This window comes from Anaerococcus degeneri, from assembly GCF_017874475.1.
Lineage (GTDB): Bacteria > Bacillota > Clostridia > Tissierellales > Peptoniphilaceae > Anaerococcus > Anaerococcus degeneri.
Window position 1 is genome coordinate 1 of the sequence record NZ_JAGGLO010000004.1, and the last position, 167,177, is coordinate 167,177.

Here is a 167,177-nt window from a genome sequence, read left to right on the forward strand (position 1 = left end):
GGGTAAATGATTAAATATGTCTTCTTTTTTTACTAAAAAATCGTGCTGACAGAAGTTTCATTTACTTCTACCAACACGATTTATTATAGAACCTTTTTTCAGGATTAAGGTTGATACACAAAATTGTTTACAGATCCGGGTCACCTTATTTAATTTGGTAGCTCTTTTTAATTGTATCATATTATAATTCTTTTATATTTGTACAAAGTATAAAACATAGTTTATCGTTTATTGGCTAGCTTTCAAATCCATAGTAAATACAGATCCACTTGGTATATTATCCGTTACACTTATTTCGCCACCATGGGCCTTAACTATAATCCTACAAAGATATAAGCCTAGACCTATACTCCTCTTGCTATCGATGATTTTGTTATTAGCCGAATAGAATTTTTGGAATATTCTTTTCTTATCGGTATCTTCAATTCCTTTTCCATTATCTGCCACTTGGATTATGACTTTGTTTGCATCTTGGTAGGCTCTTATATTGATACTTGACCCTTCAAAAGTATATTTTATAGCATTATCTACAAGGTTTATGATGACTTGTATTATTAACCTCACATCCATATCAGCCATTAGGTAGTCATCATCTATATCAACAGTTATATTGTGATTTTTTTTATCTCTGCTTACATGCTTTAGGGCCTCTTCTATGACTTCTTCAACCATTTGTGGCTCTATTTTTAGTTTGCTTTTACCTTCTTCAACTCTAGTTACTGAAAGTAAATTTTCTATAAGATTCAGTAGCCACTGTGAATCATCATAAATATCTCTATATAGCCCTAATTTCATTGTTTCTGTTAAGTTTTCCGAATTATTAAGTAGTATATGAGAATTTCCATAAATAGTTGTTAGGGGCGTTCTTAAGTCATGGGAGATTGATCTTAAAAGATTTGTTTTCAATTGCTCATCTTTTATTCTCAAATTAGCTTCGTTTTTATCTTTTAAAATTTTTTCTTTCTCTAAAGCCAAAGACATATCTCCAAGGATTGCTAGTAAAATTTTATTTTCTACGGAATCTAGCCTATCTTTACCCAAATGTATACCTATAACCCCATACACACTTGTATTAAATCTGATTGCATAATATAAGTACTTGGCATCTGGCAAATATTCTGTGCCAGCACCTGCACTTTTGTTTTTGGCAAATACCCACTTTACTATTTCTAATTCTTTGAGAAATTCTTTATCAGCATCCCTAAAATCATCCTTGAAAATTAGTGGATCCTGAATTTCCCCATCTACTATATCGTAATAAACTATATTTCTATTTAGTAGGTTTGATAATTGATTACAGCCTGTTTCTATGATTTCGTGTTTGGATATTTTAGTCTGTAAAAGTTGATTTGTTTCTAACAAAAGCTTTGTTATATATGTCATATTTGATGAGTTCTTTGCATTTTTTCTTATCTGGCTTGCTAGCTTACTTGTCAAAAATGATACTATTAATAAGACTAAAAAAGTAATAATATATTCAGGATTAGATACTGATAAACTTAAAGTTGGCTTAGTAAAACAATAATTAAAGGCTAATACGCATATTACAGATGAAATAAAACTCACTAATTCATCATAAGTTACAAGGGCAATAAAAAATACACCTAGTATATAGATCATTATTATATTTGCATCACTGTAGCCAAAATCATAAAATATATAACCTATTAGAGTGCTGATTGCTAGTATTATAAAAGCAATTAACAAATCTTTTGATATATTTTTGTTTTCTTTAAATCCATAAGTTTTGACCTTATCATTTATTGGAACAGCGTAAATATCTATTCTGTCAGATTTTTTTACCACTTGATCATATATGCTGGTATTTAAAGATAATAGCTTAAAATCATTTCGTTTTTTTCCTATTACAATTTTTTTTACTTTATATAGTTTTGCAAAGTTTACTATTTGGCTTGCTATATCGTCATCATATATAATCTCAACCATGGCCCCCATGTTTTCCGCTAGACTTAAATTGTCTTGTAGGTAGTCATTGTCCTTTTTTTCCTGAAACTTATCTCTATCAGATACATATAGAGCAATTAGTTTAGCTTTTTCATTTTGAGCTATCTCATTGGCTTCTTTTATTACCTGACTATTAGATTGGGATTCAGATATACATACTAATATCAAATCTCTATCAACTAAATCCATTTATTTCATCTTCCCCTGATTTATTGATTCTAATCATCTTGTAGCCAACTCCAACATGAGTTTGGATATACTTATCGTCAGTTAATTTTTCTATCTTTTTTCTAAGAGAGGTCATATACACTCTCAAAGAAGAGAGATCAGATGCTAGGTAATTGACCCAAATGTTTTTTAGGATGTACTGATGTGTGAGAACCTTGCCAACATTTTCTGCTAATAAACATAATAAACTATATTCTATTGGCATTAAATGTATTTCTTCACCTTTAATAAATACGCTTCTCGAAGGATAATCTATTCTTATATCTCCATTTTCAAATGAAATTTTGTCTTCAACACTATTATTTTCAACATAGTTTATTCTTCTTAAGGTTGACCTAACTCTTGCAAGAAGTTCATCAACATTAAATGGCTTGGTCAAAAAATCATCTGCCCCTGCGTCCAAGGCTTCTATTTTATCTTCATCATTGGTCCTAGCGCTAATTACTATAACTGGAGTAGTCGAAAAATCTCTGAATTTTTTTATTATTTCTATTCCATCAATGTCAGGCAATCCCAAGTCAATAAAAACTATGTCATATTTATTTGAAGTCATTAGCTGTAGAGCATTTTTACCATCAATCGCTAGGTCATATTCATAATCATTTATCTGCAATGTTGTTGATATCAAGTTTCTCACAGCTCTGTCATCTTCTACAATTAATATTTTTATATTTTCATTCATATATACTTACCTTCTTTATAGCAAAATATTGGTCAAATCATTCTAAGCCTCAAGTTATGATTACCTGAGGCCTTATATTACAATATTATTTTTTCATTTCACTTACTAAGTCTATGTTTAGTTTCAATACATTTACAGTTTGTTCACCAAAGATTCCCAAAGCTTTTTCACTAGTATTTTGTTTTATCAGTTGTTCTAAGTTTTCTTTGGAGAGATTTGTATTTTTTGCTACTCTATCAACTTGTAATTGAGCTGCTTTGACAGAAATGTGTGGATCAAGACCTGAGCCTGATTGGCTTATGATGTCTTCAGGGATATCTTCTTTTGATACCGCAGGATTTTCTTTAATAAACTTATCTATATCTTCGTTAATTCTTTTCTTTAAGTTAGGGTTACTTACTGCTAAGTTTTTACTACCAGAAGCTAATCCATCATACTTGTCTCCATCTTCATAGACATTGTAGTTAACAGCTGATGGTCTCGAATGAAATAATTTTGGATCAGTAAAATCTTGACCTATTAATTCTGAGCCAACTACTTCATCTCCCATCTTTATTAAACTTCCATTAGCTTGTTTTGGAAAGATAATTTGTGCAAGTACCGTCATTAAAAGTGGATATATAATACCACAGACTATAAATGCAAATATTGTAACAAAAAAAACTTGTTTATATTTTTTAATAGTTCTCATTATAACTCCTTAAATTCCTAACATTCCAAGTAAAGGAAATACTAATATATCTATTAGTTTTATACCAATAAAAGGACAAATTACACCACCAAGTCCGTAAATCAACATATTCTTTCCTAACATTTTTGAAGCTGACATCGGTTCATATTTAACACCTTTCATTGCCAAAGGAATTAGACAAGGAATAATAATTGCATTAAATATTAGTGCTGAAATAATAGCACTTGATGGACTATTCAATCCCATAATGTTCAATACTTTCATTTGAGGTATAGCAAGAGTAAATATAGCTGGTATTATAGCAAAATATTTGGCAATATCATTAGCAATAGAAAATGTTGTCAAAGAACCTCTTGTTATAAGTAGCTGTTTACCAATCTCTATAACTTCCAATATTTTGGTTGGATCTGAATCCAAATCAACCATGTTTGCTGCTTCTTTTGCTGAACTTGTACCACTGTTCATAGCAATACCAACATCAGCTTGAGCCAAGGCTGGAGCATCGTTGGTTCCATCTCCTGTCATGGCTACAATTTTACCTAGGGTTTGTTCTTTCTTTATGGCTTCTATCTTATCCTCAGGTTTACATTCTGCTATATAGCCGTCAACACCAGCTTCTGCTGCAATTGTAGCTGCAGTAAGAGGGTTATCTCCAGTACACATTATGGTCTTTATCCCTATTTTTCTAAGTCTTTCAAACCTTTGTCTAAGTCCTGGCTTAACCGTATCTTTCAAATAGATAATTCCATAAATTACATTATCTACACAAACGACTAGTGGAGTACCCCCTAATTTTGAAATACTTTCTACTTTTGCTTGTAGGTCGCTTGGTACATCTCCACCTCTTTCAGTAATAAACTTTATTATCGCTTCCCCAGATCCCTTGCGTATCATGACACCGTTTTTTAAATCAATCCCACTCATCTTGTTTGCTGCAGTAAATTCTACAAAAGACGCATCTTCGTAATCTGCTGGATTAACTTTAGAACCCAATTTTTTTGCAAGTTCAACTGTAGATTTACCTTCAGGGGTGTCATCTTTTAGTGATGATATCATGGCATATTCTATTAAATCTGATTTGTCGATTCCATCGACATTTATAAAATCACTAGCTAACCTATTTCCAAAGGTTATTGTTCCCGTTTTGTCTAGAATCATTGTATCAACATCACCACAAGCTTCTACGGCCTTGCCTGACATTGCTATGACATTGAATCTAGTAACCCTATCCATACCAGCTATACCGATTGCGCTAAGTAATGCACCAATTGTAGTAGGGATTAGGCAAACCATTAAAGCTATCAATGTAGAAACTGAAATTTTTACATTAGAATAGTTAGCTATTGGATATAGGGTTATGATAACTATCAAAAATATAATAGTTAAGGAAACCAACAAGGTATTTAGAGCAATCTCATTTGGTGTTTTTTGTCTAGAGGCTCCTTCTACAAGAGATATCATCTTATCCAAAAATGATTCACCAGGATCTGAGCTTATACGAACTTTAATCCAGTCTGATACAACAAGTGTACCTCCCGTCACTGAAGAAAAATCTCCTCCACTTTCTTTAGTTACTGGTGCGGATTCACCAGTGATTGCAGATTCATCAATACTTGCTATACCTTCAATTATTTCACCGTCATTAGGGATTATTTCGCCTACTTTTACTAAAACTACGTCTCCTTTTTTTAGGTCATTACTAGAGATTTCAATTTCTTTTCCAGCATCTAAAATTTTTCTAGCCTTAGTATCCTTTTTTGTTTTTTTCAATGTCTCTGCTTGTGCCTTTCCCCTACCTTCAGCTACGGATTCGGCGAAATTTGCAAATAGTAAAGTTATAAACAAAATAATGGAAACAAGCATACTGTATTTACTTGCATTGTCGCTTCCATCATTTATCAAATTTGGTAAAAAAGCAAGTAATAGACAAATTATAAATCCAATTTCTACTACAAACATTACAGGGTTTTTTATCATATACTTAGGATTTAATTTTAAGAATGCCCCTCTAATAGAAGTCTTCATTATATCTTTACTTACAAATTTTGTTTTCTTATTAACCATATTTCCTCCTATAGTACCAACCATTCTGCTATTGGTCCTAAAGCTAGTACTGGCAAAAATGTTAGTGCTGCAAATATATAAACAATTATTACTAAAATAATTGAAAAAGTTAAGTTATTAGTTTTTAATGTTCCAGCAGTTTCATTGATATCTATTTTTTTAGAAAGATTTCCTGCTATTGCTAGCTGGATAATAATAGCTAAATATCTTCCAAAAAACATTACTAATCCACAAGTTATATTCCAAAAGATTGTATTGTCAGCCAAACCTTCAAAACCAGAGCCATTATTCGCTGCTGATGAAGAATATTCGTATAGTATTTGACTTAGTCCGTGGAATCCTGGATTAGTAATACCCTCAAGTCCAGGATTTATACTAACTGCTAGTGCAGAAAAACCTAGAATCAAAAGTGGGTGAATGATAATTGATAAAGCTGCAAGTTTCATCTCATTACCTTCAATTTTTTTACCTAGATATTCCGGTGTCTTACCAATCATAAGACCGCATATAAATACTGCTAAGATAGCATAGATTAACATATTCATAAGTCCTACACCTGCTCCACCAAATACAACATTTAACATCATGTGAAGCAAAGGAACTAGGCCACCCAAAGGTGTAAGTGTATCATGCATATTGTTAACAGTTCCAGTAGTAAATGACGTTGTAACTGTTGTAAATAATGAAGATTGGGCAATGCCAAAACGCATCTCTTTTCCTTCCATATTTCCCATATTGTGAGATATTCCAGAAAGACTTGCCCCGTTTACACCATTAAGCTCATTATGATAGCAAATACCCAAGCCTATTACAAATAATATGGACATGGCAATAAATATTGACTGGCCTTCTTTGCCCAGCCAAACTTTCTTAGCCATAGCTTTATCTGTGTGCTCTGGTATTTGTTTATTTTCACTTGCTGATTTTTTAATAAACTTATCATGTGCCATCTTTCCAAAAATGAAAACACATGATCCTGGCAATAACATCATAGAAATTAATTCTATAATATTTGAAATAATATTAGGGTTTTCAAAAGGAGTTGATGAGTTGGCTCCAAAAAATCCTCCACCATTAGTACCCAAATGTTTAATTGCTTCCAATGCTGCGACTGGACCAGCACCAAGTTCTTGGTTTTTGCCCTCAATAGTTTTAATTAAGATATTAGAATTAAAGTTTTGGATAACTCCTTGAGACACCAATAATAATCCAACAATAATAGATGCTGGTAATAAAAATCTTGTTATGATTTTTATAAAATCTACAAAGAAGTTTCCCATCTTCTCTCCAAGTATTCCTCTTATCATTGCTACGCAAGCTGCATATCCACTAGCTGCTGAAGTGAACATCATCATAATAATCACAAACATTTGAGAAAAATATGACAAGCCTGATTCACCAGCATAGTGTTGCAAGTTAGTATTAGTCATAAAAGAAATAATTGTATTAAAAGCTAAAGTTTCCTCCATAGAGCCTATTTTATTTGGATTAAATATCCCTATAGATTGAATTCTAAGAACTAGATATGAAAGTAGAACCAAACACGCATTTAAAAGAATCAATGACAATGCATATTCTTTCCAGTCCATATCACTTTTTTCAATCTTTAAAATTTTAAAAATTCCTGAATCCACTTTATCAAATAAAGGATCAGCAAATGTTTTTTTATTGTTAGTCATTTTATATAAGTAATTTCCACATGGAAATATAATGACTAAGAATATTAGTAATGTTAATAATATTTGTAACATAATCTCTCCTACTTACACAATTTTCTTACGAAAATATATATTTTTTATTTGTGCCATATATTGCTAAATTTCCCAAATTTTTACTAGCAGGTTCATAGCAAGGGTCTAATGCCCAAGCAGCCCTGAAGTGTTTCATAGCCAATTCATGGTTTCCTCTTATTTCCATCAAAATACCTAACAAATTGTGAGGGACTGGACTATGTGGATATTCTTTCATTTTATCTTTTACCAATTCTAAACATTCGTTAAGATTTCCCAAATCAATTTTTAATTTTATTAAGGAACAAAAATCATTCAAACAATTATTAAAATCACATTTAGTTAAATTCATAATTTCCTTCATACTTATCTCCCAAAACTATATTTAAAATTTCTCAGGGTTAATCAGTGCATAAAACAAATAGCATAAAACCCCTAAAATAACAATTAATAATAGTAACATATAAACCTCCACAATAATTAATTACTTGTAATTTTTTTATCTATCCAATTGACAAATAATTTTAATATTAAAAATGAAATGATAATTATAGCTATCATAATAAGGTCTAACATTAATCACTCCTCCTATTCTCTAACTATATGTGTAATATACCAACTTTTACCTTAAAATAGTTTTAAAATATACACCATAGACATTAAAATTGTATTAAAATTCACTGATTTTGCCTTTTTTTTAATATATATAGTAAAATAAAATCAGAAATAAATAAAGAAGGATAATTTTATGGAAAAAAAAGGTGAATTGACAATCTTCTTCGGATACTGTGCAGGTGTCGGCAAGACATACAATATGCTAGAAGTTGCCCACGAAAAGTACCTAGAAGGCATAGATGTGGTTGTTGGTTATGTAGAACTTCATGATAGAAAAGATACTCTAGCATTAATGAATGGTCTAGATATAATAGACTATAAAAAAATAAACTATAAAGATCATATTTTTAATGAACTGGATATAGATAAGGCCCTAGATAGAAAACCTGACATCATATTAGTAGATGAGCTTGCCCATACCAATGCACCAGGCAGTAGACATAAAAAAAGATACCAAGATGTAGAGGAATTACTTAGAGCAGGCATTGATGTATACACAACATTAAATGTCCAACACCTAGAGAGCCTTCATGATATAGTAGAATCAATTACTAATATAAAAGTCAATGAACGTATACCTGATTATGTTTTTGATAATGCTGACCATATAAAAATAATAGATATTGAAGTAGAACAATTAATTGAAAGATTAAAGGAAGGAAAAATATATAATTATTCCCAGTCTAAAAAAGCCCTAGATAATTTTTTTACTATAGATAATCTTATCTCGCTTAGGGAAATAGCTTTAAGAAGATATGCTGATAAAATAAATTTATATACTGACGAAAAAAATAAACCATTTTTAAAAGAACATATACTAGTGTGTCTTGGCCCATCACCTACTAACCAAAAAGTAATCAGAACTGCTTATAGGATGGCTAACTCTTTCCATGCAGAGTTTAGTGCCCTATATGTAGAAACATCTGAAAGCAAAAATTTTTCTAATACAGAAAAAAATAACTTACAAAAAAATATAGACTTGGCTAAACATCTAAAAGCTAATATCGTTTCTTCTTATGGTGATGATATATCATTTCAAATTAGCCAATATGCAAAACTTAGTGGAGTATCAAAGCTTGTCTTGGGAAGATCCTCACAGAAAATATCATTTTTTAATAAAACAACTATAATTGATGAGATTACTAAGGATGCTCCAAATCTTGATATATTCATAATCCCTGATGCTAACAGTGAGTATAAGAAAAAAAATATAAGGCTAGATGAATTTGTGCATTTTGATAGAGAAGATCTGATAGTAACTTTGCTCATACTGTTAGCTACAACTGTACTATCTTATGCCTTATTTATTTTTGATTTTAATACAACTAACATAGTTTTGCTTTATACTCTATCATCCTGCATAGTTGGATACACAACAAAACACCCTATATACAATATGCTTGCTCTCTTGCTAAATATACTTATTATAGATTTTATATTTATACCACCCTATTATTCTTTGAAGATTTACTCAAAAGAGTATCTGATGATATTTATAATAATGATCATAGTTTCTTTTTTCATTAGCCTAATGCAAAATAGACTAAAAAAGGAAAATATACTAACAACTCAGCAGTCACACAGCTTAGAGGTTCTGCTTAAAACAAGCCAGAGATTGCAGCTAAGCAAAAACTATGATGAAGTAATGTATGAAACCTGCTATCAACTACATAAGCTCCTAAACAAGGTAATAATATTTTATCCTGTTTTCAAAAGCTCGCTTTTGTCGCCAATAATTTATAACCCAAAAAACGTCGCAAATATGAAAGAAATATATTTGCAAGACTCCGAGAAAACTGTAGCAAAATGGGTATTTTTAAATAATGATAGTGCTGGTGCAGGCACAAATACTCTAACTAATGCTAATGGCTTATATTTTGCCATTAGAAAAAATAGTGCAGTCTATGGCGTTGTCGGCATAGATATGTCAGATAAAAGTATCGGTAGTCAATTGTCAGTAAATGATAAATCTCTGCTTATAGCCATGCTAAACGAGATCGCTCTGGCAATTGATTCATTGGAAAATAATTCTTGCTATATAAACCTTAATAAAATTTAATATTATAACTTCATAATTTTTCTATTGAATACTTTGCTATATTATGGGTGTATTTTTATGTCCGAACTAATGAACAAATAATAAAGTATTAAGATCATTTCATAATCAATATATAAATGGGCAAATCAAAACTACCGGCTCAGCTGGTAGTTTTGATTATAATATAAAAAGGGGTATGCAATGGTTATTTTAAAGAAGATTTCATTTTCAAATGAGGAAGTTGTTTATGAGTATTACCCGGAAGGGAAAACTGAATTTCTGGGTGTAATCGTCGCAGATTTAAAAGAAAGAAAAGTTTTCCTTAAAGAAAGCTCGAAAAAGGATTTCTATAGAGAAATAATTGGATCAGAACTTAATGATACGAGGTATAGTATTAATAAGATGCGAGTTGAAAATGGCGAAGAGCCGTATACTGAAGAATTGTACATTTGTAATCCTGATAAAGATTATGGTGGTTATGTATATGCAGAAAAAGCTCTATCTAAACTTGAAGAATTTCTTGAAACTAATAATTACAAAGATTAATGTATAGTTGCTTAGTATTAGCAAAAATTATGTTACTAAATTTTTATAGATTTTTAAAATTTTAATTCAAAAGAATGTAAAGAAAAATCTATAGATATGAGTGGAGATTCAGCCATTCAAATATTTTATCACAAGTATATTTGTGATAAAATACTAGACAAGAATACTTTATCTTAATATAGAGAAAGCAATGGAGGAAATTATGATTGAAAAAATTATTGACGACAATGAAAATATATTGTGGCGAGGAAAGCCCAATGCTTTTCTTTATATTGTAGGCAAGCCAAGCATTTATTTAATTGCATTAATTTGGGGGATTTTTGACTTCTTTTTTATATCTATTTTTTTTAGAGAATTTAGCTTTATGAATGGATTTTTTATAATTTTCTTTATAATTCATCTTTTTCCTGTTTGGTTTGCAATTTTAATGCCCATCTATAGGGTTTTAAATTATGGAACAATTGAATATGCAATTACAGATAAGAGAGTTTACATCAGCCAAGGCATTTTTGGAAGAGATGTAAATAATTATGAGCACAGAGAGCTTACAAATTTGAAAGTAGATGTAAATTTTATGGAAAACATCAAGGGACTTGGCACAATTATCCTAGTTTATAATGGCGAAGGTGGTAATTCATCTTACAGCTTTAAGACTGACGCAGATAAATTTATTTCCATAAAAGATCCCTACGATGTCTACAAACTTCTTAAAAAAGTATCTCTCGATGTTGCAACAGATCAAGCCTATCCAAACGCCTATAGACCAAAAGAGAATGAAGGCTACAACACAAAATATAAAAGATAAATAAAAGGCAACAAAATGGTCACTGAGAAAATTTTCATGTCAGAATTTTTATCGGTGACTTCTGATTAATGAGGGAAATTTCTGTAATATTTTATTTTAATAGAGCCTTCTTTGCCTTATTTTTTAATAAATAAGAATAAATAATAAGTTATAAGAAAGAGTTGACAGGTGATGCATATCCTATGTTACCTTCTAAATATTCTTTTACTATTTTTAGTTTGAATTCTAAATTGTATTTTGACATTAAAAGACCGCAGCTTTTAACTACGGTCTAATTTTTTGTCCAAATGTAAACCACTTGGAACTATTATTCAATTTATTCTTTTTTACAAATGTTCCCATTTTAATCCCAGTTACAGTTTTTCATCTTCTGTAACCGTTGATTTTACAAAGTTTTTAATTTTTTTGCGATCATTCCCATTCTTCTTTTCCAAACGTCCGATATATACCAAACAATTCAAAATACTATATTCTATTTTTTAGAGTACCACTAAATTCACCTAATTATAAGACGTTTTCAAATTTTTAGTCCCGTCCCAGTCCCAGTACCAGAGGAAAAACCTTAAAATAAAACTTCTTTATTCAAACCTGTATCACTCCAAGAAAGTTTATATGCATTTTTATTAGGGTTAGATTTAATAACGTACATCTTATAATTATCCCAAACAACTGCCACTTGATTTTCTATTGCAATCGCATTTGTTAGCTGTCCAGAATAGAAATCATCAAAACCTACTCTTTCAGGCTCATCATAATGAGGACAATGTAAATAAGGTATGATTCCTAGGCCTTTAACCCATATAGGTTTTGGCTTTTCAATACCTTCTATAAACTCACTATCACTATGGCCTGCAATAAACCAGCATATAGAGCCCGCACTTAAGCCGGAGAGCACTTTGCCGCTTTTATAAGCCTTAATTAGTGCCTTATCTAAACCGTATTCTTCCCAAACTTTCATCATGTACTGGGTATTGCCACCACCAACATAGATTATATCTGCATTTTCTATCTTTTGATTGACCTCATCCTTGTCTACTTCTACATTAGATAAATACAAGGTGTCAGTTTTGCATCCTAGCCCAGCATATAATTTATCAATAATTTTTACATATGCTGGGGCATCTTTACTTGCTGTCGGAATGAATAGAAAATTTGGATTTTCTTTTTTTGATGACTCTACAATAAATTTATCTATCTCGTAAGTTTCATTTAAGGCTACTTCCCCGCCTCCAATAGCTATAATCATAAATTTCCTCCTGTGTTTAAAATCTGTTTCTTTAGTAAAAGTCTTGAACTCCCTATATTTTACATAAATATTTGAAACTATTACTATTAGATACACGAAACCTTATTCATGTATTAACTATAATCCATTTCTTTTTCGTTGTAGAAGAACAATATATTGTAATATGCTTCTTATCCTGCTGTCATTGGAATTCTTTTCATAAAATCCATACATATTCATAAGCAAAAAATCTAATCTTCTAATTTCTTCACTTAATTTAAGTTTATTATAAAAACTGCAAATCACGCTGTCCGTTATGTATTCTTTTTCTATTCTAATATAATAATCCTCATCTCTGTAAAATAATTTTGTTATACTTCCATCGTCAACATTAAACATAGAAGAATATTCTTCACTCCATTTAAAATCCCTTTTTGCCAGATTGCATTTTCTACACGATAAAACCAAATTATTTATCTCACCAGCTTTTATAGAATCACCATTAAATGATGCCTCGCAAATAAAGTGATCTATTTCGAATAGTTCAGAACTTATTACATCTGTTGTGATACCGCAATAAGCACATTTATTACTATATATTAACCTAAATTTTTTATTATATTCACTACCTTTTTTATTTATTTGATTATATATAATTTTAACTCTAGGATGTTCCTTTTGTATTCTCTTCCCTAAAGAATTTTTTTCAGACACAATATCATTTTTTAAATTATAATATTTTGTATTTCTATAATCATTGTTCATATAGTTTTCTCATTTCTTCAAAAGCATTAATCAGATTATCTATATCAACCTTTGTTAAATTATCATAATCTAACACCCCATTTATTGAATTCTCCATTTTCTCAAATAAAAATTTTTCAACATATTTTTTAGATGAAATATTTTTCAGAATATTTCTATTTAAAATAATGTTTTCTGTGGCCTTCTCTATTACCCTGTCCCAATTCTCATTGAAAAATAAGTTTGGATCACAATGATAGGTACTAGAGTTGTATTTTTTTAATGTACTATACTCCATTTTTTCTTGATACTGCGTGATAACTATTATTTCTTTAAAAGGAAATATCTTTTTTATTATCAAGCCAAGCTCTTCTCCTGAAATTTTATTATCTAGTACAGTACCATTTTCAAAAAGCATTGAATCCAAAAATAATATATCAGATTTTTGAATTTCTTCACTGTTAAGTAAATTCTCATATGAATAATTGCTTTCAAATTTCAATTCCAAATATTCATAACGAGCCTTATCATTTGAGTATCCTTTTAAATATTTTGAAACAAACAAATCTATTTTATCATCTACATAAAGCATAGTTATCAGTTGCATGTTATAAAGTCTCCTCCATCTCAAAAATAAATTCAAATCCTTTTTCACCTGAAATATTAATAATCTCTCCATTTTGAAAATTAATTGTATTATTAATTATCCACATCCCAAGCCCATGACCATTGGCTCTGCTTGTTTCATGTGGTTCTAAAATAATTCTTGGATTATTTAAATATTTTTCTGGCAATCCTTTTCCATTATCATAATAAGAAATTTTCAACTTATTGCAGTCTTTACTGATCATAATTTTTATTTTTAATTCATTTGATTGACTGTTTTGTTGAACGCTATTTAATATTAAATTATCAAATATTGTATAGAATGTGTCTTTTGATATGTTAAATTCTAAAAAGTCATCCACGCATATTTCTACATTTAACCAAGCATAGTCTCTTTCCCATTTTTTTATTATTTGACTCACAATTTCTTTGACATTCAATTTCATAGCAAAAAATTGTCCCTTTTCTACTTTTTCTAAAATCGCATCAATGAACCTAAGTATCTTTTTTACTGCAGCATGATTATTTTCCAATAAACCTGGTATGTCTTCAAATGCAAATTTTCTATTTTCCGGATCATTAACTATGTCCCAAACTTTATATTTTTTTAAAGAATTTATTATGAAGTCATAAGAAGGTTCGATTTGATTTCTATCATTGTTTATCTCATGTGCTATTGATGTTGCTTTCATACCCGATGTTGCTAAAGCATTCAAAATTCTTACATCATATCTATACCTATTTTCAACATCCGCTTTTTCTTGTTTAAGTTTTTTACTATCCTGATTAAACAACTTAAGTTCTTTAATAAGTTTCACCTTATCGTTTTTATTTAAATTATTTATCATTTTAGGATTTCTTACGATTTCATCTGATATTCTCTCAGTAAAGTTTTCTTCAACAATATTTTTTTTATTAATATTTCGTATTATTTTTTGTCTATAACGTTCAAATTCTTTGATACCAATTAATATTATTTGAATGAATAATTGATAATATATATTTTCATCTAATCCTTGTCTATTCATAAGGTCTTGTAGTACTTTATTTTCTTCTTTATCTATTAATACGAACCCAGATATTTGATTTTCTCTTACTCGCCAAGCACCTGTTGGATGTGATGCAGCTGCTGGTGACTTCCTTGATCTTTTTCCTAATCCTAGCCAATCTTTCTCGCCTTCAAACGAAGATATGCTAAAAGCATTTCTATAAAGAACAACACCACTATCTAAAATTTCATCAGTTCTTAGGTATTTATATAGAAACTTTTCTTTATCATAATTTGTAGCATTTAAATTGAAAAATAAATTTGCCGAAAATCTTCCAAGTTTCTCTAGAACTGTAATTAATCCTTCTCCATAAACATCAAAAATTTCATTACCTTCCAATTCATCTATAATATTTATTTTTCTATTGTGTTGATTCAAATCCATTCCTTCACAATACTTTTTCGCATCAATAGAAAACTCGTCTGAAAATACTGATACCAATAACTCGCCTTTTATATACTCTAAATTAATAAACGACCTACAATTTTTTCCTGGCTCAGGATCTGGAAAATGTAAATTCACAAATTCATTATAATCATTGGCTATAATTTGTATTCTCATAGCCGTATCATTATATGTTTTTTCAAGATATTTGTTTAATTTCTTAATCCTATTCAGAGTCCACTTTTCCCTAAGATTATTTATTATAATACAGGTACCTTTATTCTCTATACTTGAATTTATCTCTAATGTAGATGTATTCCAATCCGTTGCCCAAATAACGCCGTCTTTATGTTCCTTTTTACTATATAACTGAATATTTTTACCTAATCTTGATAAAGCAAATCTACCTACACCTTTTGCTCCGGCTTGAACCCTAACTTTATTGTTTGAATCTATTAGGTCATATCCTTTATTGCTTTTTCCAATATGCATCCAGTGCTTTTTTATATCCTCTGAATCCATACCAACTCCATCATCAGTTATTTTTAACGTATTTTTATCTATGAATTCAAGTTTAACAAGCAACGCTTTTGCATCATATGAGTTCTTAATCAATTCTAAAATTGCAGCCTCGTCTTTGGAAAAATTTTGTACTCCTAATAACTCCGCAATTGTACTATCTTCAATACTATACTTGAGATATTCCATGATCCCTCCTATTTAAAAATAAAAATCTTCGATATCTTTAGATGTAATTCTCAATGAACTTCCGCTTATATTTATTCCAATATTTTTAACATATTCAAAAAAATTTTCACTCTTTAAAATTTTTTTTGCAAAATCTAAGTCATATTTTTGATTTTGATTTCTTAGAGAAATATACATACCAGCATACGGAATGCAATCTTCACCTAATTTATAAATACAAACTTTGTCTGTTATAATAGTTGATATAAGCAATTTTTCACATTTAATCCCTGAAAGTGCTTGGGATCTCCCATACTCAAACCACTTTGCTTTTTTATCAGATTTTCTTTCCATTAATTCTTCTTTGAATTGATTTAAATATGCAAAAGCGCATGGATATGATTCTTCAAATTCTTTTTCTTCATATCTCTCTATCTGATTATTAACATATTTATATGGAAAAATAATTTTTTCAACCTTTCCATACCTCATAGTTCTCGGCGTTGCTGTTGGCATAATTATATCTTTTTCAATCAATAAATTCCCAACCCTATAAAATTTTTCAACTTCTTCGTACATATTTTCATTAATTACATATGCTTTATTTAACAAAGTAGCTACCACATGAGAAACTTTAAAAAAATCACCAAAACGTTTCTCCCCAACATTAAATTTATGAGAAAAAATCCATTTGTTATTAATTTCTTTTTTACAGATACATAACCTACGATTACTACTCATATCTACATATTCAATTTTTTTGCTAATATGTCCTCTATCAACTATCAATATCGCCGATTTTACTAGTGCATTATCAAATATTTTTTCTTTTGTGTAATCTTTTATTCTAATAGTATTATCTATCATAAATTCTCTGAGGTTTTCACCAAAAACTGTTTTAAAAATGCTGCTAGGTATCAAATAGGACATTTTTCCTTTATTTGATAAGGAGTTAATACTGTGCTCTATAAAAGCATAACAATAGTCAAACTTTCCTTGTCTGCAAGTACTATATTTTTCCTTAATAAACTCCCTTTCTTCCTTAGATAAATCACTATAAGTTATATATGGTGGATTACCTACAATAAAATCAAATTTTTTATTAACCTCACTTTTTAAATAATCTTTATTATAAATATTCCATTGCACATCATGTATATCATTTTCTTTCGCAACTAAATTCAAATTATAAATACACTTTTCAAATTGAACCTTATCAATCTCAAATCCAAAAACATTATCTTGTAAACCTTCTTTTATTCTTTCTTTAGAATATTTTTGTTTTATTGCTTGTTCAATATATCTTTTAACTATTTCAACAAGTATATTACCATCGCCACAAGAGTTTTCTAATATAGTTTTATCTAATATATCCTCACAATATCCAACTGAGTCCAGTAACTCCTTAACATAATTTTCTGGGGTGAATATTTGACATTTATCAGCTATATTTTTTATGTTTGTTTTTTTTTTCATCAAATCACTCCAGTTTATTAATTGATTCGCTATCTAGTCTCATTAAAGCAAAAATTTGTTTTCTAGCAAATTCTCTAAGCTCTATCATTCTTTCTTTTTGTTCTATTCCTTTGCTAATAAGAACGGCATTGTAGCTTTCCATATTTGCAAGCACCAATAACTCATTTAAACTTGCATAGTCTCTCATATTTCCTTTTAAATTAGGATTTTCTTTTCTCCACTCTTTTGCTGTTTTATTAAACAGTGCTACATTCAGCATATCCGCCTCGCTTGCATATTTAAAAGATAATTGGTCATTAGTTAAATCTTTAAGCAAGTATTCTTTAATTGCATCTGTATGAATTTTATAATTAATCTTTGATATTTCTCTATGCAGATTCCAAGTTAATGATAATTTTGAGTTTTCATCTTCTTTTAGTCTTTTATAATCCTGAATAATATATAGCTTAAATTCTGGAGAAAGCCAAGACGCAAATTCCATCGCTATATCATAATGAGCATAAGTTCCACCATATCTACCAGATTTTGAGACTATTCCAATAGCTCCAGTAGATTCTATCCATTTACTTGGTGTCATTGTAAATCTATTTAAACCTGCTTCATTTCTAAACGTGTCGAATTGCACACGGTTAAAATTTGGATTATTAAGTGCTTCCCATAAGCCTATAAATTCAAGCGTATTTCTATTTCTCATCCAGTTTTGGATTACAAATCTTGGATCATCTGTGTTTTTATACTTTGCTATATCCGTTAAGCTTATATAATCATTTTTAAAATCTTCAGTATAAACTTGAATTGAAAATCCCTTAGCAGAAATTTGCTCTTTATTTATTTTTGACAATTTACTCCCTCCTTACACTAGTGTACTCCTTACAATAGTCATTATATAATCATTACTCTAAGCAGCACACCAACTATTAATTTTTCGAGTTTTAAACTTTAGTAAAAATCTTGAACTACTTATATTTATATAACTATATATCTCTATCGCTACTATGACACGAAACCCACAATGAAATCTTATAGTATTATTAATGCTTTCAGACACTATCTTTTCGATCTATTCAGACTAATTGTTTATCACATTAACCGAAAAATTTATACTTTGGAAATTTATTTAGATACTTTTTACCATTGTTATATTATTGTATCGTGTTCCATCCTTTAAAATAAATGCATCCGGTATTTCTCCCACTTTGACGAATCCTAGTTTCTCATAAAGAATCTGACCTCTTTTATTACCTGAAAAATAGTCCAGTTCAATTTGGGTAAGCCCCCATTCATTAGCATAGTCTTCAAGACAAAGGAGCATCTTCTTTCCTATTCCTAAGTTCCAAAATTCTTTCAGAACTGTAACAGCGACATTTCCTCGGTGACGCATTTTCATTTTTTTTGATCTTGAAATCTGAGCACTTGCAATCAATCTTCCATCAATCTCTGCTATAATCATAAGAATATCTTCAGATTCATTAAAACCTTTTATCATCTTCTCTTCCTGTTCAACAGTCAGAGTTATTTCTTCTGGATAAGAGTATAAAAAGTTAGATTCTCCCATAACGGTTTTCAAATATTCAACAGTTTCTGCAGCGTCTTTTACTTGAATTTCTCTAATTTGGCAAATCCTACCATCTTTTATTTCAAAACTTACTGGTGTGTATTTCATATTTATCCCTCACTTAATTTTTATTGTAATATTTTCCTCTTTCTAAATTGTTTTACAAATTTACTGTAAAAATCATTCAATCCTTATTTTTGTTTTTTGTTTCTACTAATATAACTAATCTATCATTTTCAAATCTTATATCTAAGTATTGATGGTTTGTATCTGTGTCTCCTTTTTCTAATCTTTAATTTTTTTGCAACTGTTTTAAGTGTTTGAACATAACTAAACTCTCCTGATTCAGAGTTACCAATCTGATACATGTTACCTATTTTTTATTATTTCGTATCTATTCATTTTACTTACCTCACATACTCCATAATATCTTCAACTCCACATTCAAGCACACAACATATCTTTGCAATAGTTTCTAAGTCAATTCTTTTAACTTTGTTATTACAATAAGAATTAAGTTGCGTTCTTTGAAGATTTGCTTCTTTTTCCAATTTGTTTTTGCTTATATTTTTTTCTTCTAAAACCTGGTCTATTTTAAAAATAATTTTCCCAAAGTTTTGCATAAATTTCTCTCCCTTGTAATTTTAAAAATCGGCATTTCAATTAATTATATTATATCATATTTTTAAAACTTCTTACAGGTCTAAGATGTTTAAAGGAAGTTATTCTATTTATTTCTGTTTAATAATAGGAATGTATATCCCAAATTTCTTTTGATAATTTTTCTATTTTTTCTCTCATATAGTCAATATCTTTCTTATAAATAACACCAGTTGTATTAGTAGCTTTTGCAATCTGGTTTATGTTATTTGTTGCATTTGAAAGCAGCCATTGGAGATCTCTAAATGGTTCTAAGTCTACAATATAAATTTCTTTTTCCAACACACATTTCCTAAGAAAGTGGGACATAGTTTTGCAATTAGCAAGTTTCATTTTCTTTTCAAAAATTTCTTTTTCTTCATCTGTTAAATATATTTTTAGTTGATTTTTTCTTGTTCTATTATCCATATATTTCTCCTTTGCATTTATCTTTTGGAGTCTTAGGGTTCTCCCTAACAAGGTAAAAATCATAAAATTAGATAGCCTTATAAGCTATTGATTTTTTGATTTTTTCGTAAGTGGGTACTCACTTACTGTGCTTGCTACTAGTAACAAGTCTTTAATCTAATTCCCCGTAATTTTTCAAATAGGAATTAATAAGTGTAACTGTAACTTACAAAATAAAAACTTCCAAAATTAGGCGAGCTTGTTTCAAGAGTCTGTGACAACCCCTTATTATCAAGCCATTAATTTATGTAATCCTAATTTAAGAAGATTTATAACGATGGGTTACAGGTTACAAAGTTACATTTGTATCTTTACTTGATTTGCAGTATCTATTTCTAATTAATTTTCTTTTTTCCATTCTTCTGGCAATAAATTCTTGTCAACTTCTATAAAGTCAGTTTCATTTTCTTCTTTCTTTTCATAATATAGTTTTACTGGAATTGAGACTCCACTTGGTGATATTCTCTTGGTCTTTGATGACCTAACTGGAATCCACTCTTGAAAATAATTATCCATAATCTCTGAAAAAGATTTTGACTTTATTTGGTAGCCTTGCATGGTTAGTTCTTTGAAACAAGTTATATTTGGATCTGCACTTTTTGGCTTATATTCTTCTAAGAAATACCTAATGTCTTCCACATCTGGGTTTAGATATTTGAACTTTTCTTGTTCCTTATACAAGTCTTTTAAGAGATTTTTTGGTATAGTCCATACGTGTGTTTTGTTTTTAAAGATTTCATATCCCAATGCTAAAGCCTGATTAAAATCTTCTCTTATGCATGACATATATTCTTTATCCGAAAATTTTTCCTTGTTACTTTTATCTGGATATATAGTCCATTCTCTTTGATTCGGGTTACATTCAACAGGTAAATATCTTCTTTCTCCAGTATGGTCATTAAGAAAAGTTCTTTCGTTTAATGTCCCTATAAAGATACAAGTTCTAGGCACATCTGTTGCATATTTCTCGTAGGGTATTCTTATCCTATCGCTTAATTTTGATAAAAAAGATTTAGCTTCATTAGCCGATTTTGCATTTCTTAAAGCAACGAATTCTTCGATTTCAACGACAGTTTTACCCATAAGGTTCATGACGGCATCCTTGCCTTGAATGTTTTCAATTGTGCAAAACCAATCATCTGTTATGGACAAGTATCTTGCAAAAGTCGATTTGCCTATACCTTGTCCACCAACTAAAACAATCATCTCATCAAACTTAGAACCTGGATTAAAAATTCTTTTTATCATACCCAATATCATATGTTCCATTATCCAATTGTTAAGCTCTGTATCATCCGCTCCCAAATACCTTGGTAAAAGTTTTCTAATGGCATTTTTATCTCCATTCCATTTTAAATTTTGAAGGTATTGCTTTGGCGGACTCACTTCATATTGATGAGCTACAAAACGAATAGCTTCCCACATTTTGTTGGCGTTATAATTAATTCCAAAATGTTTTTCTATCTCTAAGCCTAGTCTATTATTTAAAGAGTCATCCCAAAGTCGTATTTGATTATCCTTTATATTTCTTTCTCCAATAATTTTCCCTTGGAATTTTATTTCATTAGTAAATTTATCAAAGAATATTTGTCCTTCAATGATTTTTTGGTTTTGGCAATATTTGGGGTTTAAAATAGCAGTTACAATATTACCAGTAATTTGTCTAACTGTCCCCTTATCCGTGGTTTGTAAGTCTAAAAAGGCGTAAGTCTGATCTATTTCTGGGAATTTTAATTTAATATCTGTCATAAGCCTTACTCCTCTTCTTTTTACAACCATCTAATCTCTTTATTGTTTTATATTTATTCTCCATTTTATCCTCCTGTCTGGTATAAATAAGACTCCTGTGGTAAAATGAACTTGTCTAGAGAACACTTCTCACAGGAGTGTATGCCTTTACTCTTTGTAGTAGGGGCTTTTTTCTTTTTTGATTTCTTCATATATTTCTAAAATATAGATTAAAATATCAGCTTCATCGTCATTGAGTTTGCCGAACTTCTTAATAACTTTTGCTAATTGAAATATTTCCTTGGCTATATTATCAGAAAGTCTGTAATCACTTACTATCTTAACTTCGTGATTTAATAGCATTTGTAGAAAATAATCTTGCTTTTTAAGTCCACTTATTTCAATCTTTTTATTTATTAGATCATATTCTTCTTCAGATACTCTAAAGTTTAAAATGCGATTTCTTTTTCTATTTTTCTCTTTATTTCTCGTTTTTTTAGAAATTTCATCTAATGAATGTCTTCTAAACATCTTTATCATCCTCTTCTAATAAATCTTTCCAGTCATTTGCCTTATTACTTCTTACTTGAGTTAAAAACAGAGCCATTTCTTTTTGCTTGCTAGGGAAGAGATGAGCATACCTATAGGTGATGTCAATCGATTCATGTCCAACCCTATCAGCTATTGCAGTTGCAGAAAATCCAAGTTCAATCAAGAGAGAAACGTGAGAATGCCTTAAATCATGTATTCTAATTCTTTTTACTTGAGATTTCTTAGATCCCCTATCCATTTCATGGTGGAGGTAGCTCTTAGAGAAATTAAATATTAAGTCTTTTGGTTTTAACTTATAAAAACTATCTATATATTCTTTGATCTCATCAGTTAAAAATTCAGGCATAACTATTGTCCTGATACTTTTTTTAGTCTTAGGAGCAGTTATTACATTTTTCCCATCAATCCTTTACAAAGATTCATCAATTTTTAATGTATGCCTTTCAAAATCAAATTTCTCTTTTGTTAAGGCTAATAATTCTCCCATCCTAAGACCACACCAGTATAAAAGTTCAAAGGCATAGAATGATTCAGGTTTATCTTTAATGGCTTCTATAAATCTTTCATATTCATCTTGAGTCCAAAATAGCATTTCATCAGCTTCTTTTTCTCCCATAAATCCAACATCACGAGCAACATTAGTTTTTAAATTGTAGTACCTACAGGCATGATTTAAGATGCTAGATAACTGAGAATGAATAGTTCTCAAATAAGTAGGAGAATATTTTTTTCCATTATTATCCTTAATCTTCATAAGCTCATTTTGCCATTGAATGATGGTTACATTATTAATCTCATTAAGCATTAAATCACCAATATAGGGAAGTATTTTTTGATTTACAATTGCTTCTTTTGTCCTCCAAGTATTTTCTCTTATTCTTGGTTTTCTATCCCTCTTGTAAAGTTCAAAAAAATCCCTAAAGCTCATCTCAATTGATTCAGAATGTTGATTTAAAAATTCTTTTTCCCATTTTAATGCTTCTTTTTTTGTTAAAAATCCACGTTTTTTCTTAGTTAATTTTTCTCCTCTCCAGTTGGTGTAATTAAATTTACAAAACCAAGTCTTGTTCCCGCTTTCATCTCTAAATGCTGGCAATTTAAACCTCCTTTGCATTTGTTGGTTTATAGCAATACTTTTCCATAAAGTATTCTCTATTTACCTTTCCTCTTTGCACACGATAACCTAATTTAAGTAGATCTTGATTCATATCGTTTATTATCTGATATGCTGTTGTCCTACTTACATCAAGAAATTCTTGTACATCTTTTGCATTCATAAAAATACCTTTCATAATGTCCTCCTTTTATAGTTTGTAAGGTTCTACATCCACAAAAGGGCGAGCATTAATTTTTATATCTTACATTATCCGTTCATTATTGAACGGTATGTATATATAATAACAGTTCATATTTGTTCTGCCAAGTTTTTTCTATTTATTTTTTTCTAAAATATTCAGTTCTTTGCTGATATTTGTAACAGAACAGTTTTGTTGAGCTTTTGTTCGTTTTGTGATAAAATATTTATAGTTATTGTGAAATATGGAGGAGTAAGTTTGATTTCTGGAGAAAAATTAAAAAAGTTAAGACTTATGCGAAACTTAACTCAAAAAGAACTCGCTATTAAGTCTGGTTTGACAGATGCTGCCGTAAGAAATTATGAACTTGGAAATAGATCTCCAAGTAAAGAACAATTACAAAAAATATCTGAAGCACTTGATTGTGATATATCAGCATTAATTAATCATGAACCTAATTCTATTTTTGAAATAATGCATATAATTTTTGATTATGAAAAAGACATGAAGTTTAGACCTTCAGCAGAAGATGGAGAGATCACTGGACTTTTATCAAATGATGTAGATTTCAATAATTTTCTTATAGAATGGAATGAGATGAGAAAAAAGCGTTACAACGATGAAATAACAGACGAAGAATTTGAAGATTGGAAGCTATCTTACCCTAAAAAATCAAGATTTTTAAAATAAAATATGTACGCAAAAAGACCGCAGCTTGAAACTACGGTCTAATTTTTGTCCAAATGTAAACCTCTTGGAACTATTATTCAATTTATTCTTTTTAACAAATGTTCCCATTTTAATCCCAGTTACAGTTTTTAATCTTCTGTAACCATTGATTTTACAAGTTTTTTTAGTTTTTTTGCTACTTCTTTTAAAATGTACTATACAACTAAAACCGTTCAAAATACAAGGTTCTTTTTTATAATTTCGTTAATCCGTATAAATATAATACGTTTTAAAATTTTTAGTCCTGTCCTTGTCCCAAAGCCTTAATCTCAATCTATTTTCTAACCGTATTTGATACAATTAAACAATTTATCTTGACCCTGAAACTCTTTACATTTGGGCATAAAAAAAGCACCTACTAAAGATAAGTAGATGCTTAGCTATGATTATTGATATTTATTATTTAGATACTTTTCATTTGCCTTTAACAACTTTTTATAGTAATTATCATAGCTTTTGCTAAATTTTCTAATAAGTGGAATTGCTATTTCATAATATTGATTTTCCTTCATAAAGTTTTTAAGCTTATCCTGGATCTGTTTCATCATGCTATTTTGATACTCTTCACTATTTTTATAGGTTTCATATTGAGAAATTACATCCTCATTATCTTTCATCCACTTTTCAAAACTCTCTATAGCGTCGAGTTTAGCCTGATTCACATCTCTTAAGGTTTTCATATCAAAGGATGAGCTAATATTCTCAATATATTTTTTCTCTTCTTCAGTTAATTCAAAAGTAGGAAGCCTATCAAGATAAGCTATATATTTGTAAAAGGAATCCTTACCATCATCTTCTAATGGTTCATTCAAAAATGGTTGATAGGCAGCAAATAACATTTGTCCAAAATATCCCGGAAAAGCAATTTCTAGTTTTTCATAGATATTTTCTTCCACCTCAAGTAGCGAAACTTTCTCATTGATTAGTCCATTACTTTCACCTTTAACAATCATTTCTAGTATTTTTTTTCTTTTTTCATCAAGGTCCAATTGATGTTGTTTTTCCCTTAAAACAGAAGACAGACTATCTCCACCTGACGATATACACTGATAAATATCTGAGATACTCATTCCCAATTTTCTAAATATAGATACCTTTTTTAGAATCTCTAAATCCTTTATACTATAGTCTCTATAACCATTCTCAGATTTCTGAGGATTGATAAGTCCTTTATCCTCATAATACTCTATTGCCTTCCTAGTTAGACCCGTTTCTTTTTGAATTTCACTTCTTAACATGGTTATATACCTCCTTTGATTAAAGGATAACACGGTCCCCAACGGACAGGTCAAGCCCTATACACTATATAAAATTCCACTTATCTATAAACCAAAACATTTCCTCAATATTTTTGAGAAGTGCTTACTTTCTATTCGTTAAGCCTTATTCAAATCGCCACTCAAACCGACATTTTATTGTCGCATTATTTATTTGTTTGCTAAGTTATATAAAATATGTATACAAAAAGACCGCAGCTTAAAACTACGGTCTTATTTTTTGTCCAAATGTAAACCACTTGGAACTATTATTTAGTTTATTCTTTTTAGCTTCCAGTACCATTTGAGTACCAGTAACCATTTTTCATTCTCTTTATAGCTTGTAATTAAGCCATTTTAGAAAATTTTGCGACTATTCCCATTCAATTGTCCCTGGTGGTTTGCTGGTTATGTCGTAGACTATCCTGCCTACTCCTGCTACTTCGTTTATCATTCTGTTTGATAGTTTTTGTAGTAGGTCGTATGGGAGGTTGGCGGCTTCTACTGTCATGGCGTCGGTGGATGTGACGGCTCTGATGGCTACTACGTTGTCGTAGCTTCTGGCGTCGCCTTTTACTCCTACAGTTTTAATTGGGGTCCAGACTGTGAAGTATTGCCAAATGTCTTCATTTAGGCCAAAGTTTTTGACTTCTTCTCTTAGGATGGCGTCAGTTTCTCTGACTATTCTTAGTTTGTCTTCGGTGATGTCGCCCATGACTCTGATGCCGAGGCCTGGTCCTGGGAATGGTTGGCGCCATACCATGTCGTGTGGGATGCCTATTGCTTCGCCAACTTTTCTTACTTCATCTTTAAAGAGCATTCTTAATGGTTCTACAAGGCCTTTGAAGTCCATGTCTTCTGGTAGGCCGCCTACGTTGTGGTGGCTTTTGATGACACTTGCCTTGTCTTTGCCAGATTCTATTACGTCTGGGTAGATGGTGCCTTGGACTAGGTATGAAGCTCCGCCGATTTTGTGGGCTTCTTCTTCGAAGACTTCGACAAAGTGATTGCCGATGATTTTTCTCTTTGTTTCTGGATCTGATACGCCTTTTAGGAGATCTAGGAATTCTTTTGATTTGTCTACCATTTTGACGTTAAGGCCAAGATTTTTGTAGGTTTCCATTACAGATTTGGCTTCGTCTTTTCTAAGTAGACCATGGTCTACAAAGATACATTGGAGATTATCTCCTATGGCCTTTGAGACGATTGTTGCTGCAACTGAGCTATCTACACCGCCTGATAGGCCGCAAATCATTTTTTCGCCAGCGTATTTTTCTTTGATTTCTGCTATGATTTCTGTAGCAAAATCTGCCATTTTCCAAGTTTTTTCTGCCTGGCAAATGTTTAGGACAAAGTTTTCTAGAATTTCCCTGCCGTATTCAGAGTGGACTACTTCTGGGTGGAATTGAACTGAGTAAATATTTTTGTCAGTATTTTCCATGGCTGCCACTTCTGTGTTGGCTGTTTTTGCAATTGGCTTAAAGCCGTCTGCAATATTTTTAACCCTGTCTTTGTGGTTCATCCAGATTATTGATTTTTCTGGTAGGTTTTTAAATAGGTCTGACTTATTATCTACGATTAATTCTGTCTTACCATATTCTGCAAGCTTTGGAGTTTCAACACTTCCACCATATAATTGGTTTATAAATTGATGTCCGTAGCAGATGCCTAAAACTGGTACGCCTAGGTCAAAGATTTTCTCATCTGTCCTTAGGCTGTCGTCGTTATTTACAGATTGAGGACCGCCTGTTAGGATGATGCCTGCAAGATTATTTAGGTCAAGGTCATTTAGGTCGGTGTCACAGTCATGGATTTCCGCAAATACACCCATTTCCCTGACACGTCTTACGATTAATTGGTCGGTTTGACCGCCAAAATTTAATACTAGGATTTTTTCTTTTGCCATATTTTCCTTTCCTTGTCTTAGCTCTTTTCTTCCCTTTCTTCTGGGAATTTTTCGAAGTAATATTCGACAATTTCTGTCGCTGTCTGCTCGATTGTATTTTCTGTTACATCAATTACCTTGCAGTCAAGGTCTTTGAAGACTTCCTTGGCATAGGCGAGTTCTTCCCTGATTCTCTCCTTGTCAAAATACTTGCTTTCTCCAACAATGCCCATGGTTTTGGTCCTCTCAGCCCTGATGTTGGATAGTTTATCAGGGTCAATTACAAGGCCAATTACCCTGTCGGGATCAACCTCAAAGAGTTCTTGAGGTAGCTTGGATTCTGGAACTAGGGGTAGGTTTGCTACCTTGAAATTTTTGGTGGCAAGTATCATGGTTGTAGGTGTCTTTGATGTTCTAGATACGCCTACAAGGACAATATCCGATTCCAAAAATCCCCTCGGATCCTTGCCGTCATCGTATTTGATGGCAAATTCAATGGCATCAATCATCTTGAAATATCCACTAGAAAGGGTCCTTGTAAGGCCAGCTTCTCTAATGGCTTTTTTGCCAGTTAATTTTTCGAACTTGTTGATTCCATAGGAAAGAATATCGAGCACAGTTAGGTCTTTTTCTTTGGCCTTCTCTCTGACATGGAGGGCTAGGTCCTTATTAGCGACTGTTATTACAATCACAGAATCCTTATCTAGTTCGTCCATAATTTGGTCGATTTCAGCTTTGGTTTTTATATCTGGTTTTCTTATTATCTTTGTTTCTAGGTCTGGAAATTGGCTAGTAACAGATTTCATATAATTGATTGCAGTTTCTCCTGTCGAATCACTTATAATTACAACCGTCAAACAATCGTCCATCAATTTCTCCTATCTTACTATTTCAGAAATATCAAATACTAAATCCATTCTCCTTTTTAGGGAATTTAGCATGGCTAGTCTGTTGTTTTTAACTTCCTCATTGTCTACGTTAATCATTGTATTGTCTAGGTAGTCATTGCCTACAAGGTTAGTTTTTTGGATACTTTCTAGCTCTTTTTTGTAGTCAAGGCTGCTAGCAAGTCCTAGGTCTTTAAGACTTGAAATTTCCTCAAAGAACTTTCTTTCAAGGTCTGTTTCAAGAAGGTCTTGTCTTATTTCTGTCACTTCGCTATCTTTTGCGAGATTATTTATCCTAATTAGGTAAGAAAGTGAATCGTCATTTTCTCCTATAAATTCACTTACAGCCTTAACTTTTTCGTTCATTTTTAAAATATTTGTAAAATCTGTGTTTATTACTGAGTTTACTATATCATACCTATATCCATCATCTAGAAGCTTGTTTTTGAGCCTATCTTTGATGAAGGTTAGGGTTTCGTCCATTGTTTTGTCATAGTCAAAGGCTAGGGCGTTGGTTTCTGTGTAAACTAAGAGGGCCTCTGCTATTAGTTTTTTGATGTCTACATCAATGCCATTTTCTAGGATAATGTTGATTATACCTAGGGCTGCCCTTCTTAGACCGAATGGGTCACGGCTTCCTGTGACGTAATTTTCTATGGCGTAAAGACCAACTATGGAGTCCATCTTATCTGCTATGGCAAGGAGGATTCCTGCTATAGATTTTGGAATCTCTGAGTTTTGGTTCTTTGGTAGGTATTGTTCCTTGATGGCTGTGGCAACTCTTTGGTTTTCACCAGATTTTAGGGCATAGATTGCACCCATAGTTCCCTGAAGTTCAGTAAACTCTACTACCATCCTTGTAACAAGGTCTGCCTTTGAAAGGTAGGCTGCTCTTTTTGCATCTTCTGCTATATCGTCACCTAGGTTTAATTCTTTTTGGTAGCGGCCTACAAGGTCTACAAGCCTCTTAGTTTTTTGGCCCATATTGCCAAGTCCTTCGAAAAATACAAGACTATCAAGATCTTTTACATAGGATTCAATCTTATTTTCAATATCTAGGTTATAGAAGAATTTCGCATCTTCTAGCCTTGCAACTAAAACTTTCTTGTTGCCTTCAATTACATTTTGACTTTCATAATCATCCCCATTTCTAACTATGCAGAAATATGGGAGGAGCTTTTTCTTATCGTCAAGGATAGGAAAATACCTTTGGTGGTCCTTCATTGGAGTTGTGATTACTTCCCTAGGAAGTTCTAGGTAGGAGTGATCAATTTCGCCAACTAGGACTGTTGGATATTCAACTATATTTACTACCTCATCTAGGAGGTCTTCATCTTTCATATATTCTCCGCCAACCTGACTTGATAGGGAATTTAGGCCCTTAAGGATTATATCTCTCCTATCTTTGCCCCTTAGGATGACGTAGTTTTCCTTTAATTTTCCTTCGTAATCTGAGATTTTTTCTATAAGAATCTTATCAGAACCTAGGGTCCTGTGGCCTTTTGTGATATTGCCGACTTCAATGCCTTCTGCATCAAAAGATAAGATTTTATCATCAAGTAAGGAAACAAACCACCTAATTGGTCTGGCCCATCTGATTGATTTTCCGCCCCATCTCATTGACCTTGGGAAGGAAATTGACTTTACTAGTTCATAGACATTTTCTTTTAGGAGGTCTTCTAGGGATTTAGATTCTTCCTTTTTTTCTACAAAGATATAGTCTTCGCCTTTTTGTTCTTTGATAATCACATCTTCAAGACCCGCCTTTTGGCCTTTTAAAAATCCTAATAAAGCTTTAGATGGGTTACCGTCTACATCATAGGCGATTTTTACACTTGGTCCTCTCACAGAAACGACTTCTGCTTGGGCTTTTTCTGCTACATTTTTTAGAAGAACCATAAATCTTCTTGGTGTAGATTCGATTTCGATTTCTTCATAGGATAATTTATTTTCAGATAAAAGTTTTTCAAACTTTTCCCTTAGTTGGGCCTTGGTGGATTTGACATAGTCTGAAGGTATTTCTTCCACACCAATTTCTAATAGATAATTATGCATGCTTTTCCTTTCTTAAGAGAGGGAAGCCAAGTTCTTCTCTTTTTTCGATGTATTTTTGGGCAACAAGACTTGATATATCTCTAACTCTCTTGATATAGTGGTTTCTTTCTGAAACAGAAATCGCACCTTTGGCATCGAGGGTGTTAAAGGTATGGCTGGTTTTTAAAACATTATCGTAGGCTGGATAAATTAAGCCTAGTTCGATTAGCCTTGTCGCTTCTTTTTCGTAAATATTAAATAGGGTTTCTAGGGTTTCGTTGTCTGCGTCCTCGAAAGAATATTTTGAATTTTCATATTCTGGAAGTTTGAAAACATCACCGTAAGTTAGGTTTTCTGACCATTTGATGTCATAGACATTGTCCACATCTTGGAGGTACATACAAATTCTTTCAAGACCGATGGTTATCTCTCCACTTTCCAAAGCGCAGTTTATACCGCCTACTTGTTGGAAATATGTAAATTGGGTGATTTCCATCCCGTCAAGCCATACTTCCCAACCAAGTCCCCAAGCGCCTAGGGTAGGGCTTTCCCAGTTGTCTTCAACAAACCTAATATCGTGTTTTTTTGAATCTATGCCGATAGCTTCAAGGCATTTTAAATATAAGTCTTGGATATTAGATGGGGTTGGTTTTAATAAAATTTGCATCTGGTGGTGTTGGTAAAGCCTGTTTGGGTTTTCTCCATATCTGCCATCTGCAGGTCTTCTGGATGGCTCAACATAGCAAACCTTCCATGGTTCAGGACCTAGGGCCCTTAAAAATGTGTGAGGGTTCATTGTTCCTGCACCCTTTTCGATGTCGTATGGAATCATGACTGAACATCCCTGTTCTTTCCAATACTCCTCTAGTTTTAGTATTAAATCTTCAAAGTACATTTACATTCCTTTCGAGTGCCTTTTTGACCCATTCCAAGGACGGATAGGTCCCTAAATCTAGGTTCTCTAGGCAATAGTCTATTATTATTTTGCCGATTTTCGGATAAGATTCTACCAAATTTATATCTTCAAGGTCTTCTGATCTGGTATATAAAAGTTTGTTAAAATATACAAATTCTTCATAGGTCATAAAGACCTTGTCAAAGACTTGGTCTTTACACTCATCACAAATAACTGATGATTCTGATGGGGAAAAATACAAATATTTGCCCCTTATATTTTTACCGCAAATCCCACAAGTTTTAAAGTTTGGTTTAAAACCTGAAAAGGAAATATATTTGAGAAAAAATCCCAAAAATATATTTACATAGTTTTTACGGGCCTTCTCAAAGGCATCAAAACTATTTGTAAGGAGGGTAAAAACTGTGTCTACTTGGATATGGTCGATAGTCCTTAATAAAAGGTCGCAAATCGCTGACTTATATAGTATTATATCAAAGTTTTTGTTTGATTTGTAGTAGGGATTTAAAACAAGACCCTCCCTCAAACCATAAAAATCCTTGCCGGACCTATATAGGTCAAAGGATGCTAGGATAAACCTGTTTGTAAGAGCGAGGTTTTTAGAATTTTTCTTTAAAACCCCCTGGCAATTTATGGAAATTTTTCCCATGTCTTTTGTGAAAACTTCGATAATTTTGGAAGATTCTTTGTATTTAAATTCCCTGAGGACTATACCCCTTATGTCCTTAAGGTCTGCCGTAGCCAAACCTATCCACCAACTTTTCCTTCTTGCGCCAATCTTTTTCGACCTTGACCCATAGCTGAAGATTGACCCTAGAAGCTAGGAAATCTTCTATCTCACGTCTAGCGTCGATGCCGATTTGTTTTATCATTTGGCCATTTTTACCAATTACAATTTGCTTGTGGGAATTTTTCTCAACAATGATTGTCGCCCTGATGTCGATTAAATCCTTATCTTCTCTTTCTTTGAAATCGTCAATTCTCACTGCAAGGCCATGGGGAACTTCTTCTGACAAGAGTCTTAGAGCCTTTTCCCTGATTATTTCTGAGACTACAAACCTCTCGGTCTTGTCTGTAATCATATCCCTGTCATAGTAGGCTGGTCCCTCTTCTAGGTAGGATTTTACCCCTTCTATGTAGGCATTGACATTGGTATCATCAAGAGCAGAAATAGGGATAATTTTATCAAAAAGTCCGACTTGATCGTAGAGTTCTTCGATTTCTTCGATTTCCTCTTCATTTAGAAGATCAATCTTATTTATAAGTAAGATTATCGGAACTCTAACATTTCTTAGTTCGTCAATTATCATCTGGTCAAGTTTGCCAATTTCCTTAGACTCGTCAACCACGTAGGTTACTAGGTCTGACTCGTTTAGGGAATCCTTAGAAAAGCTTAAGAGCCTTTCTTGGAGGACATTTCTTGGCTTTTGGATGCCAGGCGTATCTATAAAAATAAGCTGGCTGTCCTCGTCGTTGTATATTATATTTATCTTATCTCTGGTGGTTTGGGGCTTGTTTGAAATGATGGAAATTTTCTCTTTTAAAATCTTTTCCATAAGAGTTGATTTTCCAACATTAGCCCTGCCAACTACCGATATAAATCCTGATTTCATTCTAAATCCTTTTTGCTAAAACTTTCTGGCAAGAGTTCGTCAATCCTATAAGTTTTGTAATTTTCAGGGTCCCTGGCTACAATTATCTTTGTGTCGCAATCCGCAAACTCTCTTATAAATTGCCTGCAAACTCCACAAGGATAGGTATAGTCGGAATCGCCTGTTATTACTATGTAGTCAAAATCTCTTTCCCCCTCTGTAATGGCTGTAGAAAGAGCATTTCTTTCAGCACAAAGACTTGGAGAATAGGCCGCATTTTCTATATTTACACCCTCAAAGACCCTTCCAGATTTTGTCATTACGACACAAGCAACGTGGAAGTTCGAATAAGGGGCATAGGCCCTTTTTTTAATCTCTATGGCTTTTTTTATCAAACCTTTTATCTCTGTCATGAAAATATCCCAAATATAGCCATGGCCATGGAGGTCCCAAGGATGGCTCCTCTAATAATTTCTCTGGCCGAATGGATGTCGGCTTCGTACCTGGATTCTGCAACTATGATGGCAAGGGCTACTAATAATAGTCTCACCAAGGGTTCATTTACTAGCAAAATGCCTATGGTCGATAGGCAAAAGGCAACTGAAGTGTGGCCTGAAACAAAACCGCCCTTAAAGGCTGTGCCACGGCCTTCATAGAAAACTCCCTTAAGAAAAATTGTTAAGATTATTACCAAGGAAATGGTAATTAAGGCTAAGTGTGAAGGTCGTCTGGCAATTTTTAGGATAACTGAATCGTAAAAATTTAAAAATTTGTCAAAAAATATCAAATAGCCAACAAAAACTGCATTTAGGGCTGCAATAAAGGTTGCAGCTGCAGATACGTCCTTGCCAGCCTTGGCGAGTTTTGAGAACTTACCCCCACTTGCCAAGTCTACAATCTCTTCTATGGCTGTGTTTAAAAGCTCGAGAGCCACTACAAAGGCAATTGAAAATACCAAAAACATCATTTCAACCCTGGAAAGGTTGAAAAACAAAGATGCAATTAGGACTAGGATTGATGCCAAAATATGAAATTTCATATTTTTTTCGTGGTTTATGGCATAAACCAAACCCTCATAGGCATAGTCAAAGCCCTTGAGGAATTTTTGGCCGTGGGTTAATTTTAAGGGCTCAAAGTCCTCTCCATCTTTCTTTTGGAGTTCCTCGAGGATTTCCTTTTTTAAATTTTCTTTAAGGTCGTCATAGTTTTTATCCATTGATTATTTAAAAACTCCTAGGTTTTTCATAACCTCTTTTTCTTTTGATCTCATGACCTTTTTGTCGTCTTCTTCTATGTGGTCATAGCCAAGTAGGTGGAGGGTTGAATGACAAATGAGATACATGATTTCCCTTTCTAGAGAATGGCCAAAATCTGCCGCTTGACCCTCCGCCACATCTAGGCAAATGACTATATCTCCAAGAAGGATTAGAGGATTTCCCTCCATATCAAAACCTTCTTCATCCAAGGGGAAAGATAAAACGTCTGTTTCCCTGTCCACATTTCTGTAGTCCTTGTTGAGCTTATGAATTGTTTGCCTATCAACAATAGAAAGGGAAACTTCAGCATTTTCGCTTATATTTTCCACCCTAAGGACTTCAGTTATGGTTTTTTCTGCCTTTTTCCTTATAAGGTCAAGGTCCAAATCTTCATTTGTGTCATTGGCTATCAGAAGATTCATTTTCTTTCCTCTTTTTTTCTTCTTCTAATCTCAAATCGTTCTTTTCGTAAGCATCGATTATCCTTTGGACAAGTGGATGACGAACAACGTCAATTGAGCTAAAGTTTATAAATTCAATGCCTGGGACATTTTTTAAAATCTGAGCAGCCGAAACAAGGCCCGATTTTCTGCCGCGTGGCAAGTCGACCTGGGTCTTATCTCCTGTAATTATAGCCTTTGAGCCATAGCCCAAACGGGTTAAGAACATCTTCATCTGTTCATAAGTTGTGTTTTGGGCCTCATCAAGAATTACAAAGGAATTATCAAGAGTCCTACCCCTCATATAGGCAAGGGGAGCAACTTCTATAATGCCCTTTTCAACTAGGGCCTGGTAGGTTTCAAAACCTAAAATTTCAAAAAGCCCATCGTAAAGAGGTCTTAAGTATGGGTCTACCTTATCTTGCAAATCTCCCGGCAAAAATCCTAGGCTCTCGCCTGCTTCTACAGCCGGACGGGTGAGGATAATCCTGTTTACTTCGTTGTTTTTGAAGGCACGGACAGCCATGGCTACAGCAAGATAGGTCTTACCAGTACCTGCAGGTCCAATTCCAAAAACCACATCATTTGCCAAAATCTTTTCTATATAGGTTTTTTGTCCCAAGGTCTTTGGCTTGATTGGCTTGCCTGCGGCTGTTGTGACGATTACTTGGTCAAGGATGGCTTTTATTACATCCTTGTTTTCCCTTTCTAGCATATCTGCATCGTATTTTAGTCTTTGAAAATCAAGTTTGTCATCTCTCTTAAGCTCGGATAACAGCTGGATAATTAGCTTTTTAGCAAGGTCAACATGGCCCTCATCGCCATTTATCTCTAGCCTATTGTCCTTAAGCTTGAGTTTGACATCAAACCTGTCTTCGATATATTTTCTATTTGAATCAAAATTGCCAAAGAGAGAAATAATTCTCTCTGGCGCTTCTATTTCTAAAAATTCTTTAATATTTAACTCCTAGCGTCTTTTGGAAACTGGCGGACCAAGGATTTCTGCCATGATAATGGCATCCTTAAGCCTTTTTCTATTTTTATCTTTCGCCATTTTTTCCCTAATTTTGTCTGTTTTTTCTTTTTGCTCAGCGTCTCTTAGCCTCATTAAGGCCTGATTGTCCCCTTCCTCAGTCTTAGCCTTGATAGAGCCGTTCTTTCCATCATTAGATCGGATTGCTTCCAGGCTTTCTTTGGCTAAGATGTCAATCTCATTTCCTAGGGAAGTGGACTTTTTGAATTTATCTGCATGTTTTGTTCTTAAATCCGCCTTGAGCCTTCTTTGGGCTTCAAGGTCTGGCTTTTGTGGTTCAGAAATTTCGCCGAAGTTCCTGTCCATATTTTCTACCAGATCATTTAGGTAGCCTATTATGGATGGGTTCTTTCTTGCAGATTTTTTTGCCTTAAGAGGACTGGTGTCAATTTTTTTGTAAAAATCTCCCATTTCACTTTCCGTCTTGATTTCTTCAACCAAGTCGTCTAGAAATGATAAAAAAGATTTATTCTTATTTGACATCTAAGTCAGCCTCATCGTTTGAGATTGACTGGCGCATTTTTGTGTCGGCTTTTATGTTTTGTAGGTTGTAATAATCCATAACTCCAAGATTTCCTTCTTTGAAGGCTTGGGCAATGGCAAGTGGAATCTCACTTTCTGCTTCCACAACCTTGGCCCTGTTTTCTTGTTCAAGGGCGATCGCTTGGGCACGTCTTTCTTCGGCCTTGGCTTGGGCTATATTCTTATCAGCCTCTGCCTGGTCTCTTTGAAGCTCAGCTCCTACGTTTCTTCCAACGTCCACATCTGCTATATCGATTGATAAAATCTCAAAGGCTGTACCTGAGTCAAGTCCCTTGTTTAATACAGTTTGAGAAATATTATCTGGATTTTCTAGTACTTCTGCGTGGGTTTCTGAAGAACCAACTGTAGTTACAATACCCTCGCCAACTCTGGCTATGATTGTCTCTTCGCCTGCACCACCGACAAGTCTTTCGATATTGGCCCTAACAGTGACTTTGGCAATTACCTTTACTTCTATACCATTTTTGGCAACTGCAGCTATGACTGGGGTGTTAATCACCTTTGGTGTTACAGAAACTTGGACAGCCTCAAATACATTACGACCAGCAAGGTCAATGGCTGCGGCTTCTTCAAAAGAAAGGTCAATTTTTGCCCTTTCTGCTGCTATAAGTGCGTCAACTACTTGGTTGATATTACCACCTGCAAGGTAGTGGCTTTCAAGGTCATTTGTTTCTATGTGGATACCTGCTTGGTGGGATTTGATCATGGCGTTTACAATTTTTGATGGAGATAATCTCCTAAATCTCATTGCCACAAGGCTTGCCATGGAGATTTTAACTCCTGAAAATCTCGCTGTAATCCAAAGTCCAACTGGTACCATTGTAAAAAATACTATGACTAATACAAAAATTAGTCCCATAATTATAAATTCCATTACATCTCCTTTACTATAATGTGGCCATCTTTAACATCTATAACAGAAATTACCCTAGATTTTTCGATAAATTCTGCTCTGGCCATAGCGTCATAAATTTCTCCGTCAATTTCAATCCTGCCCGAAGGCCTAAGGATTGTCTTGCTAATTCCAACACTGCCTATAAGCTTACTCAAATCCTTAGTCTTATAGGTTTTAATTTTGTTTTTCTCCTTCACATTTAGGACATAGGAATCAAACAAATTTGCCCTAAAGCCAAGCTTTACAAAAACTGTCATAGTTATGACAACAGCAAGGCCTGTGGCGATAATTACAAAAAATCCAGTTTGGGGATCTGTGAATGAATCCATTACCGAATAAGTCGTAAGGGCAAGACCCGCCACACCGATTATTCCAAAGCTAGGAATAAAAAGCTCAAGGCTAAGAAGGGATATACCCACAATGAAGGTGATGACTGTGACATTGTCAGCTATATTATACTTGGCGTTGGCCAGGTAAAAATAGGCAAATAAAATCACAGAAAGTCCCGCAAAAATTAGCTTTTTTTGGGTAAATAAGAGACATATCAAAGATATGACTGCGAGAATAAAACTTGTCGCAATAAGTAGGTCATTTCCTAGCATATTTTTCTCCATTTCTTAAAAGCAAATCCTTATTTTTTGAAAATATTTATAAAAAATATTTACTAAATTTAAGGATTATAATATTAACTTCCTTAATAATTATTATCTAGTAAATGAGGTTAAAAATCAACATAAAGAGCCTAGTTCTTATTTATTAAAACACTAAAATAATCGCAAGGCTCAGAAAAATATTTTTACAAAAAAGGAGCCTAGGCTCCTTTGATTTTTATTTTGTTTTCTTTTTCCTAGCGAAAAATGAAGATGCTTGATAATTTAAGATGTGTTTTTTATAAACCTTAGATGCGAGAATGTATGAAATATAAAGACTTCCTATTAAAATCATAATAGAAATCCCTCCGTCCATTATTCCTGCATTTCCCTTTATCAACCTCAAAGGCATAAAAAATACGGAAATATATGGAAGATAGGATGCAATTTTCACAAATAGATTTACAGGACGGTTCATAAAAATCATTGCTACCATAAAGGCTCCTACGATTGTAATCATCAAAGGACTGGCGACTTTTGACGCATCTTCTTGTTTGCTGGCAAGAGAGCCTAGCATAGCTGCTATTATCATATAGGCCAAAAGGGAAAGAATTATAAATACAAATATCTCTCCAATTACTATAAGACTTCTTTGGTCAAGGCTAATGTTTATATTTATCATGTCCAAAAGGCCCTTGGATTTTGCCACGAAATAGGAAATTATTCCCAAAATTATATAGATTATCGAATGGACTATGATGGCTAATAAATTGCCCAAAATCTTCCCTGCAAAGTAATCCTTAGCAGATACTGACGAAAAGATAAATTCAATCATCTTTGAGCCTTTTTCTGTGGCTATGTCAACAACCAAGACATTTGAGTACATGATTAGCATAAAGTACATGAACATCAAAAGGATGAAATAGGAAGCGTAGACCATAAGGCTCTTGCCCTTATCAATTTGGTTGATTTTTATATCTGCCTTAGTCGCAAAAATCCCAACTTGCTTTTCATTTAAGTCTGCATTTTTGATATTAAGAGCATTTTGAATCTCATTTGCGACTAGGGGCAATTTTGAAATTGCCTTAGCGTCCATGGTTTTAGTCTTAATCACTAGGACAACTTGGCCATTTTCTTCAGAAATTTCTCCATAAGACTCGATTTTTTCTGCTTTTAAGGACTTCTCCGCCGTATCTTTTGAAACTAGTTTATATTCACTTTCCATCCCCTTAAAGAAAGGACTAATATTTTCATCTGCTACTATTTGGTATTTATTGCCGTCACTACCAAGTTTGGCCTGATCTGACTTTGCAAGGAAATAATTAATTCCTACAGGCACTAGCATGACAAGGATAGGGATAAATACCATGGCCCAAAAGGCAACAGATTTCATTTGTTTTTTGAAGGAGTCTAGAGCGACTATTAATTTTCTATTCATCTTCTTCCACCTTTCTTGCAAAGATTTCATTTAGGCTTGGTGGCTCCTGGCTAAACATTTCAAGGTAGCCGAGTTTTTCTGACAATCTAGCAAAAATTTCCCTGCCGTCTGCTTCATTTTCTAATCTGATAGTCCAAAGACTCCCCTCTCTTTTTAGGTCATACTCTCGGAAAATCTCTGATAAATTCGCTTCTGTCCTGACTTTTACAAGGTCTTTTTCATAAGAATTCCTAATCTCGTCTGGAGAACCCTTTAAGACAATTTTTCCGTTTTTTAACATGATGAGCCTATCGCAAAGATATTCGACATTTTCCATGTTGTGGGAAGAGAAAATTATAGTTGTGCCTTCTTCATTAATTTCCTTAATTATTCCCATCAATAAATTAGCATTATAAGGGTCAAGACCCGAAAAAGGTTCGTCTAATATTAGAAATTCCGGCTTATAGATTAGGCTTGCTAAAAGCTGGACCTTCTGTTGATTGCCCTTAGAAAGGGATTTTATTTTATCATCTAAAGTCCCCTTGATTTCAAAACGGTCAAAGTAGGCTTGTAAGGTCTTTTCATCTAGATTTGACATTTGGTTGAGCCTAGCGAAGAATTTCACCTCTTCTCTAATGGTTTTCTTTGGTGAAAGCGAGCGTTCTTCAGGGAGAAAGCCAATTTTTTCTAGAGGAATATTTGCCATTGGCTTTCCTTCGTAAAGAATTTCTCCATCAAAGTGATCGTAGAAATTCATCATGGAACGAAAAAGGGTAGATTTGCCCGCTCCGTTTTGACCGATGACTCCGAAAAGTTCACCTTTTTCAACCTCAAAGCTCACATTATCAAGAGCCCTTAGGTCAGCAAAATTTTTAGATAAGTTTTTTATTTCAATCATTTTTCTCTCCTGCAAATCCGTTTGTTAAAACCCCTACCAAACAAGGTACGAGGACAATTAGAGCTATCACTGGGCTTATGTTTTCGTAGAGGGCTGAGCAAAATAGAATTATTATTATCACAAATTGGCAAATAAGCATTCTTTTAAAGGCCAAGTAGCCTTTTTTGTAGTATTTGACCTTATCTCTCTCGTCAGATTCGGCCATAAACTTGCTTTCAAAAAAGAAGTCAAAGACATCTGTCTTTCTTTCTGGTTCGATTTTTCTGACAAGTTTATAAGTTAGATAAGTTAAAATTAAATTTATAGTTGTAAATACAAATATAATTACAAGTATAATTAAAGTGTTTTTTAAGGGATCAGAACTTTTTTTCATCTCATTATAAATAATTATAATAAGAGACAAAAGAGTAAATAAACCCGCATCTCTCATTGCATTTGCATAATCTATATACTTTGTTTCAATAAAACCATCTTCCCTAAGACCTTTTTCAACTTCTTTTTTGGCTTTTATATAAAAATATAGGCCAAAAAGGGCGAATATACTACAAAGTCCTATAGTCAAAAATAAGATATTTTGGCTTAAAAATCTATTAAGACCTTCTACAAGTCCACCTACATTTAGTTTATTAAAAATAAAACTAGATCCAAAACCAACTAGCAATCCAAATCCAGCCATATAAAGTACATTAGTTAGGAATGTTTTCTTATTATTTTTCATCACTATCCTCCAAGCTAAAAATCTCATTAATATCCACACCTAGAACTTTGGATATTGTTAGGGCCACGGTCACAGATGGGTTATAATCTCCTCTTTCTATTAGGCTTATGGTTTGACGGCTGACTCCGACGAGTTTTCCAAGGTCTGCTTGATTTAAGCCACTCTTTTTTCTAAAGTCCGCCAAATTATTTCTTAGTTCCATCCGCCCTCCTTTCTCAAATAATTGACAACTATTCTTGTCATCATTATATAATTGACAACTTTATTTGTCAATTATTCTTTCAAAAAAATTTTTTCATAAGTTTTTAGAAATTTTTATGAAAATTCATTAGATAAGGAGATAAGAGCTTGATTTTAATATTCAATTAGAATTTATTAGGAGATATTTTGAATAAAATATGAATAAATAGAAAAAATTACATTATCTATGCATTTTTGGGATTTTCCTATATAATGTATGTAAGAATATATTTTAGGAGATGCTTATGCTAGGTGTTGGCGTGAATGCTCTTGCGGTTTTTATCACGGGTATAATCGGACTTAAACTTGCAAACTACATAGAACCTTGTTATAAGGATGCAATTATGAAATTTTTGCCCCTTACCATTATGGTTTTGGGCATAGAATCTGCCCTCAAAGGCGATGTGATAATTGTTCTTATTTCAATAATTTTGGGGGTTATTATTGGAGAGTATTTTGATCTGGAAGGAAAACTCAATAATTTTGCCAATACCCTCAAGGATAAATTTATAAAAAACGAAGATAATGATTTTGCGACAGGTTTTGTTTCAGGCACCCTTATTTTCTGCGTGGGATCTTTGGGAATCCTAGGCGCTATCGAAGCTGGTGTCAAGGGAGACAATTCAATTTTATACACAAAGGCCATAATCGACAGCCTTTCATCAATCTTTTTATCAACCACACTTGGAATCGGTGTTGCCTGCTCGGCTGGGGTAATCTTCCTCTACGAAGGCCTCATCGTTCTTCTTTCAAGCTTCCTAGCGCCAATCCTCACCCCAGAAATTTTGGCAAATATTTCTGGAGTTGGCGGAATTACAATTATAGCTGTGGGCCTTTCCATGCTAGATCTTGTAAAATTCAAGCTAGTAAATTCCCTACCTGCCATTGTAATTCCTGTTATAATTGGTCTAATAATGAATTTGTTATAAAAAAATCCTCCGACTTGGAGGATTTTTTATTTATAATTTATAATATAGATAGGTGTCAAGTTTTTCAAAACCATTGGCAAGAGCTCTTTCCAGCTCTATTTTTTTATCAACTTCTACAAAGTATTTTATGGTAGAAATTTTTCCAAATTCATCAATAAGCGAATTTACCATGGCATTTAAAAGTTCATTGCAAATCACAAATTTCTCTTCATTTTCATCTATAAAAAGTCCGAAGATTTCTCCCTTACAAGGATTTTCTCCGTAGACTTTTACAAGGAGACTTGCCACAATCTCTCCTTGATTTTCTTTTACAAAAACCCTAAACCTATCAAAGTCTCTCAAAAGATTTTTGCTGTTATAATACATATTTCCAGAAAATTTGTCGTGGAAAGCCTCATATTGTAGGAAATCTTCTTTGCTTAAGATTCTTATGCCTGCTGTATCCCCTAGCCTTTCTCTTAAGTTTTTTGCTTCTAAAACGTGTGAATGCTCGATAAGTTGGGCCTTATCTTTGAAATCTTCTTCTTCATTTAGCCAGCAAGTGTGGGATAGGCCGACATTTAGGCTGTAATCCTTAAAGTCTTTTTTTATTTGAGAAATAAGATCTTCAAATACTTTTATATCCTTATTTTTAATAACAATAAGGGTTGTTTGAATATATTTTTCATCTTCATCCCAAAAATAAGTTGCAAGGCCTTCTAGATTGCCATTTTCCTCAATAACTAGACTTTCTGTCGCCATAAATTCTATTGAATATTCTAGCTCCCTAAAAATGTCATTTATTTTGTAAAAACGAGGATAGGAAAAATGAGTCTTATCACTTATAGCCAGGTCTAACAAAGGCCTAACTTTTGCCAAGTCAGGTCTTTGCAGAGGACGTATTTGCATTAAATTCTGCCCCTTAATTTTAAGGCTTTTTCTATTCTTGAAAGGCTTAGGATGAAGGCTGCTTTTCTGTAATTTACCTTGTACTTATCTGCAGTTTCAAATACTTCTTCGATTGCTTTTGTCATATCTTTTTCTTGTTTATTCCTTACTTCCTCTTCGTCCCAATAGGATCCTGTAATATTTTGAATCCATTCATAGTGGCTTACTAGGACCCCACCAGAATTTGCGAGTATGTCTGGAATTAACGAAATATTTTTCTCATTTAAAATCGCTTCTCCAGCTTCGGTCACAGGACCGTTTGCTGCTTCTACAACTAGCCTTGCCTTTACATTTTCTGCGTTTGTTTCATCAATAACATTTTCCATAGCAGCTGGAATTAATATATCGCAGTCTAAGGCGAAAAATTCTTCATTAGAAATTTTCTTTGCATCAATATTTAGGGCAGAGCCAGTAGTTTCTCTTGCCTTTTCAAGAGTTTCTGGATCAAGACCATTTGCATCGAAAACAGCAGATGAGCCGGATTCAGCATTTTTGTCTTTGGAGTTTAGGGCAATTAATTTGGCCCCGTCTTCTACTAGATATTTTGCCGCAAAAGAACCAACATTTCCAAAACCTTGTAATGCAAATGTTGCTCCTTCAAGGCTCTTGCCAATTTTTTCGTAATATTTTTTGATTGTTAGATATACACCAAAACCAGTAGCTTCTGCTCTTCCAAGTGAGCCTCCCATATCTACTGACTTACCAGTGAAGGTTGCAATATCATGACGGCCACCATTTAGGGCGATGTATTCATCTGTGAAATATCCCATAATCTTCGCATTAGTATTTACATCTGGAGCGGGAACGTCGATTCTTGGTCCAATGTAGTTGTTTATTGCCCTTACAAAGCCACGAGAAAGACCTTCAAGTTCCCTTTCTGAAAGCTTTTTAGGGTCAACTACTATTCCACCCTTGCCACCTCCAAGAGGAAGACCAAGGAGGGCTACCTTTAGGCTCATGAGGGTTGATAAGACTTTGACTTCTTCGTAGGTCACAGATTCGTCAAAACGGACTCCGCCCTTTGATGGACCAAGGGCTGATGAATGGGCAGACCTGAAGGCCCTAAAGGTCTTGGTAGTGCCATCATCCATTTTAACTGGAATATTTGCCTCGATTATCCTTTCAGGTTCTTTTATAATATTGTAAAAAGATTCAGAAAAACCTGCTAGGTCTGATACTTCCTTTAATTTCTTTTGTAGATTTATAAATTGATCGTAAGCTTTTGTCATAGTGCCTTCTTTCATAATTTCGTATTAAACTTCTAAAGTATTATACACCTTTTTTCTCCACAGAAAACTAGTTTTTTATCAAATTTTATTGAAAAATATTCAACCATAAGAGAGAAATTCTTTCAAAATCGTTTGATTTTCCCAGCCGGAAGTAAGATTGAAATTTCATAGTTTCTTACAAAAAAACTGGTCCTAAGACCAGCTTTTTAATTTTCCCTTATCTTTTCCCTGGCTGCTGCCATCATGAGCTTGACCCTATTTACCTGGTTTACCTCGCTGGCACCTGGGTCGTAGTCGATTGCTACGATGTTTGCCTCTGGATAGATTTCTCTGATTTTTTTCATAACACCCTTGCCGGTAATGTGGTTTGGCAGGCAACCAAATGGCTGGATGCAGACAATATTTGGTGCACCCGCCTCGATTAGTTCAACCATTTCGCCAGCTAAAAGCCATCCTTCGCCGGCTTGATTACCAAGACTTGTGACTTCGCTTGCCAAATCTGAAATTCCATCAATATATTTAGGCTCGTCAAAATGAATACTTTCCTTGAGGGCCTTTCTGATCGGCTTTCTGAAATTTTCTATAAGGACAATTCCCATGCGGGCAAGAGTCGCATTTACAGGACTTTTGCCGTAGAAATCTCTTTTTAATTCTGCATTTTTAAAGCAATATAGGAAAAAGTCTGTAAGGTCAGGGACAATCACCTCAGCCCCTTCCGCCTCAAGAACATCTTGGAGGTGGTTGTTGGCTTCTGGGAGGAATTTCACCAAAATTTCCCCAACTATACCTGCTTTTGGAATTTCCTTGTAGCAAACAGGAATCTCATCAAAATCCTTTACAATTTCCTTGATGGCCTTCCTATATTTTGGCCTGTCCATGGTCCTTATCTCTTCTGTAAGTCTTTCTATCCACGCTTCTTTGAGCCTGTTTGTGGCATCTTTTTCAATTTCATATGGCCTAGTTGCGTTGGCCACCCTATTTAAAAGGTCGCCTAATAAAATCGCCCTGAGCATTTTTTTCATCAGCGGAATATTTTTAAAACTTAGGAGGTCAAAGCCTGGGCTCTTTTCAATTCCTTGGGCAGATAGGGCGATTACTGGAATATTAGGATAGCCTGCATCCTTTAATCCCTTTCTAATATAGCCAACGTAATTAGATGCCCTGCAAGCTCCCCCTGTCTGGGTCATCAAAAGGGCTATCTTGTCTGTATCGTAGCGACCAGAATTAACTGCCTCTAGCATTTGGCCCACAACTGTAATTGAAGGATAGCAAGAGTCGTTGTTTACGTATTTGAGCCCTTCATTTATAACGTCCTTGTCGATTTTATTCAAAAACTCAATCTTATAAGGAGAATCTTTGAAGGCACCTTCCATAATCCTAAAATGTTCTCTGGCCATTTGTGGAGCAAGGATTGTATAACCTTCTTCACGCATTTCCTTAGTGAAATCCTTGAAATCATAGGCCTTATCTAGGGATTGGACTTCAAAGTCTATGCCTTCGAGTTTTTTCTGGTTTAGGGCCTCAAGGAGGGATCTTACCCTAATTTTAACCGCTCCAAGGTTTGAAATTTCGTCAATCTTTAAAAGGGTGTAAATTTTGCCAGCTGATTTAAGGATGTCTTCAACTTGGTCAGTTGTCACCGCATCCAGACCGCAACCAAAAGAGTTTAGCTGAATAAGTTGGAGATTTTTATTTTCTGCCACATATTCACTGGCCCTATAAAGCCTTGCGTGGTAGGACCACTGGTCAAGGACCCTGAGTTTTTTGTTCAAATCATCAAGATTATAGGCGACTGCATCTTCGGAAAGAACTGGTATATCCATAGACTCGATTAGGTCTCCTATGCCGTGGTTGATTTCTGGATCAATGTGGTAAGGTCTACCGGCTAGGACTATAGCATTTAGACCTTTTTTATTGACCAAATCTATTATTTCCTTGCCCTTTAGTTTTATTGCATCGTGGTAGTCTTGCTGGGCCTGCCAGGCCTTTTCCACAGCATTTTCGATATGATTTTTAGATAAAATATTTCCCTCAAACTCATAACCATCAAAAACTTCCACCATCCTCTTTTTAATAATATCTTGGCTTTCAAAAGAAATATAAGGGAAAAGATATTTTATATCCTTTAGGCCATCAACATTATTTTCAATTACATCTGGATAACCAGACACAACCGGGCAATTCATGTGGTTTTTGGCCTTATCATACTGTTTGTATTCATAAAAAACTGCTGGATAGAATATCAAATCAGGATTTTTCCCAATTAGGTTTTCCATGTGTCCATGGGCGAGTTTGGCTGGATAGCAAGCAGTTTCAGACGAAATCGAACCTAGGCCCTTTTCGTAAATTTCCCTAGATGACTTGTCGGATAAAACTATGTCAAAGCCAAGGGAAGTGAAAAATTTATGCCAGAATGGATAGTCTTCATAAATGTTTAAAACTCTTGGGATGCCAACTCTCCCCAACCTGGCCTTTGCGCCAAGTGTATCCCTATTAAATAATAGATCGTACTTAAATTTATACATATTAAGGTCATCCTTGGACTTATCAAGCTTGACCCCAGCACCCCTTTCGCATCTGTTGCCAGTTATGTATTTCCTACCGTCTGAGAAAATATTAATTATTAGGGCACAGTTATTGGTACAACGGCCACATCTTGCTGATTTTTGCTCGTAGGAAAAATCTTCAAGGTCAGCAAGACCAGCAAGTTTAGATGTGCCTGTAGACCTATCCTTGGCAATAAGAGCCATTCCCATAGCCCCCATAAGCCCTGCAATTTCGGGTCTTGTTACATCTCTTTCTGATAATTTCTCAAAGGCCCTGAGGATAGCATCTCCATAGAAAGTGCCGCCTTGGACTACTATATTTTGGCCAAGGGTCTTTGGGTCTCTAATTTTAATTACCTTCTGGATGGCATTTTTAATTACAGAATAACAAAGGCCGGCGGCTATATCTGCCACTTCTGCCCCTTCCTTTTGGGCCTGTTTGACCTTGGAATTCATAAAAACTGTGCAACGGGAACCTAGGTCTGCTGGCTCTTTAGACTTGATGGCCTCAGCTTGGAATTCTTTGACATCCATAGAAACTGATGCGGCAAAGGTTGATAAAAATGACCCACAGCCAGAAGAACAAGCCTCGTTTAGCTGGATAGAGTCAATGACTCCGTCTCTAATGTGCATGGCCTTCATGTCCTGGCCACCAATGTCTAGGATAAAGTCAACGTCGGGATTAAAAAATCTCGCCGCCCTGTAGTGGGCAATGGTCTCGACCTCCCCATTATCAACGTGGAGGGCATTTTTTATAAAATCTTCCCCGTAGCCACAAATCCCAGATGAAGCGATGTGGGCCTTGGGATTTTTCTTCTGGTAAGCATCTTTTAGCATGTCTATGCATACTTCTAGGGGATTACCCAGATTCATCCTGTAATCATCAAGGAGAATTTCCATGTCTTTTGAAAGCCAAACCATCTTTGAAGTTGTAGATCCTGCGTCAAGCCCAACATAGATTGGTCCTTCATAGGTCGCAAGATCCCTGTATTTTACCTTAGAAGTCTTATGTCTTTTTTTGAATTCTTTGTATTCTTCTTCAGATTCAAAAAGCGGTTCAAGTCTCTTTGTGGCCTCTATTTCAATTTTTTCCCTAGTATCTAATTTTTCTATAAGGTCTGTAATTTTAACAAATTTTCCATCTTCGCTTGATAAAATCGCAGCACCCTTGGCCACGTAAACTTCGGCATCTTCTGGTGTATAAAACTTGTTAAACTCTTCGCCAAGAGTCTCTATAAAACGGTCTCTTAAGGCAGGAAGGAAGTGCAAGGGTCCACCCAAAAATGTGACATTTCCCTTGATTGGCCTACCGCAGGCGAGGTTTGAAATTGTTTGGTTGACAACTGACTGGAAGATCGAAATAGCAATATCTTCCCTGGTCGCCCCCTGGTTCATAAGAGCCTGGATGTCAGTTTTAGCAAAAACCCCACATCTTGAAGCGATTGGGTAAATTTTTTGGTAGGATTTTGCAAGGTCATGTAGTCCCAGAGCGTCAGTATCAAGAAGTGAAGCCATCTGGTCTATAAAAGCGCCTGTTCCACCTGCACAAATCGAATTCATCCTCTGCTCAACAGAACCAGAAAGATATGTAATTTTAGAATCCTCACCCCCAAGTTCAATTAAAACGTCAGTTTCCGGAATAAATTCCTTGATCGCCCTGGTTTCTGCTATAACTTCTTGGACAAAGTCAGTCTCAATTAGGTCGGCAAGAAACATTCCACCAGAACCTGTTACAGCCACAGTCACCCTGTCGTCCTTGAATTTTTCACTAGCATCGGCCAGAACTTTTTTGACAGTCTCCCTCACATCCGACTTGTGACGAGTATATACAGAATATATTGTATTAAATGAGTCGTCAGTTATAACTAGCTTTACTGTTGTAGAACCAACGTCTAACCCCATGTGTAAATCCATATTCTCCCTCTTTATTCGAATAAATAATATTAATTATTTATATTTATTTAACATCTTTAAATAATTTTTATATATCCACCCATTTTACTAGGGTAAATGTACTTATATTATACCATTGATTAAATAAAGTAAAGTCCATACATCATAGTTATATAGCTAATTTCTAAATTGTAGGCAAATGTAAAATTAATTTTACAAAATAAAAATCTATTGTTTTTTAAAAATCTTTATTAGTTGTCATTCATACTATAATTTAATTTTTATACAATAGTTATCCTTTATAGATTAAGTAAAAGACCCAGTCATCTGACTAGATCTTTTGCATAAAGATTTGATTTTTTAATAATATCCTAAAACTCTCATATAAAAATTTACTTACTATAAGGCCTTACTAAAATCATCAAAAATTATTTTTGTTAATTCATCAAATTTTCCCCGGCTATATTCTGGGTGCCACTGAACTCCCATCATATAAGAATCGTAGTAGGGATTTTCTATGGCTTCAACTAGGCCATCATCACTTGTGGCTGTAGGAAGAAGTCCGTTTCCCAAAGCTCTTATGCCCTCGTGGTGCATGGAGTTTACTTCCCTAGAATTTTCCCCGCCCAATTTATGATAGAGCCTAGAAGATTCATTAAAGTTTACCCTATGATAAGTAAAACCATCAGACCCTTCTCTGTGAGAGATACTAATCCCAAATTGGCTTGGTAAGTCCTCGTAGAGACTTCCTCCGTAATAGATATTTATAAGTTGCATACCCCTACAGATTCCCAGGATTGGCTTGTTTTCTGCTATAGCAAGGCCTAGAAGGTTTAGGTCAGACCTATCCTGGGCTGTAGAATACTCTTCTATGAGATCATAGGCATCTGATCCGTAAAGGCCTGGGTCAAAGTCGGCTCCTCCTGCAAATATGACCCCATCCACACTTTTTATAATATCTCTAGATGTATCTTCATTTGTCTGAACTGCGGTTAATATCTGAAGGTCATAATTATAATTATTAGCAATTTCATAATAGGTAGACTCAATTGTCTCGCTAGTGCCAATCACCAGAACTTTCTTCTTATTTGATTTTATAAAAATAAATATCGCTAAAATTATTAGACCAAGTATGATAAGATTTCTAATAAATCTAAAAAATTTCCTCATAAAAAGCCCTCCTTATTATAAGTATAACAAGAAAGGCTAAATGTTTCCCTACAATTTTTGTAAGCTATTTTATCCCACAAGCATCCTTGGCAAGCCTGTCGGCTAGGTCGTTGTATTTGTCATTTGAGTGGCCTTTGACTTTTACAAAGGCGATTTCTATTTGTTTTTTTCTATCATTTATAAAGGCCTTGTAGGACTGAGTGAGGTCGTTGTTGGCCTTCCAATCGCCTTCGGCCCAGGCTTGGATGCCTTGGTAGTCATGGTGGATGATTATTTTTTTATAGGCTTTTTCTATGGCAAGGTCTATGGCAAGCTCACTCGCCTTTACTTCTCCTGCCACATTCCTGTGGGTGTAGTAGGAGTCGGTGTAGGCTTTTTTGAAATATTCTTCCTCGCCATCCTTGATTAGGACTACACCTGCACCATAGGTTTTTTCTGGCAAGTTAAAAGACCCATCGACATAGGCGACAAGGGTGTCTGCGTCAAGTTCGATTTTCTTTTCAGCCCCTTCCATAAAAGCGACTGCCTCGTCCTTGGTTTTAAAAGACTTATAGATTGCACCTGAAAATCCCTTTACTTCCTTAAGACAAGAATCCCAGGATGTATATATCCCAGGATTTCTGCCCTTTCTTACTGCGTAATATTTCATTTTTGGCCTAGGCTTTCCTTGTTTGCCCAGTAGGTTACCTGACCAGGTCCTACTGTAAAGACGCCGTTGCCGTTTTCATCTATGATAATATCCTCATTTTTTCCAGAAAGGTCAACATAAGTTGCTCCAGCTTCAGATTCGCCAACAAACATTTGTTTTTCCGCCATGTCCTTAATAGAAATTAAAACTGCTAGAGGTTTGTGGTCTTCGTCTCCTCTCCTTACCCAACCAATTACAGATGGGTGGTCGAAATAATCATCCTCTTCTCCGTAGTTATATGCCTTTCTAACAGCCATCATCCTATCAAGCATATCTTTGAGTGGGTCTTTTTTAACAGGGCCAATAAGGCCGTAATAATCGCCCGCAAAGATACATGGATAACCGTCTTTTCTAAATAAAATCAAAGCGTAAGCTATTTCTTTAAACCAGTCTTCTACCCAAGAATCGAGGGCTTGGCCTGGTTGGGAATCGTGATTATCGACAAAGGTTACAGCTTGGGCTGGGAATTCCTTGACAACTGTGCCGTCAAAGATTTTTCTCATGTCATATTCGCCCATGGACTTGCTGGCCTCTGCCATGTGAAAATGAAGTGGCACGTCAAATAAATCTATCTTATAGTCTGAGTTTTGGAGGTAATTTTCGATAGCGCCTGTATTATATTGCCAAAATTCTCCAAATAGATAGAACTTGTTTTCGCCCATATTATCGTATATATGTTTGGAAAGTTCGTAAATAAAGTCACCTGAAATGTGTTTTAGGGCATCGTACCTAAAGCCGTCGACCTTGGTTTCCTTAATAAACCAATCAACCCATTTAAAAACCTCTTGGCGGACTTCAGGGTGGTTGTGGTCTATGTCGCAATTCATTAGATAATCAAAATTGCCCTTTTCATTGGAAACGTCCTCGTCCCAATACTTGCCAACTCCCAAAATCCTATAAATGGCAGAAGTTTCGCTCTTAGCATCGTAGTCTATGCCTGTGAAATGGTAGTAGTGCCAAATCATGTCGGAATATTTGCCATTTCTGCCCTTAAAATCAAAACCTGTCCAGCCTTCGATTTCTATCTCACCAGACACGTCTTGTTCTCTGTTGTTTTGATCAACCATAACGGCCTTAAAACTTTCCTTAAAATCAGCATTGCCCTTGTGGTTTAGGACTATATCTGCGTAAGATTTTATCCCCGCTTCATGGAGGTCAGCTATGGCCTTGATAAGTTCTTCCTTGGTTCCGTACTTGGTCCTAATTGTGCCTTTTTGGTCAAATTCTCCCAAGTCCCATAGGTCATAGATTCCATAACCTACGTCATTGTCCCCTCCACCCTTACAGGCTGGTGGGAGCCAAAGGGCGTCAATGCCTGCTTTTTTTAAATCTTTAGCATCTCTTGAAAGTTTTTTATAAAAATCTCCAGACCCGTCTGTGTCCCATTCAAAAGATTGCATCATTACTTCATTGGCCATATTTACTCCTTACAAATATCAATTGACTTTGATGCACCAATCCTAGATGCACCTGCTTCAACCATTGCTAAGGCCTCTTCTCTGGTGTGGATACCACCGCTCGCCTTTACTTTTGCCTTATTACCAACAGTTTCTGCCATTAATTTCACATCTGCAACAGTTGCTCCACCTGTAGAAAAACCAGTCGATGTCTTTACAAAGTCAGCTCCAGCGGCTACAGATATTTGGCAAACCTTGATTTTTTCGTCATCTGTCAAAAGGCAAGTTTCTATAATTACCTTTAGGACATTTGAGCCTATAGCCTCTTTAATCTCTCTGATTTCGTCTTCAACATAGGTATATTCACCGTCTTTAAGCCTGCCAACATTGATTACCATATCAATTTCACAAGCTCCGTCTTCTATGGCTTTTTTTGCCTCAAAGACTTTTGCTTCCTTGGCCATGGAACCTAGAGGGAAACCTACGACTGCGGCTATCCTTACGTCCTTGTTGTAATCTTTTATAAGTTTAACATTGGCTGAATTTACGCAAACAGAATAAAAATCGTACTTGACAGCTTCATCAACTAGGTTTTTAATATCTTTTATACTTGCATCAGCCTTCAAATTTGTGTGGTCTATATATTGGTTAAGTTTCATATTTCTTCCTTCTTTTCATATTCTAATAGGGCAAGGGTAAAATCATCTGCCATGGCCTGCCAGTTGTAGGATGTGATTATATCATCAACAAAGGTCAAATCACGTGACTTGGAGAAAGTCTCCCTCAACCTTTCAAGACCAAATTCATTACCCTCTTCGTTTTTCGCCTCGATTGCTCCATCTGTGAAAAATAATATCTTATCACCTGAGGATAGGTTTAGGCTTTTTTCTATATATTCGTCAGGCTCGATTATATTTGAGATCATCCTCCCATTAGCAAGGAGGTATTCTGCCTCGTTTTTCTCCTTAAAATAGATAAGTGGCGGACAATTGTGGCCAGCATTGGAAAATACCAGGCTATCGTCCCTAAAGTCGAAAATCCCAAGCCAAGCTGTAAAATACTGGCTAGAATCAATCTGCAATTTAGTAAATTTATTCCTAAGATTTAAGAAAACCTGGCCTGGGGAAAAATCTGGGTGCTTATCAAAAATCGCACTCATAGTCACCTTCAAAAACATAGTCATAATCGAAGCCTTGACCCCATGGCCCATGACGTCCGCTATATAAAAGGCAATCCTATTTTCATCGATTTTTATTAGGTCATAAAGGTCGCCAGAAACATCATCTGCGGGGTTATAAATCCCAGACAGGCTTAGCTTGCCATAGGTCCCATTTTTGGGGAGAATTGAAGACTGGATACGCCTTACAAAACGTATATCATCAAGCATGGCCTTATTGGCATTATAAAGGTCGATTTTGAGGATAGACTCACTTGTAATATCCCTGTAGACTTCGATAGTGCCTGTAAAGGTCTCGCCAAGATAAATTGGACTTGATTTGATCGAATAATACTTGCCATCTATTAGCTTTTCCTCAATCATAGTCGCACTCTTTGACAAAGTATTAGAGTTTGAAATAATTAGGTCTATATTTTCATCAAGATAGGTTTTAAGTTTTGGACTTTTCTTTAGGGCTTCTTTTAGGGCATCATTAATAAAGGTCACCTGACCAAAATCATCAATAATCCTCACCCAATCATCCATGGAATTAAGGATAAAAAAGTTGATATTCTCTTGTAAATCTCGGTTTTTATCAAAAGATTTCCTCATTGCGACCCCTTTACTGCCTTTATAGTAACTATATCTTTTTAATATAGTAATTCAATCGAAGTTTTTAGGCAAAATCCTCCAACGAAAGTAGACTTTTCCTCTAATTTTAAGGTCTTTACCTGTAAATAATTTATGAAAGTAAATTAAATTTACCAAAATAAAAAGGCTAGGACTGGATTTAAGTCACCAGTACCTTAGCCTAATTTTAGGATTTATTATAATTGAGCTAAAGATTTTTCTACAAGATCAATATTCATTTTTAGCTCTTTTATAATATTAACAAAGTCTATTCTTTCTTGGTCGCTTAGGTCTCCTGTCTTGATAAGATTCTCTATGATATCTATGATTTTTTTAATCACCCTTATATCCATCTTCAATTTATCATAAGACTTCGTATCCATCTTCTTATCCCTAGAAAGTGTGAATTTTTCAACATATTTTTGGGCAGCAACCATGAGTTTGTTATATTTATTTAACTGTATTTTTAACTCTGTACGAATATTTTTTTGACGAATTTGTTCGTCAATTTTTTCAAGAGTCATTTCAGAAAGACCCTTCCAAACATCTTCAGATTCTTCTTCCTTTATAGGGTTTTCTAAGCTTGGTTTTTCTAGATTAGGAATTTCATGCTTATTTTGATTTCCAGGCTTAGAATTTTTGAGTTTTTGGATTTGGTCATTAATATCACTTATCTTTTTGTCTAAATCTTTTATTTTATTTTCAAGATTCTTTACTTTGGCCAATTCTTTAGATTCTTCTATATCTTTGATTTCTTTTTTTAGTTTTTCAATTTCTTCACTATTTTCAGCAATCTTTTCTTTTGCTTTTTGGATATCTGAAGGACTTGTATTATCAAGCTTATTTTTCTCTAAAGCTAGGGCATCATCTTTTTGGCTTAACTCATTAAGAATAGCGGCCTTCTTTGCTAGTTCAGCTTGTGCTTCATTCATTTTATTTTTTAATTCTTTTACTTTTTGATCGTAATTAGAATTCTTTTTATCCTCTATAAATTTTTTGAAATTCTTTGCTACCTCTAAGAAATTTTCACTTTGTTCGAATGCAGCCTGTTCATTTTTGTAGTCTAAAATTTTATTTTGAAGTTCTTCTGCGTTCTCTTTTTTAGCTTTTTGTATCAAATCTAGGGATTTTTCAGCCGCTTGTGATTTTTGTTCGTAGAAAGCTTTTTCTTCGCTTAAAGATGCTTCATTCTTCTTGACAAAGGAATCAGTTTTGTCTTTTAATCTCTTATCCAAAAATTCAGCAGCCGCCTTTAATCTTGCAATTTCATTTTTCCTCTCTTCTTCTTGTATTAATATGCCCTGATACTCAGCTTCTGCCTTTTCTTTATTTTCTTTCTCAATATTTAATGCATTTTTTGCTTTTTGTCTTTCTTTTTCTTTTTCCTCAACAAGTTTATTTAAGTCTGTTATCTTACCGGCATCATAATTTTTTTGCAATTCTATGGCTTGTTCGTGTTGTTCCCTGACTTTTAGTTTATCATCCCTATCTTGTTGGAAATTCTTTGTGCCTTCGCTAATGCCATTTATAGCATTATTAATACCATTAGCTTCACCCTTGAGTTTTTCGATTTCTTTATCAATTGAGCCAATTTCTTGATCTATGCTTCTCTTAAAATCCTTATAATCTTGACTTTCTATTTTATCTTTGTTAGATTTTTCCTTTTCATAATTCTTAAAAACATCTTGGATTCCAGCTTTTTTGTTACCGAGTTCTTTTTGCTTATCAATATTTTCTTTTAATTGATTTTGAAAGTCACGTTCTTTATTTTTCTGTTCGCTAAGAAGTTTATTAGCTTCGTCATACTTCCTGTTTAGTTCTGCTGTCTTATCTTCTTTGACAAATTTTTCCTTATCAGCAGCCTGTTTTTCCGCCTCCTCATGGGCAGACTTTGCTTTATTGAAATTATCCTCAGCAGCCTCTTTATCTTTTTTCGCCTTTTCAATTTTTGGAGCCAAGGCCTCACGCTCTTCATCTATTTTCTTGATTTGCTTATCTTTTTCAAGAACTTTTTGATTTTCTTCTAGCTCTTTTTGCTTTGCTGTAAGCTGATTTTCTAAATTTTCCTTTTTAGCTTTTTTATCTGTTGCATCTTTATTTGCTTGTGCTAAATCTTTTTCTGCATTTTCCTTTTCATCTTGGGCTGCTTTTAGGTTTTCTTGGGCTTTGTCTAATTCAGACTTTGCTTTTTCATTAAGGTTTTGTGCTTCATCCGCTCTTGCAGTTTCCATTCCGCCGATAAAAGGCAGGACAGATGCCATCATTAGGCTTGTAATTATAATTTTTCTCTTCATTTTTTATCTCCTAAAATTTTATATTTCTATAATAAAATATTGCTTGTTAAAATTATGTTAAGGATGAAAAAAATTTTTTCTCCATTTTTATCTCCTAAAATTTTATATTCCTATAATAAAATATAGCTTGTTAAAATTGTGTTAAGGATGAAAGAATTTTTATCTCCTTATTCCTGTTTTTTTATACCCCCAATAAAAGAATTTGTCATATTAAATTTTAGTTAAGTTGATATTTTTTAATCTCTCCTAAACTTGCTAAATAGATATTAGATAAAAAGTTTTCGCCTAAAGATCTCCAGGTAAAATAAATATTCCTAAAATCCTCAAAATAAAAAGACCAGGCCGTAAATTAGTTACAAGCCTTAGCCTTTAATTTTTATAGAGACGCTTCCAGTTTTGCTAGATATTTTTCTACAAGTCCTATATTTACTTTTAATTTTTCTATCAATTTGACAAGCTTCGCCCTCTTATTAGCATCCATCTTGCCTGTTTTTGCATAATTTTCTGCAAGTGTTACGACTTCCTTGGCCCTATTTACACTTCCCTTTAACCTTAAGTAGGAATTTTTTAGACGAGCTTTCTTGTCCATTTTCTCAAGGCTGAAGCTTGATAGGTCAATATCATAATCATCAGAAATATTATCAAGACCCATATCGCCTATCCTATAGTCTGGCCTCATAGATTCATTCTTATTTCTAGCATTTTCTAGGATATTAATTTGCCTTTGGAGTTCTTTTATTTGTAGGTCTAAGGCTTTGATTTGGTAGTTGATAGCTCTAAGATTTTTCAATTTTTCAGATTCTTCTATATCTTTTATATTTTTCTTAATTTTTTCAATCTCAGCTTTTTTACTTTGAACCTTAGCTTTTGCGTCTTGTATCTGGCTATCAGTTAGAACTCCAAGATCATTTTTCATATTTAAGAGTGCTTGTTCTTCTTTTCCTATTGCTTCAAGCTTTGTTTTCTTCTTATCCAAATCATTTTGAGCTTGGGCAAGTTTTTCCTTGAGGGATTGTAAAATTATTTCTTTAGCCTTTCCATTTTTCTTAGCTTTTACAAACTCTCTTAACTCTTTTATACTCGCCAAAGAATTTCTATATGTTTCGTATTCATCTTTCGCAGCCCCATACTCGGCTTCAATTTTGTACTCCAATTCTCTTTTAAGTTTATCATTTGACTCTTTATTTTTATTTTTATCTTGAATTAATTTATTTTTTCTATCTTCGTGGCCTTGGGCTATTTTACTTAACAATTCTTTATTTGCTTTAGCAAAGCCATCCTTGTCATCAGCAGCCTTATCATTTAACCACTTAGCTAGGGCAGATGATTTTTCCAAGTCTTTTTGCTTGTCAGCTTCTTTAGATTTTAAAGCCTCATATTTTTTTATAGCTCCTTCTATATCCTTGCTGATTTCATCAAATTGTTTTTTTGCATGTTCTAAATTCTTAGCCTTCTCTAGCTCCTTTTCAGCTAATTTTTCATCTGTAGTGTAATTATCTTCAAATTCTTTTGCTAGTTTTTCTTTTTTGTAGGCATTGCTCTCCTCGTCCCTACTAGCCTCACTTTTTTCTAGCCTATATTGATTTTCCGCTATTTCTTTTTTCTTTTTTTCTATTTGTTTTTCTATATTATTGTATTTATCTTCTATATCTTTGACTTCAGCAAGGGACTTATCCTTAAATTCTAGATATTCTGGAGTATTTCTTATATTAATATTTGCTGGATTTGATTCAAATTCTTTGAAAAATTCTTCTATTCCCATCTTTTGACCATAAGCTTTGAAAAGTTCATTTTCTAGATTTTCCAACTCTTTTTCGAGTGCTTTTTTCTTCTTTTGGTCATCTCCATGATGTTCTTCAGCAATATCATATTGATTATTTAAATCATTAACTCTTTGCTCGCTTGTTAAGTTCTTAGTTGAGCCTGGATTAGCTTTTTCAGTTTCATATGCTTGTTTTGCATTTTCATATGTTTGTTCAGCCGCGTCTAATTCATTATTTACTTCTATTTCTCTTTGCTTAAGTTCTTCAATTTTCTTATTTAGTTCCTTTATTTCCTGATCTTTGGCAAGGATTTGTTCATCTGATTTAATATTTTCTTCTGCTTGTGCAATTTTATCAAGTTCCGCTTGTTTATCTGCTTCTTTTTGTTTTACTTCAGCATCATTTTTTGCTTGTTCTAATTCTTTTTCTAATTTTGCCTTATTTTCTTTAGCAGCCTCTAGTTTTTCCCTTGCTTGATCTAGGTCTGACTTTGCTTTTACACTTTGGTTTTTTGCTTCTTCGGCTTTTGCAATTTTCATTCCACCAATAAATGGCAGGACCGATGTCATCACTAGGCTTGTAATTATAATTTTTTTCTTCATTTTTTATCTCCTGAAATTTTATATTCCTATAATAAAATATTGCTTGTTAAATTTATGTAAAGAGGATGATTTTTTTAGCAACCCCTATAAGCATTGATATAAAGACATCTATAATAAATATACCTTAGCCTTATGGTGGTGCGAAAGTAAAATAAGCATAAAATTCCTAAAGAAAAAACACCCCAAAAGGGGTGTCCTTTATTTAAATTATAATCTAAATAAATCTATAAGCCCACAGCCGCGAATTTCGGGCTTTTATTTATTAAACTAGTTCGATGATTGCGCGTTCTGATCCGTCGCCTCTTCTTGGTCCTAGTTTTAGTACTCTTGTGTATCCACCGTTTCTGTCTTCGTATTCTGGTGCGATTTCAGAAAATAGTTTTTGTACAAGTTTTGGCTCGTAAAGATAGCTTGCTGCTTGTCTTCTTGTGTGAAGTGTGTTTCTCTTACCTAGGGTTATCATTCTATCAGCCATTTTTTGTGTTTCTTTAGCTCTTGTTAGGGTAGTTTCGATTCTACCGTGTTCAAGTAATGAACCCACTAGGTTTCTAAGCATAGCATCTCTATGGTCTGATCTTCTACCAAGTTTTCTTTTGCCTGCCATATTTCCTCCTATTCATCTTTTAGGGAAAATCCAAGTTCATGGATTTTATCTATTACTTCAGTTATTGATTTTTTACCGAAATTTTTGATTGTCTTTAGTTCTGATTCTGGAACTGCTATTATTTCTGCCACAGTGTTGAAGCCTGCTCTTTTTAGACAGTTGAATGATCTTAATGATAGGTCTAGTTCTTCGATTGTTCTTTCTAGATCTTCGTTTATGTCTTCTTCAACTATTTCTTCTTCAACTTCGATTTCTTCTGGTGGGAATGTCTTTCCTGGTAGTTCCTTGAAGAAGGAGAAGTTGTCGATTAGGATTGATGAGCCTTCTGCTAGGGCTTCTTGTGGAGTTACTGTTCCATTTGTCCATACTTCTATAATTAGCTTATCAAAGTCTGTAGATTCTCCTACCCTGGTGTTTTCAACTGTGAAGTTTACTTTTTCTACTGGGGTGAAGGATGAATCGATAGCGATAGTTCCTATAGGATCTTTTTCATCTTTATTGTCTTCAGATATCCTATAACCATTTCCATTTGTTACATCCATAGCTATTAAAAGTTTGCTTTTATCGTTAACTGTTGCTATATAATGCTCTGGATTGGCTATTTCAACTAAGGCATCTTCTTTTATATCTTTGGCTGTTACTATCTTTGGTCCTTCAATTTCTAGAAATAAGGTTACATCTTCGTCTGAATGTTTTTTCACATTTAGGCCTTTGATGTTTAGGATTATTTCTGGAACGTCTTCAACCACTCCATCAATTATAGAAAATTCATGAAGTACTCCATCGATTAGTATTTTTGAGACGCTAGAACCAGGTAAGGATGATAAGAGCACCCTTCTCATGCTGTTTCCAATGGTTGTACCATATCCTCGCTCAAGTGGGTATAGGGCAAATTTACCGTAGTGGTCTTCTTCCCTTATATCCAATATCTCTATATTAGTTTCTATTTTATCGATCATGGTAGCTCCTTAGTTCTAACTATTACTTAATCCTACTTAGAGTAGAACTCTACTATCATACGTTCTTCAACTGGAATGTCTATTTCTTCTCTTGTTGGGAACTTTACTACTTTTACTTTTAGATTTTCGATGTCGCTATCTAACCATTCAACTACACCAAATGATGCATTTACTTCTTTGATAGCTTTAAATAGTGTTTTTGTTCTAGATTTTTCTCTAACTTCGATTACATCACCTTCTTCAACTAAATAAGATGGGATGTCTACTTGCTTACCATTTACGAGTAGGTGGCCGTGTGTTACGATTTGTCTTGCTTCTCTTCTTGTTCTAGCAAGGCCTGATCTGAAGGCTATGTTGTCTAGTCTTCTTTCACAAAGGATTATAAGTTGTTCACCTGTTTGACCCTTCATTCTGCTTGCTTTGTCGTAGTAGCCTCTAAATTGTTTTTCGCTTACTCCGTAGATGAATTTAGCTTTTTGTTTTTCTCTTTGTTGCATACCATACTCAGATAGTTTGCTTCTTCTTTTTGGAAGAGCTCTATTTGAAGAACCTGTGTATCCTAGGTAGGCTGGAGAAATTCCTAAAGCTCTCGCTCTTTTGTATACTGGATCTTTGCTTACTGCCATAATATCTCCTTAATTAAACTCTTCTTCTCTTTGGTGGTCTACAACCGTTGTGTGGGATTGGTGTTACGTCTTTGATCATTGTAACTTCTAGTCCTGCTGCTTGTAGACTTCTGATTGCTGCTTCTCTTCCTGAACCTGGTCCTTTTACATAAACTTCTACAGTTTTTAGGCCTTGGTCGATTGCAATTTTAGCTGCTGTTTCTGCTGCTTCACCTGCTGCGAATGGAGTAGATTTTCTACTTCCTCTAAAGCCTAGTTGTCCTGCGCTTGCCCAAGAGAGTGCGTTTCCTTGCATATCAGTAAGTGTTACCATTGTATTATTGAATGTTGATGAAATGTGAGCTTGGCCACGTTCAACATTCTTTTTAACTCTTCTTCTACCTTTGGTAGATTTTTTTCCTTTTGGAGCCATCTATTAACCCTTTCTGCTTTTTCTTGTTCTTGCGTTGTTCTTTGTGTTTTGACCTCTTACTGGAAGACCGTTTTTATGTCTAAGTCCTCTATAAGAACCATTTTCTCTAAGTGCCTTGATGTTAAGACTTATTTCTCTTCTTAGGTCACCTTCGATTGTGTAGTGGTCTAGTTGTTCACGGATCTTACCAAGTTCTTCTTCTGTAAGGTCTTTCATCTTTGTATCAGGATTGATTCCTGCTTTTTCTAATATTTCGTTAGCAGTTGCTCTTCCTACACCATAAATATATGTTAGTCCAATTTCTGCTCTTTTTTCTCTAGGTAAATCTATACCAGCTATTCTTGGCATTGAACCCTCCTAACCTTGTCTTTGTTTGTGTTTTGGATTTTCGCAGATTACCATAATTTTACCGTTTCTTTTGATAATCTTGCATTTATCACACATTTTTTTTACTGATGCTCTAACTTTCATGTTTGCTCCTAACTTAAGTTTATATCTTTTTTAGATCTAACTTTTAAAATTAAAAGTTAATGTCCTTTGCCTAATGGTAGTTATACTTATAAGGATTTTTCAAATCCTTCACCCAAGATGATGGGACTATTTTTGTCTCCAAGTTATTCTACCTTGGCTAAGATCGTAAGGAGATAGCTCTACAGTTACTGTATCTCCTTCTAATATTCTAATGCTGTTCATACGAAGCTTGCCTGATATGTGAGCTTGTACTTCATGTCCGTTGTCTAGTCTTACCCTAAATATTGCGTTAGGCATTGCCTCGACAACTTCTCCTGTAACTTCTATAGCATCTTTTTTTGACATTGATAGAACCTCCTTTATAAATTTTCTAAAATGTCTATTGAACGCTTTTGTTTTATCAACGACTTCGATCTAGAAATCTTTGTAAGATTCTATCACATCTAATTTTTTCTTAGCATAAATTAGTTTACTTTCCTAATTTATCGTTAAATTCGTTAAAAACTTCTTCTGGAGTTTTAGCGCCATCTATTTTGATTAACTTTCCTGCCTTTTCATAATATTCTACGAGTGGGCTGGTGAAGTCATTATATACTGCAATACGGTTTTTAACTGTTTGTTCATTATCATCATTTCTTTGGATGAGCTTTCCGCCACATTTATCGCAAATACCTTCTTTTTGAGGCTTATTGTTCATTATGTGGAAGGTTGATCCACAGTCTTCGCAGACCCTTCTGCCAGTAATTCTTTCAATTAGGATTTCATCATCTACATCAAAATAAACTACCTGGCTTATTTCAGTATTTCTTTCTGCCATTCCCATATCTAGGGCCTTGGCTTGGTCTAGGTTTCTAGGGAATCCATCGAATAGTACTATTCTTTGATCCCTATCTTCCACTTTGTCAAAGGCATCCCATACAAGATCAATTGTTAATTCATCTGGTACAAGATCTCCTCTATCCATATAAGATTTTGCTTTCATTCCCAGTTCAGTTTTATTTGAGATATTGTATCTGAATATGTCACCTGTTGCTATCTGAACTGCGTTTAATCTGTCTATTATTTTACTTGATAGCGTACCCTTACCAGCTCCTGGTGGGCCTAACAATATTATATTCATTTCTTACCTGTTTAAAAATCCTTTATATTGCTTCATAGTCATCATAGCTTCGATTTGTTTTACAGTTTCAATAATTACACCTACAACGATGATTACTGATGATCCACCAAATGATATTTGTAATCCTAGGAGTCTGCTTGCTATAGCTGGTACTATTGTTAGTAGGGCTAAGCAAATTGAACCGATGAAGGTTATTCTTGTTGATACAGTTGCTAGGAAATCACTGGTTGGTTTACCAGGTCTAATTCCTGGAACGAAACCACCATTTTGTTGTAGTTGTTTTGCATATTCTACAGTGTTGAATTGGATTTGGTTATAAAAGTATGCGAATATTAGGATAAGTACAGTTTGTACTAATAGATATACCGCAAAACCAAATGTTGACTTGTTGAAAAATGCAGTTAATCCGCTTTCTCCACCATTTCCGAAGAATAGGGATACAGTAGAAGGAATAGCAAGTACTGCTGATGCGAAGATGATTGGCATAACTCCGCCCATGTTTACCTTTACTGGAATATGGGTTGATTGGCCGCCGTACATCTTACGTCCTACTACTCTTTTTGCGTATTGGATTGGGATTTTTCTTTCACCTTCAGATATCATTACTACTGCTATTACTATTAGGACAACTAAAAGTGACATAATAGCTATAGCAAGAACGCTTGTAGTATTGTAGTGAAGGCCTTCTTGCCATCTAGATATGGTTCTTGGGAAGGATGCTATAATACCCATGAAGATTAGTAAACTTGTACCGTTACCAAGTCCCTTTTCTGTCATAGTTTCACCCATCCATGTTACAAACATTGTTCCACCTATTAGGGTAACATTCATGGCTATCTTTTGGAAGCCTGTTGCACTTGATAGGGCTGCACCGTAAAGGCCGTTTGTAATGGCTACTGCCTGGAATATGGCAAGTACTATTGTCATATACCTGGTGTATTTTTGGATGGTTTTTCTTCCCTGTTCACCCTCACGGGTTAATTCTTCTAACCTAGGGATTACTACTGTTAACAACTGCATTACGATTGATGCTGTAATGTAAGGTTGAACTCCTAGGGCAAATATTGATAAGGTTGATAGTCCACCACCTGTTAGCATATTTAGGTAGTCAACTAGGGTTCCTTCAATGTTTGAATATGCGTTTGCTAAGGCCTTTGTATCGATAAAAGGTATTGGAATGTTGTTTCCAAGCCTATATATTACAAGCATCAAGAGGGTAAATCGGAATTTCTTCCTGATTTCTTCTTCCCCTGCTGCTCTTTTAATTATATCTAACATAGCTACTTCTTTCTATTAAGCTTTTTTAGATGGTTTTACCCACTTTTTCACTTCTATAGTTTCTACACTTCCACCTGCTTGCTCGATTTTTTCTACAGCAGATTTTGTGAATTTATGAGCTTTTATTGTTAGTTTCTTTTCTAGTTCGCCATCGCCTAGGATCTTAACTCCAGCTTTAGCTTTGTTTTTCTTTAATAGTTTTGTCTCAAATAATAATTCTGGTGTAACTTCTGTACCATCTTCAAAGACGTTTAGGCTTTCAACATTGATTGTTTCGTAAATCTTTCTGTTGATGTTCTTAAAACCTCTTTTAGGTAAGAGTCTAAATAGAGGCATTTGACCACCTTCGAAACCTGGTCTAACTCCTCCACCACTTCTTGAGTTTTGTCCGTCTTGTCCACGACCAGATCTTTTACCTAGTCCTGAACCAGCTCCTCTTCCTTTACGTTTCTTATCTTTTAATTTAACGTTTGGTTGTAAATCATGTAATTTCATTTTACACCTCAGTCTATATTCTTAACTTCAACCATGTGTCTGATTTTGTGAACCATTCCCTTGGTTGCGTCATTATTTTCTTTAACAACTGATTGACCGATTTTTCTTAGGCCAAGCGCTTTTGCTGTTGCGATCTGTCCATCTTTTTTACCGATAAAAGATCTTTTAAGTGTGATTTCAATTCTTCCCATTGTACTCTCCTTAATAGTCAAATTCTTCTACCGATATACCACGAAGTCTTGCAACTTCTTCTACAGTCTTCATGTTGTAAAATGCATTGATACATGCGTTAATGATATTTCTTGGGTTACTTGTTCCAAGGTTTTTAGCTTTGATGTCTTTAAATCCTGCAAGTTCGCAGATAGCACGTACTGGACCACCTGCGATGATTCCTGTACCTTCTACTGCTGGCATTAATAATACCTTTCCTGCACCATCAGCTCCTTGGATTCTGTGTGGAACTGTTGTTCCTACTACTGGAACTTCTATCATTTGCTTTTTAGCATTTTCTGTAGCTTTTCTGATTGCTTCTGGTACTTCTGTAGCTTTACCTGTTCCAACACCTACAACACCGTTTGAGTTTCCTACAACTACTAGGGCTGTAAATCTGATGTTACGTCCACCTTTTACAGTTTTAGCAACTCTGTTGATTGCAACTACTCTATCTTCGAGGTTTAGTTTTTCTACTTCACTTTTTAATAAATATTTCATTTTACCAACCTCCTAAAACTTAAGACCAGCTTCTCTTGCTGCTTCTGCTAGTGCTTTGACTTTTCCGTGATATAAATAACCATTTCTATCAAATACAACTTCTTCGATGCCAGCTTCAAGAGCACTCTTTCCGATTGCTGCTCCAACTTTTTTAGCTGTTTCAACGTTAGCGTGTTCGCTTTCTGCTACATCTTTTTGAAGGCTGTTAGCACTTGCAAGTGTTACGCCGTTAACATCGTCAATTAGTTGTGCATAGATATTTGTGTTTGATTTATATACTGAAAGTCTTGGTCTTTGAGGAGTTCCTGATATCTTTGCTCTAACTCTTTTTTTACGAGTTATAAGTCTATCGTTTTTATTCTTTTTAGCCATTTATATCTCCTACTTACCTGTCTTACCAACTTTACGTCTTACATGCTCATCAGTATATCTAATTCCCTTACCCTTGTATGGTTCAGGTTTTCTCTTAGCTCTGATATTTGCAGCATGTTGACCTACAAGTTGTTTGTTATATCCCTTAACAATAATAGTTCTATCATTTGGTACTTCAGTTTCGATACCTTCAGGATCTGGCATTGTGATTTGGTGAGAATAACCTAGGTTTAATACTAAGTTCTTACCTTGTTTAGCTGCTCTGTATCCTGTTCCTTCGATTTGAAGTGTTTTTTGATAACCTTCTGATACTCCTACTACCATATTGTGTATTAAAGATCTATAAAGACCGTGGTCGATGTTTTGTTGTTTTGTATAGTTTTCAGGAATTGTAAGGATTAGTTCGTTTTCTACTCTCTCAAGTGTAACTCTATCGCTTATTGTTAAGCTATCTTCTCCGTTTTTTCCTTTAACTTTTACATTAAGACCATCTATAGTAACTTCTACTCCAGAAGGTATTACGATTGGTTGTTTACCTATTCTTGACATATATTACTCCTTACCATACGTAACAAATAACTTCGCCGCCTACATTTTCGCGTCTTGCAGCACGGTCAGTCATAAGTCCTTTTGATGTTGAAATAATCGCTGTTCCAAGACCATCTAGTACCTTTGGAACTTCATTGGCTTTTACATAAACTCTAAGGCCTGGTTTAGAGATTCTTCTAAGGCCAGAGATTACTTTTTCGCCATTTTCTGTATATTTTAAATCTATTGTAAGAATACCTTGTTTATTGTCTTCTTCTACGTTAAACCCTGTTATAAAGCCTTCATCAAGCAGTATTTGGGCAATAGCTTTTTTCTCATTAGAAGATGGAACAGTAATCTTTTTATGATTAGCTTTGTTACCATTTCTGATTCTTGTTAGCATATCCGCTATTGGATCTGTCATCATAATTATCTTTCCCCCTTAATTACCAGCTTGCTTTTCTTACTCCTGGTATTTGTCCATTATTTGCAAGTTCTCTAAAGCAAATACGGCAAATTCCATATTTTCTTAAGTAGCCGTGTGGTCTTCCACAAAGTTTACATCTTGTATATTCTCTTGTAGAGAATCTTTGTTTTCTTTGTTGTTTAGCTATAAGTGACTTTTTAGCCATTTTTGCTCCTTCTATTTCTTAAATGGCATTCCCATTAATTCTAAGAATGCTTTTGCTTCTTCATCAGTTTCAGCAGTAGTTACGATTGTGATATCCATTCCGTGAATGAAGTCTACATCATCGTATTTGATTTCAGGGAAGATCAATTGTTCTTTGATACCTAGTGAATAGTTTCCACGGCCATCAAAAGAATTTGCGTTGATACCTCTAAAGTCTCTAACTCTTGGAAGTGAAATTGAGATTAACTTATCTAGGAAGTCATACATCTTATCTCTTCTAAGGGTAACTTTTGTACCAATTGCTTGACCAGCTCTTAATTTAAAGTTTGCTACTGATTTTTTAGCTTTGATTTCGATTGGTTGTTGACCTGTTATAAGGCTAAGTTCTCTCTTAGCTGTATTTAATAGGTTTTGGTTGTCTTTTGCTTCTCCAAGTCCGATGTTTATAACAATTTTATCAAGTTTTGGAACTTGCATTACATTTTTATAACCGAACTGTTCGATAAGTTTTTCAACAACTTCGTTTTGATATTTTTCTTTAAGTCTCTGTGTCATAATATCTCCTATTACCTAGTCGAATTTTTCGTCAGTCTTTTTTGATTTACGAATCTTTTTGCCATCTTCGTAAACAATTTCTGTACGAACACCTTTTTTAAGTTCTTCTGAGTATAGAAGTACATTTGATGCATCAATTGGACCGTTTTGTTCAAGTCTTCCTGACTCACCGCCCATTGTTGTTGCTTTTTGGTGTTTTATTTGCACGTTGGCACCTTCAACTATAACTCTATTTGTCTTTGGGAAAGCTTGTAAAACTTCTCCTACATGTCCTTTATATTCACCTGATATTATTTGGACTTTATCGCCTTTTTTTATATGCATTTTATCCCCCTATAATACTTCCGGTGCTAGTGAGATAATTCTCATGAAACCTTCAGATCTTAGTTCTCTTGTTACTGGACCAAAGATTCTTGTTCCTACTGGTGTTTGGTCATCTTTGATGATTACTGCTGCGTTATCGTCAAATCTTATAACTGAACCATCAACTCTTTTTAGGCCTCTTTTTGTTCTAACAATAACAGCCTTTACTACTTGACCTTTTTTTACCGCTCCGCCGGGTGTTGCACTTTTTACTGAACAAACAACTACATCACCAATATTGGCATATCTTCTTCTAGTTCCTCCAAGAACTTTGATTACTAAAAGTTCTCTTGCGCCGGAGTTATCTGCTACTCTCATTCGAGTTTCTTGTTGTATCATAATAATCTCCTTATCAATTAAACAATTTCTGCCGCTTGGCTAATGCGTACTAGTCTCCATCTTTTTGTTTTAGATAGGGCTCTTGTTTCCATTATTACTACTTTATCGCCAACTTTAGCTTCATTTTTCTCATCATGAGCTTTGTATTTTTTACTTCTAACTATTTTCTTTTTGTACACTGGGTGGCTAATGATATCTTCAACAAGAACTGTTATAGTCTTATCCATTGCGTCAGATACTACCACGCCTTGGCGCACGTTTCTTCTATTTCTTTCCATTGAGATTAAGCCTCCTTGCCCGCTTCAATCTTTCTTTCTGTTTGGATAGTCTTAACTCTAGCTATATCTTTCTTAACAGTTCCTATAGCTGCTGGGTTTTCTAACTGACCTGTGGCAAGCCTAAAACGAAGATTAAAAAGCTCATTTTGTAAATCAAATAGTTGTTTATCTAAATCTTTGTCAGATAAATTTCTAATTTCTGCTATTTTCATCCTTATTCCTCCGAACCTGTTACTTCAAGTCTTTGGATGAATTTTGTCTTGATTGGAAGTTTTTGTGCAGCAAGTCTCATTGCTTCTCTTGCTACCTCTTCACTAACACCACTCATCTCAAATAATACTCTACCTGGTTTTACAACGGCTACCCAGTACTCTGGTGCACCTTTACCAGAACCCATTCTTACCTCTGCAGGCTTTTTAGATACTGGTTTGTCTGGAAATACTTTTATCCAAATATTTCCGCCTCTTTTTATATATCTTGTCATCGCACGACGAGCAGCCTCGATTTGGTTTGCTGTCATCCAGCAAGCTTCTAGAGCTTGTAAGCCAAACTCACCATAAGCAAGTTGGTTACCTCTATTAGCATTACCCTTCATTCTGCCTCTATGTTGTCTACGATATTTTACTCTTTTAGGCATTAACATAAATAATACTCTCCTGATTCTTTAAGACTAATTTTGTCCCTGATTATTTCTGTTTGGACGTCTATTATTTCTTTTCTTTCTTCTGTTATTTTGTGGAGCAGCTAGTTTTGGTTCTCTTTCAGCTTTTTCTCCTGGAAGAACTTCACCTTTGTAGATCCAAACTTTGCATCCGATTTTACCGTATTCTGTGTCTGCTTCTGCAAAACCGTAGTCAATATTTGCTCTTAGTGTTTGAAGTGGAATTGTACCTTCTGAGTATCCTTCACTTCTTGCCATGTCTGCGCCACCAAGTCTTCCTGAAACCATTGTTTTAATACCCTTGGCTCCAGCTCTCATTGTTCTTTGCATCGCTTGTTTCATGGCACGTCTAAATGCGATTCTGTTTTCTAGTTGTGTAGCTACGCTTTCAGCAACTAATTGAGCAGATAAATCTTGGTATTTGATTTCTTCAACGTTGATGATGATTCTTTTGCCTGGAGCGATTTTTTCAATCTTAGCTTTTAGTTCTTCTACTCCAGCACCACCTCTACCGATTACCATTCCTGGTTTTCCTGTGAAGATTGTAATCTTTAGGTTGTTTACTGCTCTTTCAATTTCAATGTCTGCAATTCCTGCTTCGAATGCTTGTTTTTTGATAAATTCTCTTATCTTTACGTCTTCTACTAGAAGGTCAGAAAAGTCTTTTTTATCAGCGAACCATTTGGAGTCCCAATCTTTGATTACGCCTACTCTATATCCTTTAGGGTTTACTTTTTGTCCCATATTAATCCTACCTTTCCTCTATATCCGCTAACACTACGCCGATATGACTTGATCTTTTTAATATTGGGTATGCAGCACCCTTAGCTTTAGGTCTGTATCTTTTCATAGTTGGAGCATCATTTGCGTATGCTTTTTCTACGTATAGATTTTCTCTATCAAGTCCGTTGTTGTTTTCAGCGTTGGCAATGGCACTTTTTAGTACTTCTTCAAGTAGTCTTGCACCTTTCTTGTTAGTAAATCTTAAGATGTTTAGTGCTTCGTCTACTTGTTTGCCTCTGATTTCTCTTGCTATATAGTTAACTTTTAGAGGAGATATTCTTTGATATTTAGCTATTGCTTGTACTTTCATTTATCTCTCCTAACGCATTTTGCTTTTCATTTCAGTTGCCTTTTTAGCGTGGCCTCTGAATGTTCTTGTTGGCACAAATTCGCCAAGTTTATGACCTACCATATCTTCTGTGATATAGATTGGAACGTGTTTTCTTCCGTCATGAACTGCTATTGTGTGTTCTACAAATTCAGGGAATATTGTAGAACGTCTTGACCATGTTCTAATTACTTTCTTTTCATTTTTTTCATTTAATTGGTCTATTTTCTTCATTAAATGATCATCGACAAATGGTCCCTTTTTAAGTGATCTAGCCATTATATCCCCCTATTTTTCGTTTCTTCTTCTTACGATGTATGCAGAAGATTGTTTTTTCTTATTTCTAGTCTTAACACCGATAGCTTTTTTGCCCCATGGTGTCATTGGAGCTGGTCTACCAATTGGTGCTCTACCTTCACCACCACCGTGTGGATGGTCTACTGGGTTCATTACTGATCCTCTTACGTGAGGTCTCTTGCCTTTATATCTAGATTTACCTGCTTTACCTACTCTTATAAGTTCGTGTTCAGAATTTCCTACTGTACCAATAGTAGCTTTGCAGTTTAAGTGTACCATTCTCATTTCACCGCTTGGTAGTCTTAGTGTTGCAAATCCGCCTTCTTTAGCCATAAGTTGTGCGCCAACTCCGGCACTTCTTACAAGAATTGCTCCACGGCCTGCTCTAAGTTCTATTGCGTGTACTGTTGTACCTACTGGAATGTCTTTTAATTCAAGAGCGTTACCTGGTTTGATATCTGCGTGTTCGCCAGATTCGATTACATCGCCTACTTTTAATCCTTTTGGAGCTAGGATATATCTTTTTTCACCATCAGCATATGCTACTAGTGCGATATATGCACTTCTGTTTGGATCGTATTCGATTGTTTGTACTCTTGCTGGAATATTATCTTTATCTCTCTTGAAGTCGATAATTCTGTATCTTCTCTTTACTCCGCCGCCACGGAATCTTACTGTTGTTCTACCTGTATTGTTTCTACCAGCCTTGCTTTTAAGGTCTGTAGTTAGTGCCTTGTATGGCTTTGCTGTAGTAACTTCTTCAAAGGTACTTACTGACATATTTCTATGTCCGTTTGATGTTGGTTTTAATTTTCTAATAGCCATCTAAGTCCTCCTTATAGTCCGTCGAAGTATTCAATAGCTTGGCTATCTTCTGTTAGTTCAACGATAGCTTTTTTCCAGTCAGCTCTTTTTCCATAACCATATCTAGTTCTAACTTTTTTACCTTTATAGTTCATGGTATTTACTGATTTAACTTTTACGCCATCAAAGATTGCTTCTACTGCTGCTTTGATTTCTGGTTTATTAGCGTTTTTGTCTACTTCAAAAGTATATTTGTGTTCATCAAGCATTTCCATGCTTTTTTCTGTGATTATTGGTCTTTTGATTATTTGATAAGGTGCTTTCATTAGATAAATACCTCCTGAAGTTTAGCAATAGCGTCTTTTGTTATTACTAACTTGTCGTGTCTTACTAAATCATAAACATTTATTAATCTAGCTTCAGCTACTTCTACACCTTCAATGTTTCTAAATGATCTATATACTAATTCGTCTTTTTCAGCTGTTACTACATATGCTTTTCTGTCAGCATTTAAGGCTGTAAGTGCTGCTTTAGCTTCTTTAGTCTTAGCGTTTTCTAGTTGTAAGCTGTCTACTACTATTAATTCATTATCATTAAGTTTAGATGTAAGTACTGAGTAAAGTGCTTTTCTTCTTAATTTCTTTGCTAGTCTGTAGCTGTAGTCTCTTGGCTTTGGTGCAAATACAACACCACCACCTGTGTAGTGTGGAGCTCTTATAGAACCTTGACGAGCACGTCCTGTTCCTTTTTGTCTGAATGGCTTTCTTCCACCACCACGTACTTCAGCACGAGTCTTAGCTGATTGTGTACCTTGTCTTTTATTTGCTAGTTGGTTTTTGATCACTTCGTAAACTGCGTGTTCGCTTACCTTTGTAGCGAAGATTGTTTCGTTTAGTTCAAGTTCGCCAACATTTTCTCCCTTAATATTTAAAATATTTACTTTAGGCATTTTATCCTCCTTAGTCTAGGCTTTTAATAGCTTGTTTAACTTCAACAAGTCCACCTTTAGGTCCTGGTACTCCGCCTTTTACTAAGATGTAGCTATCTTCAGCGTTAACTTTTACTAGCTTAACATTTTGGATAGTTACACGTTCGTGTCCCATTTTTCCTGAACCTTTTCTACCCTTGAATACTCTAGATGGGTCAGAACCTGCTGCTCTAGCACCTGCTACTCTGTGAGATTTCGAACCGTGGCTTGCAGGACCTCTTCCGTAGTTCCATCTTTTGATAGCACCTTGAGTTCCCTTACCCTTTGAAATAGCAACTATATCTACTAGTTGTCCTTCTTCAAAGATGTCAACTGTGATTTTATCACCAGCTTTTAATTCGGTTTCTTCTTCACCAAGGTTGATTTCTCTTAGGTATCTCTTGTATGAAGCACCTGCCTTATCAAAGTGACCTCTGATTGGCTTTTTAACATTCTTTTCTTTCTTGTCAACTGTTCCTACTTGGATAGCATTGTATCCGTCTACTTCATTTGTTTTAACTTGAACAACTACGTTCTCGTCAGCTTTTAGAACAGTAACAGGAGTAATAACTCCGTCTTCGTCGATGACTTGAGTCATGCCTACTTTTGTTGTAAATATACTCTTCATGAGTCCTCCTTAATTACAGCGGATTGATCAATCTAGTTAATCCTTATTAACCTTTAACCGTCAATCATCCTAATTACAGTTATAATTTAATCTCTATATCAACACCAGCTGGAAGATTCAACTTCTTTAGCGCATCTAATGTCTTAGCATTAGGTCCGATGATGTCAATAAGTCTTTTGTGAGTTCTTTGTTCAAACTGTTCTCTGGAATCTTTGTACTTGTGAACCGCTCTAAGAATTGTAATTCTTTCGATTTCTGTTGGTAATGGAATTGGTCCACTTACATCTGCTCCGCTTCTTTTTACCGCTTCTACGATTTTCTCTGCTGAGCTATCGATAACTTCGTGATCGTAAGCTCTAAGTCTGATTCTTATCTTTTGTTGATTAGCCATTTTCCTCTCTCTTTCTTTTACGCCCGTCCGGGCGTTTGATAATTTTTGGAAATCGCTTAGGATTATTCCTAAGCTCGCTCTGTCAGAGTTTCCTTATGCATTGGCCTATACATAAGCAACATCTAACTTCAAAGCACTTATATATAATACGACAATTAAGCGTATTTCGCAAGTTTTTTTCTAGATTTTACATTTCTTTTTATTTTTTAATAAGAAATTATAATCCTAGTAAAAAACTCTGCTAGTAAATATACCAGCTAGGTTTTACTTTTCAAGTTTATATACAAATATTTTTATTTTTTTATTCCCCTCTTTATATATAGGGTTAATATGCTTGCCGCCCCAACTGAAGCTGACAAGGAAACAATGAAAAAAGGCTTGCTAAACAGGTCTTGGGCCAAGATCTAAACCCAATCCACCTGGGAATGCCAGATGCCCTTATCGATGTTTCACCAAAATTGATGCAAGTTTATGATGAAATCGGCGTTGATTACAGGACTGAACCAAGCGAAAAAGATGGGTCTATTACTGTAAAAATCAATCCAAATGAAAAATCTAAGAAAAACGCAGAAGCAATCACCATCCCATCTAAAAAAGCAAATGCCAAAGGTGCACCAAACCTAATCGCAACCTTTGTTAAAAAACTAAATGATTTGGGAGTTGATATTTACCTAAACACCCCAGCTACAGAATTAATAAATGATGACGGAGTTATCAAAGGAGTGATTTCTGATTCCAAGACCGGAAAGAAAACCTTTAACGCTGGCGCAGTAGTCCTTGCAACAGGCGATTACGCAAGAAACCCTGAAATGGACAAGGAATACAACAAGAGGGGTGCTGGTGAATATTCTGCATCTGCTATAGGCAATACCGGTGACGGCCACAAACTTGCCTTAGAAGCAGGCGGTGTAATGAACCCATTCCAAGAATCAATGTCAGGCGTCTTTAACGCCAACCCACACGACTACCCAATGGTAGGCGATCCTACAAATAGTTATCCATTTGAGGCCATTCTATTAAACATGGAAGGCAAAAGAGTATTTAAGGAAGACGGCGGTTCCCACCCACAAAAATTTGAATTCGTAAGAGAAGACGGACAAAATTCTGCTTGGGCAATCAGGGATAAGGAAATTGCTCCAAACCTTCCACACTTGGAAGAATACCTTGAGAAAACCGCTAATAATGATAAGATTATTAGAGTTTACAAGGCAGATACTATTGAAGAATTAGCAAAATTAATGGAACTTGACCCAGAAGTAGTCAAGAAAGAAGTAGATAGGTACAACGAACTAGCTAGGGCTGGCGAAGATACAGACTTCGGCAAAGACCCTAAATTCCTCAAAGAATTTAAGGCTGAAGGTCCTTACTATGCAGCCTTGATGTATGATGCAACCCGTGGTGTTTACGGCGGAATCAAAACTTCTCCAAGAGCTGAAGTTGTAGACAAAGATGGCCATGCAATCCCTGGCCTTTACGCATCAGGTGTAATCTCATCAGGTCAATTCTTTGGCGACTTCTACCCAGGTAGACAAGCTATTGGCGTTGCAGGCTATATGGGTTATATAGCAGGTGAAAACGCAAGTGCCTTTGCAGATGAAAGTGTCGCAAATGACTTTGCAGGCAAAAACGATAAAAATAAATAAAAATCTAATATAAATTATAAAACCCTCTTTGCTTTTAGCAAGGAGGGTATATTTTTGTTATAATTGTATTTTAACAAGTGAGAATTCTTTACAATTAAAAAATCAAACATTTTAAAAGTCTAAGTCAAGAAAGATTAATTTTTATAAAAATATTTCATCCAAAGACTAGCCGCAAGAGGTATTAAAAGTGAAGTCAAAATCACAACCGTCCCCAATTGAGCTGCAGCTAGTTGTGCATAAGGCTCCCAAGATGGATCAAGATTAGCCACAAGAGCAGGCACAATTACAGAATTACCCGCTGCTGTATAGGTCGAAATCGCAGCCCAGCCTGGTCTCTTATTAATAAAAATATCTGCAGGCAAGGAAATAACAAAGCCAGCTCCTACTGTAAGGAGGGATAAAACAAGGCCTGGCAAACCACCCTTAAAGATAGCCATTATATTAATACCAGCCCCAATAGCAAATCCCAAAAAAGGCATAATATATTTTTGAGTCCCAGCCAGGAATTCACAAAAATTCTTATCGATATTGCCAAGAACAATCCCCGCAAGTAGGGGTAAACTAAGATCTAAAATGGAAGTCGGAGTAATATCCGCAATCCCAAGCATCGACAAGGTCAAAAAAGTAAATATCGGCACAGAAATAATAGCTGTAATAGCAGCGCTCGCCACATCATACTCATCCCCATAATCAGAAATAAGACCAATAAAAAGTGCATTGTTATGGTTAGAAATCGCTGCAATAAAAGCAAGAGCAGAAATCCCAAAAAATCCATCTCTACCAAAAAAATTAAAAAATAAAAATCCCAAAACAATGGCAGTAAGCCACTTAGACAAAAATAAAACAAGGCCCCTCTTAAGGGCAAGCTCAAGCCTCTTAAAAGTAAGCTGGCTACCAACCGCAACCAAGGTCACATCAATCAAAGCATTAAGACCTTCCTTGCTAGTAAGTGCAGCAGTCATAGGCCCAACCTGTAAAAGGTCAGGCACAAAAGTATTCAAAATAGAAGCCAAAAACATAGGCACCACAATAACCCCCGCCGGCACCCTCTTAAAAAATCTAGAAATCATAAAATCCTCCGTGATAGGGTTATTATACCGAAGTAGATTCAATGTCAATAATAAATTAATTAATTTCAAACACAGATTTATTTCTACGTATATTCAAATAGATTCAATAGAAATACCAGGGCTGTCATTTTACAGCCCTGGCATAATAAGATAATAAGTTATGTTAATTGTTATCGTCTTTATCAAAATCTTAGCTTAATGAATAGTTTTTTACTATCTTACCTTATAATAACCCTGCTAAATTTGGTAAGAATAGTGATATTTCAGGAATAAATGTAACTAAAAGAAGTGAAATAATAATTACCACAAAATATGGTATCATATCTTTAATTACGCTTTCTATTGTTACTCCTCCCACCTTACAACCTGTGAATAATACTGTTCCTACTGGGGGAGTTATTATACCCACAGCTAAGTTCATACAGATAATTATACCAAAGTGTACTGGATTTACTCCAAGAGAAGTTACTATTGGTAAAAGTATTGGCGTAAATATTAATATTGCAGGTGTAGCGTCCATAAATGTTCCTACTATAAGTAGAATTATATTTATTAATAGTAGAATTAAATATTTATTATTTGTTAATCTTAATACAGCTTTAGCTATCATATCAGGAATTTCTGTAAAGGCCATCGCCCAACTCATAATTGATGATACACCAATCATAAATGTAATGATTCCTGTTGTAACTGCTGATTGAAGAATTATTCTTGGTAAGTCTGAAAGCTTTATTGACTTATATAAGAATGATAGGATTAATGAGTAAACTACTGATATTGCTGAAGCTTCTGTTGCGGTAAATACACCTTTCATAATACCACCAACAATAATAACTATTAGTAGTAAAGAAGGAACTGCTTGCCATAATACTTTAAGTTTTTCTTTACCTGTAAGGGCTACTTCATTAACATAACCTCTTTTTTTAGCTTCTCTACTAGCCAAGATAATACATCCTAATCCCCAAATCAAGCCAGGTATGTAACCTGCTAAAAATAACGCAGCTATCGAAACACTACCTGCAACAGTCGAAAATACGATCATTGTATTTGATGGAGGGATTAGAGTCCCTGTTGGAGCTGATGCTACGTTAGCTGCCACAGAATAATTTGGATCATATCCTTCTTCTTTTTGGATAGGTCCCATTGTGCCACCTATAGCAGCTGCCGCAGCTGCTGCAGAACCAGAAATTGCACCGAAAAACATATTTGCTATTATGTTTGTGATGGCAAGTGCTCCTGGTCTTTTCCCTGCTAAAACCTTAGCAGCATTTACTAGCCTAATTGCAATACCACCATTATTCATTATATTTCCCGCTAGAACGAAAAAAGGTATCGCTATGAGGGAGAATGAGTTCGAACCTGCAAATACTCTTTGTGCACTTGTGGCAAAAGCAATATCTGCTGGCGTAATAATTAGCATAGATATAGCAGAAGAAAATCCTATAGAAACAGCTATCGGAACTCCTATTGCTAAAAATAAAACTATTAATCCTAGCATTGTTAATGCTATCTGTGTTATTTGACCCATTATTTTTCCTTTCTAATCAATGATTGCTGAATCTTCAACAATTTCTTCGCCTTTAGCATACAAATTGATATTGTAAATACTATAAAAAATTATCAAAACTCCAGCTATTGGTATACAAGAATATATTATTCCAGTAGGTATTCCTAATATAGAATCAAATTGGAGCATATTTAGATTAGTTACCTTTATACCTCCATATATTAAAACCAATATTGAAAATGCAATTGTAACTAATTCTATAATAATATTTACTTTTTGTTTTACAGGCTCTGACATCTTTTCTTTTAGGTATCCTATATTGATGTGATCTTTTTGGCCAAATACATAGGCAGCTGAATATAAAATCAACCAAACAAATAGGTATCTTGTCAAAGTTTCACTTACAGCCGAAGGGCTAGAAAATACGTATCTAACTATTACCTGATAGGTAGTGAAAACAACCATTAAGCTGAAAATTATTATACAAAGCCACCCTAATATTTTATCTAAAGCTTTTTTAAGATTAGTCATTTTTTTCCTCCCTAAGTTCATTAATAGCATCATAAACTTCCCTAGTTAGCTCTGATTGATTTGCTATACTTTCTGTAAGTGGTGATACCATTTCTCTGAGTTTTTCAGAATCAGGATAGCAGAATTTTGTTCCTTTTTCTTCAATTTCTTTCTTTGCTTCGGCAACCTTTTCCTTAAATGTATCAAACTCATATTTCGCAGACTCTTTAACTAGTTTATATAACAATTCTCTGTCTTCTTCTGATAAACTATCTAGGAACTCTGTTGATGCAACTGCAACGTCTGGGTGAACTATGTGCTTTGTGTATGCATAATAAGGTGAAACCTCATAGTGTTTAAAGTCCCTGAATACCAATTCAGAGTTTTCTGCAGCATCTATTACGCCTTGTTGAAGGGCAGTATATACTTCTGATTGAGCCATTACAGCACCTGAGCCACCCATTAACTCTGTCATTTTTATATATGTAGGTGAATCATTTACCCTTATAATCATTCCTTTAAGATCTTCTATATTGTCAATAGGTTTTTTAGAGTAGACATTTCTCTCTCCTGCTGTATAAATTGTTATGGGTTCAAAACCGAATTTATTTGCTGATTTAAATAATTTATCATATACTCCAGCTTGCACAGCTCTACTCATGTGGTCTATGTCATCGTATAGGTATGGTGCACCTACGATGGCGAAGTCTTTACTATAACCTTCTGGAGAAGATGTTGGAACTATTGCCATTTGAAGGGCTCCAGTCCTAATAAATTCTAGAACCTCTGTTTGTGATCCCAATACTCCGTTAGGATATATTTTCATTTTGTATCTGCCATTTGTTTCTCTCTCAAAATCCTCGCCCAATTTTTTCATAGCTAGATATTGAGGGTGTTCTGTGTTTTGGTTAAATGCTACTCTTATAATTTGAACATCTTTATTCTCCGCATTAGATGCTCCGCATCCTGCTAGGAAAAATATTGATAGAATAGCCATTAACAGTGAAAGTCTCTTTTTCATTTTTACTCCTGATTACTTAATAAACTTGTCCTAATTTTTACTACAACCTTTTTTTCGTCTGCAGGTTCTTTAAATGCTATTTGTGGTTTATGAACATCTTCTGGGAAGAATACACTTACACAACCTTCGACAGCGTGAACATATCCTTCATCTTCTACACTTTTATAGAAGATTAAGTCTCTATTTTCGAAGTATTCTTTTACAGAATATGAATCCTTAAGTCTTGTTATTCCGATTTTTTCTTCACCTTTTACGACAAATTGGCAATCGATATATTCCTTGTGACTTTCTGGAGATCTTTTTTCAAGTTCTTCCGTTTTTATTTCATGCACTTGATAGAATATATCTCTACCTTCCAATTCATATTCACCTGGTCCTATATCTGAAAAATCTGTTTCTTTTAAGAAATCTATTACTTTTATTAGTACAGGGTGAAGTCCTTGGCTTTTATAGTCGCTGTATATACTTGTAAAAATCATTTTTTCTCCTTTTCACTTATGTTTTTTAATTCCAAGGCATGGATTAAGTCTACTGCCATTTCTGAGTATGGAGTCTTCACTCCAAATTTTTCTCCCGCTTTAACTATGGCTCCGCTTATTGTATCAACCTCTGTTCTCCTAGCATTTTTAATATCTGCATATATTGATGTGTAGCCATCTGGGTTATTGATACTTACTTCTTTGACTTTTGCTACTTCACTTTCAGTGTCAAAGCTTAAACCCTGAGCTCTTCCAACTTCAAGTATTTCTCCTATCAATTTTTGGCAAAGTTTCCAGGTATATTCATTTCTTGCAATATGACCTATTGAAACTTGGAGTATTCCAGTCAACACACTTAAGGAAGCGTTTGTAATAATTTTATTCCAAATTAGCTGTTGAATATTTTCCTCTATGTTTATCTTAAAATCAGCACCTTCAAAACAAGACTTTAATTCTTCAAAATCAATGGAATTTTCTTTAGCATAAGCGCCTAGATTTGTCTTACCTTCTCCACCATGTCTGATAAATCCTAGGTCCAGTACAGCCCCATTATCTTCTGTTGTTCCCAATACGACCCTGTCATCACTTACAAATTTATTTAAAATTTCACCATGGCCTGCACCATTTTGGAGTGACATTAATAGGGTTTTATCGCTTATTAAATGTTTGTTTTGCTCTATGGCCACTTCTGAGAAGATAGATTTTACAAAAACAATCATTAAATCAACTGGCTCAAGATTTTTCGTATCATAATAAGCTTGAGGCTTATAATTGTTTTTTTCACCTTTTTCTTCCAAGAAAACACCATCTTTATTTATTTTCTCAACGAGTTCTTTATTGGTATCTATTAAAATTACCTGATTGTTTTTTGATAGGTGGCCGGCGTAAATTGATCCCATTGCGCCGGCACCTAGTACTGCTATTCTCATTAATTTTCCTACTTAGAAAATTCTGCTAAACCTTCGATGGCATAGGCTCTAATTGAGCATGAATCCAATCCTTTGATTGGCATTGGTGTGTATGACATAAAGAATACCTTTGAGTTTAAGTGTTCTAGGTTTTTAAGGACTTCCAAGAATACAATATCTTCAGCCATTAGGATATCATGGAATGGTCTAACGTCTTCGTTAGAATTTTCAATTGAAACGCCATCTCCAAAACCTACGCATTTAACTTTTTTGTCTCTGAACCATTCAGCACTTTCTTTGCCAATTAATAATCTTTTGTCTTCTTCAGTGTTTGTTTTCTTGGTAAATGGTGGGAGCTTATATGATGAATCTAGAATGACTATGTCACCTTCTTGGAGCAAACCTTCAGTTGCTCTGTCTAGGTCTTCTCTTGTAATGTGTGTGTATGGTTTTACAGTTTCTTCAAAATCAATGTAGATTGCTCTTCCTAGAAATGTTGTTAGTGGAAGTTCAGAAACATCCTTCCAATCATCATCATGGTGGTAAGGACATTCAACGTGTGTTCCTAAGTGTGAAGTAATATCCATATGTGTGTGGTAATCAGGAATTGGACCGCCTGTATTAAATCTGTCTAGAGATAATCTTCTAGTTTCTGTTGCTGGGTCTAATTCCTTTGTTAAATCAACTACTCTTAAATTTCCTAATTCGTATACTGGTTTCATAATTATTTCTCCTTTTATTTTTATTTTATATATTTAGTCGCATTATTAAATGAAATATCTTTTACCATTTGACCCAGATATTCCTCTTTCCATGGGTATTGGCCTTTGGCTACTTTTTCTCCTATGAAGTTGCATAGGATTCTTCTAAAGTATTCGTGTCTTGGGTAAGATAGGAAGCTTCTTGAGTCTGTTAGCATTCCTACAAAGTTTGCGAATACTCCTGTTTGGGCAAACATGGTCATTTGTTTTTCCATGCCGTCTAAGTGGTCTGCAAACCACCAAGCTGTTCCTATTTGAATATTTGATATGCCTGTTTCGTTTTCTCTGTTAAATGATCCACCAATTGTAGCTAGTGGATAGTAATCATTTTCGTTTAGTGAGAATAAGAGGATTTTTGGAAGTCCATCGCCTTCTTCAAAGTCACTCATTAGGTTGGCTAGGTTTTCTGCTCTTAGTTCGTCATTTACAGCGTCATTTCCTACGTCTGGGCCTAGTCTATCAAACAAGGCTTTTGAGTTATCTCTAATTGCTGCTACGTGAATTTCCATTACCCAATCACGTTTTTTATATTCTTTGGCTAGGAAGATTAGAAGGGCTGTTTTATAAGCTTCTTCTTCTAATATTTCGATTTTTTCTCCCCTTAGTGCCTTTGCTACTATCTCATCTATTTCTTTTTCATCTTTTTTGATGTATGGGAAATATTTTAAGGCATGATCACTTGCCGAACATTCATTTTCTCCAAAGAAGTCAATCCTTTTTTCAATGGCTGCCCTTATATCTTTAAAGTCTTTGATTTCAATTCCTGATGCTTCTTCAAGATTTTTTATGTAATCTTTGAAGTCTGCTTTTTCAATGTTTAAGGCCTTGTCTGGTCTGAATGCTGGTTTTACTTTCACATCGAAGTCTTCTTCTTTTAATAGTTTATGATATTTTAGGTCATCTGCTGGATCATTTGTTGTGCATATGGCCTTTACATTTGATCTTTCTATTAGGGCTCTTGGCTTAAATTCATCCTTTTGAAGAAGTTCGTTGGTTTTTTTGTAGATTTCATCTGCTGTTTGTGGATTTAGTTCTTCTTCTATGCCAAAGAAGTTTTTAAGTTCTAGGGCTGTCCAATGATATAGGGGGTTTCCCAATAATCTTGGTACTACATATGCCCATTTATCAAACTTTTCTTTGTCAGTTTTATTCCCTGTTATATATTCTTCAGAAATCCCACAAGCACGCATTACACGCCATTTATAGTGGTCTCCTCCGAGCCAAACTTGTGTTATTGAATCAAAGTTTTTGTTTTCATAAATTTCCTTTGCTTCCAGATGGCAATGAAAGTCAAAGATTGGCATATCTTTGGCATATTTATGAAAGAGTGTCTTTGCATATTCGCTTTGTAAAATAAAATCGTCGTTGATTAATGCCATATTTCCTCCTATAAGGTTACTCCGTCTTTAAAGATTGAAATTTCTCTAAAGTCGTATTTTTCGTTGTTGGTTTCTTTGCCGCTTGCTACTTCAAGTAAGTAGGCTATAAATTCATCTCTTAATTCTTCAAAGCTTAGGCCTTCGCTTATGACTCTGCCTGCGTCAAAGTCTATCCAATTTGTTTTTTTCTTAGCTAATTCTGTGTTTGTTGACATTTTCACTGTTGGTACAATGGAACCAAACGGATTACCTCTACCTGTTGTGAATACTATCAGAGTACAACCACTTGCTGCAAGGTTGGTGCATGATACTTGGTCGTTTCCCGGTCCGTTTAGGAGGTTTAATCCTTTCACATGACTTTGTTCTCCTAGGCCTAGGACCTTTTCTACTTCTGAACTGCCTCCTTTCTGTATACACCCTAAAGATTTATCTTCTAGGGTTGAGATTCCACCATCTTTATTGCCTGGTGATGGGTTTTCGTATATATTTTGTCCGTGGCTTTTGAAGTATTCTTTGAAATTATTTATCATATTAACAATATCTTCAAAGGTTTCTTCATCTTTAGCGCGGTTCATAAGGAGTTTTTCTGCCCCAAACATTTCTGGAACTTCGGTTAACATTGTTGTGGCTCCGTTTTTCACCAGTTTGTCTGAAGTATATCCGCACAATGGATTTGCAGTAATTCCTGAAAATCCGTCTGAACCTCCACACTTAAATCCAACTGTTAATTTAGAAATTGGAAGCGCTTCCTTTTTGAACGTATTTCTATAAGCAACTAGGTCATCAATTAGTCCTAGGCCCGTTTGGTATTCGTCTTCCACTTCTTGAACAGTGAAGAATTTTACTCTTCTTTCGTTATATGGATTTATATATTCTTTAAATTCGCTAATTACATTGTTTTCACAACCTAGGGATACAACTAAGACTCCAGCTGCATTTGGATTTTTGATTAATCCTGCTAGGATATCCCTGGTCATTTCTAGGTCATCGCCTAATTGTGAACATCCATGGGTGTGGGTTATGGCTTGGAAAGTCACATCTGGATATTTTTTGCTGGCCATTTTTACAAGATTGTTGCAAGTTTGGTTAATACAGCCAACTCCTGGCACTATCCAAATTTCGTTTCTGATTCCTGCCCTGCCATCTTCCCTTAAATAACCTTGGAATTTAAGACTTTCATCGACTAAGTCATCCTTTAGACTAACTTCTTTTTTGTCATAATCATAAGAAATTATGTCAGAAAGGTTGGTCTTTAGGTTGTGAACATGGACCCAGGATCCTTTTTTTATATCTCCTAGGGAATGGCCTATTGGCATGCCGTATTTTACTATATCTTCGCCTTTTTTTATATCTTTTATGGCGAATTTGTGACCTCTTTTTATATCTTCTGTAAGGCTTAGGTCAAATTCCTCGATGTTTAAGCCTTTTTCTAGGTCTTTTACAGCTATGGCCACATTGTCGTTGGGATTAATCTTCAAATATGCTTTCATATTTCCTTCATTACCTCCCTTATGGACTTAGCCTTGATTTCTCCGTAATTTTTTTTAACCGTTTCTTTGAAATCACCAAGTTTATTTAGGTCGTATTCCCAAATATCAGAATCTAATACCTGGTCTATATAGTTTTCATCCTTAGCTTTGGCTGCGAAAAATTCTAGCAAGTCTTGGTCATCTTTTACTGGATAAGCCTTGCCATTTTCGTCTTTGCCAAAATAGCCTTCACTTGTTTCTTCTATTTCATAAAACCTAATTAATGATGCTAGAGAAAAGGCAAAGTGTTTTGCAACTTTTCCGCTCTCATTGTAGAAATCAACTATGCTTGGTAGACACCTAGCGTTGAATTTTGAGATTGAATTTAGGGTTATGGATAAAAGTTTGTGGTCTACGTAAGGATTGTTGAACCTTAGGAAAACTTCATTTTTAAATTTAACCAAGTCTTCTTTTGGAAGGTCGATATTTGGAATTACCTCTTGGTCAATCAAATCATTTAGGTAGTTTGCAAATACTTCATCTTCCATAAAGTCCCTTACAATGTCGTGGCCGTGGATAACAGCTGCTGGCACTGTTGAAGTATGACCACCGTTTAGGATTCTTACCTTTCTCTTCTTGTATGGGGCTACATTGTCAGTCCAAATCACATTGCAAGGAAGGTTTTCGAATCCAAAGTCCTTAGCTCTTTCCTTATCACCTTCTATAACCCAAAGGTTAAAGAGTTCTGAAAATACTAGGAGTTTATCTTCGTAGCCATTTTCCTTGAAAAATTCTTGGGCCTCTTCTGGAGAAGGTCTACCAGTTACAATCCTATCTACAAGTGTAGATGTAATGTGATTGGCTTTTTTAAACCATTCTTTGAAGTCATCCCCAAGCCCCCAGTGATCTATGTGTTGGTTTACATATTTTTCTAAATAGTAGCCATTATTGTCAATTAGCTCGACTGGGAAAAATACCAGCCCCTTATCTAAGTCACCATCATATTTTTTGTATCTAAAGTATAAAAGTTGGGCAACTTTGGCTGGGAAAGAATCTTGAACTTGGTCTTCTTTGAAGTCTTCTTCATGATAGGAAATACCAGCCTCTGTAGTGTTTGAAATTACATACTTGAGGTCTTCGCTTTCCACAAATTCTTTGTAAGCCTTAAAATCAGCATATGGGTTAATACCCCTTGAAACCGACTTAATCACCCTATTTTCAATCTTCTTGCCAGTCTCACTATTGCCTCTCATTGAGAGAGTGTAGATGCCGTTTTGTTCGTTAAGCAAATCTACAATACCATTTGCAATAGGTTGGACAATAACTACATCGCCTGGTTTGTTATCCCTTTCATTTGAAAGATCAATCATCCAGTCAACAAAGGCCCTAAGGAAGTTACCCTCCCCGAACTGTAAAATAGTCTCTTTTCTCTTTTCTTTTTTCACAATCTCCGAAATGTTTTCCATTATGTTGTCTCCTTTACTACCAGTTCTGGTTTTATAACATTATCTCTTTTAACTTCTTTATCATTTATCAACTCCAATAGGAGGTCTACAGCAACCTTGGAGTGGTCGTAAATCTTATGGTCGATCGAACTTATTCTTTTTTGTGTATAATCAGTTGTTAGCTGGTTATCAAAACCGATAATTCCAATATCACCAGGCACATCCAAGCCCTTATCTGTGAAAAACTTAAAAAGTTTAATTGCTATATTATCGTTTTCACATTGGATTGCATCAATCCCTTCAGCCTTAATTTTTTTAAGTAAGTCTTCATAAGAATAATCATCTAAGAAAATTTCGATATAATCCTTATTTTCATAATATTTATTTAAAGCTTGTTCATAACCCTTCTTTTTTTCGTTGAAAGCCCTATTGTTTTTGCTTCTTGTTATGTAAACGAAGGCAGGTTTTTGGTAATTATTTGACCTTAAATAGGCCAAAGCTTGGTCCATACCATCTTTTTCGTCACAATAAACGCTCACAAGATTTTCATTATAGTTGTTAAGTTGAACTATAGGTATGGTTTTATTTAACTCCACAGCCTCATCAATAAATTCTTTCTCATTGTAATCAGAACCGATTGTTATAATCCCTTCAACCATTTGGTGTTTTTGAATCTTCAAAATTTTAATTTTTTCGTCAAGGTTCTTAGTTGTGTTTGATAACAAGGTCCTATATCCATGGTCCTTTAATAAGTTATCTATCTCATAGCAAGCCTGGGAATGGAAATAATTTCTTATATCAGGAACCAAGAGGCCAATCAAAGAAGATTTATTAGACGCCAGGGATCTGGCAATATTATTTGGACTATAATCTGCTTTTTTAATAATAGCTTCAACCTTATCTCTAGTCTTTTGACTAACACTGCCCGAATTATTCATAACTCTAGAAACAGTTGAGATTGAGACATTGGCTTCTTTGGCTATATCATAAATATTTAAATTGTCTGTCTTGATATAATCGCCCCCATAAGTGAATTTTCCTAAAATTGGAAGCGCTTCCAATTTGTGTAAAAATAAAAACATTTTAGGAGATTTTTTGTTAATTGTTATTGGTTAGTTGGAATTTCATTTAAGAAAGCGCTTCCTATATGTTTGATAACAATATATCACATATAAAAACGATTGTCAAATGTTTCTCATATTTATTTTATTTTGCTAAAGACTAACCATGCCTTATTGTTGAAATTTAAAAATTACTAATGCTTTTTATTTTTTGAAAATTTAACATAATTCCCACTTATTTTCTATATTTACATAATTTATTAAAAAATTTAATATGTTTTTCCTTTTTTTAAAAAATTTTATCCAGCAATCTTAAAAATCCAACAAAAAACACCAAATCTATTTTCTTAGCTTTGGCGTCTTGTGATTTTTTAATGGAACATCATTCTCTTGTTGCCTGATATTAGAGACCTTACTTGTCTTTCTGTGAAAATTGCGAAGTCGCCTTCCATGGTATGTTTTAGGGTTGAGAGGGCTACTCCAAATTCTAGGGCGTCGTAGATGTCGTTTCCTTTGAATAGTGAGTTTATAAGGCCTGCTGCGAAGGCGTCGCCTCCTCCTATCCTGTCTACTATATCAAATTCGTAGGCACGGGTCTTTATGTATTCGTCCCCACAATAAGCTCCTGCTGATAGGGAGTTTCTTGATGCTGAGTAGGATGTTCTGATTGTTGATATGGCGTATTCTAGATCGTATTTTTTGTATAGGTCTATTAGCATATTTGATAGACTTACGTTGTCAAATACTCCCTTGAATGATGGGTGAAGTGTTGGGAGGACTCCTATTAGGATGTCTACGTCGTTTAGGATTGTTTTATAAAAGGCAGCCGCTTGCTCGAGTGGCCAGAGGTTTGCCCTGTAGTTTAGGTCAAAGATGACTTTTACTCCAAATTCTTTTGCTCTTTTTATGGCATAGGTGGTAAGTTCCCTGCCTTCTTCTGATAGGGCTGCTGTGATTCCTGATAGGAAAAATATTTTTGCATCCTTAAATATCCCCTGCCAGTCATATTCAAAGTATTGGGCCTTACTCATGGCTGAGTGTTTTCTGTCATAAATTACCTTTGATGCCCTAAGGCCTATGCCGTTTTCTGCAAAGTAGATTCCGATCCTGTCTCCACCTAGGGCTGTATAGTCCATATCTATACCGTAGTTTCTTAAGTTGTTTAGGCCTGCATAGCCTATTTCATTGTCAGGTAGCCTTGTTATATATTTTACTTTTTGGCCAAGGTTGGCTAGGGCTATGGCTACGTTGGCTTCACTGCCCCCATAGATAGGTCTGAAAGATTCAGCCTGGACTAATCTCTCAAAACCCGGTGGAGAGAGTCTTAGGACAAGTTCTCCCATGCATACTATTTTATCTTTCATTTTCCACCTCGATTTTTATAAAAAAACAAGCAGGATGAAGACTCACCCTGCCTTATTTAGATATCTATCTTTGTACTCTTCCTGATGTGTCTCCACCAACTAGAACTTCTACTTCTTCTCTAGACATGTGGTTGTAGTCACCTTTGATGGTGTGTTTTAGAGCTGATGCTGCTACACCAAAGTCAAGGGCATCTGCAGGTGATTTGCCGTCTAATAGACCTGTAATTAATCCTGCTGCAAAGCTGTCTCCGCCACCTACTCTGTCTACGATTCTTACGTCATATTGTGGAGCTTTGTGGAAGTCTTTGCCATCATAAATTAAGGCTGACCAACCATTGTCGCTTGCTGAGTATGATTCTCTAAGTGATGAAGCTATCATATCAAAACCAAATTCTTCTCTCATTTGTTTGAAGATTTCGTGGTAGGCTTCTACATCTAGCTTGCCGCTTGTTACGTCAAGTCCCTTAGGGATAAATTAATAACTACATATAAATAGCAAGGCCCTTAACCCTCGCTATTTTCCATGTTTTCTTCGGCTTTTTCTATCCAACTTTTAACCTCTTCTAGCTCTTCTATATCGGCGTATTTAAGTATATAATTTTTGCAGCCGCTTCTGTAACTTCTTTTTGTCTTATTATGTTTATTTTTGCTGTCCCACTTGTCGCGCGCCCTCGCCTGGGCTTCGCTTGTCTTTTTTTTCGTCATATACACTCCTTGACACTTTTTATTTATTGTACTATAATTAAATTGTAAAAGTTATCCGCATTAGCGGAGGTGGCTCTACTTTTTAAAAGTTAAGAGCAAATAATTTTATACCCGCATAAGCGGGGCAATTAAGCCCTCTAAATGAGGGCTTTTTTAATACCAAAATTCCCACAATCTTTTAATAGACTATACTTTAACAAAATTCAATCCAAAATCTAGTATGTTTTACAACATATTCCTCTTCGCCATCTTCGCTTTCTTCGGTATATCTTTCTGTGTCTATCTCGATAGGGTTGCCGTGATAAAATTCATTAAGTGCATGAATCCAATATTCCATAATAACTTCTTCGTCGGGATCCTCTAACCACTCGCTTCTTTCGTATGTTTGAGTATAAACTGTATCATCATCTTCGCTACAATTATCATCAACAAAGTGGGATTCACCATCTTCGTTGATTTCAAGTCTTACAACCTCGTGTTCAGGTTCTCCGTTGTAATCAACCTCTCTAAACATATCTAGCAAATCTTGACCGCTAACCTTTACGTCAACATCTATATAAATATCTCTTGTCATTTTCTAATCTCCTTTATAATTTAATGTGTATTTTCATAAGCCCCTTGCGGGGCTATTATTTACTTTTCTCTGATTTCTCCATTTTCCATAGCTAGGTTAAAGTTTTCTTCATCGTCGAAAAACCACTCATCAATTTCTTTACCTTCAAATACGCTTGCGTCTACATCTACTAGAGTACCGTCAAAAAATTCTAGTGTGTATTGGTTCATTGCTTCGTCGTAATAAGTTGCGTTTAAGTTTGTGATTGTTAAGTTCTTTTTCATCTTTGATCTCCTTTAAATTTTTTTTATTTATTTCTTACTTTCTATTTAAATTATACGCTAAGCGTATAATTTTGTCAAGGCTTTTTGAAAAGTTTTTTTAAAAATTTTTTAAGCACTAAAAAAGACCTAGCGTTTAGACGCTAAGCCCCTTTTTAGTGTAAAGTGAGTATATCTATTTGGATAATTTTAAATTTTTTACTTCGGCTTCGATTGTGTTTTCTAGCCATGCGTTCACGTCGCCGTAAGCTTCTTCAAGTGCTTTTTTTGTGTCTTCTGAAAGAATTTTTATTATTTCTTCTTTGGCTTCGTTGAATACCTCTTCTTGCTTTTCCTTTGTAAATTGGCCGTTCTTTTTAAGCGTATCTACTGTTTTTTGCGCTCCGGCTTTTACTACGTCGATTATTGTTTTTGTGGCAAGATCTATATATTTATTTAGCTGTTCTTGCTTTGTTCCTTTGTTTTCTTCTTTTAGCTTTTGGGCTTGGTAATTTAAAACATTAGCAATAAAAGTAGCTAATATAGGTACTACTGCTATGATTAAGGCTGTAAGTGCTGTATTTAATGTATTTTCCATTTTTTTCTCCTTATACTAATTTGTTTACTTCGGCTTGTACTTGGTTATAGTTGTATCCGGCTTCTTGAAGTTTTCTTTTTCTTTCGTTACCGTTACCCCATTTTCCGGCTATAACCTCTTTTGCTACCTCGGTTACTGACTTTGTAGGCTTTCTTAATTGCCTGTTTACCTCGGCTTGTACTTGGTTATAGCTGTATCCTGCGGCTTCAAGCTTGCTTTTTCGTGTGGATCCATTGCCCCACTTACCTTCTAGCACCTCTTTTGCTATTTCTGATACCGATTTTCTAGGTTCTGGCTGTTTTGCTCCGCTTAAAATCCTGTTTACCTCGGCTTGTACTTGCTGGTAGTTATAGCCTGCCGCTTCTAGGTTAGATTTTCTTTCGTTTCCGTTGCCCCAAGCTCCGGCTAGCACCTCTTTTGCTACTTCTGTGTTAGTTTTCTTGCTGCCTTGGCTTGGGCTTTCTGGTTGGTATCCGGCATTGTAGTTGATATAAGGAATTTTTCCGTGCCTACTCCAACGCCTGCCGTTAAGTCCTGCTATAGGTCCGTGGTTTAAAAGCGCGGTTTCCTGTACTCCATTAGTCCATTTTGGGGTACACTCTATAACCCTTCCATTTCCTACATATACGCCTATATGGCCCGGAAGCCAAACTGCTTCGCCTGGCTGTATGTTATTAAAGTTTGAGGATACTCCTATACACTTATTTATCATTCCGTCCGCTGAAATATCCGGAACGCCATTGCTTGCGTAGACTGCGCCGCCCCAAGTGGCGTTTCTGTTGCCATTCCAACCCCAAAGAATACCTTTAATTAGGTTGACGCAATCAAAGCCGAAGGCTCCTTGGCTGCCTGCTCTCTTCATTGCTGCTTTTGTGGCTGCGTCATACATATATGGGTATTGCTTGGCTTTATTTTCCACCATGGAATTTGTCATTATTCCGCCGAAGCACCCCCAAGCGTATATTGTCCTGTAGTTATTTTTTATATTATATAGCTTTTTTATAAAATCATTTACATTCATTTTCCCACTTACTCCTATTCCCGCAGCACTTGTAGCCGCGTTCCATTGGTTAAGATTGTTTTCTTCTATAATTTGTATTAATTTATTTGCATAGTTAGGGTCGGTCGCGTATCCTGCGGCTTGAATTTCTCTACAAGCTTTCTTGTAGTCTTTTTCGCCCACTACTTTTTTATACCTGCTAAGTCCGGTTAGTAGTTCGCTATGATCTTTGATTGATTCCGCCCAAGAATTGTAGGCCCTAAATCCTGCGGTTATGGTTTCGAAGTTTCTTCCGTCGAAGCACTCCTGGGTTTTAGTGTTATAAACTTTTCCGTGCCAGTTGCTGCCAGCCTTAATTCCAAAAAGTGCGTTACCTTTTACGGTTAGTCCGGATTTGCCCCAACCGCTTTCTAGTATAGCCTGGGCTATAGTTAGGCTTGCTAATACTCCGCTTCTTTCTTCTTCCGCCCTTGCTAGTGGCCCTATTTTAGCTATGAATTCTTTATTATTCATCTTGCCCCCTATACACTTGTGTTATTTACGTCTACTGTATAACCTTCTGTTTCTTCTGGGTAAAGCTGCTTCAATTTTATAGCATTTTCTGTCCTAATTACATAGCAATAAGAAAGTATGGCGCCTGTAGTTGGTGCGCCTATAAAGGTAAGCCAAGGGGCCAACTGACTATAGTCATACTTAAAAACTATATAGGCCCCAAATCCTACCCCTAAAAAATAGGTGGTTAAGACGGAAGCAACCACTATCTTTTTGAATTCCGGTTTCCTTCCGCCTTTATTTCCCTTTTTCTTTTTGCTTTCTAAGATTTTTTTAAGACAAAAAGTTACTAAAAAGAAGCTTGCTGCACCTAGCAAAAATGTAATTGCTAATTTATACAACTTGATTGCCCCTTTCATTAATTAAGTTCATTATGCTGTCTATCCTTTTTTCTGTGCTTAATTGCTGCGCTTCAAGTTTTATAATTCTTTCGGCATACTTGCTAATAGATTGATTAGTTTCCTTTGTAGTCGACTTGATCTCGTTTATAGCTTCGCTTAAATGTGATATTTGCTGACTAATTGTTGCTGACTCTTCACCGTCTTTTTTTGACTCGGTTTTTAACCCTTTTTGGTATGCGATTACCGTCGAAATTATACCTATCACGGTAGCAACCAAGCCAATTATTAAGTTCGCTTCATTCATAGCGGCCGCCTTATTGTTCGAATTCTTGGCCAGTAATTATTTTGAATTCTTCCGGGGTAATATCTCCCCAAGGTGTAGCCTTTGTTATTACTAGAGTTTTTAACTCTTCTAGTGTGATCCATTGATATTCCCAAGCCAATTTTAAAAAGTCCATCATTTACCCCTTTTTAATTCTGCAATTTCTTTTTTTAGTCTACTAATTTCTAGCATTTGCATTGCAAATTGTTTGCCTAAAGTTTCTATGATTTTTTCTTTTTCGTTCACGTCTACGGTAATCTTGGCAATTTGTTTTCCAACTGCCATAAAGCCTTTCTGTTTGTCGGCTTTTTCTTTATTGATTCCAATTATCGAATCTTTCCTGTGTGTTACTGCCATGCTAGGCCCCCTTTCTACTCAAAGTTACCGCCAGTAGAAGAAATGTAGCACTCGCCTTCGGCTCCGTTTCTTTTGACTGATACGCGGATATTCACGCCCCACTTGCTAGCGGTTTTTGTTTTGTTTGATAAAAAGATTTTAGAACCCTTTTCCACCTTCAAAGTTACATCTTCCCAAGTTGGGTTTTTGTCGTATCCATTGTTGCAAATTTCAATTTTGCTTACTGCTCCACTTGGAAGTTTTCCAATAAGTGTTAGCAAGGCTTTTGTTACCATTGCGTCGGAATCTAGCGGATTTTTTAACTCGAAAAGAATTTCGGTTTCGTTCTTTGAGAATTTGAATTCTTTTTCACTTTGTCCGCCTTCACTATCAGTAGCTATAATTTTTATAGTTTGTTCTCCGTTTAGTATTTCTAGCCATTCTGTACTTGAAATATTAAAATTATAGTTAGTTCCGGAAGTTGCGGTAAAGCTCCTTTTTTCTACCCCGTTAAGATATTCTTTGACGGTTAGGCTTTGCCCTGCGTCCGGGTCGGTAACGCTATAAGCAAGGCTAAAGGCTCCGGCTTTTGTTCCAAGGCTACTGCTTGAATTTGAATTTATAACCGGGTCTTCGTTATTGTTTACCATTCTTTCGTTGGAAGTAGCGTAGCCGGATTCTAAGCCGTAATTGTCGTAGGCCTTGACCCTGTAGCTTACTTTTTGCCACCCTTTAGTGATTTTATCTTTGTAGCTTCTGTTGATTCCCTTGTATATCCTGTCGTAGCTTCTTTCGTCTACTTTTCTTTCAAGTGTATATCCTACCGAATTTCCTTCTGGGTCGGTCGAACTGCCCCAAGTAATTTCTACAGTTTTCCCTGCTTGTACTTTTGTTGGTACTGTAATTCCTGTTGGTGTTGTAGGGGGTTGATTCCACTCTATGGTGTATGCTCCGTCCGAATCTGTATCGTTAGATACCAAGATTCCGGATTGTAGATTGCAAAGCGGGCGAACGCCATAGCTGCCATAGTACGCGTAGTCCCAGTACAAAGAACCGTCGCTGTTGACATAGCGGACGCGGTACGAATAGGACGTATAAGGGGTTCTAAGCCACCAATGCCAAGAACTAGAAGTGCTTGCACTGCTATAGTTGTTTTTGTTTACTGCTTCTTGGGTTAGATATGCTTTTCTGCTTGTATCGCTATCAAATATAGGGAATTTGCTACCTTCTGCGGTTCCGCCTTCGTTAGCTAGGCCAACTTCTGTAGTCGAAGCCAAAAACATTTTACTAACTACGTTTTCGCTTCCGCCACCGTCTAGGCTGTGCCTAACAGTTTTTAGGCTGGTTTCTAGTATGGATTCTTTAAAGTTTTTTGAAAAGTTATATAAAAATCCTGGCTCGCTGTCGTATGGGTTATAGGTTGTATTTCCGCTTGTTGGTGGTGCGTCGGCTCCGTGCTGGGCTGTGTACCAAGAGTTTTTGTCGCTGTTTAGCCATTGAAGCAAGTTTGAATACTTATAATTATTATTTCCGTAACTTTGCCTGTTGCTGTCGCTGTTTCTTGATTCTTTTCCGTCAAAGGATTTTATTGATATTATCTTATCGGAAATTAGCGTTACTGAATTTGAAGGGTATCCGCTGTGATTTTTATCTGCAATTTTCCAAATTATAGGCTTGCCATTGTATTTGGAAAGATTGTCTTTGACCTTTGCCCCCACCGGCAAATTACTTAATTTTTGCGCCATTTGATTTCTCCTTTACGATTTTTTGATTGTAGTATTGGTCCATTTTCTTTATTAGGTAGTAACAGTCGCCGTGCGAAGCGTGCGCCTTCCATGATTTGTAAGACTTTTCCACTTCATCTGGTGTAATTTCTCCTTTTTCAAGCATGCTTGCATACTTACGGATTTTCTTTTTCATTCGATTTTTGCTACCACGCCTTAACTTTCGAACTACTTTGCCGCTTTCTGTCAAGTAGGTGTGAAATCCTAGAAAATCTATACCGTGGCGAAGCGGGAAAATTTGTGTCTTTTGATTAAGTTCTAGTCCAATTCCTTTTAGATACTCTTCTATTTCTCCTAAGCAATACTTTAAGTAGTTTTTGTCTTCGTGGATCAAGTAGAAGTCGTCCATATATCTGCCATAATATTTTATTCCTAAGCGTTCTTTTATAAGATGGTCCATTTCATTCAAAAATAATAAGGCTAGCCATCGTGAAAGCTGATTTCCTATAGGAATTCCCGGGTCCACGTCTGAATCTATAATGTGGTTTATTAACCATCTGACGTTTTGTTCGTGGAAATACCTTCTTACCATTCTTTTTAATTCTTTATGCTGTATGTTGTAAAAATACTTTTTTATATCGCATTTTAAAACATATCCTGTAGAATAGCTTTTTATATCCTCTTTGCTTGGCCTTTTCCCTTCGCTTCTTCGCTCTTTTTCTATTTTTGCTTTTCTTGAAAAATAGTAATTTCTTAAAAAGCCTTGTAATCTCTCTAGTCCAAAGTGCGTTCCTTTCTTCGGCTGTGAAGCGTAATTATCTTTGATTAGTACATTTTTTAGGATAGGTCTTACCACCTCTTCGCATAGCGCCTGTTGTACTACCTTATCTTTAAAGCTATTTGTTTTTACAAGTCTTTTCTTGGGTTCGTAGACGTAAAATTCGTAGTATTCCGAAGTTTTGTACTTACCCGTCCTTAAAAGATATTGTAAGTATAAAATAGCTTCTATTTGGTTATTTTCGAATCGGGCTACGCTCTCTTTTTCCCTGTTACCAAGTTTTGCTTTGTTAAAGCCTTTGCGTAGACTCTCGAATTCTGTTAGATCTCTATAATATTTCATTTTTTATCTCTAATTGTGTATAACTCCTTGCCCGTCTTACCTTTTTTGTGCGGTGCTTGGGTATCAATTATCCTGTGTTTACCTTTACGGTGGGAAATGGCTTCCTTTGATTGATAGGGTATTGCTTTCTGCTTTCGCTTACTCGGTCGAACTTACTATCTAAGCGGGCGAACGCCATTGCTGCCATTGTACGCGTTGTTCCAGTTCAAAGAACCGTCGCTGTTGACATTGCGGACGTTGTACGAATTGGACGTTACAAGCCATTCCCCAAATTTATTTATTTTCTTTGTTTATCCTTCATGTGCCAGCTAACGGCCATGTTTTTGACATTTAATACATACCTAGCCCAATACTCGGCTTGGCGGTCGTCAATACCTATATTTTCGTTTTCCAAGCATAGAGTAATTAAAAATAACAAAGTTTTACACTTTGTTATCGCTAAGTTTTGTAATTTCAATCTTTCTTTTAGTGCTTCTTTATCGTTTGTGTTAAGCTCGTTTGCCGCATTTATAAGCTCGTATATATCCAAACTTATATTTTGCATACGGTTTACAAAGGTAAAGCGGTACTTCTTCGGAAATCTCCTTGGATTATCAGTAATTTTTATAGTATGATTTGCAAGGTCTTTCGCCTTTGTAAGTAGCTGAAAGTCTTTATCTATTTCTATCATATATGCACCTGCCGCCCCTTATAGCTTGTAGTTCTTCCTCGATCTCTTTATCTCCTTCAAGATAAAACACGCCTTCTTCTTTGATATACATTGTCGCTTTTTTGCCGTTGTAAGTTTCGCCTTTTATGATAATTGCTTCTGTATCTTCGCTACACTCTTTACACGGCAATTCTAAGCTTTGGAAAAGGTGTGCAACTATGCAAGAAATTTCTTTCTTTGTTGCTGCGTGTTTTTCCATTTTTAGCACTCTATACGGTTTTTACTTTTATTGTAATTACCTTTAATTAGTTTTATTCCCTCTAGGTCTTTGAAATTTACCGTAAAAGGATTGCCGGTAATATCGTTGAATACTCCATCTTCTAGCCTTTTTAATTTTCCTTGTATATCTGATAAGTCTATACCAAGCGATAATAGGCCCGCTTCGTTCTTTTCTGCTTTGTTTTTTGCGTTTTCCCAACCGTCTTTCTGGCCTTTTGTAACGTGTATTTCTAAGTTTTCTATATGCTCGGATAGTCCTATAAAGGCCTTGTCATAGTTGGCCACCATTCCTGGTGTAACGTGTATATCTTGATTTCCGACGTGTGAAATAAATTGTCCGTTATCTGCAAATTGCCCTTTATGTGCGCCTGGGTCCCTGTCGTGATTTTCAAGGTCGGCTTTTGTAGCTGATACTGTGAAAGGGTCGACTTTTAGTTCGATCACCTCGGCGTTTGCAATCTCCATATAAATTACTAGCTTGACTTCGCCTGCTGCGCCTGTAGTAATGATTACTTTTTCGGTATCCGGGCAATTTGCAATAACAATCAAATTTCCGTCGTCGTCAAAGGCTCCAATTTCTCTTATTGTGAATCCGCCTTCATCTGGTGGAATTACCGCTATGATCTCTATTAGGTTTGGGCTGTCGGGGTTTACCTTACATTCTTGCACCGCTCCACGCCATTTTTCGCCGTTAAGTGCTGTTTGAATTTCTGTAGGTTGGTAGTATTCGCCGCCCCCGTCGCCTGCTGCAAACTCGGTAATATTTACCTTTTTGCCTTCAAGGATTGCTTTTGTTATTTTTTCTTTTCCTTTTGTGGTTACTATAGAACCGTATTTTGCCATTGTTTTTGCTCCTTTCTTATTTTGGTTTTACGCTTACTTCGATTCTGTAAATCACGCAATTTGCAAAGCCAATAAACCTGGTATTTGGAATCTCTCTTTTTACATAAGGATAAACCTTCACTTCTTGCCCTATTCCCTCGCTCGCTCCTATATATAGCCTTCCGGATTGGATAATATCTTCTGGCGTAAAAGGATATATACCTAAAGTATTGCCAATAAGGGCTGCGCTGCCTGCGTATAAGTTGGCCTTGCTTTCCATGATATAGGTTATTTTATTTAAGTGTGATCTTAAATTTTTATAATACCTAATTCTATCAAGGGCCATTTCCTGCAAGTTTGCTGGCGCCCCATTTTCCGACGCATTAATCTCTATAGAAAAAGTGTAAGGCTTATCGCCTGTTTCGAACCATTCTTTTATAGTGGTTTTTGGAAAAATATTTCCAAGCGCCCTTTTTACTGCGTAAGGCGTTCCAAGTTTTCTGTATATCTTTATACAATCTTTTATGATTTCCCTTTTTATCTCTAGCTTATAGTCGTAGTCGTACCATAAAACGTTAAGGTCGTAAGCTAGTATATCTAGGGTGTCTTCGTCTAACTCGTCGATTCGCGAAAAAATAATGTTTTTTGGAATCTCTGTATTAATTTTTTGTAATTCAAGCGATATTAGTTTTCCAAGTGCCTTTATATCCTCGTTTTCTGCTATAGCTGGCGGAATAGTCTTCGTAAGTTCGAAATTGTCTATCCTATTCATCTTCTACGCCCCCGTTTATAAGGTTTGTACTTTCTGCTATTGCTACTGCCGTGTCGCTTACTGCTTTGAATTGTGGCTGCCTTATCTCTACACGCTTGATACCTTCTTCCATAAGCATTTGGTTAAGCTTTGATGGGTTTATATCTCGTCCCATTTTTTCGCTTTGCCAAGCCTTGTACTTTTCTACCGCATATTTCGCAGCCTTTTCTATTCCTTCGGCGCTAAGTTGTCCGTGTTTGAATCCATAATAGCTTATATCTATCTTGTAGCTTACTTTATCCGCCGCCTTGACTACTACCTTATCTGTTAGTGGTCTTATATCTTCTGCGGATAGAAGCTTTTCTATAGCTTTTATAGTTTCTTCTTCTGGCAATCTTCCATCCTTCATAAGCACCCTAATTTCGGCTACTCCTGGTGTAGGCGATACCGTCTTCACGTCCGCTATACTGGCGTTGGCGGTTTTCGCATAGAATCTATACGCGCCTTCCGGCCCTGCTGTACTATAAGTCGATAGGGCTTCCCTGTACCTGCTGTATAAGCTGTCGTCGCTTTCTGTATCTGCTCCGCCCGCTGTCGCTGTAAGGTTTTCTATTTTTTCAAGATAAGGTACAAAATCTACTATCTTTGAAATTTGACCTGGCAAAAATCCGTTTCCAATCTCTCCTACAACCGTACATACCGCTTCTATATCTCCTGCGGTTTCTCCAATAGGGATTACAAGGTCTTTTGTGGTTTCAAAAAATATTTTGCCATCTACTGTTGACCTGCTGCCTTTTGGAATTACTGTCGCTGTTTCTCTCTTTGTAGAAAGCGTGTACCTAATTCTAGTTGTAGCCGCCTGTGGTGGCAATCTCTTAATTGTGTTATTTAGAAATTCTACAAGGTTGTCTAAGTATTTACCTTCGGCAAATCTCGGTATATTTTGCTTGGCCGAATAGTCGATAAGTACGCGCTGCTGCACCATAATATCTGCTACCCATAAAATAAAAAGCCTTAAAGGGTCGGCGGGGTATAATCTCTTATTTGCTATGCTTTCGTAGCCTTTTATCAGTAGGTTTACTAGCTCTTTTGTATCCGTGTTTACATACTGAATATCGGGCTTTTTTCTTTCGCTACTCATCTTTTATTTTAACCCCCACTACAGGTATAAGTTTTCCTGCTTTTGCTTCGTCTACTTTAAAATTAATCTTTGTAATTTCCGCCCTTGGTTCGTACTTTTCTATAGCGTCGACTATCTCCATGATAAGTTTAGGCTGTGCCACGTTTACTGGTGTGTCTAGCTGCTTATGGCTCGTTCCGAAATCTCTATCTAGTGGTACGCTATATTTAGGGCTTATCAAAATCATCTGTACATTTTGTGTTACTTCTTCTATAAGGTTTTTTGGAAATAAATTAATTTGTGAATCTTGATTTTCTATTGTGATTTCCATTTTGCACCCCTTAATTGTAGGCTTGCAAGGAAATATTTATCTTCGCTGAAAGTAAGTTGCCGCGATTGTCAAATTTTTCTAGGTCTTTAGAAGTTTTAGTAATTACCCACCTTCTGCCATAGATTTTATTGCCAATTACTAGGCGCATTACTTCGCCTGTTATCCTTGCCCTTGCTATATTGTTTATTTCTCTTACAGGATCTATTCCATAAAAAACGGAAAAAGACATATCAAAGCTAATATTATCACTTTCGATTCCTGTATATTCTAGTTTTGGGGCTTGTAAGTGTACGTCATGCGACGCATATTTCGCCCCGGATTCCCACTTCATGTTATCAAAGGTTTTTATGGCATTTCTTGATACATGAAAAGTTATATCTCCTAACGCTCCGATTAGTGCCACGTTTTAGCCCCCTTTCTTAAAATCCGCCTAGTATGAAGCCGTCGCCAGCACCTATTGACGGAAAAGCGCATAAAACGAACTGGCCTACATAAGGTAACCATGGGTGAATTTCCACGTTTAATTCGTGTGTATGTGGTTCGCCCTGGTAGGTGATAACTTTTTTTAGCTTGATTGTATCCGGTAATTCTTTTTTGTAGCTGTCGCCACCTAAATTTCTAGGCTCCGAATTGTAGGCTCCTACTCCGTTCCAATTTCCGCCGTTGTCTTTTTTGCTAATCTTTATAAGCGGGTGGTTTATTAGAACTTTTAATTCGGCGCTTACCATATCTTCTTGGTCTTCGAAAATTACACGCGCCGTTCTTTTTCCAACGTCAACGCTTGATACTTTTCCAATTTTGATTTGTTCGTTTAAGTCAATCATTTTTAATAACCTTCTAAAACTTTTCTTAATGATAGGGATACTTTGTATCCGCCATTTGAAATATTGTGGTCGGCCGACTGAATCATGTATTTACCGTCGTAAATACCCCAACCGTCAATTTTTAGGTTTACGCCTGCTACATAATTGATATTGCCTACTACTTCCAAGCTTGCCTGGGTTTCTTTTTTGTTTTTTTCTCTTAATTGTTTTTTGGCTAGTTTGTCGGCTTCTGCTTTGTCTTTGACTTTGGTATTGATTTTTAAAACCCTACCCGTCGACTGGTCGGCTTTTGGATTTTTAAATTCTCCTTTTATAGTTTCTTTTGTTTTTGGGTCGGTGTAAGTAACTTCGCACTTGCTGTAGCCCGCTTCTATAAAGTTTGTACCAAACGTCCACCTTAAAACATTACTTTCACCCCTTTTTATAGTGTCAATAGGGGGTAGTTTTTCGAACTTCGAAGCGTCAAAAAGAACTATCTTTTTGTCGGTAACCTTTAGACTGATTCCCGCGTCTTTGCATAGTTCTTTTAAAAATTCTATATCACTTTTTTTGCTTTGCTCTCTTCTGTCGTATAGTGGGTCTTCTTCGCTTTCAAACTCGCTTTTTAGTTTATTTTTACCGGCTATATCACTTGCAATAGCTGATAATTTTATATTTTCCCAAGCTTTGGTTTTTTCTTCCGCTATGATCTTTGAGTCGGTAGGAATTGCGCTAGCTTTTAATGTTACCTTTGTAGGCGGGCCGCTTTCGTTCACGGTATCCACCTTAAATTTTCCGCATTTTAATTCTCTTTCGTTTAGATCTTCGTCAATTTGAATTATGCTCGCTTCAATTTCTCCACCTTTTCCAAATCCTGTTTGTTTTAACCAATCACGCGCCCACCTTCCTTCTTTATCTCCTACGGATATCTGCAAGTCGTCGCTCTCGTCTTCCTCATTATCTGTATAAGTCAAGGAATTTAGGTAGTCTGCTAGGTCTTTTGATATATCCGCCCCGTCGTACTTGACTTCTAGTTTGGCTCTTCTGGCGTATTTTGCACTCATCTTTTGCCACCTCTCTTCCAAGGTGGCAAAGTTAAGTTATCTTCTTTTGGTATATAAGGTATTTTTATTTCAATTCCTGCCGGAAATATAAAAATTTCCTTATATTTTATATTTTCTTTTATAAAGAGGTCCATTTTTTCGCAATCTCCGACGGTCTTATAAGCTATGGTATCCCACTTATCGCCCGCTATTGTTATATATGTTTCTTGCAAGTTTTAGTACCTCCTTCTTCTTCTGTTTTCTTCGTGATCTGCTATTTCTTCTTTTATTTCTCTTTTTATATTTTCATTATTTTCGGCAAGCATTTTTTGCATTTCGTTTGGATCTCCGCTCATCATATAGAACGCTGGGTGGCTATCTATATGAATATTTATTCCGCCCCCTACCCCTGCGACTGCCATTCCTGGCGCTGGTGCAAAGCTTGGTTTTGGGAAATTTGTTAGCATTTCTTTTGCCGAAATAAAAGATTCTTTTAAGCCTGTAAAAATACCTTTTGTTGTATGGGCTGTGAATACCTTGCTTCCGCCGCCGCCCATTACTAATTCTGGCCCCTGCTCGCCTGCTATAAATGTATCTGGCGCGTGTGCCGAACCTTTCCATAGTGTGGCTATTTTTGGAATGTTGATTCCTTTTCCGCCTACTCCTGGTACCCAACTAGGAATTTTAATTCCGTTTAAGGCTCCTATAGCTTTATTTACAAGGCCTATTACCGCATTTATTGGCGCTTTTGCTAGTCCTACTAAGGCGTTGAAAGCACTTGCAAATATACTTTTTACTCCTTCCCAAGCGCTAGCCCAATTTCCGGTAAATACGCCGGTTATAAATTGAATTAATCCTTGGAATACGCCTGTTATTCCGCCAATCACTATTCCTATTTGCTGGCCCATTCCGTTTAGTATAGCCATTACTGATTGACTTATAAATAGCCATGTAGCTTGCCAAGTTTCTGAAATTCCTGTCCATATATTTGAAAAGAAATCTTTTATAGCTTGCCAAATTCCTTGTACACTTCCTATAAATCCTGTCCATAATTCGGATAGAAAAGCTGTTATTGCTTGCCAAGAAGTTGTCCAAGTTTCGGATAAACCGTTCCATAAACCGCTAAAAAATTCTTTGATACTGCTCCAAGTGCTGATTGTAAATTCTTTGATATTGTTCCATATGTTTATAACACCTTCCCTAAACCATTCACATTTGGTCCATAAAAGGACAAGTCCGGCTATAACCGCAACAATTATTATTGGCACAATTCCTACACTTGATACAATTCCCATAAGACCTTTTCCAACTGCTGCAAATCCACTTCCAACGCTTGTAAGAACTCCTTTGACTTTGCCTATACCGCCAGCAATGTTTAATTTTTTCAATTTATCAACTATATCTACTACGCCGTATATGGATTTTTTAACTTCTAAGATTCCTAATTTGCCGACTAAGCCTGCTGTTCTAAGTGCTAATAGTCCACCTACAACCGCCATTATGGTTTTTGTTGCTTTCGGGTTTTTCTCAGCGAATTCCGCAATCTTTCCCGTAAATTCTGCGGCCTTATTTGCTGCCTGGGCTACATAAGGAAGGAAAGCCGAACCGATATTTATCGATAACCTGCTTAACGCGTTCTTGGCAAGTTGTATGGCGTTTTCGGTGGTTTTAGATCTGCTTTCGAATTCTGCTTGCATACTTCCTGCGTACTTTGCTTTATCTCCAACTTTTTTAAATTGTTCTTCTAGTAAGTCAAGGTTAGTAAGAAGTGGCGCTAGTGCGCCTATTGATTCTTGACCGAAGTAGTTTTTAAGTGCTGCGGCCTGCTCGGCTTCTGGTAATTTTTGGAAGGCTGCCATTAAGTCAAGAACTGCGCCTTTTGCGTCCGTTTGCATTCTTGCTGCCATTTCGGTTGCTGAAAATCCTAGCTTTTCTAAAACTTCTTTCTGTTTTTTTGTTGCTGAATCTCCGGCTGTCATGGTAGTCATTAGTTTTTTAATTCCTGTTGAAGCTACTTCTTCTTGTACTCCGACGCCTATAAGGGTTGCGCCCATTGCGGCAATCTCTCCGCTTGCGAATCCTGCAACCTCTCCTAACGGTCCTACACTCGTTACTACTCCTGCTATTTGGCTTGCCTGTGCTGCGGAAGTATCTCCTAAATAGTTTATTTTGTCAGCAAGTTCTATAACTTGTTCTTGGGTAAGTCCAAATGAAGTACGCCATTTTGCCATATAGTCGCCCGCTTGATCTGCTGTTACGTCAAACGCAATTCCCATTTTCGCAGCGTCCTCGGTAAATTTGGAAATTTCATTTCTTGCTATTCCCGCTTGGCCTGCTGCTGCCGCAATTTCTGTAAGCTCGTTCGCTGTCATTGGAATTGTTTTGGTTAGGTCTAAGATTTCGCTTTTCATTTTTGCGTATTCTGGCGTCAACGCTCCGCTTGAATCTCTTAACCCGTCGACAACTTTTGCGACATCTGCCATAGAAGATTCAAACGTCATAGCGCTTTTAACTGGTCCCGCATAAAGGGCTGTTCCTACTGCTGTTGCTACCCCAATAACGCCCGCAAGTTCTTTTTTAGTTTTAGAAATTGCTTCATTGTTGCGTTCCTGGGCCGCCATTCTTGCTGCTGCTTTTTCTTGGGCTGTCCTAGCTTTTTCTACTTCTTCTGCAAGCCTTGCGCTCTCTTTTGAAAGATTATTGGTGTCTACGCCTGCTTCTTTTAGCCTTGTTTCGTATTGACTAAGTGAATCGCTAGTTTCTTTGATTTTTATATTAACCCTTTCTAGCTGCTCCCTTTTACTGGCTATTTTTGCTGCTAGCTGCGTAGAACTTCCGCCTGCTTTTTTTTGCTCGGCTTCTAAGGCTGCAAGTTCTTCTTTGTATTGCTTTTGTCTAGCTATGCTTGTATCTAAGGTTAATTGTGTTTTTTTGTACCCTGTAATATCTCCTGCTGCTTTATTAGCCTTGGAAATATTTTCTTGTAGCTCTATAGTGGCTTTCTTGGCCTGGCTGAAAGAATCTCTAAATTTAGGGCCTAGACTTGCTTGTAATTTAAAAAGTAATTCAAATTCACGCGACATTAGCGACCCCCTCTTTTCTCATCTTCCTTTATAATTTTGTTCGCCGTATTAATCATCTTTGTAAGTTGCCACATTGTAAGATCTAAAAAATAACTAATTGGCGTATGCGTAAATATAGCAAGCTTCATAGCTTGTTCTCTATAGTATTGTGGGCTTACAACGCCTGCCCCATTAAAAAATTTCTCGCTGCATTTGCCAACCTATTAAAATCTCTAAAGGACATTTTTCCTGCAATTTGATGTGGGAACCCGCCTGCCTTTGCCGCCATTCTTATTTGATATGATCTTGAAGTTTCGGGAGCTACGACATAAATATTTTGCTTTTCCATCTCTTCTTCTATCGCTAGTGCGTCATTTCCTGTAAGTTTTCCAAAATCTAGTATAAGTTCATCATATTTTTTGTCTTCATACTCAAACGGTTCGGTAAGCTTATACTTCAAAACTGTAAATCTCTTGGGATCAACTTCTATATTTATTTTTGTTTGGCCATCTTCTGCTGGTGCTACGTCTATTGCTTTTTTTATATTTTCCATTTTTGAATTCTCCTTTTAATCTAAATAAAAAACATAGCCATTTTTGGCTATGTTTTTTATATTTTTATTTTCCTAGTGCTTTTCTAACGTCTTCTAGGTAGTCAACGCCGTCTATATAGTAAATAAAGTTGATTATATCGATCTCTACTACTTTTTTACCATCAATAAATATCGCGTAGTAAGATACGCTGTATTCTCCGCTGCCATCTGTTGGGCTTGCTGAAGCAAGCTTGCCAGGTGCCATTTTGATTGGATTTGCAACTACAACGTGTTTTACTGACTCTACAATGTTTTTACCTGCGTTGTTGTCCCATTTTTGTTGGGCTGCTCTTAATTCTATTTGGTGTGCTATAGGTTTTAAAAGCTGTACTGCCGCCCTGGTTGTTGACCTAAAATTAAGTGTAAGGCTCATCGGCTCAAGTTGGCCTGTATAAGGTCCGGAAAAGCTACCCGCTATACCGGCGCCCTTGATTTCTTCTGTCATTGAAGATATTTCCGGCAAGGTTGCTTCTGCCATGCCTAAAAATTCGTTTGCGCCTTCGTAGACGCTAAAATTTATTGTTCCATTGTCTATTTTCATTTTTTACCCCCTTAACTTTGGAAAGCTGCTACTACATAGTCTGGGTCGTACTCTAGGGCAAAGACTATTTCTTGTGCTGGGCTTGGTGGTGTTAGGTAGACATGGAAAGTTGCCTTGCCTGCCATAAGCTCTACTAGGTTGTTATCTTCTGGCTTAAATTCCACGCGGCCACCAAGTAGTTTTCCTTCTGATATAAGGCCATTTAGCCAAATATTGATACTGTCCACGATTGATTGTACGAATCTAGGTGTCATTTTTTTATCTATGTTAGACCAATAGGTAAGAATTAGGCTGTTGCCTACCCACCCAAACATTCTGCCTATAGGAATGAAGTAATCTTTTACGTCGGTATTTGCTGGGAAGCAAGCTGTTTGGTTGCCCCATAGTACATATCCACCTATAAAATTAATGGCTGTTACTATACCTTGACTGTTTAGGTAGTTTGCTTCTTTGACATCTAAAAGTAGTTCTGTGCCATCTTCTAAAATCGCCCCGTCAACTTTTATAGATTTGTTACTTGGTGATTCTGCTGGGCAAAAATCGTTGTCTACGTCGGTTTTAGCCATTCTTGCGGCCGCTTGGGTTGATAAGTGGAATTTTTTATCTCCTAGCTTAACCATTGGCCAGCAAAGAATTTGATACTTCGAAAAGATATTATCTTTTTTCTTTCTTTCGGTTGTATCTCCATAGTTTTTTACTTCGCTTGAATCTAAATCTACTACTGCATGTGCTTCAAAGATTCCGTTGATATTTTCGCACTTTGTAGCCATTACCGCAGCAACTGTGCTTTTTTTGCTAAATTTAGGACATAAGATTAAATCTGAAATTATTCCATATTTTGCAAAAACTTTGTCGATAAGCTCTAGGCCTTTATATTGATTTGTTGATACCTCGTATCCGCCTATAATATCTTTTTCGGTAACCTTTGTTGGGTCTACTGCTTCAAAGGCTATAGCAAGTTCGCCTGTTTCTTGTCCTATGTTGCCACCGTCTAAGATTTCAAGAACTAAATTGTCGTTTGTGTACATTAGGTCGTAGTCTTGGCCCTTTTCGTGGCCTTTTACTGCTACTGTTTCTGCTAGTGCTTCAATTGGTAGTAGTACCTGCTTATCATTAACCGGATATTGCTTTTCTTCAACCTGTTTTTTGTGTTTTGTAGGATCTAGTACATTTACGAAGACAACTGGGCTTACTCCGTATAAAACGAAGTGGCAATACATTACTTCGCATAGTGTGTAGTAGTCAAAATTATCATTATATCCTAAATTTTTGACTGCTTCCGCATAGGAATTGCACATTATAGGCTCGTTGACTTTGCCATTTACTGCTTGAATTGGTGCTGTACCAACTACAAAGGCTATACCGCTACCGGCTGTTACTGGTGTTTTGATTGAAGTTTCAATCTGTTTTGTTCTGATTCCGTGTTGAAAGGCCATTATTTACCCCCTTCTTTGTTAGCTGCTACAGTAGAAGCAATATCTCTGTAATATTTGTTTAAAATATTACCGTCGCTTTCTACCTTCGCTTTTGCTTCCGCTAAGTTTTCTACTGGTATGATTAATTGTTCTAGCTGTTTATACTTTTCAATTTCATTTTTATACTTTTCTTTTATTGCTTTTTTTGTGCCTATGATTAGCGAATTTTTCTTTAAAACGCCATCTGGTAAGTTTGGCCCAATGTAGCAATAAGTTCTTTCTTCTTCTACTGCTTTTGCTGTAATTGGTTCTTCAATTACTTTTTTTGCTTTTTCGTCTTTAATAGCCATTAAAATTTACCTCTCTTTTTATTGGTGGTAGAGTCCAAATCGTCATCATTTCGCCTAAGTAGTAAGGCCTTGTATCGTCCGGGTATATGATATGTTCTAGCGGTGGTACAAGCCTGAATTGCTGATTGATCTCTTCGTCTTTTAGAAAATTATATCTAAGTTTTGACATAATATTTAAAAGCGCCATAGATCCTTCTTCTGCGTCTTCTGCATAGGTCGCTACAATGATTCTTATTGAAGCTTGCGCTTCGTCCGGCTCTCCTGGTGCTTCGTCGTCCCTTCCTGTAAGATATTTAATTAAAATATAGGGTATTTGCTGTATTTCATCTTGCTTTTTAGGTAGATTCATTAAGTAAACGCCTGGCGGTCTTTCTTTTGGATCTTCGCCCCTATTGACTTTTACAGGTAGCATTATATCTTTTGTCTTTTCTTGTATATAAGCTTTTATAGCTTCCATTAAAACTGTCGGTGTCATTATTTACCCCCATACCCCGCCAATAATCTTTCTACTTCATGTTCTAGCCTAGTGTCGAATGTTTCCTGTGCTTCTTTGTAGACTTGGTCCATTACTACAGAATTACTAACCATAGAACGCATAGAGGAACCCATTAGTTGCTTAATTGGTAGCCTTGATTTCCCTACTCTTTCGAAAATTCCTTCTTTCTTTGCTGATATTTGATTTCTAAAGGCGTGTTCAAGATATACCGCTGTTTTTTGTCCGGCAAATACTTTGCCTGGCCCTGGGTGCGTCGGCTTTGTTAAGCTGTATTTGTATAGTGGAATCTGTTTACCAGCAAATATTAGTGTTGCGCATAAGTCGCTAGTAGTAGCGTTTTTTATACTGTCTTTTGTGTATTCTGCTATTACATTTCTTTTGATTTTATATTCTTTAGTAACGCCTTTAAAAGATTCAGTTTTTGCCTTTGCTATAGCCCTATTTGCTGCGCTGGCCATTGCCCTTTCTGTTCCATTTGGTACTTCGGCTAAAAGGTCGCTTATTTTATCTACTGTTTCTTGGTTAATTGTAATCATTTTTTATTCCATTAGCCTTTCAAGATATAAAATAATTTCTCCCATTTCGTTTTTGACTTTTCCTATGGTGTAAAATTCGTTATTGATTTCTATTTCTTGGCCTTTTCTAGGGGTTTTCTTTAGACTTTCAAGTGATATATACATAATCAATTCGACATTGTAAAGGCCTTCGACGTTGTCTTTTTCGGAACGTCCGGCCTTTTTCCTGTCGTTATATTCGCTGTAGTCTAAAACTACTTTAGCGACTATAGGTTCGTTGTCTAAATAAAATTCTGTAATTTCGGCGAATTCACCGGAATTGTGGAAAACTTTTTTTATATCCTGGCCCGCTTGATACTTGAAGTCCATTAATAGACTTCTGCTACAAGCCAAGAATCAACTTCGGTTGGTACAGGAATAAATCTTGAATTTAGCTGTACGAATCTTCTTGCTGGGTTTCTTTCTACCCAAGTTTCTGGCACCATCTCTCCTTCTACAGTTACAAAGCCTTTGGTTTCTTCGTCAATGATTGTATTTGCACCATAGCAACGGCTGTAATTAGCGTTTGTAGAAAGTAACGCGATTGTCTTTTCTGGTACTAGGGCTTTATCTTCTGGCTTATCTGGGTTTGTCCAATCGTCCAAATAGAATTCGTTGTATTCGTAAATATCTAGTCCGAATTCGTTTATTGTACCTACATAGGTAGCACCGTTTGGTAGCTCTTTAGGTGTAATTGCTGCAAGGTCGTAAGCTTTAGTATCAAGTAAGGCTTGTACTTTTTTATTGTTTAGGAAGTAATTCACTACGTCCGAAGACATAATCATAACGTTACAGTTTACATGGCCTGTTTGTTGTACCTTTAATCTCCACTTTCTAATATCTGCTATTGGGTCGGCTGTGTCGGTGTTCCATTTTTCGGCCGCTTTGCTTATAACTTCTTTGTTTTCAAACGCGAAGTCGATTTCCGCTTCAACGCCAGCGCCAATTACAGGAATTTTTCCGGTAAATATTGCCTGGGTTGCCATCCACTCTTCGCGGCGTGTGATCATATCTTCAAGTTCCGCCATATCTTTTCCTAATTTTTCCACCGCTCTTTCTGCTGCTGTCTTTCCGGAATACGGATTTTCTCCGGCTAATCTATTCAGTAGTTCTTCCGCTGTAGTAATTTTATTAGGTGCCATAAGTGGTGGCTCATAGCTTGCTGTTTGGTATCCTGCGTTTGGTACTGTTTTTCCGCCAATCATTGGGTGTACGAATGGCGCTAGCCTTCTATTTCCTTTTACAAAATCTATATCGATTCTTTTTGTCGGAAAAGTTTCAATGTTTCTGAAAAATGTATCTCTTATAAAAGTAGAAGTTCTTGGCAATCTCTCTACTAGGGTTCCTAAAGTTTTTGTTTCAAATAAATCTGGCATTTTTTTCTCCTTTACTTAATAAATATTGAAATCTTTCTAAGTGGCGCCTTTACTTTGTCAACTGTGGCTGTGCCATAGTCTAGTGCGTCTGCTCTAAAGTCGCCTGTAAGATATACGGCCACTTTTTCGTTAGCCTTCGCTTCATCTACTGTAATTCCGTATATATCGCCTAAATTTTCGGCGGTGATTTTAGCTAGCTTGCCAGCTGTTAGGGCTACTACAGTATTTTTTCCTATATCTTCTTTTGCTTCGACTACTTCGATTTCTACAGGAAAATCTCCCGCATAAATGTTGTCGCCTTCGTAGTTTTCTTTTTTAATTTCGTACATTACTTGTCCCCTTTCTTACTTTGTTTTTGGATACGCTTTGTCTATAGCTTCCAAGAATTCGTTTCTTTCTTCTGTTTTTTGTCCTTGGCTGCCTTCTACTTTATCCATACCGGAATTTTTAACGTCTTTTTCTCTATCTTTTATATAGTTTTGTCCTTTTAGCTTTTGGGCATTTAATATTTTGATTGCTACTTCGCCTGCTGTAATTTTAGTTTTAAATTTCGCTTCGTTTACAATCTCTTCTGCGCCTGGTGCTGCAATCTCTTCTATAGCTTGTAAGCGGTCTAATTCTTCTTTCTTTGCTGCTTCTTCAATCTCTTTTACAAGCTCCGGATAAGCTTCCTTTAGTTCTTCTACAGTTTTAATTTCTTTTACTTCGTTTTCTGTAGTAGTTGCTGTTTCTTTGTTTTCGTCCATTGCTTTTACTTCCTTTCTTTCGTTGGATTTTATATTAAAATCATTGCCGTTGGCGTGGTGGTTTTGGCTATGATCTAATACCATATTTGGTAAATTCTTAAAGTTGGATACCATAAGTACCCCGTTTACTTTTATTTGTCCGTCGGCGGTTGCTGCTACGTCGGCTTCTTCAAACATTAAGCGGTCGCAAAATCCTGCGTCTACTGCTTCTTGGCCTGTGTACCATGTTTCCGCTTCCATAAGCTGTGCTAGTTCTTCTTCTGTCTTGCCTGTTTTCGTCTTATATGCGTTTATGATTGATTTTTTGATTGTTTCTAATTGTTCTATATACTTTGTTAAGTCTTTAGCGTTGAAGTAACCTTCAAGGCCAAATAGTGGGTCGTGAATCATAAGGCTACCATTAGGTGCTATTTCAATTTCGTCGCCTGCCATAGCAATTATTGTAGCTGCCGAAGCGGCCCAACCGTCGATTTTAACAATCTTTTTAGCTTTGAATTCTTTTAATCTCGAATAAATAGCTGTAGCTGCGAAAACGTCGCCGCCTGCGCTGTTAATTCTTATAATTAAAGTTTTTATATCCTCTTGTTCTAAGTAGGCTAAATCGCTTGAAAAAAATTCCGGGTTAATCTCTCCAAGTTCCCAATCTATTTTGTCGCTTATATTTCCGTATATTGTTACTTCTGCTATTCCTTCTTCTTGCATTGCGAAGTTCCAAGCTTTTTTAGTTTTGTTCTTCTTCAACTTTCGGAATCTCCTTTCTAATCTCTTGTATCAGTTCTTCTTCTTGCTTTAATTGACTGATATTTTTGTAGTAGTCCGTGCCGTTCATTTCTTTAGCTTCTTTGCTGCGTGTTGAAAATCCATTCTCTACCCTCTTTTGTGCTGCCGCTACTTCTTGGGTCGGATTGAGTAGCCCTTGGGCTGGGCCGTTCCATTCTGCGCCGCAATAAGCTTTCTTTGTAAGCGGATCGCCGAAAAATCCTGGCGCTTCAATCCTACCTTTTGCTACTGCTTCTGTTAGCCATTCTTCATAAATCGGCTGGCAAAAATCCGCTGCTAGCCACTCGCGGTACATTCTGAAAGATTTCCAAGCTTCAAGAAGTGCTGCCCTTGAAGCGCTGTAAGAAGCATTGAAATTTTTTAGTAAAAGTTCGTAAGGGATTTCAAGGGCTGCGCCTATCTGCCTGCAAATAGCGGTAACAAAGCCGTCAAAGGCTGCGTTTGGTCTACCTGGGTTTACAATGTTTGCTTTTTCGCCCTCGTTAAGGTCTATAATTGCCCCTGGTCCAAGTTCGATAGAATTTTCTGTGTATCTGTCTACCTGTTCTTCTTCTGGCACGATCTGTCCGAATGGTGGTTCGCTGCTATAGCTTTCTTTTTCAATGAAGACTGTTAGCAATCCACTTACAACCGCAGCTACTAGCTCGGCTTCTGTATATCGTCCTAGCTGCTTTAAGCTTTCTATTACTGGGGCAAGAAGTGGCACGCCCCTTCTTTGTCCTATTCTTTCACGATTCATTAGGTGTAGTACGTTTTTTCTACCGGTGTTTTTTCCGTAAGCTTCGACTCTTACCCACTCTTCTTTTTCTGTTAAGTCTTTAGAGTTTGGGTGCCTGTTGCATATATAGTAGGCTATTGTTTCGCCGCTTTTATTACTTTCTACGCCATCTATAATATTTTTATCCTGGCTTTTATCTTTAGGTGTGGAAATTCTATCCGCTTCTATTAGCTGTATTCTTAAATCGTAGGGCATGGCCACCCTTTCTGTTGTCGGTAATAAAACTATAACGTCGCCGGATATTAGCCAATTTAAAAAGGCTAGCTGCTGCAACTCGTAGAAATTATCAAATCTTTCTATATCGCAGCTTGTACTGTCCGCCCATAGCTTGAATTCTCTTTCGATTTTTTGTTCTAGGCTCCTTGCTTCTTTGGCTGAAATTCCTATAGCTTCGTAGTCGATTTGACTTTTTAAAAGTAAACCGCCGCCAACTACATTAGTTCTACAAGTTTTTACTGCACCTGTGGCAAGTGGCACGCCCATAAAAAGATCACGGCTTCTTTGCCTTAATATTGTTAAGTTGTCTTCTATATCTTCTTTATGGCTTCCGCCGTCCGCTCTCCAACCTATAAGGCTTTTTTTACTCCTAGAAGCTCCGTAGTTGCTGTATCCGGAATTCAAAATCTCTTTTACCCTGCCTAGTGCTAGGGCTTCTATTTCCCTTCTAGTGGCTTCGTTTTTCCTTTTGTTGGGTTTTAGTATATCAAATAGTCCCATAGTACCACCTGTCTTTAAATATCGCGTGGGACGGCAATATAAGTCCTATTGCGTCCCTTGTAGTTGTCTATCGTGTCTAATCTGTCAATTTCTTTTCGCCAATATTTTTGTTGCTCTCTTATTTCGCTTAAATTCGCCCTGGTTAAGCTTCTGCTGCCTATAGTGTAACTTTGGCTTGTAGCTACTGCCATTTCTGCTTCTAGCCAAATATTGTAGTGCTTTAGGGCCTGTTCTCTTCGAAGTTTAATTTCGCTTTTATCCATCTATCTTAACCCCCCGTGATCTAATATTTTTATGGTTTATTTAATTTAAAAGTTATCCTTGACCATAAATAATTTCTCGTATTTGCTTTCGTGGCTTCCGCCCTGCATTGTTGACCTAGCCTTTGTAAATTCGTAGACTACTTCAAAATCATCTGGCATACTATATCCGCTTATTAAGACTACATTTTCTTTGCTCATTTCCTTGCACCGCTTGTAGAAGTTTTCGTAGTCTATATTGTTATTCCTATATACTTTGTTTGTATCTTTGTATGGTGGGTCTAAATATATGATTGAGTTTTTTATATTCGAAAATTCTTTATAGTCTTTGTTGTGAATCTCTAGGTTAGGGATAACCTTCATATTTTCCAAATGTACAAGCCTTTCTAATTGTTGAATTCTCAAGCTCTTGGCGGGTGTACCCCCCCCCCCCGATATTTTTTCGACTTGTTGTATTTGTTGAAGTTGCTGTAATTGAGTGATTTCTTTCTTTTCTTGTACTGCTTTTTTGAAAGTTTCGGTTTGCTTATAGCCTTCAAAGCAATCATGGTTTGCTATTATCTTTCTTGCTAGTTTATATTTAAAATCAGAAAGCTCTTTGCTATATAGATAGTGTTTACTGTTATTTCCAAATGAATTAATTAATAGTTTTAAGTGGTCGTCTATTGTTTTATTTTCCTTATCTCTTATCTTGAAAAACTCTTCCCTGCTGCAAATTAAAGTTTTTATATATTCCCTATCTTCTGATAAGATTTTTTGTATCATCTGCCCTGGTATAGGGTCTATATCGTTATAAACTACGTTTAGGCCTTGAAGTTTACACTCTAAAGTTATAGCACCACCGCCGCCGAATAGGTCGTATATTGTTTTATCTGTGCCGAAATTCTGCTTTATAATCTCTATAATCTTTTTAGATATTTTCTTTTTACTGCCTACATACGGTAAGCCTATTGGCCTTCCTTTTCTTATTTTCTTTTTATCTAAAATCAATTTCATTTTTGCTTTTATCTATTGTCTTAACCCCCTAGATCTGACGTTTCTTTGTGGTTTGCTTGTGCTTTCCGGAATCTCTTTTTTGAGAATAGGGTTTGTAATTTCAAGCGCTGCGGTTGCGTAGTTTCTAATATCTAAAGGTTCGTTTCTTTTTATTCCTTTTTTCACTTTCCAAACGTACTGGGCGCGGCCTTTTTTGTAGCTAATAACCATCTTTTCACTTGTAAGCCCTTTGAAATATTCTTCTGTATATCCTCGGCCTTCTTCTGCCGGAAAGTGGCAATAGTTAGGCCCCGGCTCTTCTACTGCTAGCCTTTGGTAGAGTATGGCTTTTCCTGTATCTACCCCAAGGGTAAAAAGTGGTGTCTTATAGGCGTTTGACGTAGACGGTTTAGAGTAATAAGGCGTTTGCGAACCCCCTCGGCCTTTAATAGCCCATATCCTGCGATTAATTCTTTTCTTGGCAAATTTATAAACTTCTTGGGTAAAGTGTCCGCCGGAATCTATACAGGTAGAAAGAATTTTTAGTTTGCGGCCGTCTTTTGTTTCAAAGGTCCTACCTAGAAAATTATCTAAGTCTTGCCATACAGTTTCGGTTTTTAAGTCGCCGTAGATTTTTTTGTAGTAAATACCCCATGATTCTTTTTCTTCGCCCCAACCTACCACCTCTACTTCGAAGCGGTCGTCTTGTACGTCTACCCCCGCCGTTAAGACTATTACGTCTTCTGGCACTTCGCAGCCATATTCTTCTAAGCGGTTGAATAATTCGTCCATTTCTATTTCTTCTCCTTCTTCTTCCCAAGTTTGGCCCATTTCGGTGTTAGTCCAAGCTTTAAGTAATTCTATATTGCCTTTCTTTTTTTCTTCGTTTGCAACTAAGAATTTTTCTACAATTTCTGCCCACGATACAAAAAGCGAAGCTAGGGCATTTAAGTGAAAGCCTTTGACTGCTCGCTTCGGATACTTGAAAATAAATTTTCCTTTATCGAAGTTTGACTTCCAAGCGTATTCACTCGCTATAGCTCCGCAATGGCGGCAAGTGTATTCAATTTCCGATAAATCTTCTTTGTCGAATTTTATATAGGCCCATTCTAGCGGGTTGTATTCTCCGCAATGAGGGCAAGGAATGTTCCATTCGCCCTGGGTGCTATGATCGTATTCGACTTCAATTCTGCTTAAATCTTTAATAGTTGGCGTTGATACGCAAACTATTTTTTTGTTCCAAAAAGTAGTAAGCCTTTTTGTGGCAAGTAAAAGCGGGTCGCCTTCTGTCCCTGCTGTTACTGGGTATCTGTCAATTTCATCTGCAAGCAATATTCTTATAGGTCGGCTTGCAAGGCTCGAAGGGCTGTTAGCCCCTACCATTGTTACATGGCCACCGGGGAAAATCTTTTGTAGGATTGTATTCCCGCTTGTCCTCGACTTATCATCTACCTTGTCTTGCAATATTGGTGTATCTCTTAACATGGGCGAAATTCTGTCCTTGGAAAAAGCTTCTGCCATCTGTATTGTTGGTTGTAGAATCATGATTGGGCTAGGGTCGTAGTGCATATAGTAACCTAGGGGGTTAAGTATGCAAGCGTCCGACTTGCCAATCTGTGCCGCACTCATTACTACGACTTTTTCTACTCCGACTTCGCCTATAGCGTCCATAATCTCTTTTTGGTATGGTGCTTTAGAAGTCTTCCACCTTCCGGGTTCCGCCGAAGCTTCCGGGCTAAGTCTTCTGTACTCGTCCGCCCACTCGGTAATCGTTATTGGTGGCGGCGGCTTTAAGCCGGCAAAGATTTTGCAAAGAAGATCAAATGTATTTTTTTTAATTTTTTTCTTCTTTTGTGTTTTCTTCAATTTCCGCCCCTTCTTCTGGTTCTATAGAAAAAGCGGTCGGAAAGTCTGATAATTCGTTCAGTCCTTCTTCTACCGCTTCTTGTAGTATCTTATATATTTTTGTCTTGTCTTTTAAGCCAGCTAATACTGGCGATAATTTGGCGGGTATTGCCATAAGTCTTACTTTGAAGTTTGTTAGCATATCCGCCATCACTTCTTCAATCTCCGAAGATTCGTGCAAATCTCTTTGTCTAATTTTTAGATCAAGTTCTTCGTTTTGTCTTTTTGCTTTTACAAGCTTTGCCCTTTCTTCGTAGTAGTTTAAATTTTCTTCTATCTTCGAATTACCTTTTAGGTAATCTATGTAGGCGTGATTTGTTTCTAGTAATTTATAAAGGCCCGGCAATGTTTCTTCGATAATTCCTTCATCTCTTAATTGCCTAACTCGCCTTTCGCTTATATTAAGAAGCTTGGCTATAGCCTGCGTACTATATAATTTTACTTTGGCCATACAAGCCCCCTTTTTATTTTAATTACTTTTGAATAATTATTCGTTATTGAAATTTCAAGGCCCCTAATACTTTCTAGCTTTTGAATTTCCGGAAGTGGTTCAAAATTTTTCATACCTAGCCATATTTCGGGCCTCGCCGACCCGCAATGCTGCTTTAGTTCGCGAAAGAACCTATTTTTATTTTTTAGATCTCGTCAAGCTCGCCGTCCAAATCAAATTCAAAGGCTCCTTTTATCTTTTCTTTTGATAAGTCGTATCTCTGTTGATCAAGTTCTATGCGCCTACAGTCAAGCTGGTAGGTCTTTATACTATCAAGTAGCTTTATAATCCTTCCGTGGATTCTATCAAAGGCTACTAATAGTTTTTGCTGCCTTTCAAACTTGCTGTCCCTTGTAACCGTCTTCAATGTCGGTTGCAACTTTTTCATCTTTTCTTCACGTTCGGCCGGATCTAGTTTTTCTAATAAATCTTTTGTTGGTAAAGCTTGCATTTCTGATTCTCTCGACAAGTACAATCTATCTTCCGGTTCCTTGTCAAGTTCATCTAGCTTGCGCCTAATATCTTTTTCCTTGGCCAATAAGATTTTAAGTTCGTTCTTTAGGTTGGTTTCTGTATCTAGTGTAAGACTTGATATATAGGCTTGGTCTTCTGGTGGTAGGTTGTCTAAATCTATGCTGCTATATCCGCCGTGGGTTTCGGCGTTTTTATTTCCTTTTGGCGCTCCTGCGCCCTCGGCGTTTTTATTTCCGAATTGTCCGCCGCGTCTTCTCTCTTTTAGTTTATCGTCCCACTTATCGCGGTACTTCCATTGACTAATTGTTGCCGGCTTTACTTTTATTTTTTCTGCAATTTCTTTAACCTCTAATCTGCCTTTTGACTTTCTATAAAGTTCAAAGGCTAAATCACGTTCAGGTCGTCTTTTTTTAGCCATCTTCTTTTTCTCCTTTCGCGGCCGCTTTTTTGTCTTCTTCGTTTGTTTCGCTGTTCCGATTTTTCAGCCACGGAAGAAATTATAAAAAAATACGAACTTCAATTTTTAGAAGTTCGTTTGAATTTAGCTATTCCCGCTTGTCTATATACATTCTTCACTATATCTATTATAGCCTATAAATCGGGCAATGGCGGGCAATCTTTCGCCATTAGCTAAAATAATTGTGAATGTATATATTATCTTCGAACTTCTTTTCTAATTTCTTTAAGGCTTCACTTCTTATGTTCTTGCATTGCCTAACGGAATAAAAGCCCCTGGCTATCTTTTCCCACCTATAATTCATGATATAGAAATCATAGATTACTTTGTGTTCGCGGTAATCTAGGCTTTGAATTTCCTTTAAGATTTCCTTGTATAGGTTATCAAGTCTTTTGTTCTTTTCTTCTAGGCTCCTTATAGTTTCGCTTATACCGTCCGGTACATTAAGCGCCAGGTCTTCTGTAATTTTTGATATATGATTCTTGGCCTTCGGCATACCGTCTAGCTGGCTGTTGCTTCTTGGCAAGTAGAATACATCTTCCAAATTATTTATAACCCTGCGATTAAGTTTTATGGCCTGCGGAATCTCTCGGCAATAATCAATGATTTCTACAACGTCTTTCATAGGCGCGCCCTCTTTTTCTTTTCACTCAAACTACCTCTTTATCAAATCTTTTATAAACTCTTCTTTTGCTTGACCTATATAATCTTCAACGGCAAAGTTTATCTTTTCCGCTGCCTGTAAATTTCCTATGATTTCATCTTCTGCGCCGGCCATCTTCAAACACTCGTCGCACACGCCGATTTTCCTATCGGCTAGAATTCTAGTATCGCAAAATTTACAAGTCTTGTATTTCTTATCCATCTATCTTGTCTTCTATGTTTTCTAAAAACATAACGCCTTTACGCCACGGGATCTCCCACCTTTTGAGGTCGTCGGCCCTGGCGGATTGTTTTCCTATAATCTCTTTCATGTTTCGCCAAACTTCCCACGGCACGAAAAAGTAACGGTCTTTTATACCGACGCACACGCCCGCTATTGCTCCAAGCTTTAAATGTTCGTCTAATACTTCCGCTTGCTTATCTGTTATAACTTTTTTCTTGATAACTTCTGTACTGGTGTACTTGGCTTCAAAAATTATAGACCTGCCGCCTTTTAATGTTCCTTGGAAGTCCGGCTGCGCCCTGGCCGTAAATTGACCATGAAATTTTCCGCCTTTGAATTTCTTTATCACTCTAAAAGGTTCTGGCGTTTTGCTTACTGCTGCTAGTCCATAATCTATATAGTGCTTGCAAGCATACTCGATACCCTGTTCTAAGCTGTGGCCGTAGGCGTTATTCTTTAGGTTTCTATATGCTTCAAGTGCTTTTTTGTTATCCATGTGCATAACTCCTTTTCTTGTATTGTGGATAACTCTTTCTTAACTTTGCCCTGTGGATAACTTTTATTATTTATAATTCTACTTTGTGGATAAGTCTTACAAGCCTTTATATTTTCCCTTTGTGGATAAGTCTTTATGTTCGGGGTTTCTTTCTTCGTAGCTTTAAGTATATGCTCCAACCTGTGAAATCATTGTATATTGCTTCAAATCCATATAGCTTGTCCCTAATCTCATAGCCCGGATACATTTTTTCCCAGTAGCTAAGACTTTCTGGGAAAAGTGCCAGCTTGATTACTTTTTTCCTAGAATATTTGTGATCATTGTTTCTTTCTGTCGGTCTTTCTAAGTTTTGGCTGCAAGTCCACCTTCTTTTCTGGGTTGGGTTTCCTTTGAGGTAGTTCGCTAGGCCTGCTATACCTGTGTTTGTATCCGGCTTTATCCTGTCGCAATTTGCAAAGCCTAATCTCTTTCCTTTATCTTTGCCCCTGCTCCTACTCCATAGGTCTTCTACTACGTCCCTGTCTAGTCCGTCATTCATAAGAATATGATGATGAATTCTTACTGGCTTGCCGTCTTTTCCCTCTCTCGAAGAAGTAACGATAATGTATTTCAAATCTTCTAGGCCCTCTTTTTTTCTTCTTCGCTTTATCCTGCGTATATAATTTGTAGCTTCCTTTTCTGCTTTTTCTACTGTAGCTGGTAAAAAATATTCATTGTAGGTAAGTGTTACCGAATAACCGCCCCCACCGAAATTTGTTTCTACTACCTGGTTGAATTTTCTTCTTGCGTTTCTATCATTCAAATTTTTCTGTGCGGGTATAGATACTTTTTTCTTCTTGGATCTCTTACCTTTTCTTTGTTCCAATTGATTTTCTGATATAGGATATATATCAACTTCCAAATAATCTTTCCCGCACTGAATTTTCTTTTCTCTTATAAAAGTTTTTGCCATTAATACCACCTGCTTTTATACTTCGGTCGAAAAGATAATAACTAATACAAGCCCGCAAGGCGGTATCTACTCCGCCAATTTTAGCTGTTGTTATTCTCTTTTCCTTTGCTTTTAACCTTTTGCCGTGGTATAATGTATCTGTGGATATTCTTTGTCTTTGCCCTAAAGATAAGATAAAGATTAATACCAAGGCGGGGTGCTTGAAAAAGCACCCTTTCTTTTTTACTTATTTCTTCTTCTAGCGTCTTTGTCTACTAAATTTCCAAATCTAAAGGCTAATATCAATAATGGGAATATAAGGAAAAATCCTTCGCCCCCTATAGCCCTGTATCCTCTATCTATATATGCAAGCTTGGCCAAGCATATATAAACTATCAAGGATAAAAAACAAAATATAATTATCTGCGGAGAAAATACCCTGGCCATGATTGATGGCCTTCTTCTTCTGTACTTTCCGTCTACAATCTCTTTTGCTTCTTCTATATAAAGTTCTTTTAGTTCTCTTCTTCTTTCGTTAATCTCTCGGTTGTACCTTTTTTGTTTAAAGTTAAGGTCTTCCATCTCTAGTGTCTTTTCTGTATAAAGTGCTGCCAGCCTTGCTGCCTTTTTGCTTTCTTCTAATAAGTCCCTATCATTTCTTTTGTCTTTGTAATTAATTTTTATTATCTCGCGATCCATTGTTTTTCCTCTCTTACTTGCGGTATATCTTCCTTGCCTTCTTCTTCATCTAGTCCGCCAAGACTAGATAAGTTTTCCATATCTTCTTTTTCTTCGTGGGTTTCTGCTGCGGTTTCTTCTTTTGTTTCTCCTGCTGCGTTTACTTGCTTAATTAGTTCATTATCTAACTTGACTAACTTTTGTAATAATTTGTGTAAAGAATCCTGGGAATCCGTCGGCTTGCCTTGGCCTGTTAGGGTAGTAAGCCTTGCCATTTCTTCTTGACAATCTCCTAAAATACTTTCGACTTCTTCTTGTCCGAATATCTCTATTCTTTCATCTTCGCTTGCGTCAATCCATTCAAGCGGGCAAATAACCACGCAGCTTTGGTTCATATCTAATAGTTCGGCACTTGCCTTAAAAGTTCCTTCGCTTTTTCTATAGATCAAAGCACTAATCTTTCGGTATTTGATATTTCTAAAAAATACTGGTCTTTCTTCGTATAAAAGCTGTTTTGCTTCTTTGTTTGTAATAGCCATTGTCCTTGCCCCTTTCTTATAAGTCGCTTTCTTTTACAAAAATTCCATTTACCATTCGTCCCTTGCGGTCTTTTATCTCTTCGTAGGCTTCTTCGATACAATCTTCAATACTGTAGCCAAGCTGCATAGAAAGTGCTGTAAGTACGACGTATATATCGCCTATACTGTCTTTTACTTGGTCCGGTCGATTTTTGGCCAAGCCTTCTGCAAGCTCTCCTGTTTCTTCTACAAGTTTAAGCATTTGCCCTTTTGGGTCGGCTGTGTCTAGGTTCCTATCTCGAATCCAATTTTTGATTTTTCCTGTTATAGTGATCTCTTCTACTTCTTTGTCGCTTCTTATCCTACATACCGGGTGTACCTGGCCTATAAATTGCGGAATGTGGCACGAAATAGTTTTTTTCTCGCCTATCACGCAATTATAGTAAGCTTTGTTTTTGCCTTTATTATCTGGCGTAAGTATCCGCCACCAATCTTTGGTAAAGGGTATAAACCCCTTGTATCTCTCGAATTCTTCTGCCGATAAAAGACTAATTTTATCTATACAAGTTCCGTAATTTTCCTGGCCATCTAGTGCCTTTAAATCTCTTTCAAAGAATAGAAAATCTTCTTCGCTTGCGCCGTTGTCGATTAGCGCGTTGTAAAAGTTTATATTAAGCCATTTTCTAAGTTCCGCATTTTTCCAATTATTGCCATCTTCGCTTACCCTTCTTCTGACCGGTAAGTGCTTCTTTGTAATAGCTAAAACTCCTTCGTCAAGGTCGGCAAGCTTTATCCATTCAAACTTACCAAATTTGAAAACTTCGCCGGCTTTTAGCTCTTCTAATCTTCGCATTGCTTTTCTTCCTTATCCAATCTATAATCTTCAATCCTGCTAAAGACTCCTAAATAATCTTCTGATCGGTCTATGTGTGTAAAGAATTTTCTTAAAGTCTTTACCTCTTCTACATAGGCTTTTGTTTTGTCAAAATCGTAATCAAATTCCGCAAGTAGTATAGGTATCTTTTCTTTAAGCCTTATTTCTTCATCTACTAAAAGGCCGTGTATGAGGTTTACTGAATATTCGCTTATATCGAATCCCATTCTTTTTACTTCTATGTTTTTTTGTGTATCTTCCATCTTTGCCCCTTTCCTAAATTGCTACCTTTTCTTTCGCTTGGATCTCTTCTTTTTTCTCGATCTCTTTTACAATTACTTTTGCCCCCTCGGCCTTGCCGGAAAGCTCGTAAAGTTTTTTCAAGAATTTTTTTGCGTCAAACTCTTTCATCTTTGACCCCCTGCCTTTAGCTAAATAAGCTTATCTGGCCGTCGTCTACTTTTGAAATTCGTAGCTTGTCGTTTTCTATATCCATTGCAAGGTCTTCTGTAATTGCAAAGTTCGAAGTAGAATCTGTCTTTTTGAGTGTTGACTCTACTTTGTAGTCAATTATCGGTCTTTTAAATAGCTTTATCTCGAAGTCGTCGGCGCTTCTTGGAATCTCTAGTTCCTTATTAGCCCCGCTTACATTGATCTTTAAAGTTATTTGGCCAGCTTCAAAATTACCCGCTGCAATTTCTGTCATAACCTCGTACAATTTAGAATCCACTTGGAAAACTAAGTCGCCAAATATATTTTTATCCTCTATACTAAGCATTAGCATTTTTGCCCCCTTTCTTTCCGCACTTTATGCAAATTGTAGTATCTTTTGGTAGCCTACTAGAAAAAATTCTTTTGCCCTTGGGCCTTATAATCTTGCCTTTTTTAAAATCATGCTTACAGGCTGCCTGGTGAAATTCTTTTTTTATGCTAATTTCCATTGGTCCTTCTTTGGTTAAGAAGGTAATTTTTTTGAAATTAGTATCCATAGCTTGCGACTACCTTTACTTTTTCCGCCTTTAGATTTTTAACCCTGTAAATTTTGCCGTTAATATCTATAATGTGATAATTAAATTTATTGCTTTCTAGGATTTTTATTTCGCTTTCTTCTGCTGTAAATCCGTATGTGTGGCCTAGTGCCATCTGGCAAATAACCTTAATATCTTTTAGGCTCCTGTCCTTGCACTTGCAATTCTTACAACCCTTGCAATCATGCTTCATTTTTTCAATACTCCTTCGTATATGTTGCCTATTACTTCTATTTCTCCTGGGTCCTTATATTCAAAAAGATAGTGTGGCGGCTCGTCTACGCTCCAATCGTTGCCTTGTACCGTCCAAGCTAGAAAATCATTGCTCCAATAAACTATTACATTGTCTTCTAGGCTTCCATATCCTGCCTTGCTTTTATCTTTCCAATGTAAAATATCGCCTTCGTAAATCTCTTTGCCGTTCTTGTCTAAAATTCCTGTAAACCTCATTAGCTGAATGTGTTTAAATTTCATTGAAAAGTCAAGCGATACTTTTTCGTAGCAAGTGATCTCTTCTAAGTGCCAATTTATACAACCGACGTTGTTTAGCATTTCGCAATTTAAGCTGTCCCAAGCCCTATATTTATCTATCACCTTTGCCCTTCCTTTCTAAATCTCTCCTATAAGTTTTCCTAGCATTTCTGCTTCTTCTTTATTTGCTGCTTCTTCAAGCTCTTTAAAGTAATTTTCTATGGCTTTTCTTATCTCTAAGTACCTTGGGTCCTTGTCCGCCCTAAATCTTTTTGCGTCAAGATCCATAAGCCCCAAGAAGTTTACTTTTTCGAATAATTCTTCGCCCCAAATATCGCTATATTGGGTTTTGAATTTCAATTCCTGGTATCTAGTGCCTACCATTCCTTGGATATTTAGGTAATGTAGGCCTCCATCTTCGCCTAGAATAAAAAGGTCGTGAAGATCTCCTATTATTTGGAAGCCTTCTTCTTCGTACTCGTCGGCTATTTTTAAAAGTGGTACATTTATAAGCATTTCTTACCTTCTTATCTTTTCTAAAAGCCTTTATGATTTTATCGACAATTTCCCTTGCCTTTTCTATCAAAGCGTCTACTGCTTTGTCAAAGCTTTTTATAATCTCTAAAAGCCTTCTTTCTTCTTCACTCATTTTTCGCCCCTTTTTTATATCCTTTTGTTTTCATACAGTAGATACCGTCGCCCAAGTCCTCGACGTAGTAGCCTTTCTTTTTCCATTCTTTAACTAGCCTTATTTTCTCTTTAAAATCTCTATAAGGAATATATATAATTGTTACAGGTCGCATTTTATCTTCGGGCGGCTTTTCTGCCGCCTTAACTCTTTTATAGTGCCTGCGCTTCTTTGCCTGCTAGGCTGGTGTTTTCTCCCATCATCTGCAAGCCTGCTAAAGTTCCCTTAATGTAATATTGCATTGCTATTCTTTTTTCTGTCGGAAGCTTTTCAACTTCTGAAAGTGTTTCTGCTACTGTCTTTAATTCGTCTTTGTCAATCTCTTCTACTTTGTTGTTTTTTTGGATTTTAACTTCCATAATCTCTTTTCCTTTCTTTTTCTCTTCGTTATTATTCCTAGTGGCTTCTATCCTTTTCATCTTTCGCCCCCTATTCTTTAAAATTCATAAAGACGTTGCCGCCTTCGTTTGAGTAGCTGTTGAAGTTTTCCCTATAATCTCTTAATTCTTTTTCGCCTGCTTCTAAGGCTTTCATAGCTTCTTTTGCTTCTTCGTAGCTTTTAAATTGAATTTCTAGCCTTACTTGGTTGTCCGGGTTGGTAATTGTTTTAGGAAAAGCGGCTAAGGTGTCGCTATATCCGTAAACTTCCGGGAAATTTTCTGACCAATCCTCGATTTGAATATCAATTCCGCGTGGTGTCTTTGTTTTTTCTAATACTTGCATTTTCTTTGCCCCCTTTTTGTTATCTCTGTGTCTATTATATAATTCTTTGTGTATTATGTCAAGTCTTTTTGTTATCTTTGTGTACTTTTTTATTGATTTTATTTAAAATGTATTGTATAATAGTTTTTGAAAGGGGGTTATCAATGAATAATCAAATACAATTATTAAGACAAGAACTTGGCTTAACCATGGAAGAATTCGGAAAAAATCTTGGCGTTACACGATCTGCTATATCAAACATTGAAAATGGATATAGAAATCTAACCGAACAAATGATCTCTTCTATATGCAACGCATATAATGTAAACGAAGATTGGTTAAGAAATGGAACTGGCGAAATGTTTGTAGAAAGTAGCGACTCGCTCATAGAAAAAATAGTGTCCGAATTTCCACTAGATAAGCTAAGCCAAACTATTTTAAGAACTTATATTGAGTTAGAACCTAAAGAAAGAGAAGTCTTCAACCATGTAATGAAAATAATAGCCAATAGCATTATGGAAGAAGGAAAAGAAAAGGCTAGAAATGGTGTAAATGATATTATCTTTAATTCAGCCGCTCCGGAAAAAGTAAAAAAAGATATGTACGGTAAGGCTGCTATGCTCTTTAATGAAGCTTTTCCATATACTGGATTCGGTAATACTGTTATACCGGGCTATGATGAAGAGGAAGAACTATCAGAAAAAGAACAATACATGAAGATGGCGGACGAACTGTTCGACAAAGAAAAAGAACAGGAATCAAAATCCTCTTCTGCGAAAGAATCAGACGTGGGCTGAAACCCTGGTATGGTGAATATTAATTTTTAAAAATATATTAATGAAAGGTGTTTAATATGGGATTTTTTTCAAGCGGACAAAAAGCAATCGCACAAAGCATTTACGAAAAAGAAGTAAAGCCTAATTTATGCGAAAAAGACGGCTTCGTTCATATAATTATGATAAATTCTTTTTCAAAGTGGAATAATCAAATATTCTGTGTAGAAGATAAATACACTAATCAAGTTGGCGAAATTGTAAACAGTATGCAAGCCGACGGCTACGAAATAGTAGATATAAAATTTACAACCTTGCAAAATCAAGGAATGTTTAAAGATGGCGAAGGCTTCAATACTTTAATAATGTATAAATAAAAAAGCCATAAGGTGTTGGCGCACCATATGGCAAGGAAAGTTTTTTCATACCGCAAAGTAAGAAATTTATAAGGTCTTTCCGCTTATATTATACCATAAGCGGGCTGGCCTTTCCAATTAAGGGGGTCTTAAATGGATATGGTAAGGGCCGCACTCTATATAAGAGTATCGACGGAAGAACAAGTCCGCGAAGGCTATAGCGTAGACGCACAAAAAGAAAATCTGATCCGCTACGCAAAATTTAAAGGCTATACAGTAGTCGGCATATACGCCGACGAAGGTATAACCGCAAGAAAGAAATACACTAATAGAAAAGAATTCATGCGCCTACTTGACGACGTAGAAGCCGGCAAGATTGATATAATCTTATTTATCAAGCTTGATAGATGGTTCCGTAACGTGGGCGACTACTACAAAGTTCAAGAAATCCTAGAAAGAAATAACGTAGGTTGGACGGCTACCACCGAAAATTACGATACAACCACCGCAAATGGTAGGCTTTATGTAAATATAAGGCTAGCTGTCGCCCAAGATGAAAGCGATAGGACAAGCGAACGTATAAAATTTGTCTTTGATAAAAAAGTAAAAGATGGAGAAGCCATCTGGGGCAAGCCACCTTTTGGATACAAGATAAAAAATAAAATTCTAGTAAAAGACGAAGAAGTCGAAGACTTTATCAATGAATGTTTTGAAAATTACAAAGTTTTAAGAAGCATAAACGCCGTCGCAAAAACTATGAATCAGAAACATAATAAAAAAATATCTTATACAACCTATAGTCGCTTTTTAAGAAAGAATTTAGACTTCTATAAGGGCAAGTATAAAGACAACGAAAATTATTTCCCGCCCTATCTAAGCGAAGAAGACTACGAAGAAATCCTGGCCATAAATAAGGCTAGAAGCGGAAGGTTCGGCGGCAAGACTTATAACTATATCTTTGTCGGTCTTCTGGCCTGCGCCTGCTGCGGCTACAATATGGGGTCGGCTGGCTACACCACCAATAGAAGAACCAATCAAAAATACAGGTACTACAAGTGCGGACGTTCAACCGTAAAAGTTTGCGAAAACAATCTAAGGATCCAAGAAAAGAAAATCGAAAATTACCTACTTGAAAATATCGAAGATGAAATAAGAAAATATAAAGTAGTTTACGAAATAGAAAAAAGCGAACCGATCAGTCGCCCGGTCGCAGCAAAAAACAATATCAAAAATAAAATAAATAGGCTGCGTAAACTCTACCTAGAAGAAGTAATCGAACTAGAAGACTACAAAAAAGAATACGAAGTCTTACAAAAACAATTAGATCAAGTAGAAGAAGAAATAAAAACGCATAAAAGATTTCAAAAAAAGGATTTTTCCGCCTTGGATAAACTCCTACAAAGCGACTTCGAAGAAATGTATAATAACCTAGACAACCTGCAAAAACGCGCCCTTTGGCAAAGCGTAATCTCTAAAATATATGTAAAGGGAAGCGAAATAGTAAAAATTGAATTTAAATAAAGGGATCATTTTTTGATCTCTTTTTGTTTGTAGTTATTTATACATTCCGTTTGGTGTAAAGCCAAGTGATAGAGATGCGTCTTCTTCGTTTCCGATACATACGTCAACATATTGCATAAGGTCTTTCATTACCTTTTGAGCTTCTTCTGGTGTCCAAAGTTTTGCTCTGTAGTTAAGGTCGATAGAAACTTTTGCACCTGCAGCCTTAGCTGCCTTCATAGCTTCTCTTGTGATTTCAGCACCATTTTTAGAAATAGCTGGGGTAATACCTGAAGTGTGGAACCATTTAGCGTTTTTGAAAATTTCTTCAAAATTAAATTCGCTTGGATCTGCTTCTGCGATTGCTGAGTTTGATCTGTCGTAGATTACCTTTGATGGTCTTGAAGATGCACCTGTTTCTGAGTAATAGATACCAACTCTTTCTCCACCTCTTACGATGTAGTTTGTGTTTACGCCGTATCTTCTAAGTGAGTTTAGAGCTGCTTGGCCGATTTCGTGGCTTGGTAATTTTGTTACATAATAGGCATCAAAACCATAGTTTGCAAGTGATACCGCTACGTTTGCTTCTCCACCACCGTAGATTGCGTCAAAGCTTTCTGCTTGGACAAATCTTTCGTATCCTGGTGTGGATAGTCTTAACATGATTTCGCCTAGGGTTACTACTTTTTTGCTCATTATTTTCTTACCTCCGCAATTTTTTCTAGATATTCTTTAGCTTTTTTGGTTATTTCTTCACGGCTACCTGTAACTAGGTTTGAACCTGCTCCTACAGCTACTACTCCTGCATCAAACCAGTCTTTAAGGTTTTCAAGGCTAACTCCACCTGTTGGCATGATTTGGAAGTGTGGGTATGGACCGTGGATAGCTTTTACATAAGATGGTCCTGGAAGAGATCCTGGGAATAGTTTGATAATGTCTACTCCGTATTTATAGGCTTCAAGCATTTCTGCTGGTGTAACGCATCCTGGCATATATGGAATGTTGTAGATATTGCACATTTTTGCTACTTCTTTATCAAAAGATGGGCTAACTACGAATTTTGCCCCATTCATAATTGCAAGTCTTGCTGTTGTTGGGTCAAGAACAGTGCCTGCTCCAAGGAGTGTATCTTCTGGTAGTTCTTTTTGGATTCTTTGGAATACTTCGATAGCATTTGGGATTGTAAAGGTTACCTCAAGAGTATTGATACCTCCATCTATTAGGCCCTTGCAAAATTCTATAGCTTGGTCAGCAGAATTTGCCCTTACAACTGGAACTATTCCAAGTTTGGTAATTTGTTGAATTGTTGTTACTTTGCTCATTTCTTACTCCTTTCTAAAATATGTGCTAAACAATAAAGCAATTTTTTTCTTTTTCTGATACCATTGTGCGGCAATTTTTTTTAATTTCAAGTAGTTGGAAAACATTTTTTGAAAATTTATCAAAAAATATTCCAAGAATTTATCTCAAAAAACTTGATAATTAGCACTTTTCGATAAATTTAATCTTAAGGAAATTTTTTTGAATTTTCTTCCTATACTAAAGCTAAAAACAAATAATTTGTTTAATTATGGTTCCTGGCAGTAGTCTCTTTTTCAATCAGCTTAGCCTCCAGGGCAATATTTGTTTTAGCCTCCTCTTCATTTAAAATCTTAAGTAGGTTGTCAATTGCAATTTCAACCTGGTCTGAAATTCTTTGATCAATTGAAGTTATGGCTTGGTTGGTAAACTCTGTCGCTTCGATATTATCAAAGCCAATAAGACCAATATCTTCAGGGATTTTTATCCCTTCATTTGCCATCAATTTATAGGCACTTACAGCCAAACTATCAAGCTCAAATTGAATTGAGTCAAATTCTGGATTTTCCTTTAAAAAATCAATCAGTTTTGCCAGGTCCTTTTCAGGGTCTTTTACCTTAAACTCAACAAAATTTGCATCATCATAGTACTTATAAAGAGCCTCCACAAAGCCAGATTTTTTGCCGATATAAGACCTAGACATATATCCAGTATCAAGGGATACATAAAGAGGTTTTTTGTAAAAATTATCCCTCAAAAGCTTGACAGCCTGGTCCATAGCCTCGATTTCGTCTATATAGACGTTGACGATTTTTTCATTTTCGTCACTGGTCTTTACATTCAAAAGTGCCATAGGAATGATAACCGACATATTTTTTAATTTTTCATAAAATTTCTTTTCTTCATAGGTCGAACCAACTCCAATGATAGCTTCAACCTTGCTTTCAACCAAGATATCAAGGTAAGACATTTTCTTCTCATAGCTATTGGTTGTTACACAAAGTAGGCTGGTATAACCGAGCTTATCAAGCCTTCTTTCAAGTTCATAAGCCGATTGACTTTCAAAATATCCCCTAATATCAGGAACCATGATTCCAATCATCTGAGTAGAATTTTTCGCCAGACTCCTTGCAATCCTATTGGGCTTATAGCCCGACTCCTCAATAATTTCCTCTATAATTTTCCTAGCCTTGTCACTAACATTGGCCGACTTGTTAATAACCCTAGAAACAGTCGCCGTAGAATAACCCGACTTCTTCGCTATATCATAAATATCCATTCTTGCCTCACAAGTCCATAAATATCAAAATCACATCTCTTTATAATATTATATCACAGAGAACGTTTGTTAAAAATTTTTGATTGATATTTTCTTTTTCAATCAAGTAATCTTATTTATGATGAATTGCAAATAATATTGCGACACCTAAACCAAACTAAGTTCGTGCATAAATAAATTAAATGGAGTTTGATATTCTAGACATTTTCTAGGTCTAGTATTAAGCTCCACTAAGTTTTTAATTAGCTCATTGATAGATATTTTAGATAGATCTGTCTTCTTAGGACAATATTCTCTTAACAAACCATTAGAATTTTCATTACTGCCCCTTTGCCATGCTGAATATGCATCAGCAAAATAAAAATTTATCCCTTGTTTTTCAACATCTTCATAACAAGCAAATTCTTTGCCTCTGTCAGATGTGAAAGTTTTTAAAGCTTCTAATGGTAAAGATTTAATTAGTTTCTCAATTGCTCCTATCATAGATTTTTTACTTCGATCTACCATAGGTAAGGCTATGTAAAATCTAGTTTTTCTTTCTACAAAGGTTGCTAGGCATCCTTTACTTTTATCTCTTGACGAGACAACTGTATCTAGTTCCCAGTGACCAAAAGTATTCCTTTTTTTAACTTCTTTAGGTCTTTTATTTATTGATTTACCAATGTTAAACCTACCTCTTGTTTCTTTGACTTTTCTTGATTTTCCTTTTCTTCTTAGCTTGGAAATATCAAAGTCTATAATTCCTGAATAAATCCAATTATATATTGTTTTAAAGCTTACAATATCTTTACATACAGTGTTTGCTATTTGCTCAGGAGACCACTTCTTATGAAGTTTTTCCGATATGCATTTGTTGATATTATCATTGACTTTTGGTTTTCTTCCTTTAGATGATAATTTTTCAATATTGTCTTTTTGGGCATACACAGCTTCATACTCATTGTCATACCTTTTTAATTCTCTAGATATTGTGGAATGATGAAAACCTAAAATTTTTGCTATTCTTCTAGAAGAATAGCCCTCTTTTCTTAATACCTCTATCTTATTTCTCTCATTTATGGTAAGATGTTTATAACTCATATTAACCTCCGTGTATGTTTTTGTCGTTATTAACATTTTACACGAAGTTAGTATGAGTTTTCTATTTTATTCTAGTGTCGCATTTAATTTTACAACTTATCAATTAAAAATAAAGTACACCTTAATCTGATTAGACTAGGTGTACCTAAATTTATATTATATTCTGTAGCTGGAGAAATGTCTTCTATTATAAACAAGCTTAAATTCTATTTTTGTCCATATATTGTATTTAATCTTTGTTCCTAATTTTAACCCAAAATTTAATTGTTAATGGTACTAATATAGAACTCAATATGACAACCATCCCCAGTTGAGCTTCAGCTAGGCTTGCATACTCTTGCCAAGAAGGATCAAGATCGGCTACCAAAGATGGTACTATAACAGTATTTCCAGCTGCTGTATAAATTGCTAGAGCTGCCCAGCCTGGTCTTTTATTAATGTAAATATCAGCGGGAAGTGAAATAGCAAAGGCTGCGGTAAAAGTCATGCCGGATAAAATTAATCCCCCTATTCCTCCCTGTATAATTGTCTCGAGATCAATTCCTAAGCCTATAGAAAATCCCAAGAATGGTAAAATATATTTTTGAGTACCAGCTAGAAATTCACAAAAATTCTTGTCAATATTGCCTAAAATAATACCCACAATTATAGGTAATGCCAAATCTAATATTGATGATGGTGTGATATCTGCTATACCAAGCATTCAGAGGGTTAGGAATGTAAATATTGGCACAGAAATTATAGCTGTAATAGCAGCGCTATCTACATCATATTCATCTCTAATAATCAGAAATAATGCCTATAAAAATCGAATTATTGTGATTTGATATAGCTGAAATAAAAGCAAGAGCCGATATAGAAAAAATCCCAATATTCCCAAACAGCTTAAAATAAACATATCCTAAAATTAAAGCAGTAAGCCATTTGGATATAAGTAATACTAACCCCCTGTGAAAAGCAAGTTTAAATCTCTTTATGGTCAGTTGACTACCAACTGCAACGAGAGTTATATCTATAATAGCATTCAACCCTTCTTTGCTAGCAATCGCCTCAGACATTGGCCCCAGCTTTAAAAGTCCAGGTGCGAGTGTATATAAAATTGAAGCAATAAACATAGGAACTATTATGGTTGCTGCGGGTATTTTCCTAAAATTTTACTAATCATATAATCCTCCGACAATTAGAAAACAAATTTATTATACATCTCCCTATACTTTAAACATCTTCGAATGATATTATTAAAAACTTTTATACCCATTATTTGCATAGATATAATTACCTCTAGAAGTTTCTGATAAACTATCATTTATTACAGCAAACTCTGTCCTAGTTATTGCACATATTTTTTCATCATCCCCATAAACCTCACAATCAACAGTTACTATTCTACTTCCTCTTTTAATAATCTTTGCCTTTGCATAAATATATTCTGTTTCGAAAATTGGTCTTAGAAAATTTGTATACATTGATAAAGTTGGAGCCGTATACTTTTTTGCCGACGCTATAAAACCTGATGCGTCATCAGCTAAAGTCATTATTACACCACCATGGACAGCATTTATATCATTTAAATATTCTTCTTTAAACGGAATTCTCAAAATCAAATTATTTTCATCTATTTCTTTAATCTCTATATCAAAATAATCGTTAAAACTCATGCGATTTACCTCTCATTTCAATTCTTTTCTAGTGCAATTTAAATATATAACAATTACTACTCTCCAATACAATGTTTGCTAATGAGTAAAGTACAAAAAAATAAGATTAAAAATGGTGCGCTAAATAATAAACTATCTAGGCACCATTTTTATCTTAAAGAATTTTATTTGGCATTAATAATTAAACACCTATTGGGTACATGAATATTCCCATAACTATTGCTATAGCTAATGATATAAGTGTAACAACTACTGAAGTTACAAAGATTTGTTTATAACTTTCCTTATGAGTCATACCACATGCTGTTATTACTGTAATAACTAATCCGTTATGTGGTAGTGAATCTAGACCGTTTGAAGCAATTGTAACAATTCTGTGGAATATTTCTGGGTTTACTCCTAATTTTAGATATTGATCGGTAAATGCGTCCATAGTGATTGCGATACCACCAGTTCCTGATCCAGTTATACCTGATATTAGGGTTGCGATAATACCTAGAGATATCATTGGGTTTCCGCCCATTCCCATTAAGCTATCTACTAGATATTTGAAACCAGAAGTTAGTTTAACTACACTACCGAATCCAACTACACCTGATGTATTGAATATAGCAGATGCTGCACTTGTTGTACCTTCGTTGATTGCTCCAAGTTTATCTTGGATATTGTTCCAGAATAATACTAGAACTAATATTATAGAGAATACAAGTGATACTAGTATATTCCATCCAAATATATTTAGAGTAACTAATAGGGCTATCATTGGTATCATTGATAAATATGGGTTAACTGCTTTTTTAGCATCAATTCTTGCAAGTTGAGCTTCGATTGCTTCGTTAGTGTGGAAGCCTTCATTTTTATCTCTTGCTTTTTTGAATTCCCATCTAAAGTATAAATAAATTAAGATTATTGATACGATTGCTGTTACTAACCCTATTTGCCATGCTGCAGTTGGTGTAGTATTAAGATATGGAATTGGCATTATATTGTTAAGCTGAGGTGTACCTGGTAACATTGAAGCTGCGAATGTTGCAGATGATCCAAATATCGCACCTGGAATCAATCTTGGTGGTAGGTCAACTTCTCTCCAAACCCTTAAGAATATTGGATATACGGCAAATACAATTACGAAGTTACTTACTCCACCATAAGCTAGTAATGCAGTAGCAATCATAGCTGTAAATGGTGCAAATTCTTTTCCTGAAATGTTATATAACCATTGAGCAAATGCAGAAGCTGCTCCTGAATCATCCATTAATTTACCGAAAATAGAACTAAATACGAACAATAGTAAGTTTTTAATTATAAATCCAGCAAAACCGTTAACATATTCACCAGTAATAGTATCTAGTGCTGGTATTCCACTTGTTAGTATTACAACCAGCGATGTTATTATTGATGCGATAATAATGTTGACTCTCTTGTACACTAGCAACATTAATATTGCTAGTGACAAGATAATACCTATAAAACTAATATTCATAGATTACCTCATTTATTTACTATATCTTTCAAATAGCATACTCATACCTTGACCACCACCGATACACATGGTTACAAGTATACGCTTTTTATCTGTCTTCTTAAATTCATATAGTGATTTAACTGCAAGAACTGCTCCTGTAGCTCCTATTGGGTGACCTACAGAGATTCCACCACCGTAAATATTTACTCTATCCATATCTAGATTTAAATCTCTAGCTACTGCAACTGTTTGGCTTGCAAAGGCTTCATTGATTTCGTACATATCGATATCATCTACGCTTAGGTTTTGTCTCTTTAGTAAGTTTTCTGTAGAATATTTTGGTGCGTATCCGAATAATTCTGGTTCGTTACCAGCAATTTCAAAGTCTACTATTTCACAAATTGGTTCTAAGCCTAGTTCTAGAGCTTTTTCTTCAGCCATAACTACTAAAGCTGCAGCTCCATCGTTAAGTGTTGATGAGTTACCTGCTGTTACTGTTCCATCTTTAACAAATGCTGGTCTTAATTTAGCAAGCTTTTCAACTGTTGTGCCTTTTCTGTATCCTTCATCTCTATCAAATACAGTTACATTACCTTTTCTATCTTTAAGTTCTACAGCTAAAACTTCATCATCAAATCTTCCTGATTCAACTGCTTTAGCAGCTAATTCTTGACTTCTTGCAGCATATTCATCCTGCTCTTGTCTTGAAACCTTATATGTTTGTGCTACTTTTTCAGCAGATACACCATTGTGAGAACCATCAATTGGCCATGTTAGTATTGAGATAACACCGTCTTTAAAGTTCTTATCACCCATTTTTGATCCCCATCTAGAATCAAATTGGTAATATGGTAGATTTGATAAACTTTCAGCTCCAGCTGCAACAATTATATCTGCTCTTCCTGTTTGGATATTCAAAACAGCGTCAGATATTGCTTGAAGTCCAGATGCACATTGACGGTTTACAGCTGACATTATTGTTGTGATTGGAAGTCCACCCTTAAGTCCAGCAACTCTTCCTATAAAACCATCTTCGTCTATTTCTCCAACTTGACCAATTATCATTTGATCAACATCTTCAGGTTTTATTCCTGCTCTTTTTACAGCTTCCTTTATTACCATTCCTGCCATATCAGATGCAGAAAAACCCTTTAAACTACCACCAAATTTACCAATAGGTAATCTAGCTCCATCAACTAAAACAACTTTTCTCATTACTACCTCCAAATTTTTGTAAATTTTCCAAACTTTCTACTCTAAGGAATGATTAAACAATCATTCCTCCGCCTACATTAATAACTTCTCCAGTAATATATCTAGCATCATCTGATACTAAGAATGCTACTAGCTTACCAACGTCTGATGGTTTTCCAGCATAACCCATTGGAATTTTGTTCATCATAACGTTCCAGGCATCTTCATTCATAGCCTTAGTCATATCACTTTCAATGAATCCTGGGCAAATAGCATTAGCTGTTACACCTTTTCTTGCTAATTCTCTTGAAACTGTTTTAGTTAAGCCTACAACGCCAGCTTTTGATGCAGCATAGTTTGCTTGTCCAATATTTCCTAACCAACTTCCAGAAGATATATTTACGATAGATCCCTTTCCTCTTTCTCTGAGGTATTTAACAGCTTCTTGTGTACAGTAGAATGTGCCTGTTAAGTTTACAGCTATTACTTGATCCCATTCTTCATATGACATTTTGTGAATCATTCTATCTCTGTTTATTCCAGCGTTATTAACTATAGCATCGTACTCACCAAATTCTTCGATTGTCTTATTGAACATATTTTTGACTTCTTCAGAATTTGCTATATTTGCTTTAACTGCTAGTGTTTTTACTCCATATTCCTTGCTGATTTCTTCAGCGGTTTGTTGAGCTTTTTCTACTGAAATATCTGCAATTACAACATTTGCACCTTCTTTAGCAAGTTGTTCTGCGATTCCTCTTCCTATTCCACCAGCTGAACCTGTAACTATTACTACTTTGTTCTCTAACTTCATAAATTTACCTCCATTTATTTTATATATTGTTTAATATTTGCTTTTGAATCAGCATTAAATATATCAGCGTCCATAACCTTTAAGTTATCACTTACTAATGGCTTATATTTCATCAAGGCTAAGATATCTTTTTCTACATCTATGCCAGGTGCAATTTCAACTAATTCCATACCATTTTCTCTAAGTTCAAAGACTGCTCTTTCTGTTACAATAACAATTTTCTGATCCTTTTTTAGAGCTTCTTTTGAGCTTAAAGAAACTTGTTTTACATTATCAACAAATTTTAGAACTTCGCCTTCATTAACAATGTTTAATTTTCTATCATCAAAGTTGACTTTTAGGCCTTTTGCTGTGAATGTTCCACAGAATACTACTTTTTTAGCACCCTGAGCTATATCGATTAATCCACCTGCTCCTGGACTGATATTTCCCATCTTTGTTGAGTTGACGTTACCTGCTTTATCGCACTCTCCAAATCCAATAAAAGTAACATCTACACCTGTTCCGTTATAAAAATCCATTTGGTCTGTATGTGTAATCATAGCTTGTGTATTTTTTGCTATTCCAAAGTCAATACCACCTGCTCCAATTCCACCATACATACCCGACTCAACAGTTATCATAACATCATCTGTAAATCCTTCTTCATTTACAATATGGCTTATAACATCGTTTGGAATTCCTGTTCCTAAGTTAATAATATCACCTTTAGATATTTCATATACAGCCCTTCTACCTATCATCTTTCTTACATCTAGAGGTAGGACTTCATCGTGGGCAACAGGAACTCTAGCTTGGCCTGAATATGATGGATCATGGTACCAAGAAGATGTTTGTCTGTGATTTTTAAATACATCATCACACACTACTATATTGTCTATAAATACTCCAGGAACCACAACATCTTTTGGATTTAAAGTGCCATTTTGAACAACTCTTTTTACCTGAACTATAACTTTTCCACCAAATTTTTTAGCGGCTAGAGCTGCTGGTAACATTTCGAGCTTCATAGCTTCGTCTTCTATTGTAACGTTGCCGTTTTCGTCACACTCTGTTCCTCTTAGAATTACATAATCTAATGGAATTTCATTGTACCAAATATATTCTTCACCATTTACATTAACGATTTTCGAAATATCATCTAATTTTTTGGTTCTTTCATTCATTTTTCCGCCTTCTAAGCGTGGATCAACAAATGTTCCAAGTCCAGTTTTAGATAAATGTCCTGAAATACCCCTAGACATACTTCTATAAAGCTGGCAAATTTGACCTTGTGGAATACAATAAGCTTCGATTTTTTCGTTTGTTATCAATTCCATCATTGCAGGTTGTAAACCCCAGTGTGAACCAATTATTCTTTTTAACAAGCCTTCGTGAGCTAAATGGATTATTCCTCTAACCCTATCACCCTGACCTGCAGCATGAACTAAAGTAAGGTCTCTTGGACTATTTTTCTCTAAAAATTGGTTTTCTATTTCAGTTAAAATAGTCTCAGCAGCACTTATCAGTGTCATACCTACTGTAGCAATCGTACTGCCATCTTCTATTGAGTTTACTAAGTCTTTAACATCAATTACTTTTGTCATTTTACCTCCAAAAATTCTTTAATTTTATTTTTATCTACCTTTTGATTTTTATTTTTTGGTATTTCTTCAACAAATTCTATTATTTTAGGTATCTTGTACTTTGCAACTTCTTTTGCTAGTAAAGTTGATATATCTTCTTTGGTTAATGATGAATCCTTTTTAAGTCTGATTACTGATGCAACTTGCTCCCCATATAGTGGATCTTCTACTCCTACTACAGCTACCTCTTCGACTCCAGGTATTTTAAATATCAGCTCTTCAATCTCTAAGCTCCAAACTTTCTCGCCGCCGACATTAATCATATCTTTAACCCTATCAACTATATACAAAAATCCTTTTTCGTTATAATATCCTAGGTCTCCAGTTTTTAACCAACCTTCGTCATCAATCTTTCCAGTAACATTATAATAGTTAGCTATTACGTTTGTTCCTGTTAATAGGATTTCTCCAACCTCATTATGTGGTAATTCTTCGCCAGTATTTATATCAAGAACTTTAACATTCATGCCGGGGATAGGTAATCCAGACGAGCCTTGGAAATAACTTCCATATACTTCGCTAGGAACTATTGTGCCAGGGGATGTTGTTTCAGTTAAACCATAGACAGTGAAGAATTCAACCTTAGGTAGCCACTCTTTTATTTCATTTATTTTAGCTACTGGCATCTTACTCGCTCCACACACAAACATATCAAGTGAATCTACTTCTTGGTATTTATCCTTGCATTCTAGAAGCTTCATAAATACGGTTGGTGAGGCATGAACAAAATTCGCATCATATTTTTTAACCAAATCTAATAATTTGCTAGCGTTAAAGAATTTTTGGAATACCACTGTTGCTCCTACTTCAATAAATAATCCTAAAACAGCTACAAGTCCAGTTACATAGCAGAAAGGGGTTCCAATAGCAGCAATGTCATTATCACTTATATCTAGAACATACTCATATGCCTTAACAGCATGTGTCATATTATAGTTTCTAATCTCGCAACCCTTACTTTGAGATGTTGTTCCAGAAGTAAACATAATAGCAGAAGTATAATCTCTCTTTATTTCTGGATAAGTGACTCCTTTCGAATTTTCTATATATTTTTCAAAGCCATAACCGTCATTTACTGATATAATAAGGTTTTTGCTATCAAAATAATCTTTTAGGTCTTCTTCAACTATTATTTTATCAAACCTAATCATGTTACCATAACTATCAACCTCTAGCTTTTTAAACTTTGTAGGTATAGGTATCATAGTTGCACCAACTTTTAAGATCGATAAAAATGCTACTACGAATTCGACACTGTTATATAACATAACAGCTATCTTATCCTGAACCTTAATACCAGCTTCATTAATTAGGTAGGCACTAAATTGATTAATTAGCTTGTTTATTTCTTCATAGGAATACTCTTTGCCTAATTCATCAATCAATAATATTTTATCAGGATTTTTCGATAATGAGCTAACAAAGAAATCATAAATAGATTTTTCATCTGTTTTAAAAATATCATGTGTTCTATTTTTATATGAGAAACGTTCCAATTTTGATGTCATTTCTTCTGGCCAACATTTAACGCCTTCAATCATTTTTACTCCCTTTCTTTAGCCAAAATTAGCAATGGTTAACAAATAGTAGGTTACTTACATCTGTGTCACAATTTTTTTGTAATGGTTATTAATACCTCTACAACATTTCTATTTATTATGTTTATATTATAGCAACTACACCTAGATATTATCTATAGTCCAAAATACAAATAAAATCATTAGACTTGTAATTTTATTTGTTTCGTGTAACAATGATTATATAGATAAGGAGATATTATGAGAATAAATGCTGAATTAGCCCAAAAAATAGTTGAGAGTTTAAGAGATACTATTGAGCAAGATATTAATTTTATCGATAATGATGGAATAATTGTTGCCTCTACTGATCACAGGAGGATTAATAGTTTACACGAGGGAGCCCTTAATTGTATAAGAGAAGGTAAAACAATCGCCATTAATAGCGATGACCAATATACTGGTGCCAAGAAAGGTGTGAATTTGCCTGTAAAATTCCAAAACGAAATCGTTGGTGTTATTGGTATTTCTGGAGATCTTGATGTGGTCGAAAAATATGGCGATATCATTAAAAAGATGACCGAAATACTCCTTAGGGAGGAGTGGATTAATGAGAACGCCTCTGCTGACATTGAAAATAAAAAACTCATAGTAGAATCCATACTAAATTCAAACCTGTATAAACTTGATTTTTTGCCAAAAAATTTAAATTCAGATTCTAAAAATATAGCTGTGGCTAGAATTAACTATGATGCCTTAGATTTTTCGACTCGTAAAAATCTTATTAGGTTTGCTGAATCTAATTTTGCAAAAAATAAATTATATGTAACATTTTTACAAAATAGATTTGTCATTATCTATTTAGATAGCGATTACTCTAGCATTAGTGATCATCTTAATCTTCTTGTTAGACAAGCTTTAAAATCTTACAATGTAAATTTGAATTTTGGAGTTAGTAGCACCTACCATAACATTTCAAATTCTAAAACTTTTTATAATCAAGCTATTAGGAGCCAAAAATGGTCCGAGTACAAAGGCGAGCAGAACCCTGTTGTTTTTTATAAGGATATGGAGTTGGGCCTTTTATTAACTAGCTTAGATGATAAGGATCTCTACGAATATTCTTATAAGGTTTTAAAAAATATAGATTTAAAAGAACTTAAAGAATATAAAGAATTATTCTTATTGTATGGCAAGTACAATGGTTCAATTTCTGCTATTGCAGATGAGATGTTCATGCACAAAAATACCATTCAGTATAGGCTTAATAAACTTGAGTCTATGACTGGATACAACCCAAGAAATTATAATGACTATCTTGCTCTGTGGTTTGCTTTCTATAATTTGAAATTTGATTAAATAAAAGACTCCCCAATTATTATCATCTAATAATGAGGAGTCTTTTACATTTAGGAGTTTTGACTATTATTGGATTTTATTTGAATTTATATATCAATCTAAATACTTGTTCTACACATCTACTTAGATTATCTCTTGCCACTTGCTTGTCCATAGCTTCATCTAAGCTAATTACTTCTCCAATTATTGGAAAGAAGGCATCTATGCCCTCATCATTTACAATATTTGCATCATTTGTGGCAACGCCTGAAAAAGCAATTACTGGTTTATCATATTTTTTTGCTAATTTGGCTACTCCTATAGGCGTTTTCCCGTAAGCAGATTGGTGGTCAAGCCTTCCCTCACCTGTAACTACGATGTCCGCTTCTTTTATTATTTCTTCAGCATTTATCAATTGTAGAATCAGGCCTATTCCAGAAGATAGTTCAGCATTTAAATAGTTTTTAAAAGCATATCCCAATCCACCCGCAGCTCCAGAGCCTGGATAATCACAATCAGCGCCCTTAATAATTTCCTTTGTCTTTTCATGAAATGCTATATGTAAAGAATTTAATTCTTCTACTTGCTTTTCATCCGCACCTTTTTGTGGGCCAAAAATATAGGCACTTCCATTTTTACCTACTAAGGGATTTGTCACGTCGCAAGCTATAGAAAATTTGCATTCCTTAATTCTTGGATCTAAAGAGCTTACATCTATAAGTTTTAAATCTTTTATTCCCTCAGCTGATGGATGTACTGGTTGATTATCACCATCTAAAAACTTAACACCCAACCTAGTTAACATTCCTATTCCTGCATCATTTGTTGCGGAACCGCCAATTCCTATGATAAATTCTTTAACCCCCCTATCCAAGGCGTCAATTATAATATCTCCTACTCCATAGGTTGATGCCTTTATTGGTGATAGTTCACTAGCTATCAATGTCAAGCCAGAAGCAGAGCTCATTTCAATTATAGCTATCTTGTCTTCACTGATTTCTTCATTATCAACGACAATATATTCTGCCTCTATGCCTCTGAGTAATGGGTCTTTAACTTCTACTTTTATTGTATCTGCTCCCTTAATATCAGATAATGATTCAACCATCCCTTCACCACCGTCAGCTATTGGTTTTACTGTTATATTCTCATTTTTATTAATCTTTGTTATTGCTTCTTTAATAATATTTCCTGCTTCTAGCGAGCTTAAGGAACCCTTAAAAGAATCTATTAATACAGCTATGTTCATTCACTCTCTCCTTATACTAATATATGTATAAGTATAGTAAAATCCCAAAAATTAATATATAGTATAAGCTATAAATTTATTCCTGTCACAAACTAATTAATTGTTACCTATAACAAATACTCTTACAATCTACTAATATACTCCTATTATAAGTTAGTAAAGCTAAACACCTATATTTGCATATGCCAAGATGTAATCTACATAAATCTTTTTCATACTACTAAAAGACCCCAAGTATAATCTTTGGGGTCTTTTAGAGGGAATTGAGAAAATTTTATTTATTTTTCTTTGCTCCTATCATATTAAATACTATTAGGGCTAGGATTGTGAATACTGTTAGCATTGTAGCTAGGGCTGCGGCTACTCCGTAGTTTCCTCTTACTACTTCTGTGTAGATAGAAACTGTCATTGTCCTTGTTTTTAGGTTGGTTAGGATAATGGATGAAGATAGCTCTGATATCAAGGTTACGTATGATAAAATTGAGCCTGCTACTACTCCCCTCATCATTAGTGGGAGGGTGATTTGTGCAAATGTCTTAAACTTGCTTGCACCTAGCGAATAGGACGCTTCTTCTAGAGATATTGGGAGGGACTGGAGGGTTGATGTGGCTGACCTTAGGGTATAAGGCAGTCTCCTTATGACGAAGGATACTATTACTATCCACATTGTTCCGCCCAAGACTAGGAAGTTTGATCCCATCATTCCATTTCCAAAACCTGTTAGGAGGGCTATACCTATTACAACTCCTGGTAGGATAAATGGTACCATGGTGAATACGTCTATGGCTGCTGCGAGTTTGCCTTTTATCCTAACTACTATATAGGCTATCAAAACTGATAAGATTATGATAATTATAAGGGCTAGGAGTGGTAGGAGGAGGGTATTTCTAATAGATGTGCCCATCCTTGCAAAGGCTGTGTGGTAGGATTTTAATGAATATCCGTCAATGAATATCTTTCCTGATGTGTTCTTAAATGATGTTAAAATCAGATAAGCTTGTGGTAGGATTGATAGGCCTACGATAATGTAGACAAATAGGTGGATTAATACACTCTTGCTTCCTTCAAGCTTAGTCTTTTGGACTGGATTTAAGAAGTTTGACGAATAAGCATTTTTCTCTGATATTTTCTTTTGTATTAGGAAAATTACGCTAGTTACTATTATAGCAATTATTGCTATGGCTGATGCAAAGCCTTGGTTTTGGCCAACTTCACCTACGAATTCATTGTAGATTAATACTGGGAAGGTCCTATATCCTTCACCGATTAGCATTGGGGTACCGAAGTCTGACATACATCTCATGAAGACTAAAAGGCCTCCTGCTAAAAGTGATGGAGTCACAAGAGGTAGGATTATTTTCCTAAATCTCTTAAAGCCTGTTACTCCCAAGTTTTCGCTTGCTTCCATAAGGGATGCGTCAAGGTTTTCAAAGGCTGCCTTGGCATATAAAAATACTAATGAATATAGTTGGAAGGTGAATACTAATAAGATTCCAGCAAAACCGTATATATCAGGAATATTTAAGCCAATGCCAGCAAAAAAGTTTGTTATTATACCATTTCTACCAAGCAATAAGATCCATGAATAAGCTCCGATAAAAGGTGCTGACATTGAAGCAAGGATTATGATTATCTCTAAAACCTTGGCTCCCCTAATCTTATAAAAACTCATAAAATAAGCTATCGGTGTAGCTAGGAGAATGGTTGTGGCTGTGGCTATTATTGATAATTTCAAACTGTTTATAATGGTTGAAAAATAGTACTTGTTTGAAAAGAATTCAGTAAAGTTTGCAAGACTTAAGTTTCCTTCTTTATTGTAAAAAGATTGGATTAAAAGTCTGGTGATTGGATAGATTAGAAAAATCAAAACTCCAGCTAGTATGGCTAGGGTAATTATTTTCCAAAATCCAAATTTATTAGCTTTCGTTTTCATTGAGATTCACATCTCCTTTTTCGTTAAATACGTTAATCTTATCAAGGTTAATCCTTAATTTGGTGTCTGTATTTACCCTGCTGATTTCTTCAAACTTTGATTCTTCCATTATGTTTAAAAGGGTTTTATCCTTAAGTTCTACATTGTAATGCATAGTAGAGCCTAAAAAGACTTCATCGTTGATTTTTGCTTCTACATCGCCATTTGTATCTAGCCTAAAATCTTCAGGCCTAATTGAAAGTTTAACCCTTTGGCTAGGTTGATTTCCTAGATCGTAGGAGAATTTTTCCCCAGAATCTATGATGATTTCCTTATTTTCTGCATTATAATTTCCACTTAATACGTTGTTTGTTCCTATAAATGAAGCTACGAACAAATTGTTTGGCTTGTGGTAAATCTTTCTTGGCTTGTCACATTGCTCAATAACCCCATCTTTCATAACAGCAATCCTGTCTGATACTGCCATGGCTTCTTCTTGGTCGTGGGTTACATAAACTGTTGTGATACCAATTTCTTTTTGGATTCTTCTGATTTCTTCCCTAAGGTCGACTCTTAGTTTAGCATCTAGGTTACTTAGAGGCTCATCCATTAGTAAAACGTCTGGCTCTATAACTATAGCTCTGGCTAGGGCCACCCTTTGTTGCTGACCACCTGAGAGGTTTTGAGGTTTTCTGTCGGCGTATTCTCTGATTTTCATTATATCGAGAATCTTTTCCACTCTCTCGTCCATCTCAGCTTTTGATACTTTTCTTTCTTTAAGGCCAAATTCTATATTGCCCCTAACTGTCATATTTGGGAAGACTGCATAGTTTTGGAATACCATTCCTATGTTTCTCTTGGATGGATCCATATTGTTAATGAGGGTGTCATTAAAATAAAATTCGCCGCCCTCAATTGAGTTAAAGCCGGCTATCATCCTGAGTAATGTTGTCTTTCCACAGCCTGAAGGCCCAAGGAGGGTGAAAAATTCACCATCCTGGATCTCTAGGTTGACAGATTTTATTACTGTCTTTTCGCCGTATTTTTTAACGGCGTCTTTGATTATAATTTTTGACATCTTAGTTTCCTGCTTTTACAAGAAGGTTTGTAAATCTTTCGATTATTTTTTCTCTGTTTTCATTTACATAGTCATAATCTTCATGCAATTGCTTAATATCTTTGATTGGTTTCATAAAGTCGCTTACTTCTGCGTCTTCTCTGATTGGTCTGTTTGTTGTTTGTGTGCCTAGGATATCTTGGGCTTCTTTAGAGTTTAAAAAGTCCATGAATAGCTTAGCATTGTTTGGGTGTGAGCAGTTCTTGATGATACCTGAACCTGCTGGTAGGAAGATTACTCCTTCTTCCATGTAAACTATATCGATATTGTCAGCACCATCTTTGATTAGTTGCATAACTGGATCTTCATAAGAAATACCAACTGCCATTTCGCCGTCAACTACAGTTTTGTAAACTGAAGATGAAGATGATTGGATTTTGCCGTCGATATTTTTGAATAATTTGTCAACATAATCCCAAGCTTCGTCTGATTCATAGCCACCCATAGCTACTAACATATTTGTTAGGTGTGAGAAGGCAGATGATGAAGATGTTGGGTCACTTGTTGCGATTTTGCCCTTAAGTTTTGGGTTTAATAGGTCCTTGTAGCCCTTGATTTCAATACCATCTGTAAGGTCTTTGTTTACGATAATTACAGAACCATCAAGTGTATAGCTTGTTTTGTAGCCATCTTTGTTTCTGAAGGCTTCTGGAAGTTCGCTATCGTGGCTTGAAACGTATTCTTCAAATAAGTCTTTATTTTCAGAATAGGTTGAGAATGATCCACCAAAGATAACGTCTGCTACTGGAGCTGATGCTTCACCTTTTAATTTGGTGAAAAGTTCGCCTGTACCAGCTTGTTCTAGTTGAACTGTGATACCATATTTTTCTTCAAATGCAGGAATTATTGAGTTAATAAGTCCTTCTGAGTTTGGTGAATAAACTATTAAAGTTTCTTCATCGTCCTTTTTTACTTCTTCAGCAGATTCTTCTACCTTTGTTTCTGCCTTTTCTTCTTTGACATCGTTTTCTTTTTTAGCATTATTTCCGCATCCTGAAGCTAGGATAAGTCCAAATACTGCTAAAATACTGAGCAATTTCTTTTTCATTTTTCCCTCCAAATGTTTTCTTACATATAGTATATCATTTTTCGCCACAAAAAAAGTACACTATTTTACACAATAGGTGTACTTTTTAACCAACTTTGCCTTTTATAGGTCAGATGGCGACATTCCAAGGTATTTTTTAAAGACCCTAGCGAAATATTTTGCAGAAGAATACCCGCACATGTAGGCAATTTCTGTAATATTGTAATCGGAGTTTTTCAACAAATCAATAGCTTTATTTATCCTGTACCTGTTCAAATACTCGTTAAAAGTAATGTGGACTTCCTTCTTAAACTTCCTATTTAGCATGGATTCAGAATATGCCAGGTCCTTTGATAGGTCTGATATTGAAATTTTTTCCTGGTAGTTGTTTTTTATATAGTCAATCATTTCAAGGACTGTGGTATCCTTTATAAGATGATCCAGGCTAATATCAACCGCATTTTCAAGGTCCGTTTTTTGGGAAATAACATTTCTCTTTTTATAAATTATTTCCCTAGCATTTATCAGAGCTTCTTTCAAATCATCAAGATTAATCGGTTTTAGAAGATAGTCCGTAACCCCGTATTTAAGCGCTCTTTGGGCATAGGAAAAGTAATCGTAACCCGAAATAATTATGGCTATATAATCATAATCGAGAGTTTCTTTTATCATATCAAGTCCATCTTTTTCGGGCATATTTATATCAGCAAGGACAATGTCTGGATGGTATTTTTTAATAAGGTCAACTCCCTCAAGTCCATTAGTTCCGTCAGCCACAACTACCATGCCCAAGGCATCGTAGTCTATGAAGTGGAGGAGTTTTTTCCTAATTAAATTTTCATCTTCAACTATTAAAACTTTTATCATCTTATAATCCTATCCTTATTTCCACACAAACACCCTCATCGTCATCCACAAATCCCAGCCAGACCTTATCCTTATAAAGCATCCTTAGCCTGTTATAGGTGTTGATAAGACCGTGGTGCTTCATGGAAATATAATCTTTTTTGGATTCTACTTCTAGGTAAGAGTTAAGATTTTTAATCTCAGTTTTTGTGAGTTTTTTACCATTATCCCTAACCCTTATCAAAAGATTTTTCTCCTTAGCTTTAATTTCTATTTTTAAATCCAGATTAGAGGTGGATTTTCTTACGTATTTTAAACTGTTTTCCAAAATTGGCTGAAGGAAGAGTTTAGGGACCAAGACCTCCCCGCTTAACTCATCCATTTCTATTTGGTAGTTAAACTTGTCTTCAGATTTGATTTTTTCAATGTCTAGGAACTTATAAATATAAAAAATATCCTCATCTAGCCTGATAAAAGAAAGGTCATTTATAGAATATCTTAAAATTTCGTTGAGATCTTGGATTAGCCTGTCAGAAATTTTTGGGTCAATATACATGGTAATTGAGATTAACTCTAGGGTGTTGTACAAAAAGTGTGGATTGAACTGGGATTCAAGCATCTTAAACTCGTTGTACTTGTTGACGTATTTGAGCCTCACATTTTTGTCTAGAAGGATTTTTTTTGAGTCAATTAGCTTGTTTATATTTTTAACTATTGAATTTATCTCGTCATCGGTCCTAATATCGATGCGGTCAAGCTCTCCTTCAGCAACCATATTGATTTCCTCGTTAAGCCTTGCAATTACTTCTGTTGAGTCTTCTATAAATCCCCTAATAGACCACAACAAAATCACTAGAACAAAAAATCCTCCAAGGAAAATCATAGAAAGTATAAAAATAAATTGGTCGTTTGAAATGGTCCTTTTTACAATGGTGTGGACCTGATAATCTCTGTAGGCGCTGGATTCTTCGACATAGGTTCCCTTGTCTAAAAAATCCGGCCTTAGCTTATTTAGCCTGTCCAAATTATTTTCCACCAAGGCCAAGTCGTTAAAAATTACCCTGCCATAATGGTCGGTAATATAAAAACCACCGGCCTTAAGCCTGATTTTTTTAGAAATATTCCCACCAGGTATATATAAGACTGCCTGGCCATTTTTGTACTTGCCCCTAAGAACATAGACAAAGTCATTCCTATTCCTAAAATAAGTGGTGGATATTCCGTCCCTATCAAGGCCCATAATGTTTTGGTAGGACCTAAAATTCTTGTAGTCTTTTTTTCTCTTGCCATAGGAAAAGTCTCGGCCATTAGTCGGATAAAAATCTATTTGATAGTCGATTCCAAGCTCATTTGCTAAGCTATAATAAGAATTTACTAAGCTTTGACTGGCCTTGCCTTTCTCTAGACCAATATCAATTTCTTTTTCATTTTCCTTAAGGAAATTTTCAAAACTTGTATCAATTAGGGCAAATTCATTGTAAACTGCATCTAGATTGGCCCTTGCTTCCTTGAAATCAACTGCATAATATAGGTAGACATAAAGACCCAAAAGACCAAGAAGGATTAGGATCAAAAATCCCAAAACCTTTTTAAAAATCCCCTTATAAATCTTGTGAGAATAAAGCATAATCTTTTACACCACCAGTCCCAAGACTAGGTAAATAGCCCCGCTTGCAAGCATTACCTTGATTGGGTCGTAGTCTTTTTTTTGCATAATTATAAAAGCTCCGATAAAAAGGCCTAACATTTTAAAATCAAGGTTTCCTATTGCAATAGCATTTACATCAAAAAGGGCAGTTTTTAATATATCAAGGCCGGCTATTAGGATCATTACAACAATAGCAGGTCTTAGAAATTTTAGGACGTCTGTCATCAAGTCCAAGTCTTTGTATTTTTTATAAAAATATGAAAGGGCCCCGACTATAATAGCCGATGGGAGAATGCAGCCCATTGTAGCGGCAAGACTACCTGAAAAACCTGCCACTCTTTGGCCAACAAAGGTGGCTGCGTTTAGGGCGATTGGCCCTGGGGTCATTTGGCTGATTGTGATTAGGTCGTTAAATTCGCCTAGACCTAGCCAGCCGTTTTCTACGACTACTTCTTGTTGGATTAGGGCGAGGGCTGCGTAGCCTCCACCAAAAGAGAAGAGTCCGATTTTAAAAAAGCTTATAAATAATTTAATTAGCATGGCTCCTCCTTTTTATTAGTGAATTTGCTAGGCCAAGTAAAATTAGGCCAGCAATTATATAAACGATGTTGACTTTAAGAAAATATCCTAAAATAAAAGCGATAACCATAATTACCGGCACAAATTTTGATTTTTCTTTAAGTAAGTCTTTGGCCATATCATAGGAAACCTTAAAAATCAGGGCGGCAATAGCAGCCTGCATACCCTTTAAGAAGCTTGCTATATAATGATTTGCTATGAAGGCCTCGTAAAACATTGAAATGACAGAAATAATTACAAGGGGTGGGATGGCTGTGCCTAAAATCGCCACAAACATTCCAGGTATTCCTCCTGTTTCGTAGCCTACAACTATTGATGCATTTATAGCAACAGCTCCCGGTGCCGACTGGGCAATGGCTGTCATATCAAGCATCTGGTCCTTATCTATCCATTTTAATTTATCTACAAAGGTATCTTTCATCAAAGTCAATATCACATAGCCTCCGCCAAAGGTGAAGGCTGATAAGTAGAGAGTTGATTTAAAAATTTGCCATAATTTATTTTTCATAAGTCCTCTTTCTACCTATATCTTACTATTTTTTTGGGTATAAGTAAGGTGAGGTGAATATGAAACTAATACTAGCAGTTGACAAAAATTGGGCAATCGGTTTGGATAATAAGATGCTATATAATTTAAAAAAAGATCTCAAGCACTTTAAGGAAACAACGACCGGTGGCATTGTTATAATGGGAAGAAAGACCTTCGATTCAATGGGTAGGGCACTTCCAAATAGGGAAAATATAATTTTAACTAGGGATAAGGACCTAAAAAGAGATGGAGCCTTGGTTTTTAATGACATTTCTGAAATCCTATCCTATGTGGAAAAATCTCCCAAGGAGTCCTTTGTAATTGGTGGAGCAGAAATTTGTGAGCTTTTCCTGGACAATATTGATGAGGCAATCATCACAAAAATTGATAAGGAAAGCCCAGCAGACACCTATCTCCACAACTTTGATAAGGATCCAGATTTTGAAATCGTCGAAGAAAGCGAACCTATTGATGATGAAGGAAAAAAGATAAAATTTGTAAGATACAAGAGAAAGGAAAAAAAATGAAAGATAAAATATTATTTGTAAGCGACCTCTGCCCAGATTGCGCAGGGATTTTAGGAGAAATTGAAGACGGAAGCGAGAAATATAAGGACTACGATGTAGTAAATATCACCTCTTCCATGCCAAGCCTAAAACTATTTTTAAAATACAGGGACACCCTCCCTGGCTACGAAGAAGTAAGAAAAGCCCACAGGGCAGGCGTGCCTTCTGTGGTTATTGGTGAATCTGAGGTGGAGTTTTTATAGATTCCTAATATTTATGATTTCTGTTTAATAAAACTGGTTGTAAGCCAGGTTTAGGTTGTTGATAATTAAAAATTAGTTTGTTTTTTCAATAATTATTATAAAGACCCTAGAAACAAAGCGCCAATTTATGAGATTCTTCGTCAAAGCCTAACGGCTTTTTTGTCGGAATGACTTATATTTATATACTTTGTCTACGCTTTTAACCCGGTTTTACGCCGAAGGTTTTTTGTTTAATTTTAGATATAACTTGATAAAAATTTGACCCGGCAAAAATGCCGGGTCTTTTTTTTGAAAATTTATAGAATTTTATTAATTTTTTCCTTTAACTTTCTTGCCTCTTCTTCTACATTTGGGCTATCCATAATGGCGCTTACCACGCAGATTCCGTCTATTCCTGAGCCTTTTAAGATGTCAATGTTATCGTAGTTCAAGCCGCCTATGGCATAGACTTCGATTCCTACATTTTTCTTTATTTCCTTTAAGGTTTCCACACTTGTCCTTTTGGTTTTAACTCGGGTCTTTGTTTCATAAATAGCTCCCACTCCCAGATAATCAGCGCCTTCTTTTTCTGCTCTTTGGGCAGCTTCGACCGTCTTTGCTGTAGCTCCAATTAGGGCATTTTTTCCTAAAAGTTTTCTTCCAAGATCTATTGGTAGATCTTCTGATCCCAGGTGAACACCGACTCCAAGTGCCCAGGCTAAATGTGGCTTGTCGTCGATTAACATTGGGACCTTGTAAGAATCACAAAGGTACTTGACCTTTTTGCCCAGATTTAGGATTTCAAGGTCAGTCTTATCTTTTTCCCTCAATTGAAGGATGTCTACCCCGCCTTTTAAGGCTCCTTCGATTCTTTCTAAAAATTCTTCCTCGCTGTACTTATCCGAATTTGTCACTAGGTATAATTTTTTCAAAATTTTATCTCCCTTACTTTTGCTTTTTCCCTTATTTCGCAATCTGTGATTATTCCAATTTGGTCCATCAAATTTACAAAAAATGTATAAAGCCTATCGCTGTTTACTCTTTCTGCGGCAATTTCCATTATTAGTAGGCCACAAAGACTGGCTGTAATTGGGTCAGTTACTGCCATAAAAGATGAAATCATTGCTGTGACCATGCAGCCTGTGCCGGTAATTTTGCTTAAGGTCTCAACTCCATTGTCAACTTTGTAAAAAGAATCTTTTGTCACGACCAAGTCGATTTTGCCTGTGACTAGTAATGTCGTTTGGTATTTTTTCGCTAAATCTCTTGCTTCTCGGGCAATTTCTTCTATATTTTCTTTAGAAATTTCATCAGCTTTACCAACGTCAATTCCTCTGGCATTTGACTTTCCCTTAGCAAGGGCTCTGATTTCCGAACTATTGCCCTTGATTAAATCAAAATGGTACTTATCAAGTAAGCCCATGGCAAAATCATAGCGGAGAGTCGATGCTCCCACTCCCACCATATCAATTGCTAGAGGTATTTTTTTCTCATTAGCTGCCTTACAAGCCAAATCAATGGCCGCCATCCTTTCTGCCGTGATATTTCCAAGGCTTATACTTAGGGAATCAGCCATTTTCACAATTTCTCCCACCTCTTCCGGATGAGAAGCACAAATAGCTTTAGCACCTAAAAATAAAATTGCATTGGCAACCATATTTATAGAAATTGGGTGGGTAATGGCGTGAATTAGAGGTTCTTTATCCCTCAAATCCTTCCTCGCCCTTAATATTTTTTCTAAATCGACCATACAAATCATCCTTATTTATTGAAATGCTTTAAAATTCTTACAAACACAAATAAAAAAAGACCCCTTAGGGCCTTTAAACTTTTAACTCAGCTTTCTTACGCAGGTCTTAACCTGACAAGTTTAAAGGGTTGATTAATACATCTCTCAGCAAAATTGCACCCCTAGCTAGTATTATTATAAGGCAAGGATGATTTTTTTCAATTTTCCCTTACCTTACTTTTAATTTTATTTTTTATAAATTACCATCATCTTTTTCAATTTTTCTATACTTGACATAGGCATTAGCTGTCATAAGTATAGCTGCAATTAGGATTAGCCACCAGACTTCCTTGCCCTTAGAATATTGAAGATAAGCCAATACATAGACTAAAATTGCACTTGATAGTGATGTATAAAATTCCAATTTGTCTAAATTATTTTTTCTCATCGATAACAGCCCTTAGGGTGTTCCAAGAAAGTAGGGCACAATTTACCCTTTGTGGCATATTTTGAATGTTCTTGAAGGCTACAGCGTCTTCTAATTCTTCAAGTTCTTCATCTGTCACATCCTCTCTTTTGATCATCCTTTGGTAGATGTCTGCCATTTTATCAGCCTGGTCTATAGTTTTTCCAACCAACATATCGCACATTACAGATGTGGCTGCCTGGCTAATGGCACAACCGTCGCCTGTGAAGGCTGCGTCCACAATTTTATCTCCATCGAGTTTTAATTGCAAAACTATTTCATCACCACAAGATGGATTGTGGCCGTCTTCTTTTATGTCAGGATTTTCTAGGTCATGCTTGTTGGCTTGGTTTCTTGAATGATCTAGGATTATCTGACTGTATATTTCTTGCATATCCATTATAGTCCCATCACCTTTCTAACTTCTCTTAAGCTTTTTGCAAAGATTTCAACTTCTTCTTTTGTATTATAAATCGCAAAAGATGCCCTGGCTGTAGATGAGATTCCAAGATAGGTGTGTAGAGGCATGGCGCAGTGGTGGCCACTTCTTACAGCTACATTCTTAGAATCTAGGATAGTTGCTATGTCGTGTGGGTGGATGTCATCGAAGGTAAAGGCTATTAGGGCCCCTTCCTCAGCGCTTGTCGGATGTATGATTTTGATATTTTCTATGTCTTTGATTAGGTCATAGGCATAGTGGGTTAGGTCCATCTCGTGAGCGTGGATATTATCCATGCCAATTGCTTCCACATATTTTATAGCTTCTATTAGGCCAATAACCCCACCTACATTAGGAGTTCCTGCCTCAAATTTTATAGGCGCCTTGGCAAAGGTTGAATGATCTTCATAGACATATTCTATCATATCTCCGCCCAAGTTAAAAGGTTTCATCTTATCAAGTAGGTCATATTTTCCATAAAGGACACCAATACCCATTGGGGCATAGATTTTATGGCCTGAAAAAACTAGGAAGTCACAATCTAAGTCTGTGACGTCAATTTTTTTGTGGGCTACAAGTTGGGCAGCGTCCACAATTGTAGTGGCATTTACTTCTTTTGCCCAAGCAATTATTTTCTTTACATCAATAATTTCACCTGTCACATTTGACGCACCGGTAATTGAAACTATTTTTGTTTTATCATTTATCTTTGCCTTGACATCCTCATAATCAAGAGAATGGTAGTCTTTTAGATAGGCAAAAACAAGCCTTGCCCCAGTGGCCTTTGCCACCATCTGCCAAGGAACAAGGTTGGCGTGGTGTTCAAGGATTGTAATTAATATTTCATCTCCCGCCTTAAGATTATCTAGTCCATAGGAATAGGCAAGGAGGTTCATGGCCTCTGTGGTAGTCTTTGTGTAGACAATTTCATTTCGAGACTTTGCATTTATGAATTTTCTAATAACTTCTCTGCCATTTTCGTAGGCTTCAGTTGCTACCCATGAAAGGTAGTGTGCTCCCCTGTGAGGGTTGGCGTTTTTATACCTATAATAATTGTCAACTGCTTCAATCACCTGTCTTGGCTTTTGGCTGGTGGCGGCTGTATCTAGGTAGATTACATCCTTGCCGACCTTGGCCCCGTCAAGATAGGGGAAGTCTTTTCTTATTTCGTGAACATTCATACTAATTCCTTGAATTTAGCTCGTGAACTTCGTCTGCTATGGTCTTTCGAAGGTCTTCGTCTTCAATCTTATCAAGGGCTGGGGCAAAATTTGCCTCAAGCATCATGGATTCTGCTTGTTTTTTGCTAAAGCCACGGCTCATGATATAAAATAGCATTTCCTTATTCATCCTACCCACGCTTGCTGCGTGCTTGCCGGCTACTTCCCTTTCCTCATTAAGAAGGATAGGAGCAGACTTATTTACAACCTTATCTGAAAGCATCATTGAATAATCACCAATCTTACCATCAGCCTTGGTGCATCCACGTCTTAGGTCGACAATACCCTTAAAGTTTTTAACAGCCTTGTCTTTTAAAGCACCATTAAATAGAGTATTTGAATCTGTATTTATACCAAAATGCTCATTTACAGTCATTAGGTCTAGGTACTCTTCTTTTGATTTGAAGTAAACACCATTTTCTACAACCTTAGCCTCTTCGCCTCTTAGGATATTTCTGATATTAACCATGGACTTTGTAGCCCCGATCTCAATATAAGTCACATCAAGGTCTGCTCGGTCAGAAAGTCTAGTTGCGATTGAGTTTAAATTGGTAGATTCGTTTTTAAGGTCAACTACAACTACGAGTTTTACCTTAGAATCTTTCTCTAAATTGACTAAGATTTGAGAATTTACAAAAATCTTTCCCTGACCAAGGTCTGCAAAATTTACTAAAAATGAGGAAGAAGTATTCTCTCTTGCGTTAATTTCAATGCTTGAGACAAGGATGTTGTTTTCATCGTTTATTTCTAGGTTTATAAATTCAGTTTCCCTATTTTTATCTATATCAAAACTTAAGAAATGGTTTCTAAAGTCTGAGTTTTCCTTATTTATTTCTGGAGAAAGGCCGTAAGTTTCACCTTCAAAGGCATTTTGAACTTGGCTTTGGCCTTCTTTTACAGAGTTTCCATAAAAAGGCTGGTTTTTAAGTTCGACTAGGTCATAATCAGCCTTGTTAAGACCTAGGTAGGCCCAAGTTGGGGCCCTCATTTCATTTATTCTTGCCATCAGCCGTTCGCTCCTTCCAATTCCATATCAATCAAGTTATTCATTTCAACTGCATATTCAAGTGGCAATAGTTTTGAAATTGGCTCTGCAAAACCTCTTACAATCATTGATTTGGCTTCATCTTCTGGAATACCCCTGCTCATTAGGTAAAATACCTGGCCTTGGTCAATGGAACCAATCTTTGCCTCGTGGCCACAGTCAACATCATCGTTTCTGATATCTAAAACTGGAATTGTATCTGATTGGCTTTCTTCTGAGATCATGAGGTTTTCACAGTCAACAGTTGATTTAGATCCCTGGGAATTTTTCCTCATAGCAACTAAAGAACGGGTCATGGACTTACCGTTGCCTGCTGTAATTGACTTGGTTAAAGCTGTTGAGAAGGTATTTGGGGCAAGGTGGATCATAGAACAACCATTGTCTATATATTGACCTTCACCTGCAAAGGTAATACCTGTGTACTCAGCACTTGCGCCTTCTCCGGCTAAAACTGATGTCGGATATAGCATAGAAACTTTTGAACCAAAAGATCCTGATACCCAAATCATCTTGCCGCCTTCTTGGATAATGGCACGCTTGGTGTTTAGGTTATACATATTTCTAGACCAGTTTTCTATAGTAGAAAATCTTACTTCTGCGTTTTTGCCGACAAAGATTTCTACAGAACCTGCGTGTAAGTTTACTACATTGTATTTTGGCGCAGAACATCCCTCGATGAAATGTACCCTTGAATTATCCTCAGCGATGATCATTGTATGCTCAAATTGGCCAGCACCTGGGGCATTTAGCCTGTAGTAGGATTGGAGCGGAATATCAACCTTAACTCCCTCTGGCACGTAAATTAAAGACCCGCCTGACCACACAGCACCGTGGAGGGCTGCATACTTATGAAGTGTAGGTGGAATCGCCTTTTGGAAGTATTTTTTTACCAAATCTTCGTGTTCCCTAATAGCAGATGTGAAATCCATAAAAATTACACCTTGGTCTTCCAAATGCTTTTGGATAGAGTGGTAGACTTCCTCACTATCGTATTGGGCACCGACACCAGCAAGGGATTCTTGTTCAGCTTGTGGAATACCAAGCCTGTCAAAAGTATCCTTAATGTCTTCTGGCAAAGCCTCCCAAGAGGATTTCTTATCTGTTGGTGGCTTTACATATGTTGTGATATCAGCCATATCAAGCTCTGATAAGTCTGGCCCCCAAGAAGGATTGTCGATTTTTTCAAAAAGTTCTAGAGATTTAAGTCTTCTTTTTCTCATCCATTCTGGTTCGTTTTTCTTATCAGATATTTCATTTACTATATCAGCATTTAAGCCCTTTTCTGTAATATCTGAATATATAAATTCATTAAAGAAATCATAGTAACCGCGGTCTATGTCCTTTAATTGTTCTTCAATATTTATTTCTTTCATCTTACACCCATTCGTAGCCTTCGGCTTCAATCTTATCCATTAGGCTATCGTCACCAGTTTCTTGGATGACACCATCTTTTAGGATATGAACATAATCAGCCTTGATATTTGATAGAATTTCCCTGTGGTGGGTAATTAAAATAACTGATTTTTCCCCATCTAGGAAATTTTTAATACCTTCAGAAACAATCCTTACCGCATCAACGTCAAGACCTGAATCTGTCTCGTCAAGAAGGGCAAGTTTTGGATTTAGCATTTGCATTTGAAGGATTTCTGATTTCTTTCTCTCACCACCAGAAAAACCAACATTTACATACCTATTTGCATATGAAGAATCTAGCTTAAGATTTTCCATTTCCTTAGTAAGCTTTTTGTTAAAAGCCAAAATTTTTGGCTTATCACCTGTGATTTGCTCTTCAGAAATTCTTAGAAAATCAGAAAGCTTAACACCAGGAATCTCATCTGGGTGTTGGAAAGACATGAAAATACCAAGTCTAGCCCTCTTATCAACGCTAAGATCTGTGATATCCTCACCCTCAAAGAAAATCTTTCCTTCCTTGATTATATAGGCAGGATTTGCCATAATAGAGTTCATAAGGGTTGATTTACCTGAACCATTGGCCCCCATCACAACGTGGACCTCGCCCTTACCAACTGTCAAATTTATACCCTTTAGTATATCCTTATCTCCAGCCGAAACGTGGAGATTTTCTATTTTTAATAAATCGCTCATTATCTACCTCTTTTATCTATTTTTCACTCTTTTTAAATCATACCTTTTTGCTAGGGATTATCAATAATCCCGCGCTAATCAACATACCTGAAAAAATAAAAAAAACGAGCCAGAGCTCGTTATTTATTGTCTATGCTAATATTCATACAATTTATTTTCAACTAAATCGATAAGACTTTTTACAGCTTCTTCTTCGTCTTCACCTTCTGCTCTAATAATTATCTCATCGCCTTTAGAAGCACTCATGCTCAGAACTGACATGATAGACTTAGCATTATAACTCCTTCCAGCTTTCTCAACAGTTATGTCACAAGGAAACTGGACAGCTTGTCTTATGAATATTGATGCTGGTCTAGCATGCAAACCAATTTCATTAGAAAGTGTTACTTTTTGTTCGTACATAGGGCCTCCTTTGTCAAATATTTGTCATCCTATAATAGATGTTACTATAAATTTAAAAATTTGCAAACGATTTTTTCCCATTAAATATCCAGGATATTTTAGATTAGCTAGTTTATCTAATTGTATAGATTATTATATTTATTTATATTTTACTAATTATTATTTTTTCTTTTTAATGATTAGATTTTTATTTCATTGAATGGTGATTACTAGTATATTTCATCGTAACTTAAAAATATAAATTATCATTCTACTTACAGTTGAATCTTCGTAATCGGGAGGGACGCTAAGGGACCTTCCGTATGGTCCCTCATCGCTTCCCTCCCGAACCCTCCCTTTCCTTACACCCCCAAACGGCTCCTTGGCGGAGGGCTGATAATGTAGCTTGCTTTCAGCAAGCTTAATTTATAAAGGGAATTACTTCGTTTTAATTTTCGTATTTCCCCACTGATTTCTAATCATCGGTCACCTAAAAATCGTAAACTCGCTATCGCTCAAACAATACGATTTTTGTAACGGTGACCTAGATTAGAAATCTTTGCCCGATAAAGGGAAGAATAGGTCTCGAGATTTTAGAGTTTGCTTGGAACGATTGGCTTTTCCAAACATTTCTTGAATCGATATTTAATTGTATATGAGTTTATATACCTTTAAAGTAACTGGAACAGGTATAACCATCTCGAACGTATGTGAGAGATCTCTATCGTTCTCTATGTCAAATTTTCTGTAATTGCATCGTCAACATCTCAAACTATTAAATTTCTAAATATTTCCTTAATTTTTTCCTACTTATCTCCATAGAAAAACCACCCCTTTGTTTAAAGGGATGATTTTGATTTATGTTTTGATTTTATTTAGATTCTTTCTAATAATTCTATTAAGAATTCAAAATTATTTGCGATTGATTTGATGTTTACTCTTTCTTCTGGGCTGTGGGCGCCTTCTATTTCTGGGCCGAAGGAGATCATTTCGGTGTCTTTTAGGGTTTTCTTGAAGAGTCCGCATTCTAGGCCGCCATGGGTGGTGGCGATTTGCATTTCGTCGCCATGAACATCTTTCCAAACTTCCTTGGCGAGGTCAATTATTGGGCTGTCTTCTCTTTGCCAACCTGAATATTCGCTAGTGATCTCTGCCCTAGCTCCAAACCTTTCTACGATTTTCTTTGAAATGGCTGCCTTATAGAATTTTTGGGAGTCTATTTCTGATCTAAACATTGAAGAAATCCAAATTATATTTTCCCTATCTTCTATTAGGCCAAGGTTTGAAGATGTTACGATTGAATCTCCAACTTTTTTGTATAGGCCATCTGGAATTACAAAAAGAAGGTCGATTATATTTTTGGAAAGGTCTTTTGTTAGGACTTCCCCATCGAAAGATCCTTCCTTAACCCAAATTTCCCCATTTGGGTCAACGTCTTTGTATTCGTTTTTAACTTCTCTTATTCTTTCTTCTATAAGTTTGATTGCCTCTTTTTTGTTAGGAACTCCAACTATGGCTTTTGCAGAAGAAGCGATGGCATTTCTCTTTACTCCGCCTTGGATTGTCGCAATTTGAAGGCCTTCGATACCTTCTAAGAGTCTTCCGAGAGTTTTATTGGTATTTAATCTAAATTCGTCAATTTCCATGCCTGAGTGGCCGCCTGCAAAGCCCTTTAAGCCAACTTCTATGAAGTCGTCCTCTGGTTTTTCGAATTTCTTATCAAATTCGATTTCAAGGTCAAGTCCGCCTGCACAACCTACTGTAAGGATTCCTTCTTCTTCAGAATCGATATTTACAAGATATTTGGCTGTAATTTGAGAAAGGTCAAGCTTGCCAGCCCCTCCCATTGAAGTTTCTTCTTCGGTTGTAATAATTGCTTCGATTGGGCCGTGTTTTAGGCTGTCGTCATCTAAAACTGCCATGATAAAGGCAACGCCAATACCATCGTCAGCACCAAGAGTTGTCCCATCTGCTGTAATCCAGCCGTCTTCTTCTAATAATTTGATTGGATCTTTTTCAAAATCGTGGTCAGATCCCTCAACCTTCACACAAACCATATCCATGTGGCCTTGAAGGGCAACAATTGCACGATCTTCGTAGCCTTCGCTTGCTGGTTTTCTAATAATTACGTTTAGAGCATCGTCTTGAACGACTTCTAAATTTCTTTCCTTTGCAAAGTTTACCAAAAAATCTGAAACTTCTTTTTCGTTGCCAGATTCTCTAGGAATTTTTGCTAGTTGTTTAAAATATTTTAAAACTTGGTCAGAGTAATTCATTTTTATCTCCTTATCTCTTTTATAAGCTCATTTTTGGCCGAAAGATTTTTTTCAAAATCCTGGTAATAATCCCTAAGATTTCTTGGATTTCTAAATTTTTTACCAGAAATCATTTTGGAATTGGCATTCATACCCAGGCCTAAAATTGAGCCGATTTCTTCATTAATAATTACATTATACCTCTGGGCAGTATTATTTCTTTGATAACCCACGTTTTCTAGGTTGGAAATTATATTTTTTTGCCTATACAAATAATAAGGTTGGTAGGAGTATTTTTTGGTAAAATCCACAATTTTTTCAGCTATTTTTAGGGAATCCGCCCTCTGTCCGGTTTTTCCAGCCTCGTTATACTTAGAACCTGATTTTATGGCCAAGGCGTGGAAGGTGATATTATCTGGAAGGAGATTTTTTAAGATTTCAAAATTTTTGGCAAAATCATCTGCACTTTCTCCCTCAAGACCCACTATAAAATCCATATTTACAATAAAACCCAAATCCTTTGCGGCCTTATAAATATCCAAGAAATGGTCCATATCAATATCCCTGTTTAATTTTTTTAAAACTTCACCATTAAAGGTTTGAGGATTAAGGGAAATCCTTGAAACTCCACCATCTTTAAGGATTTTTAATTTTTCAAAATCCAGTGTATCTTCCCTGCCAGCTTCAAAGGTAAATTCCTTGTAGGTGAATTTCTTATTTATTGCCACAAGGATTTTTTCGATTTGAGGACCTGTCAGATATGAAGGAGTCCCGCCGCCGATGTAGATGGCATCAAGCTTTTCAGGCAAGTTTACCCCCTCAATTTCCTCTATAAGATAGTCCACATAGTCCCCCTTGTCGTGGTGGGCCCCGATCAAAGTCGGATAGGAACAATAATCGCACCTGGTCGGGCAAAAAGGAATGTTGATATAAAGGTTAAAATCATCTGGAGAGATATCAAGCCTATCCTGGTTTTCTGCGACCTTCTCCAAAAGTTCTAGTTTTTCATCTGACAATTTATAAATATTTTTGATTTCACTTAGGCTTTTATTTTTCAAAAGTTTTGACGGTTTTGAGCCCGTAAGAGTCCCCCAAGGCGACTGATAGCCTGTTTTTTCTACCAAAATGTCATATAAAATGCCCTTTAAATCTTGGTTGGTTTTGTAGGGAAAATTCCTCCCAGAAATATTTACTAAGTCGTCTTTAATTTTGATATCAGCCTGGTTTTCATCTTCCACAAAATTAATTTCCTCGTGGTCTAGGAAAATATTTAGGATGTCATAGGCTATTTTTCTTTTATTTTCATCATCAAGGTATATTTTCATCTTTCCCCCACAAATTTTTCAAGCAAAAAAGGGCCTAAGCCCCTTTTTATTATGCCTTTAGGAAGTTTTCCGCCCAGGCCCTGTCTACTAATAGGTTCATATCTTTTTTAATAAGGTCTCCATAATTATTTACGATTGTTTCATAAAGAATGTCGGAAAACTCTAGTTTAAGCCCCACATTTAGGACTGTTTCCAAATAAAATTCCTTATCTTCTGTAAAGATAAAGTCCTTGATTTGTTCTGGCTTGTAGGCGAAATCTTCGCTGTTGATTAGGAAATATTTCATAAGCTCGATTACCTTATCATCAAGGCCCATCTCTAAGATGTTGATTTTTTCTCTAAGAGCCTTGTAATCATAGGTTAATCTTAAGGTATGTTTAATAAGTTCGTCTTTTCTAGCTGCCCCAATAAGGCCTAGACCTGTTGAAAAAGCAAGCCTTGCCTTCTTGTCCACAAAGGCTGGATCATTTACAACCATAAAAAGATTGACCTCGTCTGTGTAGGCGAAGCGATAATTTAGGATAAAATCATTTCCACAATCAGGACAAGTTATAGTCGCAAAATCTCCCTTTATAATCTTTTCCCTATCTTCTCCCAGCGGAAAAATCGCTGTTGGCAGGGTATTTTCAAAGTTGTGGCCGCACTTAGGGCAGGTTATTTTAAATACTTTTTCTCTTCTTTCCATATCAAACCTTTCTCTTTTCTTAAGCTTAATTTATATTTACCCAAAAACTGGGCTTAGTCTTCAAATTTTACAGCCTTAAGAAGAGGAATGGCTAAAATTGTGGCTACAATTACAGAAATAACTGCATTTACCATTGACACTGATCCCTTTTGGATGACTTCTGCCATGGTTGCTTCCATAGTAAGTCCTAGGACCATCCTGTTTTTAATAAAGGTCTTGCCAAGGTATAGGATTACGTAAGTGATTTGTCCTAGGGCACTTGCAAGGACTAGCTTTGGTGTATTTACTACCTTATCTCTTTTCTTGTAAATCATCCCTGCAACAAAGGCCATAGCGAACTTGGTGATAAAGGTGATTGGTGCACTTGTAAAATATACCGGATCAAATAAATCAAAGAGCGCAGAACCTACACCTGCTGAGATACCGCCATAGACTGGTCCTAATAAAAGACCGCCCAAAAGACAAAATACATTTCCTAAATGAAACCTAGTCTGGCCAAGAGGGGTCACTATAGGGATTTGGAAAAATCTTGAAAATATGTATACTAGAGCCGCAAAAAGCGCCATATATACAAGTTTCTGTGTGCTTAGTTTTTTCATACTAACTCCTTTTACTTTTCTAACATTACGTCCTATATAGTATACCATAAATAGGAAACTCGTGAAAATTTTATCTAAATATTTCTTAATTGATAATCAAAACAGGACTCAAGTAAATAAATTTTATAATTATCAAGATTAAACATCTTCAGATTTCAGAAATTTCTTTAATTTTAAAATCTATATAATTTACAAAAAATGCCACAAGGACGCCAATTAAGGTGTCGATTATCCTACTTAGAGCAAAATTTAGGGGCACAAGGTCGCCAGCGTGGTTTATTGTAACTGACAAAAAGACAATGCCAGCTATGGATACGGCATCTTTTTTATTAACCGATGCCATTATCCAAATAATTATTGTAACAAGGCCTGCAATTATAATTAGCCTTGCGATTTCTGGAATAGATCCAGCTGGAAAGGCCAAAAGATAAATAAGGCCCATGGTGCCTCCAAAAATGGTTCCTATAATCCTGCCTAGGCCCTTGTGAAAGGTTTGGTGGACATTTTGCTGCATGCAAATTATGGCAGCAATGGCCGAATAAAAGGCGAGTCCTTCGCCAGGCCTATAATAGGAAATTATCATGGAAATGAGGACGGCAAGGCCTGTTTTTCTTATCCTTGGTCCTGGAAATTTTAGTCGCATAGGATGGCTCTTATATAATCGTAAAAACTTTCTTCGTTGACCTTATTTACCAGATAGGCCTTTGGTCTTGAGTTTACTTTTTCTAGAATTTTCTCCTCAAAATTGACCTTAAGGCCCGCTTCTTCAAAGATAAAGGCTTCTGGCCTTTGGGATAGGTAGAGTAAGAGGGCCCCTATTAGCGGTTCTTGGTCGTAGGATTTCAAAAGTTTTTCCATTTGTGGATGATTTTTTAAAATATTTTTCAAATCTTTTTCCTCTAATATAAAATCTTTGGCAAAGTTTTGGTCGATGGCAAATAATTCTATACCTGAAGATAAAATCAAATCTAGGTCTGTTAATTCTTCTTTTGTTAGACTTTTTAAGTCTGGGATTGATAAGAAAATATGGTCAATAAAGTCGGTGAAATCTTCAAATTCACGACAAGCCTTGGCTATATTAGATAGGTCGCCAGATGCGATTATATCAAGCCTTCCACAATCAGATGCCAAGTCATAGAGATTTTCATAGGCGTCCATATCTTCAAGATAGTCCCCCACGGCGGTGAAAATTTCCTCATCGAATTTTGATTCTTTGTCATCATAATTTCTGGCAACAGACAAGTATAAATCCTCATTATTAACAAGACCTAGGATATTTTCCCCTGCAGCAGCACTTGACATGTAGGACCTGTTTGAAGATAGGCCCACAAGTTCAAAATCAAATGAATCTAGAGCCATTTTTATAAAAAGTCCGTCAGCCGGACTGAAATTTGTATCTATATAAATAAAGGGTTTTTGATATTCCATAATTCTTCCTTTCTGCTTACTTACTATACTAAAAAATCCCAGCTTTTTAAATCTGAGATCTTTATTTTATACATCCATAAAGCCCTTTGTATATTTTTTTAGACAGGCTTTATAAACTAAGAATGAAATAATTAAAACTACAAGGAAGGCGGTACCTGCTCCTATCATTATATTGTCGGTAGCTTCTGTTATTGCAAAAACCATAAGGCCCAAAAGTCCCATTATAACAAGAGATCCTAGGTAGATTAAAACAGCCTTTAATCCTCCGCCTTGCTGGATTTCCTGAGGTTTCTTCCACTGGGTGTAAACCATAAAAGTCCCAAAATAAAGGCTAATCATAGTTGCAAACGCTCCTGTTAGGCAAAGTCCTAAAAAGATTACCAAACCACCTAATATTGTTAGTTTTAAAATAAGGGTAAAGGCTATGGCAAGGATTAGGTTTATCCCGCAGCTAACTAGGTAAGATGCGGCAAATCTCGCCCTCATATGGCTTTTTGGGTCAATTGGCAGGGTCTGGATGAGGTAAAAACTCTTGCCTTCCCTTGATAGGGCGGTATTGGCAAGACCACCGTTTATCCAGATGAAAAGCCCAACTCCAAGAGAAATCAAAAAGGCAAATAGGAGGAATTCTGGACTGGTTGGACTGGCTCCCGATTCTTCCATAGCACGGCTCGCTTGGACAAAGCCCATAACTAAGATAACCATGACCATGCCAAGAGGTCCTGACAAAAAGACAATATTTGAAAAGAGGGTCTCTAAGTCTTTTTTGAAAATCGCCTTAAATTGGCTGCCTGCTTCGATTTTAATATCCTTACTTGGAGTTGCTTCTTTCTTTGATGTGTCAAGGTGTTCGTCAAAGACAGCTTCATAATAAAATTTATCAGCAATCTTATAGGAAATAAAGGCCAAAACCAAACACAATCCCAAAAGAAGGCCTGTAAAAATAAGCCTTTGGGTCATTGTTCCCGCAATTGCAAGACCGTATATTTTTGCATTGAAAAATACATTTGAGACCATGCTTAAGGTTTGGGTGATTTGATTTATGTCTATATTCATTCTTCCCATTGCCTGTGGATTTGAAGCGGAAAAAGAAAAGTAGTAAATCACTCCCATAATGCCAAACATGATTAAATAGCCAATTGTCTTGAAAAGTTTTGCGTGCCTATTTACATTGGTAAACTTTTTTATTACAAGTAAGAACAGTGACAGAATCCCATAAGGAAGGTAAACCATTGGCAAATACAATATTAATCCCATGACTAAAACCCAAGGATCAAATCCTGCTTCCCCAAAATAAATTACAAGACCAATTACTAAATATAGTAAAAAGTCAGCAAAACTCAAAACTCCACCAAAAGCCTTGCCCACAAAGAGTTCGCCCTCCCTAATAGGCATAGTCTGATAATTGGCTATGGCCGACTTGGTGTAGAGGTTTGAGAAAATTTGTGGCAGGTAAAATAGAAAGACCATTAGGGTCATGGACATGGCAAAGCTTGTAAAATACATAAAGTCCATGTTATTTGCCACATAAAGGAAGGCACTCGCCTTAAAAACACCTGTAAAAATCGCTCCAAAAAATACATAAGTCCATAATAAAAGCAAAAGCCTTCCTAAATATGATTTTGGCATATTTGGGACAGTTTTCCTTGGCATATAAGGGAAAAATGACTCCTTTAGGCTGTATTTTGCAAGGGTTAGGATATTTCTATTCATCTGTAAGCTCCAAGAAAATTGATTCTAGTGTTCCGTCGTTATTGGCGATGTGTTTTATTTCATCGAGAGTCCCCATGGCTATAATCTTGCCCTTGGATATAATTGCAATTCTGTCGCAAAGTTCTTGGGCAACTTCCATAACGTGGGTAGAAAACATGACGCACTTGCCTTCATTTGCCCTTTGTCTTAAAATCTGTTTTAGATTAAAGGCAGACTTAGCATCAAGTCCAACCATTGGCTCGTCAAGGATTAAAACTTGTGGGTCGTGGATTAGGGCACCGATTATAGCAAGCCTTTGAGCCATACCGTGAGAATAGGTTGAGATTTGCTCTTTCATAGCATCTCTGATGTCAAAAAAGTTTAGGTAATAATCAAGCCTTTCCTTCCTTGTTTCGGTGTCAATACCATATATATCTGCGATGAAATTTATATATTCATTTCCTGAATAATTTTCGAATAATTCTGGGTTATCTGGCACATATGAAAACTGGTTCTTGTATGCCATTGGGTCGTCTTCTAGGCGGATACCATTGATAAAAATCTCGCCCTTAGTCTTTGAATTTATCCCTACAATTGACTTGATGGTAGTAGATTTGCCAGCTCCATTAGGGCCTAAGAATCCAAAAATTTCCCCATCCTTAGCCTCAAAAGAAATATCATCAACCGCCTTTTTTTCGATTGTGTATTCCTTGGTAAAGTTTTTTACTTCTATCATATAATTCCTTTCTTATTTAAATAAGCTTCTCATTTTATTATACATTAAATATTTTCAGATATGGATAATATAAAACCCTAAAAATTATAAATAATTATTTATAAATTCAAGAGCTCTTTTTTCTTCATAGCGAATTCTTCTTCGCTTATAATGCCCATATCTAATAATTCTTTTAACTTTTTAATTTCTTCATAGGGATCTTCTGTATTATCTTTTGATATATTTTTCCCTATTTTAATCTTTGATTTTAATGAATTAAGGCTATTTTTAGTAAAATCTAATCCTTCCAAAAGTTTTTCTTTAGGAATAAATTTATTTTCATCTTCTGTTTCCTCTTCACTTACTTCTAATAAAACTTCTATATCTTCATTATATTTTTCATCACTATAATTAAAGCAAGATTCTTCAAGGGTGACTTTTAATCTTTTTGCAGCTGGCATCATAGATGCAAAATTTAATGATCCAGATATTACCCCTCCTACAACTGGAACTGCTTTTGATACCCCATTTGCCAAGGTTGTTTTTGTCATTTTTATACCAATCTGACTAGATATTTTCTTTATTATAGGATACCATATTGTCTTAGTTAAGGCCTTTTGCGGAATTTTTTTCATTGTTGTTCTAGCCACTTGTGTAGATAAGACCCTAAGACCAGAAACAGCTCCCGATACCCCAAACATTACGCCAGAATATAAGATGAGCTGGTTTCTAACTTTCTCATCATCTACTGCCCCATCTGTCCAAATATCACTTCCTCCGTATATATAGGATAATTCTTGGGCAAGTCTTAAAGCCATGGCAAAAAATTGCAAGACATCAGCTGGTATTGTTGCAGCCATTGCCAAACCTCCAGGAAGCCCAGTTACAAATGATGCCATTGACGACTGGCTAGTTCTTTTAAAAATCAATTTACTAGCAATTATATCAAGTGTTTTTTGATCCATTCCTATTCCTATAGGACCCTTGTCTATTAATTCATCCAAACTTTCACAATAACCACTAAATTCTTCTGCAAGAAATTTTTTTCTATCAACCTTAACTCCTGGAACTTGTATAGACTTACCTATGATATCTTCTAGCATATATTCTTTTACAATTTGCTTATTTTCCATAATTACCTCAATTATTTTCTATTTTATTGATCTATTTTAATAATTTAATTATATCATAAATCAACTTAATATTTTTATAATCATTATATATCCAAGAAATTTTTTGGTTCTTTGTCAAATCGTGTTGGTAATTAAAAATCAACTACATTCTTTATCGGGATAGAAATTTCTATCCCCGATTTTTAACTAGCAAATAAATTTCTTGAAATAAGTATTCTTGTTCTAAAATTCGCAAAATTCCTGTAACCAAACGCCACTCTCTTTAAAACCTTAATGTAATTGTTTATCCCCTCAATAGCACCATTAGAATACTC

The 167,177-nt window shown here is 35.7% G+C and carries 197 protein-coding genes, 1 pseudogene and 1 riboswitch; of the genes and pseudogenes, 12 read left to right on the plus strand and 186 right to left on the minus strand.

Annotated features, from left to right (window positions below; translation table 11 throughout):
* Window positions 1-228 precede the first annotated feature (228 nt).
* The 7 genes from J2Z38_RS05095 to kdpF all read right to left on the minus strand — a co-directional run bounded on the left by J2Z38_RS05095 (window position 229) and on the right by kdpF (window position 7,823).
* Window positions 229-2,154, minus strand: a complete 1,926-nt coding sequence (locus J2Z38_RS05095) for a DUF4118 domain-containing protein (RefSeq protein ID WP_209773173.1) — start codon at window positions 2,152-2,154, stop codon at window positions 229-231.
* On the minus strand, window positions 2,141-2,875 hold the full coding sequence (locus J2Z38_RS05100) for a response regulator transcription factor (protein ID WP_209773175.1): 735 nt from the start codon (window positions 2,873-2,875) through the stop codon (window positions 2,141-2,143). Before J2Z38_RS05100 ends, J2Z38_RS05095 begins: the two co-directional genes overlap by 14 nt.
* Window positions 2,876-2,960: 85 nt before the next feature.
* A complete protein-coding gene (kdpC, locus tag J2Z38_RS05105; protein WP_209773177.1) occupies window positions 2,961-3,566 on the minus strand; it encodes a potassium-transporting ATPase subunit KdpC in 606 nt (201 codons plus the stop codon).
* Between the two features lie 9 nt (window positions 3,567-3,575).
* On the minus strand, window positions 3,576-5,630 hold the full coding sequence (gene kdpB, locus J2Z38_RS05110; protein WP_209773187.1) for a potassium-transporting ATPase subunit KdpB: 2,055 nt from the start codon (window positions 5,628-5,630) through the stop codon (window positions 3,576-3,578).
* 8 nt (window positions 5,631-5,638) lie between these two features.
* Window positions 5,639-7,381 carry a potassium-transporting ATPase subunit KdpA gene (locus J2Z38_RS05115; protein ID WP_209773189.1) on the minus strand — a complete coding sequence of 581 codons (1,743 nt, stop codon included), beginning with the start codon at window positions 7,379-7,381 and terminating at the stop codon, window positions 5,639-5,641.
* A 25-nt stretch (window positions 7,382-7,406) separates the two neighbouring features.
* Window positions 7,407-7,724, minus strand: a complete 318-nt coding sequence (locus J2Z38_RS05120; protein ID WP_209773193.1) for a hypothetical protein — start codon at window positions 7,722-7,724, stop codon at window positions 7,407-7,409.
* A 21-nt stretch (window positions 7,725-7,745) separates the two neighbouring features.
* Window positions 7,746-7,823, minus strand: coding sequence for a K(+)-transporting ATPase subunit F (kdpF, locus tag J2Z38_RS10760; protein ID WP_099321785.1), 78 nt, complete (start codon window positions 7,821-7,823; stop codon window positions 7,746-7,748).
* A gap of 285 nt (window positions 7,824-8,108) precedes the next feature.
* Between kdpF and J2Z38_RS05130 the strand changes: the two genes are divergently transcribed.
* From J2Z38_RS05130 to J2Z38_RS05140, 3 genes are all read left to right on the plus strand, one after another.
* Window positions 8,109-10,034, plus strand: a complete 1,926-nt coding sequence (locus tag J2Z38_RS05130; protein WP_209773203.1) for a sensor histidine kinase — start codon at window positions 8,109-8,111, stop codon at window positions 10,032-10,034.
* 180 nt (window positions 10,035-10,214) lie between these two features.
* Window positions 10,215-10,559, plus strand: a complete 345-nt coding sequence (locus J2Z38_RS05135; RefSeq protein ID WP_209773205.1) for a hypothetical protein — start codon at window positions 10,215-10,217, stop codon at window positions 10,557-10,559.
* Window positions 10,560-10,761: 202 nt separating this feature from the next.
* Window positions 10,762-11,364 carry a PH domain-containing protein gene (locus J2Z38_RS05140; protein WP_209773206.1) on the plus strand — a complete coding sequence of 201 codons (603 nt, stop codon included), beginning with the start codon at window positions 10,762-10,764 and terminating at the stop codon, window positions 11,362-11,364.
* A gap of 562 nt (window positions 11,365-11,926) precedes the next feature.
* Here the strand turns inward: J2Z38_RS05140 and J2Z38_RS05145 are convergent.
* The 13 genes and pseudogenes from J2Z38_RS05145 to J2Z38_RS05205 form a co-directional block, all read right to left on the minus strand.
* Window positions 11,927-12,610 (minus strand): Type 1 glutamine amidotransferase-like domain-containing protein, encoded by a 684-nt coding sequence (locus J2Z38_RS05145; protein WP_209773212.1) that lies wholly within the window; start codon window positions 12,608-12,610, stop codon window positions 11,927-11,929.
* 117 nt (window positions 12,611-12,727) lie between these two features.
* The gene (locus tag J2Z38_RS05150; protein ID WP_209773215.1) at window positions 12,728-13,354 is read right to left on the minus strand and encodes an HNH endonuclease; all 627 of its coding nucleotides are present in this window, start codon (window positions 13,352-13,354) and stop codon (window positions 12,728-12,730) included.
* Complete coding sequence (locus J2Z38_RS05155; RefSeq protein WP_209773216.1) at window positions 13,344-13,940, minus strand: hypothetical protein; 597 nt, start codon at window positions 13,938-13,940, stop codon at window positions 13,344-13,346. The genes J2Z38_RS05150 and J2Z38_RS05155 overlap by 11 nt, the downstream gene beginning before the upstream one ends.
* A gap of 1 nt (window position 13,941) precedes the next feature.
* The gene (locus J2Z38_RS05160; RefSeq protein WP_209773224.1) at window positions 13,942-16,080 is read right to left on the minus strand and encodes an ATP-binding protein; all 2,139 of its coding nucleotides are present in this window, start codon (window positions 16,078-16,080) and stop codon (window positions 13,942-13,944) included.
* A 12-nt stretch (window positions 16,081-16,092) separates the two neighbouring features.
* Window positions 16,093-17,535 carry an Eco57I restriction-modification methylase domain-containing protein gene (locus J2Z38_RS05165; RefSeq protein WP_209773237.1) on the minus strand — a complete coding sequence of 481 codons (1,443 nt, stop codon included), beginning with the start codon at window positions 17,533-17,535 and terminating at the stop codon, window positions 16,093-16,095.
* 4 nt (window positions 17,536-17,539) lie between these two features.
* Window positions 17,540-18,376, minus strand: a complete 837-nt coding sequence (locus J2Z38_RS05170) for a KilA-N domain-containing protein (protein ID WP_209773239.1) — start codon at window positions 18,374-18,376, stop codon at window positions 17,540-17,542.
* A 276-nt stretch (window positions 18,377-18,652) separates the two neighbouring features.
* Window positions 18,653-19,198 carry a GNAT family N-acetyltransferase gene (locus J2Z38_RS05175; RefSeq protein ID WP_209773242.1) on the minus strand — a complete coding sequence of 182 codons (546 nt, stop codon included), beginning with the start codon at window positions 19,196-19,198 and terminating at the stop codon, window positions 18,653-18,655.
* A gap of 299 nt (window positions 19,199-19,497) precedes the next feature.
* Window positions 19,498-19,713 carry a helix-turn-helix domain-containing protein gene (locus J2Z38_RS05180; RefSeq protein WP_002839801.1) on the minus strand — a complete coding sequence of 72 codons (216 nt, stop codon included), beginning with the start codon at window positions 19,711-19,713 and terminating at the stop codon, window positions 19,498-19,500.
* A 118-nt stretch (window positions 19,714-19,831) separates the two neighbouring features.
* A complete protein-coding gene (locus J2Z38_RS05185; protein WP_209773247.1) occupies window positions 19,832-20,158 on the minus strand; it encodes a plasmid mobilization protein in 327 nt (108 codons plus the stop codon).
* Window positions 20,159-20,536: 378 nt separating this feature from the next.
* Window positions 20,537-21,976 carry a VapE domain-containing protein gene (locus J2Z38_RS05190; protein ID WP_209773249.1) on the minus strand — a complete coding sequence of 480 codons (1,440 nt, stop codon included), beginning with the start codon at window positions 21,974-21,976 and terminating at the stop codon, window positions 20,537-20,539.
* Window positions 21,977-22,093: 117 nt separating this feature from the next.
* A complete protein-coding gene (locus J2Z38_RS05195; protein ID WP_209773251.1) occupies window positions 22,094-22,456 on the minus strand; it encodes a plasmid mobilization protein in 363 nt (120 codons plus the stop codon).
* A pseudogene (locus J2Z38_RS05200) lies at window positions 22,449-23,591 on the minus strand (site-specific integrase). The gene J2Z38_RS05195 and the pseudogene J2Z38_RS05200 overlap by 8 nt, the downstream one beginning before the upstream one ends.
* Window positions 23,575-23,769 (minus strand): hypothetical protein, encoded by a 195-nt coding sequence (locus J2Z38_RS05205; protein WP_002839721.1) that lies wholly within the window; start codon window positions 23,767-23,769, stop codon window positions 23,575-23,577. The pseudogene J2Z38_RS05200 and the gene J2Z38_RS05205 overlap by 17 nt, the downstream one beginning before the upstream one ends.
* 261 nt (window positions 23,770-24,030) lie before the next feature.
* Here J2Z38_RS05205 and J2Z38_RS05210 point away from each other — a divergent pair, with 261 nt between their 5' ends.
* Window positions 24,031-24,462 (plus strand): helix-turn-helix domain-containing protein, encoded by a 432-nt coding sequence (locus J2Z38_RS05210; protein WP_209773252.1) that lies wholly within the window; start codon window positions 24,031-24,033, stop codon window positions 24,460-24,462.
* Window positions 24,463-24,887: 425 nt separating this feature from the next.
* On the opposite strand, the gene J2Z38_RS05215 is transcribed toward J2Z38_RS05210, so the two are convergent.
* The 18 genes from J2Z38_RS05215 to J2Z38_RS05295 form a co-directional block, all read right to left on the minus strand.
* Window positions 24,888-25,739 carry a MerR family transcriptional regulator gene (locus tag J2Z38_RS05215; RefSeq protein ID WP_209773254.1) on the minus strand — a complete coding sequence of 284 codons (852 nt, stop codon included), beginning with the start codon at window positions 25,737-25,739 and terminating at the stop codon, window positions 24,888-24,890.
* A gap of 391 nt (window positions 25,740-26,130) precedes the next feature.
* A complete protein-coding gene (guaA, locus tag J2Z38_RS05220; RefSeq protein ID WP_209773264.1) occupies window positions 26,131-27,663 on the minus strand; it encodes a glutamine-hydrolyzing GMP synthase in 1,533 nt (510 codons plus the stop codon).
* Window positions 27,664-27,680: 17 nt separating this feature from the next.
* Complete coding sequence (locus J2Z38_RS05225) at window positions 27,681-28,511, minus strand: pyruvate, water dikinase regulatory protein (RefSeq protein WP_209773267.1); 831 nt, start codon at window positions 28,509-28,511, stop codon at window positions 27,681-27,683.
* 9 nt (window positions 28,512-28,520) lie between these two features.
* Window positions 28,521-30,584 (minus strand): glycine--tRNA ligase subunit beta, encoded by a 2,064-nt coding sequence (glyS, locus tag J2Z38_RS05230; RefSeq protein ID WP_209773279.1) that lies wholly within the window; start codon window positions 30,582-30,584, stop codon window positions 28,521-28,523.
* Window positions 30,577-31,458 carry a glycine--tRNA ligase subunit alpha gene (glyQ, locus tag J2Z38_RS05235; protein WP_209773281.1) on the minus strand — a complete coding sequence of 294 codons (882 nt, stop codon included), beginning with the start codon at window positions 31,456-31,458 and terminating at the stop codon, window positions 30,577-30,579. The genes glyS and glyQ overlap by 8 nt, the downstream gene beginning before the upstream one ends.
* Complete coding sequence (recO, locus tag J2Z38_RS05240; protein ID WP_209773288.1) at window positions 31,448-32,224, minus strand: DNA repair protein RecO; 777 nt, start codon at window positions 32,222-32,224, stop codon at window positions 31,448-31,450. The genes glyQ and recO overlap by 11 nt, the downstream gene beginning before the upstream one ends.
* Window positions 32,205-33,092 carry a GTPase Era gene (gene era / locus J2Z38_RS05245; RefSeq protein ID WP_209773299.1) on the minus strand — a complete coding sequence of 296 codons (888 nt, stop codon included), beginning with the start codon at window positions 33,090-33,092 and terminating at the stop codon, window positions 32,205-32,207. Before era ends, recO begins: the two co-directional genes overlap by 20 nt.
* Window positions 33,089-33,484, minus strand: a complete 396-nt coding sequence (gene cdd / locus J2Z38_RS05250; protein WP_209773302.1) for a cytidine deaminase — start codon at window positions 33,482-33,484, stop codon at window positions 33,089-33,091. The genes era and cdd overlap by 4 nt, the downstream gene beginning before the upstream one ends.
* Entirely contained in the window at window positions 33,481-34,287 is an 807-nt protein-coding gene (locus J2Z38_RS10525) for a diacylglycerol kinase (RefSeq protein ID WP_225304624.1), read from the minus strand. Before J2Z38_RS10525 ends, cdd begins: the two co-directional genes overlap by 4 nt.
* A gap of 3 nt (window positions 34,288-34,290) precedes the next feature.
* Entirely contained in the window at window positions 34,291-34,749 is a 459-nt protein-coding gene (ybeY, locus tag J2Z38_RS10530) for an rRNA maturation RNase YbeY (RefSeq protein ID WP_225304625.1), read from the minus strand.
* Window positions 34,727-35,686 (minus strand): PhoH family protein, encoded by a 960-nt coding sequence (locus J2Z38_RS05260; RefSeq protein WP_209773821.1) that lies wholly within the window; start codon window positions 35,684-35,686, stop codon window positions 34,727-34,729. Before J2Z38_RS05260 ends, ybeY begins: the two co-directional genes overlap by 23 nt.
* A gap of 48 nt (window positions 35,687-35,734) precedes the next feature.
* Window positions 35,735-36,283, minus strand: a complete 549-nt coding sequence (locus tag J2Z38_RS05265; RefSeq protein WP_209773303.1) for a hypothetical protein — start codon at window positions 36,281-36,283, stop codon at window positions 35,735-35,737.
* On the minus strand, window positions 36,273-37,217 hold the full coding sequence (gene floA, locus J2Z38_RS05270; RefSeq protein WP_209773309.1) for a flotillin-like protein FloA: 945 nt from the start codon (window positions 37,215-37,217) through the stop codon (window positions 36,273-36,275). The genes J2Z38_RS05265 and floA overlap by 11 nt, the downstream gene beginning before the upstream one ends.
* On the minus strand, window positions 37,217-37,840 hold the full coding sequence (locus J2Z38_RS05275; RefSeq protein WP_209773312.1) for an NfeD family protein: 624 nt from the start codon (window positions 37,838-37,840) through the stop codon (window positions 37,217-37,219). Before J2Z38_RS05275 ends, floA begins: the two co-directional genes overlap by 1 nt.
* Before the next feature lie 226 nt (window positions 37,841-38,066).
* Window positions 38,067-39,266, minus strand: a complete 1,200-nt coding sequence (locus tag J2Z38_RS05280) for an ABC transporter permease (protein ID WP_225304626.1) — start codon at window positions 39,264-39,266, stop codon at window positions 38,067-38,069.
* A complete protein-coding gene (locus tag J2Z38_RS05285; protein ID WP_209773330.1) occupies window positions 39,259-40,143 on the minus strand; it encodes an ABC transporter ATP-binding protein in 885 nt (294 codons plus the stop codon). The genes J2Z38_RS05280 and J2Z38_RS05285 overlap by 8 nt, the downstream gene beginning before the upstream one ends.
* A complete protein-coding gene (locus tag J2Z38_RS05290) occupies window positions 40,136-40,861 on the minus strand; it encodes a DUF3169 family protein (protein ID WP_209773339.1) in 726 nt (241 codons plus the stop codon). Before J2Z38_RS05290 ends, J2Z38_RS05285 begins: the two co-directional genes overlap by 8 nt.
* The gene (locus J2Z38_RS05295) at window positions 40,851-41,063 is read right to left on the minus strand and encodes a helix-turn-helix transcriptional regulator (protein WP_209773342.1); all 213 of its coding nucleotides are present in this window, start codon (window positions 41,061-41,063) and stop codon (window positions 40,851-40,853) included. The genes J2Z38_RS05290 and J2Z38_RS05295 overlap by 11 nt, the downstream gene beginning before the upstream one ends.
* Window positions 41,064-41,346: 283 nt before the next feature.
* On the opposite strand from J2Z38_RS05295, the gene J2Z38_RS05300 reads away from it, so the two are divergent.
* Window positions 41,347-42,030, plus strand: a complete 684-nt coding sequence (locus J2Z38_RS05300; RefSeq protein WP_209773344.1) for a DUF554 domain-containing protein — start codon at window positions 41,347-41,349, stop codon at window positions 42,028-42,030.
* A gap of 30 nt (window positions 42,031-42,060) precedes the next feature.
* Here J2Z38_RS05300 and J2Z38_RS05305 read toward each other — a convergent pair whose 3' ends face one another.
* The 40 genes from J2Z38_RS05305 to rpsJ form a co-directional block, all read right to left on the minus strand.
* Window positions 42,061-42,918 carry a hypothetical protein gene (locus J2Z38_RS05305; RefSeq protein WP_209773347.1) on the minus strand — a complete coding sequence of 286 codons (858 nt, stop codon included), beginning with the start codon at window positions 42,916-42,918 and terminating at the stop codon, window positions 42,061-42,063.
* Window positions 42,918-44,186 (minus strand): Glu/Leu/Phe/Val family dehydrogenase, encoded by a 1,269-nt coding sequence (locus J2Z38_RS05310; protein ID WP_225304627.1) that lies wholly within the window; start codon window positions 44,184-44,186, stop codon window positions 42,918-42,920. The genes J2Z38_RS05305 and J2Z38_RS05310 overlap by 1 nt, the downstream gene beginning before the upstream one ends.
* Before the next feature lie 206 nt (window positions 44,187-44,392).
* Window positions 44,393-48,646, minus strand: a complete 4,254-nt coding sequence (locus J2Z38_RS05315) for a 2-hydroxyacyl-CoA dehydratase (protein WP_209773353.1) — start codon at window positions 48,644-48,646, stop codon at window positions 44,393-44,395.
* A 378-nt stretch (window positions 48,647-49,024) separates the two neighbouring features.
* Window positions 49,025-49,795, minus strand: coding sequence for a gamma-glutamyl-gamma-aminobutyrate hydrolase family protein (locus J2Z38_RS05320; RefSeq protein WP_209773356.1), 771 nt, complete (start codon window positions 49,793-49,795; stop codon window positions 49,025-49,027).
* A gap of 64 nt (window positions 49,796-49,859) precedes the next feature.
* On the minus strand, window positions 49,860-50,444 hold the full coding sequence (locus J2Z38_RS05325) for a ribonuclease H1 domain-containing protein (protein ID WP_209773358.1): 585 nt from the start codon (window positions 50,442-50,444) through the stop codon (window positions 49,860-49,862).
* Window positions 50,441-51,901: an alpha-amylase gene (locus J2Z38_RS05330; RefSeq protein ID WP_209773360.1), complete on the minus strand. Its 1,461-nt coding sequence runs from the start codon at window positions 51,899-51,901 to the stop codon at window positions 50,441-50,443. Before J2Z38_RS05330 ends, J2Z38_RS05325 begins: the two co-directional genes overlap by 4 nt.
* Window positions 51,902-51,903: 2 nt before the next feature.
* Window positions 51,904-52,539, minus strand: coding sequence for a deoxyribose-phosphate aldolase (gene deoC, locus J2Z38_RS05335; protein WP_209773361.1), 636 nt, complete (start codon window positions 52,537-52,539; stop codon window positions 51,904-51,906).
* Window positions 52,536-53,648: a PP2C family protein-serine/threonine phosphatase gene (locus J2Z38_RS05340; RefSeq protein WP_209773363.1), complete on the minus strand. Its 1,113-nt coding sequence runs from the start codon at window positions 53,646-53,648 to the stop codon at window positions 52,536-52,538. The genes deoC and J2Z38_RS05340 overlap by 4 nt, the downstream gene beginning before the upstream one ends.
* A 215-nt stretch (window positions 53,649-53,863) precedes the next feature.
* Window positions 53,864-55,960 (minus strand): hypothetical protein, encoded by a 2,097-nt coding sequence (locus J2Z38_RS05345; RefSeq protein WP_209773365.1) that lies wholly within the window; start codon window positions 55,958-55,960, stop codon window positions 53,864-53,866.
* Between the two features lie 376 nt (window positions 55,961-56,336).
* Window positions 56,337-58,325, minus strand: coding sequence for a hypothetical protein (locus J2Z38_RS05350; RefSeq protein ID WP_209773367.1), 1,989 nt, complete (start codon window positions 58,323-58,325; stop codon window positions 56,337-56,339).
* Window positions 58,326-58,587: 262 nt separating this feature from the next.
* The gene (rplQ, locus tag J2Z38_RS05355) at window positions 58,588-58,929 is read right to left on the minus strand and encodes a 50S ribosomal protein L17 (protein ID WP_209773370.1); all 342 of its coding nucleotides are present in this window, start codon (window positions 58,927-58,929) and stop codon (window positions 58,588-58,590) included.
* Window positions 58,930-58,937: 8 nt separating this feature from the next.
* Window positions 58,938-59,888, minus strand: a complete 951-nt coding sequence (locus tag J2Z38_RS05360) for a DNA-directed RNA polymerase subunit alpha (protein WP_209773372.1) — start codon at window positions 59,886-59,888, stop codon at window positions 58,938-58,940.
* 32 nt (window positions 59,889-59,920) lie between these two features.
* Window positions 59,921-60,514, minus strand: coding sequence for a 30S ribosomal protein S4 (gene rpsD / locus J2Z38_RS05365; RefSeq protein ID WP_209773383.1), 594 nt, complete (start codon window positions 60,512-60,514; stop codon window positions 59,921-59,923).
* Between the two features lie 13 nt (window positions 60,515-60,527).
* Entirely contained in the window at window positions 60,528-60,926 is a 399-nt protein-coding gene (gene rpsK, locus J2Z38_RS05370) for a 30S ribosomal protein S11 (RefSeq protein ID WP_004826876.1), read from the minus strand.
* Between the two features lie 3 nt (window positions 60,927-60,929).
* The gene (gene rpsM, locus J2Z38_RS05375; RefSeq protein ID WP_209773391.1) at window positions 60,930-61,274 is read right to left on the minus strand and encodes a 30S ribosomal protein S13; all 345 of its coding nucleotides are present in this window, start codon (window positions 61,272-61,274) and stop codon (window positions 60,930-60,932) included.
* Between the two features lie 9 nt (window positions 61,275-61,283).
* Entirely contained in the window at window positions 61,284-61,397 is a 114-nt protein-coding gene (rpmJ, locus tag J2Z38_RS05380) for a 50S ribosomal protein L36 (protein ID WP_209773405.1), read from the minus strand.
* Window positions 61,398-61,523: 126 nt separating this feature from the next.
* The gene (gene infA, locus J2Z38_RS05385) at window positions 61,524-61,742 is read right to left on the minus strand and encodes a translation initiation factor IF-1 (RefSeq protein WP_209773414.1); all 219 of its coding nucleotides are present in this window, start codon (window positions 61,740-61,742) and stop codon (window positions 61,524-61,526) included.
* A 124-nt stretch (window positions 61,743-61,866) separates the two neighbouring features.
* Window positions 61,867-62,517, minus strand: coding sequence for an adenylate kinase (locus tag J2Z38_RS05390; RefSeq protein ID WP_209773417.1), 651 nt, complete (start codon window positions 62,515-62,517; stop codon window positions 61,867-61,869).
* A 3-nt stretch (window positions 62,518-62,520) separates the two neighbouring features.
* Window positions 62,521-63,795: a preprotein translocase subunit SecY gene (gene secY, locus J2Z38_RS05395; protein ID WP_209773420.1), complete on the minus strand. Its 1,275-nt coding sequence runs from the start codon at window positions 63,793-63,795 to the stop codon at window positions 62,521-62,523.
* Window positions 63,796-63,810: 15 nt separating this feature from the next.
* The gene (gene rplO, locus J2Z38_RS05400) at window positions 63,811-64,290 is read right to left on the minus strand and encodes a 50S ribosomal protein L15 (protein ID WP_209773423.1); all 480 of its coding nucleotides are present in this window, start codon (window positions 64,288-64,290) and stop codon (window positions 63,811-63,813) included.
* Window positions 64,291-64,298: 8 nt separating this feature from the next.
* Complete coding sequence (rpmD, locus tag J2Z38_RS05405) at window positions 64,299-64,481, minus strand: 50S ribosomal protein L30 (protein ID WP_209773426.1); 183 nt, start codon at window positions 64,479-64,481, stop codon at window positions 64,299-64,301.
* 10 nt (window positions 64,482-64,491) lie between these two features.
* Entirely contained in the window at window positions 64,492-65,001 is a 510-nt protein-coding gene (gene rpsE / locus J2Z38_RS05410) for a 30S ribosomal protein S5 (RefSeq protein WP_209773434.1), read from the minus strand.
* Between the two features lie 12 nt (window positions 65,002-65,013).
* Entirely contained in the window at window positions 65,014-65,373 is a 360-nt protein-coding gene (gene rplR / locus J2Z38_RS05415) for a 50S ribosomal protein L18 (RefSeq protein ID WP_209773436.1), read from the minus strand.
* Between the two features lie 9 nt (window positions 65,374-65,382).
* On the minus strand, window positions 65,383-65,922 hold the full coding sequence (rplF, locus tag J2Z38_RS05420) for a 50S ribosomal protein L6 (RefSeq protein WP_209773439.1): 540 nt from the start codon (window positions 65,920-65,922) through the stop codon (window positions 65,383-65,385).
* A 10-nt stretch (window positions 65,923-65,932) separates the two neighbouring features.
* Complete coding sequence (gene rpsH / locus J2Z38_RS05425) at window positions 65,933-66,328, minus strand: 30S ribosomal protein S8 (RefSeq protein WP_209773442.1); 396 nt, start codon at window positions 66,326-66,328, stop codon at window positions 65,933-65,935.
* A gap of 19 nt (window positions 66,329-66,347) precedes the next feature.
* Window positions 66,348-66,533, minus strand: a complete 186-nt coding sequence (locus J2Z38_RS05430) for a type Z 30S ribosomal protein S14 (RefSeq protein WP_004826887.1) — start codon at window positions 66,531-66,533, stop codon at window positions 66,348-66,350.
* Window positions 66,534-66,544: 11 nt separating this feature from the next.
* The gene (gene rplE / locus J2Z38_RS05435; protein ID WP_209773446.1) at window positions 66,545-67,087 is read right to left on the minus strand and encodes a 50S ribosomal protein L5; all 543 of its coding nucleotides are present in this window, start codon (window positions 67,085-67,087) and stop codon (window positions 66,545-66,547) included.
* 15 nt (window positions 67,088-67,102) lie between these two features.
* Complete coding sequence (rplX, locus tag J2Z38_RS05440; protein ID WP_209773448.1) at window positions 67,103-67,411, minus strand: 50S ribosomal protein L24; 309 nt, start codon at window positions 67,409-67,411, stop codon at window positions 67,103-67,105.
* Window positions 67,412-67,420: 9 nt separating this feature from the next.
* Window positions 67,421-67,789, minus strand: a complete 369-nt coding sequence (gene rplN, locus J2Z38_RS05445; RefSeq protein WP_209773450.1) for a 50S ribosomal protein L14 — start codon at window positions 67,787-67,789, stop codon at window positions 67,421-67,423.
* A gap of 17 nt (window positions 67,790-67,806) precedes the next feature.
* Window positions 67,807-68,067 (minus strand): 30S ribosomal protein S17, encoded by a 261-nt coding sequence (rpsQ, locus tag J2Z38_RS05450; RefSeq protein WP_223418043.1) that lies wholly within the window; start codon window positions 68,065-68,067, stop codon window positions 67,807-67,809.
* Window positions 68,068-68,072: 5 nt separating this feature from the next.
* Window positions 68,073-68,279: a 50S ribosomal protein L29 gene (gene rpmC, locus J2Z38_RS05455; protein WP_004826892.1), complete on the minus strand. Its 207-nt coding sequence runs from the start codon at window positions 68,277-68,279 to the stop codon at window positions 68,073-68,075.
* Window positions 68,280-68,281: 2 nt separating this feature from the next.
* Entirely contained in the window at window positions 68,282-68,710 is a 429-nt protein-coding gene (gene rplP / locus J2Z38_RS05460) for a 50S ribosomal protein L16 (protein WP_209773459.1), read from the minus strand.
* A gap of 27 nt (window positions 68,711-68,737) precedes the next feature.
* Window positions 68,738-69,472, minus strand: a complete 735-nt coding sequence (rpsC, locus tag J2Z38_RS05465; RefSeq protein ID WP_209773461.1) for a 30S ribosomal protein S3 — start codon at window positions 69,470-69,472, stop codon at window positions 68,738-68,740.
* A gap of 7 nt (window positions 69,473-69,479) precedes the next feature.
* Entirely contained in the window at window positions 69,480-69,821 is a 342-nt protein-coding gene (rplV, locus tag J2Z38_RS05470; RefSeq protein ID WP_209773474.1) for a 50S ribosomal protein L22, read from the minus strand.
* 9 nt (window positions 69,822-69,830) lie between these two features.
* Window positions 69,831-70,118 (minus strand): 30S ribosomal protein S19, encoded by a 288-nt coding sequence (rpsS, locus tag J2Z38_RS05475; protein ID WP_209773477.1) that lies wholly within the window; start codon window positions 70,116-70,118, stop codon window positions 69,831-69,833.
* A 9-nt stretch (window positions 70,119-70,127) separates the two neighbouring features.
* Window positions 70,128-70,961, minus strand: a complete 834-nt coding sequence (gene rplB / locus J2Z38_RS05480; protein WP_209773479.1) for a 50S ribosomal protein L2 — start codon at window positions 70,959-70,961, stop codon at window positions 70,128-70,130.
* A gap of 11 nt (window positions 70,962-70,972) precedes the next feature.
* The gene (rplW, locus tag J2Z38_RS05485; RefSeq protein ID WP_209773481.1) at window positions 70,973-71,266 is read right to left on the minus strand and encodes a 50S ribosomal protein L23; all 294 of its coding nucleotides are present in this window, start codon (window positions 71,264-71,266) and stop codon (window positions 70,973-70,975) included.
* Complete coding sequence (gene rplD, locus J2Z38_RS05490) at window positions 71,266-71,889, minus strand: 50S ribosomal protein L4 (protein ID WP_209773483.1); 624 nt, start codon at window positions 71,887-71,889, stop codon at window positions 71,266-71,268. Before rplD ends, rplW begins: the two co-directional genes overlap by 1 nt.
* 10 nt (window positions 71,890-71,899) lie before the next feature.
* Window positions 71,900-72,535 (minus strand): 50S ribosomal protein L3, encoded by a 636-nt coding sequence (rplC, locus tag J2Z38_RS05495; RefSeq protein WP_209773485.1) that lies wholly within the window; start codon window positions 72,533-72,535, stop codon window positions 71,900-71,902.
* A 79-nt stretch (window positions 72,536-72,614) separates the two neighbouring features.
* A complete protein-coding gene (gene rpsJ, locus J2Z38_RS05500; protein WP_209773489.1) occupies window positions 72,615-72,926 on the minus strand; it encodes a 30S ribosomal protein S10 in 312 nt (103 codons plus the stop codon).
* A gap of 392 nt (window positions 72,927-73,318) precedes the next feature.
* Between rpsJ and J2Z38_RS05505 the strand changes: the two genes are divergently transcribed.
* Window positions 73,319-74,569, plus strand: a complete 1,251-nt coding sequence (locus J2Z38_RS05505) for an FAD-dependent oxidoreductase (RefSeq protein ID WP_209773491.1) — start codon at window positions 73,319-73,321, stop codon at window positions 74,567-74,569.
* Between the two features lie 134 nt (window positions 74,570-74,703).
* Here J2Z38_RS05505 and J2Z38_RS05510 read toward each other — a convergent pair whose 3' ends face one another.
* The 69 genes from J2Z38_RS05510 to J2Z38_RS05850 form a co-directional block, all read right to left on the minus strand.
* Window positions 74,704-75,639, minus strand: coding sequence for a 2-keto-3-deoxygluconate permease (locus J2Z38_RS05510; RefSeq protein WP_209773492.1), 936 nt, complete (start codon window positions 75,637-75,639; stop codon window positions 74,704-74,706).
* A 223-nt stretch (window positions 75,640-75,862) separates the two neighbouring features.
* Window positions 75,863-77,167: a TRAP transporter large permease gene (locus J2Z38_RS05515; RefSeq protein WP_225304628.1), complete on the minus strand. Its 1,305-nt coding sequence runs from the start codon at window positions 77,165-77,167 to the stop codon at window positions 75,863-75,865.
* Between the two features lie 12 nt (window positions 77,168-77,179).
* Window positions 77,180-77,677 carry a TRAP transporter small permease gene (locus tag J2Z38_RS05520; RefSeq protein WP_209773494.1) on the minus strand — a complete coding sequence of 166 codons (498 nt, stop codon included), beginning with the start codon at window positions 77,675-77,677 and terminating at the stop codon, window positions 77,180-77,182.
* Complete coding sequence (gene dctP / locus J2Z38_RS05525) at window positions 77,670-78,677, minus strand: TRAP transporter substrate-binding protein (RefSeq protein WP_209773504.1); 1,008 nt, start codon at window positions 78,675-78,677, stop codon at window positions 77,670-77,672. Before dctP ends, J2Z38_RS05520 begins: the two co-directional genes overlap by 8 nt.
* A gap of 2 nt (window positions 78,678-78,679) precedes the next feature.
* The gene (locus tag J2Z38_RS05530) at window positions 78,680-79,156 is read right to left on the minus strand and encodes a YhcH/YjgK/YiaL family protein (protein WP_209773508.1); all 477 of its coding nucleotides are present in this window, start codon (window positions 79,154-79,156) and stop codon (window positions 78,680-78,682) included.
* The gene (locus J2Z38_RS05535; protein ID WP_209773511.1) at window positions 79,153-80,085 is read right to left on the minus strand and encodes a ketopantoate reductase family protein; all 933 of its coding nucleotides are present in this window, start codon (window positions 80,083-80,085) and stop codon (window positions 79,153-79,155) included. Before J2Z38_RS05535 ends, J2Z38_RS05530 begins: the two co-directional genes overlap by 4 nt.
* A gap of 8 nt (window positions 80,086-80,093) precedes the next feature.
* The gene (locus J2Z38_RS05540) at window positions 80,094-80,786 is read right to left on the minus strand and encodes a cyclase family protein (RefSeq protein ID WP_209773512.1); all 693 of its coding nucleotides are present in this window, start codon (window positions 80,784-80,786) and stop codon (window positions 80,094-80,096) included.
* Window positions 80,787-80,806: 20 nt separating this feature from the next.
* Entirely contained in the window at window positions 80,807-82,204 is a 1,398-nt protein-coding gene (gene uxaC / locus J2Z38_RS05545) for a glucuronate isomerase (protein WP_209773516.1), read from the minus strand.
* Between the two features lie 8 nt (window positions 82,205-82,212).
* On the minus strand, window positions 82,213-83,694 hold the full coding sequence (locus tag J2Z38_RS05550) for a UxaA family hydrolase (RefSeq protein WP_209773519.1): 1,482 nt from the start codon (window positions 83,692-83,694) through the stop codon (window positions 82,213-82,215).
* On the minus strand, window positions 83,691-85,139 hold the full coding sequence (locus J2Z38_RS05555) for a tagaturonate reductase (protein WP_209773522.1): 1,449 nt from the start codon (window positions 85,137-85,139) through the stop codon (window positions 83,691-83,693). The genes J2Z38_RS05550 and J2Z38_RS05555 overlap by 4 nt, the downstream gene beginning before the upstream one ends.
* Window positions 85,139-86,200, minus strand: coding sequence for a LacI family DNA-binding transcriptional regulator (locus tag J2Z38_RS05560; protein WP_209773525.1), 1,062 nt, complete (start codon window positions 86,198-86,200; stop codon window positions 85,139-85,141). The genes J2Z38_RS05555 and J2Z38_RS05560 overlap by 1 nt, the downstream gene beginning before the upstream one ends.
* A 350-nt stretch (window positions 86,201-86,550) precedes the next feature.
* On the minus strand, window positions 86,551-87,543 hold the full coding sequence (locus J2Z38_RS05565) for a sugar kinase (protein ID WP_209773527.1): 993 nt from the start codon (window positions 87,541-87,543) through the stop codon (window positions 86,551-86,553).
* Window positions 87,544-87,607: 64 nt separating this feature from the next.
* Complete coding sequence (locus J2Z38_RS05570; RefSeq protein WP_225304629.1) at window positions 87,608-87,946, minus strand: PfkB family carbohydrate kinase; 339 nt, start codon at window positions 87,944-87,946, stop codon at window positions 87,608-87,610.
* A 101-nt stretch (window positions 87,947-88,047) separates the two neighbouring features.
* On the minus strand, window positions 88,048-88,248 hold the full coding sequence (locus J2Z38_RS05575) for a hypothetical protein (RefSeq protein WP_209773529.1): 201 nt from the start codon (window positions 88,246-88,248) through the stop codon (window positions 88,048-88,050).
* A gap of 193 nt (window positions 88,249-88,441) precedes the next feature.
* Complete coding sequence (locus J2Z38_RS05580; RefSeq protein ID WP_209773530.1) at window positions 88,442-88,822, minus strand: hypothetical protein; 381 nt, start codon at window positions 88,820-88,822, stop codon at window positions 88,442-88,444.
* Between the two features lie 59 nt (window positions 88,823-88,881).
* Window positions 88,882-89,085: a hypothetical protein gene (locus tag J2Z38_RS05585; protein WP_209773537.1), complete on the minus strand. Its 204-nt coding sequence runs from the start codon at window positions 89,083-89,085 to the stop codon at window positions 88,882-88,884.
* Between the two features lie 172 nt (window positions 89,086-89,257).
* The gene (locus J2Z38_RS05590; RefSeq protein ID WP_209773539.1) at window positions 89,258-89,659 is read right to left on the minus strand and encodes a hypothetical protein; all 402 of its coding nucleotides are present in this window, start codon (window positions 89,657-89,659) and stop codon (window positions 89,258-89,260) included.
* A 10-nt stretch (window positions 89,660-89,669) separates the two neighbouring features.
* The gene (locus J2Z38_RS10535; RefSeq protein ID WP_225304630.1) at window positions 89,670-91,172 is read right to left on the minus strand and encodes a glucosaminidase domain-containing protein; all 1,503 of its coding nucleotides are present in this window, start codon (window positions 91,170-91,172) and stop codon (window positions 89,670-89,672) included.
* A gap of 8 nt (window positions 91,173-91,180) precedes the next feature.
* Entirely contained in the window at window positions 91,181-91,552 is a 372-nt protein-coding gene (locus J2Z38_RS05610; protein WP_039931287.1) for a hypothetical protein, read from the minus strand.
* Window positions 91,545-91,856: a hypothetical protein gene (locus J2Z38_RS05615; RefSeq protein WP_004829050.1), complete on the minus strand. Its 312-nt coding sequence runs from the start codon at window positions 91,854-91,856 to the stop codon at window positions 91,545-91,547. The genes J2Z38_RS05610 and J2Z38_RS05615 overlap by 8 nt, the downstream gene beginning before the upstream one ends.
* 10 nt (window positions 91,857-91,866) lie before the next feature.
* Window positions 91,867-92,010, minus strand: a complete 144-nt coding sequence (locus tag J2Z38_RS05620) for an XkdX family protein (RefSeq protein WP_209773541.1) — start codon at window positions 92,008-92,010, stop codon at window positions 91,867-91,869.
* Entirely contained in the window at window positions 92,010-92,231 is a 222-nt protein-coding gene (locus J2Z38_RS05625) for a hypothetical protein (RefSeq protein ID WP_209773542.1), read from the minus strand. Before J2Z38_RS05625 ends, J2Z38_RS05620 begins: the two co-directional genes overlap by 1 nt.
* Before the next feature lie 14 nt (window positions 92,232-92,245).
* On the minus strand, window positions 92,246-93,955 hold the full coding sequence (locus J2Z38_RS05630) for a DUF6273 domain-containing protein (RefSeq protein WP_209773544.1): 1,710 nt from the start codon (window positions 93,953-93,955) through the stop codon (window positions 92,246-92,248).
* A complete protein-coding gene (locus tag J2Z38_RS05635) occupies window positions 93,936-95,054 on the minus strand; it encodes an RNA-directed DNA polymerase (protein ID WP_209773546.1) in 1,119 nt (372 codons plus the stop codon). Before J2Z38_RS05635 ends, J2Z38_RS05630 begins: the two co-directional genes overlap by 20 nt.
* Window positions 95,055-95,331: 277 nt before the next feature.
* Window positions 95,332-95,724 (minus strand): four helix bundle protein, encoded by a 393-nt coding sequence (locus J2Z38_RS05640; RefSeq protein WP_209773547.1) that lies wholly within the window; start codon window positions 95,722-95,724, stop codon window positions 95,332-95,334.
* Window positions 95,708-95,962 (minus strand): hypothetical protein, encoded by a 255-nt coding sequence (locus tag J2Z38_RS05645; protein ID WP_209773549.1) that lies wholly within the window; start codon window positions 95,960-95,962, stop codon window positions 95,708-95,710. Before J2Z38_RS05645 ends, J2Z38_RS05640 begins: the two co-directional genes overlap by 17 nt.
* Before the next feature lie 2 nt (window positions 95,963-95,964).
* Window positions 95,965-96,825, minus strand: a complete 861-nt coding sequence (locus J2Z38_RS05650; RefSeq protein WP_209773551.1) for a phage tail protein — start codon at window positions 96,823-96,825, stop codon at window positions 95,965-95,967.
* A gap of 16 nt (window positions 96,826-96,841) precedes the next feature.
* Window positions 96,842-97,576: a phage tail protein I gene (locus J2Z38_RS05655; protein WP_209773553.1), complete on the minus strand. Its 735-nt coding sequence runs from the start codon at window positions 97,574-97,576 to the stop codon at window positions 96,842-96,844.
* Window positions 97,569-98,696 carry a baseplate assembly protein gene (locus J2Z38_RS05660; RefSeq protein WP_209773555.1) on the minus strand — a complete coding sequence of 376 codons (1,128 nt, stop codon included), beginning with the start codon at window positions 98,694-98,696 and terminating at the stop codon, window positions 97,569-97,571. Before J2Z38_RS05660 ends, J2Z38_RS05655 begins: the two co-directional genes overlap by 8 nt.
* Window positions 98,689-99,006 (minus strand): GPW/gp25 family protein, encoded by a 318-nt coding sequence (locus J2Z38_RS05665; protein ID WP_209773556.1) that lies wholly within the window; start codon window positions 99,004-99,006, stop codon window positions 98,689-98,691. The genes J2Z38_RS05660 and J2Z38_RS05665 overlap by 8 nt, the downstream gene beginning before the upstream one ends.
* Before the next feature lie 10 nt (window positions 99,007-99,016).
* Window positions 99,017-99,409 (minus strand): phage tail protein, encoded by a 393-nt coding sequence (locus J2Z38_RS05670; protein ID WP_004829072.1) that lies wholly within the window; start codon window positions 99,407-99,409, stop codon window positions 99,017-99,019.
* 16 nt (window positions 99,410-99,425) lie between these two features.
* Window positions 99,426-99,830, minus strand: a complete 405-nt coding sequence (locus J2Z38_RS05675; protein ID WP_209773558.1) for a hypothetical protein — start codon at window positions 99,828-99,830, stop codon at window positions 99,426-99,428.
* 2 nt (window positions 99,831-99,832) lie between these two features.
* A complete protein-coding gene (locus J2Z38_RS05680; protein ID WP_209773560.1) occupies window positions 99,833-100,873 on the minus strand; it encodes a phage late control D family protein in 1,041 nt (346 codons plus the stop codon).
* A complete protein-coding gene (locus J2Z38_RS05685) occupies window positions 100,870-101,085 on the minus strand; it encodes a tail protein X (RefSeq protein WP_209773562.1) in 216 nt (71 codons plus the stop codon). The genes J2Z38_RS05680 and J2Z38_RS05685 overlap by 4 nt, the downstream gene beginning before the upstream one ends.
* Before the next feature lie 3 nt (window positions 101,086-101,088).
* The gene (locus tag J2Z38_RS05690) at window positions 101,089-103,935 is read right to left on the minus strand and encodes a phage tail tape measure protein (RefSeq protein ID WP_209773564.1); all 2,847 of its coding nucleotides are present in this window, start codon (window positions 103,933-103,935) and stop codon (window positions 101,089-101,091) included.
* Between the two features lie 154 nt (window positions 103,936-104,089).
* Window positions 104,090-104,467 (minus strand): hypothetical protein, encoded by a 378-nt coding sequence (locus J2Z38_RS05695; RefSeq protein ID WP_209773566.1) that lies wholly within the window; start codon window positions 104,465-104,467, stop codon window positions 104,090-104,092.
* Between the two features lie 64 nt (window positions 104,468-104,531).
* Window positions 104,532-105,047 carry a phage major tail tube protein gene (locus J2Z38_RS05700; RefSeq protein ID WP_209773568.1) on the minus strand — a complete coding sequence of 172 codons (516 nt, stop codon included), beginning with the start codon at window positions 105,045-105,047 and terminating at the stop codon, window positions 104,532-104,534.
* Window positions 105,048-105,058: 11 nt separating this feature from the next.
* The gene (locus tag J2Z38_RS05705; protein WP_209773575.1) at window positions 105,059-106,483 is read right to left on the minus strand and encodes a phage tail sheath family protein; all 1,425 of its coding nucleotides are present in this window, start codon (window positions 106,481-106,483) and stop codon (window positions 105,059-105,061) included.
* Window positions 106,483-106,812: a hypothetical protein gene (locus J2Z38_RS05710; RefSeq protein WP_209773577.1), complete on the minus strand. Its 330-nt coding sequence runs from the start codon at window positions 106,810-106,812 to the stop codon at window positions 106,483-106,485. Before J2Z38_RS05710 ends, J2Z38_RS05705 begins: the two co-directional genes overlap by 1 nt.
* Entirely contained in the window at window positions 106,802-107,287 is a 486-nt protein-coding gene (locus J2Z38_RS05715; RefSeq protein ID WP_209773580.1) for a hypothetical protein, read from the minus strand. Before J2Z38_RS05715 ends, J2Z38_RS05710 begins: the two co-directional genes overlap by 11 nt.
* Window positions 107,287-107,844, minus strand: coding sequence for a hypothetical protein (locus J2Z38_RS05720; protein ID WP_209773582.1), 558 nt, complete (start codon window positions 107,842-107,844; stop codon window positions 107,287-107,289). The genes J2Z38_RS05715 and J2Z38_RS05720 overlap by 1 nt, the downstream gene beginning before the upstream one ends.
* 3 nt (window positions 107,845-107,847) lie before the next feature.
* Window positions 107,848-108,192 carry a hypothetical protein gene (locus J2Z38_RS05725; protein ID WP_209773585.1) on the minus strand — a complete coding sequence of 115 codons (345 nt, stop codon included), beginning with the start codon at window positions 108,190-108,192 and terminating at the stop codon, window positions 107,848-107,850.
* A complete protein-coding gene (locus J2Z38_RS05730) occupies window positions 108,192-109,238 on the minus strand; it encodes a major capsid protein (RefSeq protein WP_209773588.1) in 1,047 nt (348 codons plus the stop codon). Before J2Z38_RS05730 ends, J2Z38_RS05725 begins: the two co-directional genes overlap by 1 nt.
* A gap of 11 nt (window positions 109,239-109,249) precedes the next feature.
* Window positions 109,250-109,567, minus strand: a complete 318-nt coding sequence (locus J2Z38_RS05735) for a hypothetical protein (RefSeq protein ID WP_209773591.1) — start codon at window positions 109,565-109,567, stop codon at window positions 109,250-109,252.
* A gap of 15 nt (window positions 109,568-109,582) precedes the next feature.
* On the minus strand, window positions 109,583-110,725 hold the full coding sequence (locus J2Z38_RS05740) for a head maturation protease, ClpP-related (protein WP_209773594.1): 1,143 nt from the start codon (window positions 110,723-110,725) through the stop codon (window positions 109,583-109,585).
* Window positions 110,706-112,259 (minus strand): phage portal protein, encoded by a 1,554-nt coding sequence (locus tag J2Z38_RS05745; RefSeq protein WP_209773597.1) that lies wholly within the window; start codon window positions 112,257-112,259, stop codon window positions 110,706-110,708. The genes J2Z38_RS05740 and J2Z38_RS05745 overlap by 20 nt, the downstream gene beginning before the upstream one ends.
* A gap of 14 nt (window positions 112,260-112,273) precedes the next feature.
* Window positions 112,274-112,522, minus strand: a complete 249-nt coding sequence (locus J2Z38_RS05750; RefSeq protein ID WP_004829104.1) for a DUF6148 family protein — start codon at window positions 112,520-112,522, stop codon at window positions 112,274-112,276.
* 45 nt (window positions 112,523-112,567) lie between these two features.
* Complete coding sequence (locus J2Z38_RS05755; RefSeq protein WP_209773600.1) at window positions 112,568-113,515, minus strand: DNA adenine methylase; 948 nt, start codon at window positions 113,513-113,515, stop codon at window positions 112,568-112,570.
* 12 nt (window positions 113,516-113,527) lie between these two features.
* The gene (locus tag J2Z38_RS05760; RefSeq protein ID WP_209773603.1) at window positions 113,528-115,360 is read right to left on the minus strand and encodes a phage terminase large subunit family protein; all 1,833 of its coding nucleotides are present in this window, start codon (window positions 115,358-115,360) and stop codon (window positions 113,528-113,530) included.
* A complete protein-coding gene (locus J2Z38_RS05765) occupies window positions 115,329-115,850 on the minus strand; it encodes a hypothetical protein (RefSeq protein ID WP_209773605.1) in 522 nt (173 codons plus the stop codon). Before J2Z38_RS05765 ends, J2Z38_RS05760 begins: the two co-directional genes overlap by 32 nt.
* Window positions 115,838-115,963 (minus strand): hypothetical protein, encoded by a 126-nt coding sequence (locus J2Z38_RS10645; RefSeq protein WP_004829112.1) that lies wholly within the window; start codon window positions 115,961-115,963, stop codon window positions 115,838-115,840. Before J2Z38_RS10645 ends, J2Z38_RS05765 begins: the two co-directional genes overlap by 13 nt.
* Window positions 115,964-116,034: 71 nt before the next feature.
* The gene (gene terS, locus J2Z38_RS05770) at window positions 116,035-116,781 is read right to left on the minus strand and encodes a phage terminase small subunit (RefSeq protein WP_004829114.1); all 747 of its coding nucleotides are present in this window, start codon (window positions 116,779-116,781) and stop codon (window positions 116,035-116,037) included.
* 208 nt (window positions 116,782-116,989) lie between these two features.
* Complete coding sequence (locus J2Z38_RS05775) at window positions 116,990-117,445, minus strand: hypothetical protein (protein ID WP_209773608.1); 456 nt, start codon at window positions 117,443-117,445, stop codon at window positions 116,990-116,992.
* A 30-nt stretch (window positions 117,446-117,475) separates the two neighbouring features.
* Window positions 117,476-117,685 carry a hypothetical protein gene (locus tag J2Z38_RS05780; protein ID WP_209773611.1) on the minus strand — a complete coding sequence of 70 codons (210 nt, stop codon included), beginning with the start codon at window positions 117,683-117,685 and terminating at the stop codon, window positions 117,476-117,478.
* Window positions 117,678-118,208 (minus strand): Holliday junction resolvase RecU, encoded by a 531-nt coding sequence (locus tag J2Z38_RS05785; RefSeq protein ID WP_225304631.1) that lies wholly within the window; start codon window positions 118,206-118,208, stop codon window positions 117,678-117,680. Before J2Z38_RS05785 ends, J2Z38_RS05780 begins: the two co-directional genes overlap by 8 nt.
* 127 nt (window positions 118,209-118,335) lie before the next feature.
* On the minus strand, window positions 118,336-119,154 hold the full coding sequence (locus J2Z38_RS05790) for a hypothetical protein (RefSeq protein WP_209773613.1): 819 nt from the start codon (window positions 119,152-119,154) through the stop codon (window positions 118,336-118,338).
* Between the two features lie 222 nt (window positions 119,155-119,376).
* A complete protein-coding gene (locus J2Z38_RS05795; RefSeq protein WP_209773616.1) occupies window positions 119,377-119,832 on the minus strand; it encodes a hypothetical protein in 456 nt (151 codons plus the stop codon).
* Window positions 119,817-120,350 carry a hypothetical protein gene (locus J2Z38_RS05800; protein ID WP_209773619.1) on the minus strand — a complete coding sequence of 178 codons (534 nt, stop codon included), beginning with the start codon at window positions 120,348-120,350 and terminating at the stop codon, window positions 119,817-119,819. The genes J2Z38_RS05795 and J2Z38_RS05800 overlap by 16 nt, the downstream gene beginning before the upstream one ends.
* Window positions 120,351-120,366: 16 nt before the next feature.
* Window positions 120,367-121,182, minus strand: coding sequence for a MazG nucleotide pyrophosphohydrolase domain-containing protein (locus J2Z38_RS10540; protein WP_225304632.1), 816 nt, complete (start codon window positions 121,180-121,182; stop codon window positions 120,367-120,369).
* Complete coding sequence (locus tag J2Z38_RS05810) at window positions 121,170-121,466, minus strand: hypothetical protein (protein WP_209773623.1); 297 nt, start codon at window positions 121,464-121,466, stop codon at window positions 121,170-121,172. Before J2Z38_RS05810 ends, J2Z38_RS10540 begins: the two co-directional genes overlap by 13 nt.
* 13 nt (window positions 121,467-121,479) lie before the next feature.
* The gene (locus tag J2Z38_RS10650) at window positions 121,480-121,614 is read right to left on the minus strand and encodes a hypothetical protein (protein ID WP_004829131.1); all 135 of its coding nucleotides are present in this window, start codon (window positions 121,612-121,614) and stop codon (window positions 121,480-121,482) included.
* A 16-nt stretch (window positions 121,615-121,630) separates the two neighbouring features.
* On the minus strand, window positions 121,631-121,987 hold the full coding sequence (locus J2Z38_RS05815; protein WP_209773625.1) for a hypothetical protein: 357 nt from the start codon (window positions 121,985-121,987) through the stop codon (window positions 121,631-121,633).
* Window positions 121,974-122,144, minus strand: a complete 171-nt coding sequence (locus tag J2Z38_RS05820) for a hypothetical protein (RefSeq protein WP_209773626.1) — start codon at window positions 122,142-122,144, stop codon at window positions 121,974-121,976. The genes J2Z38_RS05815 and J2Z38_RS05820 overlap by 14 nt, the downstream gene beginning before the upstream one ends.
* A gap of 37 nt (window positions 122,145-122,181) precedes the next feature.
* Window positions 122,182-122,424 (minus strand): hypothetical protein, encoded by a 243-nt coding sequence (locus tag J2Z38_RS05825; RefSeq protein WP_209773634.1) that lies wholly within the window; start codon window positions 122,422-122,424, stop codon window positions 122,182-122,184.
* Entirely contained in the window at window positions 122,421-122,825 is a 405-nt protein-coding gene (locus J2Z38_RS05830) for a YopX family protein (protein ID WP_209773635.1), read from the minus strand. Before J2Z38_RS05830 ends, J2Z38_RS05825 begins: the two co-directional genes overlap by 4 nt.
* 15 nt (window positions 122,826-122,840) lie before the next feature.
* Entirely contained in the window at window positions 122,841-123,218 is a 378-nt protein-coding gene (locus tag J2Z38_RS05835; protein ID WP_209773638.1) for a hypothetical protein, read from the minus strand.
* A 125-nt stretch (window positions 123,219-123,343) separates the two neighbouring features.
* Window positions 123,344-123,505: a hypothetical protein gene (locus tag J2Z38_RS05840; protein WP_209773639.1), complete on the minus strand. Its 162-nt coding sequence runs from the start codon at window positions 123,503-123,505 to the stop codon at window positions 123,344-123,346.
* Between the two features lie 37 nt (window positions 123,506-123,542).
* A complete protein-coding gene (locus tag J2Z38_RS05845) occupies window positions 123,543-123,809 on the minus strand; it encodes a hypothetical protein (RefSeq protein ID WP_209773642.1) in 267 nt (88 codons plus the stop codon).
* 10 nt (window positions 123,810-123,819) lie between these two features.
* Window positions 123,820-124,113: a hypothetical protein gene (locus J2Z38_RS05850; protein WP_209773648.1), complete on the minus strand. Its 294-nt coding sequence runs from the start codon at window positions 124,111-124,113 to the stop codon at window positions 123,820-123,822.
* 143 nt (window positions 124,114-124,256) lie between these two features.
* On the opposite strand from J2Z38_RS05850, the gene J2Z38_RS05855 reads away from it, so the two are divergent.
* The 3 genes from J2Z38_RS05855 (at window position 124,257) to J2Z38_RS05865 (ending at window position 126,742) form a co-directional block, all read left to right on the plus strand.
* A complete protein-coding gene (locus J2Z38_RS05855; RefSeq protein ID WP_209773667.1) occupies window positions 124,257-124,889 on the plus strand; it encodes a helix-turn-helix domain-containing protein in 633 nt (210 codons plus the stop codon).
* Between the two features lie 56 nt (window positions 124,890-124,945).
* Window positions 124,946-125,242: a hypothetical protein gene (locus J2Z38_RS05860; protein ID WP_209773669.1), complete on the plus strand. Its 297-nt coding sequence runs from the start codon at window positions 124,946-124,948 to the stop codon at window positions 125,240-125,242.
* Window positions 125,243-125,374: 132 nt separating this feature from the next.
* Window positions 125,375-126,742 (plus strand): recombinase family protein, encoded by a 1,368-nt coding sequence (locus tag J2Z38_RS05865; protein WP_209773678.1) that lies wholly within the window; start codon window positions 125,375-125,377, stop codon window positions 126,740-126,742.
* Between the two features lie 33 nt (window positions 126,743-126,775).
* Here the strand turns inward: J2Z38_RS05865 and J2Z38_RS05870 are convergent, their stop codons facing one another.
* The 12 genes from J2Z38_RS05870 to J2Z38_RS05920 form a co-directional block, all read right to left on the minus strand.
* The gene (locus J2Z38_RS05870; RefSeq protein WP_225304633.1) at window positions 126,776-127,417 is read right to left on the minus strand and encodes a sugar kinase; all 642 of its coding nucleotides are present in this window, start codon (window positions 127,415-127,417) and stop codon (window positions 126,776-126,778) included.
* On the minus strand, window positions 127,417-128,043 hold the full coding sequence (locus J2Z38_RS05875; protein ID WP_209773687.1) for a bifunctional 2-keto-4-hydroxyglutarate aldolase/2-keto-3-deoxy-6-phosphogluconate aldolase: 627 nt from the start codon (window positions 128,041-128,043) through the stop codon (window positions 127,417-127,419). The genes J2Z38_RS05870 and J2Z38_RS05875 overlap by 1 nt, the downstream gene beginning before the upstream one ends.
* A gap of 242 nt (window positions 128,044-128,285) precedes the next feature.
* Window positions 128,286-129,299, minus strand: a complete 1,014-nt coding sequence (locus J2Z38_RS05880; protein WP_209773698.1) for a LacI family DNA-binding transcriptional regulator — start codon at window positions 129,297-129,299, stop codon at window positions 128,286-128,288.
* Between the two features lie 147 nt (window positions 129,300-129,446).
* A complete protein-coding gene (locus J2Z38_RS05885) occupies window positions 129,447-130,379 on the minus strand; it encodes an IS30 family transposase (RefSeq protein ID WP_209773701.1) in 933 nt (310 codons plus the stop codon).
* Between the two features lie 229 nt (window positions 130,380-130,608).
* Window positions 130,609-131,082: a 2-keto-3-deoxygluconate permease gene (locus tag J2Z38_RS10655; protein ID WP_263641972.1), complete on the minus strand. Its 474-nt coding sequence runs from the start codon at window positions 131,080-131,082 to the stop codon at window positions 130,609-130,611.
* Window positions 131,083-131,158: 76 nt separating this feature from the next.
* Window positions 131,159-131,494, minus strand: coding sequence for a 2-keto-3-deoxygluconate permease (locus J2Z38_RS10660; protein ID WP_263641973.1), 336 nt, complete (start codon window positions 131,492-131,494; stop codon window positions 131,159-131,161).
* Between the two features lie 123 nt (window positions 131,495-131,617).
* Window positions 131,618-132,037 carry a PaaI family thioesterase gene (locus tag J2Z38_RS05895; RefSeq protein WP_209773703.1) on the minus strand — a complete coding sequence of 140 codons (420 nt, stop codon included), beginning with the start codon at window positions 132,035-132,037 and terminating at the stop codon, window positions 131,618-131,620.
* 181 nt (window positions 132,038-132,218) lie between these two features.
* The gene (locus J2Z38_RS05900) at window positions 132,219-133,520 is read right to left on the minus strand and encodes a GntP family permease (RefSeq protein ID WP_209773705.1); all 1,302 of its coding nucleotides are present in this window, start codon (window positions 133,518-133,520) and stop codon (window positions 132,219-132,221) included.
* 12 nt (window positions 133,521-133,532) lie between these two features.
* A complete protein-coding gene (locus J2Z38_RS05905; protein ID WP_209773708.1) occupies window positions 133,533-134,717 on the minus strand; it encodes a thiolase family protein in 1,185 nt (394 codons plus the stop codon).
* A 52-nt stretch (window positions 134,718-134,769) separates the two neighbouring features.
* The gene (gene fabG / locus J2Z38_RS05910) at window positions 134,770-135,510 is read right to left on the minus strand and encodes a 3-oxoacyl-ACP reductase FabG (RefSeq protein WP_209773709.1); all 741 of its coding nucleotides are present in this window, start codon (window positions 135,508-135,510) and stop codon (window positions 134,770-134,772) included.
* A 14-nt stretch (window positions 135,511-135,524) separates the two neighbouring features.
* Entirely contained in the window at window positions 135,525-137,096 is a 1,572-nt protein-coding gene (locus J2Z38_RS05915; protein WP_209773711.1) for an acyl CoA:acetate/3-ketoacid CoA transferase, read from the minus strand.
* Complete coding sequence (locus J2Z38_RS05920) at window positions 137,093-138,676, minus strand: class I adenylate-forming enzyme family protein (protein ID WP_209773713.1); 1,584 nt, start codon at window positions 138,674-138,676, stop codon at window positions 137,093-137,095. Before J2Z38_RS05920 ends, J2Z38_RS05915 begins: the two co-directional genes overlap by 4 nt.
* Before the next feature lie 237 nt (window positions 138,677-138,913).
* Between J2Z38_RS05920 and J2Z38_RS05925 the strand changes: the two genes are divergently transcribed.
* Window positions 138,914-140,011 (plus strand): CdaR family transcriptional regulator, encoded by a 1,098-nt coding sequence (locus J2Z38_RS05925; RefSeq protein WP_209773718.1) that lies wholly within the window; start codon window positions 138,914-138,916, stop codon window positions 140,009-140,011.
* A gap of 76 nt (window positions 140,012-140,087) precedes the next feature.
* Here J2Z38_RS05925 and J2Z38_RS05930 read toward each other — a convergent pair whose 3' ends face one another.
* The 8 genes from J2Z38_RS05930 to J2Z38_RS05965 form a co-directional block, all read right to left on the minus strand.
* Entirely contained in the window at window positions 140,088-141,239 is a 1,152-nt protein-coding gene (locus J2Z38_RS05930; protein WP_209773721.1) for a glycerate kinase, read from the minus strand.
* 274 nt (window positions 141,240-141,513) lie between these two features.
* Window positions 141,514-143,172 (minus strand): ABC transporter permease, encoded by a 1,659-nt coding sequence (locus tag J2Z38_RS05935; RefSeq protein ID WP_209773723.1) that lies wholly within the window; start codon window positions 143,170-143,172, stop codon window positions 141,514-141,516.
* Window positions 143,156-144,229 carry an ABC transporter ATP-binding protein gene (locus J2Z38_RS05940; protein ID WP_209773731.1) on the minus strand — a complete coding sequence of 358 codons (1,074 nt, stop codon included), beginning with the start codon at window positions 144,227-144,229 and terminating at the stop codon, window positions 143,156-143,158. Before J2Z38_RS05940 ends, J2Z38_RS05935 begins: the two co-directional genes overlap by 17 nt.
* A 1-nt stretch (window position 144,230) precedes the next feature.
* On the minus strand, window positions 144,231-145,316 hold the full coding sequence (locus tag J2Z38_RS05945) for an ABC transporter substrate-binding protein (protein WP_209773734.1): 1,086 nt from the start codon (window positions 145,314-145,316) through the stop codon (window positions 144,231-144,233).
* A 102-nt stretch (window positions 145,317-145,418) separates the two neighbouring features.
* Window positions 145,419-146,162: a response regulator transcription factor gene (locus tag J2Z38_RS05950; protein WP_209773735.1), complete on the minus strand. Its 744-nt coding sequence runs from the start codon at window positions 146,160-146,162 to the stop codon at window positions 145,419-145,421.
* 1 nt (window position 146,163) lies between these two features.
* Window positions 146,164-147,768, minus strand: coding sequence for a sensor histidine kinase (locus J2Z38_RS05955; protein WP_209773738.1), 1,605 nt, complete (start codon window positions 147,766-147,768; stop codon window positions 146,164-146,166).
* Window positions 147,769-147,774: 6 nt separating this feature from the next.
* Window positions 147,775-148,329, minus strand: a complete 555-nt coding sequence (locus J2Z38_RS05960) for a chromate transporter (protein ID WP_209773741.1) — start codon at window positions 148,327-148,329, stop codon at window positions 147,775-147,777.
* The gene (locus J2Z38_RS05965; protein WP_209773743.1) at window positions 148,319-148,876 is read right to left on the minus strand and encodes a chromate transporter; all 558 of its coding nucleotides are present in this window, start codon (window positions 148,874-148,876) and stop codon (window positions 148,319-148,321) included. Before J2Z38_RS05965 ends, J2Z38_RS05960 begins: the two co-directional genes overlap by 11 nt.
* Before the next feature lie 59 nt (window positions 148,877-148,935).
* On the opposite strand from J2Z38_RS05965, the gene J2Z38_RS05970 reads away from it, so the two are divergent.
* Together J2Z38_RS05970 and J2Z38_RS05975 are read left to right on the plus strand one after the other, a co-directional pair.
* Complete coding sequence (locus tag J2Z38_RS05970; RefSeq protein ID WP_209773746.1) at window positions 148,936-149,424, plus strand: dihydrofolate reductase; 489 nt, start codon at window positions 148,936-148,938, stop codon at window positions 149,422-149,424.
* Window positions 149,421-149,666 carry a hypothetical protein gene (locus J2Z38_RS05975; RefSeq protein WP_209773749.1) on the plus strand — a complete coding sequence of 82 codons (246 nt, stop codon included), beginning with the start codon at window positions 149,421-149,423 and terminating at the stop codon, window positions 149,664-149,666. Before J2Z38_RS05970 ends, J2Z38_RS05975 begins: the two co-directional genes overlap by 4 nt.
* Before the next feature lie 296 nt (window positions 149,667-149,962).
* Here the strand turns inward: J2Z38_RS05975 and thiE are convergent, their stop codons facing one another.
* From thiE to J2Z38_RS06070, 19 genes are all read right to left on the minus strand, one after another.
* Complete coding sequence (gene thiE / locus J2Z38_RS05980) at window positions 149,963-150,577, minus strand: thiamine phosphate synthase (RefSeq protein WP_209773751.1); 615 nt, start codon at window positions 150,575-150,577, stop codon at window positions 149,963-149,965.
* Window positions 150,574-151,395, minus strand: coding sequence for a hydroxyethylthiazole kinase (gene thiM, locus J2Z38_RS05985; RefSeq protein ID WP_209773754.1), 822 nt, complete (start codon window positions 151,393-151,395; stop codon window positions 150,574-150,576). The genes thiE and thiM overlap by 4 nt, the downstream gene beginning before the upstream one ends.
* A gap of 75 nt (window positions 151,396-151,470) precedes the next feature.
* Window positions 151,471-151,568, minus strand: a riboswitch (TPP riboswitch).
* 59 nt (window positions 151,569-151,627) lie between these two features.
* Window positions 151,628-151,822 carry a hypothetical protein gene (locus J2Z38_RS05990; RefSeq protein WP_209773757.1) on the minus strand — a complete coding sequence of 65 codons (195 nt, stop codon included), beginning with the start codon at window positions 151,820-151,822 and terminating at the stop codon, window positions 151,628-151,630.
* Window positions 151,809-152,240: a Fe-S cluster assembly sulfur transfer protein SufU gene (gene sufU / locus J2Z38_RS05995; protein ID WP_209773760.1), complete on the minus strand. Its 432-nt coding sequence runs from the start codon at window positions 152,238-152,240 to the stop codon at window positions 151,809-151,811. Before sufU ends, J2Z38_RS05990 begins: the two co-directional genes overlap by 14 nt.
* Window positions 152,240-153,460 carry an aminotransferase class V-fold PLP-dependent enzyme gene (locus J2Z38_RS06000; protein WP_209773763.1) on the minus strand — a complete coding sequence of 407 codons (1,221 nt, stop codon included), beginning with the start codon at window positions 153,458-153,460 and terminating at the stop codon, window positions 152,240-152,242. The genes sufU and J2Z38_RS06000 overlap by 1 nt, the downstream gene beginning before the upstream one ends.
* A 1-nt stretch (window position 153,461) precedes the next feature.
* Window positions 153,462-154,505 (minus strand): SufB/SufD family protein, encoded by a 1,044-nt coding sequence (locus J2Z38_RS06005; protein WP_209773770.1) that lies wholly within the window; start codon window positions 154,503-154,505, stop codon window positions 153,462-153,464.
* The gene (gene sufB / locus J2Z38_RS06010) at window positions 154,505-155,917 is read right to left on the minus strand and encodes a Fe-S cluster assembly protein SufB (protein ID WP_209773778.1); all 1,413 of its coding nucleotides are present in this window, start codon (window positions 155,915-155,917) and stop codon (window positions 154,505-154,507) included. Before sufB ends, J2Z38_RS06005 begins: the two co-directional genes overlap by 1 nt.
* A 1-nt stretch (window position 155,918) precedes the next feature.
* Window positions 155,919-156,650 carry a Fe-S cluster assembly ATPase SufC gene (sufC, locus tag J2Z38_RS06015; RefSeq protein ID WP_209773781.1) on the minus strand — a complete coding sequence of 244 codons (732 nt, stop codon included), beginning with the start codon at window positions 156,648-156,650 and terminating at the stop codon, window positions 155,919-155,921.
* A 135-nt stretch (window positions 156,651-156,785) separates the two neighbouring features.
* A complete protein-coding gene (locus tag J2Z38_RS06020) occupies window positions 156,786-157,052 on the minus strand; it encodes an HPr family phosphocarrier protein (protein ID WP_209773785.1) in 267 nt (88 codons plus the stop codon).
* 854 nt (window positions 157,053-157,906) lie between these two features.
* The gene (pepD, locus tag J2Z38_RS06025) at window positions 157,907-159,307 is read right to left on the minus strand and encodes a beta-Ala-His dipeptidase (protein WP_209773788.1); all 1,401 of its coding nucleotides are present in this window, start codon (window positions 159,305-159,307) and stop codon (window positions 157,907-157,909) included.
* A 2-nt stretch (window positions 159,308-159,309) separates the two neighbouring features.
* Entirely contained in the window at window positions 159,310-160,611 is a 1,302-nt protein-coding gene (hemZ, locus tag J2Z38_RS06030; RefSeq protein WP_209773790.1) for a coproporphyrinogen dehydrogenase HemZ, read from the minus strand.
* Window positions 160,612-160,660: 49 nt separating this feature from the next.
* Window positions 160,661-161,296: a CpXC domain-containing protein gene (locus tag J2Z38_RS06035; protein ID WP_209773793.1), complete on the minus strand. Its 636-nt coding sequence runs from the start codon at window positions 161,294-161,296 to the stop codon at window positions 160,661-160,663.
* Between the two features lie 53 nt (window positions 161,297-161,349).
* Entirely contained in the window at window positions 161,350-161,895 is a 546-nt protein-coding gene (locus J2Z38_RS06040) for an ECF transporter S component (RefSeq protein WP_209773803.1), read from the minus strand.
* Window positions 161,896-162,043: 148 nt separating this feature from the next.
* Window positions 162,044-162,538, minus strand: coding sequence for an FUSC family protein (locus J2Z38_RS06045; RefSeq protein ID WP_209773805.1), 495 nt, complete (start codon window positions 162,536-162,538; stop codon window positions 162,044-162,046).
* Window positions 162,529-163,323 (minus strand): nucleoside hydrolase, encoded by a 795-nt coding sequence (locus J2Z38_RS06050; protein WP_209773807.1) that lies wholly within the window; start codon window positions 163,321-163,323, stop codon window positions 162,529-162,531. Before J2Z38_RS06050 ends, J2Z38_RS06045 begins: the two co-directional genes overlap by 10 nt.
* A gap of 66 nt (window positions 163,324-163,389) precedes the next feature.
* Window positions 163,390-165,036, minus strand: a complete 1,647-nt coding sequence (locus tag J2Z38_RS06055) for a hypothetical protein (RefSeq protein WP_209773809.1) — start codon at window positions 165,034-165,036, stop codon at window positions 163,390-163,392.
* Window positions 165,029-165,751: an ABC transporter ATP-binding protein gene (locus J2Z38_RS06060; RefSeq protein ID WP_209773818.1), complete on the minus strand. Its 723-nt coding sequence runs from the start codon at window positions 165,749-165,751 to the stop codon at window positions 165,029-165,031. The genes J2Z38_RS06055 and J2Z38_RS06060 overlap by 8 nt, the downstream gene beginning before the upstream one ends.
* A gap of 98 nt (window positions 165,752-165,849) precedes the next feature.
* The gene (locus J2Z38_RS10545; protein ID WP_225304634.1) at window positions 165,850-166,863 is read right to left on the minus strand and encodes an SHOCT domain-containing protein; all 1,014 of its coding nucleotides are present in this window, start codon (window positions 166,861-166,863) and stop codon (window positions 165,850-165,852) included.
* 182 nt (window positions 166,864-167,045) lie between these two features.
* On the minus strand, window positions 167,046-167,177 hold a 132-nt coding region (locus tag J2Z38_RS06070), incomplete at its 5' end, for a transposase (protein ID WP_209773854.1).

Coding starts and splice junctions, on each gene's coding strand:
- J2Z38_RS05095 (WP_209773173.1), bottom strand. CDS start 2,154: ATGGATTTAGTTGATAGAGATTTGATATTAGTATGTATATCTGAATCC.
- J2Z38_RS05100 (WP_209773175.1), bottom strand. CDS start 2,875: ATGAATGAAAATATAAAAATATTAATTGTAGAAGATGACAGAGCTGTG.
- kdpC (WP_209773177.1), bottom strand. CDS start 3,566: ATGAGAACTATTAAAAAATATAAACAAGTTTTTTTTGTTACAATATTT.
- kdpB (WP_209773187.1), bottom strand. CDS start 5,630: ATGGTTAATAAGAAAACAAAATTTGTAAGTAAAGATATAATGAAGACT.
- J2Z38_RS05115 (WP_209773189.1), bottom strand. CDS start 7,381: ATGTTACAAATATTATTAACATTACTAATATTCTTAGTCATTATATTT.
- J2Z38_RS05120 (WP_209773193.1), bottom strand. CDS start 7,724: ATGAAGGAAATTATGAATTTAACTAAATGTGATTTTAATAATTGTTTG.
- kdpF (WP_099321785.1), bottom strand. CDS start 7,823: ATGTTACTATTATTAATTGTTATTTTAGGGGTTTTATGCTATTTGTTT.
- J2Z38_RS05130 (WP_209773203.1), top strand. CDS start 8,109: ATGGAAAAAAAAGGTGAATTGACAATCTTCTTCGGATACTGTGCAGGT.
- J2Z38_RS05135 (WP_209773205.1), top strand. CDS start 10,215: ATGGTTATTTTAAAGAAGATTTCATTTTCAAATGAGGAAGTTGTTTAT.
- J2Z38_RS05140 (WP_209773206.1), top strand. CDS start 10,762: ATGATTGAAAAAATTATTGACGACAATGAAAATATATTGTGGCGAGGA.
- J2Z38_RS05145 (WP_209773212.1), bottom strand. CDS start 12,610: ATGATTATAGCTATTGGAGGCGGGGAAGTAGCCTTAAATGAAACTTAC.
- J2Z38_RS05150 (WP_209773215.1), bottom strand. CDS start 13,354: ATGAACAATGATTATAGAAATACAAAATATTATAATTTAAAAAATGAT.
- J2Z38_RS05155 (WP_209773216.1), bottom strand. CDS start 13,940: ATGCAACTGATAACTATGCTTTATGTAGATGATAAAATAGATTTGTTT.
- J2Z38_RS05160 (WP_209773224.1), bottom strand. CDS start 16,080: ATGGAATATCTCAAGTATAGTATTGAAGATAGTACAATTGCGGAGTTA.
- J2Z38_RS05165 (WP_209773237.1), bottom strand. CDS start 17,535: ATGAAAAAAAAAACAAACATAAAAAATATAGCTGATAAATGTCAAATA.
- J2Z38_RS05175 (WP_209773242.1), bottom strand. CDS start 19,198: ATGAAATACACACCAGTAAGTTTTGAAATAAAAGATGGTAGGATTTGC.
- J2Z38_RS05180 (WP_002839801.1), bottom strand. CDS start 19,713: ATGCAAAACTTTGGGAAAATTATTTTTAAAATAGACCAGGTTTTAGAA.
- J2Z38_RS05185 (WP_209773247.1), bottom strand. CDS start 20,158: ATGGATAATAGAACAAGAAAAAATCAACTAAAAATATATTTAACAGAT.
- J2Z38_RS05190 (WP_209773249.1), bottom strand. CDS start 21,976: ATGGTTGTAAAAAGAAGAGGAGTAAGGCTTATGACAGATATTAAATTA.
- J2Z38_RS05195 (WP_209773251.1), bottom strand. CDS start 22,456: ATGTTTAGAAGACATTCATTAGATGAAATTTCTAAAAAAACGAGAAAT.
- J2Z38_RS05205 (WP_002839721.1), bottom strand. CDS start 23,769: ATGAAAGGTATTTTTATGAATGCAAAAGATGTACAAGAATTTCTTGAT.
- J2Z38_RS05215 (WP_209773254.1), bottom strand. CDS start 25,739: ATGTTAAGAAGTGAAATTCAAAAAGAAACGGGTCTAACTAGGAAGGCA.
- guaA (WP_209773264.1), bottom strand. CDS start 27,663: ATGGCAAAAGAAAAAATCCTAGTATTAAATTTTGGCGGTCAAACCGAC.
- J2Z38_RS05225 (WP_209773267.1), bottom strand. CDS start 28,511: ATGGACGATTGTTTGACGGTTGTAATTATAAGTGATTCGACAGGAGAA.
- glyS (WP_209773279.1), bottom strand. CDS start 30,584: ATGCATAATTATCTATTAGAAATTGGTGTGGAAGAAATACCTTCAGAC.
- glyQ (WP_209773281.1), bottom strand. CDS start 31,458: ATGTACTTTGAAGATTTAATACTAAAACTAGAGGAGTATTGGAAAGAA.
- era (WP_209773299.1), bottom strand. CDS start 33,092: ATGAAATCAGGATTTATATCGGTAGTTGGCAGGGCTAATGTTGGAAAA.
- cdd (WP_209773302.1), bottom strand. CDS start 33,484: ATGACAGAGATAAAAGGTTTGATAAAAAAAGCCATAGAGATTAAAAAA.
- J2Z38_RS10525 (WP_225304624.1), bottom strand. CDS start 34,287: ATGGATAAAAACTATGACGACCTTAAAGAAAATTTAAAAAAGGAAATC.
- ybeY (WP_225304625.1), bottom strand. CDS start 34,749: ATGAATCTTCTGATAGCCAATGACACAAATGAAGATTTGGACCTTGAC.
- J2Z38_RS05265 (WP_209773303.1), bottom strand. CDS start 36,283: ATGTCAAATAAGAATAAATCTTTTTTATCATTTCTAGACGACTTGGTT.
- floA (WP_209773309.1), bottom strand. CDS start 37,217: ATGGAATTTATAATTATGGGACTAATTTTTGTATTAGTCATAGTATTT.
- J2Z38_RS05275 (WP_209773312.1), bottom strand. CDS start 37,840: ATGCTAGGAAATGACCTACTTATTGCGACAAGTTTTATTCTCGCAGTC.
- J2Z38_RS05280 (WP_225304626.1), bottom strand. CDS start 39,266: ATGAATAGAAAATTAATAGTCGCTCTAGACTCCTTCAAAAAACAAATG.
- J2Z38_RS05285 (WP_209773330.1), bottom strand. CDS start 40,143: ATGATTGAAATAAAAAACTTATCTAAAAATTTTGCTGACCTAAGGGCT.
- J2Z38_RS05290 (WP_209773339.1), bottom strand. CDS start 40,861: ATGAAAAATAATAAGAAAACATTCCTAACTAATGTACTTTATATGGCT.
- J2Z38_RS05295 (WP_209773342.1), bottom strand. CDS start 41,063: ATGGAACTAAGAAATAATTTGGCGGACTTTAGAAAAAAGAGTGGCTTA.
- J2Z38_RS05300 (WP_209773344.1), top strand. CDS start 41,347: ATGCTAGGTGTTGGCGTGAATGCTCTTGCGGTTTTTATCACGGGTATA.
- J2Z38_RS05305 (WP_209773347.1), bottom strand. CDS start 42,918: ATGCAAATACGTCCTCTGCAAAGACCTGACTTGGCAAAAGTTAGGCCT.
- J2Z38_RS05310 (WP_225304627.1), bottom strand. CDS start 44,186: ATGACAAAAGCTTACGATCAATTTATAAATCTACAAAAGAAATTAAAG.
- J2Z38_RS05315 (WP_209773353.1), bottom strand. CDS start 48,646: ATGGATTTACACATGGGGTTAGACGTTGGTTCTACAACAGTAAAGCTA.
- J2Z38_RS05320 (WP_209773356.1), bottom strand. CDS start 49,795: ATGAGGAAATTTTTTAGATTTATTAGAAATCTTATCATACTTGGTCTA.
- J2Z38_RS05325 (WP_209773358.1), bottom strand. CDS start 50,444: ATGAAATATTACGCAGTAAGAAAGGGCAGAAATCCTGGGATATATACA.
- J2Z38_RS05330 (WP_209773360.1), bottom strand. CDS start 51,901: ATGGCCAATGAAGTAATGATGCAATCTTTTGAATGGGACACAGACGGG.
- deoC (WP_209773361.1), bottom strand. CDS start 52,539: ATGAAACTTAACCAATATATAGACCACACAAATTTGAAGGCTGATGCA.
- J2Z38_RS05340 (WP_209773363.1), bottom strand. CDS start 53,648: ATGAGGAAATCTTTTGATAAAAACCGAGATTTACAAGAGAATATCAAC.
- J2Z38_RS05345 (WP_209773365.1), bottom strand. CDS start 55,960: ATGAAGAGAAAAATTATAATTACAAGCCTAATGATGGCATCTGTCCTG.
- J2Z38_RS05350 (WP_209773367.1), bottom strand. CDS start 58,325: ATGAAGAAAAAAATTATAATTACAAGCCTAGTGATGACATCGGTCCTG.
- rplQ (WP_209773370.1), bottom strand. CDS start 58,929: ATGGCAGGCAAAAGAAAACTTGGTAGAAGATCAGACCATAGAGATGCT.
- J2Z38_RS05360 (WP_209773372.1), bottom strand. CDS start 59,888: ATGATCGATAAAATAGAAACTAATATAGAGATATTGGATATAAGGGAA.
- rpsD (WP_209773383.1), bottom strand. CDS start 60,514: ATGGCAGTAAGCAAAGATCCAGTATACAAAAGAGCGAGAGCTTTAGGA.
- rpsK (WP_004826876.1), bottom strand. CDS start 60,926: ATGGCTCCAAAAGGAAAAAAATCTACCAAAGGTAGAAGAAGAGTTAAA.
- rpsM (WP_209773391.1), bottom strand. CDS start 61,274: ATGCCAAGAATAGCTGGTATAGATTTACCTAGAGAAAAAAGAGCAGAA.
- rpmJ (WP_209773405.1), bottom strand. CDS start 61,397: ATGAAAGTTAGAGCATCAGTAAAAAAAATGTGTGATAAATGCAAGATT.
- infA (WP_209773414.1), bottom strand. CDS start 61,742: ATGTCAAAAAAAGATGCTATAGAAGTTACAGGAGAAGTTGTCGAGGCA.
- J2Z38_RS05390 (WP_209773417.1), bottom strand. CDS start 62,517: ATGAATATAATATTGTTAGGCCCACCAGGAGCTGGTAAGGGTACGCTA.
- secY (WP_209773420.1), bottom strand. CDS start 63,795: ATGTTAGATATAATTAAAAGAGCAGCAGGGGAAGAAGAAATCAGGAAG.
- rplO (WP_209773423.1), bottom strand. CDS start 64,290: ATGAAATTACATGATTTACAACCAAACGTTAAATTAAAAGATAAGAAA.
- rpmD (WP_209773426.1), bottom strand. CDS start 64,481: ATGGGAAGAATTGAAATCACACTTAAAAGATCTTTTATCGGTAAAAAA.
- rpsE (WP_209773434.1), bottom strand. CDS start 65,001: ATGAAATATTTATTAAAAAGTGAAGTAGAAAAACTAAACCTCGAAGAT.
- rplR (WP_209773436.1), bottom strand. CDS start 65,373: ATGGCTAAAAAGAATAAAAACGATAGACTTATAACTCGTAAAAAAAGA.
- rplF (WP_209773439.1), bottom strand. CDS start 65,922: ATGTCAAGAATAGGTAAACAACCAATCGTAATACCTTCTGGAGTAGAA.
- rpsH (WP_209773442.1), bottom strand. CDS start 66,328: ATGATGACAGATCCAATAGCGGATATGCTAACAAGAATCAGAAATGGT.
- J2Z38_RS05430 (WP_004826887.1), bottom strand. CDS start 66,533: ATGGCTAAAAAGTCACTTATAGCTAAACAACAAAGAAAACAAAGATTC.
- rplE (WP_209773446.1), bottom strand. CDS start 67,087: ATGACACAGAGACTTAAAGAAAAATATCAAAACGAAGTTGTTGAAAAA.
- rplX (WP_209773448.1), bottom strand. CDS start 67,411: ATGCATATAAAAAAAGGCGATAAAGTCCAAATAATATCAGGTGAATAT.
- rplN (WP_209773450.1), bottom strand. CDS start 67,789: ATGATACAACAAGAAACTCGAATGAGAGTAGCAGATAACTCCGGCGCA.
- rpsQ (WP_223418043.1), bottom strand. CDS start 68,067: ATGGAAAGAAATAGAAGAAACGTGCGCCAAGGCGTGGTAGTATCTGAC.
- rpmC (WP_004826892.1), bottom strand. CDS start 68,279: ATGAAAATAGCAGAAATTAGAAATTTATCTGACAAAGATTTAGATAAA.
- rplP (WP_209773459.1), bottom strand. CDS start 68,710: ATGTTAATGCCTAAAAGAGTAAAATATCGTAGACAACATAGAGGCAGA.
- rpsC (WP_209773461.1), bottom strand. CDS start 69,472: ATGGGACAAAAAGTAAACCCTAAAGGATATAGAGTAGGCGTAATCAAA.
- rplV (WP_209773474.1), bottom strand. CDS start 69,821: ATGAAAGTACAAGCAATAGCTAAATATCAAAGAATATCTCCTCTAAAA.
- rpsS (WP_209773477.1), bottom strand. CDS start 70,118: ATGGCTAGATCACTTAAAAAGGGACCATTTGTCGATGATCATTTAATG.
- rplB (WP_209773479.1), bottom strand. CDS start 70,961: ATGGCTATTAGAAAATTAAAACCAACATCAAACGGACATAGAAATATG.
- rplW (WP_209773481.1), bottom strand. CDS start 71,266: ATGAAAGCACCTTATCAAATAATCAAAAGACCAATAATCACAGAAAAA.
- rplD (WP_209773483.1), bottom strand. CDS start 71,889: ATGCCTAAAGTAAATATTTTAAATATTAAGGGAGAAAATGTTGGCGAA.
- rplC (WP_209773485.1), bottom strand. CDS start 72,535: ATGAAGAGTATATTTACAACAAAAGTAGGCATGACTCAAGTCATCGAC.
- rpsJ (WP_209773489.1), bottom strand. CDS start 72,926: ATGGCTAATCAACAAAAGATAAGAATCAGACTTAGAGCTTACGATCAC.
- J2Z38_RS05510 (WP_209773492.1), bottom strand. CDS start 75,639: ATGATTTCTAGATTTTTTAAGAGGGTGCCGGCGGGGGTTATTGTGGTG.
- J2Z38_RS05515 (WP_225304628.1), bottom strand. CDS start 77,167: ATGGGTCAAATAACACAGATAGCATTAACAATGCTAGGATTAATAGTT.
- J2Z38_RS05520 (WP_209773494.1), bottom strand. CDS start 77,677: ATGACTAATCTTAAAAAAGCTTTAGATAAAATATTAGGGTGGCTTTGT.
- dctP (WP_209773504.1), bottom strand. CDS start 78,677: ATGAAAAAGAGACTTTCACTGTTAATGGCTATTCTATCAATATTTTTC.
- J2Z38_RS05530 (WP_209773508.1), bottom strand. CDS start 79,156: ATGATTTTTACAAGTATATACAGCGACTATAAAAGCCAAGGACTTCAC.
- J2Z38_RS05535 (WP_209773511.1), bottom strand. CDS start 80,085: ATGAGAATAGCAGTACTAGGTGCCGGCGCAATGGGATCAATTTACGCC.
- J2Z38_RS05540 (WP_209773512.1), bottom strand. CDS start 80,786: ATGAAACCAGTATACGAATTAGGAAATTTAAGAGTAGTTGATTTAACA.
- uxaC (WP_209773516.1), bottom strand. CDS start 82,204: ATGGCATTAATCAACGACGATTTTATTTTACAAAGCGAATATGCAAAG.
- J2Z38_RS05550 (WP_209773519.1), bottom strand. CDS start 83,694: ATGAAAGCATATTTGAAGATTAATCCCAACGACAATGTGGCCATAGCT.
- J2Z38_RS05555 (WP_209773522.1), bottom strand. CDS start 85,139: ATGGAAAACATTTCGGAGATTGTGAAAAAAGAAAAGAGAAAAGAGACT.
- J2Z38_RS05560 (WP_209773525.1), bottom strand. CDS start 86,200: ATGTTTTTATTTTTACACAAATTGGAAGCGCTTCCAATTTTAGGAAAA.
- J2Z38_RS05565 (WP_209773527.1), bottom strand. CDS start 87,543: ATGAAAGATAAAATAGTATGCATGGGAGAACTTGTCCTAAGACTCTCT.
- J2Z38_RS05570 (WP_225304629.1), bottom strand. CDS start 87,946: ATGAGAGAAGAATTTGGTTTTGATATGATAGCTTCATCACTTAGAGAA.
- J2Z38_RS05575 (WP_209773529.1), bottom strand. CDS start 88,248: ATGACGAAAAAAAAGACAAGCGAAGCCCAGGCGAGGGCGCGCGACAAG.
- J2Z38_RS05580 (WP_209773530.1), bottom strand. CDS start 88,822: ATGACAAGAGATATTTATATAGATGTTGACGTAAAGGTTAGCGGTCAA.
- J2Z38_RS05585 (WP_209773537.1), bottom strand. CDS start 89,085: ATGAAAAAGAACTTAACAATCACAAACTTAAACGCAACTTATTACGAC.
- J2Z38_RS05590 (WP_209773539.1), bottom strand. CDS start 89,659: ATGGAAAATACATTAAATACAGCACTTACAGCCTTAATCATAGCAGTA.
- J2Z38_RS10535 (WP_225304630.1), bottom strand. CDS start 91,172: ATGAATAATAAAGAATTCATAGCTAAAATAGGGCCACTAGCAAGGGCG.
- J2Z38_RS05615 (WP_004829050.1), bottom strand. CDS start 91,856: ATGAATGAAGCGAACTTAATAATTGGCTTGGTTGCTACCGTGATAGGT.
- J2Z38_RS05620 (WP_209773541.1), bottom strand. CDS start 92,010: ATGGACTTTTTAAAATTGGCTTGGGAATATCAATGGATCACACTAGAA.
- J2Z38_RS05625 (WP_209773542.1), bottom strand. CDS start 92,231: ATGGCAGTAACACACAGGAAAGATTCGATAATTGGAATCAATAAAGAA.
- J2Z38_RS05630 (WP_209773544.1), bottom strand. CDS start 93,955: ATGGCGCAAAAATTAAGTAATTTGCCGGTGGGGGCAAAGGTCAAAGAC.
- J2Z38_RS05635 (WP_209773546.1), bottom strand. CDS start 95,054: ATGAAATATTATAGAGATCTAACAGAATTCGAGAGTCTACGCAAAGGC.
- J2Z38_RS05640 (WP_209773547.1), bottom strand. CDS start 95,724: ATGATAGAAATAGATAAAGACTTTCAGCTACTTACAAAGGCGAAAGAC.
- J2Z38_RS05645 (WP_209773549.1), bottom strand. CDS start 95,962: ATGGAAAAACACGCAGCAACAAAGAAAGAAATTTCTTGCATAGTTGCA.
- J2Z38_RS05650 (WP_209773551.1), bottom strand. CDS start 96,825: ATGGCAAAATACGGTTCTATAGTAACCACAAAAGGAAAAGAAAAAATA.
- J2Z38_RS05655 (WP_209773553.1), bottom strand. CDS start 97,576: ATGAATAGGATAGACAATTTCGAACTTACGAAGACTATTCCGCCAGCT.
- J2Z38_RS05660 (WP_209773555.1), bottom strand. CDS start 98,696: ATGAGTAGCGAAAGAAAAAAGCCCGATATTCAGTATGTAAACACGGAT.
- J2Z38_RS05665 (WP_209773556.1), bottom strand. CDS start 99,006: ATGGAAATCACAATAGAAAATCAAGATTCACAAATTAATTTATTTCCA.
- J2Z38_RS05675 (WP_209773558.1), bottom strand. CDS start 99,830: ATGATTGACTTAAACGAACAAATCAAAATTGGAAAAGTATCAAGCGTT.
- J2Z38_RS05680 (WP_209773560.1), bottom strand. CDS start 100,873: ATGAGTGCAAAATACGCCAGAAGAGCCAAACTAGAAGTCAAGTACGAC.
- J2Z38_RS05690 (WP_209773564.1), bottom strand. CDS start 103,935: ATGTCGCGTGAATTTGAATTACTTTTTAAATTACAAGCAAGTCTAGGC.
- J2Z38_RS05695 (WP_209773566.1), bottom strand. CDS start 104,467: ATGGAAAATATAAAAAAAGCAATAGACGTAGCACCAGCAGAAGATGGC.
- J2Z38_RS05700 (WP_209773568.1), bottom strand. CDS start 105,047: ATGAAAATAGACAATGGAACAATAAATTTTAGCGTCTACGAAGGCGCA.
- J2Z38_RS05705 (WP_209773575.1), bottom strand. CDS start 106,483: ATGGCCTTTCAACACGGAATCAGAACAAAACAGATTGAAACTTCAATC.
- J2Z38_RS05710 (WP_209773577.1), bottom strand. CDS start 106,812: ATGGCTATTAAAGACGAAAAAGCAAAAAAAGTAATTGAAGAACCAATT.
- J2Z38_RS05715 (WP_209773580.1), bottom strand. CDS start 107,287: ATGACACCGACAGTTTTAATGGAAGCTATAAAAGCTTATATACAAGAA.
- J2Z38_RS05720 (WP_209773582.1), bottom strand. CDS start 107,844: ATGATTACAATTAACCAAGAAACAGTAGATAAAATAAGCGACCTTTTA.
- J2Z38_RS05725 (WP_209773585.1), bottom strand. CDS start 108,192: ATGGACTTCAAGTATCAAGCGGGCCAGGATATAAAAAAAGTTTTCCAC.
- J2Z38_RS05730 (WP_209773588.1), bottom strand. CDS start 109,238: ATGCCAGATTTATTTGAAACAAAAACTTTAGGAACCCTAGTAGAGAGA.
- J2Z38_RS05735 (WP_209773591.1), bottom strand. CDS start 109,567: ATGTACGAAATTAAAAAAGAAAACTACGAAGGCGACAACATTTATGCG.
- J2Z38_RS05745 (WP_209773597.1), bottom strand. CDS start 112,259: ATGGGACTATTTGATATACTAAAACCCAACAAAAGGAAAAACGAAGCC.
- J2Z38_RS05750 (WP_004829104.1), bottom strand. CDS start 112,522: ATGGATAAAAGCGAAATTAAACTTCGAAGAGAACAGGCCCTAAAGCAC.
- J2Z38_RS05755 (WP_209773600.1), bottom strand. CDS start 113,515: ATGAAATTGATTTTAGATAAAAAGAAAATAAGAAAAGGAAGGCCAATA.
- J2Z38_RS05765 (WP_209773605.1), bottom strand. CDS start 115,850: ATGGCCAAAGTAAAATTATATAGTACGCAGGCTATAGCCAAGCTTCTT.
- J2Z38_RS10645 (WP_004829112.1), bottom strand. CDS start 115,963: ATGAAAAATTTTGAACCACTTCCGGAAATTCAAAAGCTAGAAAGTATT.
- terS (WP_004829114.1), bottom strand. CDS start 116,781: ATGGCTAAAAAAAGACGACCTGAACGTGATTTAGCCTTTGAACTTTAT.
- J2Z38_RS05775 (WP_209773608.1), bottom strand. CDS start 117,445: ATGAAAGACGTTGTAGAAATCATTGATTATTGCCGAGAGATTCCGCAG.
- J2Z38_RS05780 (WP_209773611.1), bottom strand. CDS start 117,685: ATGGATAAGAAATACAAGACTTGTAAATTTTGCGATACTAGAATTCTA.
- J2Z38_RS05785 (WP_225304631.1), bottom strand. CDS start 118,208: ATGCACATGGATAACAAAAAAGCACTTGAAGCATATAGAAACCTAAAG.
- J2Z38_RS05790 (WP_209773613.1), bottom strand. CDS start 119,154: ATGGCAAAAACTTTTATAAGAGAAAAGAAAATTCAGTGCGGGAAAGAT.
- J2Z38_RS05795 (WP_209773616.1), bottom strand. CDS start 119,832: ATGGATCGCGAGATAATAAAAATTAATTACAAAGACAAAAGAAATGAT.
- J2Z38_RS05800 (WP_209773619.1), bottom strand. CDS start 120,350: ATGGCTATTACAAACAAAGAAGCAAAACAGCTTTTATACGAAGAAAGA.
- J2Z38_RS10540 (WP_225304632.1), bottom strand. CDS start 121,182: ATGCGAAGATTAGAAGAGCTAAAAGCCGGCGAAGTTTTCAAATTTGGT.
- J2Z38_RS05810 (WP_209773623.1), bottom strand. CDS start 121,466: ATGGAAGATACACAAAAAAACATAGAAGTAAAAAGAATGGGATTCGAT.
- J2Z38_RS10650 (WP_004829131.1), bottom strand. CDS start 121,614: ATGAAAGAGTTTGACGCAAAAAAATTCTTGAAAAAACTTTACGAGCTT.
- J2Z38_RS05815 (WP_209773625.1), bottom strand. CDS start 121,987: ATGCTAATGCTTAGTATAGAGGATAAAAATATATTTGGCGACTTAGTT.
- J2Z38_RS05820 (WP_209773626.1), bottom strand. CDS start 122,144: ATGGAAATTAGCATAAAAAAAGAATTTCACCAGGCAGCCTGTAAGCAT.
- J2Z38_RS05825 (WP_209773634.1), bottom strand. CDS start 122,424: ATGAAGCATGATTGCAAGGGTTGTAAGAATTGCAAGTGCAAGGACAGG.
- J2Z38_RS05835 (WP_209773638.1), bottom strand. CDS start 123,218: ATGCTTATAAATGTACCACTTTTAAAAATAGCCGACGAGTACGAAGAA.
- J2Z38_RS05840 (WP_209773639.1), bottom strand. CDS start 123,505: ATGCGACCTGTAACAATTATATATATTCCTTATAGAGATTTTAAAGAG.
- J2Z38_RS05845 (WP_209773642.1), bottom strand. CDS start 123,809: ATGAAAAGGATAGAAGCCACTAGGAATAATAACGAAGAGAAAAAGAAA.
- J2Z38_RS05850 (WP_209773648.1), bottom strand. CDS start 124,113: ATGCAAGTATTAGAAAAAACAAAGACACCACGCGGAATTGATATTCAA.
- J2Z38_RS05855 (WP_209773667.1), top strand. CDS start 124,257: ATGAATAATCAAATACAATTATTAAGACAAGAACTTGGCTTAACCATG.
- J2Z38_RS05860 (WP_209773669.1), top strand. CDS start 124,946: ATGGGATTTTTTTCAAGCGGACAAAAAGCAATCGCACAAAGCATTTAC.
- J2Z38_RS05865 (WP_209773678.1), top strand. CDS start 125,375: ATGGATATGGTAAGGGCCGCACTCTATATAAGAGTATCGACGGAAGAA.
- J2Z38_RS05870 (WP_225304633.1), bottom strand. CDS start 127,417: ATGAGCAAAAAAGTAGTAACCCTAGGCGAAATCATGTTAAGACTATCC.
- J2Z38_RS05875 (WP_209773687.1), bottom strand. CDS start 128,043: ATGAGCAAAGTAACAACAATTCAACAAATTACCAAACTTGGAATAGTT.
- J2Z38_RS05880 (WP_209773698.1), bottom strand. CDS start 129,299: ATGGATATTTATGATATAGCGAAGAAGTCGGGTTATTCTACGGCGACT.
- J2Z38_RS05885 (WP_209773701.1), bottom strand. CDS start 130,379: ATGAGTTATAAACATCTTACCATAAATGAGAGAAATAAGATAGAGGTA.
- J2Z38_RS10655 (WP_263641972.1), bottom strand. CDS start 131,082: ATGCTTGGTATAGCAGATATCACACCATCATCAATATTAGATTTGGCA.
- J2Z38_RS10660 (WP_263641973.1), bottom strand. CDS start 131,494: ATGTTTATTGCTTCAATTTTATATACACTCGCACCTGGACTTTTAAAG.
- J2Z38_RS05895 (WP_209773703.1), bottom strand. CDS start 132,037: ATGAGTTTTAACGATTATTTTGATATAGAGATTAAAGAAATAGATGAA.
- J2Z38_RS05900 (WP_209773705.1), bottom strand. CDS start 133,520: ATGAATATTAGTTTTATAGGTATTATCTTGTCACTAGCAATATTAATG.
- J2Z38_RS05905 (WP_209773708.1), bottom strand. CDS start 134,717: ATGAGAAAAGTTGTTTTAGTTGATGGAGCTAGATTACCTATTGGTAAA.
- fabG (WP_209773709.1), bottom strand. CDS start 135,510: ATGAAGTTAGAGAACAAAGTAGTAATAGTTACAGGTTCAGCTGGTGGA.
- J2Z38_RS05915 (WP_209773711.1), bottom strand. CDS start 137,096: ATGACAAAAGTAATTGATGTTAAAGACTTAGTAAACTCAATAGAAGAT.
- J2Z38_RS05920 (WP_209773713.1), bottom strand. CDS start 138,676: ATGATTGAAGGCGTTAAATGTTGGCCAGAAGAAATGACATCAAAATTG.
- J2Z38_RS05925 (WP_209773718.1), top strand. CDS start 138,914: ATGAGAATAAATGCTGAATTAGCCCAAAAAATAGTTGAGAGTTTAAGA.
- J2Z38_RS05930 (WP_209773721.1), bottom strand. CDS start 141,239: ATGAACATAGCTGTATTAATAGATTCTTTTAAGGGTTCCTTAAGCTCG.
- J2Z38_RS05935 (WP_209773723.1), bottom strand. CDS start 143,172: ATGAAAACGAAAGCTAATAAATTTGGATTTTGGAAAATAATTACCCTA.
- J2Z38_RS05940 (WP_209773731.1), bottom strand. CDS start 144,229: ATGTCAAAAATTATAATCAAAGACGCCGTTAAAAAATACGGCGAAAAG.
- J2Z38_RS05945 (WP_209773734.1), bottom strand. CDS start 145,316: ATGAAAAAGAAATTGCTCAGTATTTTAGCAGTATTTGGACTTATCCTA.
- J2Z38_RS05950 (WP_209773735.1), bottom strand. CDS start 146,162: ATGATAAAAGTTTTAATAGTTGAAGATGAAAATTTAATTAGGAAAAAA.
- J2Z38_RS05955 (WP_209773738.1), bottom strand. CDS start 147,768: ATGCTTTATTCTCACAAGATTTATAAGGGGATTTTTAAAAAGGTTTTG.
- J2Z38_RS05960 (WP_209773741.1), bottom strand. CDS start 148,329: ATGCTAATTAAATTATTTATAAGCTTTTTTAAAATCGGACTCTTCTCT.
- J2Z38_RS05965 (WP_209773743.1), bottom strand. CDS start 148,876: ATGAAAAATAAATTATGGCAAATTTTTAAATCAACTCTCTACTTATCA.
- J2Z38_RS05970 (WP_209773746.1), top strand. CDS start 148,936: ATGAAACTAATACTAGCAGTTGACAAAAATTGGGCAATCGGTTTGGAT.
- J2Z38_RS05975 (WP_209773749.1), top strand. CDS start 149,421: ATGAAAGATAAAATATTATTTGTAAGCGACCTCTGCCCAGATTGCGCA.
- thiM (WP_209773754.1), bottom strand. CDS start 151,395: ATGGTCGATTTAGAAAAAATATTAAGGGCGAGGAAGGATTTGAGGGAT.
- J2Z38_RS05990 (WP_209773757.1), bottom strand. CDS start 151,822: ATGAGAAAAAATAATTTAGACAAATTGGAATTTTATACATCACTATCA.
- sufU (WP_209773760.1), bottom strand. CDS start 152,240: ATGGATATGCAAGAAATATACAGTCAGATAATCCTAGATCATTCAAGA.
- J2Z38_RS06000 (WP_209773763.1), bottom strand. CDS start 153,460: ATGAATGTTCACGAAATAAGAAAAGACTTCCCCTATCTTGACGGGGCC.
- J2Z38_RS06005 (WP_209773770.1), bottom strand. CDS start 154,505: ATGGCAAGAATAAATGAAATGAGGGCCCCAACTTGGGCCTACCTAGGT.
- sufB (WP_209773778.1), bottom strand. CDS start 155,917: ATGAAAGAAATAAATATTGAAGAACAATTAAAGGACATAGACCGCGGT.
- sufC (WP_209773781.1), bottom strand. CDS start 156,650: ATGAGCGATTTATTAAAAATAGAAAATCTCCACGTTTCGGCTGGAGAT.
- J2Z38_RS06020 (WP_209773785.1), bottom strand. CDS start 157,052: ATGTACGAACAAAAAGTAACACTTTCTAATGAAATTGGTTTGCATGCT.
- pepD (WP_209773788.1), bottom strand. CDS start 159,307: ATGAATTACTCTGACCAAGTTTTAAAATATTTTAAACAACTAGCAAAA.
- hemZ (WP_209773790.1), bottom strand. CDS start 160,611: ATGAAAATATACCTTGATGATGAAAATAAAAGAAAAATAGCCTATGAC.
- J2Z38_RS06035 (WP_209773793.1), bottom strand. CDS start 161,296: ATGGAAAGAAGAGAAAAAGTATTTAAAATAACCTGCCCTAAGTGCGGC.
- J2Z38_RS06040 (WP_209773803.1), bottom strand. CDS start 161,895: ATGAAAAAACTAAGCACACAGAAACTTGTATATATGGCGCTTTTTGCG.
- J2Z38_RS06045 (WP_209773805.1), bottom strand. CDS start 162,538: ATGCGACTAAAATTTCCAGGACCAAGGATAAGAAAAACAGGCCTTGCC.
- J2Z38_RS06050 (WP_209773807.1), bottom strand. CDS start 163,323: ATGGAATATCAAAAACCCTTTATTTATATAGATACAAATTTCAGTCCG.
- J2Z38_RS06055 (WP_209773809.1), bottom strand. CDS start 165,036: ATGAATAGAAATATCCTAACCCTTGCAAAATACAGCCTAAAGGAGTCA.
- J2Z38_RS06060 (WP_209773818.1), bottom strand. CDS start 165,751: ATGATAGAAGTAAAAAACTTTACCAAGGAATACACAATCGAAAAAAAG.
- J2Z38_RS10545 (WP_225304634.1), bottom strand. CDS start 166,863: ATGGAAAATAAGCAAATTGTAAAAGAATATATGCTAGAAGATATCATA.